This window comes from Agromyces sp. NPDC058110 (assembly GCF_042884735.1).
In the GTDB taxonomy this organism is placed as follows: domain Bacteria; phylum Actinomycetota; class Actinomycetes; order Actinomycetales; family Microbacteriaceae; genus Agromyces.
This window is the reverse complement of record NZ_JBHVTI010000004.1, coordinates 57,672-288,357: the sequence shown is the minus strand read 5'-3', so window position 1 is coordinate 288,357 and position 230,686 is coordinate 57,672. Positions and strand designations below refer to the sequence as shown.

The 230,686-nt window shown below is 72.0% G+C and carries 194 protein-coding genes, 2 tRNA genes, 1 other RNA gene and 4 pseudogenes (2 of these 201 only partly in view); 125 read left to right on the top strand and 76 right to left on the bottom strand.

What is annotated here, in order from left to right:
* Positions 1–668, top strand: the 3' portion of a protein-coding gene (locus ACFVS8_RS11525) for an SDR family oxidoreductase (protein ID WP_387061884.1). It extends 100 nt beyond the left edge of the window; 668 of the gene's 768 nt are visible here — the last part of the coding sequence; its start codon lies beyond the left edge, outside the window; it ends in the stop codon at positions 666–668.
* On the opposite strand, the gene ACFVS8_RS11520 is transcribed toward ACFVS8_RS11525, so the two are convergent.
* From ACFVS8_RS11520 to ACFVS8_RS11510, 3 genes are all read right to left on the bottom strand, one after another.
* Entirely contained in the window at positions 658–978 is a 321-nt protein-coding gene (locus tag ACFVS8_RS11520) for a hypothetical protein (protein WP_387061881.1), read from the bottom strand. The genes ACFVS8_RS11525 and ACFVS8_RS11520 overlap by 11 nt on opposite strands.
* 9 nt (positions 979–987) lie before the next feature.
* Positions 988–1,530 (bottom strand): GNAT family N-acetyltransferase, encoded by a 543-nt coding sequence (locus ACFVS8_RS11515; protein WP_387061878.1) that lies wholly within the window; start codon positions 1,528–1,530, stop codon positions 988–990.
* 104 nt (positions 1,531–1,634) lie between these two features.
* Positions 1,635–2,240: a dihydrofolate reductase family protein gene (locus ACFVS8_RS11510; protein WP_387061875.1), complete on the bottom strand. Its 606-nt coding sequence runs from the start codon at positions 2,238–2,240 to the stop codon at positions 1,635–1,637.
* Positions 2,241–2,388: 148 nt separating this feature from the next.
* Here ACFVS8_RS11510 and ACFVS8_RS11505 point away from each other — a divergent pair, with 148 nt between their 5' ends.
* Positions 2,389–3,279 carry an intradiol ring-cleavage dioxygenase gene (locus tag ACFVS8_RS11505; protein WP_387061872.1) on the top strand — a complete coding sequence of 297 codons (891 nt, stop codon included), beginning with the start codon at positions 2,389–2,391 and terminating at the stop codon, positions 3,277–3,279.
* Positions 3,280–3,321: 42 nt separating this feature from the next.
* Here ACFVS8_RS11505 and ACFVS8_RS11500 read toward each other — a convergent pair whose 3' ends face one another.
* Positions 3,322–3,789, bottom strand: a complete 468-nt coding sequence (locus ACFVS8_RS11500) for a heme-degrading domain-containing protein (protein ID WP_387061869.1) — start codon at positions 3,787–3,789, stop codon at positions 3,322–3,324.
* A 113-nt stretch (positions 3,790–3,902) separates the two neighbouring features.
* Between ACFVS8_RS11500 and ACFVS8_RS11495 the strand changes: the two genes are divergently transcribed.
* From ACFVS8_RS11495 to ACFVS8_RS11480, 4 genes are all read left to right on the top strand, one after another.
* Positions 3,903–5,432, top strand: coding sequence for an ATP-dependent DNA ligase (locus tag ACFVS8_RS11495; protein WP_387061867.1), 1,530 nt, complete (start codon positions 3,903–3,905; stop codon positions 5,430–5,432).
* Between the two features lie 116 nt (positions 5,433–5,548).
* Positions 5,549–5,989, top strand: coding sequence for a VOC family protein (locus tag ACFVS8_RS11490; protein WP_387061865.1), 441 nt, complete (start codon positions 5,549–5,551; stop codon positions 5,987–5,989).
* 104 nt (positions 5,990–6,093) lie between these two features.
* Positions 6,094–6,705 carry a histidine phosphatase family protein gene (locus tag ACFVS8_RS11485; protein WP_387061863.1) on the top strand — a complete coding sequence of 204 codons (612 nt, stop codon included), beginning with the start codon at positions 6,094–6,096 and terminating at the stop codon, positions 6,703–6,705.
* Positions 6,706–6,826: 121 nt separating this feature from the next.
* A complete protein-coding gene (locus ACFVS8_RS11480) occupies positions 6,827–7,381 on the top strand; it encodes a hypothetical protein (RefSeq protein ID WP_387061860.1) in 555 nt (184 codons plus the stop codon).
* Positions 7,382–7,510: 129 nt separating this feature from the next.
* Here ACFVS8_RS11480 and ACFVS8_RS11475 read toward each other — a convergent pair whose 3' ends face one another.
* Positions 7,511–8,341: an alpha/beta hydrolase gene (locus ACFVS8_RS11475; RefSeq protein ID WP_387061858.1), complete on the bottom strand. Its 831-nt coding sequence runs from the start codon at positions 8,339–8,341 to the stop codon at positions 7,511–7,513.
* Positions 8,342–8,507: 166 nt separating this feature from the next.
* On the opposite strand from ACFVS8_RS11475, the gene ACFVS8_RS11470 reads away from it, so the two are divergent.
* The 3 genes from ACFVS8_RS11470 to ACFVS8_RS11460 all read left to right on the top strand — a co-directional run bounded on the left by ACFVS8_RS11470 (position 8,508) and on the right by ACFVS8_RS11460 (position 10,779).
* Positions 8,508–9,089, top strand: a complete 582-nt coding sequence (locus ACFVS8_RS11470; protein ID WP_387061856.1) for a TetR/AcrR family transcriptional regulator — start codon at positions 8,508–8,510, stop codon at positions 9,087–9,089.
* Between the two features lie 131 nt (positions 9,090–9,220).
* A complete protein-coding gene (locus tag ACFVS8_RS11465) occupies positions 9,221–10,165 on the top strand; it encodes a hypothetical protein (RefSeq protein ID WP_387061853.1) in 945 nt (314 codons plus the stop codon).
* Between the two features lie 32 nt (positions 10,166–10,197).
* Positions 10,198–10,779 carry a class I SAM-dependent methyltransferase gene (locus ACFVS8_RS11460; RefSeq protein ID WP_387061850.1) on the top strand — a complete coding sequence of 194 codons (582 nt, stop codon included), beginning with the start codon at positions 10,198–10,200 and terminating at the stop codon, positions 10,777–10,779.
* Here the strand turns inward: ACFVS8_RS11460 and ACFVS8_RS11455 are convergent.
* Positions 10,755–11,525, bottom strand: coding sequence for an EI24 domain-containing protein (locus ACFVS8_RS11455; protein ID WP_387061847.1), 771 nt, complete (start codon positions 11,523–11,525; stop codon positions 10,755–10,757). The two genes, ACFVS8_RS11460 and ACFVS8_RS11455, sit on opposite strands and share 25 nt — an antisense overlap.
* 24 nt (positions 11,526–11,549) lie before the next feature.
* On the opposite strand from ACFVS8_RS11455, the gene ACFVS8_RS11450 reads away from it, so the two are divergent.
* The 4 genes from ACFVS8_RS11450 (at position 11,550) to ACFVS8_RS11435 (ending at position 16,551) form a co-directional block, all read left to right on the top strand.
* Entirely contained in the window at positions 11,550–12,392 is an 843-nt protein-coding gene (locus ACFVS8_RS11450; RefSeq protein WP_387061844.1) for an alpha/beta fold hydrolase, read from the top strand.
* 88 nt (positions 12,393–12,480) lie between these two features.
* Positions 12,481–13,758 carry an MFS transporter gene (locus tag ACFVS8_RS11445; RefSeq protein WP_387061840.1) on the top strand — a complete coding sequence of 426 codons (1,278 nt, stop codon included), beginning with the start codon at positions 12,481–12,483 and terminating at the stop codon, positions 13,756–13,758.
* A 48-nt stretch (positions 13,759–13,806) separates the two neighbouring features.
* Positions 13,807–15,141, top strand: coding sequence for a guanine deaminase (gene guaD, locus ACFVS8_RS11440; RefSeq protein WP_387061837.1), 1,335 nt, complete (start codon positions 13,807–13,809; stop codon positions 15,139–15,141).
* A gap of 51 nt (positions 15,142–15,192) precedes the next feature.
* The gene (locus ACFVS8_RS11435; protein WP_387061834.1) at positions 15,193–16,551 is read left to right on the top strand and encodes an MFS transporter; all 1,359 of its coding nucleotides are present in this window, start codon (positions 15,193–15,195) and stop codon (positions 16,549–16,551) included.
* Positions 16,552–16,628: 77 nt separating this feature from the next.
* Here ACFVS8_RS11435 and ACFVS8_RS11430 read toward each other — a convergent pair whose 3' ends face one another.
* Positions 16,629–17,711, bottom strand: coding sequence for a trans-sulfuration enzyme family protein (locus ACFVS8_RS11430; RefSeq protein WP_387061830.1), 1,083 nt, complete (start codon positions 17,709–17,711; stop codon positions 16,629–16,631).
* 193 nt (positions 17,712–17,904) lie between these two features.
* Between ACFVS8_RS11430 and ACFVS8_RS11425 the strand changes: the two genes are divergently transcribed.
* Together ACFVS8_RS11425 and ACFVS8_RS11420 are read left to right on the top strand one after the other, a co-directional pair.
* Positions 17,905–18,312, top strand: coding sequence for a hypothetical protein (locus tag ACFVS8_RS11425; RefSeq protein ID WP_387061827.1), 408 nt, complete (start codon positions 17,905–17,907; stop codon positions 18,310–18,312).
* 379 nt (positions 18,313–18,691) lie between these two features.
* A complete protein-coding gene (locus tag ACFVS8_RS11420) occupies positions 18,692–18,997 on the top strand; it encodes a DUF1540 domain-containing protein (protein WP_387061824.1) in 306 nt (101 codons plus the stop codon).
* Positions 18,998–19,006: 9 nt separating this feature from the next.
* Here the strand turns inward: ACFVS8_RS11420 and ACFVS8_RS11415 are convergent, their stop codons facing one another.
* On the bottom strand, positions 19,007–19,840 hold the full coding sequence (locus ACFVS8_RS11415) for an MBL fold metallo-hydrolase (protein WP_387061822.1): 834 nt from the start codon (positions 19,838–19,840) through the stop codon (positions 19,007–19,009).
* Between the two features lie 110 nt (positions 19,841–19,950).
* Between ACFVS8_RS11415 and ACFVS8_RS11410 the strand changes: the two genes are divergently transcribed.
* From ACFVS8_RS11410 to ACFVS8_RS11400, 3 genes are all read left to right on the top strand, one after another.
* Positions 19,951–20,685 carry an NUDIX domain-containing protein gene (locus tag ACFVS8_RS11410; RefSeq protein WP_387061821.1) on the top strand — a complete coding sequence of 245 codons (735 nt, stop codon included), beginning with the start codon at positions 19,951–19,953 and terminating at the stop codon, positions 20,683–20,685.
* A 4-nt stretch (positions 20,686–20,689) separates the two neighbouring features.
* Positions 20,690–22,123 carry a phytoene desaturase family protein gene (locus ACFVS8_RS11405; RefSeq protein ID WP_387061819.1) on the top strand — a complete coding sequence of 478 codons (1,434 nt, stop codon included), beginning with the start codon at positions 20,690–20,692 and terminating at the stop codon, positions 22,121–22,123.
* 69 nt (positions 22,124–22,192) lie between these two features.
* Positions 22,193–23,677: a lipase maturation factor family protein gene (locus ACFVS8_RS11400; RefSeq protein ID WP_387061818.1), complete on the top strand. Its 1,485-nt coding sequence runs from the start codon at positions 22,193–22,195 to the stop codon at positions 23,675–23,677.
* A gap of 92 nt (positions 23,678–23,769) precedes the next feature.
* Here ACFVS8_RS11400 and ACFVS8_RS11395 read toward each other — a convergent pair whose 3' ends face one another.
* Positions 23,770–25,227 (bottom strand): MDR family MFS transporter, encoded by a 1,458-nt coding sequence (locus ACFVS8_RS11395; RefSeq protein WP_387061815.1) that lies wholly within the window; start codon positions 25,225–25,227, stop codon positions 23,770–23,772.
* A gap of 249 nt (positions 25,228–25,476) precedes the next feature.
* Between ACFVS8_RS11395 and ACFVS8_RS11390 the strand changes: the two genes are divergently transcribed.
* Positions 25,477–26,595 carry an AI-2E family transporter gene (locus ACFVS8_RS11390; protein ID WP_387061812.1) on the top strand — a complete coding sequence of 373 codons (1,119 nt, stop codon included), beginning with the start codon at positions 25,477–25,479 and terminating at the stop codon, positions 26,593–26,595.
* Between the two features lie 72 nt (positions 26,596–26,667).
* Here ACFVS8_RS11390 and ACFVS8_RS11385 read toward each other — a convergent pair whose 3' ends face one another.
* The 5 genes from ACFVS8_RS11385 to ACFVS8_RS11365 form a co-directional block, all read right to left on the bottom strand.
* On the bottom strand, positions 26,668–28,209 hold the full coding sequence (locus ACFVS8_RS11385; RefSeq protein WP_387061810.1) for a peroxidase family protein: 1,542 nt from the start codon (positions 28,207–28,209) through the stop codon (positions 26,668–26,670).
* Between the two features lie 214 nt (positions 28,210–28,423).
* Complete coding sequence (locus tag ACFVS8_RS11380) at positions 28,424–29,800, bottom strand: GNAT family N-acetyltransferase (RefSeq protein ID WP_387061807.1); 1,377 nt, start codon at positions 29,798–29,800, stop codon at positions 28,424–28,426.
* A 53-nt stretch (positions 29,801–29,853) separates the two neighbouring features.
* Complete coding sequence (locus ACFVS8_RS11375; RefSeq protein WP_387061804.1) at positions 29,854–30,732, bottom strand: sugar phosphate isomerase/epimerase family protein; 879 nt, start codon at positions 30,730–30,732, stop codon at positions 29,854–29,856.
* Positions 30,729–31,940, bottom strand: coding sequence for a DUF993 family protein (locus ACFVS8_RS11370; RefSeq protein WP_387061801.1), 1,212 nt, complete (start codon positions 31,938–31,940; stop codon positions 30,729–30,731). The genes ACFVS8_RS11375 and ACFVS8_RS11370 overlap by 4 nt, the downstream gene beginning before the upstream one ends.
* Positions 31,941–31,942: 2 nt before the next feature.
* Positions 31,943–33,184, bottom strand: coding sequence for a Gfo/Idh/MocA family protein (locus ACFVS8_RS11365; protein ID WP_387062607.1), 1,242 nt, complete (start codon positions 33,182–33,184; stop codon positions 31,943–31,945).
* Between the two features lie 426 nt (positions 33,185–33,610).
* On the opposite strand from ACFVS8_RS11365, the gene ACFVS8_RS11360 reads away from it, so the two are divergent.
* The 5 genes from ACFVS8_RS11360 (at position 33,611) to ACFVS8_RS11340 (ending at position 40,215) form a co-directional block, all read left to right on the top strand.
* A complete protein-coding gene (locus ACFVS8_RS11360; RefSeq protein ID WP_387061798.1) occupies positions 33,611–34,558 on the top strand; it encodes a carbohydrate ABC transporter permease in 948 nt (315 codons plus the stop codon).
* Entirely contained in the window at positions 34,551–35,474 is a 924-nt protein-coding gene (locus ACFVS8_RS11355; RefSeq protein ID WP_387061795.1) for a carbohydrate ABC transporter permease, read from the top strand. The genes ACFVS8_RS11360 and ACFVS8_RS11355 overlap by 8 nt, the downstream gene beginning before the upstream one ends.
* A gap of 171 nt (positions 35,475–35,645) precedes the next feature.
* The gene (locus ACFVS8_RS11350) at positions 35,646–36,968 is read left to right on the top strand and encodes an ABC transporter substrate-binding protein (RefSeq protein ID WP_387061793.1); all 1,323 of its coding nucleotides are present in this window, start codon (positions 35,646–35,648) and stop codon (positions 36,966–36,968) included.
* A 92-nt stretch (positions 36,969–37,060) separates the two neighbouring features.
* Positions 37,061–39,121 (top strand): DUF6807 family protein, encoded by a 2,061-nt coding sequence (locus ACFVS8_RS11345; RefSeq protein WP_387061790.1) that lies wholly within the window; start codon positions 37,061–37,063, stop codon positions 39,119–39,121.
* Positions 39,118–40,215 (top strand): M24 family metallopeptidase, encoded by a 1,098-nt coding sequence (locus tag ACFVS8_RS11340; RefSeq protein WP_387061787.1) that lies wholly within the window; start codon positions 39,118–39,120, stop codon positions 40,213–40,215. The genes ACFVS8_RS11345 and ACFVS8_RS11340 overlap by 4 nt, the downstream gene beginning before the upstream one ends.
* A 46-nt stretch (positions 40,216–40,261) precedes the next feature.
* Here the strand turns inward: ACFVS8_RS11340 and ACFVS8_RS11335 are convergent, their stop codons facing one another.
* Genes ACFVS8_RS11335 through ACFVS8_RS11315 form a run of 5 tightly spaced genes read right to left on the bottom strand, consistent with a single transcriptional unit; the run spans position 40,262 to position 46,234 of the window.
* On the bottom strand, positions 40,262–41,797 hold the full coding sequence (locus tag ACFVS8_RS11335; RefSeq protein ID WP_387061785.1) for an aldehyde dehydrogenase (NADP(+)): 1,536 nt from the start codon (positions 41,795–41,797) through the stop codon (positions 40,262–40,264).
* Positions 41,794–42,867, bottom strand: coding sequence for a mandelate racemase/muconate lactonizing enzyme family protein (locus tag ACFVS8_RS11330; protein WP_387061782.1), 1,074 nt, complete (start codon positions 42,865–42,867; stop codon positions 41,794–41,796). Before ACFVS8_RS11330 ends, ACFVS8_RS11335 begins: the two co-directional genes overlap by 4 nt.
* Complete coding sequence (locus ACFVS8_RS11325) at positions 42,864–43,763, bottom strand: 5-dehydro-4-deoxyglucarate dehydratase (protein WP_387061779.1); 900 nt, start codon at positions 43,761–43,763, stop codon at positions 42,864–42,866. Before ACFVS8_RS11325 ends, ACFVS8_RS11330 begins: the two co-directional genes overlap by 4 nt.
* Positions 43,764–43,772: 9 nt before the next feature.
* Positions 43,773–44,840 carry an NAD-dependent epimerase/dehydratase family protein gene (locus ACFVS8_RS11320; protein WP_387061776.1) on the bottom strand — a complete coding sequence of 356 codons (1,068 nt, stop codon included), beginning with the start codon at positions 44,838–44,840 and terminating at the stop codon, positions 43,773–43,775.
* On the bottom strand, positions 44,837–46,234 hold the full coding sequence (locus tag ACFVS8_RS11315) for a Gfo/Idh/MocA family protein (protein WP_387061773.1): 1,398 nt from the start codon (positions 46,232–46,234) through the stop codon (positions 44,837–44,839). Before ACFVS8_RS11315 ends, ACFVS8_RS11320 begins: the two co-directional genes overlap by 4 nt.
* A 147-nt stretch (positions 46,235–46,381) precedes the next feature.
* Between ACFVS8_RS11315 and ACFVS8_RS11310 the strand changes: the two genes are divergently transcribed.
* A complete protein-coding gene (locus ACFVS8_RS11310; protein ID WP_387061770.1) occupies positions 46,382–47,431 on the top strand; it encodes a LacI family DNA-binding transcriptional regulator in 1,050 nt (349 codons plus the stop codon).
* A 45-nt stretch (positions 47,432–47,476) separates the two neighbouring features.
* Here the strand turns inward: ACFVS8_RS11310 and ACFVS8_RS11305 are convergent, their stop codons facing one another.
* Positions 47,477–48,538 (bottom strand): LacI family DNA-binding transcriptional regulator, encoded by a 1,062-nt coding sequence (locus tag ACFVS8_RS11305; protein WP_387061767.1) that lies wholly within the window; start codon positions 48,536–48,538, stop codon positions 47,477–47,479.
* Between the two features lie 237 nt (positions 48,539–48,775).
* On the opposite strand from ACFVS8_RS11305, the gene ACFVS8_RS11300 reads away from it, so the two are divergent.
* The 5 genes from ACFVS8_RS11300 (at position 48,776) to ACFVS8_RS11280 (ending at position 55,161) form a co-directional block, all read left to right on the top strand.
* Positions 48,776–50,410, top strand: a complete 1,635-nt coding sequence (locus ACFVS8_RS11300) for an FAD-dependent oxidoreductase (RefSeq protein ID WP_387061764.1) — start codon at positions 48,776–48,778, stop codon at positions 50,408–50,410.
* A 54-nt stretch (positions 50,411–50,464) separates the two neighbouring features.
* On the top strand, positions 50,465–52,492 hold the full coding sequence (locus tag ACFVS8_RS11295; protein ID WP_387061762.1) for a beta-galactosidase: 2,028 nt from the start codon (positions 50,465–50,467) through the stop codon (positions 52,490–52,492).
* Entirely contained in the window at positions 52,489–53,646 is a 1,158-nt protein-coding gene (locus ACFVS8_RS11290) for a glycerate kinase (protein WP_387061759.1), read from the top strand. The genes ACFVS8_RS11295 and ACFVS8_RS11290 overlap by 4 nt, the downstream gene beginning before the upstream one ends.
* Before the next feature lie 133 nt (positions 53,647–53,779).
* A complete protein-coding gene (locus ACFVS8_RS11285) occupies positions 53,780–54,133 on the top strand; it encodes a GntR family transcriptional regulator (RefSeq protein ID WP_387061756.1) in 354 nt (117 codons plus the stop codon).
* A complete protein-coding gene (locus ACFVS8_RS11280) occupies positions 54,130–55,161 on the top strand; it encodes a DUF1648 domain-containing protein (protein ID WP_387061753.1) in 1,032 nt (343 codons plus the stop codon). The genes ACFVS8_RS11285 and ACFVS8_RS11280 overlap by 4 nt, the downstream gene beginning before the upstream one ends.
* Before the next feature lie 96 nt (positions 55,162–55,257).
* Here the strand turns inward: ACFVS8_RS11280 and ACFVS8_RS11275 are convergent, their stop codons facing one another.
* The 5 genes from ACFVS8_RS11275 to xylA all read right to left on the bottom strand — a co-directional run bounded on the left by ACFVS8_RS11275 (position 55,258) and on the right by xylA (position 61,576).
* Positions 55,258–56,568, bottom strand: coding sequence for a sugar ABC transporter permease (locus tag ACFVS8_RS11275; RefSeq protein WP_387061750.1), 1,311 nt, complete (start codon positions 56,566–56,568; stop codon positions 55,258–55,260).
* Positions 56,565–57,317, bottom strand: a complete 753-nt coding sequence (locus tag ACFVS8_RS11270; RefSeq protein ID WP_387061748.1) for an ATP-binding cassette domain-containing protein — start codon at positions 57,315–57,317, stop codon at positions 56,565–56,567. The genes ACFVS8_RS11275 and ACFVS8_RS11270 overlap by 4 nt, the downstream gene beginning before the upstream one ends.
* 217 nt (positions 57,318–57,534) lie before the next feature.
* Positions 57,535–58,593, bottom strand: a complete 1,059-nt coding sequence (locus ACFVS8_RS11265; RefSeq protein ID WP_387061745.1) for a sugar ABC transporter substrate-binding protein — start codon at positions 58,591–58,593, stop codon at positions 57,535–57,537.
* A gap of 294 nt (positions 58,594–58,887) precedes the next feature.
* Positions 58,888–60,282, bottom strand: a complete 1,395-nt coding sequence (locus tag ACFVS8_RS11260; protein ID WP_387061742.1) for a xylulokinase — start codon at positions 60,280–60,282, stop codon at positions 58,888–58,890.
* A gap of 100 nt (positions 60,283–60,382) precedes the next feature.
* Positions 60,383–61,576, bottom strand: a complete 1,194-nt coding sequence (gene xylA, locus ACFVS8_RS11255; protein ID WP_387061739.1) for a xylose isomerase — start codon at positions 61,574–61,576, stop codon at positions 60,383–60,385.
* A 116-nt stretch (positions 61,577–61,692) separates the two neighbouring features.
* On the opposite strand from xylA, the gene ACFVS8_RS11250 reads away from it, so the two are divergent.
* On the top strand, positions 61,693–62,775 hold the full coding sequence (locus ACFVS8_RS11250; protein ID WP_387061736.1) for a LacI family DNA-binding transcriptional regulator: 1,083 nt from the start codon (positions 61,693–61,695) through the stop codon (positions 62,773–62,775).
* A gap of 144 nt (positions 62,776–62,919) precedes the next feature.
* Here ACFVS8_RS11250 and ACFVS8_RS11245 read toward each other — a convergent pair whose 3' ends face one another.
* From ACFVS8_RS11245 to ACFVS8_RS11230, 4 genes are all read right to left on the bottom strand, one after another.
* The gene (locus ACFVS8_RS11245; protein WP_387061733.1) at positions 62,920–65,343 is read right to left on the bottom strand and encodes a glycoside hydrolase family 3 N-terminal domain-containing protein; all 2,424 of its coding nucleotides are present in this window, start codon (positions 65,341–65,343) and stop codon (positions 62,920–62,922) included.
* Complete coding sequence (locus ACFVS8_RS11240; RefSeq protein WP_387061731.1) at positions 65,340–66,239, bottom strand: carbohydrate ABC transporter permease; 900 nt, start codon at positions 66,237–66,239, stop codon at positions 65,340–65,342. The genes ACFVS8_RS11245 and ACFVS8_RS11240 overlap by 4 nt, the downstream gene beginning before the upstream one ends.
* Positions 66,240–66,241: 2 nt before the next feature.
* The gene (locus ACFVS8_RS11235) at positions 66,242–67,180 is read right to left on the bottom strand and encodes a carbohydrate ABC transporter permease (RefSeq protein WP_387061727.1); all 939 of its coding nucleotides are present in this window, start codon (positions 67,178–67,180) and stop codon (positions 66,242–66,244) included.
* A 74-nt stretch (positions 67,181–67,254) separates the two neighbouring features.
* On the bottom strand, positions 67,255–68,547 hold the full coding sequence (locus ACFVS8_RS11230; RefSeq protein WP_387061725.1) for an ABC transporter substrate-binding protein: 1,293 nt from the start codon (positions 68,545–68,547) through the stop codon (positions 67,255–67,257).
* Positions 68,548–68,669: 122 nt separating this feature from the next.
* Here ACFVS8_RS11230 and ACFVS8_RS11225 point away from each other — a divergent pair, with 122 nt between their 5' ends.
* A complete protein-coding gene (locus tag ACFVS8_RS11225) occupies positions 68,670–69,860 on the top strand; it encodes an ROK family protein (RefSeq protein WP_387061722.1) in 1,191 nt (396 codons plus the stop codon).
* Positions 69,861–69,921: 61 nt separating this feature from the next.
* Here ACFVS8_RS11225 and ACFVS8_RS11220 read toward each other — a convergent pair whose 3' ends face one another.
* A complete protein-coding gene (locus ACFVS8_RS11220; RefSeq protein WP_387061719.1) occupies positions 69,922–70,539 on the bottom strand; it encodes a TetR/AcrR family transcriptional regulator in 618 nt (205 codons plus the stop codon).
* A 56-nt stretch (positions 70,540–70,595) separates the two neighbouring features.
* Between ACFVS8_RS11220 and ACFVS8_RS11215 the strand changes: the two genes are divergently transcribed.
* The 10 genes from ACFVS8_RS11215 to ACFVS8_RS11170 all read left to right on the top strand — a co-directional run bounded on the left by ACFVS8_RS11215 (position 70,596) and on the right by ACFVS8_RS11170 (position 84,402).
* Positions 70,596–72,359: an FAD-dependent oxidoreductase gene (locus ACFVS8_RS11215; protein ID WP_387061716.1), complete on the top strand. Its 1,764-nt coding sequence runs from the start codon at positions 70,596–70,598 to the stop codon at positions 72,357–72,359.
* Positions 72,360–72,624: 265 nt separating this feature from the next.
* A complete protein-coding gene (locus ACFVS8_RS11210; protein WP_387061713.1) occupies positions 72,625–73,911 on the top strand; it encodes a multidrug effflux MFS transporter in 1,287 nt (428 codons plus the stop codon).
* Positions 73,912–74,182: 271 nt separating this feature from the next.
* Positions 74,183–74,935, top strand: a complete 753-nt coding sequence (locus ACFVS8_RS11205) for a phosphatase PAP2 family protein (RefSeq protein ID WP_387061710.1) — start codon at positions 74,183–74,185, stop codon at positions 74,933–74,935.
* 69 nt (positions 74,936–75,004) lie between these two features.
* Positions 75,005–76,027: a LacI family DNA-binding transcriptional regulator gene (locus tag ACFVS8_RS11200; RefSeq protein WP_387061708.1), complete on the top strand. Its 1,023-nt coding sequence runs from the start codon at positions 75,005–75,007 to the stop codon at positions 76,025–76,027.
* A gap of 1,093 nt (positions 76,028–77,120) precedes the next feature.
* The gene (locus ACFVS8_RS11195; RefSeq protein WP_387061705.1) at positions 77,121–78,455 is read left to right on the top strand and encodes an ABC transporter substrate-binding protein; all 1,335 of its coding nucleotides are present in this window, start codon (positions 77,121–77,123) and stop codon (positions 78,453–78,455) included.
* A 97-nt stretch (positions 78,456–78,552) separates the two neighbouring features.
* On the top strand, positions 78,553–79,506 hold the full coding sequence (locus tag ACFVS8_RS11190) for a carbohydrate ABC transporter permease (protein ID WP_387061702.1): 954 nt from the start codon (positions 78,553–78,555) through the stop codon (positions 79,504–79,506).
* Positions 79,506–80,471, top strand: coding sequence for a carbohydrate ABC transporter permease (locus tag ACFVS8_RS11185; RefSeq protein WP_387061700.1), 966 nt, complete (start codon positions 79,506–79,508; stop codon positions 80,469–80,471). Before ACFVS8_RS11190 ends, ACFVS8_RS11185 begins: the two co-directional genes overlap by 1 nt.
* 97 nt (positions 80,472–80,568) lie before the next feature.
* Positions 80,569–82,080 (top strand): alpha-N-arabinofuranosidase, encoded by a 1,512-nt coding sequence (locus ACFVS8_RS11180; protein ID WP_387061698.1) that lies wholly within the window; start codon positions 80,569–80,571, stop codon positions 82,078–82,080.
* Positions 82,056–83,087 (top strand): arabinan endo-1,5-alpha-L-arabinosidase, encoded by a 1,032-nt coding sequence (locus tag ACFVS8_RS11175; protein WP_387061695.1) that lies wholly within the window; start codon positions 82,056–82,058, stop codon positions 83,085–83,087. The genes ACFVS8_RS11180 and ACFVS8_RS11175 overlap by 25 nt, the downstream gene beginning before the upstream one ends.
* 52 nt (positions 83,088–83,139) lie before the next feature.
* Complete coding sequence (locus ACFVS8_RS11170; protein ID WP_387061693.1) at positions 83,140–84,402, top strand: D-arabinono-1,4-lactone oxidase; 1,263 nt, start codon at positions 83,140–83,142, stop codon at positions 84,400–84,402.
* Positions 84,403–84,501: 99 nt separating this feature from the next.
* Here ACFVS8_RS11170 and ACFVS8_RS11165 read toward each other — a convergent pair whose 3' ends face one another.
* On the bottom strand, positions 84,502–84,747 hold the full coding sequence (locus tag ACFVS8_RS11165; RefSeq protein ID WP_387062604.1) for a MoaD/ThiS family protein: 246 nt from the start codon (positions 84,745–84,747) through the stop codon (positions 84,502–84,504).
* A 43-nt stretch (positions 84,748–84,790) separates the two neighbouring features.
* Between ACFVS8_RS11165 and ACFVS8_RS11160 the strand changes: the two genes are divergently transcribed.
* Together ACFVS8_RS11160 and ACFVS8_RS11155 are read left to right on the top strand one after the other, a co-directional pair.
* Positions 84,791–85,972 carry a ThiF family adenylyltransferase gene (locus tag ACFVS8_RS11160; RefSeq protein ID WP_387061690.1) on the top strand — a complete coding sequence of 394 codons (1,182 nt, stop codon included), beginning with the start codon at positions 84,791–84,793 and terminating at the stop codon, positions 85,970–85,972.
* Between the two features lie 75 nt (positions 85,973–86,047).
* On the top strand, positions 86,048–86,662 hold the full coding sequence (locus ACFVS8_RS11155; RefSeq protein ID WP_387061687.1) for an FMN-binding negative transcriptional regulator: 615 nt from the start codon (positions 86,048–86,050) through the stop codon (positions 86,660–86,662).
* Positions 86,663–86,716: 54 nt separating this feature from the next.
* Here the strand turns inward: ACFVS8_RS11155 and moaA are convergent, their stop codons facing one another.
* A complete protein-coding gene (gene moaA / locus ACFVS8_RS11150; RefSeq protein ID WP_387061684.1) occupies positions 86,717–87,772 on the bottom strand; it encodes a GTP 3',8-cyclase MoaA in 1,056 nt (351 codons plus the stop codon).
* 267 nt (positions 87,773–88,039) lie between these two features.
* On the opposite strand from moaA, the gene ACFVS8_RS11145 reads away from it, so the two are divergent.
* Positions 88,040–88,591: a nucleoside deaminase gene (locus ACFVS8_RS11145; RefSeq protein ID WP_387061681.1), complete on the top strand. Its 552-nt coding sequence runs from the start codon at positions 88,040–88,042 to the stop codon at positions 88,589–88,591.
* Positions 88,592–88,606: 15 nt separating this feature from the next.
* Entirely contained in the window at positions 88,607–90,094 is a 1,488-nt protein-coding gene (locus ACFVS8_RS11140) for an NCS2 family permease (RefSeq protein WP_387061678.1), read from the top strand.
* 122 nt (positions 90,095–90,216) lie between these two features.
* On the opposite strand, the gene ACFVS8_RS11135 is transcribed toward ACFVS8_RS11140, so the two are convergent.
* The 6 genes from ACFVS8_RS11135 to ACFVS8_RS11110 all read right to left on the bottom strand — a co-directional run bounded on the left by ACFVS8_RS11135 (position 90,217) and on the right by ACFVS8_RS11110 (position 97,171).
* Positions 90,217–90,975, bottom strand: a complete 759-nt coding sequence (locus ACFVS8_RS11135) for an SDR family oxidoreductase (protein ID WP_387061675.1) — start codon at positions 90,973–90,975, stop codon at positions 90,217–90,219.
* On the bottom strand, positions 90,972–91,904 hold the full coding sequence (gene xdhC, locus ACFVS8_RS11130; RefSeq protein WP_387061673.1) for a xanthine dehydrogenase accessory protein XdhC: 933 nt from the start codon (positions 91,902–91,904) through the stop codon (positions 90,972–90,974). The genes ACFVS8_RS11135 and xdhC overlap by 4 nt, the downstream gene beginning before the upstream one ends.
* A complete protein-coding gene (xdhB, locus tag ACFVS8_RS11125; protein WP_387061670.1) occupies positions 91,904–94,321 on the bottom strand; it encodes a xanthine dehydrogenase molybdopterin binding subunit in 2,418 nt (805 codons plus the stop codon). Before xdhB ends, xdhC begins: the two co-directional genes overlap by 1 nt.
* A complete protein-coding gene (locus tag ACFVS8_RS11120) occupies positions 94,318–95,829 on the bottom strand; it encodes a xanthine dehydrogenase small subunit (protein ID WP_387061667.1) in 1,512 nt (503 codons plus the stop codon). The genes xdhB and ACFVS8_RS11120 overlap by 4 nt, the downstream gene beginning before the upstream one ends.
* A 135-nt stretch (positions 95,830–95,964) precedes the next feature.
* Positions 95,965–96,210 carry a hypothetical protein gene (locus ACFVS8_RS11115; RefSeq protein ID WP_387061664.1) on the bottom strand — a complete coding sequence of 82 codons (246 nt, stop codon included), beginning with the start codon at positions 96,208–96,210 and terminating at the stop codon, positions 95,965–95,967.
* A 208-nt stretch (positions 96,211–96,418) separates the two neighbouring features.
* A complete protein-coding gene (locus ACFVS8_RS11110) occupies positions 96,419–97,171 on the bottom strand; it encodes an IclR family transcriptional regulator (RefSeq protein ID WP_387061660.1) in 753 nt (250 codons plus the stop codon).
* Between the two features lie 223 nt (positions 97,172–97,394).
* Here ACFVS8_RS11110 and ACFVS8_RS11105 point away from each other — a divergent pair, with 223 nt between their 5' ends.
* The 13 genes and pseudogenes from ACFVS8_RS11105 (at position 97,395) to pucL (ending at position 111,409) form a co-directional block, all read left to right on the top strand.
* The gene (locus tag ACFVS8_RS11105) at positions 97,395–98,822 is read left to right on the top strand and encodes an NAD-dependent malic enzyme (RefSeq protein ID WP_387061657.1); all 1,428 of its coding nucleotides are present in this window, start codon (positions 97,395–97,397) and stop codon (positions 98,820–98,822) included.
* The gene (gene aceB / locus ACFVS8_RS11100; RefSeq protein ID WP_387061654.1) at positions 98,819–100,453 is read left to right on the top strand and encodes a malate synthase A; all 1,635 of its coding nucleotides are present in this window, start codon (positions 98,819–98,821) and stop codon (positions 100,451–100,453) included. The genes ACFVS8_RS11105 and aceB overlap by 4 nt, the downstream gene beginning before the upstream one ends.
* Before the next feature lie 2 nt (positions 100,454–100,455).
* Positions 100,456–101,727, top strand: a complete 1,272-nt coding sequence (locus tag ACFVS8_RS11095) for a DUF6986 family protein (protein WP_387061651.1) — start codon at positions 100,456–100,458, stop codon at positions 101,725–101,727.
* 58 nt (positions 101,728–101,785) lie between these two features.
* Positions 101,786–102,598, top strand: a complete 813-nt coding sequence (locus ACFVS8_RS11090) for a bifunctional allantoicase/(S)-ureidoglycine aminohydrolase (RefSeq protein ID WP_387061649.1) — start codon at positions 101,786–101,788, stop codon at positions 102,596–102,598.
* A gap of 249 nt (positions 102,599–102,847) precedes the next feature.
* The gene (locus tag ACFVS8_RS11085) at positions 102,848–103,654 is read left to right on the top strand and encodes a TIM barrel protein (RefSeq protein WP_387061646.1); all 807 of its coding nucleotides are present in this window, start codon (positions 102,848–102,850) and stop codon (positions 103,652–103,654) included.
* 43 nt (positions 103,655–103,697) lie between these two features.
* A pseudogene (locus ACFVS8_RS11080) lies at positions 103,698–104,591 on the top strand (2-hydroxy-3-oxopropionate reductase); the annotation flags it as partial.
* A gap of 19 nt (positions 104,592–104,610) precedes the next feature.
* Positions 104,611–106,407 carry a glyoxylate carboligase gene (gene gcl, locus ACFVS8_RS11075; RefSeq protein ID WP_387061644.1) on the top strand — a complete coding sequence of 599 codons (1,797 nt, stop codon included), beginning with the start codon at positions 104,611–104,613 and terminating at the stop codon, positions 106,405–106,407.
* Positions 106,408–106,409: 2 nt separating this feature from the next.
* A pseudogene (locus tag ACFVS8_RS11070) lies at positions 106,410–107,537 on the top strand (glycerate kinase); the annotation flags it as partial.
* A gap of 201 nt (positions 107,538–107,738) precedes the next feature.
* Positions 107,739–109,046, top strand: a pseudogene (allB, locus tag ACFVS8_RS11065) (allantoinase AllB); the annotation flags it as partial.
* A gap of 51 nt (positions 109,047–109,097) precedes the next feature.
* The gene (locus ACFVS8_RS11060) at positions 109,098–109,595 is read left to right on the top strand and encodes a peroxiredoxin (protein WP_387062600.1); all 498 of its coding nucleotides are present in this window, start codon (positions 109,098–109,100) and stop codon (positions 109,593–109,595) included.
* Positions 109,592–110,107: a 2-oxo-4-hydroxy-4-carboxy-5-ureidoimidazoline decarboxylase gene (gene uraD, locus ACFVS8_RS11055; RefSeq protein ID WP_387061641.1), complete on the top strand. Its 516-nt coding sequence runs from the start codon at positions 109,592–109,594 to the stop codon at positions 110,105–110,107. The genes ACFVS8_RS11060 and uraD overlap by 4 nt, the downstream gene beginning before the upstream one ends.
* Positions 110,104–110,445, top strand: coding sequence for a hydroxyisourate hydrolase (gene uraH / locus ACFVS8_RS11050; protein ID WP_387061638.1), 342 nt, complete (start codon positions 110,104–110,106; stop codon positions 110,443–110,445). The genes uraD and uraH overlap by 4 nt, the downstream gene beginning before the upstream one ends.
* A gap of 10 nt (positions 110,446–110,455) precedes the next feature.
* The gene (gene pucL, locus ACFVS8_RS11045; protein WP_387061635.1) at positions 110,456–111,409 is read left to right on the top strand and encodes a factor-independent urate hydroxylase; all 954 of its coding nucleotides are present in this window, start codon (positions 110,456–110,458) and stop codon (positions 111,407–111,409) included.
* Between the two features lie 160 nt (positions 111,410–111,569).
* Here the strand turns inward: pucL and ACFVS8_RS11040 are convergent, their stop codons facing one another.
* From ACFVS8_RS11040 to ACFVS8_RS11030, 3 genes and pseudogenes are all read right to left on the bottom strand, one after another.
* On the bottom strand, positions 111,570–112,826 hold the full coding sequence (locus ACFVS8_RS11040; protein WP_387061633.1) for a DNA polymerase domain-containing protein: 1,257 nt from the start codon (positions 112,824–112,826) through the stop codon (positions 111,570–111,572).
* A 59-nt stretch (positions 112,827–112,885) separates the two neighbouring features.
* Positions 112,886–113,053 carry a helix-turn-helix domain-containing protein gene (locus ACFVS8_RS11035; protein ID WP_387062598.1) on the bottom strand — a complete coding sequence of 56 codons (168 nt, stop codon included), beginning with the start codon at positions 113,051–113,053 and terminating at the stop codon, positions 112,886–112,888.
* Between the two features lie 365 nt (positions 113,054–113,418).
* A pseudogene (locus ACFVS8_RS11030) lies at positions 113,419–113,640 on the bottom strand (DUF6597 domain-containing transcriptional factor); the annotation flags it as partial.
* A gap of 272 nt (positions 113,641–113,912) precedes the next feature.
* On the opposite strand from ACFVS8_RS11030, the gene ACFVS8_RS11025 reads away from it, so the two are divergent.
* From ACFVS8_RS11025 to ACFVS8_RS11010, 4 genes are all read left to right on the top strand, one after another.
* Entirely contained in the window at positions 113,913–114,368 is a 456-nt protein-coding gene (locus tag ACFVS8_RS11025; RefSeq protein ID WP_387061630.1) for an SRPBCC domain-containing protein, read from the top strand.
* 107 nt (positions 114,369–114,475) lie between these two features.
* A complete protein-coding gene (locus ACFVS8_RS11020; RefSeq protein WP_387061628.1) occupies positions 114,476–114,967 on the top strand; it encodes a hypothetical protein in 492 nt (163 codons plus the stop codon).
* A gap of 80 nt (positions 114,968–115,047) precedes the next feature.
* Complete coding sequence (locus tag ACFVS8_RS11015; RefSeq protein WP_387061624.1) at positions 115,048–116,997, top strand: helicase HerA-like domain-containing protein; 1,950 nt, start codon at positions 115,048–115,050, stop codon at positions 116,995–116,997.
* A gap of 35 nt (positions 116,998–117,032) precedes the next feature.
* A complete protein-coding gene (locus ACFVS8_RS11010; protein ID WP_387061621.1) occupies positions 117,033–117,698 on the top strand; it encodes a GNAT family N-acetyltransferase in 666 nt (221 codons plus the stop codon).
* A 97-nt stretch (positions 117,699–117,795) separates the two neighbouring features.
* On the opposite strand, the gene ACFVS8_RS11005 is transcribed toward ACFVS8_RS11010, so the two are convergent.
* The 6 genes from ACFVS8_RS11005 to ACFVS8_RS10980 form a co-directional block, all read right to left on the bottom strand.
* On the bottom strand, positions 117,796–118,350 hold the full coding sequence (locus ACFVS8_RS11005) for a hypothetical protein (RefSeq protein WP_387061618.1): 555 nt from the start codon (positions 118,348–118,350) through the stop codon (positions 117,796–117,798).
* Positions 118,351–118,730: 380 nt separating this feature from the next.
* A tRNA-Ser gene (locus tag ACFVS8_RS11000) sits at positions 118,731–118,818 on the bottom strand.
* An RNA gene (gene ffs / locus ACFVS8_RS10995) (signal recognition particle sRNA small type) lies at positions 118,816–118,912 on the bottom strand. Before ffs ends, ACFVS8_RS11000 begins: the two co-directional genes overlap by 3 nt.
* A gap of 42 nt (positions 118,913–118,954) precedes the next feature.
* Positions 118,955–119,932, bottom strand: coding sequence for an SDR family oxidoreductase (locus ACFVS8_RS10990; protein ID WP_387061615.1), 978 nt, complete (start codon positions 119,930–119,932; stop codon positions 118,955–118,957).
* Positions 119,929–120,909: a bile acid:sodium symporter family protein gene (locus ACFVS8_RS10985; RefSeq protein ID WP_387061610.1), complete on the bottom strand. Its 981-nt coding sequence runs from the start codon at positions 120,907–120,909 to the stop codon at positions 119,929–119,931. The genes ACFVS8_RS10990 and ACFVS8_RS10985 overlap by 4 nt, the downstream gene beginning before the upstream one ends.
* Positions 120,906–122,285: a flavin-containing monooxygenase gene (locus ACFVS8_RS10980; protein WP_387061607.1), complete on the bottom strand. Its 1,380-nt coding sequence runs from the start codon at positions 122,283–122,285 to the stop codon at positions 120,906–120,908. Before ACFVS8_RS10980 ends, ACFVS8_RS10985 begins: the two co-directional genes overlap by 4 nt.
* A 180-nt stretch (positions 122,286–122,465) precedes the next feature.
* On the opposite strand from ACFVS8_RS10980, the gene pta reads away from it, so the two are divergent.
* The 4 genes from pta to ACFVS8_RS10960 all read left to right on the top strand — a co-directional run bounded on the left by pta (position 122,466) and on the right by ACFVS8_RS10960 (position 128,097).
* Entirely contained in the window at positions 122,466–124,631 is a 2,166-nt protein-coding gene (pta, locus tag ACFVS8_RS10975; RefSeq protein ID WP_387061604.1) for a phosphate acetyltransferase, read from the top strand.
* Entirely contained in the window at positions 124,628–125,839 is a 1,212-nt protein-coding gene (locus ACFVS8_RS10970) for an acetate/propionate family kinase (RefSeq protein ID WP_387061600.1), read from the top strand. Before pta ends, ACFVS8_RS10970 begins: the two co-directional genes overlap by 4 nt.
* A gap of 225 nt (positions 125,840–126,064) precedes the next feature.
* Positions 126,065–126,646 (top strand): ArsR/SmtB family transcription factor, encoded by a 582-nt coding sequence (locus ACFVS8_RS10965; protein ID WP_387061597.1) that lies wholly within the window; start codon positions 126,065–126,067, stop codon positions 126,644–126,646.
* A complete protein-coding gene (locus ACFVS8_RS10960; protein ID WP_387061594.1) occupies positions 126,643–128,097 on the top strand; it encodes an MFS transporter in 1,455 nt (484 codons plus the stop codon). The genes ACFVS8_RS10965 and ACFVS8_RS10960 overlap by 4 nt, the downstream gene beginning before the upstream one ends.
* A 148-nt stretch (positions 128,098–128,245) precedes the next feature.
* Here ACFVS8_RS10960 and ACFVS8_RS10955 read toward each other — a convergent pair whose 3' ends face one another.
* On the bottom strand, positions 128,246–128,620 hold the full coding sequence (locus ACFVS8_RS10955; RefSeq protein ID WP_387061591.1) for a TraR/DksA family transcriptional regulator: 375 nt from the start codon (positions 128,618–128,620) through the stop codon (positions 128,246–128,248).
* A gap of 81 nt (positions 128,621–128,701) precedes the next feature.
* Here ACFVS8_RS10955 and ACFVS8_RS10950 point away from each other — a divergent pair, with 81 nt between their 5' ends.
* The 3 genes from ACFVS8_RS10950 (at position 128,702) to ACFVS8_RS10940 (ending at position 132,835) form a co-directional block, all read left to right on the top strand.
* Positions 128,702–131,347: a DNA polymerase III subunit gamma and tau gene (locus ACFVS8_RS10950; protein ID WP_387061588.1), complete on the top strand. Its 2,646-nt coding sequence runs from the start codon at positions 128,702–128,704 to the stop codon at positions 131,345–131,347.
* Positions 131,348–131,350: 3 nt separating this feature from the next.
* On the top strand, positions 131,351–131,947 hold the full coding sequence (recR, locus tag ACFVS8_RS10945; RefSeq protein WP_387061585.1) for a recombination mediator RecR: 597 nt from the start codon (positions 131,351–131,353) through the stop codon (positions 131,945–131,947).
* Between the two features lie 522 nt (positions 131,948–132,469).
* Positions 132,470–132,835, top strand: a complete 366-nt coding sequence (locus tag ACFVS8_RS10940) for a nuclear transport factor 2 family protein (protein WP_387061582.1) — start codon at positions 132,470–132,472, stop codon at positions 132,833–132,835.
* Between the two features lie 151 nt (positions 132,836–132,986).
* Here ACFVS8_RS10940 and ACFVS8_RS10935 read toward each other — a convergent pair whose 3' ends face one another.
* Positions 132,987–133,490 carry a hypothetical protein gene (locus ACFVS8_RS10935; protein WP_387061579.1) on the bottom strand — a complete coding sequence of 168 codons (504 nt, stop codon included), beginning with the start codon at positions 133,488–133,490 and terminating at the stop codon, positions 132,987–132,989.
* 116 nt (positions 133,491–133,606) lie between these two features.
* Between ACFVS8_RS10935 and ACFVS8_RS10930 the strand changes: the two genes are divergently transcribed.
* From ACFVS8_RS10930 to ACFVS8_RS10910, 5 genes are all read left to right on the top strand, one after another.
* Positions 133,607–134,881, top strand: coding sequence for an aspartate kinase (locus tag ACFVS8_RS10930; protein WP_387061576.1), 1,275 nt, complete (start codon positions 133,607–133,609; stop codon positions 134,879–134,881).
* 168 nt (positions 134,882–135,049) lie between these two features.
* Complete coding sequence (locus ACFVS8_RS10925) at positions 135,050–136,105, top strand: aspartate-semialdehyde dehydrogenase (protein ID WP_387061573.1); 1,056 nt, start codon at positions 135,050–135,052, stop codon at positions 136,103–136,105.
* 55 nt (positions 136,106–136,160) lie between these two features.
* Positions 136,161–136,916: an SGNH/GDSL hydrolase family protein gene (locus ACFVS8_RS10920; protein ID WP_387061570.1), complete on the top strand. Its 756-nt coding sequence runs from the start codon at positions 136,161–136,163 to the stop codon at positions 136,914–136,916.
* A 117-nt stretch (positions 136,917–137,033) separates the two neighbouring features.
* The gene (locus tag ACFVS8_RS10915) at positions 137,034–138,674 is read left to right on the top strand and encodes a sensor histidine kinase (protein ID WP_387061566.1); all 1,641 of its coding nucleotides are present in this window, start codon (positions 137,034–137,036) and stop codon (positions 138,672–138,674) included.
* Complete coding sequence (locus ACFVS8_RS10910) at positions 138,671–139,828, top strand: GGDEF domain-containing protein (RefSeq protein WP_387061563.1); 1,158 nt, start codon at positions 138,671–138,673, stop codon at positions 139,826–139,828. Before ACFVS8_RS10915 ends, ACFVS8_RS10910 begins: the two co-directional genes overlap by 4 nt.
* Before the next feature lie 6 nt (positions 139,829–139,834).
* Here the strand turns inward: ACFVS8_RS10910 and ACFVS8_RS10905 are convergent, their stop codons facing one another.
* Positions 139,835–140,464 (bottom strand): hypothetical protein, encoded by a 630-nt coding sequence (locus ACFVS8_RS10905; protein WP_387061560.1) that lies wholly within the window; start codon positions 140,462–140,464, stop codon positions 139,835–139,837.
* Between the two features lie 161 nt (positions 140,465–140,625).
* Between ACFVS8_RS10905 and ACFVS8_RS10900 the strand changes: the two genes are divergently transcribed.
* A complete protein-coding gene (locus ACFVS8_RS10900) occupies positions 140,626–142,122 on the top strand; it encodes a glycosyltransferase family 2 protein (protein ID WP_387061557.1) in 1,497 nt (498 codons plus the stop codon).
* A gap of 84 nt (positions 142,123–142,206) precedes the next feature.
* Here ACFVS8_RS10900 and ACFVS8_RS10895 read toward each other — a convergent pair whose 3' ends face one another.
* From ACFVS8_RS10895 to ACFVS8_RS10870, 6 genes are all read right to left on the bottom strand, one after another.
* Positions 142,207–143,100 (bottom strand): response regulator, encoded by an 894-nt coding sequence (locus ACFVS8_RS10895; RefSeq protein ID WP_387061554.1) that lies wholly within the window; start codon positions 143,098–143,100, stop codon positions 142,207–142,209.
* A gap of 26 nt (positions 143,101–143,126) precedes the next feature.
* A complete protein-coding gene (locus ACFVS8_RS10890) occupies positions 143,127–144,344 on the bottom strand; it encodes a glycoside hydrolase family 6 protein (RefSeq protein WP_387061552.1) in 1,218 nt (405 codons plus the stop codon).
* A gap of 72 nt (positions 144,345–144,416) precedes the next feature.
* The gene (locus tag ACFVS8_RS10885; RefSeq protein WP_387061548.1) at positions 144,417–144,800 is read right to left on the bottom strand and encodes a RidA family protein; all 384 of its coding nucleotides are present in this window, start codon (positions 144,798–144,800) and stop codon (positions 144,417–144,419) included.
* A 99-nt stretch (positions 144,801–144,899) separates the two neighbouring features.
* Positions 144,900–145,631, bottom strand: a complete 732-nt coding sequence (locus ACFVS8_RS10880) for an IclR family transcriptional regulator (protein ID WP_387061545.1) — start codon at positions 145,629–145,631, stop codon at positions 144,900–144,902.
* Between the two features lies 1 nt (position 145,632).
* On the bottom strand, positions 145,633–147,357 hold the full coding sequence (locus ACFVS8_RS10875; protein ID WP_387061542.1) for an amidohydrolase family protein: 1,725 nt from the start codon (positions 147,355–147,357) through the stop codon (positions 145,633–145,635).
* Positions 147,357–148,721, bottom strand: coding sequence for a hypothetical protein (locus tag ACFVS8_RS10870; RefSeq protein WP_387061539.1), 1,365 nt, complete (start codon positions 148,719–148,721; stop codon positions 147,357–147,359). The genes ACFVS8_RS10875 and ACFVS8_RS10870 overlap by 1 nt, the downstream gene beginning before the upstream one ends.
* Positions 148,722–148,811: 90 nt before the next feature.
* Between ACFVS8_RS10870 and ACFVS8_RS10865 the strand changes: the two genes are divergently transcribed.
* The 9 genes from ACFVS8_RS10865 to ACFVS8_RS10825 all read left to right on the top strand — a co-directional run bounded on the left by ACFVS8_RS10865 (position 148,812) and on the right by ACFVS8_RS10825 (position 160,134).
* Complete coding sequence (locus ACFVS8_RS10865; protein WP_387061536.1) at positions 148,812–150,455, top strand: PfkB family carbohydrate kinase; 1,644 nt, start codon at positions 148,812–148,814, stop codon at positions 150,453–150,455.
* Positions 150,456–150,805: 350 nt separating this feature from the next.
* Complete coding sequence (locus tag ACFVS8_RS10860; protein ID WP_387061533.1) at positions 150,806–152,485, top strand: ABC transporter substrate-binding protein; 1,680 nt, start codon at positions 150,806–150,808, stop codon at positions 152,483–152,485.
* Positions 152,486–152,529: 44 nt separating this feature from the next.
* A complete protein-coding gene (locus ACFVS8_RS10855; protein WP_387061530.1) occupies positions 152,530–153,525 on the top strand; it encodes an ABC transporter permease in 996 nt (331 codons plus the stop codon).
* Positions 153,518–154,555 (top strand): ABC transporter permease, encoded by a 1,038-nt coding sequence (locus ACFVS8_RS10850; RefSeq protein ID WP_387061527.1) that lies wholly within the window; start codon positions 153,518–153,520, stop codon positions 154,553–154,555. The genes ACFVS8_RS10855 and ACFVS8_RS10850 overlap by 8 nt, the downstream gene beginning before the upstream one ends.
* Entirely contained in the window at positions 154,552–155,493 is a 942-nt protein-coding gene (locus ACFVS8_RS10845; RefSeq protein WP_387061524.1) for an ABC transporter ATP-binding protein, read from the top strand. Before ACFVS8_RS10850 ends, ACFVS8_RS10845 begins: the two co-directional genes overlap by 4 nt.
* 134 nt (positions 155,494–155,627) lie before the next feature.
* Positions 155,628–156,389, top strand: a complete 762-nt coding sequence (locus ACFVS8_RS10840) for an ABC transporter ATP-binding protein (RefSeq protein WP_387062595.1) — start codon at positions 155,628–155,630, stop codon at positions 156,387–156,389.
* Positions 156,390–156,450: 61 nt separating this feature from the next.
* Positions 156,451–157,608 (top strand): ROK family protein, encoded by a 1,158-nt coding sequence (locus ACFVS8_RS10835; protein ID WP_387061521.1) that lies wholly within the window; start codon positions 156,451–156,453, stop codon positions 157,606–157,608.
* A 217-nt stretch (positions 157,609–157,825) separates the two neighbouring features.
* Positions 157,826–159,082, top strand: coding sequence for a 6-phospho-beta-glucosidase (locus tag ACFVS8_RS10830; RefSeq protein ID WP_387061517.1), 1,257 nt, complete (start codon positions 157,826–157,828; stop codon positions 159,080–159,082).
* Positions 159,079–160,134, top strand: a complete 1,056-nt coding sequence (locus ACFVS8_RS10825; RefSeq protein WP_387061515.1) for an N-acetylglucosamine kinase — start codon at positions 159,079–159,081, stop codon at positions 160,132–160,134. The genes ACFVS8_RS10830 and ACFVS8_RS10825 overlap by 4 nt, the downstream gene beginning before the upstream one ends.
* Before the next feature lie 109 nt (positions 160,135–160,243).
* On the opposite strand, the gene ACFVS8_RS10820 is transcribed toward ACFVS8_RS10825, so the two are convergent.
* Complete coding sequence (locus tag ACFVS8_RS10820) at positions 160,244–160,864, bottom strand: MerR family transcriptional regulator (RefSeq protein ID WP_387061512.1); 621 nt, start codon at positions 160,862–160,864, stop codon at positions 160,244–160,246.
* Between the two features lie 120 nt (positions 160,865–160,984).
* Here ACFVS8_RS10820 and ACFVS8_RS10815 point away from each other — a divergent pair, with 120 nt between their 5' ends.
* The 7 genes from ACFVS8_RS10815 to ACFVS8_RS10785 all read left to right on the top strand — a co-directional run bounded on the left by ACFVS8_RS10815 (position 160,985) and on the right by ACFVS8_RS10785 (position 170,479).
* A complete protein-coding gene (locus tag ACFVS8_RS10815) occupies positions 160,985–161,404 on the top strand; it encodes a hypothetical protein (protein ID WP_387061510.1) in 420 nt (139 codons plus the stop codon).
* A 154-nt stretch (positions 161,405–161,558) separates the two neighbouring features.
* Entirely contained in the window at positions 161,559–163,037 is a 1,479-nt protein-coding gene (locus ACFVS8_RS10810; RefSeq protein WP_387061507.1) for a malate:quinone oxidoreductase, read from the top strand.
* A gap of 290 nt (positions 163,038–163,327) precedes the next feature.
* The gene (locus ACFVS8_RS10805) at positions 163,328–165,166 is read left to right on the top strand and encodes an ABC-F family ATP-binding cassette domain-containing protein (protein WP_387061504.1); all 1,839 of its coding nucleotides are present in this window, start codon (positions 163,328–163,330) and stop codon (positions 165,164–165,166) included.
* 101 nt (positions 165,167–165,267) lie between these two features.
* A complete protein-coding gene (locus ACFVS8_RS10800; protein WP_387061501.1) occupies positions 165,268–167,385 on the top strand; it encodes an intein-containing Rv2578c family radical SAM protein in 2,118 nt (705 codons plus the stop codon).
* Positions 167,386–167,489: 104 nt separating this feature from the next.
* Positions 167,490–168,677, top strand: coding sequence for a sensor histidine kinase (locus ACFVS8_RS10795; protein WP_387061498.1), 1,188 nt, complete (start codon positions 167,490–167,492; stop codon positions 168,675–168,677).
* The gene (locus tag ACFVS8_RS10790) at positions 168,674–169,834 is read left to right on the top strand and encodes a hypothetical protein (RefSeq protein ID WP_387061495.1); all 1,161 of its coding nucleotides are present in this window, start codon (positions 168,674–168,676) and stop codon (positions 169,832–169,834) included. Before ACFVS8_RS10795 ends, ACFVS8_RS10790 begins: the two co-directional genes overlap by 4 nt.
* A gap of 30 nt (positions 169,835–169,864) precedes the next feature.
* On the top strand, positions 169,865–170,479 hold the full coding sequence (locus ACFVS8_RS10785; RefSeq protein ID WP_387061492.1) for a thymidine kinase: 615 nt from the start codon (positions 169,865–169,867) through the stop codon (positions 170,477–170,479).
* A 53-nt stretch (positions 170,480–170,532) separates the two neighbouring features.
* Here ACFVS8_RS10785 and ACFVS8_RS10780 read toward each other — a convergent pair whose 3' ends face one another.
* Positions 170,533–171,267 (bottom strand): CPBP family intramembrane glutamic endopeptidase, encoded by a 735-nt coding sequence (locus ACFVS8_RS10780; protein ID WP_387061489.1) that lies wholly within the window; start codon positions 171,265–171,267, stop codon positions 170,533–170,535.
* Between the two features lie 93 nt (positions 171,268–171,360).
* Here ACFVS8_RS10780 and ACFVS8_RS10775 point away from each other — a divergent pair, with 93 nt between their 5' ends.
* The 10 genes from ACFVS8_RS10775 (at position 171,361) to ACFVS8_RS10730 (ending at position 182,629) form a co-directional block, all read left to right on the top strand.
* Positions 171,361–172,860, top strand: a complete 1,500-nt coding sequence (locus tag ACFVS8_RS10775) for a polysaccharide biosynthesis tyrosine autokinase (protein WP_387061486.1) — start codon at positions 171,361–171,363, stop codon at positions 172,858–172,860.
* Positions 172,857–173,537, top strand: a complete 681-nt coding sequence (locus ACFVS8_RS10770; RefSeq protein ID WP_387061483.1) for a low molecular weight phosphatase family protein — start codon at positions 172,857–172,859, stop codon at positions 173,535–173,537. The genes ACFVS8_RS10775 and ACFVS8_RS10770 overlap by 4 nt, the downstream gene beginning before the upstream one ends.
* Positions 173,527–174,480: a hypothetical protein gene (locus tag ACFVS8_RS10765; RefSeq protein ID WP_387061480.1), complete on the top strand. Its 954-nt coding sequence runs from the start codon at positions 173,527–173,529 to the stop codon at positions 174,478–174,480. Before ACFVS8_RS10770 ends, ACFVS8_RS10765 begins: the two co-directional genes overlap by 11 nt.
* Complete coding sequence (locus tag ACFVS8_RS10760; RefSeq protein ID WP_387061477.1) at positions 174,474–175,946, top strand: sugar transferase; 1,473 nt, start codon at positions 174,474–174,476, stop codon at positions 175,944–175,946. Before ACFVS8_RS10765 ends, ACFVS8_RS10760 begins: the two co-directional genes overlap by 7 nt.
* A complete protein-coding gene (locus ACFVS8_RS10755; protein ID WP_387061474.1) occupies positions 175,943–176,866 on the top strand; it encodes a glycosyltransferase family 2 protein in 924 nt (307 codons plus the stop codon). The genes ACFVS8_RS10760 and ACFVS8_RS10755 overlap by 4 nt, the downstream gene beginning before the upstream one ends.
* Positions 176,859–177,671 (top strand): glycosyltransferase family 2 protein, encoded by an 813-nt coding sequence (locus ACFVS8_RS10750; RefSeq protein WP_387061472.1) that lies wholly within the window; start codon positions 176,859–176,861, stop codon positions 177,669–177,671. Before ACFVS8_RS10755 ends, ACFVS8_RS10750 begins: the two co-directional genes overlap by 8 nt.
* Before the next feature lie 119 nt (positions 177,672–177,790).
* Positions 177,791–179,035 carry a hypothetical protein gene (locus ACFVS8_RS10745; RefSeq protein WP_387061469.1) on the top strand — a complete coding sequence of 415 codons (1,245 nt, stop codon included), beginning with the start codon at positions 177,791–177,793 and terminating at the stop codon, positions 179,033–179,035.
* A complete protein-coding gene (locus ACFVS8_RS10740) occupies positions 178,927–180,174 on the top strand; it encodes a polysaccharide pyruvyl transferase family protein (protein ID WP_387061466.1) in 1,248 nt (415 codons plus the stop codon). The genes ACFVS8_RS10745 and ACFVS8_RS10740 overlap by 109 nt, the downstream gene beginning before the upstream one ends.
* A 260-nt stretch (positions 180,175–180,434) precedes the next feature.
* Positions 180,435–181,157: a glycosyltransferase gene (locus ACFVS8_RS10735; protein ID WP_387061464.1), complete on the top strand. Its 723-nt coding sequence runs from the start codon at positions 180,435–180,437 to the stop codon at positions 181,155–181,157.
* A 2-nt stretch (positions 181,158–181,159) separates the two neighbouring features.
* Entirely contained in the window at positions 181,160–182,629 is a 1,470-nt protein-coding gene (locus ACFVS8_RS10730; RefSeq protein WP_387061461.1) for a lipopolysaccharide biosynthesis protein, read from the top strand.
* On the opposite strand, the gene ACFVS8_RS10725 is transcribed toward ACFVS8_RS10730, so the two are convergent.
* Positions 182,604–183,827 (bottom strand): polysaccharide pyruvyl transferase family protein, encoded by a 1,224-nt coding sequence (locus ACFVS8_RS10725; protein ID WP_387061458.1) that lies wholly within the window; start codon positions 183,825–183,827, stop codon positions 182,604–182,606. The genes ACFVS8_RS10730 and ACFVS8_RS10725 overlap by 26 nt on opposite strands.
* Before the next feature lie 417 nt (positions 183,828–184,244).
* Here ACFVS8_RS10725 and ACFVS8_RS10720 point away from each other — a divergent pair, with 417 nt between their 5' ends.
* The 3 genes from ACFVS8_RS10720 (at position 184,245) to ACFVS8_RS10710 (ending at position 187,808) form a co-directional block, all read left to right on the top strand.
* A complete protein-coding gene (locus tag ACFVS8_RS10720) occupies positions 184,245–185,996 on the top strand; it encodes a DUF4012 domain-containing protein (RefSeq protein WP_387061455.1) in 1,752 nt (583 codons plus the stop codon).
* Positions 185,997–186,088: 92 nt separating this feature from the next.
* Complete coding sequence (locus ACFVS8_RS10715) at positions 186,089–186,589, top strand: hypothetical protein (RefSeq protein WP_387061452.1); 501 nt, start codon at positions 186,089–186,091, stop codon at positions 186,587–186,589.
* A 121-nt stretch (positions 186,590–186,710) separates the two neighbouring features.
* Positions 186,711–187,808 (top strand): heparan-alpha-glucosaminide N-acetyltransferase domain-containing protein, encoded by a 1,098-nt coding sequence (locus ACFVS8_RS10710; protein ID WP_387061450.1) that lies wholly within the window; start codon positions 186,711–186,713, stop codon positions 187,806–187,808.
* On the opposite strand, the gene ACFVS8_RS10705 is transcribed toward ACFVS8_RS10710, so the two are convergent.
* Complete coding sequence (locus ACFVS8_RS10705) at positions 187,767–188,264, bottom strand: VanZ family protein (protein ID WP_387061447.1); 498 nt, start codon at positions 188,262–188,264, stop codon at positions 187,767–187,769. The genes ACFVS8_RS10710 and ACFVS8_RS10705 overlap by 42 nt on opposite strands.
* A gap of 69 nt (positions 188,265–188,333) precedes the next feature.
* Between ACFVS8_RS10705 and ACFVS8_RS10700 the strand changes: the two genes are divergently transcribed.
* On the top strand, positions 188,334–190,130 hold the full coding sequence (locus tag ACFVS8_RS10700; RefSeq protein WP_387061445.1) for a glycoside hydrolase family 15 protein: 1,797 nt from the start codon (positions 188,334–188,336) through the stop codon (positions 190,128–190,130).
* Here the strand turns inward: ACFVS8_RS10700 and ACFVS8_RS10695 are convergent.
* On the bottom strand, positions 190,070–190,546 hold the full coding sequence (locus ACFVS8_RS10695) for a VanZ family protein (RefSeq protein ID WP_387061442.1): 477 nt from the start codon (positions 190,544–190,546) through the stop codon (positions 190,070–190,072). The genes ACFVS8_RS10700 and ACFVS8_RS10695 overlap by 61 nt on opposite strands.
* A gap of 238 nt (positions 190,547–190,784) precedes the next feature.
* Between ACFVS8_RS10695 and ACFVS8_RS10690 the strand changes: the two genes are divergently transcribed.
* Positions 190,785–192,032 carry a hypothetical protein gene (locus ACFVS8_RS10690; RefSeq protein WP_387061439.1) on the top strand — a complete coding sequence of 416 codons (1,248 nt, stop codon included), beginning with the start codon at positions 190,785–190,787 and terminating at the stop codon, positions 192,030–192,032.
* Positions 192,033–192,121: 89 nt separating this feature from the next.
* Here the strand turns inward: ACFVS8_RS10690 and ACFVS8_RS10685 are convergent, their stop codons facing one another.
* The 7 genes from ACFVS8_RS10685 to ACFVS8_RS10655 all read right to left on the bottom strand — a co-directional run bounded on the left by ACFVS8_RS10685 (position 192,122) and on the right by ACFVS8_RS10655 (position 200,569).
* Positions 192,122–193,423: a UDP-glucose dehydrogenase family protein gene (locus ACFVS8_RS10685; RefSeq protein WP_387061436.1), complete on the bottom strand. Its 1,302-nt coding sequence runs from the start codon at positions 193,421–193,423 to the stop codon at positions 192,122–192,124.
* Positions 193,424–193,473: 50 nt separating this feature from the next.
* Positions 193,474–195,210: an Ig-like domain-containing protein gene (locus tag ACFVS8_RS10680; RefSeq protein ID WP_387061433.1), complete on the bottom strand. Its 1,737-nt coding sequence runs from the start codon at positions 195,208–195,210 to the stop codon at positions 193,474–193,476.
* 104 nt (positions 195,211–195,314) lie between these two features.
* Positions 195,315–196,502 (bottom strand): glycosyltransferase family 4 protein, encoded by a 1,188-nt coding sequence (locus ACFVS8_RS10675; protein ID WP_387061431.1) that lies wholly within the window; start codon positions 196,500–196,502, stop codon positions 195,315–195,317.
* On the bottom strand, positions 196,499–197,047 hold the full coding sequence (locus ACFVS8_RS10670; RefSeq protein WP_387061428.1) for an acyltransferase: 549 nt from the start codon (positions 197,045–197,047) through the stop codon (positions 196,499–196,501). The genes ACFVS8_RS10675 and ACFVS8_RS10670 overlap by 4 nt, the downstream gene beginning before the upstream one ends.
* Positions 197,048–197,050: 3 nt before the next feature.
* Positions 197,051–198,388 (bottom strand): wax ester/triacylglycerol synthase domain-containing protein, encoded by a 1,338-nt coding sequence (locus ACFVS8_RS10665; protein WP_387061425.1) that lies wholly within the window; start codon positions 198,386–198,388, stop codon positions 197,051–197,053.
* Positions 198,385–199,368: a glycosyltransferase family 2 protein gene (locus ACFVS8_RS10660; RefSeq protein WP_387061423.1), complete on the bottom strand. Its 984-nt coding sequence runs from the start codon at positions 199,366–199,368 to the stop codon at positions 198,385–198,387. Before ACFVS8_RS10660 ends, ACFVS8_RS10665 begins: the two co-directional genes overlap by 4 nt.
* Complete coding sequence (locus tag ACFVS8_RS10655) at positions 199,352–200,569, bottom strand: glycosyltransferase family 4 protein (protein ID WP_387061420.1); 1,218 nt, start codon at positions 200,567–200,569, stop codon at positions 199,352–199,354. Before ACFVS8_RS10655 ends, ACFVS8_RS10660 begins: the two co-directional genes overlap by 17 nt.
* A gap of 269 nt (positions 200,570–200,838) precedes the next feature.
* Here ACFVS8_RS10655 and ACFVS8_RS10650 point away from each other — a divergent pair, with 269 nt between their 5' ends.
* The 7 genes from ACFVS8_RS10650 (at position 200,839) to ACFVS8_RS10620 (ending at position 208,707) form a co-directional block, all read left to right on the top strand.
* Positions 200,839–201,690, top strand: a complete 852-nt coding sequence (locus ACFVS8_RS10650; RefSeq protein ID WP_387061417.1) for a hypothetical protein — start codon at positions 200,839–200,841, stop codon at positions 201,688–201,690.
* Positions 201,691–201,698: 8 nt separating this feature from the next.
* On the top strand, positions 201,699–203,417 hold the full coding sequence (locus ACFVS8_RS10645) for an O-antigen ligase family protein (protein WP_387061414.1): 1,719 nt from the start codon (positions 201,699–201,701) through the stop codon (positions 203,415–203,417).
* Positions 203,414–204,274, top strand: a complete 861-nt coding sequence (locus ACFVS8_RS10640; protein WP_387061411.1) for a glycosyltransferase — start codon at positions 203,414–203,416, stop codon at positions 204,272–204,274. Before ACFVS8_RS10645 ends, ACFVS8_RS10640 begins: the two co-directional genes overlap by 4 nt.
* Complete coding sequence (locus ACFVS8_RS10635) at positions 204,271–205,869, top strand: lipopolysaccharide biosynthesis protein (protein WP_387061408.1); 1,599 nt, start codon at positions 204,271–204,273, stop codon at positions 205,867–205,869. Before ACFVS8_RS10640 ends, ACFVS8_RS10635 begins: the two co-directional genes overlap by 4 nt.
* A complete protein-coding gene (locus tag ACFVS8_RS10630) occupies positions 205,866–206,738 on the top strand; it encodes an SGNH/GDSL hydrolase family protein (protein WP_387061405.1) in 873 nt (290 codons plus the stop codon). Before ACFVS8_RS10635 ends, ACFVS8_RS10630 begins: the two co-directional genes overlap by 4 nt.
* Positions 206,735–207,676 (top strand): glycosyltransferase, encoded by a 942-nt coding sequence (locus ACFVS8_RS10625; RefSeq protein ID WP_387061402.1) that lies wholly within the window; start codon positions 206,735–206,737, stop codon positions 207,674–207,676. The genes ACFVS8_RS10630 and ACFVS8_RS10625 overlap by 4 nt, the downstream gene beginning before the upstream one ends.
* A 71-nt stretch (positions 207,677–207,747) precedes the next feature.
* Positions 207,748–208,707 (top strand): glycosyltransferase family 2 protein, encoded by a 960-nt coding sequence (locus ACFVS8_RS10620; protein ID WP_387061399.1) that lies wholly within the window; start codon positions 207,748–207,750, stop codon positions 208,705–208,707.
* Here ACFVS8_RS10620 and ACFVS8_RS10615 read toward each other — a convergent pair.
* The 5 genes from ACFVS8_RS10615 to ACFVS8_RS10595 form a co-directional block, all read right to left on the bottom strand.
* Positions 208,656–209,813, bottom strand: coding sequence for a glycosyltransferase (locus tag ACFVS8_RS10615; protein WP_387061397.1), 1,158 nt, complete (start codon positions 209,811–209,813; stop codon positions 208,656–208,658). The genes ACFVS8_RS10620 and ACFVS8_RS10615 overlap by 52 nt on opposite strands.
* Before the next feature lie 46 nt (positions 209,814–209,859).
* Positions 209,860–211,380, bottom strand: coding sequence for a sugar transferase (locus ACFVS8_RS10610; RefSeq protein ID WP_387061394.1), 1,521 nt, complete (start codon positions 211,378–211,380; stop codon positions 209,860–209,862).
* Positions 211,381–211,851: 471 nt separating this feature from the next.
* On the bottom strand, positions 211,852–213,072 hold the full coding sequence (locus ACFVS8_RS10605; protein WP_387061391.1) for a glycosyltransferase: 1,221 nt from the start codon (positions 213,070–213,072) through the stop codon (positions 211,852–211,854).
* Positions 213,069–213,629 (bottom strand): acyltransferase, encoded by a 561-nt coding sequence (locus ACFVS8_RS10600; RefSeq protein WP_387061388.1) that lies wholly within the window; start codon positions 213,627–213,629, stop codon positions 213,069–213,071. The genes ACFVS8_RS10605 and ACFVS8_RS10600 overlap by 4 nt, the downstream gene beginning before the upstream one ends.
* A 140-nt stretch (positions 213,630–213,769) precedes the next feature.
* Positions 213,770–215,011 carry a polysaccharide pyruvyl transferase family protein gene (locus ACFVS8_RS10595; protein WP_387061385.1) on the bottom strand — a complete coding sequence of 414 codons (1,242 nt, stop codon included), beginning with the start codon at positions 215,009–215,011 and terminating at the stop codon, positions 213,770–213,772.
* Between the two features lie 342 nt (positions 215,012–215,353).
* Here ACFVS8_RS10595 and ACFVS8_RS10590 point away from each other — a divergent pair, with 342 nt between their 5' ends.
* Genes ACFVS8_RS10590 through ACFVS8_RS10570 form a run of 5 tightly spaced genes read left to right on the top strand, consistent with a single transcriptional unit; the run spans position 215,354 to position 221,517 of the window.
* The gene (locus tag ACFVS8_RS10590; protein WP_387061382.1) at positions 215,354–217,084 is read left to right on the top strand and encodes a fatty acyl-AMP ligase; all 1,731 of its coding nucleotides are present in this window, start codon (positions 215,354–215,356) and stop codon (positions 217,082–217,084) included.
* Positions 217,081–218,805, top strand: a complete 1,725-nt coding sequence (locus ACFVS8_RS10585; protein WP_387061379.1) for an acyl-CoA dehydrogenase family protein — start codon at positions 217,081–217,083, stop codon at positions 218,803–218,805. The genes ACFVS8_RS10590 and ACFVS8_RS10585 overlap by 4 nt, the downstream gene beginning before the upstream one ends.
* Positions 218,787–220,574 carry an acyl-CoA dehydrogenase gene (locus ACFVS8_RS10580; RefSeq protein WP_387061376.1) on the top strand — a complete coding sequence of 596 codons (1,788 nt, stop codon included), beginning with the start codon at positions 218,787–218,789 and terminating at the stop codon, positions 220,572–220,574. Before ACFVS8_RS10585 ends, ACFVS8_RS10580 begins: the two co-directional genes overlap by 19 nt.
* Positions 220,571–220,822: an acyl carrier protein gene (locus tag ACFVS8_RS10575; RefSeq protein WP_387061373.1), complete on the top strand. Its 252-nt coding sequence runs from the start codon at positions 220,571–220,573 to the stop codon at positions 220,820–220,822. Before ACFVS8_RS10580 ends, ACFVS8_RS10575 begins: the two co-directional genes overlap by 4 nt.
* On the top strand, positions 220,819–221,517 hold the full coding sequence (locus ACFVS8_RS10570) for a 4'-phosphopantetheinyl transferase family protein (protein WP_387061370.1): 699 nt from the start codon (positions 220,819–220,821) through the stop codon (positions 221,515–221,517). The genes ACFVS8_RS10575 and ACFVS8_RS10570 overlap by 4 nt, the downstream gene beginning before the upstream one ends.
* Positions 221,518–221,625: 108 nt before the next feature.
* Here the strand turns inward: ACFVS8_RS10570 and ACFVS8_RS10565 are convergent.
* From ACFVS8_RS10565 to ACFVS8_RS10555, 3 genes are all read right to left on the bottom strand, one after another.
* Positions 221,626–221,699 (bottom strand) — tRNA-Pro (locus tag ACFVS8_RS10565).
* 61 nt (positions 221,700–221,760) lie between these two features.
* Positions 221,761–222,738: a metallophosphoesterase gene (locus ACFVS8_RS10560; RefSeq protein ID WP_387061367.1), complete on the bottom strand. Its 978-nt coding sequence runs from the start codon at positions 222,736–222,738 to the stop codon at positions 221,761–221,763.
* Positions 222,735–225,371 carry a transglycosylase domain-containing protein gene (locus tag ACFVS8_RS10555; RefSeq protein ID WP_387061364.1) on the bottom strand — a complete coding sequence of 879 codons (2,637 nt, stop codon included), beginning with the start codon at positions 225,369–225,371 and terminating at the stop codon, positions 222,735–222,737. Before ACFVS8_RS10555 ends, ACFVS8_RS10560 begins: the two co-directional genes overlap by 4 nt.
* 166 nt (positions 225,372–225,537) lie before the next feature.
* On the opposite strand from ACFVS8_RS10555, the gene ACFVS8_RS10550 reads away from it, so the two are divergent.
* The 6 genes from ACFVS8_RS10550 to ACFVS8_RS10525 all read left to right on the top strand — a co-directional run.
* The gene (locus ACFVS8_RS10550) at positions 225,538–225,771 is read left to right on the top strand and encodes a hypothetical protein (protein WP_387061361.1); all 234 of its coding nucleotides are present in this window, start codon (positions 225,538–225,540) and stop codon (positions 225,769–225,771) included.
* Positions 225,771–226,241 (top strand): RidA family protein, encoded by a 471-nt coding sequence (locus ACFVS8_RS10545; RefSeq protein ID WP_387061358.1) that lies wholly within the window; start codon positions 225,771–225,773, stop codon positions 226,239–226,241. The genes ACFVS8_RS10550 and ACFVS8_RS10545 overlap by 1 nt, the downstream gene beginning before the upstream one ends.
* Before the next feature lie 76 nt (positions 226,242–226,317).
* Positions 226,318–228,801, top strand: a complete 2,484-nt coding sequence (locus tag ACFVS8_RS10540; RefSeq protein WP_387061355.1) for an ATP-dependent helicase — start codon at positions 226,318–226,320, stop codon at positions 228,799–228,801.
* 10 nt (positions 228,802–228,811) lie between these two features.
* Entirely contained in the window at positions 228,812–229,354 is a 543-nt protein-coding gene (locus ACFVS8_RS10535) for an NUDIX domain-containing protein (protein ID WP_387061353.1), read from the top strand.
* Positions 229,351–230,442, top strand: coding sequence for an FUSC family protein (locus ACFVS8_RS10530; RefSeq protein ID WP_387061351.1), 1,092 nt, complete (start codon positions 229,351–229,353; stop codon positions 230,440–230,442). Before ACFVS8_RS10535 ends, ACFVS8_RS10530 begins: the two co-directional genes overlap by 4 nt.
* A 105-nt stretch (positions 230,443–230,547) precedes the next feature.
* Positions 230,548–230,686, top strand: partial view of an ABC transporter ATP-binding protein gene (locus tag ACFVS8_RS10525; RefSeq protein ID WP_387061348.1) — the beginning only. It continues 770 nt past the right edge of the window; 139 of the gene's 909 nt are visible here — the first part of the coding sequence; it begins with the start codon at positions 230,548–230,550; its stop codon lies off the right edge, out of view.

The window sequence follows — 230,686 nt, the reverse complement described above, 5'->3', positions numbered from 1 at the left end:
ACGGGGTCGACCTCGTCGCGGGCACGGGCGTCGCAGCCGCGCTCGAGGGCGTCGACGCCGTGATCGACGCCGCGAACGCGAACGCGAGATCGGCCTCCGCGGCCGAGGAGTTCTTCACGACGACCACGCGCACGCTGCTCTCCGCCGAGCGCGCGGCCGGCGTCGGGCACCACGTCACGCTCTCGATCGTCGGCATCGACCGGGCGCCCTACGGCTACTACGCGGGCAAGGTCGCGCAGGAGCGCGCGGCCGAGCAGGGCGACGTGCCGTTCACCATCATGCGCGCGTCGCAGTTCCACGAGTTCGCGGCGCAGATGCTCGGCATGCTCTCGTTCGCGGGGCTGCATCTCGCGCCTCGCCTCGCCTCGCAGCCGGTCGCCGCCCGTGAGGTCGGGCAGCGACTGGTCGAGCTCGCCGAGCGGGGGCCGGCCGGGCGCAGCCCCGACTTCGCGGGACCCAGGCGCGAGGATGTCGCCGACATGGTGCGCCGCCTCGCGAAGGCCAGGGGCCTGCGCGGCCCGGTGCTCGCGGTCGCGCTGCCCGGCAAGCAGTTCTCGGCCATGCGCCGCGGCGACACGCTGCCCGGCCCCGACGCGGTGCTCGGCACGCAGACCTTCGACGCGTGGGTGGCCGAGCAGCGCCGGGCCCGCGGCGCCGCTACGGCGTGATCTCGTCGACGAACGCGAGCGCGTCGGCCGCGATCGCCGACCAGCGTTCGGCGCCGGCCTCGTAGGGCACGGCCGCCCACTCGCGCATCGGACGGCCGCGCATGACCATGTTGTCGAGCCCGAGCTCGTCGATGCGGGCCTCGGGGAGCTTCACCACGAGGCGGCCGTCGGTCGAGACGAACGCGAACAGCTTGCCGCGCACCGAGTAGCCCTCTGATCCGAACATGCGGCCGACCGCGACATCCGCCCGCTCCCTCGCGTCGCCGGTCACCGCCTGCAGGCGTTCGAGCCCTCGTTCGCGATCGTGCATGCGCCGAAGCTACGGCGTCGCGGCCGGGTCGGCAAGGGGCGGCTCGGGGTCGCCGGGGCCGGCGGCGGCGCCCGCCCCGGCGTCGCCCGTCGCGCCTGCGCCCGAACCCGCGCCGCCGACTCCGCGGTCGTTCGCGTCGTGCCAGCGCACCATCCACCGGTCGGGCTCGGCGAGCGGCTCGAACCCGAACCGCTCGTACAGGCCGTGCGCGTCGGCGGTGGCGAGCATCGAGCGGCGCAGGCCGAGCGGCTCGAGGTCGGCGATCACGCCCTCGATCAGCGCGACGCCGATGCCGAGTCCGCGCACCGACGGGTCGACGTACACGTCGCACAGCCACGCGAAGGTCGCAGCATCCGTCACGATGCGGGCGTAGGCGACCTGCGCGCCGGTCGTCGCGTCGTAGACACCGTAGTTGCGCGACCCCGCGATCGCGGCCTCCTGCTTCTCGCGCGTGCGGCCGAGCGCCCAGTAGGCGTCGGTCGACAGCCAGCGGTGTACGAGCGCGCGGTCGAGGTCGGCGGGGTCAGCGGAGAAGCGGTGTCCGGCGTGCATCCCACCATCTTCGGGCACGCGGCACGGCCCGAGGGAGGGATGGCGGGCTCATCGGCAGGTCGTGACCGGTGCTTGGCAGGAACCGCACCGATGCGCGTGCGGGCCTACTTCGACATGTCGAAGCCCGTGACCGCCTCGCCGTCGGGCTCGTAGACGAGCAGCATCGCCCCGCTCGGGAACACCCGGGGCGGCTGCGCGAGCGTGAACGCGCCGGGAACCCCGATGCCGTCGAAGAGACGCTTGCCGGCCCCGAGCGCGACGGGGTACAGGTACAGGTTGAGGCGATCGACGAGCCCCGCCGCGAGCAGCGAGCGGGCCAGATCGCCGCTGCCGATCACGTGGATGTCGTCGAACCGGTCCTTCAGCGGCCGCACCTGCTCGACGTCGGAGAGCGCCGTGGTGCCGGCCCACTCCGGGTCGGCGAGCGTGCGCGACACCACGAACTTCGGCAGCGCGTTGAACGTCACGGCGATCGGCTCGTCGCCCCGGTGCGGCCAGAAGCCGGCGAAGATGTCGTAGGTCTTGCGCCCCAGCAGCAGCGCGTCCATGCGCTCGATGCCCTCGCCGATCGCGGCGCCGTTCTCCTCGTCGAGATAGTGCCCCTGCCAGCCGCCGAGGTCGAACCCGCCCTCCTCGTCTTCGTCGGGGCCGCCGGGGCCCTGATAGACCCCGTCGAGCGTGATGAAGAGGTCGACCGAGACGATTCCCATGGTGTGCTCCCTCGCGTTCCGTGGCAGCCGAACGCCCGATCGGGGCCCGGCGCGACCATCATAGGAAGCCCATCGGAGATCCACAGGGGGTTGCGGGATGCCGCGGCCACACTGGTCGCACGCAGGCCACCGCCCGAAGGAGCAGGACATGACCAACGACCCCCGCTGGATCGACGCCGACGGCAACGAGATCGACGAGGACCACCGCGGGCTCGTCTACGACATCCGCACGCTCGTCGACCGCAGGCGCGCTCTCGGCATCTTCGGCGGCGTCGGGCTGACCGCGCTGCTCGCGGCCTGCGCGGCCGACGAGCCGAAGGCCACGGCCACCGCGTCGCCGAGCGGTACGGCGTCGGCAACGCCGACCCCCACGCCGACCCCCACTCCCTCGGCGACCGCCGCGGCATCCGGCCCGATCGACGAGGTGCCGGACGAGACCGGAGGCCCGTACCCCGCCGACGGCTCGAACGGCGTCAACGTGCTCGACGACTCGGGCATCGTGCGCAGCGACATCCGGTCGTCGTTCGGATCGTCGACCACGGTCGCCCAAGGCGTGCCGCTCACGATCGCGCTCACGGTGCGGGATGCCGCGACGGGAAGCGCGCTCGCCGGCGCCGGCGTCTACCTGTGGCACTGCGACCGCGACGGGGCGTACTCGCTCTACTCGAACGGGCTCGAGAACGAGAACTACCTGCGCGGCGTGCAGGAGACCGATGCGAACGGTACGGTGACCTTCACCTCGATCTACCCGGCCTGCTACAGCGGCCGCTGGCCGCACATCCACTTCGAGGTCTACTCCGACGTCGCGACGGCGGTCGCGAGCGGGCCCATCGTGAAGACCTCGCAGATCGCGCTGCCGGAGGAGACCAACGCGGTCGTGTACGCGACCCCCGGCTACGAACAGAGCGTGCGCAATGTCTCGCAGGTGAGCCTGTCGAGCGACAACGTGTTCAGCGACGACGGCGGCATCCACCAGATCGCGAACATGTCGGGTTCGGCGTCGGCCGGCTACACGGCGGCGCTCACGATCGGGGTCTGAACGCCGACGGCGAGCGGATGCCGGTGGCCGCCGCCCGTGCGCTCAGCGCGCGCGGAACCGACGCACGGCCTCGGTCGCGACCTCGTGGTCGATCACGTCGGGCTCGCCCGACACCGTGATGGTTCCCACGAGCTCGCCGTCGACCCGGATCGGCAGCGAACCGCCGTGCGCCCGGGAGATGTCGTGGTCGACGTCGTCGCGCTCGTCGAACGGGGTGCCGGCCTCCTCGTGGCGGCGCCGCACCAGCAGCGACGGCTCGCCGAACCGCTCGACGACGGCGGCCTTGCCCGCGAGCCACTCGTCGTTGCCGCGCCCCGTGTCGCGCAGCTTCGCCTGGAAGACGACGTCGCCGCGCAGCACGATGCGCACCGCGAGGTTGAGGCGCCTGGTGCGGATCACCTCGATGGCCGTGACCCCGAGATCGACCGCGTCGTCGTTCACGAACGACGGCAGGTCGAGCTGCGGCTGGGACTCGAGGTCGGCGACGGTGAAGACGGGAAGCTCGGACATGTCGACTCCTCACGAACGGTCCGCCCCAGAGTAGTGCGACCGGCGACGGCGGGCGAGTCCCGCGTCCGCGGGGCGTCATCGACGGTGTCGGAGGCCGATGCGAGACTGGTCGGGTGCTGCTCGCCGAGCTCGTCACCACCTCCACCGCCGTCGCCGCGACCCGCTCGCGCCTGGCGAAGATCGAGGCGCTCGCCGACCTGCTCGGGCGGCTCGCGCCCGATGAGATCGTGCCCGCCGTCGGGCTGCTCGTGGGCCGGCCCCGACAGGGTCGGCTCGGGGTCGGATGGCGGGGCGTGGCCTCGGCCACGGCGTCCGTCGAGCCCGCGGCCCTGGCGGGTCTGACCGTCGCCGACCTCGACCTGGCGTTCGAGCGGCTCGCCGCGGCATCCGGAACCGGGTCGAGCGCAGACCGAGCCCGCGAGCTGCTCGACCTGCTCTCGCGCGCGACCGCCGACGAGCAGGAGTTCATCGCGCGCGCCCTGCTCGGGGAGATGCGCACGGGCGCGCTCGAGGGCGTGCTGACCGACGCCGTCGCCGCAGCCGCCGACCGGCCGGCCGCGAGCGTGCGCCGGGCCGCGATGCTGCAGGGCGACCTCGGGGCCACGGCGCTGCTCGCGCTCACGGGCACGGCCGCCGAGCTCGACGACGTCGGGCTCGTGGTCGGGCGACCGGTGCAGCCCATGCTCGCGGCGACCGCACCGAGCGCGGCGGCGGCGATCGAGACCACCGGCGAGGCCTCGGTCGAGGTCAAGCTCGACGGCGCGCGCATCCAGGTGCACCGGGTCGGCGACGACGTACGCGTGTTCACCCGCAACCTCGCCGACATCACGCACCGGCTGCCCGAGGTCGTCGAGATCGTGCGAGCACTGCCCGTGCACGACGTGATCCTCGACGGCGAGACGCTCGCACTCGACGAAGACGGCGGGCCGCGCCCGTTCCAAGAGACGATGTCGCGCTTCGGCGCCGATGCCGAGCGGGCGACGCTGCTGCACCCGTGGTTCTTCGACGTGCTGCACGTCGACGGGCGCGACCTCATCGACGAGCCGTTGTCGACCCGCATCGCCGAGCTCGGTCGCATCGCCCCGGCGCACCGCATCCCCGGCGAGATCACGGCCGACCCCGAGGTCGCCGAGCGCGTCTCCCGCGAGGCGCTCGCCGCGGGCCACGAGGGCGTCGTGGTCAAGGCGGTCGACGCGCCCTACGCGGCCGGGCGACGCGGCGCGAGCTGGATCAAGGTCAAGCCCGTGCACACCTACGACCTCGTCGTGCTCGCGTGCGAGTGGGGGTCGGGGCGCCGCACCGGGCTGCTGTCGAACCTGCATCTCGGGGCGCTCGACGCGGCGGGCGAGTTCGGCGAGCCCGGGTCGTTCGTGATGGTCGGCAAGACGTTCAAGGGGCTCACCGACGAGCTGCTCCGCTGGCAGACCGAGCGGTTCCCCGAGATCGAGACGAGGCGCACGGCCAACACGGTGTTCGTCGAACCCGTGACGGTCGTCGAGATCGCGATCGACGGCGTGCAGCGCTCGAGCCGGTACCCCGGCGGCATCGCACTGCGCTTCGCGCGGGTCAAGCGCTACCGCGACGACAAGCCGGCCGCCGAGGCCGACACGATCCAGACCCTGCGCGGGCTCCTCCGAGGCTGACGCCCCCGGCATGGCGGATGCCGCGACGCGGGCGTAGCCTGTGCGCGAGCCGCGGCATCCGCTCGTCTCGTCGGTGCGATCGAGACCGGTGCCCCGAGCAGACACAGGGGGAGACCATGGCGAACCTCGTCGTGCACTTCGAGATCCACGCGTCGGAGCCGCAGCGGCTCATCGACTTCTACTCCGAGCTGCTGGGCTGGCGCTTCACGCAGTACGGCGACATCCCGTACTGGTCGATCGACACCGGCGAGGGCGCGATCGGCAACGTCGCGGGCCAGCCGGGGCACGGCATCAACGGCGGGCTCACGCAGCGCATGGGTCCGCAGCCGGCCGTCGGCGCGCCCGTCACCGGCGCGAACGTGGTCGTCGGCGTCGACGACATCGACGCGCTCTTCGCGAAGGGCCTCGAGCTCGGGGCGACTGAGGCGCTGCCGCTCGACGACATGCAGGGCATCGGGCGTGTCGGCTACCTGCTCGATCCCGACCACAACGTGTTCGGCATGATCTCGCGGATCCTCTCCGACGGCACCAACACGATGGATCAGGCCGCGGGCTGATCCCGCACGCCGGGCGAGTCCGGCAACGTCACGGTCCGGCAACGACCGGGCGGCACGCGCGCGTGCGCAGGGTCCGTTCAGCCGCACGCTCGTAGGCTGTTCCGGTGCTCGCCCTCATTCGCCACGGACAGACCGACTGGAACGCCGCCGGACGACTGCAGGGCCGAACCGACATCCCGCTCAACGACGTCGGCCGGGCGCAGGCCCGGGCCGCCGCCGCCGACTTCGCGGGCGGGTACTGGGAGGCCGTCGTGAGCTCCTCGCTCGGGCGGGCGCGCGAGACCGCCCAGATCCTCGCCGATGCGCTCGACCTGCCGTTCACCGGCGCCTACGACGAGCTCGTCGAGCAGGAGTACGGCGAGGCCGAGGGCATCACGTCGCGCGAGCTGGCGATCCGCTGGCCCGACCGGGTGATCCCCGGCAAGGAGGACGACCGCGACGTCGCCGAGCGCGGCGTGCGCGGGCTGCACCGCATCGCCGCCGACCACGACGGTCGGCCCGTGCTGGCCGTGGCCCACGGCGCGTTCATCCGGCAGACGCTCGCGGCCATCTCCGGGCACGACCCGCGCCACTACCCGCGGTTCGACAACCTGTCGTCGTCGGTCGTGCAGTACGCGAACGCCGCCTGGCACGTGCGCTCGATCGGCGACGTGCCCTACCTCGAGGCGGCCGTGGCCATCGAGCGCCGGGCGGCCGAGGCCGCGCCGGCCGCGTAGTCGACACGCGTCGGTCGGCGATCCTCGGCGACTCGCGCGCCCCGTGACGGCCGTGTTTCGGTTCGGAGACGGATCGCGCGCCGACGGCGACGGCGCCCCGGTGCCGACGTAGACTCCGAAAATGGAGGCTCCCGGCAGCACGACCCTGGTCGTGGTCGGCGACGAGGCGTCGCAGGCCATCCGCTCGCTCGAGCGCCTCGCGAACGTGCAGGCGGCGAGCCTCTCGGAGGCGAGCGACGACGAGGTGGCCCGCTGGCAGGCGTCGTCGTCGGCGCCGTACGTCGTGCACGACCACGATCCGCTCGGGCACGTCGCGGCCGCCTGGGTGGAGTTCTTCGACGACCAGTCCACGTTCGGCGTGCTGGAGCTCGAGATCGAACGGGCGATGGATGCCGCGGGCAGGCGTGCGATCAGCGTGCCCGACTACTACGTGGTGCTGCACCCCGAGGTGCTGCCCGTGACGTGGAAGCACTGGTGGCTCGGCGTGCTCGCGAGCGAGTCGCCGACGCGGGTCATCCCGTGGCCGTCGGCCGATGCGTCGCTCGCGTCGCTGCTGCGCCGCCTGCCGACGGGGCGGGCCTGGCCCGAGGTCGCGTCGTGGTTGCCCCGCGTGCCGATGTCGGTGCCCGACCGGGTCGGGCTGCACGTCGGCGACGAGCCCACCGGCGAGGCGTGAGCGCACGACGCACGACGCACGACGCACGACGCGCGGGCGCTCGGCCGTCCGGACGCGCCGATGCCCGCCCCGGCTCGGCCGGTGCGGGCATCATGCGGTTCGGAGCAGTGGTGCGGATGCGGCATCCGATCAGACGGTCGCGGCGTTGGTGTCGTGCGCCTCGGCCCAGGCGAGCGCGTCTTCGGCGACCTCTTCCCAGCCGTCCTGGCTGACGATGCGGTGCGTGCGGCCCGGGTACTCCTTGTAGTCGACGACCGAGGGGCTGCCCGAGTCGCGGTACTTCTTGAGGATCGCCTTGCCGATGGCCGGCGGCACGACGTGGTCGATCTCGCCGGTGATGATGAGCAGGGGAGCGCGGTCGGTCTTGCCGTACTCGACGTGCGACGCGCCGCCCTTCTCGTTGAACGCGGCCGCGACGCCCTCGAAGAACACCCGGTTGTACGAGTTCACCGCGTACTGCTCCCAGAGCTCGTCGGATGCCTCGCGGCTGAGGTCGTTGCCGAAGGTGAAGTGGAAGTGCGCCTTCGAGATGGGCTTGGCGCCGTTCTTGCCGAACGGGTTCGAGAGGATCGGGAACCCGGTGCGGAGGGTCGACGGCGGGAGGGTCGTGATGCCGGCCGTCTGGCCGGGGGTGACGGCGACGTAGGCCGAGCCGAGGTCGCGGTCGGCGAGCATCTGGATGAGCACGCCGCCGAAGGAGTGGCCCATGATGATGGGCTTCACGGGCAGTTCGCGGATGATGCGCTCGTAGTGGTCGGCGATCTGCTTCAGGCCGATGCCCTTGAGGGCTTCTGGGTTGGAGCGGATGTCGGCGACGTCGCGGTCGTCGATGCCGGGCCAGCCCGGGCGGATGACGCGGTGGCCGCGGGCTTCGAAGTACTCGGCCCAGGTGTCCCAGCTCTTGGGGGTCATCCAGAGGCCGTGGACGAGGACGATGGGGGTCTTGTCGGTGGTGGTCATGATTCCTGCTCCTTGTCGGTCCGGTCCGTTCGGTCCGGGATTCGTTCCTGTTCGGTGACCGTTCGGTAAGTAGAACGATCGGTCTGCTTTCTGGTATTCCCGAATGTAGACCCCTCCGCGAGGGAATGTCAAGAAAAAGTAGACAGAACGTTCTATAATTAACCTCATGGCAACACGAACCACCCCGGCGGGGGCCTCCCTGGCCCGCGAGAAACTGCTCCAGACGGCATCCGACCTCTTCTACCGGGAGGGCATCCACGCCGTCGGCGTCGACCGCATCATCGGCGAGGCGGGCGTCACGCGCGCCACGTTCTACCGGCACTTCCCGAGCAAGGAGGACCTCGTCGAGGCCTACCTCGGTGTGGAGGACGCGACCATCCGCGGCGCGTTCGAACGAGCCGGCGCCGAGACCGACGACCCCGAGCGGCTGCTCGAGCTCGTCATCGACGGGCTCGCCGACGACGTCGCGCGCCTGCACACACGCGGCTGCCCGTTCATCAACGCCGCCGCCGAGTACCCCGAGGCCGACAGCGGCGTGCGCGTCACGGTCGACGAGCACCGCACCTGGTTCCGCGAGACGCTCGAGGCGCTGCTCACCGGCGCAGGCGCGGCCGACCCCGCCGTCGCCGCCGGCCAGCTCGTGCTCCTCCGCGACGCGGCCATGGTCGGCGGGTACCTCGACGGCTGGGAGCGCGTGCGCCCCGCGTTCATCGGCGCCGCTCGGCGAGCGGCCGGCCTCGACGGCTGACGCCCGCCGCGGCATCCGATCGCCCGAGTCCCGCTCTGTGGCGACCTGTTGCAGCCGACTTCGCGACGCTCAGGTCGCGGCGCTATCGTCGTTGCAGCCACCCAACCGTTCCGGAAGGACCTCCCCGCGCGATGACCGAGACCGCCTCGAAGTCGTCCTCCCGTCTCGTCGAGTGGATGCGGCCGCGCCGTCGCCTGATCGGGTGGACGGCGCTTCTCTCGGTCGTCGCCGTGGTGCTCGTGGTCGTGCTCGCGCGCTGGCTGCGCGGCACCCCGGGCGGCGAGGCGTTCATCGCCGACTACCCGGGCATCGTGCCGCCGCCCGAGGGCACGCCCGTCGGCATCCCGGCCTGGCTCGGCTGGCAGCACTTCCTGAACTCGTTCTTCCTGCTGCTCATCGTGCGCACGGGCTTCCAGTTGCGGTCGAAGCAGCGCCCGCCCGGCTTCTTCACGCGCGACAACACCCGCTGGCCGCGCACGAAGCGCGCGCCGCGCCGCCTCGGCATCTTCCTCTGGTTCCACCTCTGGCTCGACGCGTTCTGGATCCTCAACGGCGCCGTCTACGTCGTGGTGCTCTTCGCGACCGGCCAGTGGTTGCGCATCGTGCCCACCGACTGGGCCGTCGTGCCGAACGCGCTCTCGGCCGCGCTGCAGTACGCGTCGCTCGACTGGCCGACCGAGAACTCGTGGGTCGTCTACAACTCGCTCCAGCAGCTCGCGTACTTCGCGATCGTGTTCATCGCCTCGCCGCTCGCGCTGCTCACCGGCCTCCGCCTCTCGTCGGTGTGGCCGCCCGAAGGCGCACTCGTGCGGGCGTTCCCCGAGAAGCTCGCCCGCGCCGTGCACTATCCGGTCATGCTGTTCTTCCTCGGCTTCGTGTTCGTGCACGTGGTGCTCGTGTTCACCACCGGCGCGCTCGTGAAGCTCAACCAGATGTACCTCGCGCGCGACGCCGACGACTGGCTCGGCTTCATCGTGTTCGCCCTCTCGGTCGTGGTCATGGCGGTCGCCTGGGTGCTGGCCAAGCCGCCGCTGCTGAAGCGCATCGCGGCCAAGGGCGGCACGGTCCGCGGCTGACGCGCCGTCGTGCCCGCGGTATCGTGCCGCAGGTGGAGCTGCTCTCGAACGACGACCTCGACGACCTCGAACGCGAGTTCATCGGTCGGCTGCGGGGGCGCGTGCTCGAGATCGGCGCGGGTGAGGGCGAGAACTTCGGCGCGCTGCATCCGGATGTCGTGTGGCGGGGCCTCGAGCCCGACGCCGGCCGTCGACGCGAACTGGCCACGCGGGCGCGCGAGTGGCGGCACGACCCGACGCCGCTCGACGCGACGGCCGAGCACATCCCGTTGCCCGATGCGTCGCTCGACGCGGTCGTCGGCACCTACGTGCTCTGCTCGGTGACAGATGTCGCGGCCGTGGCCGCCGAGGTGCGGCGCGTGCTCGTGCCCGGCGGGCGGGTCGTGTTCGTCGACCACGTCGCGGCTCCGCGCGGCACCGCGAAGCGAGTGGTGCAGAACCTGGCGACCCCGATCGCGACGTGGCTCGACCACGGCTGCCACTGGAACCGCGATCCCGAGCCGCTCCTGGAAGCGGCCGGCTTCACGGGCGTCGACGTGCGGCGCATGCGGGTGCGCTCGAGGCCCTTCGGCCCGGTGCCCGTGCTGCTCTACGAGGGCGTCGCGCCGGGCTGAGCGAGGTCTCGTGCCGCGTCGTCGTCGAGCACGGCCCGCGCGAGCATCGTCGCGCCCGCGACCGCGGCCGGCATCGTGAAGACCGCACCGAGCGGCACCATGAAGCAGAGCTGGGTGGCCACGCCGAAGCCCAGCAGCCGTGCCCGGTGAGCGCGCAGGAGCGCGCGGCGCGCGTCGGCCGGGATGCCGCGTGACTCGAACGCGCGCCCGGTGAGCTCCCACGCGAGCAGCCGGCCCGAGAGCACGACGCCGAGCACGGGTGCGAGCACCCCGCCGACGATCGGCACGAGCCCGCTGAGTCCGACGCCGATCGACACCAGCACGCCGAGGCCGATGAACGCGACCGCGTCGCGCGCCGACCGCCAGAACCCCAGGCCCTCGCCCGTGGGCTCGCCGCCGAGATCCTGCTCGACCGCGAACCAGATGCGCTCGTAGAAGGGGTCGCCGACGAGCAGCGCGAGCCCCGTGAACGTCACGGCGGCGAGCACGATCGCGCCGCCGAGCAGCAGTGCGCCGATCGCCGTGCGCGTGATCGTGGCCCACGGCTCGACCCAGCCCGCGGCGAACGGCGTCATCCAGACCGTGATCGACGGCAGGCTCACGCCGAGCGCCACCAGCGCGACGATGACCACGACCCAGACGATCGCGGCGGGCACGAGCCCGAGCAGCATCGCACCGGGCTGCCTGCGCCAGAACCCGAAGCCGCGCAGCAGCATGCGCGCACCCGAGAGGAACCGCTGGATCATCGGGGTTCAGCCTAGGCTGGCCGGGTGGCGAACTCCCTCGACGTGCGGCTCCCCGACGGCAGATCGCTGCGCGCGTACGACACCGGTGCACCCTCCGAGGCCGGCGCGTCGGATGCGGCGGGCGTGCTCATGTGGCACCACGGCTCGCCCCAGACGGGCGCGCCGCTCGACCCGGTCGTGGCCGCGGCGGCGGCGCGCGGCATCCGCGTCATCTCGTATGCGCGCCCGTCGTACGGCGGATCGTCGCCGCATCCGAGTCGCGACGTGGCGTCGGCGGGCGACGACGCCGTTGCGGTGGCCGATGCGCTCGGCGTCGACCGGTTCTTCGCGATGGGCGCGTCGGGCGGCGGGCCCCATGCGCTCGCGGGCGCGGCGCGGCATCCGGATCGCGTGATCGCCGTCGTCTCGCTCGCCGGACTGGCGCCGTTCACCGACCGGTTCGACTGGTTCGGCGGCATGCGGGCGCCCGGCGGGTTGCGATCCGCGCGCGAGGGCCGCGCCGCGCGGGCCCGGTTCGCCGAGACCGACGAGTTCGACCCCGAGCAGTTCCTGCCCGCCGACTTCGCCGCGCTCGATGCCGGCTGGGCCGACCTCGGGGCGGATGTCGCGCGGTCGGCCGAGTGGGGCGACGACGGGCTCATCGACGACGACGTGGCGTTCGCGTCACCGTGGGGGTTCGACCTCGCCGAGGTGACCGTGCCGGTGCTGGTCGTGCAGGGCGAGGGCGACCGCGTCGTGCCGCGCACGCACGCGTCGTGGCTCGTCGCGCACCTGCCCGATGCGACGGCCTGGTTCCGGCTCGACGACGGGCACGTCTCGGTGCTCGATGTCGTGCCCGACGCGATGGACTGGCTGCTCGCGCGCTGACCGCGGAGCCCGCTCGCCGAGGGCAGGCGGCTCGCCGCGTTCGCGGTGCCTCCCGCCGCTCGGGCAGTGGAGGGTGTTGGATACCTGCATGAGCGACCAGGGCACCCGAATCACGTCGAGCCGTCCGAGCCGCATCGGCGGGCCGGAGGCGTGGCTCGTCTGGGTGCTCGCGACGACGTTCGTCGTCTGGCTCTTCGCGATCCAGACCGGGTATGCGGTCGTCTCGCCCGAGATCCAGCAGGATGCGGGCCTCACGCTCGCCCAGGTCGGCCTCGCGGCCTCGATCTACACGTGGGTGTTCGCGCTCGTGCAGTTCTTCTCCGGGTCGCTGCTCGACCGCTTCGGCAGCCGCCCGCTGCTGGCGATCGCGGTCGCACTCGTCGCGGTCGGGGCGTTCCTCTACGCTGGCACCACGGACTTCGCGACGCTCGCCGCCGCGCAGGCGGTGCTCGCGGTCGGCGCCTCGTTCGGCTTCGTCGGCGCCGGGTACATCGGCGGCAAGTGGTTCGTCGCGGCGCGGTACGGGCTCATGTTCGGGCTGGTGCAGGCCGCGGCGAGCCTCGGCTCCGCGATCGGGCAGCCGGTCATCCTCCTGCTGCTCGGCGCGCTGAGCTGGCAGCAGCTGCTGCTCGCGTTCGGCGTGTTCGGCGTGCTGCTCGTGATCCTCTTCGTCGTGATCGTGCGCGATCCGGTCGTCGCCGATGCCGCGCCCTCGACTGCGCCCCGCGGCAACGTGATCGCCGTCATCCTGCGCGACCTCGGGCACTGCTTCGCGACCCGCGACGTCGTGCTCTCCGCCCTGTTCGGCGGCGCCGCATTCGGCACGATGCTCGCGGTCGGCACGCTGTGGGGCCCGCGCATCATGGAGGCCAGGGGCGCGCCGACCGACTTCGCCACCGTGCTCACGGCGCTCGCGTGGCTCGGGCTCGCCGTCGGTGCCCCGCTCGTCAACATCGTGTCCGATCGATGGCGCAGCCGGAAGGTGCCGGCCGTCGTGTGGCTGCTCCTCCAGGCCGCCGCCATCGCGCTGGTGATCTACCTGCCGACCGAGGGGCAGGGCGTCGCCGTCGTGCTCATGTTCGCGGTCGGCCTCTTCTCGGGCGTGCAGATGCTCGGCTTCACGGTCGCGGGCGAGTCGGTCGACGGAGCCTACATCGGCAGTGCCTCGGCGATCGTGAACGGCGTGTGCTTCCTCATCGGCGGCCTGCTCACCTCGATCCCGTCGTCGCTGATGCCGGCCGACCCCGCGCTCGCCGACTACCAGGCCGCGCTCTGGCTGATGCCGGCGGTGCTCGTCGTCGGCGCCGTCGCCGCCGCCCTGCTCCGGGATCGAGTCGGGGACCGGAGTGTCGTGGACCCGGCGTAGTCGACGCCGATAGGGTCGAGCCGAAGTCGGGATACATGAGGGGATGTCATGCCGTACTACCTACCGAGCTCCACGTCAGGTGACCACGCGATCCGCGGGCACGTCGTCACGGTGACGGGGGATCCGTTCCTCGAGTCCGATGTGCTGGTCGAGCACACCGACGGACTCATCATCGTCGAGGGCGGGGTGATCACGTCGGTGGGGCCGTACGACCAGACGAAGCACCTGCTCGCCGACGGCGCGCACGTCGACCACCACCCCGACGGCATCATCACCGCCGGGTTCATCGACACCCACATCCACTACGTGCAGACGGGGATCATCGCGGCCTTCGGGGCCCAGCTGATCGACTGGCTGAACACGTACACCTTCGTCGCGGAGCAGAAGTTCGTCGACCAGGCGTACGCCGATGCCGTGGCGAAGGTGTTCTTCGACCAGCTGCTCTCGAACGGCACGACGACCGCGCTGACGTTCGCGGCGGTCTACCCGCAGTCGGTCGACGCCTTCTTCGAGGAGGCGACGCGGCGCAACATGCGCATGGTCGGCGGCAAGGTCATGATGGACCGCAACGCCCCCGAGCACCTGCTCGACACCGCGCAGTCGAGTTACGACGACTCGAAGGCGCTGATCGAACGCTGGCACGGGAAGGGGCGCAACCACTACGCGGTCACGCCGCGGTTCGCGCCGACCTCGACGCCCGAGCAGCTCGCCGCGGCCGCCACGCTGCTCCGCGAGCACCCCACGACGCTGATGCACACGCACGTGAGCGAGAACCTCGGCGAGATCGCCTGGGTCAAGTCGCTGTTCCCCGAGGCGAACGGGTACCTCGACGTGTACGACCGGGCCGGGCTGCTGCGGCCGGGCGCGGTGCTCGCGCACGGCGTGCACCTGACGGCCCACGAGCGGCTGCGGGTGCACGAGACGGGGTCGGCGATCTCGCACTGCCCGACCTCGAACCTGTTCCTCGGCAGCGGCCTGTTCCACGTGCACCAGGCGAAGAACCACACGCACCCGGTGAAGGTCGGGCTCGGCACCGACATCGGCGCGGGCACGAGCTTCTCGCTGCTGGCGACGATGAACGAGGCGTACAAGGTCGCCCAGCTCACCCAGTACCCGCTCGACTCGATCAAGATGCTCTACCTCGCGACGCTCGGCAGCGCCGAGGCCCTCGGGCTCGACGACCGCATCGGCTCCATCGAGGTGGGCAAGGAGGCCGACCTCGTCGTGCTCGACACCAAGGCGACACCGCTGCTCGAGTTCCGCAGCGCCCAGGTCGAGAGCCTCGAGGAGCAGCTCTTCGTGCTCGCGACCATGGGCGACGACCGCGCGATCGCGACGACCTACATCGCCGGGGATGTCGCGTACTCGCGCGACGGCCACTAGGAACCACTGACCCGTACCGTCCGAGCTTCACCAAGGGGAACTGGAGCACCGATGTCAGACACCACCACCAGCGCCGACGGAACGCCGGGCGCCGCGACCGCCGTTCCGGCGCAGTCCGCCGGATCATCGACGGGCCACGCCGCGTACTACCACGGGTCGCACCAGTGGTTCCACGGCGACCATCGACGCATCGGCGGTCCGGAGGCCTGGCTCATCTGGGTGCTCGCGACCACCTTCGTCGTGTGGCTGTTCGCGATCCAGACCGGATACGCGGTCGTCTCTCCCGACATCCAGAACGACGCGAGCCTCACGATCGGGCAGATCGGCCTCGCGGCATCCATCTACACCTGGGTGTTCGCCCTCGTGCAGTTCTTCTCGGGTGCGCTGCTCGACCGGTTCGGCCCCCGACCGCTGATGGCGATCGCCGTCGCGTTCGTCACCGTCGGCGCGTTCCTCTACGCGGGCACCACGAACTTCGGTACGCTCGCCACCGCGCAGGCGGTGCTCGCGATCGGCTCGTCGTTCGGCTTCGTCGGCGCCGGATACCTCGGCGGCAACTGGTTCGGCGCCGCGAAGTACGGCCTCATGTTCGGCCTCGTGCAGACGTTCGCGAGCCTCGGCTCGGCCATCGGGCAGCCGCTCATCCTCGCCACGCTCGACAACCTCACCTGGCAGGAGCTGCTCGTCGCGTTCGGCGTGTTCGGCGTGATCCTCACGGTGCTGTTCTTCGCGTTCGTGCGCAACCCAGCACCGGCACCCGGCGTGGTCGTCGAGAAGCCGAAGGGCAACGTCTTCGCCAACATCCTGCGCGATCTCGGCAAGGCGTTCTCGAACGTGCGCGTCGTGCTCGCGTCGATCCTCGCGGGTGCGTCGTTCGGTGCGATGCTCGCCGTCGGCACGCTGTGGGGCCCGCGCATCATGGAGGCCCGCGGCGCCGAGACCGACTTCGCGACCGTGCTCACCGCGCTCGCCTGGCTCGGCCTCGCCGTCGGTGCCCCGCTGGCGAACATCGTGTCGAACCGCTGGGGCAGTCGCAAGTGGCCGGCCTTCTACGCGCTGGTGCTGCAGGCGCTCGCGATCGCCCTCGTGATCTACCTGCCCGAGGAGGGCAAGGGCGCGGCGCTCACGCTCATGTTCGCGATCGGCTTCTTCGCCGGCGGCCACATGCTCGGCTTCACGATCGCGGGCGAGGTCGTGCCCGGCCGACTCGTGGGCAGTGCGTCGGCCATCGTCAACGGCATCTGCTTCATCGTCGGCGGTCTGCTGCAGTCGATCCCGAGCCAGCTGCTGCCCGACGACGCCGACCTCGCCGACTTCCAGACGGCGCTGTGGCTGATCCCGGTGGTGGTCGTGATCGGTGCGATCGCGTCGCTGTTCATCTCCGAGAAGAAGCCGGCCACGGCAGCCTGAGCGCGACCGCCAGAGCTGCGGATCCCTGAGCACCGAACCCCCTGAGCCCCGATCGGGCTCAGGGGGTTCGTCGCGATTCAGCCGAGCGAGTCGAGGGCCTGCACGAGGTCGCGGTGCAGGTCGTCGACGTGCTCGAGGCCGACCGAGAGGCGCACGAGGCCGTCGGGGATGGTTGGCTGCTCGAGCTGCCAGCGGCGGCGGCGCTCGAAGGTCGACTCCACGCCGCCGAGGCTCGTCGCGTGCACCCAGAGCGCGGTGCGCTGCACGAGCGCGTCTGCGGGCTCCTTGCCCCCGCGCACGACGATGGAGATGATCGCCCCGAACCCCGGGTAGCGCACCTCGTCGAGGGCGGGGTGGCCGTGCAGGCGCGAGGCGAGCTCGGCCGCGGTCGCCTGCGCGCGTTCGAGCCGCACCGGCAGGGTGCGCAGGCCACGCAGCGCGAGGTAGGTCTCGAACGGTCCGGGGATCGCGCCGAACAGGGTGCGGTACGCGGTCACGCGCTCTGCGAGCTCGTCGGTCGCGGCGACGACCGCACCCATGAGCACGTCGCTGTGGCCCGAGATGTACTTGGTCGCCGAGTGCACGACGAGGTCGGCGCCCGATTCGAGCGGGCGCTGCAGCAGCGGCGTCGCGAACGTGTTGTCGACGGCCACGAGGGCGCCGTGCTCGTGCGCCGCGGTCACGATCGCCGGGATGTCGGCGAGCTCGAGCGCTGGGTTCGTGGGGGACTCGATCCACACGAGGTCGGCACCCGCGACGGCGGCCGCGACAGCGGCGGTGTCGCTGATGTCGACGTACGCGACGGCCAGTCGTCCCTGCGCCGCGAGCTGGTCGAGCTGGGCGACCGTGCCGGTGTACGAGTGCCGGGGCGCGACGACCCGCCCTCCGGTGGGCACCAGGTCGACGACCGCGGTGATCGCCGCCATGCCCGACGCGAACGCGACGGCCCGGCCCCCCTCGAGCCCGCCGAGCGCCTCCTCGAAGGCGGTCCACGACGGGTTGCCGTAGCGGGCGTACTCGAGGTCGCCGCCGGCGACGTAGGTCGAGGTGAGGTGCACCGGCACGTTCATCGGCGCATCGGGCGTGTGCGCGGGACGACCGGCGATGATGAGGCGCGTCTCGGGGTGGAGCGCGGGCGTCGCGGTCGTCGGTTCGTGCACGGGGGCCTCCGGAAGAGCATGGGGTGGGATGCCGCGGCTGGGACACGCGGCCTCCGTCAGCGTAACCCGGGTGCGACGCGCATCCCGAAGCGATGACGCGACGCGACGATGTGAGCGCGTGCGACGCGGCATCCGTTCCCGCGCGATGCGCAAGGGGGATGACAGCGGCCGCGCTCCCGCCTAGCGTCGGAACATGGGCTCAGACATCCGCACCTCCACGGTTCCCCGCAGCATCGCCAGATGGCTCCTCGCCCTCGGGCTCGTCTTCGCGGGGGTGAGCCACCTGACGTTCGCCCGCAAGGAGTTCCGCGCGCAGGTCCCGACGTGGGTGCCGATGGACGCCGACGGCGTCGTCGTGGCCTCGGGAGTGGTGGAGGTCGCGCTCGGCAAGGCGCTCGTCGTGCTGCCGAAGGAGCGCCGTCGCATCGGATGGATCGTGGCGGCGTTCTTCGTGGCCGTCTTCCCGGGCAACGTGGCGCAGTGGCGCGAGCGGCGCGACGCGTTCGGCCTCACGACGGATCGGTCACGGCTCGCGAGGCTGTTCTTCCAGCCGCTCCTCGTGGTGCTCGCGATCTGGTCGACGAGGCCGCCGAAGCACTGACGGATGCCGCGGCGGGCCGCTCGCGGCCGGCCGCGCGTACCGCCTACCGCGGTGCGCGGACGAGCGAGATGATCGCGGCGATCAGTCCGACGCCGCCGACGAGGGCGATGACCCCGAACACGGACCAGATCACGGATTCGATCGACATGGAGCTTCCCTTCGAGGTCGTGCCTTCCATTCTGGCGTGCGCGGCACCGCCGGTAAAGCCGGACGAGGCGAGGTCCGGGGTCGGAAAGCGTGGATAGGTGAGGCTCGCCTAAAAAGAAAATCGGCTGTGATCTGGGGTAAGTCGGCACGTTTGCATGGCGGTGGCGCGAGGGGCGGGCGTACCATCGCGGTACCCAGCGACCAGCGACCCAGCGACCATGCGGAGGCCACCATGAGCATGACCCTCGACGAACTGCCCGCCGTCTCCGAGTGTTCGGTCAGCGGCTGTTCCTACAACGACCACTCGCACTGCCACGCGGCGGCGGTCACGATCGGCGGTGCCGTCGGCGACGCCGAATGCGCCACGTTCATCCCGCTCGGCACACGAGGTGGACTCGACAAGGTCGTGACCCACGTCGGCGCCTGCCAGCGCGCCGAGTGCGTGCACAACAGCTCGCTCGAGTGCACAGCGGCCTCCGTGCGCATCGGCGCCGGCTCGTCCGACGACGCCGACTGCCTCACCTACGAGGTCGCCTGACCCGATTCGTCATCCGTGTGCGCGGAGGTACGCCAGCTGCGCGCGCACGGATGCCTCGGCCGCGGGCCTGACCGCGGCGGGAGTCTCGGCGTAGACGGTGTCGACGACCCGCGAGACGGTCGACGGATCAGCGGGGTCCGCCCCGAGCGAGGCGAGCACGGCTCGCACCTGGTCGAGGCGCTCGGCGCGGTGGGCGATGTACTCGTCGCAGATGTCGCCGAGGTCGCGCAGCACCGGTCCGTGGCCGGGCAGCACGGCGACGTGGCCGCCCGAGCCGCGGCCGACCGCGCGCAGGCGCTGCAGCGACTCGAGGTAGGGGCCGAGCGCGCCGTCGGGATCGGCGATGATCGTCGTGCCGCGGCCGAGGATGGTGTCGCCCGTGAGCATCGAGCCGTGCGGCGCGTCGCCCGCGAGCAGGAAGCACGCCGAGTCGGCGGTGTGGCCGGGCGTCGCCAGCACGTCGATCTCGAGCCCGGCGGCCGTGATGCGCTCGCCGTCGACGAGCGGCGCGGCGTCGATGCAGAACGCGGGGTCGATCGCGCGCACCGGAGCTCCGGTCAGCTGGGCGAACCGCACGAGTCCGTCGCGGTGGTCGCCGTGGTGGTGGGTGAGCAGCACGAGCTCGATCGGACCGAACGCGGCGAGCCGTTCGAGGTGCCCCTCGTCGAGCGGCCCCGGGTCGACGACCACGGCGCCCCGAGCGCCCGGTGCGCGCAGCACGTAGGAGTTCGTGCCGTCGAGCGTCATCGGGCCGGGATTCGGGGCGAGCAGGCTCGTGGCCAGTCGCGAGACGGACGACGGGCGGATGCTGCGGCGGGCGTGGTGGGGCAGCGGGTCGGCCATGCCCCGAAGTGTACGCGCGAGCGCACTCCGCCCGCCCGCCCGCGGTCGAGGCGGACGGTGCGGAGCGGCCGACGGTGCGGATTCCGGCGGACGGCCATAGGGTGGAGGGCATGTCCGGCGAGCTCGACGCACTGATGGACGACGGGGTCATGGGGTACGCGGCCACGGTCGTGCTGCTGCGCGACGGCGAGCGCGGCGTGGAGGTGCTGCTCGCCGAACGACCGCATCGGGGTAGGTTCCCCGGCGCGTGGGTGTTCCCGGGCGGCGCGGTCGAGCCAGAAGACGTCGGCGACGGCTCGCCCGACGACGAGGCCGCCGCCCGCAACGCGGCCGTGCGCGAGACGCACGAGGAGGTCGGGCTCGTGCTCCGACGGCACGACCTCGTGCCGTTCGCGCACTGGACGCCTCCGCCAGGTTCCCCGTCGCCGCGACGCACCTGGTTCTTCGCCGCGCGCGTGCCCGAGGGCGACCTCGTGCTCGCTCCCGACGAGGTCGTGCAGGCCGAGTGGCTGCGCCCGGTCGACGTGCTCGAACGGCATGCGCTCGGCGCAATGACCCTGTGGCCGCCGACCTGGGTGACCGTGCACGGGCTGACCGACGCGGCATCCGTCGACGAGGCGCTCGCCGAACTCGGGAGCGGTGAGATCACGCCGTACATCTCCCGGTACAGCGACGACCGCACGGCCGTGCTGTGGCAGGAGGACGAGGCGTTCGACACCGATGCCGAGCGCCCCGACGCGCACGCGGTGCCCGACGAGGGGCCCGACGCGCACGGCACCAGGCACCGCCTCATCATGGATCGCCTGCCGTGGATCTACACGAACACCCTCGGTGCCGGGTTCTGAGCGCGTGACCGACGTCACGGTCGTCGGCAGCGGACCGAACGGGCTCGTCGCCGCCGTCGTGATGGCACGCGCCGGGCTCTCGGTGCGCGTGCTCGAGGCGGCGTCGACCCTGGGCGGCGGCGTGCGCACGGCCGAGCTCACGCTGCCGGGGTTCCGGCACGACGTCGGGTCCGCAGTGCACCCGGCAGCCCTCGCGTCGCCCGTGTTCCGCCGGCTCGGGCTGCTCGACCGCGTCGACTGGATCGTGCCGGAGGCCTCGTACGCGCATCCCCTCGACGGCGGGCGCGCGGGCATCGCGTGGCGCGACCTCGAGCGCACGGTCGACGGCCTCGGCGCCGACGGCCAGGCGTGGCGGCGCCTCGTCGCACCCCTGCTCGTGCGAGAGCGCGGGGTCGTCGCGTTCACCGGATCGCAGCTGCTGCGGGTGCCGCGCGATCCGCTCGCGACGCTGCGCTTCGGGCTGCGCGCGCTCGAGCAGGGCGTGCCCGGGCTCTGGAACAATCGGTTCTCGGGCGAGACGGCCGAGGCGCTGTTCACGGGGGTCGTCGCGCACGCCGCCGGTCGCATGCCGTCGCTCGCCTCTGCGGGCGCCGGGCTGCTGCTCGCGATGCACGGCCACGGGGTCGGCTGGGGGTTCCCGCGCGGCGGTTCGCAGGCCATCGCCGATGCGCTCGTCGCCGAGCTGCGCGAGCGCGGTGCCGAGATCGTGACTGATGCCGCGGTCGAGCGCCTCGACGAGGTGCGCGATTCGCGCGCGGTGCTGCTCGACACGACTCCGGAGCTGCTGCTGCGCGAAGACCTGCCCGCTGGATACGCGCGGGCGCTGCGGCGGTACCGCTACGGCTCGGGCGTGGCCAAGGTGGACTTCGCGCTGTCGGGCCCGGTGCCGTGGGCGAACCCCGAGGTCGCGGCGAGCGCGACCGTGCACCTGGGCGGCTCGCGCGCCGAGATCGCGGCGGCCGAGAACGCCGTGCACCGCGGGCTGCAGCCCGGCGTCGATGGTGCGCCGCGGCATCCGTACGTGCTCGTGACGCAGCCGAGCCTGTTCGACCCGTCGCGGGCACCGGCCGGTCGGCACGTGCTGTGGGCGTACACGCACGTGCCCGCCGGGTCGACGTTCGACGCGACCGAGATCGTCACCGCCGAGATCGAGCGGTTCGCGCCGGGGTTCCGCGACCTCGTGCTCGCGTCGGCGACGAGCAGCGCCGCCGACATGGCCGGGCGCAACGCCAACCTCGTCGGCGGCGACATCTCTGCCGGGGCGCTCACGCTCGCGCAGCTCGTGAAGCGGCCCGTCATGTCGCCGACGCCCTGGCGCACGCCGATGCCGGGGGTCTACCTCTGCTCGGCCGCCACGCCGCCGGGGCCCGCAGTGCACGGCATGAACGGCTGGTGGGCGGCCAGGCTGGCGCTGCGCGATCGCTTCGGCGTGCGCTGACCGGCGTGCGCTGACCGGCGTGCGCCGACCCGCCGGTGCGGGAATCCGCCCGGGGCGTAGCGTGAGGGTGTGGAGCCGTTCGCCTGGTTCGACGCCCGCGACTACGAGGTCGCGCGCGAGGTGCTGCAGCGCGGGGTCGCCGTGCTCGCGCTCATCGCGTTCGTCTCGACGCTGAACCAGTTCCGGCCGCTGCTCGGCGAGCACGGCCTGCTGCCGGTGCCTCGCCTGCTCGCGGCCACGCAGGGACGCGGGCGCGGTCCGAGCGTGTTCCGCTGGGGCTACAGCGATCGGCGGCTCGTGGTCGTCGCGGTCGCGGGCGTGGTGCTCGCGGCATCCGTCGTCGTCGGCCTGCCGCAGCTCGGGCCGCCGTGGGTGCCGATGCTCGTGCTGCTCGCGACGTGGGCGCTGTACCTGTCGATCGTGAACGTGGGGCAGACGTTCTTCGGCTTCGGCTGGGAGATGCTGCTCTGCGAGGCGCTGTTCACCGTCGCGTTCCTCGGGTCGTCGCAGGTGCCGCCGCCGATCACGATCGTCGTCGCCGTGTGGTGGCTCGTGTTCCGGCTCGAGTTCGGGGCCGGCATGATCAAGATCCGCGGCGGTCGCGAGTGGCGCGACCTCACGGCGCTCATGTACCACCACGAGACGCAGCCGATGCCAGGGCCGCTCAGCCGGCAGGCGCACCTGCTGCCGGCATGGTTCCACCGCGGCGAGGTGCTGGGCAACCACGTCGCCCAGCTCGTCGTGCCGTTCCTGCTCTTCGTGCCGACGCTGCCGGTGCCGGCGCTCGGCCAGGTGCCGGTGGGTGCGATCGCCGCCGCGGTCGTGATCCTCACCCAGCTCTGGCTCATCGTGACGGGCAACTTCGCGTGGCTCAACTGGATCACCGTGGTGCTCGCGGCGTCGGCGATCCCGGATCGGGTGTGGCACGCCGTCGTGCCCGCGATCCCGCTCGACCTCGCCTCGGGGGCGACGGATGCCGCGGCGAGCCCCCTCTGGTGGATCGTCGTCGTGCTCGCGGCATCCGCCCTGCTGCTGGTGCTGAGCTGGTGGCCGCTGCGCAACCTCGTCTCGCGGCGGCAGCTCATGAACGCGAGCTTCAACCGGTGGATGCTGGTGAACGCCTACGGCGCGTTCGGCACGGTCACGAAGCGCCGCATCGAGTTCGTGGTCGAGGGCGCGGTCGACGGGTCCGACGGCGACGGAGCCGCTGTCGAGTGGCGCGAGTACGGCTTCAAGGGCAAGCCCGGCGACGTGCGGGCGATCCCGCGGCAGTGGGCGCCGTACCACCTGCGACTCGACTGGCTGATGTGGTTCCTGCCGCTCGGCCGCATGCACGAGCCGTGGTTCGCCGTCTTCCTGCTGCGCCTGCTCGAGGCGGATGCCGCGACCCTGCGCCTGCTCGCGCACGATCCGTTCGGCGGCCGCCCGCCCGCCCTGGTGCGCGTGCTGGCCTACCGCTACCGCTTCGCCACCCGGGCGGAGTTCCGCGAGCTGCGCGTGCGGTGGATCCGTACGCTCGAGGGCGAGGTCGTGCCGCCCACCGGCCTGCGTTGAGCCGGGTCGGCCGGGCGGGTTCTGCCGGGCGCAACTGTGCTTGGCTCTGCCGGGCGGCCCAGCGTGCCGGGCAGGACGCGCCGGGCCGGGCCTTACTGGGCCGGGCGCTCCTCGACCGCCGTCGCCTCGGCAGGGCGGTGCTCGATGTCGTCGACGTGCGCCCTGGGCATCGCGAGACCACCCGCGATCGTGGCGACCGCCGCGATCAGCACCGCGATGAAGACCGCGGTCGACGCGCCGTGGATCGCGACGGGGGAGTGCTCCCCGAGCCCGGATCGGGCGATGACGCCGTTGGCCACCGCGCCGAACACGGCGACGCCGACGGCGCTGCCCATCGAGCGGAGGAACATGTTGGCGCCGGTCACGACCCCGCGCTCGGTCCACGGCACCGACGACTGCGCGGCGATGAGGGTGGGCGAGGCGACGAGGCCCAGGCCGAGGCCGACGATGAAGCACGCGATCGCGGTGGTCCAGACGTTCGGGGTGAGCGAGGCCGCCACGAGCGCCGCGGAGCCGAGCACCGCGACCGCGAGCCCGATGAGGGCGGTGGCCCGGAATCCGATGCGCAGGAACAGGCGACCCGCGTTCGACGCCGCGATCGGCCAGCCGAGCGTGAGTGCCGCGACGGCGAGCCCCGACACGAGCGGCGATGCCCCGGCCGTGGACTCGAGGAAGGTCGGCACGTACGAGGTGAGCCCGATGAGCACGGCACCGACGCCGAGCGAGATGAGCGACGTGGTCACGATGAGCCGGCGCGAGAAGACCCAGAGCGGCAGCACCGGTTCGGCGGCCCGTCGCTCGATCAGCACGAACACGACGAGCAGCAGCGCGCCGGCGGCGAAGGCGCCGATCGACTGCCACGACAGCCACGCCCACGCCTGACCGCCCTCGAGCACCGCGAGGATGAGGAGAGTCGACGCCACGGTCAGCACGCTCGCGCCCGCGAAGTCGATGCGGTGCTTCTCGCGCCCGACCGACTCGTGGTACGAGCGGATCAGCATCCACCCGGCGAGCAGGCACAGAGGGATGTTGACGAAGAAGATCCAGCGCCACGACGCGAACTCGGCGAACAGGCCGCCGAGGGTGGGACCGACGACCGACGACGCTGCCCAGACGCTCGCGATGTAGCCCTGCACCTTCGCGCGCTCGCGGACGGTGTAGATGTCGCCCGTGATCGTGATCGACACCGGCAGCACGGCACCGGCGCCGAGCCCCTGCACCGCGCGGAAGACGATGAGCGAGGTCATGTCCCAGGCGAACCCGCAGAGGATCGAGCCGACGAGGAAGAGCCCGATGCCGACGAGCATGATCGGCTTGCGGCCGAGGGTGTCGGCGAGCTTCGAGTAGACGGGCACCGACACCGCCTGCGCGAGCAGGTAGATCGAGAACAGCCACGGGAACTGCGCGAATCCGCCGAGGTCGGCGACGATCGACGGCACCGCCGTCGCGAGGATCGTCGAGTCGATCGCGATGAGGCCGGTGGCCAGCATCACGGCGATGAGCACCGGGCCCCGCTCGGATCGGAATCCGACCGCACTCGTCTCGGCCATGCTCCTCCTCGCCGCGAGCGCACGGTGCCGCCCACTCCAATGACAATCGTCGTCGCGGGGGATTCATTCCCGAACCGGATGCCGCGGCCCGCACCGCGGCTCGCACCGCGGCTCGCACCGCGGGCCGGCCGCGCGTCGACCGCGATCAGGCGGCCGCATTCTACCAAGAACATCGCTAACCGGGTAAGCAAACCGGATTCCGGCGCGGCACCCTGTTCCGGGGGCCCGTCACCGCGTAGCGTCGCATCCATGTGGAGACGAGCACGGCCACGCCAGGCCCCGACAGCGGCGCAGATCACGACGGATGCCACGGCGAACGCGCCCGAGGTGAAGATCAGGTCGTTCCGCATCGGCTTCATCGGTGCGCTCGGCGTACTGCTCGCGCTCGTGCTCGGCGGCATCGTCGCCCAGCTCGGCACGGTCATCCTCTACGTCGCCCTCGCGCTGTTCCTCGCGCTCGGCCTCGACCCCGTGGTCAGCTGGCTCCAGCGCCGCATGCCGCGGTGGGCGGCCATCCTCATCGTGTTCGCCGTGGTCATCGGCATCTTCGTGGGCCTGATCGCCGCGATCGTGCCGATCGTGGTGTCGCAGACCAAGTTCATCGTCGAGAACTGGGACGACATCGTCCAGAACGTGCTGAATAGCGACTTCGTCGCCTGGCTCAACCAGCTCGGCGGGGGAGACCACGCGATCGACGACGCGATCGCGTCGGCAGGCGACTGGCTCGCCGACCCGGCGAACCTCGGCACGCTCGGCGGCGGGATCCTCGCGGTCGGCGCCGGCATCGCCGGCGGATTCACGGGCGCCACGATCGTGCTGATCCTGACGCTGTACTTCCTCGCCTCACTCGACTCGATGAAGCGGTACTCGGTCAAGTTCGTGCCCGCCAGTTCGCGCGGCAAGTACCGCGAGGTCACCGAGGAGATCACGGGATCGGTCGGCCGGTACGTGATCGGGCAGTTCTCGCTCGGCGCGGTCAACGGCGTGCTGAGCCTCATCTTCCTGACGATCATCGGGGCACCGGCGCCCATCCTGCTGGCGTTCATCGCGTTCCTGCTCTCGCTCGTGCCGCTCGTCGGAACGCTGACGGGGGCCGTGATCATCTCGCTCGTGTGCCTCGCGGCCTCTCCGCTCACGGCGCTCGTGGCCGCGATCTACTACCTGGTCTACATGCAGGTCGAGGCGTACGTGCTGAGCCCTCGCATCATGAACCGCGCGGTCGCGGTGCCCGGCGCACTCGTCGTCATCGCCGCCGTCGCGGGCGGCACCCTCGGCGGCGTGCTCGGCGCCCTCGTCGCGATCCCGGTCGCGGCCTCGCTCATCATCATCGTGGAGAAGGTGGTCTTCCCGAGGCAGGACACCCACTGACGGCGAGCGTCGTCGCACGCCGGATGCCGCGCCCTGCCGCATGCACGGCGGGACGCGGCATCCGCTCGCCGATCAGGCGAACAGGGTGTTGACGGCGCCGCCGTCGATGGGCAGACCGGAGGCCTTGATCAGGTCGGTGATCTCCCACTTGCCGTCGACGGTCGAGATCTTCTCGAAGAGCGGCGCACCGCCCACCGTCTCCTTCGCCGGGGTCCAGTGCGGGTCGCGGTTCAGGTACGAGAACGCGTCGCCCCGCAGGAGGCCGGAGAACACCGCCGCCACGATCGTCGAACCGACCGCGCCGAGGTGCTCGCCGTCGGCCTGCTCGGACGCCTCCTTGAGGATGTAGACCCAGAGCGACTCCTCCATCGGGTCGAGGCCCTCGATCGGGCGGATGTGCAGGGCGTGCGCGACCTCGGTGGCCGGGGGCAGCTCCATGCGCCAGCCGCGGCGGATGTTGAGCTCGGCGAGCGGGTTCGGGGTCGGTCCGCCGGGAATGGTGAACACCGACTTGCTGAGGTGGGTGTCGATCTTGTGCGCCATCTGCGGGAACGGGCCGCCCGACGACGGGAAGTCGAAGAACCAGTCCCACTGCAGCGAGTGCCGATCGGGCAGCGGCGACCCGCCGCGCAGGTCGGGCGGGCCGGGCACGGGCACGCTCGGTTGGGTCACGCCGGGCGTGGAGAAGATCGGCTTGCCGAACTGCGTGCCGACACCGCCCTGCAACGGGAAGTTGATCTGGTACTCGGCGCGGATCATCGAGTGGCCGAACCGGTACGCCGCCGTCGAGAACTCGACCGGCATGAACGGGTTCTCGCTCCAGTCGTAGACGTCCTTCAATCCGTAGGTCACCGTGTAGAACGGCCCGTCGCCGTCGCCCGCATCCTCGTCGAACGAGATCGCCTCGGCGAACACCGACGGCGCGACGATGCGGGACACGAAGTCGTTCCAGACGACGTACTGGTAGAACCACACCGTGATGCGCTGGGCCTCCACGAAGAGGTCGTGGCCCGACTGCACGGCGGGGTCCGCGGCATCCGCGAGCTTCTGCAACGTGCTGTTGTGGGCCAGCACGAACGCGAGCTGGAGCTGCGAGACGATGCGGTTCTCGTCGTTGCGCGGATCGCCGATGAGGGCGATGCCCTCGTCGTTGCGCTGCACGTCATGCTCCTTCGGGGACTCGCCCCGGCCGACCTTGAGGAAGCCCGCGTAGCCGTCGTGCAGCACGCGGGTGTGGTCGTACAGGTAGGGCTGGTCGTCGGGCCCGCGGCCGTAGAGGCTGTCGAGGTCGAACCGCGGCGACCGGAAGTTCTGCAGGCCGTCGGGGTCGTTGTGCTTCGTGAGGCTCGACTGCGGGTCGAACGTGATGTCGTGGTCGATGAACTGGCCGAGGTAGGTGTAGCCGACGGGAGTCAGGCTGTCGGCCGGCTCGTCGTCGGTGAACATCTCGTCGATCGCGAACGTGCGGATCGCCTGGGTCTTCTCGGCGTCGGTGGCGCCCGGCGGCGACCAGGTGGTGAACCCGCGACCGAACAGGCGGCCGAACCGGCCGTCATGACTGCGGGAATGCGGGACATTGAGCGGCACGATCGAGTGCGCGTTGGCGTGTTGCATGGCTCTCGCCCTCCAGAGTGGGCCCGCGCGCTGCGACGGCGCGCGTCGCCATCACGGCATCTACGGGGTGAACACGGCGAGCGTACGACTGAGGTGAGGAATGCTCATCAGTGCTCGCACTGACGATGGATGCCGCGGCGCGGCGGGGTCGGCCTGCGCGGGTTCGGAACACGACGGCTCGCGCCGCGGGGGCAGCCCGTGCGGGTTCGCCCGGTCAGAACCAGATGCTGAGGTGCGGCGTGCGGGGCGCCGCGAAGAGCCGGTCGGCCAGGGCGAGCGAGCCCGGCGAGAGCTCGCCGATGCGTCCGGCGCGGGCCAGCACCGAGGGCCGGACGCCGCCCAGGTACACCGAGCCGAGTTCGCGCACGTCGAGCCGCAGCCCGTGCGCGGCATGCGCGCGCGAACGGCGACCCGAACGCGAGGCGGTGCCCGCGGCATCCGGAACCTCGCCGGCGCCGCGCGCCTCGTCGACGCGCCGCACCTCGGCGCGCCCGTCGCCCGCGACGTCGAGCACGAAGGCGCCGGCCGCGTGCCCGAGCGCGTCGGTCACCTCGAGCGTCAGCGTGCCCGACGCGCCGTACTCGCGCGCCGACAGTGCGACGGCCGGGTCGAGCACCCGGAGCCAGAGGTGGTCGACGACGTCGTGCATCGAGGCCGCGCGCGGGTCTTCGAGCAGCCACGGCAGCGGCTCGTCGACGCTGCGCAGGCGCACCCGGACCTCGGTCACGAAGTCCTGCTCGACGAGGAACCGCCAGAGGGCGCGCTCGGCGTCATCGGATGCGGCGACGAGCAGGTCGCACTCGATGACGCCCGGCAGGTTGGGCTCGCGGGGGATCGAGTACGCCACGAACCCCTGCGGCTGCCCCGATGCGTCGTCGTAGCGTGCGACCCGGATCGCGCGCGACGAGGCGCTCGACGGATCGACGAGCCCGAGGTGCCGCTCGAGGAACCCGGGCCAGCGGTCGATCTCGCCCGGCGTGCGGGCGACCGCGCGTCGGGCGATCGCCGGCGCCTTCGCGATGAGGTCGGCCGGCTCGACGAACTGCACCCTCCCAGGCGAGTCGGGGCCGATCCACCGCGCGCGGCGGCGGTCGACGACCAGGGTGGCCGCCGACGTCGCGGGGCCGAACCCGTAGCGCCCGTAGATCGTGGCCTCGGTCAAGGTCAGCATCGCGAGGGCGGCGCCGGCCTCGCGGGCGTACCGCAGCTGCGCCTCGAGGAGCGCGCGGGCGATGCCCCGCCGCCGGTGCGTGGGGGAGACGGTGACGCCGCTCACGGCCCAGGCGTCGACGCTGCGGCCGCCCGGCACGCTGAGGCCGGACGGCCAGCCGTCGACCGTCGCGACGGGCACCGCCGCGTCGTGCGCGGTCGGGTCGTACACGCCGCGCACGTTGCGCTGCCTCGCCACCTGCAGCGACCGGCGGAGCTCGGCCTGCTCGGGGCGCCCGTGATGGAATCCGCGCGTCTCGGCCTGCACCCAGGCCTCCAGCGCAGCCTCGTCGCCGTGATCGACCGGACGGTACTCGAGCCCCTGGCCTCGCAGGGCGTCGATCGCGGACTGATCTGCCGGGAGGCTGCGGGGATCGAACACCGTCCCAGCGTACCCACCCTTCGGCGCCGGCGAGCCGCCCGGATCCGAACGCCTCAGGCGGCCGCGCGGACGCGCAGGTGCGGCGCGACCGAGGCCTCGAACGCCCGCGCCGTGCTTGCCACGACGTCGGGCCACGCGGCATCCCAGATCTCCGCGTTGAAGATCTCGACCTCGATGTCGCGGTCGTATCCAGTCGCCTCGACGGCGGCCGTGAGCGAGGCGAAGTCGATCACGCCGTCGCCCGGCTGGTGGCGAGAGAGCAGCACGTCGGCCGCGAGCGGCGTCGCCCAGTCGCATACCTGGTACGTCGCGATGCGCCCCGACGCGCCGGCGCGCGCGATCTGCGCGAACACGTCGGGATCCCACCAGACGTGGAAGGTGTCGATCGTGACGCCGACGACCGCAGGGTCGAACGGCTCCGCGAGGTCGAGCGCCTGCCCGAGCGTCGACACGACCGCGCGGTCCGACGCGTACATCGGGTGCAGCGGCTCGATCGCGAGCGTGACACCCGCGGATGCGGCGTGCGGGGCCAGCTCGGCGAGGGCCTCGGCGACCCGGGTGCGGGCGCCCGCGAGATCGCGCGACCCCTCGGGCAGGCCGCCGGCGACGAGCACGAACACGGGCGTCGACCCCGCCGCGCCGGCCGCGGCGAGCGCCGCCGTCTCGTCGATGCCGCGCCGGTTGTCGTCGAGGGAGGCCCGCCGCGCCGGCCCTTCGGGCATCGTGAAGAAGCCGCCGCGGCAGTACGTCGACAGGCGCAGCCCTGAGTCGGCGAAGCGGCGGGCCGCCTCGCCGAGCCCGACGGCCTGCACGGGCTCGCGCCAGAGCCCGATCGACTCGTAGCCGCCCTCCACCGTGACTCGCAGCGCCTCGTCGAGCGAGGCGTGCTTGATCGTCGCCTGGTTCATCGACAGGCGCGGGTTCGCGGTCATGCGAGCACCCCCTCGGCGAGACGCGCCGACGCGGCATCCGTCGCGCGTGCGGGTTCGACGCCGTTCAGCGTGAGCAGCGACTGCCAGCGGGCCGCCGCGAGTTCGGGCCGCTCGAGCGCGCCCGAGGCGTTGGCCAGCTCGACGATGCGCGAGAGGTGCGGCAGGCTGCGCGCCGCGTGCAGGCCGCCCACCATCTGGAAGGCGGACTGGTGGCCGTTCAGCCAGGAGAGGAACGCGACGCCCGTTTTGTAGTAGTAGGTCGGCGACGCGAACACCTGCTGCGACAGCGGCTCGGTAGGCGCGAGGATCGTGCGGTACGCGTCGACGTCGCCGCGATCGAGCGCCTGGATCGCGGCCGAGGCGTTCGGCGCGAGCGCGGCGAACGCGCCGAGGAGTGCGTCGGAGTGCCCGACCTCGTCGCCCTCGATGAGCCCCACGTAGTGGAAGTCGTCGCCCGTGAACATGCGTGCCGAACCCGGCAGGCGCCGGCGCACCGCGATCTCGGCGTCGGCGTCGAGCAGGCTCATCTTCACGCCCCGGATGCGGTCGGCGTGCTCGTCGATGATCGCGAGCAGCGTGTCGGACGCGGCATCCGTCTGCTCCGACCCGAAGTAGCCCGCGAGCGTCGGGTCGAACGCGGTGCCGAGCCAGTGCAGCACGACCGGCGTGCCCGCCGCCGACAGCACCTCCCGGTACACGCGACGGTAGTCGTCGGGGCCCTGCGCGACGCGCGCCAGATGACGGCTCGCCATGAGCACGACGCCCGCGCCCGCGTCTTCGGTGAAGTGCAGCTGCGCCTTGTACGCGTCGACGACCTCGTCGAGCGAGAGCTGCTCGGCCTCGACGTGGTCGGTGTTCACGCCGACGACCAGCCCGCCGCCGACCGAGGCCGCCTCGGCGGCACTGCGCGAGATCAGCTCGCGCGTCGCGGCGGCGTCGAGGCCCATGTTGCGCTGGGCGGTGTCCATGGCATCGGCGACGCCGAGGCCCCACGACCACACGTGATGGCGGAACGCGAGCGTCGCGTCCCAGTCGATCTCGGCGGGCTGCCCCGGGGTGTTGTCGGCGTGCGCCTTCGGCACGACGTGCGCGGCCGCGTACGCGACGCGTGCGGTGAGCGGATGCCTCGGCTTGGCGAATGCCGGAGCTTCGGCCAGCGCGGCGGTGCGGAGCCCGCCGTCGGCGTCGAGCAGGGTGAGTGCGGTCATGGTCAGCGCACGCCCGCGAACTCGGCGTCGACCGCCTCGGCGTCGAGCGGCTCCGCGTCATGGACTGCATCCGAAGCCGGCTCGGCCGCGACATCCGCCGCACTGCCGGTGCCGGACCCGATCGTGACGACCGGGAGCTCGACGCGGCGGCCCTCGCGGCTGGACCGCAGGCCAAGCTCGGCGAGCAGCACGCCGCGCGCACCGGCGAGGAAGTCGAACTCGTTGGGCGCGTCTTCGACCACGTGGCGGATGAACTCCTCCCACTGCGTCTTGAAGCCGTTCTCGAACTCGCGGTTGCCGGGGCTCTCGATCCAGTCGCCCGCGTAGTCGTGCGCGTCGGCCAGGTCGGGGTTCCAGACCGGCTTCGGGGTCGCATTGCGCGGCTGGATCTTGCAGCCGAAGAGGCCGACGACCGCCGAGCCGTGCGTGCCGTCGACCTGGAACTCGACGAGCTCGTCGCGGTTCACGCGCGTGGTCCAGCTGGAGTTGAGCTGGGCGACCACGCCGCCCTCGAGCTCGAAGATCGCGTACGCCGCGTCGTCGGCCGTGGCCGGGTAGCGCTCGCCGCGCTCGTCGACGCGCTCGGGGATCTCGGTGACGGCCTTCGCGTAGACGGACTCGACCCGGCCGAACAGGTTCTCGAGCACGTAGTTCCAGTGCGGGAACATGTCGACGATGATGCCGCCGCCGTCTTCGGAGCGGTAGTTCCAACTCGGGCGCTGGGCGGGCTGCCAGTCGCCCTCGAACACCCAATAGCCGAACTCGCCGTGCACGCTCAGGATGCGGCCGAAGAAGCCGGAGTCGATGAGGCGGCGCAGCTTCTGCAGGCCGGGGAGGTAGAGCTTGTCGTGCACAACGCCGTTCTTGATGCCGGCCTCGTCGGCGAGGCGGGCGAGCTCGAGCGCCTCGTCGAACGACTCCGCGGTGGGCTTCTCGGTGTAGATCGCCTTGCCGGCGGCGATGGCCTTCCTGATCGCGACGGCGCGGGCCTTGGTTACGAGGAAGTCGGCGTAGATCTGCCACCGGTCGTCGGCGAGCGCCTCGTCGAGGTTCGTCGTCCAGTGCTCGATGCCGTGCTTGGCCGCGAGGTCGGCGAGCTTCTTCTCGCTGCGGCCGACGAGGATCGGCTCGACCTGCACGCGGGTCTCGCCGTCGGCGAGGAGCACGCCGCCCTGCTCGCGGATCGCGAGGATCGAGCGCACGAGGTGCTGGCGGTAGCCCATGCGGCCAGAGACCCCGTTCATGATGATGCCGATGGTCTTGGTCTGGGCCTGGGCCTGGGCCTGGGTGGATGCGATGTCTGGCACTGGTGTGTCCTCTTCATGCCGGCGAGGCGTGCGTCGCCCGGCAGTGGTCGGCAAGCTCCGGAAAGCTTGGAAAGCGTTTACCCGGCAGTGAACCACACGAAGCGACGGCGCGCAAGGCCGACCGGGTGCATTCGGAGGAGGAAACGAGAAAACCCTTTCCCGAGGTTCTGAGAAAAGGTTTGCCTGCGTGCATCGGGCGTGCTAGAAAAGGAACCCAAGAGCCGGGGAAACGTTTTCTCGGCAGCGGCCACCTCGCCGCGCATCACCGGCGATGAACAGGAGCGTCAACGTGGACAGCACCAGGAAGCCCCGACACGGAGGAGCGTTCGCGCACCGCCGTCGCGGCGGCACGAGAGGCGTCCGATGAGCGCCCTCGGCGAGCTGCGGCAGATCGGGAAGACGCGCGGCGAGGCCGCATCGGCCGTCGAGAAGGCCGCGGCCCGCCGCGACAACAAGGCCGCCTACCTGTTCCTGGCCCCGTGGTTCGTCGGACTCTTCGTGGTCACGCTCGGACCCATGGCGATGTCGCTGTACCTCTCGTTCACGAAGTACAACCTCCTGCAGGCTCCGACGTTCACCGGCATCGAGAACTTCACGCGCATGTTCGAGGACGAGCGGCTGCACAACGCGCTCGGCGTCACCCTCGTCTACGTGCTCGTCTCGGTGCCGCTGCAGCTGGCGGCCGCGCTCGGGCTCGCGGTCCTGCTCGACCGGGGCCTGCGCGGCCTCTCGTTCTACCGCTCGATCTTCTACCTGCCGTCGCTGCTCGGCTCGAGCGTCGCGATCGCGGTGCTGTGGAAGCAGGTCTTCGGATCCGAGGGCCTCGTGAACGTCGTGCTCGGGTGGTTCGGCGTCGAAGGGCAGAGCTGGATCGCCAACCCCCAGACCTCGCTGTCGACGCTCATCACCCTGAACGTCTGGACCTTCGGCGCCCCGATGGTGATCTTCCTCGCGGGCCTGCGCCAGATCCCGACCATGTACTACGAGGCCGCCGAGGTCGACGGAGCCACCCGCTGGCAGCGGTTCAGCCGCATCACGCTGCCGCTGCTCACGCCGATCATCTTCTTCAACCTCGTGCTCCAGCTGATCCACGCCTTCCAGTCGTTCACGCAGGCGTTCATCATCTCGGGCGGCACAGGCGGTCCTGCCGACTCGACGCTGTTCTACACGCTCTACCTCTACAACCGCGGCTTCGCGAACTTCGACATGGGCTACGCCTCCGCACTCGCCTGGGTGCTGCTGCTCATCATCGGCGCGTTCACCGCGATCAACTTCTGGGCCTCGAAGTATTGGGTGTTCTACGATGACTGAAATCCTGACGACCGCCGTTCCAGCGGTGTCCGGCAAGGGCCGCACCGCAGACGAGATCGCGCAGCTCCGCAAGAGCCGGGCCGGCGGGCGCTCAGCGCTCCGCAGCGTGGTCAAGCACGCGCTCCTGATCATCACCGGCGCCATCATGCTCTACCCGGTGATCTGGCTCGTCGTCAGCTCGCTGCGGCCGAGCGACGAGATCTTCCGCAACCCCGGTCTCGTGCTCGACAGCCTCGAGACGTCGAACTACACGGTCGGGTGGAACACGCTCTCGGAGCCGTTCGGGGTGTTCCTGCTGAACTCGGCGCTCGTCGTGCTCGGCTGCATCGTCGGCAACCTCGTGTCGTGCTCGATGGCCGCCTACGCCTTCGCCAGGCTGCGGTTCAGCGGCAAGCGGTTCTGGTTCGTGGTCATGCTCACGACGATCATGCTGCCGATCCACGTGATCATCGTTCCTCAGTACATCCTGTTCAGCCAGCTCGGCTGGGTGAACACGTTCCTGCCGATCATCCTCCCGAAGGTGCTCGCCACCGACGCGTTCTTCATCTTCCTGATGGTGCAGTTCATCCGCGGCATCCCGACCGAGCTCGACGAGGCCGCCAGGCTCGACGGCTGCGGCCACCCCAGGATCTTCCTCCAGATCATCCTGCCGCTCATGGTGCCCGCGCTCGCGACCACCGCGATCTTCACCTTCATCTGGACGTGGAACGACTTCTTCAGCCAGCTGATCTACCTGACCAAGCCCGACATGTACACCGTCCCGCTCGCCCTGCGCGCCTTCATGGACGCGCAGTCGGCGACCTCGTGGGGACCGATGTTCGCCATGAGCGTCGTCTCCCTGCTGCCGATCTTCCTCGTCTTCCTCTTCGGCCAGCGATTCCTCATCAAGGGCATCGCGACCACCGGAGGGAAGTGAGCCGGGCCAGTCCCCGACCCGGCTCGCCGCGCACCGCCCCGACCGCACCATCCCTCTGCACGACCCTTTCGCACCATCCTCTGCGCGGCCACGGACGGCCACGCACGGCCCCGCGCGACCCCGGCGCGACCCGCACGACCCATCGCACCATCCATTCGAAAGGACACACCCATGAGAGGCCAGAAGCGCCTGCGCACCACGCTCGGCGTGATCGCAGCCGGCACCGTCGCCGCCTTCGTCTTCAGCGGCTGCGCGAGCGGCTCCACCGCCGACGGAGGGCCCGAGCTCTCCGACGAGCCCGTGACCCTGCGGTTCACCTGGTGGGGCAACGATGCCCGCACCGCCGCGACCGAGGAGCTCATCTCCGTCTTCGAGGACGAGCACCCCAACATCACCATCGAGCCCCAGTACACCGACTGGGCCGGCTACTGGGACAAGCTCGCCACCGAGACCGCAGCGAACGACACCCCCGACATCATCCAGATGGACGAGAAGTACATCGCCACGTACGGCGCGCGCGGAGCGCTGCTCGACCTCGGCGAGGTCGGCGACCAGATCGACACGGCCGACTTCCCCGAGGCAGCCCTCGCCACCGGAACGCTCGACGGCGCGATGTACGGCATCCCGGCAGGCCTGAACAGCTACGCCTTCATGGTGAACCCGACGCTGCTCGACGCGGCGGGCATCGAGGTGCCCGACGACGAGACCTGGACGTGGGACGACCTGGCCGAGCTCGGTGCAGAGGTCTCGGCGACCGGCGCCGGAGCCAGCTGGGGCGTCGCCCCCTGGGGCTTCGAGGACGGCGGCCTGAACAACTGGGCCCGCCAGCACGGCGACGCGCTCTACACCGAGGACGGCGACGTGGGCCTCGACCCCGACACGATGGCCGGATGGTACGAGCAACTGCTCGCCATGGTCGACTCGGGCACGACCCCGCCCGCCTCGAACATCATCGAGAAGCAGGCCGGCGGTCTGGCGGAGTCGTTCACCGCGACGAACACCGCCGGGTTCGGCCCGTGGTGGAGCAACCAGCTGACGGCGCTCACCGACGCGAGCGGGTCGCCGATGCAGGCGCTGCGCGTGCCGACCGTCGACGGCGAGGCCGACGGCTCCGCGTACTACAAGCCGTCGATGTTCTGGTCGGTCTCGGCCCGCACCGAGCACCCCGCCGAAGCGGCGCTCTTCCTCGACTTCCTCGCCAACAGCGAGGACGCCGCCGACATCCTGCTCACCGAGCGCGGCGTGCCGGCAAACGAGAAGATCCGCGCGTACATCGAGCCGAAGCTCTCCGAGACGGATGCCGCGGTCGTGGCCTACGTCGACGGGCTCGCCGATGTCGTCGGCGAGGCCCCGCGCATGACCCCGCCCGGCGGCGCAGCGGTCGAGGACCTGCTCAAGCAGTACACCGAGCAGGTGCTGTTCAAGCAGCTCACGCCCGAGCAGGCGGCGGAGGGCTTCATCTCCGACCTGCAGGCGGCCATCGACGCCGCGTGACCGGGCCGGGCGCCGTCCGCGCGCCCGACGGACGGGTCGGGGCGATGCCCCGGCCCGTCCGTTCCGACGTTCCAGACCCCAGGAGGACCAGCATGACCCGGAGCGCAGCAGAGGGCCGTGCGGCGACCCTGCTCGTCGGCACCCGAGGATTCGGGGCCGTGCACCTCGCCCGCCTCGCCGAGCGGACCGAGCAGGCCGAGCTCGTCGCCGTCGCGGACCCGGCCGGCGCCCCGGCCGAGGGGTTCGGCGCCGACGCCCCGGCCTTCGCCTCGCTCGACGAGGCGCTCGCCGCAGGCATCCGGCCCGAGGTCGTCATCGTCGCGACCCCCACCCCGACGCACGCTTCGCTCGCGATCCGGGCGCTCGAGATCGGCGCAGACGTCTACCTGGAGAAGCCGCCGGTGGCCTCGATGGCCGACTTCGACCGGCTGCTCGAGGCGGAGCGGCGCAGCGGCCGCTCGGTGCAGGTGGGGTTCCAGAGCCTCGGCTCGGCCGCGCTCGACGCGATCGCCGCCGAGGGCGACGTGCGCTCCGTCGCCGCGTACGGAACCTGGCTCCGCAGCCGCGGGTACTGGAACAGGTCGGCCTGGGCCGGTCGCCGCACGATCGACGGGCGCCCGGTGGTCGACGGCGTCGTCACGAACCCGCTCGCCCACGCCGTCGCGACGGCACTGCACATCGCGGGCGCCCGGAGCGCCGACGACGTCGCCGACGTGGAGCTCGAGCTCCACCGGGCCGCCGACATCGAGGCCGACGACACGAGCAGCGTGCGCGTGACGCTGGCCTCCGGCATCCGCATCGGCATCGCCCTCACGCTCTGCTCGCCCGAGCAGCGCCCGCCGATCGTGCAGGTGCGCACGACCGGGCGCGACCTCGACTTCTCGTACACGCTCGACGAGCTGCGCGAGTCCGGCGCGTCGCCCGACGGCGAGACCGACGACGTGCGACGGTTCGGCCGCACCGACCTGTTCGACGACCTGCTCGAGCACCGCCGCACCGGCGCACCGCTGCGCTCGCCGCTGGTGCAGGCGGGGGCGTTCATGCGCGTGCTCGAGGCCGTGCGGCTCGCGCCCGACCCCGCCCCGATCCCGGCTGTCGCGATCCAGTGGCGGGGCGAGGGCGACGAGGCCCACCCCGTCGTCGCCGACGTCGACCGGTGGGTGCGCCGAGCCGCCGAGCAGGCGGCCCTCTTCAGCGAACTGCACGTGCCGTGGGCGAAGCCCGCGGCCGAGACATCCGCCGTGCCGATCGGGGCGCCCGACGACCTCGACCGGACGCACGCCTTCGCGCTTCGCGACCCCGGCGTCAGCGTGGTCGCGACCTCGTCGCCGCGGCCGTTCCTGCACCCGATCCGCACGCCCGGGGGCGTCGTGGTGAGCGACGCCCACCCGATCGACCACGACTGGCACCTCGGGCTGTCGTTCACCGTGCAGCACGCAGCGGGCGTGAACTTCTGGGGCGGCCGCACGTGGGTGCGCGACCAGGGCTACCGCTGGCTCGCCGACCACGGCCGCATCGAGACCGTCGATCTCGTCGTGCGCCCTGATGGCTACGACGCGAGCAGCGCGTGGCTCGATCCCCACGGACGCGTCCTGCTCGAGCAGCGCACCGCCCTGCGGCTCGACAGCGCGGGCGAGGGAGGCGCGAACGAGGGAGGCGCGAACGAGGCCGGTTCGGGCGACGGCCGCGCGGGCGGCGTGCGCGCATTCGAGCTCGCCGTCGAGCTGCGCACGGCCGGGCCCGAGCCCATCACCCTCGGCAGCCCGGGCAGCGGCGGTCGGGCCGATGCCGGTTACGGCGGGCTCGCCTGGCGCCTGCCGTTCGGCGAAGACATCGACGTCAGGACTCCGGATGCCTCGGGCGAGGCCGACTGCCACGGTCGCCCGGCCCGGTGGCTGGCGTACACCGCGCGCTTCGACGGCGGTGTCGCGACCGTCGCGCTCGCGGGAGCGGACGCCGCGACCGCGGCGGACCCGTGGTTCGTGCGCGTCGAGTCGTATCCGGGCATCGGGTCGGCGATCGCCTGGGACCGCGAGACGATCGTCGGGCCCGAACCGCTCGTGCGACGCTGGCGCGGGCTGGTCGCCGACGGCGATCCGGGCGACGCCGTGATCGAGCGCCTGCTCGCGCCCGCCGTGCGGGGCGCCGCGTGAACGCCGCCGCGGAGTTCGAGGCCAAGCAGCAGCGGCTGCGCGAACTGCTCGACGTGCGGGGGGCGAGCGCCCTGGTGCTCGAGAGCCAGGCGTCGCTCGCCTGGCTGCTCGGCGGTGCGCGCGTGCACGTGTCGCTCGCGGCGCCGCCCATCGTGCACGCCGTCGTCGACCGCGACGGCGTCACCGTGCACACCACGGCCAACGAGCGCGACCGGCTCGCCGAGGAGGAGCTCCCCGAGGGGGTCGAGCTCGTCGCCTCGGCCTGGCACGCGGGGGCCGCACCGCGCTCGGGGCCCGACGTGCTCGCCGAGCGCACGGTCGACACCGAGCTCGCCGGGCTGCGCCGCAGGCTGCTGCCCGTCGAACGCGAACGCTACCGTGTGCTCTGCCGCGAGGCGGCCGTCGTCGTCGGCGGCGCGCTCCGCGGAGCCCGGCCCGACGATCGCGAGCGCTCGCTCGCGGCGCGCGTGGCGGCCGGCCTCGTCGAACTCGGCGCCGAGCCGCTCGTCGTGCTCGTGGCCGGCGCCGAACGCCTCGGCCACCGGCATCCGCTGCCCGGTGACGGGCCGCTGGGCAGGCGCGCGATGGTCGTCGTGTGCGCGAGGCGCCGGGGGCTCATCGCGAACCTCACCCGCTGGGTCAGGTTCGACCCGTCCGTCGGCACTGCCGGCTTCGGGCCCGCTCAGGAGACCGAGAACCTGCGACGCGAGCACGACGCCGAGCGGCGCATCCTCGAGGTCGAGGCCGCGGCGTTCGCAGCGCTCGAACCGGGCCGGCCGTTCACCGAGGTGTTCGACACGCTCGTGCGCGCCTACGGCGAGCACGGCTTCGACCGCGACGAGTGGCGCCGCCACCATCAGGGCGGCCCGGCCGGATACGCCGGGCGCGAGCCGCGCCTGGTTCCCGGCGTTCCCGGCATCGTCGAGGCCGGCCAGGCGTTCACGCTGAACCCGTCGGCGCCCGGCGTGAAGGTCGAGGACACCGTGTTCGTCACGGGCGACCGCGCGCGCCCGGTCGAGCCGATCTCGGTCGATCCCGACTGGCCGACGGTCGTCGTGTCGGGCGTCGCGCGCCCGCTCGTGCTCGAACGCTGACCGCCGCCGGTCCGACGCCGTCTCCGCCGACGCCGCGGCCGTGCGATCAGACCACCGCGACGCCGTCGACGCGACGGGGCACGCCCGCGAGCGCGGCGTCGCGCAGCACGGGCGGAAGGAGGCGTTCCGGCGCGTCCTGGTAGGCAACCGGTCGCAGGAACCTGCGGATCGCGGTCGCGCCGACCGAGGTGTGCGCCGAGGTCGACGCGGGCCACGGTCCGCCGTGGTGCTGCGACCAGGTCACCGCGACGCCGGTCGGCCAGCCGTCGAAGAGCACCCGTCCGGCGACCGAGGCGAGCACCGGCACGAGCGTCGAGACGTCGTCGTCGGGCTCGGCGTGCAGGGTCGCCGTGAGGCTGCCGCCGACGGCGCGGAGCGCGGCCAGGAGGTCGTCGTCGCCGCGGTACCGGGCGAGCAGGGTCATCGGCCCGAAGCACTCCTCGAGCAGTGCCGAGGGGCGCTTCGCGATCTCGCTCGCGTCGGTCGCCAGCACCACGGGCGTCGGCGCGCCGTCGGACGGACGGCCCGAGGCGACGACCTCGACGGCCGGATCATCGGCGAGGCGTGCCAGGCCGAGCGGGAAGGCGGCCTGGATGCGGTCGGTGAGCAGCGGGCCGGCCGAGGCGCCCGCGACGGACTCGGCGACGAGCGCCTCGAACCCTGCGCCGGCCGGGACGAACACGACGCCGGGCTTGGTGCAGAACTGCCCGGATCCGAGCGTGAACGACGCGGCGAGGCCCGCGGCGAGTCCCGCACCGCGCGCGGCGACCGCGGCGCGCGTGACCACGACCGGGTTCACGCTGCCGAGCTCGCCGTGGAACGGGATCGGGTCTGGCCGCCCCGACGCAAGGTCGAAGAGCGCGCGGCCGCCCGAGAGCGAGCCGGTGAACCCGGCCGCCCGGATCGCCGGATGCGCGACGAGGCGCTCGCCGGCCCCGCGGCCGTGCACGAGCGCGAACGTGCCGTCGGGGGCGCCCGCTGTCTTGAGTGCGGCGGAGACGACCGCGGCGGTCGCGTCGGACAGGAGCGGATGCCCCGAGTGCGCCTTGACCACGACGGGGCACCCGGCCGCGAGCGCCGAAGCGGTGTCGCCGCCGGCGACCGAGAACGCGAACGGGAAGTTCGACGCCGAGTAGACCGCGACTGGGCCGACCGCGACGAGCATGCGCCGCAGCTCGGGGCGCGGGGGAACGGCCGCAGGATCGGCGTGGTCGATCACGATCTCGCGCCAGCCGCCGTCGCGCACGACCTCCGCGAACAGCCGGAGCTGCCCGGTCGTGCGGGCGACCTCGCCGGTGAGTCGGGCCGTGCCGAGCCGGGTCTCCGCATCGGCGATCGGCACGAGGTCGTCGCGGGCGGCGTCGAGCGCGTCGGCCACGGCGTCGAGCCAGGCCGCGCGCTCGGCGTCGGGGCGAGCCGCGATCAACTCGGCCGCGGTCGCCGCGCGGCGCGCGACGGCGTCGAGGTGCTCCGGCGTCGTCGGTCGGGCGGCACCGGGCGTGACGGGGGCGTCGAGGGCGCCGCGGGCGCCGGGGTCGCCGGGCGCGTCGGGCGTGCGGGCAGGCGTCGTGAGTCCGGTCAACGTGGTCCTCCGCGGAATCGGAGCCCGAGTCCGACGTGGTCGGTCGAGCGCAGCGTGCCCCGGTCGATCTCGACCGGGGAGGGGTCTTCGAGCGCGCCGAGGGTGCCGAACGCGGCATCCTCGACGTCTTCGACCAGGTGGTCGCCGGGCAGCGCGAGGGCGACCTGCCCAGAGAGCTCCGGCAGCAGGTGGGGGTGCAGGGCGAGACCACGGTCGGCCGCATCGGCCGCGATGTCGAGCAGGGGGGTGATGCCGCCGACCCGCACGACGTTCGGCTGCACGACGCCCACCCCGGCGCGGGCGGCGTCGTCGAAGCGGAACCGGGTGTGCAGGTTCTCGCCGACGGCGATGGGGGTGCCGATGCGGCGGGCGAGCTCGGCGTGCGACGCGAGGTCGTCGGCGACGAGCGGCTCTTCGATCCACGCGGGGTCGAAGGCGTCGAGCGCCCGCATCGCCTCCACCGCCCGGTCGAGCGTCCACCGCTGGTTCGCGTCGATCATCAGTCGTCGGTCGTCGCCGAGCAGGCGCCGCACCTGGCGCACCCGTTCGACGTCGTCGGCGAGGCGGGGCCGCCCGACCTTGATCTTCACGGCGTCGAACCCCGCCGCGATCCACCGCTCGACCTGTGCGAGCAGCTCGTCGGTCGAGTAGTGCAGGTTCACGCCGCTGCCGTACGCGGCGAGGCGATCGTGGCGCCGACCGAGCAGGTCGGTGATCGAACGCTGCGAACGCCGGGCCGCGGCATCCCACAGGGCCAGGTCGAGACCGGCGAGGGCGATCGTGGTGAGCCCGCCGCCGCCCGCCTCGTGGAGGTGCCGCCAGAGCTGCGGCCAGAGCGCGGCGGGGTCGGCATCGCGCCCGATCGCCGCGTCGTGGATGTCGTACTGCAGGAGCGCGAGCACGGCCCGGCCGCCGATCGTCGGGGTCCAGGAGAAGCCGTGCCCGACCACGCCGTCGGACAGCTCGACCCGCGTCGCGACGACCGAGACCGAGGTGACGTCGACGCCCCATGGGCGGCTCAGCGGGATCGCGATCAGTCGGGCGTCGAACGAGCGGATCGTGGGGCTCACAGCAGCGCCCGGCCGGCCTCGAGGATGTCTGCGAGCCGTCGCTCCTGCTCGGGGGTCGGGTCGACGAGCGGAGCGCGCACGCTCCCGACCGGCACGCCGGCGAGGCGCAGGCCCGCCTTCACGAGCGACACCCCGAAGCCGGGCGTCTCGTCGCGCAGGGCGACGAGCGGGCGGTAGAACCCGTCGACCAGGTGCAGCCGGCGCTCCTCGTCGCCGTCGACGTAGGCACGGTAGTAGGCGTTCGCGACGTCGGGCGCCATGGCGAACGCGGCCGACGAGTAGAGCGGCACGCCGATGCCCCGGTAGGCGCCCTGGCTGAGCTCGGCGGTGAGCAGTCCGTTGAAGAACGCGAAGTCGCCGCGGCCGGTGGCGTGCACGGCCCGCACGATGTCCTGCGCGAGCCCGATGTCGCCGACGCCGTCCTTGAAGCCGACGACGCGCGGATCGGCGGCGAGCCTCGCGACGGTCGCGGGCGCGTACTGCGCGTTCGCCCGGTGGTAGAGCACGACCGGCAGCCCGGATGCCTCGCAGATCGCCTCGACGTAGGCGGCGAGCCCGGCCTGGGTGCCGCCGACGAGGTAGGGCGGCAGCACGAGCAGGCCGTCGGCCCCCGCGTCGCGCGCGGCGCGTGCCGTGCCGAGCGCGTGGCCCAACGGGCCGCCGGTGCCGGCGATCACGGGCACGCGCCCGCCGGTCGCCTCGACGGCGGTCGCGACGACACCTGCGGCCTCGTCGAGCGAGAGGGCGTGGTACTCGCCGGTGCCGCAGGCGGGGAACACGCCGCCCGCGCCGGCCTCGACGCCCGCGGCGACGTGCTCGGCGGCGAGGCCCGGGTCGACCGCGCCCGAGCGATCGAAGGGCGTGACGGGGAAGAACAGGATGCCGGTGAACTGCATGGTCTCGTCTCAGGTGGTGGCGGGAGCGGGGACGGGTGCTGAGGCGCCGGGGGCGGCGCGGCCCGGTGCGGAGCGGCCTGGTGCGGAAGGGCCGGCTGCGCCACGCGCCCCGGACGATTCCGGTGCGAGCGCGGTGCGCCACGAGTGCTCCGGGCGCCACCCGAGCAGCCGTGCGGCCTTGGCGTTCGAGAAGGCGGGGCGGGTGCCCGTGAGCTCGCGTGCGGCCGCGGCCGTGAGCGGCAGGTGCCGGGGCAGCAGTTCGCTGAGCGGCGCCGTCGCGAGTGCGTCGTCGGCGCCCACGAGGTAGGTCTCGCCGCTCGGCGTCTCGCCCGCGGCGTCGAGCGCGCGCACCGCGAACGCGCCCGCGTCGCGGGCGTCGACGTAGTTGAACAGGCTGGGCGCCGCGAGCGCGGGGTCGGCGAGGCGCTCTCGCACGGTGTGCCCCTGCTGCGTCGGGGCGCCGAGCCATTCCTCGGGCGCGATGACGTAGCAGGGGCGGAACGCGGAGGCGTGCACGTCGGGGGCGGCGAGCGCGAACATGCGCATGGTCGCCTCGGCCACGGCCTTCGAGAGGGCGTACGCGTTCCACGGCGCGACGGGGGAGTCCTCGTCGAGCGGGAGCCGCTCGGGGCGCCAGCCGCTCGGCAGGCCGTACCCGGCCACGGTGGGGCTCGACGCGACGAGCACGCGAGTCGCGCCTCCCGCGACGGCCGCGCCGATGACCGAGTGCGCGAGCGCGGTGTTGGTGGTGAGGATGGTGTGCTCCGGCGCGCTGAACGGCACGGCGATCGCCGCGAGGTGCACGACCTCGTCGGGGCGCACGAGCCCCACGATGCGCGCGGCCGCCGCGGGGTCGGAGAGATCGGCGACGAGGTGCTCCACGCCGTCGGGGCCGAGATCGGGACGGATGTCGGGACCGGTGCCGTGGCGGGCACCTGGCCCCGCGGTGACCGAGGGGTCTCCGGTCGCCGGCGGCATCCGATCGACCGAGACGACCCGGCGACCCGATGCCGCGAGGGCCGCGACCACGCTGCGCCCGAGGCGTCCGGCGCCGCCGGTCACGAGCACCGAGGTCATCGGATGCCGCCGAGCACGACGCCGAGCGCGAGGTCGGCGATGTCGACGGGCCGGCCGCTCTCGAGCGAGCGGTTCGTCGCGATGCCCACCGCGACGGCGCGCACGCCGTCGTGCCAGTCGGCCGGCCGACCCAGCGGGTCGTCGCCCGCCCCGCGGAACACGTCGGAGAGCAGCAGCGCATCGCCCCCGCCGTGCGCGCCGGCGCCGTGCGGGATCGGCACTTCGCGTGCGGTCTCCCAGTGCCGCTGCACCACGAGCCGTTCGCTGCGAGGCCGCACGTGGTCTCCGCCCGAGGCGTCGGCAACTGCGCTCGGATCGAGCACGATGCGGCCGTCGTCGCCGATGATCGCGGCGCCCCGCTCGACGACGTCGAGCTCGGCCCGGCCTTCGGTGCCGTTCACGGCGACCCGGTAGCCCTCCCACGGAGCGTGCGCGTTGAGGGCGTACGAGAGCGTCGCCCCACCCGAGTAGTCGGCGATGACGGCGAGGTTGTCCTCGATGGAGATGCCGGGGTCGAACACGTCGCGGTCGCGCAGGTAGCCGTCGTGCCGCTCGGCATCGAGGTAGAGCGCGCGCAGTCGGGGGTCGTCGCGGAGGTCGAGCGAGAAGGGGTCGCGCTCGCCGTCGTGGGTTCCGCGCTCCGGCCGCGGCCCGACGCCGCGGGCGCGGGCGTTCTCGTCGCCGTAGAAGCGGAGGCCGCCCGAGGCGAAGACGCGGCGCGGGGCGTCGTCGAGCCACCAGGAGACGAGGTCGAAGTGGTGGCTCGACTTGTGCACCGCGAGGCCGCCCGAGACGGACTTGTCGCGGTGCCAGCGCCGGAAGTAGTCGGCGCCGTGCACGGTGTCGAGCACCCACTCGAAGGCGATCGACGTGACCCGGCCGATCTCGCCGTCGGCGATGAGGCGCTTGAGCTCGCTGTTGCGGGGCGAGTAGCGGTAGTTGAACGTCACGATGACCCGTCGGCCGGTGCGCTCGACCGCCTCGGCGATGGCCTGCACGCCCTCGGCGTCGGTCGTGAGCGGCTTCTCGACGACGACGTCGGCTCCCGCCTCGAGCGCGCGCACGATCAGCGCGGCATGGGTGGCGTCGGGGCTGGTCACGATCACGCGGTCGATGCGGTGGTCGGCGATCACGCGTTCGAGCGCCTCGGGCGGTGCGGTCACGAGCGGTTCGGTGCGGTGCCCGGCCGCTTCGTCCCCGAGGTCGGCCGCTTCGGGGCCTGCGTCGTCGCGGGCGACCGCGTCGGCGCGGCTCGCGTGATGGGCGAGCCGCGCGGGGTTGGGGTCGAGCAGTGCCACGAGCTCGGCGACGTCGGCGTGGGGGCCGAGGATCGCGTCGAGGTACATCTCGACGCGGTGGCCCGTTCCGACCGCGGCGTAGCGGAGTTTCGTCATCGGAATCCTTCAGGTAGAGCTGGGAGAAATCGTTTTCCCGTCGGTGGCCCCCACTCTATGGGGAAACGTTTTCTCGCGCTAGGATGAATTCCGACGCCGGAGTCCGAGCCGACATCCGGGCGCACCGTGCGAACAGAGGAGGGGCCGGTGGGCGACGAGAACGCATCAGCGCGCGAGACGCGGGGAGACCGCCGCGGGGGCATCCTCGAGGTGGCGAAGCTCGCGGGGGTCTCGGCCTCGACGGTGTCGCGCGTGGTCAACGGGCGCACGAGCGTCGACCCCGCGCTCGCCGAGCGCGTGCGCGCCGCCGCCGCCGAACTCGGCTACCGTGCGAGCCCGGTCGCCCGCAGCCTCGTGCTCGGGCGCACGCAGACCGTCGCCGTGGTCGTGCCCGATCTCTCCAACCCGGCGTTCCAGGGCATGCTCCACGGCATCACGCGCGCCGCCGCCCGCGACGGCTACCGCGTGCTCGTCGCCGACAGCGCCGAAGACGTCGACGACGAGGCATCCATCGCCCGCGAGACCCGCATGCGCTGCGACGCCATCATCCTGTGCTCGCCGCGCACGCCGCTCGAGACGCTCGCCGAGCTCGCACCCACCCTCGAGCCCGTCGTGCTCGTCAACCGCCGCCTCCCCGGATCGGGCGTGCCGAGCGTCGCCGTCGACTACGCCGACGGCGTCGAGCGGCTCGCCGCACACCTGGCGGGGCTCGGGCACCGGCGCATCGCCTACCTCGCGGGCGTGCGCGCGAGTGCCTCCGATGCCGTGCGCCGCGAAGGACTCGCCCGGTTCGCCGCCGCGCACGCCGACGTCGAGATCATCACGATCGAGACCGGAGTGGGCCTCGCCGACGGCGGACGCGTCGCCGACGAGGTGCTCGACAGCGGCGTCACCGGTGTGCTCGCGTTCAACGACCTCGTCGCGGTCGGCCTCATGCGCTCGCTCGTCGAGCGTGGGGTGCCGGTGCCCGGCGAGGTGTCGATCACCGGGTTCGACGACATCCCGTTCGCCGCCTACACGACCCCGGCGCTCACCACCGCCGAGGTGCCCGTCGACGAGCTCGGCGACCTGGCGTGGCAGCGGCTGGCCGCCGTGCTCGGCGGCACGGCGCCCGACGCCGACGAGGTGCTGGCGCCCGAGCTGCGCCTGCGCGACAGCACCGGTCCGCGCCGCGCGGAGCCGCCGCGCGGCCGCTAGGGTCGCCGGGCCCGACGTCGGCCCGCGCCTCGGCGGCCGGGCCGCTCAGTCGGCGAGCCGCGGCGTGCTCTCGCGGATCACGACCTCGACCGCGGCATCCGCACCATAGGATGCGTCGGTCGACGCGTCGTCGCGGAGCGCGAGCCGCAGCGCCTCGGCACCGATGCGCTCGAGCGGCACCCGCACGCTGGTGAGCCGGGGGGTCACGTCGCGCACGGTCGGGATGTCGTCGAAGCCCGCGATCGCGAGGTCGCGACCGGGCTCGAGGCCGGCGTCGCGCATCGCCGACATGGCGCCCATGGCCATGACGTCGTTCTGCGCGAACACCAGCTGCACGTCGCCCGTTCCGCGCTCGAGCAGCTCGCGCATGCCCTCGTAGCCGCCGTCGCGCGTGAACGCGCAGCGCACCAGGTGCTCGTCGGCGATGCGGCACCCGGCGGCGGCGAGACCCTCGTCGATTCCCGCGAGCCGGTCGTGCACGGTGCGCAGGTCGGCCGGGCCCGCGAGGGCGGCGAACCAGCGATAGCCGAGCCCGTGCACCTCGGTCGCGAGGGCGCGGGCGCCAGTGCGGTTCGCGAGCGGCAGCGTGCGGAACGGCAGGTCGCTCGGGCTGATGAACACCACGCGGCCGCCGGTGCCCTCGTAGGCGCCGAGCTCCGCCTCGAGCGCGGCCGAGTTCGGGTCGTCGAGGGTGCGCGAGCCCGACAGGATGATGACGCGCGGACGCTGCCCGCGCATCGCGCGCACGAGCTCGAGCTCGCGGGCGGGGTCGCGGTCGGTCTCGGCCATCGTGACGATGAGCCGCTCGGCCGTGGCGACGCCGATCACGCCCGCGGCGATCGACGAGAAGTACGGGTCGGCGATGTCGGCCACCAGCAGCGCGACCGCGGTCGAGGTGCCCCGGGCGACCGCCTGCGCCGAGAGGTTGGGCGTGTAGCCGAGCTTCGCGGCCGCGGCGAGCACCCGCGCGCGGTACTCGTCGTTGACCGTGCGCGTGCTGCCGTTCAGCGAGCGCGACGCGGTGGCGAGCGAGACGCCGGCCTCGCGCGCGACGTCGTGCAGCGTCACGGGCGCGACGCGCCGCGACGTGGGCTCGGCGTCGGGCATGGATCCTCCTGGTCGCTCCTGGTCGCGGTCGGCCGGCACGGCGGGGCCGGGGTCGTCGGCGGCTCGGGCGCTCACTCTACCGCCCGGAGCCGCCCGGAGCCCGGAGGTCGTGCCCCGGGCGACGCCCGCGTTCTGGGGGTGCGCCGATCGATTGACGCCCGCGCGGCCGCGTCGATACGTTCGCTGGATGCGAGGATGTGGGCGGTCGACGACAGGGTGCGAGCCGGCGGTGCGAGCATGATCACGGTCGAGTCCCTGCGAGCCGTGCCGATCTTCGCGGCGCTGCCCGACGAGGCGCTCGACTACCTGGCCGGCGCGGTCGAGGACATCCAGCTCGTGCCGGGGGAGTACTTCGCCCACGAGGGCGACGAGCGCGCCCTGTTCGTCGTGATCGAGGGCGGCGCCGAGATCACGAAGGTCGTGAACGGCGACGAACGCGTCATCGGCACGCGCAAGCCGGGCCAGTTCTTCGGCGAGGTGCCCATGACGCTCAGCACGCCGTTCCCGGCGAGCGGGCGCGCGAGCGCGCCGTCGCGCATCGCCAGGGTCGACGTCACCGCGTTCTACACGCTCGCGGCGATGGCCCCGTCGGTGCCCGCGCGCGTGGCGGCGCTGGCGAGGCGCTACCTCGACTCGCTGCAGGTGATCGCCGCCGAGGTGCCCGAGACCGACATCCGCCTCCTCGGTCCGCGCAACGACGTGCGCACGCACCGCATCGAGCGCTTCCTCACGCGCAACCAGGTCGCGTTCGATCGCGTCGCGACCGAGGGCGAGCTCTCGCTCCCCGTGCTCGAGACCGCGGATGGTGCGCACCTGGTCGATCCCGACCTGCGCGACGTGGCGCTCGCCGCCGGCCTCGACGTCGAGCCGTCGCGGGTGTCGTACGACGTGGTGATCCTGGGCGCAGGCCCCGCCGGGCTCACGGCGGCGGTGAACGGTGCGGCAGAGGGACTGCGCACGGTGGTGATCGAGGCGCTCGCCCCCGGCGGCCAGGCCGGCACGTCGACGCGCATCGAGAACTACACCGGATTCCCGTACGGCATCTCGGGCGACGACCTCGCGAGCCGTGCGCTGAAGCAGGCGAAGCGCCTCGGCGCCGAGATCGTCGTGACGCGCACGGTCGAGGCGATCCACCCGTCCGACGAGGGCGGCCACCTGATCGTGCTCGACGGCGGCGACTCGCTGCGTGCCGAGGTCGTGATCGTCGCGACCGGCGTGGAGTGGCGGGTGCTGCCGGTGCCGGGCGTCGAGCGATACCTCGGCAACGGGGTCTACTACGGCGCCGCCCGCAGCGACGCGGCGGTCGCGAGGGGCGCCGACGTGTGCATCATCGGCGCGGGCAACTCGGCCGGTCAGGCGGCGCTCTTCTTCTCGCGCCATGCGCGTTCGGTGACGATGCTCGTGCGCGGCGCCTCGCTCGAGGCGAGCATGTCGCGCTACCTCATCGACCAGATCGAGTCGCACGACGGCATAGAGGTGCGCACGCGGAGCGAGGTCGTCGGGTTGCACGGCGCTGACGGGCTCGAGTCGATCGAGGTGCTCGATCGATCCGCCGGCGAGTCGGTCGAGCGCGACTGCTCGGTGGTCTTCGTCATGATCGGCGCCGATGCGGTGACGGCGTGGCTGCCGCCCGAGGTCGCCCGCGACGAGCGCGGGTTCCTGCTCACCGGGGCGGATGCCGAGGCATCCGGTGCCTGGCGCCCCGATCGTCGCCCGTTCGCCCTCGAGACGAGCGAGCCCGGTGTCTTCGCGGTGGGCGACGTGCGTTCGGGGTCGGTCAAGCGCGTGGCGGCCGGGGTGGGCGAGGGCGGCATGGCGGTCGCGTTCGTGCATCGGTACCTCGCGCTCGAGCGCGGGGGCGTGCGAGGCTGATCCGGTTCCCGGGTACGGTGGGAACACGCTTTCCCGCCATCGACGGAGGATCACGTGCACTACGGCGCCGACTACAACCCCGAGCAGTGGCCCGAAGAGGTCTGGCCCGACGACGTCGCGCGCATGCGCGAGGCGGGCGTCACGATGGTGAGCCTCGGCATCTTCTCGTGGGCGCGCATCCAGCCGCGCGAGGGCGAGTTCGACTTCGCGTGGCTCGACCGCGTGCTCGACCTGCTGCACGAGGGCGGCATCGCCGTCGACCTCGCCACGGCGACCGCCTCGCCGCCGCCGTGGGCGAGCGCCGCGTATCCCGAGCTCCTCCCGCGCGACGAGAACGGAGCCGTGTACTGGCCGGGCAGCCGGCAGCAGTTCGCCCCATCGTCGCCCGTGTACCGACGCCTCGCCGGCGAGCTCGTGAGCGCCGTCGCCGAACGGTACGCGCAGCATCCGGCCGTCGTCATGTGGCACGTCAACAACGAGTACGGCTGCCACGTGCACGCGGACTACTCGGATGCCGCACGCGACGCGTTCCGCCGGTGGCTCGCCGACCGCTACGGCGATGTCGACGCGCTCAACCGGGCGTGGGGCACCGACTTCTGGTCGCAGCGCTACGGCTCGTTCGACGAGGTGTTCCCGCCGCGCAAGGCGCCCTACAGTCGCAACCCCGGGCAGATGCTCGACTTCCGCCGGTTCACGAGCGACATGCTGCTCGAGTGCTACCTCATGGAGCGCGACCTCATCCGCGCGGCAGGGGCCGCCCAGCCCATCACCACGAACTTCATGGGCGCGTTCAAGCCCGCCGATTACGAGCGCTGGGCGCCCCACCTCGACGTGATCAGCGACGACTGCTACCCCGACCCGAACGACCCAGAGGCGTTCCGGGCGGCCGCGTTCCAGCGCGACCTCGTGCGGTCGTTCAAGCCCGAGACGCCGTGGCTGCTCATGGAGCAGGCGACGAACGCGCTCAACTGGCGCGCCTCGAACGCGCCGAAGGCCCCGGGGCAGATGGCCGCGCTGAGTGCTCAGGCGATCGGTCGCGGCGCCGACGGCATCCTGTTCTTCCAGTGGCGGCAGTCGCGCGCGGGCGCCGAGAAGTTCCACTCGGCGATGCTGCCGCACGCGGGCACCGACACGCGCACCTGGCGCGAGGTCACGGCGCTCGGCGCGTCGCTCGCCGCGCTCCCCGAGCTGCCCGCGCCCGCGCGCGGCGACGCACGGGTCGCGATCGTGTTCGACTGGGAGAACTGGTGGGCGGTCGAAGCGTCCGACCACCCGATGAACGGCATCGACTACGTCGCGGTCGTGCAGCGCTGGTATCGCGCGCTGCACCGCCGGCACGTGCAGGTCGACCTGGTGCCGGCCGCCAGGGTCGACGACCGCTACGACCTCGTGCTCGCACCGTTGCTCGGCCTCGTGCGCGAGGCGGATGCCGCGGCGCTGACCGCCTTCGTCGAGGGCGGCGGCCACCTGCTCGCCGGTCCGTACGTCGACGTGGTCGACGAGCACGACCGATTCCGCGACGGCGGGTTCCTGACGCAGCTCGGGGGCGTGTTCGGGGTGCGGCTGGAGGACTTCGGCGCGCTCGTCGCCCCCGACGCGCCCGACCACGCCCCCGGCGAGCGGTTCGCGCCGTTCGGCGGGCCGCTGGGCGGCGCCGGGTCGGGCGAGCCGTCGTCGGTCGCCGAGTCGACCGGCACGCTCCTCGCCGAGGAGATCCACGTGACGGATGCCGCGGTCGAGGCCTCGTTCGTCGGCGGTCGCCTCACCGGGCGGCCCGCCCTCACCCGGCGCGCGCACGGAGACGGCAGCGCCAGGTACCTCGCGACCGTGCCCGACGAGCGCGGAGCGCAGGCCGTCGTCGACCACCTGCTCTCGATCGCGGGCGTCGCGCCGGTCGTCGCCGACCTGCCCGAGCACGTCGAGGTCGCGCGGCGGGGCGAGGTCGTGACGGCGATCAACCACGGCGACGTCGCCGAGCGCGTGCCGCTCGCCGGGGTCGATCTCGTGAGCGGGGCGACGGTCGACGGCGTCGAGCTCGCGCCCCAGGAGCGGGCGATCGTGCGCGAGCGGGCCGCCTCGTGAGCGGCGACGGCACAGGCGTCGGCGGGGGCGGCGCGAGCGTCGGCCCGGGCGGCAGGCTCCGGGTCGTCTTCGCACCCGACTCGTTCAAGGGCACGGTCGCCGCCGCCGATGCGGCCGACGCGCTCGCCCGCGGGTGGCGCGCCGTGCGGCCGGGCGACGAGGTCGTGCTGCGGCCCATGGCCGACGGCGGCGAGGGCACGCTCGACGCGTTCGCCGCCGCGGTGGCCGGTGCGCGGCGCATGCCGGTCCAGGTGGCCGGCCCCGACTCACGCCCGGCGGCCTCGAGCTGGGTGCTCCTGCCAGACGGCACGGGCGTGGTCGAGCTGGCCGCGACCTCGGGCATCACGATGCTCGATCCGCTGCTGCCGCTCGACGCGCACACGGTCGGGTTCGGCCAGGCGATCGCAGCCGCGCTCGACCACGGCGTCGACCGCCTGCTGCTCGGGCTGGGCGGCAGCGCAACGAGCGACGGCGGAGGCGGTGCGCTCGAGGTGCTCGGCGCCCGGTTCGCGGATGCCGCCGGCGAGCCGATCCCGCGCGGCAACCGCGGGCTCGGGGTCGTCGCCTCGGCCGACCTGTCGGGGCTGCGCCCGCTGCCGAGGGGCGGCGCCGTCGTGCTCGGTGACGTCACGAACCCGCTGCTCGGGCCGTCGGGCGCCGCGGCCGTGTTCGGCCCGCAGAAGGGGGCGGATGCCGCGACGGTCGACGTGCTCGAAGCGAACCTCGCCCGGCTGGCCGGGCTGCTCCCGGCCGTCGACCCCGAGACGCCCGGCACGGGCGCCGCCGGCGGCACGGGCTTCGCGATGCTCGCCTGGGGCGCGGAGCTCGGCGGCGGCGCCGAGCTCATCGCGCGGATCGTCGGCCTGCCCGAAGCGGTGCGCGGCGCCTCGCTCGTGATCACAGGCGAGGGTCGCTACGACGGGCAGTCCGAGGCGGGCAAGGCGCCCACCGAAGTCGCCGGCATCGCCGAGCGCGCCGGGGTGCCGGTCGCGCTCGTCGCAGGGGCGATCACGGCCGACGCCACGCGGTTCGCGGCATCCGCGTCGCTCAGCGAGCTCGCGGGCGATGGTGCGGCGGCGATGGCCGACGGCCCGCGGTGGCTCGCGGAGGCGGGTGCGGTGCTCGCGCGCACGCTCGGCGCGACGCTCGGCTGACGCGGAAGCTGTGGGCGACACGCCGCCGAGGCCCGCGGAGACGCCGGCGAGTCGCCGCCGCAGTCCGGAGAACGGCCGCCCGCGGCATCCCATCAAATTGACTTGTTCTAGTTGAAACTAGAATAATGAATGGGTGATCATCCGCATCGATCCCGCTTCGAGCACGCCGCTGTTCGAGCAACTGGCTCGCGCCGTGCGCGGCGAGATCCTCGCCGGTCGCGTCGCCGCGGGCGAGCGCCTGCCCGCGGCACGCGACCTCGCCGACTCGCTCGACGTCAACGCGCACACGGTGCTGCACGCCTACCAGACGCTCCGCGACGAGGGGCTCATCGAGCTGCGCCGCGGGCGAGGCGCCGTCGTGCGCGACGCGGCGCCCGAGCTCGAGGCCACCAGACGCCTCGCCGCCGAACTCGTCACCGCCGCGCGCGAGCGCGGCATCGCCCCAGACGCCGTCCTGGCGCTCGTCCGAGAGGAACTCGCCCGATGAACGACCCCGTTGCCGCGACCTCCGTCGACGCCCGCGAGCGCGACCGGCACGACCGGCGCGTGCTCCTCGCCGTCGTCGTGTGGGTGCCGCTCGCGATCGTGCTCGTGTCGACGGTCATCCAACTGATCTGGATCCCGCGCATGCCCGACGAGGTCGCCGTGCACTGGAACGCGGCGGGCGAGCCCGACCGGTGGACCACGCCGGGTCGGGCGGTGCTCGCCTACGCCGTGATCTCGCTCTCGCTGATCCTCGCGCTCGCGATCGCGTCGTTCGCCGGTGCGCGCGCGCTGCGCCCCCACGCGGGCAGCCCGACCCGCCTGCTCAGCCGGGTGCGCCCGACGGCCTCGTTCGCGCCCGCGACGATCGTGATGGTCTCGCTCGTCATGGTCGGGCTCGGTGCGCTCCAGCTCGACGGCGCGCAGCCGCCGCAGTGGGCTGCTCCGGTCGTGATCGGGGTCGGCCTGCTGGTCGGCGCGCTCGTCTGGTGGATCACCTGGCGCGCGCTTCCCGCGCCCGATCGCACGGCCGCCGACACGCCGTCGGCCACCCCGGCGCTCGATCTCGCGCCCGGCGAACGCGCCGTGTGGACCGCGACCGCATCGGCGCCATGGCCCGTCATCGCGCTCATCGGCTTCGCGCTCGTCGCGGTCATCGTGCCGTTCGTGCTGTCGCCATCGTCGTGGTGGCTGTGGGCGCTCGTATTCGTGCTGGTGCTCGTGCTGGCGTCGACCGCGTGGATCCGCGTCACGGTCGACCGTCGCGGCCTCACCGTGCGCTCGCTCGTCGGCATCCGTCTCACGCGCGTGCCGCTCGAGGCCGTCGTCGCCGCCGCCGACGTCGAGGTGCTGCCCGCCGAGTTCGGCGGATGGGGCTTCCGGTTCGACGTGCACGGCCGGCGCGGCATCATCATCCGCTCGGGTCAGGGCATCGAGGTCGAGCGGGCGGATGCCCCGCCCCTCGTCGTGACAGTCGCCGACGCCCGCACGGGCGCCGCGCTGCTGAACGCGCTCGTGCAGGCCGGCCGCTGAGGCCCGGCGCACCGCGCGCCCGCCGAGCGCCGAGCGAGAGCGGGCCCGTGCGAAGAACGCACGGGCCCGCTCGGTTCGACCTGAAGAGGGGAGGCCTCAGGTCCGCAGGATCGATCCGCCCGCCCGCTTGCGGGAGATCGCGTCGACCGTGGCCGCGAGGATCAGCACGCCGCCGGTCACGGCGTAGTTGACGCCGGCCGGGAGGTTCAGCAGGCCCAGGCCGTTCGTGATCACGGCGATCACGAGCGCACCGATCGCCGCGTGGATCAGCCGGCCGCGGCCGCCGAACAGGCTGACGCCGCCGACGACGGCCGCCGCCACACCGCTCAGCACGATCTCACGGCCCGCCGCGGCATCCACCGACCCGACCTTGCTGATGCTGAACAGGCCCGCGACGACCGCGAGCGACGAGCACACGATGAACGCGCACCAGCGGATCATCGCGACCTTGACGCCCGAACGGCGAGCGGCCTCGGCGTTGCCGCCGACCGCGTAGATGTAGCGGCCGAACTTCGTGCGGTCGAGCACGAACGTGCCGAGCCAGAGGATCGCGAGCGTGATGGGGACGACGATCGGCACGCCCTCGATCGCCTTGAAGCCCGTGCCGCGGTTCTGGTTCAGGATCGCGACGACGATGCCGCCGAGCACGAGGATCGTGAGGAGCTTGGCCCAGACGAGCGCGATCGTGCGGTTCGGCACGCCGGCCCGCGTGCGGCGCGACCGGTCGAGGAACGACGTGCCGGCCGAGATCGCGAGCATCACGGCGAGCATCACCCAGCCGCCCCACGGCGGGAGCGTGCCGTTCTGGATCGCGAGGATCTCGGGCGTCTCGACGCGGTACAGGCCGCCCGCGCCGATGATGATGAGCTCGAGGCCCTGGAACCCGAGGAAGAGGCCCAACGTCACGACGAACGACGGGATGCCGACCTTCGCCACGAAGAAACCGATGAACGTGCCGATCGCGACACCCGTCAGGAAGGCGATCGCGAGCGCGAGCACCCAGTTGAGGTTCACGACCTGCACGAGCACCACGAAGATGACCATGGTGAGGCCCGCGGTGACGCCGGCCGACAGGTCGATCTCGCCGAGCAGCAGCACGAACACGAGCGCCATGCCGAGCATGACGAGCGTCGCGGCCTGCGTGAGCAGGTTGGCGAAGTTGCGCTCGGTGAAGAAGTACGGGCTCAGCACGGTGAACAGGATGCTGAGCACGACGAAGCCGCCGACCGCGGGCAGCGCGCCCATCTCGCCGCTGCGCACCCGCTGGAAGTAGGCGCGCACCTGGTCCATCAGGCCGCCCTCCTGCCCGCTGCCGATGAGCTGCTCGGTGCTGAGCGCCGAGAGGGCCGTGGTGGAGTCGGTGGGCGGCGTCGACGTCGGAGTCGTGGTGCCCTGCTCGCCGCTCATGCGCGCTCTCCTTCGTAGGTCTTGGCGCCGGTGATGTAGCCGATGACGTCTTCGTTCGTGGTCTCGGTCGTCTTGACCGAGGCGACCATCTGCCCGAGGTAGAGCACGCTGATGTAGTCGGCGACCTCGAAGACGTCGACGAGGTTGTGGCTGATGATGATCACCGAGACGCCCTGCTCGGCGAGGCGCTTCACGAGTGCGAGCACCTGGGCGGTCTGCGCGACGCCGAGGGCCGCGGTCGGTTCGTCGAGGATGACGACCTTGGCCTTCTTCAGCACGGAGCGCGCGATGGCGACGGTCTGGCGCTGGCCGCCCGAGAGCGACGAGACCTTCTGGCGCACCGACTTGACCGTGCGCACCGAGAGCTGGCGCAGGGTCTCGGCGGCCTCGCGTTCCATGATGCCCTCGTCGAACGTGCCCGCCGAGAGCTCCTCGCGGCCGAGGAACATGTTCTGCACGATGTCGAGGTTGTCGCAGAGCGCGAGGTCCTGGTAGACGACCTCGATGCCGAGGTGCGCGGCGTCGCGCGGCGTGTGCAGGTTCACGGGCTCGCCGTTGAAGAGCACCTCGCCGGCGTCGTAGGGCTGCACGCCGGCGAGTCCCTTGATGAGCGTCGACTTTCCGGCGCCGTTGTCGCCGACGAGGGCGGTGATCTTCCCGGGGTACGCCGTGAGGTTCACGCCCTTCAGCACATCGACTGGGCCGAAGCTCTTCACAACCCCCTTCAGTTCGATGATCGGCTGGTCCATGCCGGGTCCTTTCTGTGGGGAACTGCGCTGTTCCGCGGGGCGGTCCGTGAGGTGAGTGCTCGGTGCTCGACGCGCGCGTGCGCTGGCGGGTGTCGTGGTGCGGATGCCGCGGGGCGGCGTGGTGCGGATGCCGCGGGGCGGCGTCGTGCGGGAGCGGGAGGCCCCGGGGCGATGGTCGCCCCGGAGCCTCCCGTCTTCCGGTGTGGGATCGGTCGGACTAGCCCACGCCGTGCTCGGTGCAGGCGGCGGCCACGTCGGCCGTGCAGATCTCGGCGGCGTCGGCGTTGCCGTCGTCGACCACGGTCTGCACGTCGTCGGGTCCGACGAGGATCGGCGTGACGGCGATGTAGGGGGTGCCGTCGTCGAGCTTCTTGTCGACCGAGGGGGTCTCGCCGTTCAGGAGCTGGATGGCGAGCTCGGAGGCGGCGTCGGCCTCGAGTGCGAACGGCTTGTAGACCGTGGCGGTCTGCTTGCCGAGGAGCACGTTCTGGAGACCGGCGACCGAGGCGTCCTGACCCGAGACGGGAACGGTGAGGCCGTTCTTGTCGAGGATCGTGATGACGCCCGCGGCGTTCGTGTCGTTGGCGACCCAGACGGCGTCGACCTTGCCGCCGAGGGCGGTCAGGGCCTGCTCGAAGTTGGTCGCCGACTTGTCGCCGTCCCAGACCCCCGGGGGCTCCTGGGCGGGCTTGATGCCGGCGGGCTCCATGACGCTCACGGCGCCGTCGTGGAACATCTTGGCGTTGCCGTCGGCGGGGTCGCCGCCCATGTAGACCACGACCGCGGTCTTCGGGTCCTTGCCGGCCGCCTCGAGGCCGTCGAGGATCGACTGGCCCTCGAGCGCTCCGACCTGCTCGTTGTCGAACGAGACGTAGTAGTCGGCGCCCTCGATCGGGCGGTCGTAGGCGATGACGGGGATGCCCTGCTCCTTCGCCTTGGCTGCGACGGCGACTGCGGCGCCGTTGTAGTCGACGAGGAGCATCACGCCGCAGCCCTTGCTGAGCTGCTGGTCGGCGATGGTGGCGTACTTGCTGGTGTCGCCCTGGGCGTTCTGGATGTCGGCCTCGAATCCGGCGTCGGTGATCGCGGTCTCGAGCGCGGGGCGGTCGCCGTTCTCCCAACGGGGCGAGGATGCCGCATCGGGCAGGATGACGCAGGCGCGGGTCGCGGTCGCGTCGTCGCCCCCGCTGTCGCCGCCGCTGCTGGAACACCCTGCGAGCAACAGCATCGATGCTCCGGCGAGGGCTGTGATCGAGATCAATGAAGCCTTCTTCATCGTTCTCCCCTTCTGACTGGTGAGTGTGCAGGACAATCACTACCGCCGGGTCTGCACTGACCTCGGCAGAAGGAAACTTACGACCCTGTAAGCCGCGCCGAACCGCCTCGCTGATAACGATCGAGTAACGCGAATCGTCGATGTGACACGTCACATGAGCCCCGTGATTCCGGGGCTCGAACCGTCATCGGCGCAGACAGCGGCATGCGACTGTCACACGCCGCCGAAACACCTCGCCGCGGCCTCGAAACGGGGCCGCGGCGAGGCTCGGACGAACTTCGGACTCGAATCGATTCAGCGACCGGAGACGCGCGCGTACTGCTCCCGGATCTCGGATCGGTGGTCGACCGCGGGGCTCGCGACGACCGCGATCGCCCACTCCGGTCGGGCGCCCGTGAGCGCCCATGCGGCCTGTCGGGCGGCCCCGTCGGCGACGTACTCGCCCGGTGCGGGCACGACGACCGGTGCGTCGAAGACCTGCGAGGCGATCGCGCGCACCGCGGCGTTCTGGGCCGCGCCGCCGATGAGCAGCACCCGGTCGACGCTCACGCCGAGGCCCGAGACGGCGCGGAGCCCGTCGGCGAGCGCGCAGAGCATGCCCTCGATCGCGGCGCGCGCGAGGTTCGGCCGCGTCATGCTCGCGAGCGTCAGCCCGTCGAGGTGGGCGGTCGCGTTCGGCAGGTTCGGCGTGCGCTCGCCCTCGAAGTACGGCACGAGCACGGCGCCGGATGCCGCGGGCTCGGCCTCCAGCGCCAGGCGCCCGAGCCCGTCGTGGTCGACGTCGAGCACGCGCGCGAACGCGTCGAGCACGCGCGCGGCGTTCAGCGTGGCCACGAGCGGCAGGAAGCGGCCCGTCGCGTCGGCGAACCCGGCGACCGTGCCGGAGGGGTCGGCGACGGCGGCGTCGGTCACCGCGAACACCGTGCCGCTGGTGCCGATCGAGACGACCACGTCGCCGGATGCCGCGTCGAGCCCGAGTGCGGCGGCGGCGTTGTCGCCCGCCCCGGCGCCGACGAGGATGCCGTCGGGCGTGCGCCCCGCCGCCTCGGCCGGGCCGAGCACGCGCGGCAGGATCGCGTCGTGGCCGAGCGCCCGCACGAACAGGTCGCGGTCGTAGCCGTCGGCGCCCCAGTACGCCGTGCCGCTCGCGTCGGAGCGGTCGGTCGCGAGCTCGTCGAGCCGCGGGCCGAGCGGCGACTCGCCCACGGGGCCGTAGCCGCGCAGGCGCCACGTCAGCCAGTCGTGGGGGAGGGCGACCGCCGCGACGCGCGCCGCGGCATCCGGTTCGGCGTCGCGCAGCCAGCGGAGCTTCGTCGCGGTGAACGAGGCCACCGGCACGACGCCGGTGCGGCGCGCGTACTCGTCGGCGCCGACCTCGGCGATGAGGTCGAGTGCGGCCTGAGCCGAGCGCGTGTCGTTCCAGAGCAGCGCGGAGCGGATGACGCGTCCCTCGGCGTCGAGCACGACCATGCCGTGCTGCTGGCCGCCGATCGAGATCGCCTCGACGCCCTCGAGCCCGCCGGCGTCGCCGATGGCCGAGAGGAGCGCCCCCCACCACGCGGCGGGGTCGACCTCGGTGCCCTCGGGGTGCGGTGCGCGCCCGGAGCGCACGAGGGCGCCGGTCGCGGCATCCCGGATCACGATCTTGCATGACTGGGTCGAGGAGTCGACCCCTGCGACGAGCGGCAATGCCCGCCCCTTTCTCGGTGGTGTGACGGTGGGTGGAACCGGAGAACCCCTGCGCCGCGTCGTCGAACGCGGCGCAGGGGCGGTCTGCGGGGAGGTGCGCCTACCGCCTCGCGCCCAGCAGGTGCTCGGTGGCGAGCTGCTGCAGGCGCACGAAGCCGCCGCCCTTGCCGCCGAGGTAGGCGTCGGCGTCGAAGTCCTCGTAGGCCGAGCGGTCGGCGAGGAAGTCGTCGTAGGTCTCGCCCTCGTTCAGGGTCGGCGTCGCGAGCTCGTAAACCTTCGCAGCCTCGAGCGCCTCCTGCACCTCGGGGTCGGCGCGGAAGGCCGCGGCGCGCTCCTTGAGCAGCAGGTAGGTGCGCATGTTGGCCGCCGCCGACTCCCACACGCCCTTCTCGTCTTCGGTGCGGCTCGGCTTGTAGTCGAAGTGGCGCGGGCCCTCGTAGGCGGGAACGCCGCCGGGGCCGCCGTTCTCGAGCAGGTCGACGAGCGCGAAGGCGTTGTGCAGGTCGCCGTGGCCGAACACGAGGTCCTGGTCGTACTTGATGCCGCGCTGGCCGTTGAGGTCGATGTGGAAGAGCTTGCCGTGGTACAGCGCCTGCGCGATGCCGGCGGCGAAGTTCAGCCCGGCCATCTGCTCGTGGCCGACCTCGGGGTTGAGGCCGACGAGCTCGGGGCGCTCGAGCGAGTCGATGAACGCGATCGCGTGGCCGAGGGTCGGCAGCAGGATGTCGCCGCGCGGCTCGTTGGGCTTCGGCTCGATCGCGAAGCGGATGTCGTAGCCCTTGTCGGTCACGTAGTCGCCGAGGAGGTTCACAGCCTCGCGGTAGCGCTCGAGCGCCTGGCGGATGTCCTTGGCGGAGTCGTACTCGGCGCCCTCGCGGCCGCCCCACATGACGAAGGTCTTCGCGCCGAGCTCGGCGCCGAGGTCGAGCTGGCGGAACACCTTGCGCAGCGCGTAGCGGCGCACGTCGCGGTCGTTGGCCGTGAAGCCGCCGTCCTTGAAGACCGGCGCGCTGAACAGGTTGGTCGTGACCATCGGCACGATGAGGCCGGTGTCGGCGAGGGCGCCCTTGAGGCGGTCGATCTGGGTCTGACGCTCGGCGTCGGTCGAGCCGAAGGCGAACAGGTCGTCGTCGTGGAACGTCAGGCCGTACGCGCCGAGCTCGGCGAGCTTCTCGACCGCGTGCACCACGTCGAGGGGCTTGCGGGTGGGGCCGCCGAACGGGTCGGTGCCGTTGTAGCCGACGGTCCAGAGGCCGAAGGAGAACTTGTCGTCGCGGGTGGGCGCGCTGGCCATGTGGTGATCCGCCTTTCAGCGTCTTCGATGATTTGTTGGCACGTACAACATAAAACGCGATCCGGCTCGGACGCAAGTCTTTCGCGACCGCAAGTTTCGACCGTAGGATTCGAAACATGAAGCTGGATGCCGCCGCCGACGCCGCCGTCGACCGCCGCGTGACCCTCGCCGCGATCAGCGAAGACCTGGGTGTGAGCCTGTCGACGATCTCGAAGGTGCTGAACGGGCGGGCCGACGTGTCGGCCGCGACCAGGGAGCGCGTCGAGCACGAGCTGCAGGAACGCGGGTACGTGCGTCGCGGGGGCGGCCGCTCCGAGACCCGCGCCGACCTCCTGGAGCTCGTCTTCCACGAGCTCGACGAGATCTGGTCGATGGAGCTGATCGGCGGCGTCGAGCAGGTCGCCAAGGAGCAGGGGCTGAGCGTCGTGCTCACCGTCTCCGGCGACCGGCACGCGCCGGACCCCGACTGGGTCGAAGGCGTGATCCGTCGCCGACCGGTGGGCGTCGTGCTCGTGTTCAGCGAGCTCGCTCCCGAGCACCGCGAGCGGCTCCGCGCCCGGGCGATCCCGTTCGTCATCGTCGACCCCGCGGGCGATCCGACGCCCGAGGTGCCGAGCGTCGGGTCGGCGAACTGGTCGGGAGGTCTCGCCGCCACGCGCCATCTCATCGAGCTCGGGCATCGCCGCATCGCGACGATCACCGGGCCCGACGACATGATGTGCTCGCTCGCGCGCGTCGACGGGTACCGCTCGGCGATGAACTCGGCCGGCCTGCCGATCGACCCCGCCTGGATCCGGTTCGGCGACTTCCACGTCACCGGCGGGCGCAACCACGCGCGCGACCTGCTGGCCCTGCCGGCCGGTGAGCGGCCCACCGCGATCTTCGCGGGCAGCGACCTGCAGGCCCTCGGCGTCATGGACGCCGCGCGGGCCGCGGGGCTGGCGATCCCCGGCGACCTGTCGATCGTCGGCTACGACGACGTGCCGATCAGCCGCTGGGTGACCCCGCCGCTCACGACGGTGCACCAGCCGCTGCGTCGCATGGGCGAGGAGGCAGCGCGCCTCGCCATCCGCCTGGCCGCCGAGGCCGACGCCGACCCGACCGGCACCGCCGGATCGCCGACGGGCACCACCCCGCGCATGGACCTCGCGACGAGCCTCGTCGTGCGCGAGAGCACGGCGCCGCCGGACCCGGCCTGACGCCGAGCGCGGCCGCCGCAGCCCGCCCGGCACCGCCGAGCGGCGGCGCACGACGGGACCCGCCCGCCCCATGGGCGCGGACGGGTCCGGGTCGTGGCGGCGCAGGGTCGTGGCGGCCCGGCCGGGTCGGCCGCGCCCTGTCGGTCACGCGAGGGCGGATGCCTCCACCGCGACGCGGGTCACCGACACCTCCGGGTGGAGGCGCCGGGTGTGGTCGACCCGGCGCACGGCGCCGACCAGACGCACCGAGTGCGCGTGCGGCAGGTCGGCGCTCGAGGTCCCGAGGCCAAGCACGAGCTCGCCCGACTCGACGATGCGAACGCCGTCGCGACCGGGGAACGAGGCCAGGTCGGCGGCCACGGTGAAGCGCACGTCCGCCGCCTCGCCCGGCGCGAGGTCGATCCGGGCGTAGCCGATCAGCCGCTGCACGGGTCGCACGACGCTCGCGACCGGGTCGTGCAGGTACAGCTGCACGAGCTCGGTTCCGCCGCGCTCGCCGACGTTGCGCACGCGCACGCCGACCGACACCTCGCCGTCGGTCGCGATCTCGGATGCCTCGCCTGCGAACCGCGTCCACTCGAACCGCGTGTACGTGAGGCCGTGGCCGAACGGGTAGCGCGCGGTCGGGTCGATGCTCGAGACGCCGCCCTTCCGGGCGAGCGGAGCTGCCAGGTAGGTCGACGGATGCACGCCCGCGGATGCCGGCACCGAGACGGGCAGGCGCCCCGACGGCGACACCCGGCCGCTCAGCACGCCGGCGATCGCGCGCGTGCCCTCCTCGCCCGCGAAGAACGCCTCGACGATCCCGGCGGCGCGCTCCGGCGCGGTGCCGAGCGTGTACGGGCGCCCGGCGAGGAGCGCGACGATCGTCGGCGTGCCGCGGTCGAGCACGGCCTCGAGCAGGGAGGCTTGAGCGCCGGGGAGGGCGAGCGACTCGGCGTCGCAGCCCTCGCCGCTCGTGCCGCGACCGAAGAGCCCCGCGCGGTCGCCCAGGGCGAGCACGACCAGGTCGGCTGCGGACGCCGCCGCGGCGGCCGCCTCGAGTCCGGACGTCTCGCCGCCGTCGATCGACGTGCCCTCGACGACGGAGAGCTCCGCATCGGGGAACTCGGCGCGGAGCGACTCGACGAGGGTCGGCAGGGTGATGCCGTCGCCCGAGCCGGGATGGTGCACGCCGACATGCGTCGGGAACGCGTAGCAGCCGAGCACCGCGAACCGATCGTCGGCCGTCGGGCCGATGACCGCGATCCGCTCGGGTGCGGTGCGGCCGACGCCGGAGAGCGGCAGGGTGCCGTCGTTGTGCAGCAGCACGATCGCGCGCTCCGCGATCTCGGCCGCGAGCGCCCGGTTCTCGGGCGGATCGAGGTCGACGGTGCCGCGCACGGCGTCGAGGTCGTCGTCGAGGCCGCGGAGGGCCTCCGGCGCGGCATCCCAGTCGGCATCGAGGAGCCCGAGCTCGAGCTTCTGCCCGAGCACGCGCCGGAGCGCCCGGTCGAGCACGCCCTCGTCGAGGCGGCCGTCGGCGACCGCCTCGAGCAGCGGCGCGCCGAAGGCGTGCACGGTCGGCAGCTCGACGTCGATGCCCGCCCGGAGCGCCTCGGCCGCGGCATCGCCGAGCGAACCCGCGACCCCGTGCAGGGTCTGCAGGAACGCGACCGAGAAGTAGTCGGCGACGACGGTGCCCTCGAAACCCCAGACGCCCCGGAGCAGGTCGGTGAGGATGGTGGCGTCCGCCGCGGTGGGCATGCCGTCGAGGTCGGTGTACGCGTTCATGACGCTGCGGGGGCGACCCTCGCGGATCACCATCTCGAACGGCGGGAGCAGCACGTCGTCGAGCTCGCGGCGACCGACCGAGACGGGCGCGAGGTTGCGTCCGGCCTTCGAGGCCGAGTAGCCGACGAAGTGCTTGAGGGTCGCGACGACGCCGGCCGATTCGAGGCCGCGCACGTACGCCGCGCCGACGGTGCCGATGAGGTACGGGTCCTCGCCGATCGTCTCCTCGACCCGGCCCCAGCGCGCGTCGCGCACGACGTCGAGCACGGGTGCGAGCCCCTGGTGCACGCCGACCCTGCGCAGGTCGTCGCCGATCCGACGGCTCATGCGCTCGATCAGGTCGGGATCGAACGTCGCGCCCCACGAGAGCGGCACCGGGTAGGCGGTCGCGCCCCACGCCGCGAAGCCCGCGAGGCACTCCTCGTGCGCGAGCGCGGGGATGCCGAGGCGGCTCTCCGCGACGATGCGGCGCTGGGACCTCGCCAGCGAGAGTGCGCCGACGCCCGGGTCGACCGGCGCGGTGCCGAACGGGCGCGTGAGCTGCCCGAGTCCCTTGGGGAACAGCCCGGTGAGGTCGACGTCGCCGATCATCTCGTGCTGGTTCGGCGCGACATCCGTTCCGTCGGCCGAGGCGCCGACCCAGACGCCGTAGAGCTGGGCGACCTTCTCCTCGAGCGAGAGCTCGTCGATCAGCGCCTCGACGCGCTCGTCGGCCGGCCGGGAGACATCCCGCCAGGGGGCGTCGCGGTGCCGCGAGGCATCCGTCGTGTTCGGGGTCGTGGTCACGTGGGTCATCCCTTCACCGCTCCCTGCAGCCCGCCGACGATGCGCTTCTCCGCGGCGAGGAAGAACACGAGGGCGGGGATCATGGCGAGCGAGGTGTATGCGAGCACCGCACCGGTGTTCTGCGAGTACTGGGTCGAGAACTGGGTCACGCCGAGCGGCAGCGGCCAGAGGTCCTGCGGCAGCGTGCCGGTCGAGATCACGAGGAGCGGCAGCAGGTAGCCGTTCCAGCTGCCGACGAACGCGAGCACGCCGACGGTGACCAGGCCGGGCTTCGACAGCGGCAGCAGGATGCGCCAGAAGAAGCCGAGCCGGCTGGTGCCGTCGATCGAGGCCGCCTCCTCGAGCTCGTCGGGGATGGCCCGGAGGAACGGCACGAGGATGATGATCGTCGTCGGCAGCGCGAACGCGATCGACGGGATGATGACCCCGAGGTACGTGCCGTGGAGGCCGAGCGTGCGCAGCAGCAGGGTGAGCGGCAGCGCGGCCACCGTCAGCGGGAACATCAGCCCGGCCGTGAACAGCGTGTAGAGGCCCTGGCGGCCGCGGAAGTCGTACCTGGCGATGACGAACGCGGCCATGATGCCGAGGATCACGACGCCCGCGGTCGTCGCGAACGCGAGGATCATGCTCGCGAGCACGTTGCCCCAGAACCGGGTCGAGCCGAGCACGGTGAGGTAGTTCTCGAGCACCCACGGGTTCGGCATGCCCGCGGGGTTCGCGTTCAGGTCGCCCGTCGTGCGGAAGCCGCCGATGATGACGTACAGCACCGGGCCGATCGCGATCGCCGAGATGACGAGCGCGATCAGGTAGACGAACGGCTGGCCCCAGTCGATGCGCCGCCCGGCGGCACGCCGGCGGGGGAGCTTGTCGAGGTCGGGCACGACGAGGTCGGTCGTGGCGGTCATGTTCAGCGAACCCCCGTGGTGACGGCGCCGGAGAGGTCGCGGCGCAGGGCGAAGCGCTGGTACAGGAGCGCGACGACGAGCGAGATCAGGAAGAGGATGACGGCGATGGCGCTGCCGTACCCGGGCTGGCCGGCGAACTGGCCCTGCTGGACCATGTAGGTCGCCATGGTCTCGGTGGCCATCTGGCGCACGGTCGGCGCGACGGTGACCCACACCATGTCGAAGAGCTGGAGGGCGCCGATCATCGACAGGAACGCCCAGATGCGGATGGTCGGACCGAGCAGCGGGATCGTGATGTGGCGCTGGATCTGCCACCAGGTCGCGCCGTCGATGGACGCCGCCTCGGCGAGTTCCTCGGGCACGCCCTGCAGGCCCGCGAGCATCAGGATGATCGCGAAGCCGACGTACTTCCAGGTGAGGATCGCGAACAGGGTCCAGAGGGCGATGTTCGGGTCGGCGAGCCAGTTCTGCTGCCACGCCCCGAGGCCGACGGCCTCCAGGAGCGCGTTCACGCCGCCGTTGGGCTGGAGCAGGAGCTTCCAGCTGAGACCGGCGATGACCTCGGCGAGCACGTACGGCACGAAGATGAGGAGGCGGAACACGCCGCGCCCGCGCATGCGGCGGTTGAGCAGCAGCGCGATGCCGATGGCGATGGGGCCCTGGATGAGCAGCGACAGCGCGAGGATCGTGAAGTTGTTGCCGATCGCGCGCAGGAACTCGGGCGTGGTCAGTGCGCGGACGTAGTTGTCGAAGCCGACGAACCGCTCGGGGTCGGCGAGGTTCTCCCACTTGAAGGCGGCGGGCAGGTTGTAGAAGCTGTAGACCGCCGCGAGCACGACCGGGACGATGACGAATCCGACGAAGACGACGAGTGCGGGTCCGGCGAGGATCGCGATCTCGATGCGCTTGCGGGTCGCGCCCGTGCGGCGGCGGCGGGGCACGGTCGGTCCGGGCCGATCGGGGGCGGGGGCCGAGCCCGCGGAAACCGCGGGCCCGGCCGACGTGACTGCAGAGGTCACAGGGTGGCCGCCGCGTCCTGCATCTTCTTCACGATGTCCTCGGGGGTGCCGGAGCCCGCGAACAGGTTGACGATGCCCTCGTTCATGGCGTTGCCGACGGTCGTGCCGAAGGCGGTGTCGAACCAGAGCTGCACGAACGAGGCGCCCTGCAGGCCCTCGGCGACGAGCTTCAGGTTCGGGTCCTCGAGCGAGTCCATCGCGGCCGGGACGGTCGGGATGCCCGCGCCCGAGGCGGCGAACTTCTTCTGGACGTCGTCGCTCATGATGTACTCGAGCAGCTCGGCGCACTCCGGCGGGGCCTCCGCGGAGCAACCGAAGCCGTCGCCGCCGCCGAGGGCGGCGGTCGGGTCGCCTGCGGCGTCGGGGATGCCGGGGAACGGGAACCAGTTGAGGAACTCCGGCACCTGCGCGTCGGGCGTGAGGCCGCCGATCACGCCGGCGTCCCAGTGGCCCATGAGCTCCATCGCGGCCTGCCCGTTCGCGACGAGGCCGGCCGAGCTGCCCGCACCCTGCTGGGCTGGCGTGCCGAGGAAGCCCTCCTGGAACGGTTCGGTCTTGATGAACGCCTCGAGCTGCTCACCGGCTTCGACCCAGCAGTCGTCGCTGAAGTCGAACTCGGTCTCGGCGGTCTGGAGGGTCTCGGGGGAGCAGGTGTGCAGGGCGAACTGGTACCACCAGTGCGCCGCCGGCCACTTGTCGCCCGCGCCCACGGCGATCGGTGCGGCGCCGGTCGAGCGGAGCTTCTCGACCGCCGCGGTCAGGTCGTCGAGCGTGGCGGGCGCCTCGCCGATGCCGGCCTGCTCGAACAGGTCGCTGTTGTACCAGAAGCCCTCGATGCCGAAGGTGAACGGGATGCCGTAGGTCTCGCCGTCGACCTGCCACGGGTTGACGGTCGCGCCGACCGCCGTGATGGTGTCTCCGAGCACGTCGTCGAGCGGCATGAGGTAGCCGTTCTCGACCTGGTCGCGGAGTTCGCCGCCCGGCCAGACCTGGAACAGGTCGGGGGCGTCGCCCGATGCGAGCGCGTTCGGGATCAGCGTGCGCTGGAGCTCTTCGTTCTGGTAGCCGGTCTGCTCGACCTTGACGCCGGGGTGGGAGGCTTCGAAGTCCGCGGCGACCTCTTCCCAGACGGCGGGGAGCGGGCCGGAGGTGGCGTTGTGCCACCAGGTGAGGGTGACGTCGCCGCCTTCGTCGGAGCCGCCACCGGCGGCGCAACCGGTGAGGGAGGCGACCGCGATGCCGGTCGCCGCGGCGAGCGCGGCGAGGCGGCGGGTGCTGCGTCTGTTCATCATTGAACCTCTCGAAAGTTTCGACACTTTTGTCGAAAGTGATCTGGACGCCTCGAATATACGGGCACATCCATTTGCGGTCAAGCGCAACATATTCGGACGGCGCCCCTAGACTCGGTGTCGTGTCAGATCGTGCGGGAACGTTCGACGGCGTGCACCGCCGCAACCTCGCGAAGCTCCTCGGCCTCGTGCACCTCGAGGGGCCGATGTCGCGCGCCCGGCTCACGGCCGAGACCGGGCTCAACCGCTCGACCGTCGCCTCGCTCGCGACCGAGCTCGTCGATCTCGGGCTCGTCGAGGAGCGCGCGCCCGACCCGACCAATCGCGTCGGGCGGCCGTCGCCCGTCGTCGCCGTGCACCCCGACGTGCAGGTCGTCGCCGTCAACCCCGAGGTCGACGCCGTGACCGTCGCCGCCGTGAGCCTCGACGCCCGCATCGTGGTGCGCGAGCGCATCGACGTCGACCACCTCGTCAGCCCCGACGAGACCGCCGCGCTCGTGGCCGACGTGATCACCCGCTGGCGGAGCGACGAGCTGGCCAGGGCGAAGCTCGTCGGCGTGGGCCTCGCCGTCCCCGGCCAGGTGCGCCACACCGACGGCCTCGTGCGCTGGGCCCCGCACCTCGAATGGACGGATGCCCCGCTGCGCGCGCTCGTCGAGACCGCCACCGGTCTGCCGACCCAGGTCGCCAACGACGCGACCCTCGGCGCCAGGGCCGAGCACCTCTTCGGCGCCGGACGCGGCGTCGACGACCTCGTCTACGTCAACGGCGGCGCGAGCGGCATCGGCGGCGGCCTCGTCGTCGAGGGGCGGCTCGTCGGCGGGGCGCACGGCTACGCGGGCGAGTTCGGCCAGAACCGTCCGGGCATCGCGCGAGCCGACGACCGGCGCGCCCCCGACGGCGTGCTCGAAGACGAGGTCAGCCGCGCACGGCTGCTCGAGGCGGTCGGCCGTGCGAGCGCCGACGAGCCGACGCTCGCCGGCCTGCTCGCGGCATCCGACGACCCCGCGGTCGCCGCGGAGCTCGCGAGGCAGCAGCGCATCCTCGCGACGGCGCTCGCCAACGCCGTGAACGTGCTGAACCCGTCGCTCATCGTGCTCGGCGGGTTCCTCGCGACGCTCGCAGAGTGGGACCCGGAGGCCCTCGACGCGGCCGTCGCCGCGCACGCGCTGCCCGTGGCATCCGAGGGGCTCGACATCCGGGTCGCCGAGCTCGGCGAGAACCGACTGCTGATCGGCGCTGCCGAGCTCGCCTTCGCCGCACTGCTCGACGACCCGCTCGTCGGCGCGATCGGCAGCCCGATCGCTGGGTGACCTCGATCGCCGGGTGACCTCGATCGCCGGGTGACCCCGATCGCCGGCTGACTCGGCTCCGTCAGCCCCGCTGCGGGGCGAACGACCTGCGGAAGATCGCCCACGCGCGCTCGGCCATCGGCCGGCGGTCGCGGGTGTCGGCCCTCGCGAGCAGGTCGGTGAGCATCGTGATCGAGAGCAGCACGTCGTCGTCGGTCACGTGGTCGCCCAGGCGGCCGGCCGCGCGTTCCCTCGCCGTCACCGTGGCGACGACCGCGGCGAGGCGCGTGGTCAGGCGGGCCACGCGCTCCTCGTGCTGGTGCTGCCAGATGAGGTCGATGAGCGCGGTCGTGACGGCCGCGAGGTCGATGATGTCGTCGATGAGCGCGTCGAGCGTCGTGCCGGGGTCGGCGACGGATGCCTCGAGCACCTCGAAGTTCTCGTCGAACACCGCCAGCGCGAGCGCCGTCTTGTCGGGGAAGTGCCGGTAGAGGCTGCCCTGGCCGACCCCCGCCTTCTTGGCGATCGCGCTGAACGGCGTCTGCAGCCCCGACTCGGCGAAGATGCCGCGCGCGGCGGCGATGATCGCCCGCCGGTTCTCGGGGCCGGCGCCCGGGCCGCGGTTCGCCTTCGGCGCGGGGGTGTCGCCGCCGTCTTCGCCGTTCGCCGGCGGTGCTTCGCTCTTCCGGGATTCGGACACGGGTGTTAGCGTACAACCGACTACCGGACAAGGGTGTCCGGTTGAAGGAGGATGCAATGACCGGATCCTGGGACCGCGAGGTCGACGTGCTCGTCGCGGGCACCGGCGCCGCGGGCATGACCGCCGCGATCACCGCCGCCGACCGCGGCCGGTCGGTGCTCGTCGTCGAGAGCACCGACCGCTGGGGCGGCACGACCATGCGCAGCGGCGGCGGGCTGTGGATGCCGAACAACCCCGTCATGAAGCGACGGGGCATCGCCGACTCGCGCGAGGAGGCGCTGACCTACCTCGAGGCCGCGATCGGGCCGGTCGACTCGATCGGCCCGGCGAGCTCGCAGGCCAGGCGCGAGGCCTTCGTCGACACCATCCCCGAGCTCGTCAACCGGCTCGAGCAGCTCGGCGTGCGCTGGGCCGTCGCGAAGGACTACCCCGACTACTACCCCGACCGGCCGGGAGGCAAGATCGGCCGCGGCATCGAGTCCAAGCCGTTCGACGCGAAGAAGCTCGGCGACTGGCGCAAGACCTCGCGCACGGGCGACTCCATCCCGGCGCCGATGCAGACCGACGACGTCTGGCTGCTCATGCGCGCCTGGTCGTCGTGGTCGGGGTTCTTCCGGGGCGCCGGGTTCGTGTTCCGCACCCTCGGCGGTCTGGTCACGGGCAAGCACCTGTACGGCTTCGGCGGCGGCCTCATGCTGCAGCTGGGGTGCATCGCCAAGCAGCAGGGCACCGAGATCCTGCTGAACGCGCCGCTCACCGAACTCGTGAAGGACGAGTCCGGCCGGGTCGTCGGGGCCGTCGTCGCCGCACCGGGCGGTGCGCTGCGCATCCGTGCTCGGCGCGGCGTCATCCTCGGCGCAGGCGGGTTCGCGGCCAACACCGAGTGGCGGCAGCGATACCACGGCATCCCCGGGTACACCTCGGCCGCCGAGGGCGATCTCGGCACGGCGATCGAGGCCGGTGTCGAGGCGGGCGCCGACGTCGCCCTCCTGGACGACGCCTGGTGGGGCGCCTCGGTGCCGGTGCCGGGCAAGCAGGCCATGTTCGTGCTCAACGAGCGCTCCGACCCGTTCAGCCTCGTCGTCGACCAGTCGGGTGCCCGATACCTCAACGAGTCCGAGAGCTACATCGACTTCGGGCACCACCTGCTCGAGCGCAACGAGGTCTCGCCGGCGAACCCGTCATGGCTCGTCGTCGAGAAGCGGCATCGTCAGCGATACATGTTCGGCGCCCTGCTCGGCGACGGCAAGCTGCTGTTCCGCGAGGGGGTGGCGGTCAAGGCCGACACGCTCGAGGAGCTCGGCGAGAAGATGGGCGTCGACCGGGCCACGTTCGCCGCGACGATCGCGCGCTTCAACGGCCTGGCCCGCGGCGGGGTCGACCTCGACTTCGGGCGGGGCCGCACCGCGTACGACCGCTACTACAGCGACCCGCGCGTGAAGCCGAACCCGAACCTCGCTGCGCTCGAGAAGGGTCCGTTCACCGCCGTCCAGCTCGTGCCGGGCGACCTCGGAACGAAGGGCGGGCTGCTGACCGACGAGCACGCGCGGGTGCTCGATGCCTCGGGAGCGGTCATCGAGGGCCTCTACGCGGCCGGCAACACGACGGCCTCTGTGATGGGCCGCACGTACCCCGGACCCGGCTCGACGATCGGGCCCGCCGCGGTGTTCGGCTACCTGGCCGCGGTGCACGCGGCGACGGCGGCCGAGGCTCCGGTGTCCGAGGCTCCGGCGGCCGAGGGTCCGGCGTCCGAGGCCCCGGCGTCTGAGACGGCCACGGCGTCCGCTGAATCCGAGCCGGTCGAGGTGCCCGCGGTCTAGCCCGCACCAGCAGAGCGGATGCCGCGGCGGCGCGCCGCGGCATCCGCTCTCCCCATGCGCGCTCGCCGGCCGGACGATAAACCGAACGCGGCTCGCACTTGCGGAGGGGGAGGGGGCATCGGGTAAACTCGACTTTCAGTCGAATCGATTCGAGCCCATCGCGGGGCCGAGTCGCACCACGGCGGCGCTCCCATGGGGCGCCGTTTCCCGTCTCCCGGCGTCCGAGGGCGTGCGCCGCCGCACTCGAGCACGCCTGGACACCGCCATGTCATCAACCGCATCCATCCCCATCATCCGCCCCGACGACACCCGCTCCACCGCGGTGGTGCAGTCGCACCCGGGCGACCTCCTGAGCCGCCGCCAGCGGCTCGTCTACGTGCTCGTGCTCGGCGCGCTCACGGCGCTCGGCCCGTTCACCGTCGACCTCTACCTGCCCGCGTTCCCCGTGCTGCAGAACGAGCTCGGCGTCTCGGCCGCGGCCGTGCAGCTCACGCTCACGGGCACCATGATCGGCTTCGGCTTCGGGCAGCTCATCGTCGGCCCGTGGAGTGACAAGGTCGGTCGCCGCCTGCCGCTGATCCTCGCCACGATGCTGCACATCGCGGCATCCGTCGGCGCGGCCTTCGCGCCCGACATCGTGTGGATGAGCGTGTTCCGCCTGCTCCAGGGCTTCGGCGCGGCGGCCGGCGGCGTCGTCGCCATGGCCATGGTGCGCGACCTCTTCGGCGGCAAACCGCTCGTGCGCATGCTCTCGCGCCTCGCGCTCGTGAACGGCCTCGCGCCCGTGCTCGCCCCGGTCATCGGGTCGCAGCTGCTCGGCATCATGGACTGGCGCGGCATCTTCGTCGTGCTCGGCGTGTACGGCCTCGTGGTGGTGCTCGCCGTGGCGTTCCTCATCGTCGAGACCCTGCCCGAGTCGCGCCGGCATGTCGCGGGGCACTCGACGCTCGGCGACCGCTACAAGGCGCTGTTCCGCGACCGCGTCTACCTCGGCGCCGCGATCATCGGCGGCATGACCTTCACCGGGCTGTTCGGGTACCTCTCGACGTCGTCGTTCCTGTTCCAGGAGGTCTACGCGTTCACCGCGCAGCAGTACGGCATCCTGTTCGCCGTCAACTCGGTCGGCGTCATCATCGGCGTGCAGACGAGCTCGCGACTCATGCGCGGGCCGGTCGCCCCGCAGTGGATCCTCGCGATCACCACGATCGTGCACCTCGCCATGGCCGCCGCGATCATGGTGCTCGACTCGTCGGGCGCCGGGTTCTGGGGCACCGCGATCCCGCTCTGGATCTACATCCTCGCCTGCGGGTTCTCGTTCCCCGCCGTGCAGGTGCTCGCGCTCGCGCACCACGGCGCCGAGGCCGGCACCGCGGCGTCGCTGCTCGGCGCGCTGAACTTCGGCCTCGCCGGGCTCATCTCGCCGCTCATCGGCCTCATGGGCGTGGGCAGCGCCGTGCCGATGGCGATCGTGCAGATCGCCGCGGCCGTCGTGGCGATCGCCGCGCTCTGGCTGCTCGTGCGGCCGCGCACGGTGCCGCCGCTCAGCGACTGACGCGTCGCACCGCGGGGTCGCCGAGCGCTCGGCGCTGCCCACGGCGTCAGATCCGAGGTGCGCAACTCCGGATGTCGCGGGGTGGCCAGGCGTGTCACGATCGCCGTCGCGGCGTGTCCCGCGTCCGCTCCGGAGTTGCGCACGCGCGTCGTCGGCGGCTTCGCGGATCGAGGGCAGCGGATCGACGTCCGGCGACGGCGCGCCGCCTCTGCGGGTGACGGATGCCGCGTGCCGCACGCCGCGGCATCCGTCGCCTCGCTAGCGTGGGCACATGACCGACCGCGACCCCGTCGAGCAGCATGCCGCCCGAACGGTCCAGGTGCGCCGGGTGGGCCGGCGCGCACCGCTCATCGCAGGCATCTCGGCGGTCGTGATCGGCGCGCTGCTCGGCCTCGTGATCGCGGTGCGCGCGGGCGGACTGCCGCTCGGCGTCGACGAGGAGTGGTCGCTCGAGCTCGCCGAGGCGCACTCCGCGTGGGCCGACGCGTTCGCGCTCTTCATGAACATGCTGGGCGGCGGCATCGTGGGCGTCGTGGTCGTGCCCGTGGGTATCACGGTCGTGCTCCTCGTGCTGCGCCGGCCGTGGGCGGCGCTGTACTTCGCGCTCGCGAGTGCCGCGAGCGCGCTCGTCGTGCAGCTCCTGAAGACCCTCTACGGGCGGCCGCGCCCCGAAGACATGATGGTGGCGAGCGACTTCGGCTCATTCCCGTCGGGGCATGTGGCGAACGCGGCGACGATCGCGGTCGCGCTCGGGGTCATCGTGCCGCGGGTCTGGGTGTGGGTCGCCGGCACCGTCTACACGGTGCTCATGGCGATCAGCCGAACCTACCTGGGCGTGCACTGGCTGACCGACACGATCGGCGGCGCGCTCGTCGGCGCCGGGGTCGCGCTCGTGCTGTGGGCGGCGTTCGCGGTGCCGATGGAGCGCGAGCGACTCGCCCGCATCGCCCGGATCTCGGAGCGGAACGCCGCATTCGCGCAGGCGCATGTCACCCCGCCGAGCGGCGGCGGGAGCGCGCGCTGAGCACTCGTGATCTCCGCGGCGAACCGGACTACAACGTTGTAGAGTACGGGCAGGATCTCAGGAGGCGACATGGCGGTGACCTTGCACGACGTGGCTCGCGTGGCCGGCGTGTCGATCAAGACGGTGTCGAACGTGATCAACGCGTATCCGCACATCCGCCCCGCGACCAGGGAGCGCGTCGAGGCCGCGATCGCCGAACTCGGCTACGTACCGAACCTCACGGCCCGCAGCCTCAAGTCCGGCCGAACGGGTGCGATCGCCCTCGCCGTGCCCGAGCTGAGCCTCAGTTACTTCGCCGAGCTCGCGGCGGCCGTCATCGAGGCGGCCGAGGCCGCCGGGTTGGTGGTGCTCGTCGAGCAGACGGGCGGTGATCGCGATCGCGAGCTCGAGCTGCTGCGCAGCCCTCGGCTCAAGATGACCGACGGCCTCATCTTCAGCGCGCTCGGCATGAGCGAGGCGGATGTCTCGAGCCTCGACGTCGACTACCCGCTGGTGCTGCTCGGCGAGCGCATCTTCGGCGGCCCGACCGACCACGTGACGATGCGCAACGTCGAGGCGGCCCGCGCCGCGACGGAGTACCTCATCGCCTCCGGACGGCGCCGCATCGCGGTGGTCGGCGCGCACGAGGGCGAGATCGTCGGATCGGCCGCGCTCCGCATGCAGGGGCACCTCGAGGCGCTCGAGGCGCACGGCATCCCCTTCGACGACTCGCTCATCGGGTACACCACGCTCTGGCACCGCTCGAACGGCGCCAGGTCGATGACCGAACTGCTCGCCCGCGGCGCCGAGTTCGACGCCGTCTTCGGGTTGAACGACACTCTCGCGCTCGGCGCGATGCGCGTGCTGCAGGCCTCCGGTCGGCGTGTTCCCGAAGATGTCGCGGTCATGGGCTTCGACGACCTCGACGAGGCCGGGTACTCGATCCCGTCGCTCACGACCGTCGATCCGGGGCAGAAATGGATCGCGAAGACCGCCGTCGCGACCCTCGTCGAGCGCATCGCGTCGGGCGCCGAGGTCGGCCCTCCCCGTCTGCTGCTCGCCGACTTCCGCATCGCGGAGCGCGAGTCCGCGGTCGTGCGCGTTCCGGCCTGACTCCGCCGCGTCTTGGCCTGACGCCGCTGCATCGCGGTTCGACGGCGCCGTCCGGCAGCCTGACGGTCGTCGCCTCGCGCTGGGACGGCGTCGCCTCGGCGGTCGGATCGGGCGATCGAGCTGGCGTGCCTGCGTGACCAACCGTGCGCCGGGCGTGAGCGACTCAGCCTGATTCCCGGCATTCGCTCGCCACGCAGCCCCTACCGCTGTGTATGCAACTCAGGATCCTCGGGGAGCGGTTCGGCGTGTCGGGCGGTTCCGCTCGGCGTGTCGCGGTGATCGTCCTGAGTTGGGCGCGCAGGCGAACGCGAACGCGGGCGCGAACGCGAACGCGAACGCGGGCGCGAACGCGAAGGCGAACGCGAAGGCGAACGCGGACGGGGCCCGGGCGTGTGCACAACCCCGGATTCGTCGCGCGAGGTGCGGCGTGCCGGGCGGTTCCGCTCGGCGTGTCGCGGTGATCGTCCTGCGTTGGGCGCGAACGCGAACGCGGACGCGAATGCGGACGCGGACGGGGGCTGGCGTGTGCATAACTCCGGATTCGTCGGGCGTGTCGGGCGGTTCCGCGCGGAGTGTCGCCGCGCTCGTCCTGAGTTGCCCACGCGTTTGGGGCGATCGTGGCGCCGGTCGTCGCCAGCCGCCCGCACCGCGGCGGTGCCGCGCCCTCGCCCCCACCCGGCGCCGAGGCCTCGCCGCGACCCCTGCGCCGCGCCCGCCCGCCCGACGCCTGCCGGGCACCCGACACGCGGGCGCACCCACGTGAGTGGTCGCGATGTGCTGGAACCGGCATGTCGCATCCAGCAGAACGTGACCTGTCGGCGCACGTCCGCGGCCTGTCGGCCTACGTCGGCAGCTGTCGGCCCACGTCCGCGGCGTGTCGGCAGCTGGCGCCGCGCCCTCGCCCCGACCCTGCGCCCTCGCCTCGACCCAGCGCCGAGGCCACCGTCCCGAATGCACTTGACAGCGTGCGGCGGCTTGGGCATCATGTCTCTACAACGTTTACTTTACAACGTTGTACAACCGGGAAGAAGCACACCGAACCCCGGGCGCACCTGACAGAGTCGTCCACCGCACACAGAAAGAGCCCCGCACGATGAAGAGCAAGCTCCTCGCCCTCGGCGGCACGGTCGCCGTCGCGGCCGCAGCCCTCACCGGCTGCAGCGCAGGCGAAACCTCCACCGCAACCGAATGCACCAACAAGATCGTGAACGCCGACGCCACCCAGGTGAGCGTGTGGGCCTGGTACCCCGCGTTCGAAGACGTGGTCGACCTGTTCAACGAGAACCACGACGACGTCCAGATCTGCTGGACCAACGCCGGCCAGGGCAACGACGAGTACACCAAGTTCTCTACCGCCCTCGAGGCCGGCTCGGGCGCGCCCGACGTCATCATGCTCGAGTCCGAGGTGCTCTCGAGCTTCTCGATCCGCGACGGCCTCGTCGACCTCACCGAGTACGGCGCGAACGACGTCAAGGGCGACTACACCGAGGGCGCGTGGAAGGACGTGTCGAGCGGCGACGCCGTCTACGGCATCCCGGTCGACGGCGGCCCCATGGGCATGCTCTACCGCAAGGACATCCTCGACCAGTACGGCATCAAGGCCCCCACCACGTGGGACGAGTTCGCCGCCGCAGCGCAGACCCTGAAGGACGCCGGCGCCCCCGGCGTGCTCGCCGACTTCCCGACCAACGGCCGCGCCTACAACCAGGCGCTGTTCGCGCAGGCCGGTTCGGTGCCGTTCGACTACGACAACGCGAACCCGACCGAGATCGGCATCGACGTCAACGACGAGGGTTCCAAGAAGGTGCTCGCCTACTGGAACGACCTCGTGTCGAAGGGGCTCGTCGCCACCGACGACGCGTTCACGGCCGACTACAACACGAAGCTCGTCGACGGCAGCTACGCCATCTACGTCGCCGCGGCCTGGGGCCCCGGCTACCTGAGCGGCCTCTCGGATGCCGACAGCGACGCCGTGTGGCAGGCCGCACCGGTTCCCCAGTGGGACGCCGCGAACCCCGTGCAGATCAACTGGGGCGGCTCGACGTTCGCCGTGACGAGCCAGGCGAAGGACAAGGAGGCGGCCGCGGTCGTCGCCAAGGAGGTCTTCGGCACCGAGGAGGCGTGGAAGATCGGCATCGAGCAGGCCGCCCTGTTCCCGCTCTGGAAGCCCATCCTCGAGTCCGACTACTTCCGCGACCTCGAGTACCCGTTCTTCGGCGGCCAGCAGATCAACAAGGACGTCTTCCTCGACGCCGCGGCCGGCTACACCGGCTTCACGTTCAGCCCGTTCCAGAACTACGCGTACGACCAGCTCACCGAGCAGCTCTACGCGATGACCCAGGGCGAGAAGGACTCCGACGCCGCGCTCGACGACCTGCAGGCCTCGCTCGAGACCTACGCGGGCGAGCAGGGCTTCACGCTGAAGTAGCAGGCGGGCGGATGCCTCGTGGCCGGCCCCGAGGCATCCGCCCCCCATCTGCACCACCGAGCATCGACCACCGACCGCCTCGACGAGGAGAGCGAGCATGACCACCCAGACCACCGCCGCGCCGCCCGTGGCGACGCGCCGCAGTCGCGAGTCGCGGAAGCCCCGCGGATCACGCCTCGAGCAGCGCCGCCAACGCTGGGGCTGGCTCTTCGTCTCGCCCTTCCTCGCGGTGTTCGCACTGTTTCTCGTGTTCCCGCTGTTCTACGCGTTCGGCATGAGCCTGTTCACGTCGACGCTCGCGACAGGCACGAAGTTCACGGGCATCGGCAACTACGTCAAGGCGTTCACCGACCCGCTGTTCATGGAGGGCCTGCTGCGCGTCGCCGCGTTCGCGATCGTGATGATCCCGGCGCAGCTGCTCGTGGCCCTCGCCGCGGCCCTCGTGCTCGACTCGCTGACGTCGTGGCTCTCGAAGCTCTCGCGCCTGCTGATCTTCGTGCCGTACGCCATCCCGGTGGTCATCGGCGCGCTCATGTGGAGCTTCCTCTACAGCCCGAAGTTCGGGCCGAGCGCGACGATCTTCACCGCCATCGGGCTGCCGACGCCCGACTTCCTCGCGGCGGGCACGATCTTCGGCAGCCTCGTGAACATCGTCACCTGGCAGTGGTCGGGCTACTACATGGTCGTCATCTACGCGGCGCTGCGCTCGATCGACCCGTCGATCTACGAGGCGGCCCGCATCGACGGCGCCAACGGCTGGCAGACGGCGATGCGCATCAAGCTCCCGATGATCTCGTCGTCGATGGTCATGGTGATCACGTTCGCGCTGATCGGCACGCTGCAGTTCTTCACCGAGCCGGTGGTGCTGCGCAACATCGCGCAGGGCGCCATCGACGCGGCCTACACGCCGAACATGTACGCCTACTCGCTGGCGTTCTCGTACAGCCAGTTCAACTACGCCTCGGCGATCGCGTTCTCGCTCGGCGCGCTCGTGTTCGCCGGCTCCTACCTCTTCCTCTTCCTCACCCGCAAGCAGAGCGGACTCAAGTGATGGCCATCTTCACCACCGACTCGCCGCGCGGCGAAGGCAACGACGCCCTGACGACCGTCACCGGCGTTCCCGACCACGCGTACCACGGGCCTCGCGGGGCCCGCGGCGCCGACGGCCGCCGCAAGGGCGGGCGCCGCATCGGCTCGCACGTGTTCCTGATCATCCTCGCGATCTACTTCATCGTGCCGATCTGGTGGCTCTTCGTCGCCGCGACGAAGGACACGGCCGGCCTGTTCAGCAGCCCCGCGTTCTGGTTCGACGACACGTTCGCGCTCTTCTCGAACATCGGCGAGCTGTTCACCCACCAGGGCGGCATCTACTGGCGCTGGCTCGGCAACTCGTTCCTGTACGCGTTCGCGGGCGGCATCGGCGCCACGGTCCTCGCGATCCTCGCGGGCTACGGCTTCGCCAAGTACCGGTTCCGCGGGCGCAACGGCGTCTTCGGCGTCATCCTCGGCTCGGTCATGGTGCCGCTCACGGCCCTCGTCATCCCGACGTTCATGCTGCTCAGCCAGTACGGCATCATCAACACGCCGTGGGCCGTGATCCTGCCGAGCCTGCTCAGCCCGTTCGGCGTGTACCTCATGCGCATCTACACGCAGGACGCGGTGCCCGACGAGATGCTCGAGGCGGCCCGTATCGACGGCGCCGGCGAGATCCGCACGTTCTTCCAGGTGGCCCTCCCGCTGCTGAAGCCCGCGATCGTCACGGTGCTGCTGCTCTCGGTCGTCGGCACGTGGAACAACTTCTTCCTGCCGCTCGCGGTGCTCACCGACCCGCAGCTGCTGCCCGTCACCGTCGGCCTCAACCGCTGGACCGCGCTCTCGAACGCGGGCGCCGGCGGCGAGCAGGTCTGGAACCTCATCACCTCGGGCTCGTTCATCTCGGTGATCCCGCTGGTGCTGTCGTTCCTGTTCCTGCAGCGCTACTGGCAGGGCGGCCTCGCCATCGGCTCCATCAAGTGACGGATGCCGCGGCATCCGCTCGCCCTCAGCACCACCCGCAGACCGACCTGACCCTCGACCTCGACCGACCATCGACTTCGACCACGAAATGAGCACCATGACCACCGCACGCCTCACCGTCGACCCGCACTTCGCCGTGGGACGCATCGATCGCCGCGTCTTCGGCGGCTTCGTCGAGCACCTCGGCCGCCACGTCTACGACGGCATCTACGAGCCCGGCCACGAGCAGGCGGATGCCGAGGGCTTCCGTACCGACGTCATCGACCTCGTGAAGGAGCTCGGCGTCTCGACGATCCGCTACCCCGGCGGCAACTTCGTGTCGGGCTTCCGCTGGGAGGACTCGGTCGGCCCGCGCGAGGAGCGCCCGCGCCGTCTCGACCTCGCCTGGCACTCGACCGAGACGAACGAGGTCGGCCTGCACGAGTTCCAGGGCTGGCTCGACAAGGTCGGCAGCGACCTCATGCTCGCCGTCAACCTCGGCACGCGCGGCACGCTCGAGGCGCTCGACCTGCTCGAGTACACGAACATCGCCGGCGGAACCGCGCTCTCGCAGCGCCGCATCGAGAACGGCCGCACCGACGCGTTCGGCGTGAAGATGTGGTGCCTCGGCAACGAGATGGACGGCCCGTGGCAGCTCGGCCACCGCTCGGCCGACGACTACGGCAAGATCGCCTCGCAGACGGCCAAGGCGATGCGCCAGCTCGACCCGTCGGTCGAGCTCGTGGTCTGCGGCTCGTCGAGCGCGCACATGCCGACGTTCGGCGAGTGGGAGCGCGTCGTGCTCACGCACGCCTACGACGACGTCGACTACATCTCGTGCCACGCGTACTACGAGGAGCGCGACGGCGACCTCGACTCGTTCCTCGCGTCGGCGGTCGACATGGACCACTTCATCGAATCGGTCGTCGCGACGGCCGACCACGTGAAGGCCGTCAACGGCAGCTCCAAGACGATCGACATCTCGTTCGACGAGTGGAACGTCTGGTACATCGAGCGCTTCCACGGCGTCGACAAGATCGAGGGCATCGACAACTGGCCGGTCGCCCCGCGCCTGCTCGAGGACGTGTACTCGGTCGCCGACGCGGTCGTGTTCGGCAACCTCATGATCTCGTTGCTGAAGCACGCCGACCGCGTGACGAGCGCGTCGCTCGCGCAGCTCGTCAACGTGATCGCGCCGATCATGACCGAGCCCGGCGGCATCTCGTGGCGCCAGACCACGTTCTTCCCGTTCTCGATCACGTCGCGACTCGCGCAGGGCGAGGCCCTCGAGCTGAAGCTCGACGCGCCGACGTACGCGACCAAGGCCTACGGCGAGGTGCCGCTCGTCGACGCCGTCGCCACGCACGACGCCGAGACCGGCCGGTCGGCGGTGTTCCTCGTGAACCGCTCGCAGACCGAGGCGATCACCGTGACGATCGACGTCTCGGGCCTCGGCGAGGTCTCGGTGCTCGAGTCGCACACCCTCACCGACGACGACGTGTACGCGAAGAACACGCTCGAGCAGCCCGAGCGCGTCGCGCCGCGCGCGAACGAGTCGATCTCGATCGACGGCGGCGAGCTCACCGTCACGCTGCCGCCCGTGTCGTGGTCGGCCGTCGCGCTCGGCTGAGCGTTCGCGTCGCGGCGGCGCTCGCGGCGGTGGGCCTCCTCGGAACGCTCACCGCCTGCGGCGCCGGCGGCGGCGTGCGCGCGGCATCCGGTGACCTCTCGGCGCACGATCCCGCGCTCGCCCGCGACGACGCCGGCACCTGGTGGGTGTACTCGACCGGCAACGGCACGGTGGCCGACGGCAACGTGCAGATCCGGTCCTCCGTCGACGGCGAGCACTGGGTGTACGAGGGCGAGGTGTGGAGCGACAAGCCCGAGTGGCTGACCGAGGCCGTGAAGGGCGTCGACAACCTCTGGGCGCCCGAGCTCGTGCGGCACGACGGCACGTGGTACCTGTACTACTCGGCATCGAGGTTCGGCAAGAACAGCTCGGTCATCGCGCTCGCGACGAACTCGACGCTGGACCCCGACGATCCCGCGTTCGAGTGGGTCGATCAGGGCCCGGTGATCGCGTCGACCACGTCCGACGACTTCAACGCGATCGACCCGGGCGTGATCACGGACGACGACGGCACCCCGTGGATGGCGTTCGGCTCGTTCTGGAGCGGCATCCGCATGGTCGAGCTCGAGTGGCCGAGCGGGCTGCGCACGGGCGGCACGGCCGCCGACGACACCACGGGCGACGCCGAGCCGCTCCGGCTCGCCGACCGCGGCGCGCCTCCCAACGCGATCGAGGCGCCGTACCTCGTCGAGCACGACGGCGCGTACTTCCTCTTCGTCTCGCGCGACGCCTGCTGCCAGGGCGCGAAGAGCACCTACAACATGGCCGTCGGCCGGGCGGATGCCCCGACGGGACCGTTCGTCGATCGCGACGGAGTGCCGCTGCTCGACGGCGGCGGAACGCCCCTGCTCGCGACCGACGGCTCGCGGGTCGGGCCGGGCGGGCAGTCGGTGTGGGGCGACTCGATCGCCTTCCACTACTACGACGCCGACGCCGGGGGAGCGTTCCGCCTCGCGATCGCCGAGCTCGAGTGGGACGACGAGGGCTGGCCGGTCGTACGGTGGTGACGAGCCGCAGCGCCGAGCCGTGGCATCCGCGGACCAGGACGACAGGAGCACGATGACGGAACGCAACTGGGCCGGGAACCTCGAGTACGGGGCCGAGCACCTCGTGCACCCGACCTCGCACGACGAGCTGCGGCAGGCGCTCGCCGGTGACGGACCGCTGCGCGTGCTCGGCACCCGGCACACGTTCAACGACCTGGCCGACACGACCGGCACGCTCGTCGCGACCGACGCGCTGCCCGTCGACCTCGACACGTCGAGCGCTCCCGGCGCGGTGCGCATCGCCGGGGCACCGCGGTACGGCGACCTCGCGCCGGTGCTGCAGCGGAGCGGGCTCGCCCTCGCGAACCTCGCGTCGCTGCCGCACATCTCGGTGGCCGGGGCGATCGCGACCGGCACGCACGGGTCGGGCGACGCGATCGGCTCGCTCGCGAGCGCGGTGCGGGCGATCGGGTTCGTCACGCCGGCGGGCGAGCCCATCACGCTGCGACGCGGCGACGCGGACTTCTCGGGCGCCGTCGTGTCGCTCGGCTCGCTCGGCGTCGTGACCGCGGTCGAGCTCGACGTCGAGCCCGCCTACGACGTCGCCCAGCATGTGTTCGAGGGGCCGTCGTGGGACGCGATCCTCGACGACCTCGACGCCGTCACCTCGGTCGGCACGAGCGTCAGCGTGTTCACCAGGTGGCTCGATGCCGATCGGGCCGATCAGCTGTGGGTCAAGACCCGGCAGCCCGAGACGTCGGATGCCGCGGCCCGCCGCGATGCCGTCGTGGCGCGTCTCGGCGCGCGGGCCGCCACCGAGGCACGGCACCCGATCATCGGGCTCGCCGCCGACGCCTGCACGCCCCAGCTCGGCGTGCCCGGACCGTGGTTCGAGCGCCTGCCGCACTTCCGCCTGGAGTTCACGCCTTCGGCCGGCGCCGAGCTGCAGTCGGAGTACCTCGTGCCGCGCGCTGACGCGGTCACCGCGCTGGAGGCGGTCCGCAGGTTGGCGCCGCGCATCGCGCCGCTGCTCCAGGTCTGCGAGGTGCGCACCGTTCGCGCGGACGACCTCTGGCTGAGCCCGGCGTTCGAAGCCGACGTGGTCGGCATCCACTTCACGTGGAAGCTCGACGAGCCCGCGGTGACCGCGCTGCTGCCCGACATCGAGGCCGCACTGCCGGTGACGGCACGCCCGCACTGGGGCAAGCTGTTCACGCTCCCGGCGGCGGAGCTCCGCGCCAGGTACCCGAGGTTCGACGACTTCGCGGCGCTCAGGGCGCGGTACGACCCGGCGGGCCGGCTGCGCAACGCCTACCTGGAGCGCATCGGTCTCTAGCGCACCGGCCGCTAGCGCATCGGCCTCTCGGGCAATCGGGCTCTCGGCCGCTCGGCCGTTGGGCCTCTCGGTCTCTGCCGCAGGGACCTCGGTGCGCGCTCAGCCGCCGGCGAACGGCGGCAGGATGTCGACCTCGGCCGACAGCGGCGAGCCCGGGTCGCGCTCGACGCGCCCTCCGACGAGGAAGGAGCCGGACCTGAGCACGCGCTCCATGGGAGCGCCGTAGCGGTCGAGCAGCACCTCGCGCAGATCGCCGACGGTGGCCTGGTCGGCGAGCTCGAGCACCTCGGACTCGCGGCGCGCGGCATCGGCGGCGGCGGCGAAGTAGCGCACGGTCACGGGCATCACGCCCCCGATAGTACCCGGCGCGGCGTGCGAGGATGGCCTCATGCCCTCCCGTCCGGAGCCCATCGTCGAGCCGGGCCCGCCCCTGTCGGCCGAGCGCGTGTCGCGCTTCAGCCGTCAGCTCATGCTGCCCGGATTCGGCGAGCTCGCGCAGCGACGGCTCGCGGCGGCCCGAGTGCTCGTCGTCGGAGCCGGGGGCCTCGGCAGTGCGCTGGTGCCCTACCTCGCGGGCAGCGGCGTCGGCACGATCGGCCTCGCCGACTTCGACGAGGTCGAGCTCTCGAACCTGCACCGGCAGGTCGCGCACGGCGTGGCCGACGTCGGGCGGGCGAAGGTCGATTCGCTCGCCGAGACGGTCGCGGCGAGCGACCCCGAGATCCGCGTCGTGCGTCATCGCGAGCGGCTCACGTCGGCGAACGCGCTCGACGTGCTCGGCGGCTACGACCTCGTGGTCGACGGCAGCGACAACTTCCCGACCCGCTACCTCGTGAACGACGCCGCCCAGCTGGTCGGCATCCCGCTGGTGTGGGGGTCGATCCTGCGCTACCACGGGCAGGCGGGCGTCTCGTGGGGCGCGCACGGCCCGACCTACCGCGACCTGTTCCCGGTTCCGCCGTCGCCCGACGAGGTGCTCTCGTGCGCGCAGGGCGGCGTGCTGCCGAGCGTGTGCGCCTGGGTGGGGGCCCTCATGTCGACCGAGGTCGTGAAGCTCGTCACCGGCATCGGCGAGCCGCTGCTCGGTCGCGTCACGACCATCGACGCGCTCACCGGGCGCTCGCGCGAGCTCGCGTACCGGGCCGTCGCCGACGCCCCCGCGATCACCTCGCTCGTCGACTACGAGCTGTTCTGCGGGCTCGCACCCGAAGCCGGGTCGGATGCCGCATCCGCCGGCGGTGCGACGGCCCCCGCGCCGCGCGGGGTGACGGCCGCCGACGTGCTCGGCCTCGTGCGCGGCGGCGTCGCGGTGCGCCTGCTCGACGTGCGGGAGCCGGCCGAGGCGGAGCTCCGACGCATCCGGGGCAGCGAGCTCGTGCCCCTCGGCGACCTCGCCGGGGGAGCGGAGCCCGCGCCGGGCGAGGGCACGCTCGTCGTCTACTGCGAGCAGGACCTGCGCTCGCGACGCGCCGCCCGGCTGCTCGCCGAGCGCGGGCACGACGACGTCGTGTTCCTCGTGGGCGGCATCGACCGGTTCGCCGGCGTCGCCGCTGAGCTCATCGAACGCTGAAGGGCGGCGGCCACGCGGCCGACGTCGCGCAGCCCGCCCGAACCACCCGCTTCCGCCCGACGACCAGAGGACCTCATGCGACACACGCCCCGCTACCTCATGACCGATCCCGACGAGGTCAAGCGACTCATCCGCGCGAACGCCTGGGCGACCTTCGTCTCGCCCGCGACCACGGGCCTCGTGGCATCCCACTACCCGGCGATCCTCGACGAGGACGCCGAGGGCATCGTGATCGTGAGTCACTTCGGCCGGCCCGACGAGGTCGCCCACGAGCTCGGGCGGCATGAGATCCTCGTGATCGTGCAGGGGCCGCACGACTACGTCTCGCCGAGCTGGTACGCGCCGGGCGAGGTCATCCCCACCTGGAACCACGTCACGGCGCACCTGTACGGCACGCCCGAGTTCCTGAGCGACGACGAGAACTACGAGATGCTCGCGAAGCTCACCGACCACTTCGAGCGCCACCGCCCGGGCGGCCGCAGCCTCGCCGACGACGAGGCCGGCACCCGGCGGGTCGCGAAGGGCACGGTCGGGCTCCGCATACGGGTCGACCGCTTCGACGCGCGTGCGAAGCTCAGCCAGAACAAGGCGCCGGATGTCGCGGCGAACGTCATCGCGCACCTCGACGAACGCAATCCGGGCCTCGCCGACGAGATGCGGCGCGTGCACCCCGGCGGGCCGACCGCCTGACGCACCCGGAGCAGCGCCGGCTCAGCCGTCTGATGCGCCAGGAGCCGCACGGGCTCAGCCGCCGATGTAGCTCATCTCGATGCGCGGGCGTGCGGCGCGCAGCTCGGGCGTGAGCGTCGCGCGCACCTCGGAGTACCGATCGTCGCGCGCGCCCCAGATGGAGCCCATCGCGTCGGCGAGCCCGGCGTCGTCGATGCCGCCGCGGAGCAGCGCCCTGAGGTCGTGCCCCTCCGAGGCGAACAGGCAGGTGAACAGCTTGCCCTCGGTCGAGATGCGGGCGCGGTTGCAGCTGCCGCAGAACGCGTTGGTCACGCTCGAGATCACGCCGATCTCGCCGCCGCCGTCGACGTAGCGCCAGCGGGTCGCGGTCTCGCCCGGGGCGGTCGCCCCGACCGGTTCGAGCGGGGAGTCCGCGGAGATGCGCTCGACGATCTCGGACGAGGGGACGACCTCGCCGAGTTCCCACCCGTTCGACGTGCCGACATCCATGTACTCGATGAAGCGCAGCGTGAACGGGGTGTCGCGGAAGTGCCGTGCCATGGGCAGGATCTCGTGGTCGTTCAGGCCTCGCTTGACGACCATGTTCACCTTGACGGGGCCGAGTCCGGCCTCGTGCGCGGCCTGCATGCCGTCGAGCACGCGTGCGACGGGGAACCGTACGTCGTTCATGGCCTGGAACAGCCCGTCGTCGAGGGAGTCGAGCGACACGGTGACGCGGGTCAGGCCCGCGGCCTTCAGCGAGGCGGCCTTCATCGCGAGCGCGGAGCCGTTCGTCGTGAGGGCGATCTCGAGCGGACGCCCGTCGGGGGTGCGGAGTTCGGCGAGCTGCGCGACGAGGCCCTCGAGGCCGCGCCGCAGCAGCGGCTCGCCGCCCGTGAGCCGCAGCTTCTCGACGCCGTGGGCCGCGGCGACCCGTGCGATGCGGGTGATCTCCTCGAAGCTCAGCAGCTCGTCGCGGTCGAGGAAGGCGTAGTCGCGCCCGAACACTTCCTTCGGCATGCAGTAGACGCAGCGGAAGTTGCAGCGGTCGGTGACGGAGATGCGCAGGTCGCGCATGGGGCGTTCGAGGAGGTCGATCGCGCGACCGGTCGACGCGAGTCGTCGCACCATGTCCACCTCCCTCTCCGTGGCGTCAACGGTAACACCGGCGGCGTGGATCCCGATGCAGAAGTTTTCGCTGACCGGAAAGTCAATTCCAAAAAGATGTAGGAATCCGTCCCATTCGCTGTTATGGTCGAACGCGCAGCCCCAGCCGAGCCCCACGAAGGCCCGAATGCCGACACCCCACCCCTGACGAAGAACCCGCCGGATCGATGCGGATCCACCCGGTTTCCGGGCCCCATCCGATGGCGAGACAGCAAGGAAGCTCGACTCATCATGGACACGTTCGCCAGCACGGCACCCACGGCACTCCTCACCGACGCGACCTCCGCCGCGGCATCCGATCCGACGCAGGTCGCAGCGTCGTATCTCGCCCGCGCGGTCGACCTCGCGACGCGGAACGTCCGCAACCAGGGCGGCCCGTTCGGAGCCATCGTCGTCACCGCCGACGGCACCGTCTACGAGGGCGTCAACCGCGTGACGGCGAACCTCGACCCGACGGCGCACGCGGAGGTCTCGGCCATCCGCAACGCCTGCCAGGGCCAGAACACGTTCGACCTCACGGGCGCGACGCTCTACACGAGCTGCGAACCGTGCCCCATGTGCCTCGCCTCGGCCCTGTGGGCCCGCATCGGCCGCGTGTACTTCGCGGCCGACCGCGACGACGCGGCCGACGCGGGATTCGATGACGCCGTCTTCTACCGCTACTTCGAGGGAGGAAGTGAAGACACCGCGATCATGCCCGTCGCCAACATCGACCTCGGCGCAGACGATCGAGTGGCCCCCTTCACCGAGTGGAACAGCACCATCTCTCGTATCGACTACTGAGCAGGAGATCCACCCGTGTCACAGTCCACCACCGTCCGCAACGACGCGGACCGCACGCCCGAACCCGAGGCGCCATCCACGATCAAGGGCGGCATCGACCGCTTCTTCGAGATCACGGGGCGCGGCTCGACCTACGGGCGCGAGATCCGCGGCGGCATCGTCACCTTCGTGACGATGGCGTACATCGTCATCCTCAACCCGTTGATCATCGGCGGGATCAACGCCTCCGACGTCGAGGGCCACTTCCTCGACCCCGCGCAGGTCGGCGCGGCGACCGGCCTCACCGCCGGCGTCATGACGATCCTGTTCGGCGTCGTCGCCCGCCTGCCGTTCGCGATCGCCGCCGGCCTCGGCATCAACTCCTTCCTCGCCGTCTCGGTCGTCGGCAACGTGACCTGGCAGGAGGCGATGGGCCTCGTCGTCATCAACGGCATCATCATCGTCGTCCTCGGGGCCACCGGCGCCCGCACCGCGATCTTCCGTGCGGTGCCGAAGGCGCTGAAGGCCTCGATCACGGTCGGCATCGGCCTGTTCATCGCCTTCATCGGCTTCGTCGACAGCGGGTTCGTCACGCGCACGCCGGGCGGTCCGCCCGTGCAGCTCGGCGACGCCGGCTCCATCACCTCGATCCCGACGGCGATCTTCCTCCTCGGCGTCGTGCTCATCGGCATCCTCGTGGCGCGCAAGGTGCCGGGCGGCATCCTGATCGGCATCGTGGCGACGACGATCGTCGCGATCATCGCGCAGTCGCTGCTGAAGCTCGGCCCGAGCTTCGAAGACCCCAACGGATGGCACATGACCATCCCCGAACTGCCGAGCCAGATCTTCACGGTGCCCGACTTCGGTCTCGTCGGCCAGTTCGACCTGTTCGGCGCATTCGAGCGCATCGGCGTGCTGTCGGCGACGATGCTCGTGTTCACGCTCGTGTTCACGAACTTCTTCGACGCGATGGGCACCATGACGGGTCTCGCGAAGAACGTCGGCGTCGCGAAGAAGGACGGCACGTTCCCGCGCCTGCGCTCGGCGTTCATCGTCGAGGGCACCGGTGCCATCGTCGGCGGCATGACCTCGACCTCGTCGAACACGGTCTTCGTCGACAGCGCATCGGGCATCGGAGAGGGCGCCCGCACGGGCCTCGCGTCGGTCGTGACGGGCCTGCTGTTCCTGCTGTCGACCTTCCTGACGCCGCTGACCCTGGTCGTGCCGATCGAGGTGGGCTCCGCCGCCCTCGTCGTCGTCGGCGCGATGATGATGGCCCAGGTCGTCGAGATCGACTTCCGCAAGTTCTCGGTCGCGCTGCCCGCCTTCCTCACGATCGTCACCATGCCGCTGACGTACTCGATCGCGAACGGCATCGGGGTCGGCTTCATCTCGTGGGCGCTCATCAACGCCGCATCCGGCCGGGGGCGCAAGGTGCACTGGCTGCTGTGGCTGGTCGCCGCGGGCTTCGCGCTCTACTTCGTGCGCGGGCCGATCGAGGCGGTGATCGCCGCGGCCGGCTGAGGCCTCGGCTCCGAGACGTCGGAGCCGAACCGCGCGGTCCCGACGACGTGGCCGTGACGACGCCCCGCACCGCTCCCCGGAGCCGGTGCGGGGCGTCCGCATGCCCGCTCTTGCGCTCGCGATCAGCCGCGGCCGATGAACGGCATGCCCGCGGCCGTCACCGTGAGGTGCGGAACGCTCACCCCGAGCGGGAGGGCCGCGAGGTGCGCGACGAGATCGGCCAGCGGGCCGGCATCCATGGTCGGTTCGACGCGCACGCTGCCGTCGGCCTGCAGGGCCCCGGCGCCGTTCAGGCCGTCGAGCAGGCCCGTGCGCACGTTGCCGATGTCCAGCTGCGTGCAGGTGATCGCGTATGCGCGGCCGTCGAGCTCGATCGACCTCGACAGTCCGGTGATCGCGTGCTTCGTCGTCGTGTAGGCGACCGATCGCGGTCTGGGGGACTGCGCCGAGATCGAGGCGTTGTTGACGATGCGGCCGCCCTGGGGTCGCTGGTCGCGCATCTGCCGGAACGCGGCGCCCGCGCAGAGCACCGATCCGGTCACGTTCACCGCGAGCGTTTCCTGCCACTCGTCGGGCCCGAGTTCGCCGACATCCGCCGTCGGGCCGAACGTGCCGGCGTTGTTCACGAGCAGGTCGAGGCGACCGAACCTCGCCGCGTGCGCCGCGAACAGCTGCTCGACGCTCGACGGGTCGGTCACGTCGGCCTCGACGACGAGCGCGTTCGGGCGGATGCCGCGGGCCGCCGTCCCGGCCGCCGCGAGCAGCGTCTCCCGGTGCCGACTGGCGAGCGTCACGCCCCAGCCGTCGTCGAGCAGGCGGATCGCGACGGCGCGCCCGATGCCCGTGCCGGCCCCGGTGACGATGGCCGAACCGGGGGTCATCGGGCGGATTCGTGCGCGAGTACGGCGGCAGGCGCGGCGGCGGACTCATCGGCGGGATCGCCGGAATGCGCGTCGGCGGACTCGGCGGCGGACCCGGGCTCGGGCGCGCCCGCGCTCCGCGCCTCCTCGACGAGCTGCAGCAGCCGCGCCGCGACGCTCACGGCGATGACCGCAGGCGCCTTGCCCGCGACCTCGGGAATGCCGATGGGCGTGGTGACGCGCGCGAGCGCCGCGTCGTCGTGGCCGGCCTCGCCGAGCTTCTTGCGGAAGCGCGTCCACTTCGACGCCGACCCGATGAGCCCGATCGAGCCGAGCCCGTCGGTGCGGAGCGCCATGTCGACGATCGCGAGGTCCTCGACGTGGTCGTGCGTCATGACGAGCACGTGCGCCCCGGGCTCGAGCTGCGCGAGCGCGGCCTCGGGCACGGGCGCGTGGTGCACGTGCACGGTCGCGACGGCGTCGTCGAGCGGGGCGAGCCTGGCCGGGTCGAGCATCTCGGCGCGGGAGTCGACGAGGTGCAGGTCGAGCTCCTGGCGCGAGAGGATGCGGGCCAGTTCGAGTCCGACGTGCCCGATGCCGAACACCGCGACCGACGGCACGACCCCCACGGGTTCGAGCAGCATGGTGACCTCTCCTCCGCAGCACTGCACGCCGTACTCCGTGACGGCCTTGTCGCTCAGCGTCAGGGTGAGCAGCTGCGGTTCGCCGTCGCCGGCCGCGAGCATCTCCCTGGCCCGGCCGACGGCCGTCGCCTCGAGGTTGCCGCCTCCGACCGTGCCGAACAGCTCGGCCGGGGCGACCACTATCTTCGCGCCGCCGTTGCGGGGCGCGTGGCCGCGCACCATGGCCAGCGTGACGACCACGGCGGGCGTGCGCTCGTCGCGCAGGCGGCGCAGGGCGTCGAGCCAGTCCAAGGTGCGCGCCGCCATCAGGCGTCGACCGTCTCGCGGTCGTGCGACGCGTCGCCCGCGGCATCCGTCACCTCGGCCGGGGCCGGCACGGCGGAACCGTCGAGGTCGGATGCCGCGGCGCGCGCCGCCTCGATCGCCCAGAAGACCGCCTCGGGCGTGGCGGGCGAACCGAGCACGACGCCGTGCCCGGCGGGGCCGAACGCGCCGACCGCCTCGCGGATCGCCTCGCGCGCACTGAACGCGAGCATGAACGGCGGCTCGCCGACGGCCTTCGAGCCGTAGACCGCGCCCTCCTCGTGCGCGCGCTCGAACAGGCGCACGTGGAACTGCTCGGGCATCTCCGAGAAGCTCGGCAGCTTATAGGTGCTCGCCGACTGGGTCTGCAGCCTGCCGCGGTGCGGTCCGTCGCCCGTGTCCCAGCGCAGCTCCTCGAGGGTGAGCCAGCCCATGCCCTGCACGAACGCGCCCTCGATCTGGCCGATGTCGATCATGGGCGAGAGCGAGTCGCCGACGTCGTGCACGATGTCGACCCGCCGCACCCGGTAGGCGCCCGTGAACCCGTCGACCTCGACCTCGGTGGCGGCGCAGCCGTACGCGAAGTACTTGAACGGCGAGCCCTGCATGATCTCGGGGTTCCAGTGCAGGCCCTCGGTGCGGTAGTAGCCGGCGGCCCAGAGCTGCACGCGCTGGAGGTAGGCCGCGTTCACGACGTCGGCGAAGGCGAGGCTGCCCGGCTTGCCGAGTCCGGAGACCCGACCGCCCTCGAAGCGCACGTCGCGCTCGTCGACGTCGAGCAGGCGGCCGGCGACCTTGGCGATGCGCTCGCGGATCTGCTCGCACGCGTTCTTCACCGCGCCGCCGTTGAGGTCGGCGCCCGACGAGGCCGCGGTCGCGGAGGTGTTCGGCACCTTGTCGGTGCGCGTCGGCGCGAGGCGCACCTGGTGCAGCTCGAGCCCGAGCGCGGTCGCCGCGACCTGCAGCATCTTGGTGTGCAGGCCCTGCCCCATCTCGGTGCCGCCGTGGTTGATGAGCACCGACCCGTCCTTGTAGACGTGCACGAGGGCGCCGGCCTGGTTGAACGCGGCGAAGTTGAACGAGATGCCGAACTTCACCGGCGTGATCGCGAGCGCGCGCTTGACGTCGGGGCTCGTCGCGTTGAACGCCTCGATCTCGGCCGTGCGCTCGGCGAAGTCGCTGTCGGCGAGCAGCTCGCCCCAGATCGCCTCGATGCGCCCGGCGTCCTTCACGAGCTGGCCGTACGGGGTGGTCTGGCCCTGCCGGTAGAAGTTGCGGCGGCGCAGCTCCGCGGGCGCGATGCCGAGGGCGGGGGCCACGCGGCCGAGGATGTCCTCGATGAGGAACACGCCCTGCGGGCCTCCGAAGCCGCGGAACGCGGTCTGCGACGTCTTGTTGGTCTTCGCGATGCGGCCGTCGGCGTGCACGTTCGGGATCCAGTACGCGTTGTCGAGGTGGCAGAGCGCGCGGCCGAGCACGGGCTCCGACAGGTCGATGCTCCAGCCGCCGTCGGCGGTGAGCGTGGCCTCGAGGGCCTGCAGCATGCCGTCGGCGGTGAGGCCGACCTTCCACTCGATCAGGAACGGATGCCGCTTGCCGGTCATCGTGATGTCCTGCGTGCGGTTCAGGCGCAGCCGCACGGGCCGACCGGTGAGCTTCGCGCCGAGCGCGGCGATGGCCGCGAACCCGTGCGGCTGCATCTCCTTGCCGCCGAACGCGCCGCCCATGCGCAGCGACTGTACGGTGACCTCGTTGCTCGGGATGCCGAGCACGTGCGCGACGATCTCCTGCGTCTCCGACGGGTGCTGCGTCGAGCACTGCACGAAGTACTGGCCCTCGGAGTCGCGGATCGCGAACGACGCGTGCGTCTCGAGGTAGAAGTGCTCCTGTCCGCCGAACTCGGTGACGCCCTCGAAGACGCGGTCGGATGCCGCCATGGCCGACGCCGCGTCGCCGCGCACGACCGTGCGCGCGATGCCCTGGAACGACTCGGCCGCGATCGCGTCCTGCACGGTGATGCACGACGGCAGGGGCTCGTAGTCGACGCGCACGGCCTCGGCGCCGAGGCGTGCGGCCTCCTGCGTCTCGCCGAGCACCCAGACGAGCGCGTGGCCGTAGAACATGGCCTCGCTCGGGAAGAGCGGCTCGTCGTGCTTGATGCCGGCGTCGTTGATGCCGGGCACGTCGGCGGCGGTGAGCACGCGCACCACGCCGGGCACGTCGTAGGCCGGGGCGACGTCGACGGTGACCTTCGCGTGGGCGTTCGTGGACTGCACGGGCCACGCGGTCAGCGTGCCCACGGTCTGCGCGGCGAGGTCGTCGGTGTACATCGCGGCACCCGTGACGTGCAGCTTCGCGCTTTCATGCGCGGCGTTCAGTCCGACCACGGGGTTGGCCGGGCGTTCGGCGAGGGCGCTCATGCCGAGGCCTCCTTCGATTCGACGACGGTCGTGCTGTAGAGCTTCAGCAGCGAGGTGCCGAGCATCAGCGAGCGGTAGTCGGAGCTCGCGCGGTGGTCGGACATCGGGGTGCCCTCGGTGCGGAGCACGGCCGAGGCCGCGCGCACCGTGGCGACGTTCCACGGGCGGCCGATGAGGGCGTCCTCGGTCGCCCGGGCGCGCAGCGGCGTCGCGGCGACGCCGCCGAGGCCGATGCGGGCGGCGGTGACGATGCCGCCGTCGATGTCGAGCGCGAAGGCCACGGCCACGCTGGAGATGTCGTCGAACCGGCGCTTGGCGATCTTGTGGAACGCGGTCACCCGGCCGAGCGGCAACGGGATGCGGATGGTCTTGATGAGTTCGTTCGCGGCACGCACGGTCTGGCGGTAGCCGGTGAAGTACTCGGCGAGCTCGATCTCGCGCTCGCCGTCGACCGAGGCGAGCACGACGCGGGCGCCGAGCGCGAGCAGCGCGGGCGGGGTGTCGCCGATGGGGGAGCCGGTGCCGAGGTTTCCGCCGATGGTGCCCCGGTTGCGGATGAGCCGAGAGGCGAACTGGGGGAAGAGTTGCGCGAGCAGCGGCACGCGCCCGTCGAGACGGCGTTCGATCTCGGACAGCGGCAGTGCCGCGCCGATCTCGACGACGTCGTCGCCGACCGTGAGCGTGCGGAGCTCGTCGAGCTGCTCGATCGCGATGACGAGGGGGACGCGGCGGCCGCGGAGGTTCACCTCGACGCCGAAGTCCGTCGAGCCGGCCACGAGGACGGCCGTCGGGTCCTGGTCGAGCAGGCGGAGCGCCTCGTCGAGCGTCGACGGGCGCACGAAGCGCCGGCCGTCGACGACGACGTCGGTGGGGACGGGCTCGGGTGCGGGGCGCCGACGGCGGGCTGCGAGCTCGTCGCCCTCCTCGGGGAAGCCGAGCGTGTACGCGGCGTCGCGGATGGGGCGGTATCCGGTGCAGCGGCAGAGATTGCCGCTCAGGGCGTGCAGGTCGAACCCGTTGGGCCCGTGCTCGACATCGTGCTCGTCGCCATGGGCCCCGGCGTCGCCGGCCGGGCAATCGGCGTCATGGCCGGATGTCTCGGACGCGGCATCCGCGCCGGGGGCACGGTCCTCGCGGTAGTACTCGCCGGCCATGCTGCAGGCGAAGCCCGGCGTGCAGTAGCCGCACTGGGAGCCGCCGGCCTCGGCGAGCTTGGCCTGCACCGGGTGGAGCGAGTCGGGGGTGCCGAGTCCCTCGGCCGTGACGACCTCCTGCCCGTTCAGGGCGGCGACGGGCACGAGGCAGGCGTTGACCGGGGTCCACGTGGTGCCGCCATCGGCCGACGGCGTCGCGAGCAGCATCGCGCAGGCACCGCATTCGCCTTCGGCGCAGCCCTCCTTGCTGCCCGGAAGGCCGGTCTCGCGCAGCCAGTCGAGCGCGGTGGTGTGGGTGGGGATTCCGTTCAGTGACCGGGCGAGCCCGTTGACGGTGACGACGATGTCGTGCATCGGATCTCCTTGCATTCGGCGTCGACGTCGACGCCTGCGGCACCGGGGCCCCGATGGCCCCACCTCGCGCCGCGCCTGCCTCGGGCAGTCATCCCATGATACTGCGCCGGAGCAGGAAGTTCTTGTGCAACGGAATCAAGATTCCATCACGTGGATGTTTCGCTCCCGCGTCAGTCGTCCAGCGGGCTGCGACGTGCGGTGCAGCAGGCGCGCGAGCCACCCGGACGCGCGCTTCGTGCGCGGCGGTATGTGGATGTCGGGGTCGATCGACTGGAAGTCGGTCAGTGCCGCGGGCAACACTGCGCGCCCGGGTTCCGGCGAGTGGTGGGACATCGTGCGCTCCTCTGCATCAGCATTGATTCCGAAGTGCGAAATCTTCATTCCGAATTACGGAAAGAGTAAGCCGAGGCGTGGAGGAACGTCAAGGGTCTGTCGACGGATGCGGCGACGGCGCCACGAGGGTGCGAGCAATCGCCCGCCGGCGCGGTGCGACGGCGCGGTGCGTCGGTGCGGAGCGAAGCGTGATGATGCGGCCTGACGGCCGAGGACAGCCCGGGAGCGGCCGGGATCAGTTCGGGACCGACCGGGATCAGGCTGTGACGGCCGTCGCGATGTCGAGCACGGCCTCGCGCAGCACGGGGATCGCGCGCTCGGCGAACGCCTCGTCGACGCGGGAGACCGGGCCCGAGACCGACACGGCCGTCGGCACCGGCGTGCCGGGCACCGCCATCGCGTAGCAGCGCACGCCGATCTCCTGCTCGTTGTCGTCGATCGTGTAGCCGCGCTCGCGGCTGATGCGGAGTTCTTCGAGCAGGCGGTCGAGCGAGTCGATCGAGAACTCGGTGGACTTCGGCAGGCCGGTGCGGGCGATGATGTCGCGCACGGTCTCGTCGTCGAAGGTCGCGAGGATGGCCTTGCCGACGCTCGTCGAGTGCAGCGGCGACCTGCGGCCGACCTCGGTGAACATGCGCATGGCATGCGGAGATGGCGCCTGCGAGACGTAGATGACCTGGTCGCCGTCGATGGTCGCGAGGTTGGCCGTCTCGCCGAGGCGCTCGACGAGCGCCTTCAGCTGCGGCTTGGCGAGGTGCCCGAACTGCCGGTTGGCGACCTCTCCGAGCCGCACCAGCCGCGGGCCGAGCGCGTAGCGGCGGTTCGCGAGCTGGCGTGCGTAGCCGAGCGAGACCAGGGTGCGGAGCAGGCGGTGGATCGTCGGCAGCGGCAGGTCGGCCATGGTCGACAGTTCGCTGAGGGTGACGTCGCCGCCGGCGTCGGCGATGAGCTCGAGGAGGTCGAAGACTCGGGCGACGGACTTGACGCCATCGGTCGGGCTGTCCGCCATCCGGGCTGCTCCATTTCGATCGTGCAGTGATGGCAGGCGATATCCGCATCGCGGAAACCTGCCGGGGTTCAGCCAAGATATCGCACCGCGACGTGCCGCGCGGTGAACTTGTCGCCGAGGTCTTGCATTTCCGAATTGCAGATAATAATGTCCGTCATACGAAATTGTTTGCACGACGTGCGATCGACCGAGGGTGGTTCGGCCATCCGGAACAGGACTTTCGATGGCGAATCCGAGCCCCGGCTATTCCATCCAACTGCGGGTCGAGGCACCCGCGGGCGTGACCGCGACGAGCGAACTCGTGGTCGCGGTCGCCGACGCGGGAGCGGTCGTCACGGCCGTCGACGTGAGCGAGTCGACGGGCGACCGCGTGCTCGTCGATCTCACGTGCTACGCCGCGAGCGCCGACCACGCCACCCAGGTCGCCGACGCGCTCGCCGCCCGCGAGGGCGTCATCGTGCACGACGTCGCCGACCGCACCTTCCGGCTGCATGCCGGGGGCAAGCTCGAGATCGTGCCCAAGGCTCCGCTGCGCAACCGCGACGACCTCTCACGGGCGTACACCCCGGGCGTCGCCCGCGTGTGCCTCGCGATCGCCGACGAACCGGCCGACGCGCGGCGCCTGACGGTCAAGGGCAACACGATCGCCGTCGTGACCGACGGCTCCGCCGTGCTCGGACTCGGCAACATCGGCGCGCTCGCCTCGATCCCCGTCATGGAGGGCAAGGCCGCGCTGTTCAAGCAGTTCGCCGACGTCGACGCCTGGCCGGTCGTGCTCGACACGCAGGACACCGAGGAGATCATCTCCATCGTCAAGGCCCTCGCGCCCGTCTACGGCGGCATCAACCTCGAGGACATCGCCGCGCCGCGCTGCTTCGAGATCGAACGACGCCTTCGCGAGGAGCTCGACATCCCCGTGTTCCACGACGACCAGCACGGCACCGCGATCGTGACCCTCGCCGCGCTCGTCAACGCGCTGCGACTGGTCGGCAAGCGCCTCTCCGACGTGCGCATCGTGGTCTCCGGCGTCGGCGCGGCCGGCTCCGCCATCATCCAACTGCTCGTCGCCGAGGGCGCGCGCGACATCGTCGCGTGCAGCCGCACCGGTGCGATCCACCGGGGCGAGTCCTACGACGACCCCCACCGCACGTGGATCGCCGAGCACACCAACGCGCAGGGGGTACGGGGCACGCTCTCCGAGGTGCTCGTCGGCGCCGACGTCTTCATCGGCGTGAGCGCGCCGAACCTGCTCGTCGAGGCCGACATCGAGGCCATGGCCGACCGGGCGATCGTGTTCGCCATGGCCAACCCCGACCCCGAGGTCGACCCCGTCGTGGCCGCACGCCACGCCGCCGTCGTCGCGACCGGCCGCAGCGACTTCCCGAACCAGATCAACAACGTGCTCGCGTTCCCGGGCTTCTTCCGCGGGCTGCTCGATTCGGGCGCCGTCGACATCTCCTCCGAGATGCTCGTGGCCGCCGCGGAGGCCATCGCCTCCTGCGTGCGCGAGGATCAGCTCAACGCGAGCTACATCATCCCGAGCGTGTTCGACCCCGACGTCGCCCGCGTCGTCGCCGAATCGGTCGCCTCGGCCGCTGCGGCGGCGCAGCGCCCCGCCCTCGTCGCATCCCAGGAGGAATCCGCAGCATGACCACTCCCACCGCACCCACGGCCGCAGCGCCGGCAGCCGTCGAGATCACCCGGGCGACGGGCGTCGAGGGCGGCGACGAGATCCTCTCGCCCGAGGCGCTCGCCTTCGTCGGGGAGCTGCACCGGCGGTTCGCGGGCCGCCGCGACGAGCTCCTCGCCGCGCGTCGCACCGCACGCGATCGCATCGCGGCCGGCGGCACGCTCGACTTCCTCCCCGAGACGCGCGACGTGCGCGAGGGAGAGTGGCACGTGGCATCCGCGCCCGAGGCACTCCTCGACCGCCGCGTCGAGATCACCGGTCCGGCGGCACCGCCGAAGATGGCGATCAACGCGCTGAACTCGGGCGCACGGGTCTGGCTCGCCGACCTCGAGGACGCCACGAGCCCAACCTGGGACAACGTGGTCGGGGGCGTGAAGAACCTCCGCGACGCCGCGCTCGGCACGCTCGCCTACACCTCGCCCGCGGGCAAGCCGTACGCGCTCCGCACCGACCTGCGCCGCCCGACGGTCGTCACGCGTCCGCGCGGCTGGCACCTGCCGGAGCGCCATGTGCTCGTCGACGGCGAGCCGGCGGTCGGCGCGCTCGTCGACTTCGGCCTGCACTTCTTCCACACGGCCGAACTGCTGCTCGCGAACGGGCACGGTCCGTACTACTACCTGCCGAAGCTCGAGAGCCACCTCGAGGCGAGGCTCTGGAACGACGTGTTCGTCTTCGCGCAGGAGTACGTGGGCATCGAGCGCGGCACCATCCGGGCGACCGTGCTCATCGAGACCATCCCGGCCGCGTTCGAGATGGACGAGATCCTCTACGAACTGCGCGAGCACGCGTCGGGCCTGAACGCCGGGCGCTGGGACTACCTCTTCAGCCTCATCAAGGTGTTCCGCGACGCCGGGTCGGCGTTCGTGCTGCCCGATCGCGCCTCGGTTGCGATGACCGCGCCGTTCATGCGCGCCTACACCGAGCTGCTCGTGAAGACCTGCCACCGCCGCGGTGCGGTCGCGATGGGCGGCATGGCCGCGGTCGTGCCGAACCGCAACGACCTCGAGGTCACCGCCGCCGCGTTCGAGAAGGTGCGTGCGGACAAGACCCGCGAGGCGGGCGACGGGTTCGACGGGTCGTGGGTCGCCCACCCCGACCTCGTGCCCGTCTGCCGCGAGGTCTTCGACGCCGCGCTCGGCGACCGTCCGAACCAGCTCGAGCGCCAGCGGCCCGAGGTCGAGGTGTCGGCGGCGCAGCTGCTCGACGTCGCCTCGGCCGCCGGCGAGGTGACCGAGGGGGGCCTGCGCGACAACCTCTTCGTCGCCGTCGCGTACACGGCCGTCTGGCTGTCGGGCAACGGCGCGGTCGCGATCCGCAACCTGATGGAGGATGCCGCGACGGCCGAGATCTCCCGCTCGCAGGTGTGGCAGCAGCTCCGCAACGAGGTCGTGTTCGCCGACACGGGCCGGCAGATCACCCCCGAGCTCGTGCGCACGGTGCTGGCCGAGGAGGTCGAACACCTGCGCGGCGGGGTCGCGCCCGACGTGTTCGCCCGGTACTACGATCCGGCCGCGGCGCTCATCGCCGACATCTGCCTGTCGAGCGAGTACGTCGACTTCCTCACCCTGCCCGCCTACGGGCTCCTGGACTGACCATGGGCGCCGTACTCACCCCGGCCGATGTCGCGGCCGCCGACGCCAGGCTCGCCGAGACCGACGCGCTGCTCGAGCGCGCGTACCCCGGCGACGGCGGGTCGCGTCAGCCCGTGCACACCGTGTACGTGCCCGCCGACCGGTTCGAACCGGGGCTCGCGACGCAGTGGGGGCGTTCGGCGCTCGACGCGGTCGAGGCGGCCGGCGGACTCGACGCGCTGGCCGCGCGGGTCGGCATCGAGCGCGACGTCGCCGACGACGTCGTGCCGAAGGTCGCCGAGAAGCTCGAGCGCGAACCCATCGAGGACCTGCGCCTCGACTTCGAGGACGGCTACGGCGATCGTGGCGACGCGGCCGAGGACGCGGATGCGTCGGCCGCCGCGTCGCGGGTCGCCGAGGCCGTGCGCGACGGCGTCGCCCCGCCGTTCATCGGCATTCGCTTCAAGTGCTTCGAGGCGGCGACGCGCGCCCGCGCGATCCGCACCCTCGACCTGTTCGTCGGCGGCCTCGTCGACGCGGGCGGCCTCCCCGACGGCCTCGTGCTGACCCTGCCGAAGGTCTCGACGGCGGCGCAGGTCGAGGCGATGGCCGAGCTCGCCGAGAAGCTCGAGCGCGCGCACGGGCTCGCCGACGGTCGCCTCCGTTTCGAGGTGCAGGTCGAGACACCGCAGCTCGTGCTCGGCGCCGACGGCACCTCGCCGGTCGCGACGCTGCCGCTCGCGGCGCCGGGCCGCATCTCGGCGCTGCACTACGGCACCTACGACTACAGCGCCTCGCTCGGCATCGCCGCGGGCTACCAGTCGATGGAGCACCCGGCGGCCGACCTCGCGAAGGGCATCATGCAGCTCGCGGTCGCGGGCACCGGCATCCGCCTGTCCGACGGGTCGACGAACATCCTGCCGATCGGCGAGGGGGCGGATGCCGCGTGGGCGCTGCACGCGCGCCTCGTGCGCCGTTCGCTCGAGCGCGGGTTCTACCAAGGGTGGGACCTGCACCCGAACCAGTTGCCCACGCGGTACCTCGCGACGTTCGCGTTCTTCCGCGAGGCCTACCCGGCGGCATCCGTCAGGTTGCGCGCCTACCTCGACCGCACGCCGGGCGCCGTGCTCGACGAGCCGGCCACCGCACGCGCGCTCGCGGGCGTCGTGCTGCGGGGCGTCGAGTGCGGCGCGATCGGCCTCGACGAGGTCGCGACCGGCATCGGCATCGATCGCGGCGCGCTCGTCGGGCTGGCGCACCCCAGGACGGGCGTCGCGCACGCCCCGTCGAGCTGAACGACCCCGTCATCCGACCGGGGCGGTCCCGGCCGACCGGTCACGAACAGGAAGCACCATGAGCTATTACACCCCGAGGGGCGGACTCCCGCCCCAGACCGACCTGCTGACCGACCGCGCGGTCGTGAAGCAGGCGTACACCTTCATCCCGAAGGGCGTGCTGCGCGACATCGTCACGAGCAACCTCCCCGGGTTCGAGGGCACCCGCGCGTGGATCATCGCCCGCCCCGTCGCGGGCGGCGCCACGACCTTCTCGCAGCTCATCGTCGAGATCTCGCCGGGGGGCGGCGCCGCGAGGCCCGAGGTCGAGGCGGGCGTCGAGGGCGTCGTGTTCGTCACGACCGGGTCGCTCGTGCTGACGCTCGAGGGGGAGCGGCACGTGCTCGAGGCGGGCGGCTACGCGTTCCTCGCGCCGGGCGCCGAGTGGTCGCTCGCGAACGAGGGCGACGAGGTCACGGGCTTCCACTGGATCCGCAAGGCGTACGAGCCGGTCGACGGCATCGCGCCGCCTGCGTCGTTCGTCACGCGCGACCAGGACGTCGAGCCCGTGCCGATGCCCGACACCGACGGCGCATGGGCGACGACGCGGTTCACCGACTCGAGCGACCTCGCGCACGACATGCAGGTCAACATCGTCACGTTCCAGCCCGGCGGGTCGATCCCGTTCGCCGAGACGCACGTCATGGAGCACGGGCTGTTCGTGCTGCAGGGCAAGGCGGTCTACCGGCTGAACGACGACTGGGTCGAGTGCGAGGCGGGCGACTACATGCTGCTGCGAGCCTTCTGCCCGCAGGCCTGCTACGCGGGCGGCCCTGAGCCGTTCCGCTACCTGCTGTACAAGGACATGAACCGGCAGATCCGCCTGACGTAGGCCGAGGATGCCGCTCGCGGAGGCGCCCGGAACCCCTGTGGTTCCGGGCGCCTCCGGCGTTTCCGGATGTCGTGGGACGAATTGGCCGAGGTGGTTGACGCGTTCGGCATCATCGCCTACGCTTTCACACAGCGGTAGAGAATTTCCATATTGTGAAACTCAGGCGAATGCCTGAATCTCGCACCCACCGCATCGATCCACCAAGCACCGTCGCTCGGGCCACCGGGCGCAACCCCGAAAGGCCCCGAGATGACCTACACGGTGAACTGCTCGATCCTCCTCACCGAGCTCCCGCTGCTCGAGCGCCCCGCGGCCGCGGCCGCGGCGGGCTTCGGCGCCGTCGAGTTCTGGTGGCCCTTCGCCGAGGCCGTGCCCGCTGACCGCGACGTCGACGCGTTCATCGCCGCGATCCGCGACGCCGGCGTGCAGCTCACCGGACTCAACTTCTTCGCCGGGGACATGCCGGGCGGCGACCGCGGCCTCGTCTCCTGGCCCGCCCGCGCCGCCGAGTTCCGCGACAACATCGACGTCGTCGCCGGCATCGGCCGCGAGCTCGGCACGCGCGGCTTCAACGCCCTCTACGGCAACCGCGTCGACGACGCGACGCCCGAGGCGCAGGACGCACTGGCGATCGAGAACCTGGCTGCAGCAGCGGCGGGCGTCGCGGCCATCGGCGGCACGGTGCTCGTCGAGCCCGTGAGCGGCGCACCCCGCTACCCGCTGCTCACCGCCGCCGACGCGCTGCGCGTGATCGACGGCGTGCGCGCCGCGTCGGGCGCCGACAACGTCAAGCTCCTCGCCGACTTCTACCACCTGGCCGTGAACGGCGATGACGCCGCCGCCGTCATCGAGGCGCACGCCGCCTCGTTCGGGCACATCCAGATCGCCGACGACCCCGGCCGCGGCGCCCCGGGCACCGGCACCCTGCCCCTCACCGCCTGGATCGAGCGCAGCCGCGAACTCGGCTACGACGGGCCGATCGGCCTCGAGTACAAGGCCCCCCTCTACGACGCGTTCTCCTGGCTCGCCGACGCCGCAGCACCGGCCGCCCGCTGATCGAGCGCGACCTCCGCACGACCCACGACCCCCGCACCGCACCGCAAAGGACCTCGACATGACGAACATCGCAGTCATCGGACTCGGCATCATGGGCCTGCCCATGGCACTCAACCTCGTGAAGGCCGGGCACTCGGTCGCCGGCTACAACCGCTCGCCCGAGCGGGCCGAGCAGCTCGCCGCGGCGGGCGGGCGCGCGGCGACCAGCGTCGCCGACGCGCTGGCCGGGGCCGAGGTCGTCATCACCATGGTCCCCGACTCGCCCGACGTCGCGGCCCTCGCCGCGGGCGAGCACGGCATCATCGCGAACGCCGCCCCCGGCACGATCTGGATCGACGCGTCGTCGATCCGCCCCGACGTCGCCAAGCAGGTCGCCGACGACGCCCGCGCCGCGGGCCTGCGCCCCCTCGACGCCCCCGTCTCGGGCGGCGAGCAGGGTGCCGTCGACGGCGTGCTCTCGATCATGGTCGGCGGCGAGCAGGCCGACTTCGACGCGGCGCTGCCCGTGCTGCAGGGCGTCGGCAAGACCATCGTGCACGTCGGCCCCTCCGGCGCCGGCCAGACGGTGAAGGCCGCCAACCAGCTCATCGTGGCCGTGAACATCCAGGCCCTCGCCGAGGCCATCCTCTTCCTCGAGGCGTACGGCGTCGACACCGACGCGGCCCTGGCCGTGCTCGGCGGCGGCCTCGCCGGCTCGAAGGTGCTCGACCAGAAGGGGCGCAAGATGCTCGACCGCGACTTCGCGCCCGGATTCCGACTGGCCCTCCACAACAAGGACCTCGGCATCGTCACCGGAGCCGCCCGCGAGGCCGGCATCGTCGTCCCGCTCGGCGCGCACGTCGCCCAGCTCGTCGGCTCGACCGTCGCGAAGGGCGACGGCGGCCTCGACCACTCCGGACTCTTCAAGCTCACCCTCGCCGCCGCAGGCCGCGAGTAATCCCGTTAGGACCACTCCCATGACTCGTATGCGTACCGTCGACGCGGCCGTGCTGATCCTCGAGAAGGAGGGCGCCACCGAGGCGTTCGGCCTTCCCGGCGCCGCGATCAACCCCTTCTACTCCGCGATGCGCGCCCACGGCGGCATCCGGCACACCCTCGCCCGTCACGTCGAGGGCGCCTCGCACATGGCCGACGGCTACTCGCGGTCGGCCGACGGCAACATCGGCATCTGCATCGGCACGTCGGGCCCCGCGGGCACCGACATGATCACCGGGCTCTACGCGGCGATGGCCGACTCGATCCCGATCCTCTGCATCACCGGCCAGGCCCCCGTCGCGAAGCTCCACAAGGAGGACTTCCAGGCCGTCGACATCGAGTCGATCGCGAAGCCCCTCACGAAGATGGCGATGACCGTGCTCGAGCCCGCACAGGTTCCCGGCGCGTTCCAGCAGGCGTTCCAGCTCATGCGCTCCGGCCGCCCCGGCCCGGTGCTGCTCGACCTGCCGATCGACGTGCAGCTCGCCGAGATCGAGTTCGACATCGAGACCTACGAGCCGCTGCCCGTCGTGAAGCCCGCGGCGACCCGCGCGCAGGCCGCGAAGGCGCTCGACCTGCTCACCGCGTCGGAGCGCCCGCTCATCGTCGCGGGCGGCGGCGTCATCAACGCCGGCGCCTCCGACCTGCTGGTCGAACTCGCCGAACTGCTCGGCGTGCCCGTCGTGCCCACGCTCATGGGCTGGGGCGCGATCGCCGACGACCACCGCCTCTCGGCGGGCATGGTCGGCCTGCAGACCTCGCACCGCTACGGCAACGAGACGTTCCTGGCGTCGGACTTCGTGATCGGCATCGGCAACCGCTGGGCGAACCGCCACACCGGCGGACTCGACACCTACACGCGCGGTCGCACGTTCGTGCACATCGACATCGAGCCCACGCAGATCGGCCGCGTGTTCGCCCCCGACTACGGCATCGTCTCCGACGCCGGTTCGGCCCTGCACGCGCTCATCGCGGTCGCCCGCGAGCGCGCCACGGCCGGCCGCCTGCCCGACTACACGGCCTGGGCCGACGAGGTGCGGGAGCGCAAGGCGCGCCTGCAGCGCAAGACCCACTTCGACAACGTGCCGATCAAGCCGCAGCGCGTCTACGAGGAGATGAACCTCGCGTTCGGCGCCGACACGACGTACGTCACCACGATCGGGCTCTCGCAGATCGCGGGCGCGCAGATGCTGCACGTGTTCGGCCCCCGCAAGTGGATCAACGCGGGCCAGGCCGGCCCGCTCGGCTGGACCGGACCCGCGGCGCTCGGCGTCGTGCGCGGCAAGCCCGGCGAGAAGGTCGTCGCGCTCTCGGGAGACTACGACTTCCAGTTCATGATCGAGGAGCTCGCGGTCGGCGCGCAGTTCAACCTGCCGTACATCCACGTGGTCGTGAACAACAGCTACCTGGGCCTCATCCGCCAGTCGCAGCGCGGGTTCGAGATGGACTACCACGTGTCGCTCGCGTTCGACAACATCAATACGCCGGCCGACGAGCAGAGCGTCGCCCACGGCTACGGGGTCGACCACGTGAAGGTCGCCGAGGGGCTCGGCTGCAAGGCCGTGCGCGTCGAGCGGCCCGACGACCTCGCCGCGGCGTTCGCCGAGGCCGAGTCGCTGCTCGCCGAGCACCGCGTGCCCGTGGTGGTCGAGGTCATCCTCGAGCGCGTCACGAACATCTCGATGGGCGTCGAGATCGACGGCGTCAACGAGTTCGAGGAGCTCGCCGAGACGTCCGCCGACGCGCCGACCGCCATCCTCTCGCTGCAGCAGGCCTGACCGTGCGCATCGTCGTCTCATCCGACAAGTTCAAAGGGTCGCTGACCGCTCCCGAGGTGGCGCAGCGCGTGGCCTCGGGCCTGCGGGCGGTCGACCCCTCGGTCGAGGTGGTGTCGGTGCCCGTCGCCGACGGCGGCGAAGGCACGTTCGACGCGGCGATCGCGGCGGGCTTCGAGCCCCGCAGCGTCGTCGTGCTCGGTCCGACCGGAGCCGCCGTCGAGGCGGAGTTCGCCGTGCGCGGGCGCGTCGCGGTCATCGAGTCGGCGCGTGCGTCGGGGCTCGACCTGCTGCCGGGCGGCGTCCCCGACCCGCTCGGTGCCACGAGCCACGGCACCGGCGAGCTGGTGCGTGCGGCCCTCGACGCCGGATGCCGCGAGCTCGTGCTCGGCATCGGCGGCAGCGCCTCGACCGACGGCGGCTCGGGGCTGCTCGTCGCGCTCGGCGCGCGCCTGCTCGACGCCGCGGGTGCCCCGCTGGCGCTCGGCGGCGGAGCCCTGCGCGACCTCGCCTCGGTCGACCTGAGCGGACTCGACCCGCGCCTGGCCGAGACGCTCGTCGTGCTCGCGAGCGACGTCGACAACCCGTTGCTGGGGCCGAACGGCGCCGCCGCGGTCTTCGGCCCGCAGAAGGGCGCGACTCCGGCCGATGTCGCGACCCTCGACGCGGCGCTCGCGCACTTCGTTGAGGTGCTCCGGGCGACGGATGACGCGGCCGCACGCTCGGCCGGCGCGGTCGCCGCCCGTGAGGGCGCAGGCGCCGCGGGCGGTCTCGGCTTCGCGGCGATCGCGCTGCTCGGCGCGACCCGGCGCTCGGGCATCGACGTCGTGATCGAGCTCACCGGGCTCGTCGACGTGCTGCACGGAGCGGATGCCGTCATCACCGGCGAGGGAAGCCTCGACGAGCAGAGCCTCGGCGGCAAGACCCCGGTCGGCGTCGCGCGCGCCGCTGCGGCGGCCGGCGTGCCCGCCTACGCCGTGTGCGGGCGCACGACCCTCGACGCCGAGGCGCTGCGCGCCGCCGGCTTCGCCCGGGTGCGCGCGATCACCGAGTTCGAGCCCGACCTGGCGCGGGCGATCGAGCACGCGCCCGAACTGCTCGAACGGCTCGGCGCGGAGCTCGGCGCGCAGATCCTCGGCGACCTGGCGCCCTCCGGCCGCACCGATGCGGATGCCGGCCGCGAAGCGGACGCCGGCACCGAAGCGGACGCCGGCACCGACGCGGACGCCGGCCGCACGGACGCGGACGCCGGCCGCGACGCGGACGCCGGCACCGACACGGACGCCGGCAGCGACGCAGACGGCCGCCCCGCGGCATCCGCTCGGTTCGACCTCGTGCTGAGCGGCGAGCGCGTGCTCGTCGACGGCGCGTTCTCGGCGCTCGAGGTCGGCGTGCGCGACGGGCGCATCGCCCGCATCGCGCCGCTCGGCACGGGCCTCGACGGCGCGCGCACGGTCGAGATCGCGGCCGACGAGGTGCTCCTGCCCGGACTCGTCGACACGCACGTGCACGTCAACGAGCCCGGCCGCACCGAGTGGGAGGGGTTCGCGTCGGCGACCCGCGCCGCGGCGGCCGGCGGGGTCACGACCATCGTCGACATGCCGCTGAACAGCGTGCCGCCGACCGTCTCGCTCGAGGCGCTCGAGACGAAGCGGGCTGCGGCCGACGGCCGGGTCTTCGTCGACGTCGGCTTCTGGGGCGGCGTCGTGCCCGGCAACCTCGACGACCTCGAGCCGCTCGTCGAGGCGGGCGTCTTCGGGTTCAAGTGCTTCCTGCTGCACTCCGGCGTCGACGAGTTCCCCCCGGTGACCGCGCAGGAGATGGAGGCCGCGATGCGCGTCATCGCGCGCGGCGACTCCATGCTCATCGTGCACGCCGAGGATGCGCACGTCATCGACGAGGCGCCGCACCCGCACAGCGTCGAGTACGCGGACTTCCTCGCCTCTCGGCCCCGTGCCGCCGAGGATGCCGCGATCGCCGACGTCATCGCGTCGGCGACGGCCACCGGAGCCCGCGCCCACATCCTGCACCTCAGTTCGGCCGACTCGCTCGGCCGCATCGAGGCCGCGAAGCGGCAGGGCGTCGACCTCAGCGTCGAGACCTGCCCGCACTACCTCACCCTCTCCGCCGAGGAGATCCCCCGGGGCGCCACCGCGTTCAAGTGCTGCCCGCCGATCCGCGAGGCGGCGAACCGCGACGCGCTCTGGCAGGGGCTCGACTCCGGCGGCATCGACTTCGTCGTCACCGACCACTCGCCGGCGACACCCGAGCTGAAGTTGGCGGGCGACGGAGACTTCGTCGAAGCGTGGGGCGGCATCGCCTCCCTGCAGCTGGGGCTCCCGGTCGTGTGGACCGAGGCCCGTCGCCGCGGCATCCCGCTCGCCCGCGTGGTCGAGTGGATGTCCGCGGCGCCGGCGAAGCGCGTCGGCCTCGCGTCGAAGGGGCGCATCGCGGTGGGCGGCGACGCCGACTTCGCCGTGTTCGCCCCCGAGGCGCGGTTCACGGTCGACGCGACCGCGCTCGAGCACCGGCACCCCGTCACGCCCTACGACGGGCGGGAGCTCAGCGGCGTCGTCCGCGCCGCCTACCTCGCCGGTTCGCCGATCGACCGCGACGTCCCGCAGGGGCGCCTGCTCGCCAAGCCAGCACCCGACCCGGCTCCCGGCCGGATCCGAACCCACGAACGGAGCACCATGATCACCTCGTCCGACGAGCTCGAGGCCGGTCTTCCGGCCCCCGACTTCGCCATTCCCGATGCCACCGGCGCCGTGCGCACGCTCGCGGAGTTCCGCGGCGGCCCGGTGATCGTCTACTTCTACCCGGCGGCGTTCACCCCGGGCTGCACGACCGAGGCCTGCGACTTCCGCGACAACCTGGCCTCGCTCACCGCCGACGGCTACACGGTGATCGGCATCTCGCCGGATCCCGTCGAGCGGCTGGCCGAGTTCGCCGCGGCCGAGCAGCTCCCGTTCCCGCTGCTGTCCGACGTCGACGCCGCCGTGGCGCGGGCGTGGGGCGCCTGGGGGCAGAAGACGGTCGGCGACCGCACGTTCGACGGGCTGATCCGCTCGACGTTCGTGATCGACGCCGCCGGCGAGGTCGCCTGGCTCGAGTACGACGTGGCACCGACCGGCCACGTCGCATGGCTGCGCGAGACGCTCGCCGCGGCATCCGTCGAGGCGAGCGCGTGAGCACCGCCGTGGTCACCGGCGTCGACGCCTTCAACGCCCTCGAACGCGACGAGGCGATCGCACTGCTGCGCCCGTGCGTCGACATCGACCGGTGGTGCGAGGAGCTCGCCGACGCCCGTCCGTTCGCATCGGCCGAGCTGCTGCTGGCCGCCGCCGAGGTCGCGGCGGAGCCGTTCGGGGAGGCCGAGATCGCGCAGGCCCTCTCGCATCACCCGCGCATCGGCGACCGGGCGACCGGAGCCCACGCGGAGGCCCGCCTCTCGCGTGCCGAGCAGGCCGGCGTCGATCCGTCCGATGCGGCCGTGACCGCCGCGCTCCGGGCCGGGAACGTCGCTTACGAACAGCGGTTCGGGCGGGTCTTCCTCATCCGGGCGGCGGGGCGAAGCGCCGAGGAGATCCTCGCCGCGCTCGACGACCGCCTGGGCAACACCGACGAGCAGGAGATCGGGATCGTGGCCGACCAGCTGCGGCAGATCGCCCTGCTCCGACTGAAGGGGATCGTCGCACCATGAACGTCTCGCAGATCACCACGCACGTGCTCGACTCCACGGTCGGCAGGCCGGCCGCCGGGGTCGTCGTCGAACTCTCGGCACGAGACGGCGACGGCTGGCGGCTCGTTGGAACCGGCACCACCGACCTCGACGGCCGCGCGAAGCAGCTCGGCCCCGAGGAGGTGCCGGTGGGGGAGTACCGCCTGCGCTTCGACACCGGCTCGTGGTTCGCCGCGCGCGGCACCGAGACGTTCTACCCCGAGGTCCAGCTCGTCTTCCTCGTCGCCGAGGAGGGGCGGCACTACCACGTGCCGTTGCTGCTGAGCCCGTTCGCCTATTCAACCTACCGAGGAAGTTAGAGAGAGCCGCATGACCGACATCCTGACCAGGAGCGACGACACCGTGAACCTCGAGAATGTGACCGGCTCGGCCGGCATCGTGCTCGGCGCGAACCAGTACGGCAAGGCCGAGGTGCGCGTCGTGAAAGTGACCCGCGACACCGCGCGGCACGAGATCGAAGACCTCAACGTCACCTCGCAGCTGCGCGGCGACTTCGCCGGTGCGCACCTCGACGGCGACAACGCGCACGTCGTCGCGACCGACACGCAGAAGAACACCATCTTCGCCTTCGCCCGCGACGGGGTCGGCTCGCCCGAGCAGTTCCTGCTGCGGCTGGCCGACCACTTCACGGGCAGCTTCGAGTGGGTGACGGGCGGCCGCTGGCTCGCCGAGAGCTACGCCTGGGAGCGCATCGTCGCGCACGGCGAGGGCCACGACCACTCCTTCGTGCGCAAGGGCCAGGAGGTGCGCACGGCCGCCGTCGTCGCCGACGGCGACGAGCGTCACGTGTTCGCCGGCCTCAAGGACCTCACGGTGCTGAAGACCACGGGCTCGGGCTTCGAGGGGTACCCGCGCGACCGGTACACGACGCTTCCCGAGACGACCGATCGCATCCTCGCGACGAGCGTCTCGACGCGCTGGCGGTACGTGCCGGGCGTCGAGGTCGACTACAACGCGGTCTACGAGAGCGTGAAGGCGATCCTCCTCGAGGCGTTCACCGAGAACTACTCGGCGGCGCTGCAGACGACCCTGTTCGAGATGGGGCAGGCGGCGCTCGTCGCGCACCCCGAGCTCGCCGAGATCCGGTTCTCGATGCCGAACAAGCACCACTTCGTGGTCGACCTCGAGCCGTTCGGGCTCGACAACCCGAACGAGGTCTTCTACGCGTCCGACCGCTCGTACGGCCTCATCGAGGCCAGTGTCGAGCGCGAGGGCGTCGAGAGCCCGGCAGCAGTGTGGGCGAGCCTCGGCTCCTTCTGCTGACCCCGTAGACCGTCGTGGCGGCCGGCTCGGCTCGGGGCTGTGCGCCGGCCGCCACGACACCCCTTCGTCGAGGCATCCGTCCGGGAGTGGAAGACCGGGCGGCCTCGACGGACTCCGGATGCCGCGTGCCGGCGTCCGGGCGCGGCATCCGGCCCGCTCATCACGGTCGGCCCGACCACGTGCGCCCTTGCCACGGGTCGTAATCCGCCTCGAGCTCGCCCTGCTCGGGTCGTTCGCCCTCGGGCACGTGCTGCAGGTTCACGCGGATGCGGTACCAGAGCGAGCTCGACCCGCGCATGCCGTCGACGAGCACGTCGGCCGGGTGCAGCCGTTCGACGACCTCGGGGTGCTTCGCCTTCCATCGTTCGAGGGCGTCGAGCGCCTCGGGCTTCGTCTTCGTGCGCGCGACCTCGATGAGCGGCATCGACGAGGCGCGCCCGCCGGTGCCGCGGCTGCCGGCACCGTCGCTGCGCGGCGGCTTCTCCGCAGGCCCGAGCTCCTCGGCCAGTCGCAGCAGGCCGTCGAGGCTGCCGACGGCGCCCGGCTCGTCGATCCCGGATGCCGCGTCGCCGCGTTCCGCGTAGCGTTCGAGCACGGTCGGCACCGTGAACCGCTCGGGGTGCGAGCCGCGCACCTCCGCCCAGTCGAGCGGGGTCGACACTCGCGCGTCGGGCAGCGGACGCACCGAGTACGCTGACGCGACCGTGCGGTCCTTCGCGTTCTGGTTGAAGTCGACGAACACGCTCTCGCCGCGCTCCTCCTTCCACCAGCGCGCCGACGCCATGCCGGGCGCCCGGTTCTCGACCTCGCGCGCGAGCGTCTCGGCCGCGAGGCGCACCTCGCGGAAGTCCCAGCGCGGCTCGATGCGCACGTTGATGTGCAGTCCGCGCGATCCGGAGGTCTTGGGCCAGCCGACGAGCCCGTGGTCCTCGAGCACCTCGCGCGCGACGAACGCGACGTCGACGATCTGCGACCACTCGACGCCGGGCATCGGGTCGAGGTCGACGCGCAGCTCGTCGGGGTGGTCGAGGTCCTCGGCCCGCACGGGGTGCGGGTTGAGGTCGAGGCATCCGAGGTTCACGACCCAGGCGAGCGCGGCCGGATTGCGGATCACGGCCTGTTCGGCCGAGGTGCCGCGCGCGTAGTGCAGCGTCGCCGTGTCGACGAAGTCCGGGTGGTTCTCGGGCACGCGCTTCTGGAAGAACGCCTCCGCGCCGATGCCCTTCACGAACCGCTTCAGCACCATCGGGCGCCCGCCCGCGCCGCGGAGCGCGCCGTCGGAGACCGCGAGGTAGTAGCGCACGAGGTCGAGCTTGGTGATGCCCGGTTCGGGGAACACGACCTTGTCGGGGCTCGAGATGCGCACCTCGTGCCCGTCGACCTCGATGGTGGCGGCCTCGCCCTTCGAAGGACTCACGCCCTCAACACTATGGCGGCGCCCCCACGTGCGGAAGGGCACGCGCGAGGCCCTGGCGGTCAGCGGAGGGCGGATGCCGCGGCGCGGGCGTAGCGGCGAGGGGTCTCGCCGATGACCGCGCGGAACTCCCGCGAGAAGTGCGCCTGGTCGGCGAAGCCGAGTTCGGCCGCGAGCGCGGCGAGCGGGGGAGCGTCGGATGCGGCGAGCCGGTGCGCGGCCTCCTGCATGCGGTAGCGGCCGATGAGCCACTTGGGGGTGAGGCCGAGCGCTCGTGCACGAGGCGCTCGAGCGTGCGCAGGCCGAGCCCCGCGCTCGCCGCGAGCGCGTCGGCGCGCACGATCGAGCGGTCGTGCTCGGCGAGGTCGACGATGCGCTGCAGCAGCACGGCGTCGCCGTCGAGCTCGAGGCGCTGCGCCCGCAGCCAGCGCTCGAAGGCGGCGACGGCGCCGGCGTCGTCGCCGGCCGCCGCCGCAGCGCGCACCGGGCCGGCCAGTAGTGCGGCGTCGCGCACGCGCAGGTGCTCGACCGCGACCGACGCCCCGACCAGCGTGTGCATCGGCCGCGGCATGAGCAGGTGCGCGACCCCGGGTTGCAGGAGCGCCCCGACCGCCCAGCCGGTGCCGGTGAGCCGCTGCACGCCGCGCCCGCGCTCGGGGCCGAAGAGCGCGACGTCGTGCGGCTCGACCACCAGGTTCGCCGACGGGTACTCCAGCACGCCCTGCTCCACCACGGCGCCGGCGGGCAGGTGCCATCGAGGGATCCAGAAGTGGCGCACGATGCCGGCGAGGTCGGCCGATGCGGGCAGGCGGGCCATGCGGACCGGGGCCTCGGCCGCCTCGGCCTGCGCCGATGCGACGTCGGCCAGCGGCGCGATGCCCGGCTCGCCCTCGGCCACGGCGAGCACGCCCTTGACCGCGCCGCCCGCGCGCGTGCGCCAGTACTCGTCGCCGTTCGGCCGGCCTCGCTGCATGGCCCCAGTATGGCGACCACGACCGACGTCGCGTTTGTGCAAGACGCCCGCCCGCGGCATCCGTAGCTTGGCGGATGTCGCGACAGCCGTCGCGACGCGCCCAGAGGAGGAGCACCATGGCCGACTTCGACATGACCCTGTACATCGCGGCGGAGCCGCAGCGCGTGTGGGACGCGATCACCGGAGAGGAGGGGAGCCGCGCCGTCATGTGGGGTTCGGCGCTGCGCGGCGAGCTCGCGCCGGGCAGCCGGTACGAGTACGTCGGCCCCGGGCAGGACGGCGACGAGACCGTGCACGTCTACGGCGACGTGCTCGCGGCCGAACCCGGCGCGCTGCTGCAGCTCACCGAGCACCCCGGCCCGACGTACCGCGAGAACCACGCCGAGCTCACGAGCCGCATGACCTGGCGCCTCGAGTCCGCGGGTGACGACCTCACGAAGCTCACGTTCACCAACGACCAGTGGAGCGACGCGCACCCCGCCGAGGCCGAGACCGCTGAGACGTGGCCGCTCGTGCTCTCGAGCTTCAAGTCGTGGATCGAGACGGGGCGGGCCCTGCCGTTCCCGTCCTGACCGGTCGGCCCGGCGGCGCGGGTGGCTCCGCGGCGGGCGGCTCCCGGTGCAGTATGTTTTGGCCGACCGTCCGATCCAGCGACGGCCGAGCGAACACGGGGGCCACCATGCGGAGAATCCTCGACTTCCGGATCGTGCGTTGGGAGTTCAAGGTGCTCTACGTCGCGGTGGCGTGGATCGTCGGCTTCGTGATCGTCAGCGCGCTCGCCTCGATCGGAGTACCGATACCGGTCGTGACCCTCGTCAACGTGCTCACCTTCGCCCTGCCGTTCGCCCTCGCGGTGCGGATCTTCCGAGGGCAGGGCGAACCGGTCGAGCCGGCTCGAGCCTGGTGGCGCATAACGGCGTGGCCGACGCTGAGCCGGAGGCTCGGGGTGCTGTTCGTCGTCGTGGCCGCGTTCGGGGGGTTCAGCGTCGCCGTCGCGCTGTCGGGTACCGCGTTGCCGGGCCTCGGCCGTACGCCGGGAGTCGGACCGACGGTCGGCGGCACCGTCGAGTCCGCGCTGCTCGCATTGCTGTACCTGAACTCGGCCGTGCGCCTGAAGCGCGCCGGCATCACGAAGCCCGATCAGCTGCCGAAGTCCGTCCGGCTGAAGTAGCGCGGCGCGCGATCCTCGGCCTCCTGCGCGTCGCAGTCGCGGCCTGTCGCCCCGGCGAGGTGCGTGACTAGCATGGCCGCATGGGGGACGACGCGGTCGAGCAGGCACGACGGGCGGCAACCGAGGCTGCCGAGGCGGCGGCGGCGCTGCAGGCGCAGGCGCAGGCTGCGATCGCGAAGGCCGAGGAGGCCGCGGCGCTCGCGAAGGCGGCGGCCGAGGCGCAGCAGCAGGCGACGGATGCCGCGGCGAACGCCGAGGCCGACGCCGCGGCGCCGGCGCCGGTCGACGAGAACGGCGGGGCCGAGGCCCCCGCGCAGGACGCGCCCGCGGCCGATTCGCCCCCCGCGGCGGCGCCGACTGCATCCGCCGACGCGCCGCCCCCAGGCCCGCTCGACGCCGCCCAGGTCGACGCGATCCGCTCGGGCTACGAGTTCGAGGGCGCCGCACTCGAGATGGGCGCGCTCGTGAACGGCGAGCCCATGCCCGACGTGCAGGTGCGCATCCCGCTCGCGATGACGAACCGGCACGGGCTGGTCGCGGGCGCCACGGGCACGGGCAAGACGCGCACGCTCCAGGGCCTCGCCGAGCAGCTCGCCGCCAACGGCGTCGCGGTGTTCGCCGCCGACATCAAGGGCGACCTCTCGGGCATCGCCACGCCGGGCGAGGGCAACGAGAAGCTCCTGAAGCGCACGGCCGGCATCGGGCAGGCGTGGGAGGCGGCATCCTTCCCGGTGGAGTTCTTCTCGCTCGGCGGCATCGGCAAGGGCGTGCCGATCCGCGCGACCGTCGCGGGCTTCGGGCCGCTGCTGCTGAGCAAGGTGCTCGGACTCAACGACACGCAGGAGTCGAGCCTCGGCCTCGTGTTCCACTACGCCGAGAACCAGGGACTCGCCCTGCTCGACCTCGAGGACCTGCGCGCGGTGCTGCAGTACCTCACCAGCGACGAGGGCAAGGGCGAGCTCGACGGTCTCGGCGGGCTCTCGAAGGCGACCGTCGGCGTGATCCTGCGCGAGCTCGTCGCGTTCGCCGAGTCGGGCGCCGACGTGTTCTTCGGCGAGCCCGAGATCGACACCGCGGAGTTCCTGCGCGTGGCATCCGACGGGCGCGGCATCGTGAGCCTGCTCGAGGTGCCGGGCGTCGCCGACAAGCCGGCGCTCTACTCGACGTTCCTCATGTGGCTGCTCGCCGACCTCTTCAACGACCTGCCCGAGGTGGGCGACCTCGACAAGCCCAAGCTCGTGTTCTTCTTCGACGAGGCGCACCTGCTCTTCGCCGACGCCTCGAAGGACTTCCTGGCCCAGGTCGTGCAGACGGTGCGGCTCATCCGCTCGAAGGGCGTCGGCATCTTCTTCGTGACGCAGACCCCGAAGGACGTGCCCGCCGACGTGCTCGCCCAGCTCGGTTCGCGCGTGCAGCACCAGCTGCGGGCATTCACCCCCGACGACGCCAAGGCGCTGCGGGCGACCGTGTCCACGTACCCGAAGTCGGGCTACGCGCTCGAGGAGGTGCTCACGACACTCGGCACCGGCGAGGCGATCGTGACCGTCATGAACGAGAAGGGCGCACCGTCGCCCGTCGCGTGGACCCGCCTGCGCGCACCGCAGGCGCTCATGTCGCCGACGCCGGATGCCGCGATCGACACCGCCGTCGCGGCCTCGCCGCTGCAGGCGAAGTACGGCACGGCGGTCGACCGGGAGTCGGCGCACGAGATCCTCACCGCCAAGATGAACGCGGCGGCGGCCGCGGCGCAGGCTGCGGAGGACGCGGCGGCAAAGGCGAAGGCCGATGCCGAGCTGGCGAAGCAGCAGGCCGCCGTCGAGAAGCAGCGGGCGAAGGAGGAGAAGGCCGCGCAGGCCGAGTACGACCGCATGATGAAGCGAACGTCGGGTACCTCGCGCTCCACGTCGTCGCGCAGCACGAGCACGCGCAAGGACGCCTCGGTGCTCGAGCAGGTGCTCGGCTCCAAGGCCACGCGCGACGTGCTCACGAGCGTCGTGCAGGGCATCTTCGGCACGCGGCGCCGCCGATGAGTCCACGTCGGTCGGATGCCGTAGGCTCGCCGTTCGTGCACGAAGAAACACCAGCCGCATCCGGGGCCGCCGTGCCGCGGCATCCGTTCATCCGCTCCTACCGGCCGTCGGATCGCGACGACGTCGCACGCATCTGCACGCTCACGGCCGCGGGCGGCGGCGACGCGACCGGCGTCTACTCCGACGACATCCTCATGCCCGAGGTCTTCGCGCTTCCCTACGTGACGTACGAGCCCGACCTCGCGTTCGTCGTCGACGACGGCGAAGGGCGGGCCGTCGGGTACATCATCGGCGTCGCCGACACCGCGGCGTTCGTCGACTGGTGGAACCGCGAGTGGACGCCCGGCTTCGTCGAGCGCCACCCCGAGCCCGGTCCGCCCACCGGCCGCGACCCGAAGTTCACCGAGCAGCAACTGCTCGACGCCGGCCGCAAGCCCGAGCGCATGCTCATCGCCGGGCTCGACGCCTACCCCGCGCACCTGCACATCGACCTGCTGCCCGAGCTGCAGGGCCAGGGGTTCGGACGCCGGCTCATCGACACGCTGCGCGACGCGCTCGCCGAGCGGGGGGTCGCGGGCCTGCACCTCAGCATGGACCCCGGCAACGTCTCGGCTCGGGCGTTCTACGACCGGCTCGGCTTCGTCGAGCTGCCCGCGAGCACGCCGAACTCGCCGCTGCTCGGCATTTCGACCTCGCGCTGAACGCCGAGTCCGGGCGCAGGGCGGCTTCGGCGCGATCGAGGCCGAGCAACCGCGTCCGAGCGACTGAGGCCGAGCGTCCGCGATCGAGCGACCGCGATCAGCGGGTGAGCGAGCGCCGCTCGAACCAGTAGAGCAGGTTCGGGTCGGTCTCGCGCAGCTCGGCGAGCGTCACCGGCTCGCTCCGCACGACCTCGTCGACGTCGAGGATCTCGGCGACCCGGTCCATGGTCGAGGTGTTCCAGAAGCGCCCGCGCATGCGGAACACGCCGCGCCCGGCGCGGTTGACGACGAACAGTTCCTGCGTGGTGTCGAGGCTGCTGCCGCGGTAGAGCTGCACGCGCAGCACCGTCGCGATGTCGCTCGCCGGCACCGTGTAGGTGCCTCCGAAGAAGCCGCGTTCGACGATGCCGTAGCGGCTGACCGAGGCCTGCGTGCGCTGGTACGAGATCCAGCCGAGCACGAGCAGCGCCGCGAGCACGGCGCCGGCCCAGGCGACCACCGACCAGGCGCCGGTCGGATCGAGCACCCAGAGCTGCACCGCCAGGATGGGCAGCACGAGCGCCGCGATCGAGAAGCCGATGTTGCGGCCGAGGGTGCGACGCGGCCTCAGGGTGTGCACCCTGAGGCCGTCGCCCCTTACTGCCCCGGCCACGATGGAGGAGCCCCCTGCGTCCCCACTCCGTGTGTCCATCTTCGCCGCTGACATCTCTGAAATCATGCGGGAGCGCCCCCGCCCCGCGCTATTCCGCATTAATGAGGACACGGATGCCGCAGGCGACCGCCGTCGGCACCGGATCCGCGGAATTCCGGGCCTCACGGGCCGGAACACCCGATGTTCGGCCGGCTGGGAAACGCATGGGAATTCGACGGTGCCCAGGGATGACGAAAGCGCCCACCCTTCGGGCGAGCGCTTTCGTCATCTGCGGAGAATGGGGGACCCCGTCGTTCGGGCTCCGCCCTTCCTCCTCCTCGAATCACGGCATCCATGATGTGAAAGAGCGCCGCACCCTTCGGGCGCGGCGCTCTTTCACATGGCGGAGAATGGGGGATTCGAACCCCCGAGGGCTTTCACCCAACACGCTTTCCAAGCGTGCGCCATAGGCCACTAGGCGAATTCTCCAGTGACCCCTCACGCACCCGCCAGAGCCCGGTTACCCTTGCTGCGTTTCCGCCCTGGGGGAGTTGGCCTGGATGGCGCCACGTGAGGAGCCTCCGACAGTCTACCCGAGCCGCGCGCCCGAAATGCACACGGCCGGTCAGCGGGCCGCGCTCGACCGTGCGGCGAGCTCGGGATGCCGCACCGCGAGGTACGCGTCGAACGCCTCTCGGCTCGTCTTGCCCGGCGTGTAGCCGAGCACCGACTTGAGCCTCGCGTTGTCGAGCACCGGGCGGTGCTGCAGGAACCCCACGCGGTTCGCGTCGTGCACGGTCAGGCGCAGTGCGTGGCCGACGCGCAGGGCGCCGGCGAGCAGGCCGGGCGAGAGTTCGAGGGTGCGCGTGCCGAACGCTTCGGCGATCTCGGTCACGGTGACCCGGCCGTCGCCGGCCACGTTGAACGCGCCGGTCACCGAGCCGGTGGCGCCCTGCACGATGGCGCCCACCACGTCGTCGACCCAGATGAACACGAACGGGCTCTCGGAGCCGCGGATCTTGAGGATGCGCCGCCCCTCCCACAGTGCGGTGATCTGGTTCGACACCGTGGGTCCGAGGATCGTGCCGATGCGCAGCACGACCTGTCCGAGCTCGGGGTTCGACTCTCGGTACGACGCGAGCATCTCCTCGACGATGCGCTTGTGGCGCGAGTAGCTGAACTCCTCGTTGCCGCGGATCGGGTCGGACTCGGTCAGCCACTCGGGGCTGTCGGCGTGGTAGCCGTACGCGGCGCCCGACGACGACACGACGATGCGCGTCACGCCGTGGGCGACAGCCGCATCGAGCACGTTGCGCGTGCCGTCGACGTCGACGCGCCGCTCGACCTCCTCGCTCAGGCCGCCGGGGTTCACGATCGCGGCCAGGTGCACGATCGTGTCGATGCCGTGGCGGGCGACGACGGCCGACACCGTGGCAGCGTCCGTCACGTCGCACGTCTCGACGACGACGCCTTCGGGGGCGGATGCCGCGGGCGGCCGCACGTCGCCCGAGACGACCAGTTCGACGTCGGGGTGCGCGGCGAGCGCGCGCACGGCGTTGGAGCCGAGGAACCCGCTGCCCCCGGTCACGAGCACGCGGCTCATGCCGAGGCCGCCGGGCCGGGGTTCGACACGGTCGCCGCACCGGACGCCGAGTCGGCGCGCGACGCCGCGAACGCGGCATCCGCCCGCTTGGTGACCTTCGCCCAGACCGTCGCGAGCGCGAGGCCCGCGATGATGTCCCAGATGCCCCACCAGCCGGCGACGATCGCCATGCCGCCGATGCCCCCGAAGAACGTGAAGACGAGGCCGAGCCCGAGGCCGGCGTTGCGGATGCCGACCTCGAACGTGATGGCCTTGCGCTCACGGCTGGGCAGGCCGCCGATGCGCGCGCTCGCGTAGCCGAGGCCGAGCGCGATCGCGTCGTGCAGGAACACGGCGACGAGCACCACGCCGATGTAGGCCATGAAGATCGCCCAGTTGCCGATGAGCGCGATCGCGATGAAGCCGACGAGCGCGGCGAGGCTGATCCACCGGGCGTAGGGCTGCACGCGCTTCGCGAACGTCGGCCACTTGGCCCGGATCGCGAGGCCTGCGAAGAACGGCACGCCGATGATGAGGAAGATCTCGAGCAGCATCTGCCAGCCGTTCAGGCTCACGGTGCGCACGAGCTCGGAGGCCGTCGGGTGCAGGCTGCCCCAGAACACGACGCTGATCGGCAGGATGAAGATATAGAGCACGTTCGCGACGGCCGTCATCGACACCGAGAGCGCGACGTTGCCGCGTGAGCGGTACGTGAGCACCTGCGAGATGTTGCCGGGCGGGCAGCACGCCACGAGGATCATGCCGAGCGCGATCGACGCCTGCACGTTCAGCAGCAGCGTGAGCCCGAACGTGACGGCCGGCAGCAGCACGATCTGCGCGATCATCGCGATGATCATGGCCTTCGGCGCCTTGAGCACGGCCTTGAAGTCGGACGGCGCCGTGTCGAGCGCGATGCCGAACATGATGAAGCCGAGCACGATGTTCAGGGCGATCATCGAGCCGGGCGTGAAGTTCAGGACGACGTCGTCGATGTTCATGCGCGGGCCTCCTGGGCTGCGGGCCGGCCGGTCGCCAACGAGGGGGCGGATGCCGCGGGCAGCGTGCCGAGCAGCTTCTTCACGGTGCCGCGGTAGGCGTCCTTGTTGACGTAGTACGACATGCGCTCGAGCCCGAGGTACCGGTAGCCGCCGCTCAGGTCGGGCCACGCGGCATCCGCCCTCGCTCGGAACCCGGCGGCGGTGTCGGGGGCGTTGCGCTCGGCCGCGAGATAGGCGGCCACGAGGTCGGCCTGCTCGGCGCGGCCCTGCCATCCGATGCCCGAGGCCTCGATCATGCCGAGCACGAACAGCCCGTTGAACGACGGCGGGAAGATGTTGAGGAAGAGCTTCGGCGAGGCCTGCGTCCAGTTCAGGTGCGTGCGGTCGACGAACGGGTAGTCGAGGTGGTAGCCCGTGGCGAGCATGATGAGGTCGTACTCGGCCGACGCGGTCGTCGCTCCCGCTCGGGCGACGAAGTGTACGGCGTCGCCGTCGAACCGGTCGATGTCGCCGACGACGCGGAGGTCGCCCTGGCCGAGGTGGTTCAGGATCAGCGTGTTCACGATGGGGTGCGACTCGTAGATCTTGTAGTCGGGCTCGGGGAAGCCGAATCGCACGGGGTCGCCGGTGAACGCCTTGAGCACGCGCGTATCGACGAACTGCTTGATCGGGGCCGGCAGCGGCTTGCCCTGGTTCAGGGTGTCCGACGGCTTGCCGAAGAGGTACCGCGGCACGAAGTAGTACCCGCGCCTGACCGACAGGTCGACGGATGCCGCGTGGTGCACGGCGTCGACGGCGATGTCGCATCCGGAGTTGCCCGCGCCGATGATGAGCACGCGCTTGCCGTCGAACACCTTGGGCGACTTGTAGGCGCTCGTGTGCACGATCTCGCCCGAGAACTCGCCGCGGAAGGCCGGAACGTTCGGCTCGGCCAGCGTGCCGTTCGCGAGCACGACCGAGGAGTACTCGCCCGTGGTCTCGCCGTCGGGGCCGGTCGCGGTGACGCGCCAGCCGGTCGCGCCCGGCGTCTGGCCGTCGGCGACCGGGAGCGGCTCGACCGAGGTGACGCGCGTCTCGAAGCGGAAGTGCCGGCGCAGGTCGAAGGCGTCGGCGTAGGCGCGGAAGTACTCGAGCAGTTCGCGGTGGCTCGGGTAGTCGGCCGCCGAGGCCATCGGGAACTCGGCGAACTCGGTCGTCGTGCGACTCGAGATGAGGTGCGCCGACTCGTACATGGTCGAGCGCGGGTTGTCGATGTTCCAGAGGCCGCCGACGTCGGCGCCGGCCTCGAATCCGTCGAAGGGGATGCCGGCGCGGCTGAGCGCGCGGGCGCCGGCGAGGCCGGAGGGGCCCGCTCCGATGAGGGCGATGGGGTTCACTGGTGGTCCTGTGCTGGGTTCGGGCCGCTGGGGAGACGGCCCGGCTGATGGGCCGACCCAGCATAAGCGAAGACCGCTCGGTTCTCTGCACGCGCTCTCACGCCCGTGCATCGCTCGTTCGCGGCCGGCTCGCGGGAGACTCCCAGACCGTGCCCGGATGCCGCCCAATAGGCTTGGAGGGTGGCGCACGGGATCTACATCTGCTCGGCCGAAGGCAACACCGGCAAGTCGACGGTCGCACTCGGGGTGCTCGACACCCTGACCAGGCGCGCGACGCGGGTCGGGGTGTTCCGGCCCATCGCGCGGTCGACCGACGAGCGCGACTACGTGCTCGACCTGCTGCTCGCGCACGACGCGGTCGTGCCCCTCGCGTACGACGAGGCGATCGGCGTCGACTACGATGCCGTGCACGCCGACCCCGAGGGCGCGCTCGCCGAGATCGTGCGCCGCTACAAGGCCATCGAGCACCGCTGCGACGCGGTCGTGATCCTCGGCTCCGATTTCACGGATGTCGGCAGCCCCACCGAGCTGGCCTACAACGCGCGCATCGCGGCGAACCTCGCGGCCCCCGTGCTGCTGGTGCTCGGCGGGCGCGTGGGCGGCGGGCGGGAACGCTCCGAACACCTCGGCCAGGCCGACGCCCGCACCCCCGACGACCTCGCCCAGCTCGCCGACATCGCGCTCGAGGAGCTCGCGCGCGAGCACTCCACGCTCCTCGGCGTGGTGGTCAACCGCGCCGACGCCGGGCGGCTCGACGACATCGTCGCCGCGCTGCGACCGGTCGTCGGCCGGGTGCCGGCAACCGAGGCGGCCGGGCACGACGCCCGCGGCGAGGCATCCGTCGCCGTGTGGGCCATTCCCGAAGACCAGGTGCTCGTGGCGCCGTCGATGCGATCGATCCTGGCCGCCGTCGAGGGCGAGCTCGCGACCGGCGACCCCGACCTGCTCGACCGCGAGGCGCTCGGCGTCGTGATCGCCGCGATGTCCATGGAGAACGTGCTGACGCGGCTCATCGAGGGCTCGGTCGTCATCATCCCGGCCGACCGCAGCGAGGTGCTCCTCGGCGTGCTCACGGCGCACGCGTCGGCGAACTTCCCGTCGATCTCGGGCATCGTGCTCGTCGGCGGGTTCCCGCTCTCGGAGCAGGTCGAGCGGCTCGTCGAGGGCCTGCGGGCCGGGCTGCCGATCATCCGCACTGCGCTCGGCAGCTACGACACCGCCGTCGCGATCACGCAGACCCGCGGGCGGCTCGCGGCCGAGTCGCAGCGCAAGCGCGACACGGCGCTCTCGCTCTTCGAGAAGCACGTCGACGGCCAGGCGCTGCTCGACCTGCTCGACGTCGCCGCCCCCGAGGTCGTGACGCCCCTCATGTTCGAGTACGGCCTGCTCGAGCGGGCCCGCAGCGCCCGCAAGCACATCGTGCTGCCCGAGGGCTACGACGACCGCGTGCTGCGCGCCGCGGCGACGCTGCTCACCCGCGACGTCGCCGACCTCACCATCCTCGGCGAGGAGATCGAGATCCGCTCGCGCGCGATCGGCCTCGGCCTCGACATCTCGAAGGCGCAGGTGCTCTCGAACCACGACTTCGTGCACGTCGCGCGCTTCGCCGAGGAGTACCGGCGCCGTCGCGCCCACAAGGGCGTCACGCTCGAGCAGGCCCGCGACACCGTGCAGGACGTCTCGTACTTCGGCACCATGATGGTCGAGCTCGGGCTCGCCGACGGCATGGTCTCGGGCGCGGTGCACACGACCGCGCACACGATCCGCCCGGCGTTCGAGATCGTGAAGACGAAGCCGGGCGTCGAGGTCGTCTCGAGCGTGTTCCTCATGGCGCTCGCCGACCGCGTGCTCGTCTACGGCGACTGCGCCGTGGTGCCCGACCCGACGGCCGAGCAGCTGGCCGACATCGCCATCTCGTCGGCGCTCACGGCCGCGCAGTTCGGCATCGAGCCCCGCGTGGCGATGCTCTCGTACTCGACCGGCGAGTCAGGCTCGGGCGCCGACGTCGACAAGGTGCGTCGGGCGACGGAGATCGTGCGCGAGCGCGCCCCCGAACTCGCGGTCGAGGGGCCGATCCAGTACGACGCGGCGGCCGACGCCGCGGTCGCGCGCACCAAGCTCCCCGAGTCGGATGTCGCCGGTCGGGCGACCGTGTTCATCTTCCCCGACCTCAACACCGGCAACAACACGTACAAGGCCGTGCAGCGGTCGGCCGGGGCCGTGGCCATCGGGCCGGTGCTGCAGGGCCTCAACAAACCCGTGAACGATCTCTCGAGGGGGGCGCTCGTGCAGGACATCGTGAACACCGTGGCGATCACGGCGATCCAGGCGGCCGACGCGTCATGAGCATCGTCCTCGTCGTCAACTCGGGCTCGTCTTCGCTGAAGTACCAACTGCTCGACGTCGAGGCGGGGCATCCACTCGCGAGCGGCCTCATCGAGCGCATCGGCACCGCCGACGGGCACGTCAAGCACACGGCCACCGCCGCAGGCGGAGCCGGCGATCCCACCGTGTGGGACGCCGCGGTCGACGCGCCCGACCACGACGCCGCCTTCGCCGTCATGCTCGAGGCGTTCGCCTCGTACGGTCCGTCGCTCGACGAGCACGCGCCGGTCGCGGTCGGCCATCGCGTCGTGCAGGGCGGGGCGAGGTTCTTCGAGCCGACCGTGATCACCGAGCTCGTGAAGATCAACATCGACGAGCTCTCGGTGCTCGCGCCGCTGCACAACCCGGCCAACCTCGCGGGCATCCGCGCCGCGCAGAAGGCGTTCCCCGACGTCTCGCACGTGGCCGTGTTCGACACCGCGTTCCACCAGACCATGCCGCCCGCGGCCTACACGTACGCCATCGACCGCGCGCTCGCTGAGAAGCACCGCGTGCGCCGGTACGGGTTCCACGGCACGTCGCACCGGTTCGTGTCGCGCGCGGCGGCCGCGTACCTGGGCCGGCCGGTCGAAGATCTCAAGCTCATCGTGCTGCACCTCGGCAACGGGGCCTCGGCCTGCGCGGTCGACGGCGGCCGCTCGGTCGACACGAGCATGGGCATGACGCCGCTCGAGGGCCTCGTCATGGGCACGCGCTCGGGCGACATCGACCCCGCCGTCATCCTGCACCTGCAACGGAGGGGCTCGCTCGACGCCGATGCGACCGACCGGCTGCTCAACTCGCGGAGCGGCATCCTGGGCCTGAGCGGGCACGCCGACATGCGCGACCTCGAGGCGGCCAGGGCGGCGGGCGACGAGGCATCCGTCATCGCATTCGACGTGTACGCCCACCGCCTGCGGTCGTACATCGGCGCGTACGCCGCGCAGCTCGGGCGGGTCGACGCGATCGTCTTCACGGCCGGCGTCGGCGAGAACTCGGCGACGGTGCGCGCGGCGGCGCTCGAGGGGCTCGACTGGTTCGGCGTCGAGATCGACGAGGACCGCAACACCTCGGCCGAGCGCGGCGCGCGGCGCATCTCGACCGACGCCTCGCGCACGGCGGTGCTCGTCGTGCCGACGAATGAAGAGCTCGAGATCGCGCGCCAGACCCTCGAGGTCGTGCAGGGCTAGCGCGCGCTCGCTGTTCTCCGCGGGCTGCGGATGCGGGGACTCATATGTCGTGCCGGTCGCGCGCGGATGCGGGCACCGGAGTCGCTCTGCCCGGGTCCCGGTGTCGCGCCCGAATCCCGTTCGCTCGGGATTCGCGCGCGGTACCGGGATTCCGGCGGGAATCTTTGCACGAACCCTTTTGCAAGAACCCTTGTGCAAGAAGTCTTGCAGAGTTAGCATCGGGGAATGGACACGAACGAACCGGGCAGCATCGGCCTGCGCGACGCCGGCTCGATGCGAGCGCTCGCCCACCCGCTGCGTCTGCGCATCCTGGGCATCCTGCGCATGGAGGGGCCGCATTCGGTCGGCATGCTCGTCGACGCGACGGGCGCGGCATCCGGATCGATCAGCTACCACCTCGGCACGCTCGCCAAGCACGGGTTCGTCGTGCCCGCACCCGAACGCGAACGCGACGGACGCGAGCGCTGGTGGAAGTCGGCGCACGACATGACCACGCTGCGCGCCGAGGACTACCTCGGCGACCCAGAACGGCGGGAGGCCGCCGAGGCGATGCGGCGCACCGTGCTCGAGTCGTACCACCGCGAGCTGCTCGACGCGCTCGACGCCGAGCTCTCGCTCGAGCCCGAATGGGTCGCGGCCTCCGACTCGAGCGACGGCGGCGCACAGCTCACGCTCGACGAGATGCGCGAGCTCGCGGCCGAACTCGAGGCCGTGCGCGACAAGTGGTGGGCGCTCGGCCGCGAGCCTCGCGACGGCGCGCGCCCGGTGCGGTGGATCACGCACGTCTTCCCGCGGAGCGAGTCGTGACCCCCGAATTCGACGCCGGCGGCGACGGCGCGGCGTCCGCGTCGGTCGCCGGCACCATGGCCGGCGGGCTCGAGTCCGGCGCATCCGAGGCACGTGCGCCCGCTGCCGGGGAGCCCGACAGCGGGGCACCCGACACCGGATCATCGGATGCCGCACGCCGCCGCCTGCCGATCGTCGCGTTGTTCGGCGCGCAGTTCTTCTCGCTGACCGGCAACGCCATCGCGCTCATCGCGATCCCGATCATCGCGCTGCAGCAGACCGGGTCCGCGCTCGCCGCCGGCGTCGCGGGCGTCTTCGCGACCGTTCCGCTCGTGATCGGCGGCGCCCTCGGCGGCGTGCTCGTCGACCGGTTCGGGTACCGCATCTCGAGCATCGTCGCCGACGTCGCGAGCGGCGTCACGGTCGTCGCCATCCCGGTGCTCGCGGCGACCACGGGGCTGCACTTCGGCGTGCTGCTCGCGCTCGTGTTCCTCGGGGGCCTGCTCGATCCGCCGGGCGACACCGCGAAGACCGTGCTCGTGCCCGACCTCGCGGCGCTCGCGCGGATGCCGCTGACGCGGGCGGCGGGGGTGCAGTCGACCGTGCAGCGCACCGCGACCATGATCGGCGCGGGCATCGCCGGAGCAGCCGTGGCCCTCGTCGGGCCCATGCCGGCGCTCGTGTTCGATGCCGCCGGGTTCCTGGTCTCGGCCGTGCTCGTGCTCGCCTTCGTGCCGAGGGCCGCTGCCACGTCGGCCGACGCGCTCGCCGAGAACGAGCACGCCAAGGGCGGCTTCGCGGCCGGCATCCGGTTCATGGCGGGCTCTCCGCTGCTGCTCGCCGTCGTGCTGCTCGTGACGCTGACCAACGCGATCGACGCCGCGGGCATGACCGTGCTGAAGCCGGTCTACGCGACCGAGGTGCTGGGCGAGCCCGCACTGCTCGGGGCGATGATCGCGTGCTTCGCGACGGGTGCGCTCACCGGATCGGCCGTCTTCGGCTGGATCGGCCACCGAGTCTCGGGACGCGTCGTGTTCGCGGTCTGCTTCCTGCTGGCGGGGCCTCCGCCGTACTTCGCGATGGCGGCCGGGGTGCCGCTGCCCGTGCTGCTCTGCGTGCTCCTCGGCTCCGGCCTCGCCGCGGGCATGCTGAACCCGATGATCGCGACTGCGATGTACGGCGAGGTGCCCGACGGCATGCGCGCCCGTGTCTTCGGCGCGATGACCGCGGGGGTGGCCGCGTCGATGCCGCTCGGGGCGCTCCTCGGCGGCCTCTCGGTCGAGCACGCCGGACTCGTGCCGACCCTCGTCGGCGCGGGCTGCATCTACCTCGTGCTGGCGGCGAGTCCGCTGTTCGTGCGGGCGTTCGGCGGCCTGTCCGTGCGCGCGACGCGCGCGCCCGACGACGCCGAAGGGTCACGATCGGCGGCTTCAGCTGCTCCCGAAGCCGCAGATCCCGACCGGTCGGCGTGACTCTGCGGCGCGGCGCCGTGGGGGCCGTGCGCGTGCCTTGCGGGCGGGCAGGGCGGTGCGCACGGCGGGCCGCGGCGGATCAGCAGGGCGGATGCCGCGGCATCCGTTCCGTCGTCGTCGCGGGTGGCGCTGGGCCGGGCGTACGCGATCAGCGCACGTGGCGGGCGCAGTCGATGCAGAGCTCGGCCGTGGGGCGCGCGTCGAGCCGGGCGACCGTGATGCGCTTGCCGCAGTTCGTGCAGAACCCGTAGCCGCCGTCGGCGATGCGGCCGAGCGCGCGGTCGATGTCGGCGATCTCGGCGCGCACGTCGGCGAGCACCGCGGTGCGCTGCGACCACTCCTGCGTCATCGTCGGCCCCTCGGGGTCGTGCTCGTCGTCGGCGGTGGCGTCGGAACGCGCGATGCGCACCGCCGTCATCGCGTCGTCGAACTCCGCCAGGCGCTCCTCGGCGTCTGCGCGTTCGGCCCGCAGGCGCGCCTCGAACCTCGTGAGCTGCGCCGGTGTCATCGTCGTCGCCGTCATCGCGCCCCCTTCCGGTGGTCACCGCATGTTACGCCTGCAACGTCCGGAACGCGTGTCGGACGCGGCAACTACGATTGAGCCGTGGTCACCGCCCTGTATCGCCGCTACCGGCCTGAGACGTTCGCCGAGATGATCGGACAGTCGCAGGTGACCGATCCGCTCATGACGGCGCTCCGCACCGATCGCGTCAACCACGCGTACCTCTTCAGCGGCCCGCGCGGCTGCGGCAAGACCACGTCGGCGCGCATCCTCGCCCGCTGCCTGAACTGCGCCGAGGGCCCCACCGACGTGCCCTGCGGCACGTGCCCGAGCTGCGTCGAGCTCGCGCGCGGCGGCGGCGGCTCGCTCGACGTCGTCGAGATCGACGCCGCGAGCCACAACGGCGTCGACGACGCGCGCGACCTGCGCGAGCGCGCGGTCTTCGCGCCGGCCCGCGACCGCTACAAGATCTTCATCCTCGACGAGGCGCACATGGTCACCCCGCAGGGGTTCAACGCGCTGCTCAAGCTCGTCGAAGAACCGCCCGAGCACGTGAAGTTCATCTTCGCGACGACCGAACCCGACAAGGTGCTCGGCACCATCCGCTCGCGGACGCACCACTACCCCTTCCGGCTCGTGCCGCCGGGGCCGATGCTCGAGTACGTGCAGCAGCTCTGCACCGAAGAGGGCGTCGAGGTGGCGCCCGGCGTGCTGCCGCTGGTCGTCCGCGCCGGCGGAGGGTCGCCGCGAGACACGCTGTCGTTGCTCGACCAGCTCATCGCGGGGTCCGAGGGCACGAGCATCGACTACGAGCGGGCCGTCGCGCTCCTCGGCTACACCCACGGCGCCCTGCTCGACGAGGTCGTCGACGCCATCGGCCAGGGCGACGCCGCCGGTGCCTTCGCGGCCGCCGACCGGGTCGTGCAGACCGGTCAAGACCCGCGTCGATTCGTCGAAGACCTGCTCGAGCGCCTCCGCGACCTGATCGTCGTCGCAGCCTCGACGCCCGAGGCCGCAGCCGCCGTGCTGCGCGGGGTCCCGGCCGACGAGCTCGCCCGCATGAGCACGCAGGCCTCGGCGTTCGGCGCGGCCGAGCTGTCCCGGGTGGCCGACCTCGTCAACCAGACCCTCACCGAGATGAGCGGGGCGACCTCGCCGCGCCTGCACCTCGAGCTCATGCTCGCGCGCGTGCTCGTGCCCGCCATCGACGACAGCCAGCGCGGGGCGATCGCGCGCGTCGAGCGGCTCGAGCGTCGCGTGGGCGTGTCCGATGCCTCGGCCGGGTCGTCGCCCGGCGGAGCCCCCGCGGCTCCCGCTCCCGGCCGGACGCCCGTCGCCGCGGCTGCCGCAGCGTCGCCCGGTACCGCCGACCCCGATCCTGCCGCGGCCTCCGCGCGAGCGAAGGCTGCTCCGGCGTCGCCGCCGATCGCAGCGTCGTCAGCGCCCGCCGAACCTTCTAGCGGCGCCGCGTCGACCGGTGCCGCGTCGCCCGGTGCCGCGTCGCCCGCTCCCGAGCCGGTGCGGCCCGCGGCTGCTGCCGCCGAAGCCGGCGGCGAGCCGGCCCCGAAGGCGAAGCCCGTCGGGCCGGTCACGCTGCAGCAGATGCGCGACGCCTGGCCCGAGGTGCTCGCCGCGCTCCAGCGCGTCAAGCGCACCGCGTGGATGGCGGCCCTGACGGCCCAGGTCATCGACTACCGCTCCGACGACGACGTGCTCGTGCTCGGGTTCCCGAGTCAGAACGACGTGAATGACCTGAAGGGGTCGGCCGGCGCGCAGAGCCCCGCCGAACTGCTGCGGGCGGCGATCACCGAGGTGCTCGGCATCCAGGTCAAGTTCATTCCGCGGGTCATCGGCGCGCAGGGCGCGGGCTCTGCAGGTGCCGCGCCGCAGGGCGGCGGTGCGCCGGGTCCGGCGTCGCCGCCGTCGCCCGAGAGCGGGGCTCCCGCAGGCGCTCCGACCGGACCGTCTTCGGCAGCCGGCGCTCCCGCCGCCGGATCCTCGGCCCAAGCACCCGGTGCGAAGGCGGAGGCGCGCGGCGGGGCGGCGAGCGCGAACGGTGGCCGTTCGGGGTCGAGCACGCCGTCAGGCCCGGGCACGCCGTCCGGCCCGAACGCGGCGTCGGGCACGCGTGCGGCCTCAGGCGCGGGTGCCTCCTCGAGTTCGACCGGGTCGCTCGGCTGGGCGACCGTCGCGATCCCGCGCGACGATCCGGCAGAGGCCGATGCGTCGACGGCGGGCACGTCGACGGCGACCGCCGTGCTCGCCGATCCGCGGCCCGCCGAGCCGATCGCCGACTCGGCACCCGCGGCGGCGTCAGTCTCGGCGCAGCCCGACGCTCCGGTGCGCGGCGGTGCCGACCAGGAGCCGCGTGCAGGCGGCGCGTCGACCGTTCCCGACGATGCCGATGCCCCGCCGCTCGACGAGGAGCCGCCGTTCGATCCCGACTTCGATCGCGGCGCACCGGCCGACGACGGCGGCTCGGGGCGGTCCCCGGGCGCACGATCCCAGCGCGCCGCAGCGGCGGCACCGTCGGCTTCGACTGCAGCGCCGTCGGGAGCGCCGTCGGCCTCGGCTACCCCGCCCGCAGCCGGCGCGCCGGAGCGTCGGAGCCCGAACGCCGGCCGCGGTCCGGCGAACGGCGGCGGCATCCAGCGCTACGGCGAGGCCGTCGTGCGCGAGGTGCTCGGCGCCACGTTCCTCGAGGAGGTCGAGGCGCCCGCGCGCCCCGGCTTCGGAGAGCGGGGGTAGCGCGTGTACGAGGGCATCGTCCAAGAACTCATCGACGAACTCGGTCGCCTGCCGGGCATCGGGCCGAAGTCGGCGCAGCGCATCGCGTTCCACATCGTGCAGACCGAGCAGTTCGACGTGAGCCGGCTCGCCGAGATCCTCACCGAGGTGCGCACCAAGGTGCGTTTCTGCGAGATCTGCGGCAACGTCTCCGAGCAGCAGACCTGTGCGATCTGCCGCGACCCGCGCCGTGATCCGACGCTCATCTGCGTCGTCGAAGAGGCCAAGGACGTCGTCGCGATCGAGCGCACGCGTGAGTTCCGCGGCCTGTACCACGTGCTGGGCGGCGCGATCAGCCCGATCGACGGCATCGGCCCCGACGAGCTGCGCATCCGCCAGCTCATGCAGCGCCTTGCCGACGGCACGGTCGTCGAGGTCATCATCGCGACCGATCCCAACCTCGAGGGCGAGGCGACGGCGACCTACCTCAGCCGCCTGCTCACCACGCTCGGCATCAAGATCACGCGGCTGGCCTCGGGCCTCCCCGTCGGCGGCGACCTCGAGTACGCCGACGAGGTCACCCTCGGGCGTGCGTTCGAGGGGCGGCGCGTCGTCGGCTGACCTCGACACCCGTCGGCGGTCTCGAGTACGCCGACGAGGTCACCTCGGCGGGCGTTCGAGGGGCGGGCGGCGCGTCGTGGGCCGACCTCGCCAACCCCGCCACCCGTCCGCCCGCCCGGCCCTACCCGGCTCGGCCTCGGCCGCTCGGTCATTCGGTGAATCCGGCCGCGTGGCGCGCCCGACGTCGTCCCCGGGGGCGATGTCGCGCGAACGGTCGTCATGCGCCCCGGGTGAGCGCGATTCGCGCGACATCACGGTTCCGGGGCGGCGCCGGGTCGATCCGGCGCCCCGACAGCCGGGCAGCTCGCCGCCGCGCTCGGGGACTCGCGATGTCGCGCGAACGGTCGTCATGCGCCTCGGGTGAGCGCGATTCGCGCGACATGACGGTGGAGGAGCCGAGCGGCCGACCTGCAGGGCGCCGGCCCGCAGAGCGGGTGGCCGATCGCGCGAACGTGCGTGCCGAGGCATCCGTTCGTTCCGCCGAGTCTTGACGCGCGGCCCGCCGCAGACTGGACTGGAGGCATGGCGGCGAGTCGAGGTGCCGAGTGGGTCGCGAGCTACGTCGCGGCCTGGGAGTCGAACGACCCCGCGGCGATCGGCGCGCTCTTCACCGACGACGCCGTCTACCTCACGAGCCCCGACTCCAAGCCGCGCGTCGGGCGCGACGAGATCGTCGCCGGCTGGCTCGAGGACTTCGACGAACCCGGCACGTGGGCCTTCGACTGGAAGGTGCTGCACGAGCACGACGGGTTCGTGGTCGTGCAGGGGCGCACGGTGTACCCGGCCCGGAAGAACGACTACCTGAACCTCTGGATCATCCGGCTCGCCCCCGACGGACGAGCGAGCGAGTACACCGAGTGGTACATGGCCAGGGGGCACCGCGACTGAGCCGCGGACGACGGCCGCACCCCGCCGAGGCGCGACCAACCTGCGACCGAGCAACCTGCGACCGAGGCCCGACCGAGCCGCGACCGAGCAACCTGCGACCGAGGCCCGACCGAGGCGCGACCGAGCTCCGAGCGGCCGCCCGCGGCATCCGTCAGCGCAGCACCTCGATGAGCACGATCCACGAGTAGAGGATCGCCGCGGCGATCGCGAGGATCGTCGCGACCGCGAACAGCCAGAGGCCCGTCGCGGCGGCGCCGAGCACGAGCGCGACGGCGCCGACGGCGTACGCCAAGAGCGGGACGACGCCCACGATCGACTTCGCGACCTGCTGGGTCGCCGTGCCGTGGTGCTCGCTCGAGTCGTGGCGGATCGCCCGGATCGAGTGCACCTGGAAGCCGCCGACGAGCAGCGTGAGCACGAGCACGATCACCCCGTAGGCAACGGGAGTCAGGCCGGGGGCGAGCGCGAACCCGGTGACCGCGATCGCGAGCACGAGCGTCGCGATCGCGACGGCCGCACGCGCGGGGAGGGTGGCCGACTGGAGGATCGTGCCGATGTTCACCGACATCGCGACGATGAGCAGGCCGGCCAGCGCGGCGGTCGCTCCGACCATCGCGACGTTGAACTCCGACCACTGGTCGAGCGCCTCGCCCATGCCCGAACGCTAGCACCGTCACATTGCCGGAGGGGCATGCGCCCCGCACGTATGATGGGGATTCCGGCGCCCCGCGGTGCACAACCCGGCGCTCTCCCAACCCCCTTGGAGTCCACGTGAGCTTGATCGTGCAGAAGTTCGGCGGGTCCTCCGTCGCCGACGCGGAGAGCATCAAGCGGGTCGCCAAGCGCATCGTCGAGACCCGCAAGGCGGGCAACGACGTCGTCGTCGCGGTCTCCGCGATGGGCGACACGACCGACGAACTCATGGACCTCGCGAACGAGGTCACGCCGATCCAGGCCCCGCGCGAGCTCGACATGCTGCTCTCGGCAGGCGAGCGCATCTCCATGGCACTGCTCGCCATGGCCATCAAGAGCATGGGGCACGACGCACGCAGCTTCACCGGCAGCCAGGCCGGCATGATCACCGACGCCACGCACGGCGCAGCCCGAATCGTCGACGTCACGCCCGTGCGCCTGCGCGAAGCGCTCGACGAGGGCTCGATCGTCATCGTCGCCGGCTTCCAGGGGTTCAGCCGCGAGTCGCGCGACATCACCACGCTCGGCCGCGGCGGCAGCGACACGACCGCGGTCGCGCTCGCGGCGGCGCTCGACGCCGACGTCTGCGAGATCTACACCGACGTCGACGGCGTGTTCACCTCCGACCCCCGCATGGTCAAGAAGGCGCACAAGCTCGACCGGATCACGAGCGAGGAGATGCTCGAGCTCGCATCATCCGGCGCCAAGGTCCTGCACATCCGTGCCGTGGAGTACGCGCGCCGTCACGGCGTCACGCTGCACGTGCGTTCGTCGTTCAACAACAACGAGGGGACCATCGTCTACGACCCCTCGCGTCTTCCCGAAGGAGCTGCTGTGGAAGAGTCCGTCATCGCCGGAGTCGCGGTCGACCTGTCCGACGCCAAGATCACGGTCGTCGGCGTGCCCGACAAGCCGGGCGTCGCCGCCAAGATCTTCAAGATCGTCGCGAACACCAATGCGAACGTCGACGTCATCGTGCAGAACGTGTCTGCGGCCACCACCGGCCGCACCGACATCTCGTTCACGCTGCCCAAGACCGACGGCGAGAAGGCGCTCACCGCGCTCGCCGCCGCGAAGGACTCGATCGGCTTCGAGTCGCTGCAGTACGACGACCAGATCGGCAAGCTCTCGCTCGTGGGCAACGCCATGCGCAACGCGTCGGGCGTCTCGGCGAAGCTCTTCGAGGCGCTGTTCGAGGCCGGCATCAACATCGAGATGATCTCGACGAGCGAGATCCGCATCACGGTCGTCACGCGCGCCGACAGCGTCGCCGACGCGGCACGCGCGGTGCACACGGCCTTCGACCTCGACTCCGACGTCGACGCCGTGGTGCACGGCGGCACCGGCCGCTGAATCGCCCGCCCGCGGCATCCGTCGACTGCCGCATTTCGGGGCGAAGCTGCCAGAACGGGACGAATGCCCGCATTCGGAACTGAACCGGTCGCGGAGTCCTGCACACTGGAATGACGATCGTCCGGGTCGCGGTGATGCCGCGCACCCGCAGAGATAGGGAAATCACGCATGGCACAGGGAGTGAACATCGGCGTCGTCGGCGCCACCGGTCAGGTCGGCGCGGTCGTGCGCCGGCTGCTCGAGGAGCGCGACTTCCCGGTCGCCTCGATCCGCTACTTCGCCTCGGCGCGGTCGGCCGGCTCGACGCTGCCGTGGAAGGGCGAGGAGATCGTCATCGAAGACGCCTCGACGGCAGACCCGACGGGCCTCGACATCGCGATCTTCTCCGCCGGGGCCACGCTCTCGAAGGCGCAGGCTCCCCGCTTCGCCGCGGCCGGCGTCACGGTGGTCGACAACTCGAGCGGTTGGCGCATGGACCCCGAGGTGCCGCTGGTCGTGAGCGAGGTCAACCCGCACGCGATCGACGAGGCGGTCAAGGGCATCATCGCGAATCCGAACTGCACCACCATGGCGGCCATGCCCGTGCTCAAGGTGCTGCACGACGAGGCCGGCCTCGAGCGTCTCATGGTGTCGACGTACCAGGCCGTGTCGGGCGCGGGGCTCGCCGGCGGCGAGGAACTGCTCGCCCAGGCGAAGGCCGCGGTCGCGCAGGACGCGATCGACCTCGTGCACGACGGCCGTGCCGTCGAGTTCCCCGAGGCCGAGAAGTTCCCGCGCACGATCGCGTTCGACGTGATCCCGCTCGCGGGCTCGATCGTCGACGACGGCGATCTCGAGACCGACGAGGAGAAGAAGCTCCGCAACGAGAGCCGCAAGATCCTCGAGCTGCCGGGCCTGCGCGTCGCCGGCACCTGCGTGCGCGTGCCGGTGTTCACGGGCCACTCGCTCTCGATCCACGCGGAGTTCGCCAACCCCATCACGCCCGACCGCGCCACCGAGCTGCTCTCGGCCGCGCCCGGCGTCGCACTCAGCGACGTTCCCACCCCGCTGCAGGCCGCGGGAACCGACCCCAGCTACGTCGGCCGCATCCGCCAGGACCAGTCGGCCGACGACGGCAAGGGCCTCGTGCTCTTCATCTCGAACGACAACCTGCGCAAGGGCGCCGCGCTGAACGCCGTGCAGATCGCGGAGCTCGTCGCGGCGAAGCTGCCCGCGCGGGTCTGACCCAGGCGGCGCGACGCACGTCCATCCGAACGCCCGTCGGTTCCGAAGCACTCGCATGAGCGGGCTTCGGGGCAGGCGGGCGTTCGGCGTCGCGCGGCGCTTCGCCCGGGCGTGGGCGTGGGCGTGGGCGTGGGCGCGGGCAGTCGCGGCCGTCGTCGGCGCCGTCGGGCTCGGCGTGCTGCTCACGGCATGCGTCGGCGCACCGGCATCCGAAGCCCCGGATGCCTCGCTGCCGGCCGATGCCCCGGTCGTCGCGTTCTACGGCGACTCGTACACGCGCGGCACCGGGGCGAGCTCGCCCGAGCGGCGGTGGTCGAGCATCATCGCCGCCGATCGGGGTTGGCGGGAGTTCAACCCGTCGGTCGACGGCCTCGGCTTCGTCAACAACCGCGGGCTCGGAGCCGCGCCCTCCGACCTCGTCGAGGCGATCGTCGCGCACGACCCGGCGCCCGACCTCGTGATCGTGACCATGGGCCTGAACGACAACTTCTCGATGCCCGACCGGGCGGCCGACATCCGCGCGGCCATCGACGCGGATCTCTCGAGGCTCGCCGCAGAGCTGCCCGATGCCCGCCTGATCGTGGTCGAGCCGTTCTGGTACACCGATGAGCGTCCGGAGTCGGTCGAGCAGATCATCGGCTGGGTGCACGAGGGCGCCGACCGCGTCGGGGCGGACTGGATCGCGGGCGCCTCGCGCTGGATCGAGGGGCACCCCGAGTGGATGGCGGGCGACGGCCTGCACCCGAACGACGAGGGGTACGCCGAGATGGCCCGGCGCATGGACGCGGAGTTGCGCGACCTCGGCCTCTGAGGCCCGGTGCTGATCGGGTGTGGAGCGGCGATGGCCGCTCGCGCAGTCTCGACGACCGGGTGCGGACCGGCCGGACGCCATCCGCGGACGTTCCGATCCCGCGAGTAGGCTCGCTGCATGCGGGCATCGGGGGAGCCTCAGCGGGGGAGCGCCACCCTCGACCGTTCCGTGATCCTCTCGCAACTGCTGTTCGGTGCGGCGTTGGTCGTGGTGGTCTTCACCCTCCAGGCGTTCGCGCCGGGTTCCATCGCGCAGCCCCTCGTGCTGGCGGGCATCGTCCTGGCGTTCGTGGTCACCGGGGTCACCGTCGTCACGCCCTGGCATCGGCTTCCGCGCGAGTTCGTGATGATCGTGCCGATCCTCGACATCCTCGCGATCGGCTTCATGCGCATCGGCGACCCTGCTGCGGGCGTCGGCCTGCTCTGGATCTTCCCGACCATCTGGCTCTCCAGCTACTTCGGGGTCCGCGGGGCGATCATCGCGGTCGGATCGGCCTCAGCGCTCGTGTGGACGTCGGAGCTCCTCGCGGGGCGGCCGCTCGCGATCGCCGGCGTGCCGAGCATCGTGCTGCTGCCGATCGCGCTCCTCTTCGTCGCGACGAGCGCGGTGCTGTCGAACCGCCGTACCGCGGCGCAGCGCGTGCTGCTGCGTTCGCAGGCGACCCAGCTCGAGCGGGCGCTCAGGCGAGCGAGCCGGCAGGAGGCCCTCCTGGCCGAGGTGCTGAACGCCGTCGACTTCGGCGTCGTGCGCCTCGACCGCGATGGACGAGGCGCGATCATGAACGCGTCCTACGCGAGGCTCTACGGGGTGGAGATCGGCCGCCCCGACGACGCGCGTCACGGCACGGCGTTCGCAGAAGACCGTTCGACCGCGCTCGAGGAACGCGAACTCCCGTTCAACCGCGCGGCGGCAGGTGAGGAGTTCGACGACGTCATCACGTGGATCCCCACGGAACGGCACGAGCTGGCGGCCGTGGCCGCGACGGCACGCCGCCTGTTCGACGTCGACAACGAGCCCGACGGCAGCGTGCTCGTCGTGCGCGACGTGACGGCCGAACTCCGTGCCATCCGCGCGCGGGACGATCTCGTCGCCTCGGTCTCGCACGAGCTGCGCACTCCGATGACCTCGGTGCTCGGCTACATCGAGCTGTCGCTCGACGACCCCGGACTGCCCGCCTCGGTGCGCCGCAACCTCGACATCATGGAGCGCAACGGCGAGCGGATGCTCGAGCTCATCGCGAGCATCCTCCAGAGCGCCCGACAGGCCGATGCGCCCCCGCTCCTGCAATTCGAGGACGCCGATCTCGGGGCGATCGTGCGCGACTCGGTCGAGTCGCTCCGCCCTCGATCGGACGAGCGGAGCATCACCGTCGCCATCACCACCGCCGACCGCGTCATCACGCGCGCCGACCCGTTCCGCATCCGGCAGGTCGTCGACAACCTGCTCTCGAACGCCATCAAGTACAACGACGAGGGCGGCGAGGTGTCGATCGGCGTCACCGCAGACGAGGGCACCGCCTGGATCGTCGTGCGGGACTCGGGCATCGGCATCGCGGAAGCGGAGTTGCCGAAGATCTTCGATCGGTTCTTCCGTTCCGAGTCCGTGCGCAAGGGCAGCGTGCACGGCAGCGGCCTCGGCCTCGGCATCGCACGGGACTTCGTCGAGCGGCACGGCGGCCGGCTGACCATCGAGAGCGAGATCGGCGTCGGCACGACCGTCATCGTCACGTTGCCCGTCTCGAGTCAGGGGGATCCGTGATCATCGATCCGTACACCATGCAGCTCGCGGTCTTCACCGTCACCATCGTGGCCGGCGTGATGTTCATCCTCGACACGGTGCTTCGCCGGTCGGATGCCGCAGGGCGGCTGTGGGCCGTCGTGTTCATGTCTGGCATCCTCGCGTCGTTCGCGTACGCGATCTGGTTCGTGAATCCCGAGGCGTGGTGGGCCGTCGCGGTCGGCAACGCCGCAGTCGTGCTGAGTCCGGCCCTGCTGTGGTGCGGTGCGCGGGCGTACAACGGGCGACCGACGCTCGCATGGGTCGCGCTCGTCGCGGGAACCGCGGCCGCCGTCGCGGTGCTCGCCGAGGGCCCCGACGGAGGCGATTGGGCCGGAGCGCTCACGATGTTCGTGCTCATCGCGGTCTTCGCCGGGCTCGGCACGTGGGAGACGCTGCGCGCCCCGATGCGGGCGCATTGGTCGGCTCGCGGGCTGACCGTGATCTTCGTGATCGTCACGGTGTTCTACGCCACGAGGGCGGTGATCTTCACGATGTTCGGTGCCGACGACCCGTGGTTCCGCAGTGCGTTCGGCACGCAGGCCGCAGGATTCGTGCTCATCTCGCTCGTCATCGTCGCCGCCGTGAGCCTGGTCGTGCTGCAGGGCGAACGCGGCTCGCCCGCCTCCGGGCGAGCCGGAGGCCACGCGCCGGCGTACGGGATCGATTCGGTGCTGAACGGCGACTCGTTCCGCGAGATCGTCGGCGACTGGTTGGAGCGCGCGAACTACCACGACGAGCAGCTCGTGTTCATGCGGATCGAGGTCGACGAACTGGACGCGCTGAACACGGCGTTCGGTCGGTCGGTCGGCAACCAACTGCTGGCGGAGTTCGCCGAGGTGGTTCGGCGCCATGGCTCGCCGCACTCCGACATCGGGCACGACGGGCCGGGAACGCTCGTGCTGGTGGCGCCGTACGCCCGCATCGGCCTGGCCGCCGACGACGCCGAGGCCGTGCAGGACGGTCTTCGGGACCATCGCATCGAGGCTGCCCAGGGGTTGCGGCTGTCGGCGAGCATCGGCATCGCGGGCACCGATCGCTTCGGCTACGACTTCGAACGACTGATGGCGGCTGCGCGGGATGCCGCGCACTCCGCTCGGGCGAAGGGCGGCGGCGAGGTCGTGGTCGCGGACTGATCCGCGTCAGCCGGGCGGCGCGATCGCGATCGACAGCGTGTCGACGGCGGTCTGCTTCGCGTAGTCGGTCGAGGTGGGCGTGGACTGCAGCAGGAGCTCGAACTTCATCGTCAGTTCGAGACTCGTGGCCGCACCGTCGACGGGCGGAACGATGAACGTCTGGCTGTAGCTGTAGGGGTCGAGCACGAGATAGCCGGGTGCGACGCTCGCCTGGTCGACGATGGGGTCGGGCGCGGGCAGGGCTTCGCCGTCGCCACCGCCGACGACCGGCGTGGCCGTGACCTTCGCGAGGTAGATCTTCTGACCGTCGGCCGGCGTGACGGTTCCGTGCACCGAGAAGCTCAACGGCTTGTTGGCTGCGGCCGTCCACAGGTCCATGGAGAGCGTCGACCAGTAGTCGATCGTCAGGGTGATCGCGCCGACCTCGATGGTGCGGGTCAGGGCGCCCGCTGCGAGGTCGTTCTGCACGGGAGCGGCAGTGCTCGTCGCCGACGGCGTCGGCGACGGCGACGGCGACGCGGTCCCGCCCGTCAGCCACGGCGGTGCCGAGCAGCCGGCGAGCCCGAACGCCGCCGCTGCGATCACGCCGACCGCCGCGAGGCGGGTGACGGACTGGTGAATGGGATGCTCGCGCACGCGATGCCTTCCGGTCCGGCGACGTCTGGCCCCCCAAACGCCGGAATCTTGAGCAGATCTTGAGCCGACGCTATCGCATCCCAGCGCGGAACCCGAGGTCGCCCCGCCAGACTCGGAACGAGGTGCGGGGACGCTGCACCAGATCGAGAAGGAGTTCCATGATGACCGGTGTCGTCGCCAGCCCCACCACCCCCGGGGCCGTCCAGCGAGACGGCTCGGGCATCGCGGAGTCGTACGTCCGGCCGCTTCCCGCTCCCGAACTCGAAGCGTACGTCGACGACTTCGCCGCGCTGGTGGACACGCTCCCGTCCGCGCGATCGACGATCGGCTGCATCGTCCCCGCCTACAACGAGGAGGCGTCGATCGGCGCCGTCCTCGAGTCGCTCCTCGCCCAGACGCGACTGCCCGACGTGGTGCACGTCGTCGTGAACAACACGACCGACCGAACCGTCGAGGTCGCGGCCGCCTACGCCGGGGCGCACACGCGCGTCGACGAGGACGGCGTCGAGCAGCTCACCGAGATCTTCGTGCACGACATCGGCAAGAACCCCGACAAGAAGGTCGGCGCCCTGAACTACGGCTACACCCTCGTCGAGGGCCTCGACTTCCTGCTCGGCGTCGACGGCGACACGGTGGCCGACGACCGCGCCGTCGAGTTCCTCGAGGCCGAGATCGCCTCCGACAGCCGCATCGGCGGCATCTCGGCGATCTACTCGATCGACGACCGCGAGATGACGGGCGTCGTCGCGCCGTTCCTCATCGCCGGCCAGCGCGCGCAGTTCGCCGCGTTCAACATGCAGAACATGCTGCGGGGCCGCAACATGGCGGTGCTCGGCGGCCAGTACTCGATCTTCGCCACGCACGCGCTGCGCGACGCCATGAAGGCGAACCACCAGACCACCCCGTGGGTCAAGGACAGCGAGGTCGAGGACTCGCTCCTCTCGCTCCAGATCAAGAGCGCCGGGTACCTCACCAAGATCAGCGCCCGCGCTCGCGCCGACGTCGGCGGCATGACGACGCTCCGGGCGCTCGACGCCCAGCAGGTGAAATGGAACTACGGCGCCATCGAGCTCATGTGGCCCGGTCAGCGCGGCGACACGAAGGGTCAGCCGTTCCACCCGAACCTGCGCCTGCGCTGGTGGGAGAACGCGTCGATGGCGATCAACGCGCTGAGCCGCATCCTCTTCCTCGTGCTGCTCGCGGGGTCGCTCTCGATCGGCGCGTTCGTGTTCAGCCCCGTGTGGCTGATCCCGCCCGTCGTCGCGATCCTGCTGAACCTCCGCATCGCGCTGTCGATGGAGAACCGTTCGGTGCGCGACATCCTGTTCGCCGCCCTGCTGGTGCCGGCCGAGGTCTACATGTGGGTGCGCATCGGGCACTTCGCCCGTGCCTGGACGAAGTTCGCCAGCAAGAAGCAGGTCGACAACTGGGCCGCCCAGGCCAAGGCCGAGCGCGGCTCGGGGCACGCGTACCTCGCACCGCTGCTCATCGCGCTCGCCGCGGTGATCGCCATGGTCGCGATCTGGACCCAGCTCAGCCCCGTCGTGCAGTCGTCGATCCTCTGGGTCGGCTGGCCGGTGCTCGGCATCATCACGGTGCTGCAGACGCTCAGCATGTTCGGCAAGCTGGTGCGCCGCCACCACGGCTACAAGGTCTGATGACGGATGCCGCGGGCGTGACGCGCGCGGCGGAACGACGGATGCCCCGCCTCGGACGCCGAGGCGGGGCATCCGTCGTCGCGTTCAGGCGCCGTCGTCGGCGGTGAGCCGGTATCCCACTCCGCGGACCGTCTCGATCCAGCGCGGCTGGCTCGCGTTCTCGCCGAGCTTGCGCCGCAGGTTGGCGAGGTGCACCTCGACCGCACGCTTGTCGGCGTCGCTCACGTAGTACGACGTGACGTAGCTCTCGCCGCGGAGCGCGAGGGCCAGGTCGGCCTTGCTGCGCACCCGGCGACGCGACGAGATGATGAGGCTGAGCAGGTCGAACTCGCTGCGAGTGAGGTCGACCTCCTCGCCGTCGACCACGACCAGGCGCATGTCGGGCTCGAGCCGCAGGCCCCGGTGCTCGATCCACCCCTCGTCGCCCGCGGCGGTCGCCGGCACGACGATCGGGCTGACGGGCGGCGACGGGTCGGGGGTCGCCGTCGGCGCGACCGACTCGGCCGGCGGCGAGCTCGCGGTCGCGGCGGTCTGTCCGTCCGGTGGTGCGGCTCCATCCGGGGCCGTCGCGGGTCGCTCGCCGTCGTCGCCCCCCGAGGTCGCGAGTCGTGGACGGCGCAGCATGGCATCGACGCGTGCGCGGAGCTCGCGCGGACGGAACGGCTTCGCGATGTAGTCGTCGGCCCCGGACTCCAGGCCCATGAGGGTGTCGATCTCGTCGGTGCGGGCCGTGAGCATGATCAGGTAGGTGTCGCTGAACGCCCGGATGCGCTTGGCCGCCTCGAAGCCGTCGATGCCGGGCATGCTGACGTCGAGGGTCGTGAGCGTGGGCCGGTACCGGCGCACCTTCTCGACCCCCTCGAGTCCGTTTCCGGCGCTGTGCGTCTCGAACCCGCCCTGCTCGAGCACCTCCTCGAGGAGGCGCCGGATGTCCGCATCATCCTCGATGATCACCGCGACGCGGTCATGTGCCGTCATGTGTTCCCCCCGGTTCCTCGTGATCCTCAGCGCCCATCGGCGTTCGCCACCAGCTCGACCGCCTGTTCCGGCCACCAGGTGCCCGCGGTCGGCCCGCCGTTGCAGGTCCCGTCGCTCTCGCCCGGCGGCTTCACCCAGAGCACCGCGTCGACGACCTGGTCGTCGAGTGCGTGCGGCCCCTCGCCGAGCGCGAGACCCGGCGCGTTGCACCACTCGCCGTCCGGCGGCGGCCCCGCGCCGTTCCGCGAGGTGTCGATGATCGCGTGCGCGCCGCCCCCGAGCGCATCGGAGATCCGTGCGGCGTACGCGGCCTCGTCGTCGGTCGCCTGCGCGTTGGACACGTTGGTGGCGAAGCCGCGAGCCCCGTCGACCCCTGCGGCCGTGAGCAGTTCGGCCATGCGCTCGTCGGGCAGCCAGGCGGAATGGCCTCCGTCGAGGTAGACCTCGGCCCCAGTGTCGGAGAAGCGCGCCAGGGCGGTGCGCACGAGCGCGGTGCGCGCCTCGGGGTCGGGGCACTCGTCGGCGAGCGCGAGGGAGTCGGGCTCGAGCACGACGATGCTCGTGCGATCGCCCAGCCCAGCCGCGATCTCGTCGACCCAGTCGAGGTACGCCGCGCGCGGCAGCCCGCCCGACGAGAACCCGCCGCAGTCGCGGTCGGTGATGCCGTAGACGACGAGGACGGGGAGAGCGTCCGCCCCCTGCGCCCGGGCCATGAGGTCGGCGACCGCAGCGGTCGCGGTTCCGGGCAGGACCTGCTCGGGTGTCAACCAGATCGCCGCGGGGGACTGCGCGATCAGCGCGGCCGCTTCGCGCTCCTCGTCGGTGCCGGATGTCGCGGCCGCACGGGCGGCGCTCGAATCGGGGTCGACGAAGAGGGTGCGATCCCGGAAGGGATTGCCCGCTGGCTGCTGCGACACGATGACGAGGGTCGTCGCGAAGGCGGCGACGCCGAGCAGCAGCACTGCCGCGGCAGCGATGAGGGCGATGGGCAGCGCTCGGCCCGATCGACGCGGTGCCTGCGGCCCGGCGGCCCACGCGACGGCGGCACCGGGAGCGCCTCCGTTGACGGGAGGCGGGCCGGTCTGGTCGGCCGAGGCCGCCTCGAGCGACGCCGTCCCGGTCGGTTCCGCCTCGGCGGGTTCAGTCTCGGCGGGCGACACGTCGGGGCCGCGGAGCACGTAGCGTGCGTCGTCGCGGTCGTGGCGCATGGCGGACTCGTCGCCGCGCGCGGCTTCGTTCGGCACGTCGCCCCCTCCCCAGCGGCCGGTGTCGGGCCAGTCTACGAGGGAAGGGGCGGCGTGCGCCCGAACGCGGGGTCAGTCCTGCGGGATCGCCGCGACGACGTCGATCTCGACGAGGATGTTCGCGAGGCGCGAGCCGACCGTGGTGCGCACCGGGTAGGGCTCGGTGAAGAACTCGGCGTAGGCGACGTTGTACTCGGCGAAGTCGGCGAGGTCCTCGAGGTGGGCGGTGACCTTCACGACGTCGTCGAACGTGAGGCCGTACTCGGCGAGCACGGCGCCGATGTTGCGCAGCACCTGACGGGTCTGCTCGGCGGCGCCGCCCTCGACGACGAGGCCGGTGGCCGGGTCCTGCGGGCCGAAGCCCGCGGTGTACAAGAACCCGTTCGCAACCACGCCGTGGCTGTAGGGGCCGGCCGGCTTGGGGGCGTTCGAGAGAGTGACGGCGGTCTTGGGCATTGGGTCCTCCAGGGTGTTCCAGTTTCGGTGAGGTGGTCGGTGGATGGTGTTGGTGGATGGTGGGCGGGTGCCGCGGCGCGCCCGGGGGCATCCGCGGTGTCAGGCGATCTCGGCCGCGATGGCGTCAGCCGCCTCGCGCAGGGCGGGCAGGTGGCGCTTCAGCTGGTCGAGGTCGGCGACCATGCGCACGGCGGTCACCGAGATGGCGCCGACGACGCCGAGGGGGCTCTCGATGGGCACCGCGAGGCAGTTCACGTAGGGTTCGAATTCGCGGTCGTCGGTGGCCCAACCGCGGGCGCGCACGCGCACGAGCTCGTCGTCGAGGCGCTCGCGCGTCGTGATGGTGAGGTCGGTGTAGCGCTCCCAGGTGACGCCGTCGAGCACGGCGTCGCGGCGGGGCACGTCGAGGTTCGCGAGGATCGCCTTGCCGACGGCCGAGCAGTACGGGATCACGGCCTTGCCGATGCGCGAGTACATGCGCACGCCCGACTCGTCCTCGGCCTTGTCGACGTAGACGATCGACCGCTCCATGAGCGCCGCGAGGTGCACGGTGTTGCCGGTGCGGCGCTGCAGCCTGCGCACGTGCTCGGCGCCGACGTCGCGCAGGTCGAGCGACTCGAGCGCCTCCCGCGAGAGGGCGGCGAGGCGCGTGCCGAGCGTGTAGCGGCCGTTGCCGCGTCGACGCACCCAGCCGACCTCCTCGAGCGCCTGCAGCTCGCGGAACATGGTCGAACGGTGCAGGCCGAACGCCTCGGCGAGCTCGACGACCGTGCGCGGGTCGGCCGCGATCGCGTCGATGATGCGCGCGGCGCGCGTGACGGACTGGGACATGTCAGCCCTCGCTCTCTGCTGCGGCGCTCCGGTGCGCACGGCCGCTCCGGTGCGCAGGGCCGCTCCGGTGCGCAGAGCCGCTCCGGTGTGCGGGGCCGCTCCGGATGCGGCCCTCGTCGGACCGACGGATGCCGCGGCCCGGCGTCGCCCCGGTGAGTCGCCCGCCGGCGAGCACGGGAACGCCGGCGACGAACACGTCGTCGATGCCCTCGGCCAGGGCGAGCGGCTCGTCGTAGGTGGCCCGGTCGGCGACCCGGTCGGGATCCACGAGCACCAGGTCGGCCATGGCCCCCGGGCGCACGCGGCCGCGGTCGCCGAGCCCGAAGCGGTCGACCGCCCGCGTCGAGACGAGCGCCGCGGCATCCGACCATCCGATCGCCCGCTGCGCGACGACGAGCGAGCGCAGGTACCTCGCGAACGAGCCGCGCGCCCTGGGGTGCGGGTGCGCCCCGACGAAGATGCCGTCGGAGCCTCCCATGGCGCGCGGGTGCCCGAGGATCGACGCGAGGTCGGCGTCGGTGCGTGCGTAGCGCACGGCCATGACCACGTTGACCTCGAGCCGCGAGGCCGCGAGCACGTCGAGCGTGAACTCGGCCGGGGTCGTGCCCGCCCGAGCGGCCGCCGCGCCGATCGTCAGGCCGTGCGCCCACGCGAACGCGGGCGCAGCGACGTGCGCGAGCGTGAGCTGCTCGGGCCAGTCGGGGCCGAGGCTCGGGTAGTCGACGATCGTCGGGAACCAGTCGTCGAGCAGGCGCGCCCGCTCGACCGGGTCGGCGATGGCGGCGACGACCTCGGCGGTCGGCCGCACCGTGAGCGAAGCCGGGAGCACGGGCATCGCGAGGATCGAGCAGCCGCGCGTGTACGGGTACGCGTCGAACGTGGCGTCGACGCCGGATGCCGCGAGTTCCGCCATGAGCCCGTGCACGAGGTGCGGCTCGGCGTGGAAGTGCGACACGTGCGCGGCGACACCGGAGTGCCTGGCGATCGCCCGGATCTCGTCGATGCCCGCCTGCGAGCCGGACTCGTAGCCCCCGCGCATGTGCGACACGTAGACGGCGCCCGCCGCTGCGACGGGTACGGCGAGGCGAGCAAGTTCGTCGGTCGTGGCGAATGCGCCCGGCACGTAGTCGAGCCCGGTCGACAGTCCCACGGCGCCGTCGGCGAGACCTGCCGAGACCAGGGAGAGCATCTCGTCGAGCTCGGCGGGGGTCGCGGCGTCGGTGGACCGGCCGCACACCTCGCGGCGCACGGTGCCGGCCGGCACGAGCAGGGCCTGGTTCAGGGCCGTCGCACCGTCGTACGAGGCGAGGAGCGATCCGATGCCGCCGCCGTCGAACCCCGGATGCCGACCGTTGACGGCCGCGAAGTACTCGCTCGCGTATGCGCCGTCGCCCGGTGCGTACGAGACGCCGTCCTGGCCGCCGATGACGGTCGTGACGCCCTGACGCAGGAGCGCGAGCTGCACGTCGGGGTCGAAGAGCAGGCCGTCGGCGTGGGCGTGGGCGTCGACGAAACCGGGCAGCAGCAGGCGCCCGCGGCCGTCGACGACGTGGTCGGACGGCGCGGCGGTCGCGCTGCCTGCGGCCGCGACGCGCGCGATGCGCCCGTGCTCGACGACGATGTCGACCGGCGCGGCGAGCTCGGCTCCGGGCCCGGCATCGCCGTCGACGGCGACGACGTCGCGCACGATGAGCACCGTCGCGGGTTCCCGCTCGGGGGCGGGCATCAGAAGAACGTCCGCACGAGGTCGACGACCACGTCGCTGCCCGCGCGCTCGACGACGGGCAGCCAGCGCCGCTTGTCGAACGCGGTGCACGGGTGCGAGAGCCCGAGCGCGACGACGTCGCCGATCGCGACGGGAAGGTGCGCGCCCTCGTCGTCGGCGCGCAGGTACGCGTGCTGGTCGTTGAGGGCGGTGACGGATGCCGCGGGCAGCGCGCGTGCGCCGTCGCCGCCGGACTCCGCACCATCCGACAGGTGCGCGGCGCCCAGCGCCGCGGCCCGGAGGGTCGGCGCGACGCCGAGCGGCACGGGCAGGCCCTCGTCGTACGGGAGGTCGCGCTTGCCGCCGTCGAGCAGCGCGAGGCCGGGCTCGGGGTGCGAGACGACGCGGGCGTAGCCGCGCATGGCCGGCTCGAGCAGGTCGTCGAGCGGCGAGATGCCGCGGTAGAACCCGTGGTCGTGCAGCAGGGAGGCGCCCGACCGCAGGATCCACCTGGTGCGACGGCCCGCCGCGGCATCCGCCTCGATCGCGGGGGCGAAGGCCTCGGCGACGAGGTCGAGGTAGGCGCTGCCGCCCGCGCTCACGATGACGTCGGAGGCGCTCGCGTCGAGCGTCAGGAGGCCCTGGTCGACCAGCACGTCGCGGAGTGCGACGAGGTCGGCGAGGTAGCCGCGCACGGCCGCCAGCGCGGCGGGCGAACGGTCGTGCCCGAGGCTGCCCTCGTAGCCGGTGACGCCCGCGAGGCGCAGCACGGGGGAGTCGGCGACGCGGCGCGCGAGCCCGACGGCCGCGTCGATCGAGCGGGCGCCCGTGCGGCCGCCGGGCGCGCCGAGCTCGACGAGCACGTCGATGCGGCGGGGGAGCGCGGCATCCGTGCCTTCGAATGCCTCGGCGAGGCCGCGCTCCATGGCCTCGACCGTGTCGACCGAGTCGACCCAGCAGCGGAACGAGAAGTCGGGGTCGGCCAGCTCGCCGGCGATGAACGCGAGCGCGGGCGGGGCGACGAGGGCGTTGGCGAGCATGATGCTCGACACGTCGAAGGCCCGGGCGGTGCGCACCTGCCCGGGGGTCGCGAGCGTGAGCCCCGTCGCGCCCCGATCGAGCTGCAGGTGCCAGAGCGCGGGCGACATCGTGGTCTTGCCGTGCGGCATGAGCTCCATGCCGTGCGACTCGGCCCACGTCTGGATCGTCGCGGCGTTGGCCCGCATGGCCTCGGCGTCGAGCACCGTGAGCGGGGTCCAGAACTCGCCGAGCCGCGGTCGGGTCGCGAGGAACTCGCGCACCGTCAGGCCCGCGGCCCGAGCGGGCAGGCCCGTGTCGGCCGGGCCGAGCACCTCGTCGCCGAGATCGTCGATCCGTCGTGGCATCCGCTGCTCCTCATCGTCGGTGGATTCGGCGGCTGTTGCATATGCTGCAACCGGCTTGCACCGAATCTGCACACCAGTCAGCATAAGGGCATGAGCCCGAGCCCCGAAGTCCTGACCGTCGGCGAGACGATGGTGCTCGTCACGCCCTCGATCGCCGAGCCCCTCGAATCGGCACGGGGCTTCCACCTCGACCCGGGCGGCGCCGAGTCGAACGTCGCGGCCCACCTCGCCGCGCTCGGCACGCCGGTCGCCTGGGCGAGCGCCGTCGGCGACGATGCGCTCGGCCGCCGACTGGTCGGCCAGATCGCCGCACTCGGCGTCGACACGACGCTCGTCGAGCGCGACGGCACGGCGCAGACGGGCCTCTACGTCAAGGACCCCGGCAACGGCGTGCGCTACTACCGGGCGGGGTCGGCGGCGTCGCGACTCGGACCGGCCTTCGCCGACCGGCTGCCGATCGCCGACGCGCGCCTCGTGCACGTCTCCGGCATCACGCCGGCCCTCTCGCGCGACTGCGATGCCCTCATCGATGCGATCTTCGACGTTGCCGCCGCGGCAGGGGTTCCGGTGAGCTTCGACGTGAACCACCGGCCGTCGCTCTGGTCGTCGACGGATGCCGCGGCGCGCCGCCTGCTCGCGCTCGCCGCCCGCGCCGACATCGTGTTCGTGGGGCTCGACGAGGCGCAGACGCTCTGGGGCACGGCCACGCCCGAGGCCGTCCGCGCGCTGTTGCCCGCGGTCCGGGAGCTCGTCGTGAAGGACGGCGCGGTCGGAGCGACCTCGTTCGAGCGTGCGGCGGGCGAGGGCGGAGCGGGCCCTTCCGACGCGGTCGTGCACGTGCCGGCCCTCGTCGTCGACGCCGTCGAACTCGTGGGGGCGGGCGACGCATTCGCCGCCGGACACCTGCACGCGATGCTCGCCGGTCGACCCGCGGCCGAACGCCTCCGCGCCGGGCACGAGCGCGCCGTGCTGACCATCGCCGACACCGCCGACTTCCCGAGGACCGACATGACCCGGATTCCCGCCACGCCCGCATCCGTCGCCGAGGCCGTGTTCGTCGCCGAGGCCGCACCCGGCCCGGGCGCCGCTCCCGCGGGTGCCGGCCGCGCGGACGCCGCCGTCGTCGACGGCCTCGTCTCGAACGCCGTCTTCGACGAGATCTTCGCCGGCCGACCGCTCATGGCGCTGTTCCGCGGCTTGGGGGTCGATCGCAGCCTCGAGCTCGCGCGCACGGCGTGGGACCTCGGCATCGACCTGGTCGAGCTCCCGATCCAGTCGGAGGCGGATGTCGCGGCGCTCGGCGCGGTGGCCGAGGCCGGACGTGCCGAGGGGCGCCTCGTCGGCGCGGGCACCGTGCTGACGACGCGACACGTGGAGCTCGCCGCGGCGGCCGGCGCCGCGTTCACCGTGAGCCCCGGATTCGACGCCGACGTCGTGCGAGCCTCGACCGCCGCGGGGCTCCCGTCACTGCCGGGCGTCGCGACGGCGACCGAGGTGCAGGCCGCGCTCGCGCTCGGGCTCACCTGGATGAAGGCGTTCCCGGCGTCACTGCTCGGAGTGCCGTGGTTCCGGGCGATGGCGGGCCCCTTCCCGCAGGCGCGATTCGTCGGCACCGGAGGCATCGACGCGTCGAACGCCCGTGCCTTCCTCGATGCGGGCGTGCGGACCGTCGCGGTCGGCTCGGCGCTCGAGGACCCGGCGCAGTTGCCGGCGCTCGCCGCGCTGGTCGACTGAGCCGCGTTCGGCGGGCCGTGGGCCCGCTGAGCCGCGCTGCCGCGCCGCCGCCGCCGATCGCCGATCCGCCAGCCCCGGAATTCCCCGCTGAAGGGGAGTTCCGGGGCTCCTTCGCGTCTGCCGGGCGGTGCCGACGAGGCGGCTCGAACGGTGCCTGCGCTGGTCTCGAACGGGTCGTGCGAATGCCGACCCCGCGGCATCCGATCTAAAACTACAAAGAGTCTTTCCAGTTAAGTTCTTTTCTGTTAGGTTTCCTTCCAGTCACGCCGAACGGTTCCTGCAACACAGCGGCGTCACGCATCACCCCTGCACCTTCACCGCAACGAAGCACCGAAAGGAACGACGCACCGATGATTCGAACCAAGCGCTCCGCAGCCCTCGCCCTGGCGGCCGGCGCGGCAGCCGTCGCACTCGCCCTCACGGGGTGCGCCCCGTCGTCCGACGACGGAGGCTCCTCCGACACCCAGGCCGCCCTGCGCGTCTGGGCCGGCAGCCAGACGCCCATCACGGCGAACTTCAACCCGTTCGCGCCGACCGTGCTGCACGCGGCGCTCGGGCCCGTCTACGAGACGCTCTTCTTCTACAACAAGACCGCCGACGAAGCCCCCACCCCGCTCATCGGCGACTCGTTCGAGTTCAACGAAGACGGCACCGTGCTCACCGTCAAGCTGAAGGACGGCGTGAAGTGGAGCGACGGCGAGCCGTTCACCGCCGACGACGTCGTCTTCACCTTCGACTACGAGGCCAACGGCTACGCCGACAAGGGCCTCGTCAGTGCCGAGGCCACCGACGACACCACCGTCGTGCTCACCTTCGACAGCCCCCAGTTCACGCGCGAGTTCGCGATCCTCGGCTCGACCTGGATCCTGCCCGAGCACATCTGGAGCGAGGTCGACGACTTCGCCACGTTCACCGACGAGAACCCCGTGGGCACCGGCCCGTACGTCGTCGACTCGGTCACCGAGGCGTCGTACACGATCGTCGCGAACGAGAACTACCGCGAAGAGGGCAAGCCCGCCGTCAAGAAGGTGCAGTACATCGGCCTCGATGCGAACCAGTCCGCCCAAGACCTGCTGAGCGCCGGCGAGCTCGACTGGACCGGCATGTTCATCCCGAACCCCGACGACGTGACCTCGAACGGCATCATCTCGACGATCAACACGCCGCAGGACCCGACCGTCCTCTACACCTGCGCGAACGCCGACCTCGGCTGCGTCGGCGAGCAGACGGATGTCGCGGTGCGCCAGGCGCTGAACGTCGCGATCGACCGCTCCACGATCAAGGAGAAGGCGTTCGTCGGCCTCACGGGCGACATCTCGCCGACCTTCGCACTGCTCCCTCGTGACGAGAAGTGGCTCGCCGACCCGGCGAACGCGGTCAGCCCGCAGTCGCCCGACGTCGCCGAGGCAGGCAAGATCCTCGAGGCCGCCGGCTACACCAAGGGCGCCGACGGGTTCTACGGCAAGGGCGGCACGCCCATCGAGCTCGACCTCATCTCGGTCGACGGCTGGACCGACTACAACGACGCCGCGAAGCTCATCGCCGAAGAGGCGGCCGAGGCCGGCATCAAGGTCAACGCCTCGACCGTGCAGTGGCAGGAGTTCTCCGACGCCCGCCAGACCGGCCAGTTCGAGCTGATCATGGGCGGCGTCGTCGGCACCTCCGTCGCCGACCCGTACCAGATCTACAACGACTGGTTCTCGGGCGCCTCGACGGTCAAGGTCGGCGAGCAGCTCGCACCGGGCACGTGGAACTTCAGCCGATACTCCAACCCGGTCGTCGACCAGGCCGTCGCCGCGGCTGCGGCCACGAACGACGAGGCCGCGAAGAAGGACGCGTACGCCACGATCCAGACCGAGATCGTGCGTGACCTGCCCTACATCCCGCTCGTCATCAACGCCACGCAGACCTTCACCAACTCGAAGGACTACACCGGCTGGCCGACCGAGGACGACCTGTACGCCTTCCCGCCCGCCTGGGGCGCTTCGGCTGCCGGCGTCATCCTCGCGAACCTGACGCCCGCGAAGTAACCCGAGTCGGAACCCAGGATCGAGTTCGAAGCAGAGCACACCAGATGAAGTTCTACGCACGACGGATCACGATCTACCTCGTGACCCTGTGGGCGACGATCTCGCTCAACTTCCTCCTGCCGCGGCTGATGCCCGGCGACCCCGCCGAGATCCTCATCGCGAAGATGCAGCGTGCCGGCGAGGTCTCCGAGACCACCATCCGCAACATCAGGCTCATCCTGGGTTCCGGCGACGACGTTCCCCTCTGGGAGCAGTACCTCGGCTACTGGGGTCGGTTGCTTCAGGGAGATCTCGGCATCTCCGTCACGAAGTACCCGACCCCGGTCACCGAGCTCATCGCCAACGCGCTGCCGTGGACGCTCGTGCTCGTCGGCCTCTCGACGATCATCGCGTTCGTGCTCGGCATCGGCGTCGGCGCGTGGGTCGGCTGGCGTCGTGGCACGTGGGTCGACCACCTCGTGCCGGGCACGACGGTGCTGCAGTCCATCCCGTACTTCTGGCTGGCGCTCATCCTCGTGGCGGTGTTCGCCGTCAACCTGCGCTGGTTCCCGATCTTCGGCGGCTACGACGTGTTCGCCTTCCCCGAGGGCCCCGAACCGACCTGGGCGTTCCTCAGCGACGCGATCTACCACGGCATCCTGCCCGCGATCACGATCGTGCTGAGCTCGGTCGGCGGATGGCTCTTCGGCATGCGCAACATGATGGTCGCGACCCTCAGCGAGGACTACATCGTCACCGCAGAGGCGAAGGGGCTCCGCCCCCGGCGCATCCTCCAGGCGTACGCCTCGCGCAACGCCGCGATCCCCTCGATCGCGGGCTTCTCGATCACGCTCGGATTCGTGGTCGCCGGCTCCATCGTCATGGAGCAGGTGTTCACCTACCCGGGCGTCGGCAAGCTCATGTTCCAGGCCGTGCAGAACAACGACTACGCGCTCATGCAGGGCGTGTTCCTCGTGATCACCATCACGGTGCTGGCCGCCAACTTCCTCATGGACCTCGTCTACGGATTCATCGACCCGAGAGCGCGTCACAATGTCTGAACCACGCACGGTGGTCGACGAGGCACTCGTCGACCGGACCCCCGACGACCAGGTCGTCGCCCCCATCGGCATCATCAGCTCGGTTCCCGACACCGGGCGTGCCGAGGCCGAAGCCCGCAAGCGCGGCATCAGCAGTCGGATGCCGAAGCTCACCCTCAAGCTCGCCGCGGGCCTCGTGCTCGTGCTCGGCATCGTCGCGTTCGCGATCATCGCGCCGTTCTTCACGCAGAGCCCCACCTACAGCGGCAACCCGTCGCTCGAGCCCCCGAGCTCCGAGCACTGGCTCGGCACCACGAAGCTCGGATACGACGTGTTCGCCCAGCTCGCGGCGGGCGCCCGCGGGTCGCTCCTCATCGGCATCGTCGCCGGCACGATCGCGCTGGTGCTCTCGGTGCTGTTCGGCGTGCTGGCCGGCTACCTCGGCAACTGGTCCGACGAGATCCTCTCGCTCGTCACGAACATCATGCTCGTGATTCCGGGCCTGCCGCTCGTCATGGTCATCGCGACCTACGTGCCCGGGCGCAGCTGGCTGCTGGTCGCGTTCGTGCTCGGCATCACGGCGTGGGCCGGGCCCGCGGTCGTGCTGCGTGCGCAGTCGCGGTCGCTGCGAGCGCGCGAGTACGTCGCCGCCGCCCGGGTGGCCGGCGAGCGCACGCACCGCGTGATCCTCGTCGAGATCCTGCCGAACCTGCTGCCGCTGCTCACCGCGCAGTTCCTGTTCGCGATCATCTTCGCCATCCTCGGCGAGGCGGGCCTGTCGTACCTCGGCCTCGGCCCGACGGGGTCGATCACCTGGGGCACCATGCTGAACGACGCGCAGACCGGGCAGGCGATCGGCATGGGCGCGTGGTGGTGGTTCGTGCCGCCGGGCCTGCTGATCGCGCTGCTCGGCGCCGGGCTCTCGCTCATCAACTTCAGCATCGACGAGGTCATCAACCCCAAGCTCCGCATCGCACCGGAGTACTCCCGCCGCGTCCGCAAGGCCGCGCGCGAAGGCCGCGGCGTCGCCGCAGAGGGGAGCGTCGCATGAGCGCCGCCGATTCCGTCGCCTCGGGTGCCGCGATCGTCAGTCGGGTCGCCGACGATCCGGTACACGCCGATGCCGTGCTCACCGCGACGAACGTGTCGATCGAGTACCTCGTCGACCCGCCCGTCGAAGCCGTGAAGCACGTGTCGCTCACGCTGCACCGCGGCGAGATCCTCGGGCTCGCGGGGGAGTCGGGCTGCGGCAAGTCCACGCTCGCCTACGGCCTGAACCGGCTGCTGAAGCCGCCGGCCATGATGAGCAGCGGCGAGGTCGTCTTCCACGACCGCGACGGCCGCGACATCGACGTCGTGAGCCTGAACGGCGAGCAGCTGCGCGCGTTCCGCTGGGACAAGGTGTCGATGGTGTTCCAGGGCGCGATGAACTCGCTGAACCCCGTGCTCAGCATCAAGGCGCAGCTCGACGACGTGTTCCGCACGCATCGCCCGAAGATGCGCAAGGCCGAGCGCCTCGAGCGCAGCCGGGAGCTGCTCGAGCTCGTGGGCGTCGATCCCGACCGGCTCACGAGCTTCCCGCACGAGCTGTCGGGCGGCATGCGCCAGCGCATGATGATCGCGATGGCGCTCGCCCTCGACCCCCAGGTCATGATCATGGACGAGCCCACGACGGCGCTCGACGTCGTGGTGCAGCGCGGAATCATCCGCGAGATCATGCGCCTGCGCGAGCGCCTCGGGTTCGCGGTGATCTTCATCACGCACGACCTGCCGCTGCTCATCGAGATCAGCGACCGCATCGCGGTCATGCTGCGCGGCGAGATCGTCGAGCTCGGCACCGCCGACGAGATCTATCGCGACGCGCAGCACGAGTACACGCAGCGACTGCTCGAGAGCTTCCCGAGCCTGCGCGGCGACCGCGGCGACTTCATCCGCACCGGTGCGATGCCCGTCGCGTCGGCCCTCACGACGAGCACGGAGGCACTGTGAACGAGCCGAACGCGCAGCACGAGCCGAACGCGCAGCACGCACCGGACGCGTCGGCGCTCGGGGCCACGACGCCCGTCGCGAGCCTCGAGGCGCGCAACCTCGTCAAGGACTTCCGCCTCCGCAGCGGGCTCAAGGTGTCGACCCTGCACGCCGTGAAGGACGTGTCGTTCACGCTCGAGGCGGGCAAGACGATCGCCCTCGTCGGCGAGAGCGGCAGCGGCAAGTCGACGATCGCCCGCATGATCGCGAAGCTCGAGTCGCCGACCGGCGGTCAGGTCCTGCTCGACGGCGCGCCGAGCGGAACGCACGGGCGGGCGCTCGCCGCCTACCGGGGCGACGTGCAGATGGTCTTCCAGGACCCGTTCGCCTCGCTCAACCCGTTCCACTCGATCGAGCACCACCTCGAGCGCCCGATCCGCATCCACCACCCCGAGCTCGACCGGGCCGAAGTGCGCGACCGCGTGCTCGCGCTCCTCGAGCGCGTGCGGCTCACGCCCGCGACGCAGTTCGCCGAGCGTCGCCCGCACGAACTCTCGGGCGGCCAGCGGCAGCGCGTCGCGATCGCCAGGGCGCTCGCACCCGGCGCGCGGTTCATCGTCGCCGACGAGCCCGTCTCGATGCTCGACGTGTCGATCCGCCTCGGCGTGCTGAACCTGCTCGCCGCGCTCCAGCGCGAGGAGCGCCTCGGCGTGCTGTACATCACGCACGACCTCGCCACCGCGAGGCATTTCTCCGACGAGATCCTCGTGATGTACCGTGGCGAGATCGTCGAGCGGGGGTCGGCCGACGCCGTGATCCTCGATCCCCAGCACGACTACACGAAGCGGCTGCTCGAGGCCGCGGCCGATCCCGAGCGGCTCGGAGCGCTCCGCGACGAGGTGCGGAGCGGCGGCTGACATGCTGCATCCGACCGAAGACATCGAGCGGGCGACGAGTGCGTCGCAGAGAGGGGGGAACGTGAGCGGCATCGACCCGGGCACGCCGACGTGGCTGCGCACGCACAACGACCGCACCGCGTTCCGCCTGCTGCTCGAGCACGGTCCGCTCACGCGGGCCCAGCTCGGCACGCTCTCGGGCATGTCGAAGCCCACGGCCGCGCAGATGCTCGCGCGGCTCGAGCGCGTCGACCTGATCCAGCCGGTGGGCGAGGTCTCCGCCGGTCGCGGCCCGAACGCGATCAGCTACGGCGTGCGGCGCGATCGCATCACGGGCGTCGCGGTGAGCATGCTCGCCGACGGCATCCACGCGGTCGTGGTCGACGCGACCGACGACGAGCATCCCATCGCCGAGCTCACCCTCGCCGATGGCGGGCGCACGCCCGAGGACGACGTGCGCCGAGCGATCGACGCGGCCTGCGCGGCCGCCTCGGTCGATCCGGGCACCGTGAGCATCGTCGCCGTCGGCGTGCAGGCGGCGGTCGACGTCGTCGGCGACACGCTCTCGCTCACCGACACCCTGCCGGGCTGGCCCGAGACGGGCGCTCGGGCGCGCATCGAGCGGGCCCTCGGCCTCACCGTCGTGCTCGAGAACGACGTCAACCTCGCCGCGATGGCCGAGCGTGCGGTCGGCGCCGCGATCGACGCCCAGACCGTCGTGCACTTCTGGATCGGCCAGGGCCTCGGCGTCGCGCTCGACTTCGGCGGCGTGGTGCACCGCGGCGCGTCGGGCGGCGCGGGCGAGATCGGCTACCTCGAGGCGCCCCGCAGCGCGAACGACCTCGAACCGGGGGTCGACGACCTGACCGGGCTCGTCGGTGGACGCCCGGTCGCACGGCTGCTCGGCGCCGCGCCCGGCCAGCGCTTCGTCGACGTGCTGCCCCGCCTGGCGGCAGACGGGGCGGCGCTCGAAGCCGTCGCCGACCGGGTCGTCATCGCGGTCGCGCCGATGCTCGCGATCGTGGATCCCGACCTGCTGGTTCTCGGCGGGCCGACCGGTGCGGCCGGCGGCGACGCGCTCGCCGCGCGGGTGACCGCGCGACTCGACCGCACCACCCATCCGCGCCTCTCGGTGCGGCCCAGCACCACGGGCGACCAGCCCGTGCTGCTCGGCGCGCGACGACTGCTCGTCGAGCGCATCCGCGACCTGCTCGAGGCGGACATCACCCCGGCGACCTGACCCGCTGCCACGCCACGGCGGGCGGATGCGGCATCCGGTCGCCCCTCGCTCCGTCGGAGCGCCATGCGTCGACCCCGGATGCCACCGCCCACCCGGCCGCCGCTCCGCCGACCCCTCCGGCGCCCACCGGCGCTCGGCCGCAGACCACCCAACGCAGACCACCCAACGCAGACCACCCACCATCCACCGCAGACCACTCGATCCCCGAGGAGGGACCATGAAGCTCACGATCGTCGGGGGCGGCTCGACCTACACCCCCGAGCTCATCGACGGCTTCGCGCGCCTGCGCGACGTGCTGCCGATCGACGAGGTCGTGCTCGTCGATCCCGACGAGCACCGCCTGGCGCTCGTCGCGGGCATGTCGCGGCGGATGCTCGCGCATGCGGGGCACCCCGGCCGGGTCGTCGGCACGACCGACCTCGTCGCCGGCGTGGCCGACGCCGACGCCGTGCTGGTGCAGCTGCGCGTCGGCGGGCAGCACGCGCGGCACGCCGACGAGACCTGGCCGCACGAGGTCGCCTGCATCGGGCAGGAGACGACCGGGCCCGGCGGGCTCGCGAAGGCGCTGCGCACCGTGCCCGTGGTGCTGCGCATCGCCGACGTGGTGCTCGAGCACGCGAAGCCCGACGCGTGGATCGTCGATTTCACCAACCCCGTCGGCATCGTCACGCGAGCCCTGCTCGAGGCCGGGCACCGCGCCGTCGGGCTGTGCAACGTCGCGATCGGCTTCCAGCGGCGCTTCGCCGGGCTGTTCGGCGTCGAGCACGACCGGGTGAGCCTCGGGCACGTGGGCCTCAACCACCTCACCTGGGAGCGCAGCGTGCTGGTCGACGGGCGCGACGAGCTGCCAGGGCTGCTGCGCGACCGCCTCGGCGAGCTCGCGGGCGACGTGCACCTGGCTCCCGAGCTCATCGCGGGGCTCGGCGTGCTGCCCTCGTACTACCTGCGCTACTTCTACGCGCACGACGAGGTGCTGCGCGAGCAGCGCGAGTCGCCGACGCGGGCGGCCGCGGTGCAGGAGATCGAGCGCGAGCTGCTCGAGCTGTACGCCGACGAGGCGCAGCGCGAGAAGCCCGCCGCCCTCGAGGGTCGCGGTGGCGCGTTCTACTCGGAGTCCGCGATCGAGCTGCTGGCGGCCATGCGCGACGGCGCCTCGCGGGCACGCGTCGTCAACCTGCGGAACGACGGCGTGCTCCCCTTCCTTCCCGACGACCACGTGATCGAGGTGCCGGCGGTGTATCGCGACGGTCGGTTCCGCGCCGAGCCGGTCGCGCCGCTGCCCGACGACCTCCGCGGCCTGATCGCCGCCGTCGCGGGGTACGAGCGGCTCGCGCTCGACGCCGCGCTGCACGGCGGCCGCGACCGGGTGCTGCGGGCCATGCGCGCGCATCCGCTCGTGCTGCAGCACGATCGCGCTGAGCGGCTGACCGACCTGCTGCTCGCCGAGAACGCACGATTCCTGGAGTGGGCATGAGCGCCGGCATCAGGGCGACGGATGCCGCGGGCGGGCGCCGATCCGCCGCGGGCGCCGAGCCGGTCGTCGTGGGGGTCGACGGCGGCGGGTCGAAGACCGACGCCGTCGCCCTGACGCTCGACGGCCGCGTCGTCGCGCATCGCCGAGGCCCGGGATCGAGCCCGCAGCTCGAGGGGCTCGCGGCATCCGTCGCCGTGGTCGACGAGCTGGTGAACGCGGTCTCCGCCGGACGGCCCGTGGTGCAGGTCGACCTGTACCTGTCGGGCCTCGACCTGCCGGTGGAGATCGCGCGATATCGCGAGGCGATCGACTGGCTGCCATGGGCCTCGCCGTCGACCGTGATCGACAACGACCTGTTCGCGCTGCTCCGCGCCGGCACCGACGCGCCCGACGCGCTCGCCGTGGTGTGCGGCACGGGCGTGAACGCGATCGGGGTGCGCGCCGACGGCGCCTCGGCCAGGTTCCCGTCGCTCGGGGCGATCTCGGGCGACTGGGGCGGCGGGTACGGGCTGGGGGAGCAGGCGCTCTGGTTCGCGGCGCGCGCTGCCGACGGTCGCGGCGAGCCGACGACGCTGTCCGACGGCATCGTCGAGTGCTTCGGAGCGGGGTCGCTGGCCGACCTGATCGAGGACCTGCACTTCGGTCGGCGCGCGCCGGCGGAGCTGTCGCAGCTGGCGCCGGTGGTGTTCGAGGCGGCCCGCCGCGGCGATGCGGTGGCGGGCGCGCTCGTCGACCGTCAGGCCGACGAGATCCTCGCGTTCGTGCGGGCCTGCCTCACCAGACTCGACCTGCTCGATCGCACGGTGCCCGTCGTCCTCGGGGGCGGCGTCGTGCGTTCGGGCGATCCCCGGCTGCTCGGGCGCATCGCGGCGGGGCTTGCCGCGATGGCGCCCGGTGCGGTGCTCGAGTTCTTCGCGAGCGCGCCGATCGTGGGGGCGGCGCTGCTCGCGCTCGAGTCCGGAGGTGCGGGTGCCGTCGCACTCGCCCGCGCGCGCGGCGAGGTCGCCGCCGCCGTGGGCGAGTCGGCGGTGCCGGCGGCGACGGGCGGGTGAGCCGGTCGAACGGTCGCAGATGGTCGTCACGACGCGTTCGGAACGACCATTCGCGACCGTTCGGTGGCGCCGGGTCCTGCGGGTCGCGCGGGGCGCTGGCCGGCGCGGTTCAGTCCGCCTGCGGCAGGCGGCGCACCGCGGCGTCCTGGTGCGCGAGGCGTCGCAGGGCCAGCAGCACGGGTTCGTACAGCGCGGTGCCGAGCACGGTGTACTCGACCGCGGCGTGCGGCTCGGTCGGCAGCCGCGAGAGGTCGAACGCGGCGATGTCGGTCGCCGCCCGACCGTAGGCCACGAGTCGTTCGCCGTCGATCGCGAGCCCGGCGTCTTCCGCCGCGGCGAGCGCGCCCTCGAGTTGGGCGACCGCGGCGAACGCGGGGTCGTAGACCTGCCCGAGCGCCTCGAGGGCCGCGCGGGCGCGTGGGTACGGGTCCGCTGCCTCGACGGGGTTCGCGCCGGCCGGGGGCAGGGTACCGACCGCCCGGCCCAGGGTCGAGTAGAGGTCGCCTCCCGGTTCGTCGACGAGCTCGAGCACGGTGCGCGCCTGCTGCACGCTCAGGCCGACGGGGCCCGTGAGGGCGCGCACGAGCCGGAGTCGGCGCACGTGCCCCTCGTCGTAGACGGCCTGCGTCGCACCGGTCGCGGTGCCGGCGTGCAGCAGCCCCTCGCGGAGGTAGTACTTGACGGTCGCCACGGGGAGGCCTGCCTCGGCGGCGAGGGCGGACATGCGCATCGGGGCTCCTTGCTCGTGCCTGCTCGAGGATCGCATCGGACGACCCCTTGCATTGGATAGTACCGCTCTCTAATATTGGAGAGTACAACTATCCAATCATGGAATCCGAAGGACTCCCGCATGGACCACGCGATCGACCTCATCCTCATCGGCACCCTGCTGCTCGCACTCGTCACGGTCGAGAGCGGCGGCTACTTCCTCACCCGCGTCGTGCGCGGGCTCGCGCCTGCCAATCGCCTGCAGCAGAGCTTCTACCGCGCCGGGCACGCGCACGCGGCCGTGCTGCTCGTGCTCTCGGTCGCCGTGCTCGGCGTGCTCGAGTCCGCAGCCCTCGACGGCGCGTGGATGTGGGTCGCGAGGCTCGGTGCGCCCATCGCCGCGATCCTCATGCCCGCCGGCTTCTTCCTCTCGGTGCTCGGCGCCGACCCGCAGAAGCCGGGCCGTGCGATCTCCCTGCTCTGGATCGGCGCGCTCTCGCTCACGATCGGCCTCGTCACGGCGGGCGTCGGGCTCATCGGCGGCGGCATCGCAGCACTCTGAACGACGGATGCCGCGGGCGGCCCGCCGAACGCACCGCGCCCGCCCGCGGCATCCGCTCGCTCCGATCTCGCCCGATCAGCGGCCGAATCGGCACTGTCTCGACGTCGAAGGGACGTGGTCGGAGGGGTGCTCGGCGGCGCCTACACTGGAATCCGTGAATTCAGCGGAATCCGTCGACGTCGTCCTGATCGGCGGGGGCATCATGAGCGCGACGCTCGGCTCCCTCATCTCCCGGCTTCAGCCCGACTGGTCGATCCGCGTCTACGAGCGCCTCGGCGAGGTGGCCCAGGAGTCCTCGAACGCGTGGAACAACGCGGGCACCGGCCACGCCGCGCTCTGCGAGCTGAACTACATGCCCGAGAACGCCGACGGCACCGTGAGCGCCGCCAAGGCCATCTCGATCAACGAGCAGTTCCAGATCAGCCGCCAGTACTGGGCGCACCTCGTGTCGATCGGCGCGCTGCCCGAGCCGCACAACTTCATCAACACCGCCCCGCACATGACGTTCGTCCGCGGCGCGGCCAACATCGAGTACCTGAAGAAGCGCGTCGCCGCCCTCAAGGACCAGCCGCTCTTCCCCGACATGGAGTACACCGAGGACCTCGAGCGCATCGCCGAGTGGACCCCGCTCCTCGCCAAGAAGCGCAACCCCAAGCAGAAGGTCGCCGCGACCCGCATCGTCTCCGGCACCGACGTCGACTTCGGCGCGCTCACCAAGTACCTCCTCACCGACATCGCCGACCGCGGTGCCGAGATCCACACGAACCACCAGGTCACGCGCCTGAAGCGCCAGAACGACGGAACCTGGCGCCTCCGCGTCAAGCACCTCGTCGGCGGCACGCCCAAGACCGTGAACGCGAAGTTCGTGTTCGTCGGTGCGGGCGGCGGCGCGCTCGCGCTGCTCCAGCACTCGGGCATCCCCGAGATCAAGGGCTTCGGCGGGTTCCCGATCTCGGGCCAGTTCCTGCGCACCACGAACCCCAAGCTGGTCGCCCAGCACCAGGCGAAGGTCTACGGCAAGGCCGCCGTCGGCGCACCGCCCATGTCGGTGCCGCACCTCGACACGCGCGTCGTCGACGGCGAGACCGCGCTGCTCTTCGGGCCGTACGCGGGCTTCACGCCGAAGTTCCTCAAGACGAGCACCTGGTTCGACCTGCCGTTCTCGATCCGACTGCACAACCTCGGGCCGATGATCCAGGTCGGCCTGAAGAACTTCGACCTCGTGAAGTACCTCGTCGGCGAGCTCATGGCGAACCGCGAGAAGAAGATGCAGGCGCTGCGCGAGTTCATGCCCACGGCGAAGACCGACGACTGGGAGCTCATCACGGCCGGCCAGCGCGTGCAGGTCATGAAGAAGGACCCGAAGCAGGGCGGCATCCTGCAGTTCGGCACCGAGGTCATCACCGGCGCCGACGGCACGATCGCGGGCCTGCTGGGCGCCTCGCCCGGCGCGTCGACGGCCGCACCGATCATGCTCGACGTGATCGCGCGCTGCTTCCCCGACCGCATGGCCGAGTGGGAGCCGAAGCTCCGCGAGATGATCCCGAGCTACGGCACCGAGCTGTCGGCCGACACCGCCGAGGCCGAGGCCTCCCTCGCCGAGACCGCGAAGACGCTGCAGCTCAGCGCCTGAACGGACGCGTGCATTCGGGGTCGACGTCTGCTATCGTCGACCCCGCTATGAAGTGAGTACTCCCACCGTCCCGCGCCTGAGGCGCCGTAGACACCGGGTGTACCCATTCCACCGTTCGCGACGGTGACGGCTGCTCCCATCTCGGCAATGCCCGGCGGGAACCTTCTTCCGCTCCCGGGTCGCCGGCGCTACCACGCGCACGCGACGGGCCCGCGCGGTGCACCGTTCGACCGACCGCAGGCACGCGGCATCCGTCGACGGCTCGGGAGCACTCGTGAAAGGGCGTCCGCATGCCGGTACGCATCATCGAATCCTTCTACCTGCGCGCCGACGGCCTGTCGGCGCAGTACCCCGATCGCCGTGTGTTCAGCGATCTCGAATTCTCCGTCTCGCCCGGCGAACGGCTCGGCCTCATCGGCGAGAACGGTGCGGGCAAGTCCACACTGCTGCGACTGCTCGCCTCCGATCAGGCGACGGATGCCGCGGGCGGGCGCCGGGCGTCGGCCGCCGGCCCTGCGCCGGTCACCGCCGACGGGGTCGTCACCCGGCCGCGGCGCACGGGCCTGCTGCTGCAGGAACCGGCGTTCGAGTCGGGCGACCTCGTGGGCGACCTGCTGGAGCGCGCGCTCGTCGAGGTGCGCGCGGTGGAGCGCGAGCTCGACCTGGCCGCCGAGGCGATGGCCGAGGCGACCCGCACCGACGACGAGGTGCTCGCCGCGGCATCCGCCGATCGGTACGCGGCCGCGCTGGACGCGGCCGAGCAGGCCGACGTCTGGGGTGCCACGGCCCGCCGCGACGAGCTGCTCGACGGTCTCGGCGTCGCCGGCATCGGGCTCGAACGACGCCTCGACGAGGTGTCGGGCGGGCAGCGGAGCCGGTTCGCGCTCGCCGCGCTGCTGCTCGGCGGGCCCGACGCGCTGCTGCTCGACGAGCCGACCAACCACCTCGACGACACTGCGGCGGACTTCCTCGAGGCGAAGCTGCGCGCCTGGCGGGGGCCCGTGCTGTTCGCGAGCCACGATCGGGAGTTCCTCGATCGCGTCGCGACGGGTCTCGTCGACCTCGACCCCGGTCGGCGCGGCGCGCTCGCGGCCGTCGACCAGGAGCCGACCGCCCAGCGCTCCGGCGCTCCGGTCTACGCGACCTCGGAGCGCGCGAGCCAGGACGACCTGCTCGCGGCATCCGGCGGCACCGTCTTCGGCGGTGGGTTCACCGAGTACCTCGCGGTGAAGGCCGACGAACGACGCCGGTGGGAGCGCCAGCACGACTCGGAGCAGCACGAGCTCGAGGCGCTCACCGCGATGCTCGCGGGCGACGGCGGTGCCCGTCGGGTCGCGCACGGGCGTGCGCCGACCGACAACGACAAGTTCCTCAAGCACTTCAAGCGCGAGAGCGTCGAGACCGCGGTGGCGCGTCGCGTGCGCAATGCCGAGGTGCGCCTCGAGGAGCTCGAGCGCGACCAGGTGCCGAAGCCGCCTGCACCGCTCGCGTTCGCCGGCATCCCGCAGGGCTCGCACGCGCTCGACGACGAGGACGGCCCGCTCGTCGCGGTGTCGGACGCCGTCGTCGGCGACCGGCTCGCCGTGTCGTCGTTGCGCGTGCGATCGGATGCGCGTCTGCTCGTGACCGGCGCGAACGGCGCGGGCAAGTCGACGCTCCTGCACGTGCTCGCGGGAACCCTGCGGGTCGACGGCGGCGCCGTGCGCCGGCGTCGAGGGCTCCGCGTGCAGGTGCTCGAGCAGGACGTGCGGTTCGCGGAGCCCGCGGCCCCCGCACGTGAGGTCTACGAACGGGTGCTCGGCGAGCGGCGCGCCGAGCAGGTGCCGCTCTCGAGCCTCGGCCTGGTCGCCGCGCGCGACGAGTCGAGGCCAGTGGGTGCGCTCTCGGTCGGACAGCAGCGCAGGCTGGCGCTCGCGCTCGTGTTCGCGCGGCCGCCGCACCTGTTCCTGCTCGACGAGCCGACCAACCACCTCTCGCTGGCACTCGCGACCGACCTCGAGGAGGCGCTCGGCACCTATCCGGGCGGGGTCGTCGTGGCCAGCCACGATCGGTGGCTCCGACGCCGGTGGTCGGGGGAGCGGCTCGAGCTGACGGGCGGGCGGGTGGCCCGCACGGCGGTTCCGGCCTGAGCGGCGGTTCCGATCCGAACAGCGGCGCGCTGCGGCATCCGACCCCTGGATGTCACAGCGCGCCGCTTGCAACTCATTCGAACATGTGTTCGAATGTCTGGGTGAGATGGAGTGGCCAGGAGCTGGGCGTCGACCAGGCGGGAACGCTGCCGGGCCTCGCACGGCTGAACAACCTGGTCCGCGCGGTGCAGACGCCCGACTTCGCGGGCATGACCTTCCACGAGGTGCTCGCGAAGTCTGCGCTGAACCATGTGCCCGGCCCGTCGTCGATGCCCTTCAGCTGGACCGTGAACCCCTACCGGGGCTGCAGCCATGCCTGTGTGTACTGCCTAGACCCGCAGACGGTGATCACGATGAGCGACGGCCGCGAGAAGAAACTCGCGCAGCTCCAAGTCGGCGATGAGGTGCTCGGCACCCGCACCGAGGGGCGGTACCGCCGATACACCCCCGCGAAGGTGCTCGCGAAGTGGTCGACGCGCAAGCCGGCGTACCGTATCACCCTTGCCGACGGCACCTCGATCATCGCGAGCGGTGACCACCGCTTCCTGACCGACCGCGGATGGAAGCACGTCACCGGGTCCATGAGCGGGCCCGGTCAGCGGCCCTACCTGACGACCGCGAACTCCCTCATGGGGTTCGGGAGGTCGGGCCGCCGCCCCGACATCTCCACGTCGTCCGATCGGTATGCCATGGGATACCTCACGGGCATGATCCGCGGCGACGGGCTGCTGTTCGCGCGCACTTACCGGAGACCGAGCGGCACGCCGAACAACGTCCACCAGTTTCGCCTCGCCCTCGCCGACGTCGAGGGCCTCGAACGTTCGCGCGCCTTTCTCGAACGCTTCGGCGTGAAGACGAAGCCGTTCGAGTTCGCGCCCGCGACGGAGAGACGTCGGGCGATGTCGGCGATCCGTACCGCGCGTCGCGCCGATCACGAAACGATCTCGCGCCTGATCGAGTGGCCATCGGACCCGTGCGACGAGTGGGCTGCAGGGTTCCTCGGCGGCATCTTCGACGCTGAGGGGTCGTGCAGTCGTGGCGTTCTGAGGATCTCCAACAAGGACGAGAGCATCCTGGGTGAGATCGAGCAATCGATGGCGCGGTTCGGGCTCCCGTTCGTCCGCGAGAAGGCGAATGCAATCGGTGTTGCGAACATCCGCCTCAGGGGCGGCTTGCCGGCCCGAAACGCGTTCTTCGCCATCTCGCAGCCGGCCATCACGCGAAGGCTCGCGCTGGTCGGCACTGCGATCAAGAGCAGCGCCGACCTGCGGGTCGTGAGAGTCGAGGCGCTCGGCGAAGAGCGCGACCTGCTCGACATCACGACGTCGACGGGGGACTTCATCGCGAACGGCGTGGTGAGCCACAATTGCTTCGCCCGCCCCACGCACACCTACCTCGACCTCGATGCCGGCGACGACTTCGACCGGCAGATCATCGTGAAGGTGAACGTGGCCGAGGTGCTCGCGGGCGAGCTCGCGAAGCGGTCGTGGCGGCACGAGCCGGTCGCGCTCGGCACGAACACCGACCCGTACCAGCGTGCCGAGGGTCGATACCGGCTCATGCCCGGCATCATCGACGCGCTCGCCTCGAGCGGCACGCCGTTCAGCATCCTCACGAAGGGGTCGTTGCTGCGTCGCGACCTGCCGCTGATCGTCGACGCCGCCGGGCAGGTGCCGGTCGACCTCGCCATGTCGATCGCGGTCTACGACGACGAGCTGCAGCAGTCGATCGAGCCGGGCACTCCGAGCACCAAGGCCCGGCTCGCGACCGTGACGGCCGTGCGCGAGGCCGGCCTCGACTGCACGGTGTTCCTGATGCCGATCCTGCCGTACCTCACCGACACCCGGGCCCACCTCGACGAGGCGCTGCGCCAGGTGAAGGCGGCCGGCGCCACGAGCGTCGTGTACTCGGCGCTGCACCTGCGCGGGGGGGTCAAGCCGTGGTTCATGCAGTGGCTCGAGCGCGAGCATCCGGAGCTCGTGCCGAAGTACCGGTCGATGTACTACGGCCAGAACGCGTACGCGCCGAAGGAGTACCGCAAGTGGCTGGCCGCCCGCGTCGCCCCGTTGCTGCGCGCCCACGGACTCGCGCGCGGGCAGGAGGACCCGGCGACCGGCGGGGTGCGCTCGGCTGCGACCGCGCAGACGACCGCCCGATTCGCCGCCCGCCGAGCGGCCGAGCGCACCGAGTTCGCGGCGGCGCCCGACGTGCTGTTCTGAATTCGCGCCCGCCCGCGAATTGCACGATCTCGGGCCGATGCTGGGATAATCCGGAGAGTCCAGTGTGAACACCCGATGCACTCGGCACGAGCACGGAGGTCCGCATGACGCTTGGGCTGCCAGGCGACGTCTCGCGTGATTCCGTCGGTCGGGCGATCGTGCACGCGGGTCATGTGGCCGCCTGGGTGTACCTGGGCGTGGGAGCCCTCGTCGCGCTCACCCTGGCATTCGGCGGCCAGGCCAGCGGGTGGATCGCGGCTGGGCTGAGCCTCGTCATGATCGGGCTGCTGTCGATCGTCGCCCTGCACCGCACGCTCGCGTCGACCCTCGTCTACCTCGTCGTCGGAGGTGCGGCGACTGCGTGGATGACCGCGATCGCCATGCGCTCGGGCTACGACCTCGGCACCACCGACAACGCGGTCGTCGCGATCCCCTGCATCGCGCTGGTGCTGGTCGGCGGCTCGGGCTCGGGGTCGGTCATGGCGTGCACCTGGGTCGCCGTCGCGTACGCAGTGGGCCAGTCCGCCGCATTCGTCGGTGCGTCGGCCAGCGGCTCGACCTTCCACATCAGCGTCGCCGCGACCGCGGTCGCCGTGTTCGTGATGCTCGTGCGCACGGTCGACGGGCTGACCCGGCGGTCGGGCCTGCGTCGCCAGGCGGCCCTCGTGCGCGCGAATGCGGCCGTGCGCGAGGCGACCGTGCGGCGCGACCACGAGCTCGAGGCCATCACGCGCCTGCACGACACCGCGATGGGACACCTGCTCGCCGTCGCCTCGAGCGGCTCGGGTCCGGTCGACGAACGGCTGCGCGCCGAGATCCGCAGCGACCTCACGCTGCTCGTCGGCAGGGACTGGGTCGCGCAGCACGGCGAGGAGCAGCGCACCGACGACCCCATCGCGGCCGACGGCATGGCCGTGCTCGACCAGGCGTTCACGATGGCGGCCGACGACGGCCTCGACGTGCAGATGTCGGGCGATCTCGCGGTGCTCGCCATGCTGGGCCCGCAGCGTGCGGCCGAGCTCGACGGGGCCGTCGCCGAGTGCCTGCACAACGTCGCGCGCCACGCCGGGGTCGACGAGGTCGAGATCGTGCTCGGCTCGGGCGGCGGCGAGGTGACCGTCGCGGTCATGGACGTCGGGGCGGGGTTCGACGCCGAACGCGTGCCGGCCGGGCGCCGCGGTCTCCGCGAGGTCGTCGCCCGGCTCGAGCGCGAGGGCGGCTCGGCTCGGGTCTGGTCGGCGATCGGGCTCGGCACAACCGTCGTGCTCGCGATGCCGACGGGGGGCGCATGAGCACCGCGCGCCTCGCTCCGAAGGACATCGACCCGATCGTCGGCCTGACGAGTTCGTCGATCCTGCAGCACTTCGCCGGCGCCGTCGCCACGCTGATCGCGATCATCATGACGATCGTGCACTGGGAGGAGGTGGTCTCGCCGTTCGCGGCGATCCTGGCGGTGCTGCTCGTGAACGTGGCGGCCGTCGCCGCGACCGTCGCAGCCCGGCCGTCGAGGGCTCCCTTCACGCCGGAGCGGCTCTGGGTCGTCGTCGTCGTCGCGCTGGGCGCCGCCGTCGCCGAGTACCTCAGCACCGTCGGCAACGACCGCTACGTCTACGACGACTTCGGGCCGCTCGTGGTCGGCGTGCTCATGATCTCGCTCGCCCCGTACTGCAGTTGGATCACCCTGCTGACCGCCGGAGCCCTCTCGACCGCGGTGCTCGCGGTGCTCGTGGGCGGAGCGGGCGGGCCAGACTGGCACGGGTTGCCCGTCATGGTGATGGTGCTGTTCTACGTGGCGCCGACGGCGGTGGCCAGTGCCGCGGCCGCGGGGTACTCGTGGGCGATCGTGCAGATCACGCTCGCGTGGCAGCGTAAGGCCAATCAGGTGCTGCTGCAGCGCGACGCCGAACTGCGCGCGGGTCTCGCCAGGTCCGACGAGCACGGGCGGGTCGCGGTGCTCCGTCGCGAGGTGCTGCCGTTCCTCGCCACCATCCTCGTGACCGAGCGCATCTCGGTGGCGGATGCCGCGAGGGCCCGCCAACTCGCAGAGGCGCTCCGCTCGACGCTCCGCGACGAGGAGACGTCGACCTGGCTCGCCGACGTCGCCGCGGATCTCGAGCGCAGGCGCGGAATCCCGGTCGAGGTCGTCGAGAACGACACCGCCGTCGCGGCACTGCGCGACGACCAGCGGGCCGCGCTCACGGCACTGATGTCGTGGCTGGCGAGCGAGCACCGTGCGGCGTCGATCCGAGTGCGGGTGCATCGCGAGCAGGCCGACCTCACGCAGGAGCGCACGCTGCTCATCTCGCTCGAGGCCCCGTTCGGCGCCGAGCCGCCGAATCGTCGTGCGATCGAACGCCTCGCGTCGGTCGCCCGTGCTGTCGGGTTGTCGGCGGTCGTCGCCGTCGCAGGGGAGAATGTCACGGTGGAGATTCGTCATGTCAACGGTTGAGATCGGGCGCACGAGAGGCGGCGAGCGCTGATGGCGAAGCTGTACTTCCGCTACGGGGCGATGAACTCGGGCAAGTCGACCGCGCTGCTGCAGGCGGCGTTCAACTACGAGGAGCGCGGGCACACCGTGCTGCTCGCGAAGCCGTCGATCGACACCAAGGGCGACCGCGACATCGTGTCGAGGCTCGGGGTCGTGCGCGAAGTCGACTTCGTCATCGAGCCGACCGCCGCGGTGGGCGCGCTCTTCGAGCAGCGGCGAGCGGTCTCGGCCGCCGAGACCGGCCGCGACGTGAGCTGCCTGCTCGTCGACGAGGCCCAGTTCCTCACGTCGGAGCAGGTCGACGACCTGCTCCGCATCGCGCTCATCGAGGGCATCCCGGTGCTGGCGTACGGCATCCGCACCGACTTCCAGACCGTCGCGTTCCCCGGCAGCCGGCGTCTGCTCGAGGTCGCGCACAGCCTCGAGGAGCTGAAGACGATCTGCCGGTGCGGGCGCAAGGCCATCTTCAACGGCCGCACGATCGACGGCCGGTTCGTGTTCGACGGCGATCAGGTCGCGATCGACGGCGAGACCGTGACCTACGAGTCGCTCTGCGGCGTCTGCTACCTCGAGGAGTCGGGCGGCGTGCTCAACGGCCGCCACTGACGGCGCCCGCCGCCCGAATCGGCGGCTCGCGGCATCCGTCGCCCCTCGAGCAGCTAGGTGAGGATCGCGACCACGAGCATGCCGTTGAACACCATGTGCGCGATGATCGGGCCCGCGAGTCGGCGGGTCGAGGCCGCGAGCGCACCGGCCGCGAGCCCGAACACGAACGCGCCGGCGAAGGTCACCGCGGCGGCGGTCGGCGACAGCGCCGCGCCCTGGGCGAGGTGCGCGAGGCCGAACACGAGCGCGCTCACGACGACGGCGACGGATGCCGCGACGACCGCCCGACCGCCGGTGCGCCGTTCGACGGCTCGCAGCACGAGCCCGCGGTAGAAGGTCTCCTCGATGATGGGGCCGATCAGCACCGGGGCCAGCACGATGCCGAACCAGAACGCGAAGCCGGTCGGCAGCGCGAGCACCCCGCCGTCGAGCGAGGTGCGTCCGGTCCAGCCGAGCTCGAGCACGGTCACGAGCCCGCGCGCGACGAGCCCGAGGCCGATGCCCCAGAGCAGGTCGATCGGGCGGAACCGCAGGCCGAAGTCGGCCGCGAACGAGCGACGGCCGCGCGCGACATCCGCGATGCAGAGCACGATGACGAGCGGCACCCAGACGGCGAGGTAGGCGCCCAGCACCTGCAGCCACTCGTCGAGCACGACGGTGCGGGTGACCCACGCCCAGCCGAGCGAGCAGGCCGCCGCGAGCAGGATTCCGACCGCGGCATCCGTCACTCCCCAGCGCACGGAGGCGCCCCCGCCGCCGCCGGACGTCGGTGTGTCGGTTGTTGACACGCCCCCACTCCGCGGGGCATGTTGAGAGGGTGCCACGGGGCCAAGCGTAACCGTGTCGCGTTTCAGCACGCTGTGGGGACGGGGACTGAACACGTGGAATTGCGCGACTACATCCGCATCTTGCGGCAGAGCTGGGTGCTGATCGCGTTGCTCACGCTCCTCGGCGTCGCCGCCGGCGCCGTCTTCTCGATCGTGCAGACGCCCCTGTACAGCTCGTCGGCGAAGGTGTTCGTGTCGACCTCGAACGGCGGCACGATCGGCGAGCTGACCCAGGGCAACACGTTCACCCAGCAGCGCGTGAAGACGTACGCCGACCTCACCACGACGCCGATCGTGCTGCTGCCGGCGATCGCCTCGCTGCAGCTCGACATGACGAGCGAGGAGCTGGCGCGCGAGGTGACGGCGGTCACCCTGCCCGACACGACCCTCATCGAGATCACGGTCACCGACGTCGACCCCGCGCTCGCCGCCGAGGTGGCGACCGCCGTATCCGAGAGCCTGACGAACGTCGTCGAGGCGATCGAGACGACGGGCGGTTCGGGCGATCCAGCCGGTGCGGAGACCGACGGCTCGACGGAGGAGGGCGCCGAGGCCGCGACGGGCTCGCCCGTTCGGCTGACGCTCGTGCAGCACGCGTCGGTTCCGCAGAAGCCGGTGAGTCCGAACGTGCTGCTGAACATCGTGCTCGGCGGTCTCATCGGCCTGGCGCTCGGCGTCGGCGCGGCCGTGCTGCGCGAGACGCTCGACACCCGCATCCGCAACGAGCGCGACCTCGAGCAGGTCACTGACACCCCCGTGATCGGCGGCATCGTCTTCGACCCGAAGGCCAAGGACCGCCCGCTCATCGTGCACGCCGATCCGCACTCGCCGCGCGCCGAGTCGTTCCGCGCGCTGCGCACGAACCTGCAGTTCCTCGACGCCGGTCGCCCCGAGCGCTCGTTCGTCGTGACGAGCTCGATCGAGTCGGAGGGCAAGTCGACGACGGCCGCCAACCTCGCCATCGCCCTCGCTGACGCCGGTGCCAGGGTGCTGCTCGTCGACGCGGACCTGCGACGCCCGAAGGTCGCGTCGTACCTCGGCATCGAGGGCGCGGTCGGTCTCACCGACCTGCTCATCGGGCGCGCCGAGCTGCAGGACGTGATCCAGCCGTGGGGCCGGAGCCAGCTGTACGTGCTCCCGGCCGGGCGCGTGCCCCCGAACCCGAGCGAGCTGCTCGGGTCGATGGCCATGGTCGACATCATCTCCGAGCTCAACCGCGCGTTCGACGTCGTGCTCTTCGACGCCCCGCCGCTGCTTCCGGTGACGGATGCCGCGGTGCTGACGCGCGCCGCCGGGGGCGCGATCCTCGTGGTCGCCGTGGGCCGTGCGCACAAGGGCCAGGTCAGGGGCGCCTTCGCGGTGCTCGACAACGTCGACGCGAACGTGTCGGGCATCGTGCTGACCATGCTGCCGACCAAGGGACCCGACGCGTACGGGTACGGCCGCTACGGGTACGGCTACGGGTACGGCTACGGATACGGGTACGCCCCGGCCGAGGAGCCGAGGCGTGAGCCGAAGCAGGAGCCGAAGCAGCAGCCGGTGGCGGGCGCGTGAACGTGCTCGTCGTGTGCACCGGCAACATCTGCAGGTCGCCCGTGGCCGAGCAGGTGCTGACCGCGCGATTGCACGCCGTCGGCCTCGACGGCGTGCAGGTGTCGAGTGCCGGGACGGGGGCGCTCGTCGGCTCCCCGATGACGCCCGAAGCGGCCGCGCTCTCGGTGCGGTACGGCGCCGACCCGTCGGGACACCTCGCCCGTCAGCTGACGGCGTCGCTCGTGCAGGACGCGGATCTCGTGCTCACGGCCACCAGGCAGCACCGCGCGCGGGTCGCCGAGCTCGTGCCGCGCGCCGCTCGCCGCGCGTTCACGTTGCGGGAGTTCTCGAGGGTGCTCGCGCACCTTGCGGAGGAGGGCGAGCTCGACGCCGTGCTCGACCCCGACACGCTCGACCCCGGCGCGCGCGAACCCGCCCGGCTCGATCCCGCCCGGCTCGATCCCGACATGCTGCACGCGGCCGTCGACGAGCGCCTGCGCCGGGTGACCGAAGCCGCCGCACGATCCCGTGGCATCGCACCGCCGCCGCCAGACCCGAACGACGACGACATCCTCGACCCGTACCGCGCGCCCCAGGCGGCCTACGACGAGGCCGGACACGTGATCGACGACGCCGTCGACGCCATCGTGTCCGCGCTCGCCCCGACATCGGTTCCCGGCGGTCGCGGTGGCCCGTAACGCATCTCGGCTCGGCCATCGCGTCTCCGCCCCGTGGGCGGTGGCGGCGATCGTGGTGTTCGTGGTCGTCGACGCGGTGCTCGTGTGGTGGGCGATCGCGTCGATCCGCCCCGAGAGCGCGACGCCGCAGGGCGAGGTGATGCCGACGATCCCGCCGCCCCCGACGACGACCGCAGCGCCGGATGCCGCGACCGCGCCGTCATCGCAGGCTCCGACAGAACAGCCCACGCCGGCTGCCGTGCGACCGGCCGTGCTGATCTCCGCGCTCGACTCGACGACGGCCTACCGAGGCACGACGGGCACCTGCCCTGGCGGGGCGGCCACCATCGAGGTGACCGTCGACGGCGGGGCGACCTGGAGCGCCGGCTTCACCGAGGGGCTGACCGACCTGCAGTCCGTCGAGGCGGTCGACGCCGATCTCGTCACCATGGTGGCGCGCGACCCGGCCTGCGCGATCGGGCGGTACCACAGCTACGTGCAGGGCATCGACTGGGAGGCGACCGGCGAGCTCGAGCCGACCTGGTACCTCGACGGCGACCAGGCCGTCGCCCCGAGCGGGCCGTCGACGGCCTGCGGCGGGCCGGTCGCCGGGCTCGCGGCCTCGTCGGCGGAGTCGGCCGCCGTGCTCTGCGATTCCGGGGCGGTGCTCGTCACGTCGGATTCCGGTGCTACGTGGGGCGAGGCGGCCACGGCGCCCGGCGCGGTCGCGCTCGCCGCAGGGCCGGCCGGATACCTCGTGGCGGTCACGGGCGACGGATGCCGCGGCATCCGCATCGCCGTGATCGACACGGTCGCAGGCGGCTCGCCGTCGACGCCCGGTGCCTGCCTCGACACAGACGCCCGGCCGGGCGACATCGCGATCGACGCCGCCCCCGACGGCACCGTCTGGGCGTGGGCCGGGGGAGTGCTGGCGCGATCGGCCGACGGGGGTGCGACATGGTGATGCGCCGGTTCTACGCCGCGGCCACGATGACCACCTCCGCCTGGTCGTCGCAGCTCGCGCGTCGTGTGCGCATCACCGACCTGCTCGTGCTGCTGTGGGTCGTGTTCGGCACGCAGATCGCGTGGGTCGGGCTCGACTACACGACACCGGGGTTCAGCGGTTCGCGCAGCGACGTCAGCGTCAGCTACACCGTGGTCTCGCTCGTGATCGTCGCCGCGTGGATGATCGCGCTCGAGCTCTACGACACGCGCTCGCCGAGGGTGCTGGGCGTCGGTTCGCAGGAGTACCGCGCCGTCGCGGACTCGGCCCTGCGACTCTTCGGGCTCGTGGCGATCTTCGCGTTCCTCCTGAAGATCGACATCGGTCGCGGGTACGTGCTCATCTCGTTCCCGCTGGGCGTGGTCGTGCTCATCTTCTCGCGGTGGATGTGGCGGCAATGGCTCGGAGTGCAACGTCGCAGCGGGGAGTACTCCTCGCGGGTGCTGCTCGTCGGCTCGATGGACTCCGTCATGGTGATCGCGCGCGAGCTCGAGCGCATGCCGGAGGCCGGCTACCGCATCGCCGGCGCATGCGTTCCGGGCCGGGGCGACGATCACCTGGCCGGCACCGGGATCCCGGTGGAGTACGGAGTCGACCACGCGCTCGCCGTCATGCGGGACTTCGGCGCCGACACCGTCGTGATCACCAGCGCCGACGAGCTCGGCCCGGATCGCGTTCGCGAACTGAGCTGGGGGCTCATCCCGGGGGCCGAGCATCTCGTCGTCGCGCCGAGCCTCATCGACATCGGCGGCCCGAGGATCCGCACCCGCCCGGTCGCCGGCCTGCCGCTCATGCACGTGGAGACGCCGAAGTTCGAAGGCCGCAAGCTCGTCGCCAAGCGCGTGTTCGACCTCGTGGTGGCGTTCGCGCTCGTCGCCGTGCTGTCGCCCCTGCTGGTCGTGCTCGCGATCTGCGTGAAGGCGACCTCTCCCGGGCCGGTGTTCTACCGGCAGGAGCGGGTCGGGCTGAAGGGAACGCCGTTCACCATGCTGAAGTTCCGGTCGATGAGCGACGGTGCCGATGCGCAGCTCGCCGGCCTGCTCGCCCAGCACGGCACCGACACGCAGCCGCTCTTCAAAGTGCGAGACGACCCGCGGGTCACGCGCATCGGGCGGGTGCTTCGCAAGTACTCGCTCGACGAACTGCCGCAGCTGTTCAACGTGCTGCACGGCACGATGAGCCTCGTCGGACCGAGGCCGCAGCGGCGTGCCGAGGTCGAGCTCTACGACCGCACGGCAGGCCGGCGACTGTTCGTGCAACCCGGGATGACCGGGCTCTGGCAGGTGAGCGGCCGCTCGACCCTCTCATGGGAGGAGAGCGTGCGACTCGACCTGTACTACGTCGAGAACTGGTCGATCACCGGAGACCTCGCCATCCTGCTCCGCACGTTCAGGGCGGTCGTCGCACCGGGGCGGGGCGCGCTGTGACCGCGGCGCGGGGGGAGCCCGTGCGTCCGGCGACCGACCTCGACATCGTCATCGTCACCTACGGGCGCAGCGACCTCGTTCGGGCCTGCCTCGACTCGTTCGAAGCCGCCCGACCGTCGGTCGCCACCCGTGTGCACGTCGTCGACAACGACTCGCCCGACGACACGCCCGATATGGTCGAGCGCGAGTATCCCGACGTGCTCCTGACCCGGCGAGCGGGCAACGACGGATTCGCCGTGGCGAACAACGCGGTGCTCCGCACCTCCGAGGCCGCGTACGTGCTGTTGCTGAACCCCGACACGAGGCTCGAGCCCGGCACCGTCGACCACCTCCTCGAGGTGCTCGAACGGGAGCCAGACATCGGCATGATCGGATGCCGCCTCCTCACCGCCGATGGGTCGCTCGACCATGCCGCGAAGCGAAGCATCCCCTCGGTCGCGACCGCCGCCAAGTACTTCGTGCTGAGGGCCGTCGGACGTACAGGATCCGACTACGTCCGGCCCGATGTGCGAGACGACGGGGTGGCCGATGTCGATGCGGTCAACGGCGCATTCATGCTCGTGCGCGGCACGGCGCTCGCCGAGGTCGGCCTGCTCGACGAGCGGTACTGGATGTACGCCGAGGACCTCGACTGGTGCGTGCGGTTCCGCAAGGCCGGGTGGCGGGTCGTCTACGACGGACGGGTCGTCGCCCACCACCTCAAGGGCGGCAGCTCCGACGGCCCGAGGCGCACCGCACTGAACTACCAGTTCCACCGGAGCATGGCGCTCTTCTACCTGCGGCACCTCCGTTCGAACACGACGGTCCTGGACGTGCTCGTGGTGGCCGCGATCTGGGCCAGGTTCGGGGTCTCGACGGTGCTGAACGGCGTGAACCGCGGCGTGCGGGGCCTTCTGAGAGCCGGGGATGCGCATGGCTGATGCCGTCAGCGTCATCATCCCGACGTACAACCGCAGGCACGTCGTCGGGCGGGCCATCGAGAGCGTGCTGGCGCAGACGGTACCCGTGGGCGAGGTGATCGTCGTCGACGACGGCTCGACGGACGGCACCGCGGCGTACCTCGAGTCCCTCGCTGCAGCGGACTCCCGTATCCGGCTCGCTGCCGCGGGGCACGGTGGGGCGGCCGCTGCGCGCAACCTCGGCATCGGCCTCGCCACCGGCGGGCTCATCGCCTTCCAGGACAGCGACGACGAGTGGGAGCCCGACTTCCTCGAACGCCTGCTCCCGCACGTCGCCGGCCGTACCGATGTCGTCGCGTTCGTCTCGCACCGGGTGTTCTTCCGCGACGGATCGAGCGAGGTCGTGCCGGCCGCTCGTATCGAACGACCCGAGCGGGAACTCCTCCTCCGGAGCATCGCGTCGACGCAGACGATGCTGCTGCCCGCCCAGCTCGCCCGCGACAGCGGATTCGACATCGGGCTGCGGCGGTTCCAGGACTGGGACCTCTGCCTGACGCTGCTCGAGCGTGGGGTCACGTTCGTGCACGAGCCATCCGTCTCGGCGAAGCTGTACCGTCTCGACGACAGCATCTCGGAGGGGAGCACGTCGATCCGGTCGGCCAGCCTGCGACGCATCCTCCATCGGCACCGGTCGCTGTTCCTCCGTCACCCCGCGGCACTCGGCCGCCTCATCGCACGCGCCTACCTCCGACCCGGCGTGGGGTCGAAGGGCGCGGTCGGGACCGATCCGACGGGCTCCCGGGTCGAGCGGGGAGCGACCACGTGAGCACCGCGCAGGCGAGAAGCGTCCACACCTCGGGCGGGGGCCGGACATCCGGCGGCGCTCGGATGCCGGTGAGCGAGGCTGCGCCGGAGACCGCACTCTCGCGACGGGCAGCGGCCGGCGTGACGGTCTCCGTGGCGATCGCCGTCATCGGCGCTCTGCTGAGCTACAAGATCGACGGCAGGTTCGCACTCTCGAACGTCGCGCAGATCGGCGCCCTCGTCGTGCTGCTGGCCTCTGTACCTCGGCTCCTGCGCGGACGGGACATCCTCTTCGTGCTGCTGGGCCTCGCGGGGGTCCTCCTCGCCGCCATCCTGGTCTCGAACGTCTACACCTACCGGATCGCCCCCGAGTTCACGGCCTACTACCTGCTCGTCGTCGTCTGGCTGATCGGCATCTACCGCACCAGCCGTGCGGCCGGCGGCACTGAGGCGGTCGCACGCGGGTTCCGCTGGGCGATCCCGATCGTGCTCGCATACCTGATGGTGCAGCTCGCCGTCGACCTGTCGGGCGGCACGGACCGTCGACGGCTCGGTTTCGACGACAAGTCGCATGCGTCGGTCTACGCGTGCTTCCTCGCATTCGCCTCGCTCCGCTTCCTCCGCGGACGTTCACGACTGCTGATCTCGCTCGCCTTCTTCGTGGTGGCGTTCCTGACCATCTCGCGCCTGCCCTTCGTGTTCGCGCCGGTCTACCTGATCGCCTTCGTCGTCGAGTACCGCAAGGTCAGGGCGGAAGCGAAGACCCCGCTCGAGGTGTATTTCGCGCACCTCACGCTCGCGGGCACCATCCTGACGCCGCTGATCCTCGCTGCGCAGGCCGCTGGATTCTTCCGTTCGTTCGACCGGGTGTTCGGCTCCGGCGACTTCACGAACGCCTCGACGACCGCGCATCTCCTGCTGCTGAAGTACGCCGCGGAGCTCAAGATCGAGAATCTCGGCAACTTCTTCTTCGGCGTCACTCCCGGCGGGTTCGCCGGCGTGCTGTATCGGAGCCGGATCGACGTCAGCCAGTTCGCGAGCATCGATCCGCCGGGCTACGAGAAGCTGATGGAAGGCACGGCCCCGATGCATTCGAGCCTCGGATCCATCCTGCTCGAATTCCCGATCTGGGTGTCGCTCTCGTACCTGGCCATGGTCGTGTGGGCGGTCATCCGGCTCCGCCGGAATCGCGAGTGGGTCATGCTGTCCTTCCTGGTCGGGTTCTTCGCCGCGACGCTGTTCTACAGCAGCCAGACCGAGCTGTACTTCTGCGTCGCGTGGACGGCCGTCATCGCGCTGGCCGCAAGCCCTCGCCCTCCCGATCCGGTCGACGCTCCGAACATTCGGATGGCCGGAGCGGGTTCGAGCAAGGGTGCGCGCCGGTGAGCGCGAACGCCGTCGCGGAGACAACCGGGCATGTCGCCGAGACTCCGACGACCGCTGTCCATGTGTGGCTGAGCGGTCAGGCCGACAACGTCGGGGACTCCGTGCTCCGTCGCGTCTACGCGAACGAGCTCCGTTCAGCCGGGCGACTCGTCGTCTGGGCCGGCGATCCGCGTTCGGGGTATGCGGCCGGCCTCCGCCTCCACCCCGACGAGGCGTCTCCCGGATTCCTCTCCTGGTGGCTGAGCGTTGCTCGAGCGGCAGTCGGGCGCGGTGGGATCTTCGCCTTCAACGCGGGCGAGTTCGTGCCCACCCGGCGCTACTTCGCCGGTGTCGTGTCATTGCTCCCGCTGCTCGCCGTGCATCGGATGCGCGGCGGGCGGATCGTGTGGGTCGGCGCGGGGGTCCGACGGACCCTGCCGGGGTTCACGTGGCCGTTCGCCCTGCTTGCGCAGTGGAGCGACCTCCTGCTCTGGCGGGACGCCAGATCGGTCGAATTGATGGGTCGAGGCGGGACGATGCCCGACTGGGCGTTCGGATCCGGGCAACCGGCGGTCGTGCAGGCCGATGATGGAGCTCGATCTCTCCCCGGCACTACTGGAGCACCTGGCCGGGATCTTCTCGCCGTCTCCCTCCGCGGGGATCGGCCCGCCCCGAGCGAGCGATGGGTCGAGGCCGTGCGCGGCCTCGCACACCGCCTCGGGCTGACACCGATCGTCGTGGTGCAGGTGAAGCGGGACGCCACGGCAGCGCACGACCTCGCCGGGCGGCTCGACGCCGAGGCCGCCGAATGGGCGACCGACGACCATTGGGCCCAGGAACTGCGCGTTCGAGACGTGTACCGGCGTTCGCGCGTCGTGCTGTCCGACCGCCTCCACGCGCTCGTCATGGGTGCGACCGAGGGAGCCGTGCCGCTCGGATGGTGCGAGTCGAGCAACGAGAAGATCGCGCGTCACTTCGACCAGATCGGCGCGTCATGGGTCGGGGCCGACGCGCGCGACCCGACGGAACGGCTGGGCGAGCTCGACCGCGATCGACTCGACGACCTCGGCGTGGCCACCGTCGCGATCGTCGACGATGCGCGCGGTCAGTTGGCCGACGTCGGCCGTCGGCTCGCCGAGATCGGGGCGGTTCGTCGATGATCCGAGTCCTCCACAGTCTGGCCGCACCCGATGGCACGACCCGATACGTCGACCACATGATCGGGAGTGCGACGACGGACGTCGAAGTCCTGACGTTCTCGTGGCGGCGGGCACTGCTCGGCCGATACGACGTCCTCCACGTCCATTGGCCCGAATACCTGGTGCGGCATCGCACGCGGGCGGGGTCCGCTGGCAAGGCGATGGCGCTCCGGCTCCTGCTGGCACGGTTGCGGATCACGCGGACTCCGATCGTGCGAACCGTGCACAACGTGGCACCGCACGAGTCGGGCGCCGCCGGCGAGGAGCGACTGCTCGAGAAGCTCGATGACCGAACGACCGTGTGGATCCGGCTGAACGAGACCACGGACGTCCCGGAGGGGAAGGAGTGGGTCGACATCCCGCACGGCCACTACCGGTCGGTGTTCGGCGCAACCGACCGGGCTCCGGTCCCCGGACGGATGCTCCAGTTCGGTCTCCTGCGCCCGTACAAGGGCGTCGAGGCGCTCATCGCCGCCTTCTGTCGAACCGACGACGCGGCAGCCAGCCTGCGGATCGTCGGGAAGCCGTACTCGGCGGAGTACGGCGAGCACATCGTGTCGCTGTGCGCGAACGATCCGCGCATCACCACCGAGCTCGACTTCGTGCCGGATTCCGCGCTGGCAGATGAGGTCCGCGATGCCGAACTGGTCGTGCTGCCGTACACCGAGATGCACAACTCGGGCGTGATCCTCGTGTCCCTGTCCCTCGACAGACCGGTGCTCGCCCCGCGGACGCGTGTCAACGAGGCGCTCGCCGCCGAGGTCGGCCCGGGGTGGATCCACTTCTTCGACGACGCGCTCGGCCCCGAAGTGCTCGTTGAGACGCTGCACGCGGTCCGCACAGGATCCGGGGCCCCGGTGCCCGATCTGTCGGCTCGTGACTGGGAGGTCGTGGGACTCCGACATCGTGACGCCTATCGGCGGGCGCTCCAGAGGGCGAGGTGACGGTGGCCCAACCGCTTGCCTCGATGGCGGCCCGCGGGGCCGTCGTCACGCTGACCGGCCAGATCATCCGCATGGTCGTGCAGTTGCTCGGCATCGCCGTACTGGCGCGCCTGCTCGTCCCAGCGGATTTCGGCGTCGTCGTCATGGTCGCAGCCGTGATCGGCATCGGTGAACTGGTGCGCGACTTCGGGTTGTCGAACGCCGCGATCCAGACCCCGCACCTGACCCGGAGACAGCGCGACGCGCTGTTCTGGATCAACTCGGGCATCGGAGTGCTCCTGGCGCTCGTCGTCGTGATCGGTGCTCCGCTGATCGCGGCCCTCTACGACGATGACCGGCTGACGTCGGTGACGCGGATGCTCGCCCTCGTCTTCGTCTTGAACGGGGTGGCGACCCAGCATCGCGCCGGTCTTGCTCGCGCCATGAGGTTCAGAGCCCTGGCGGTGGTCGATGCGGTCACGCCCGTGCTCGGACTCTGCGTCGCCGTCATCACGGCCTCCCTGGGTTGGGCCTACTGGGCACTGGTGGCGCAGCAGATCACGATCGCGGCGGCGGGTGCCGTCGCCGTGATCGTCATCGGGAGGTGGCTCCCGGGCCTGCCTCGGCGTACGAGCGGCCTGGCGCCCCTGCTCGGCTACGGCCTGAATCTGCTGGGGGCGCAGGTGATCTCGTACGTGGGTCGGAACGCGGACTCCGTGGTGATCGGCATCCGATTCGGGGCCGGCCCGCTCGGCCTCTACGACCGTGCGTTCCAACTGGTGATGGCACCGCTCAACCAGATCCAGGCCCCTGCCTCGAAAGTGGCGGTGCCGGTGCTGTCGCGACTGCAGGGCGACCCGGAGAGGTTCCGGGCGTTCCTGCTGCTCGGCCAGTCGATCATGGTGCACACCCTCATGCCGCTGTTCTTCCTCGCCGCTGCCGTGGCTGCCCCGTTGGTGCCCATCGTGCTCGGGAACGGGTGGTCGGGCAGCATTCCGGTCGTGCAGGTGCTCGCCGTCGCGGCGATCGCCCGCATCGCCGGCTATGCGACCTTCTGGGTCGGGCTGTCGAGGGGGTACACGCGCGTTTCGCTCTACGTCGCGCTCATCACGACGCCGCTCCTGATCGTCGCGGTCCTGGTCGGGTCGGCCGGCGGTATCGTCGGCGTCGCGATCGGGTTCGCAGCGGTGAACCTCGTCATGTGGCCGGTCGGCATCCTCCTCTACAGCCGGCTCGCGGAGGCACCGGGCGCCGCCCTGTTCGTGAACGGCATCGTCCCGTTCCTCGGGTACGGACTCCCGGCTGTGGTCGCCTACGTGATCACCGGGATGGTCGCGCCACCGCTCGGCGACTGGGGGACGCTGGGTGTGGGTGTTGCCGCCTACCTCGCGGGGGTCGCCATCGTCCTGGCGTGCTGGCCTCGGTTGCGGCGCGAGGCGGTCGCCGTCCTGCGGAGCAGGCGACACCTCAAGCGGTACGTCGAGCGTCCGTGAGCGGCAGGTTCAGCTCGGCGAGGGCGATCGCCTCGGGGACCCGCACCTCCAGGACGGCCCGTGCCGCACCGTCGGACAGCAGATCGTCGAGTCCTGCTCGCAGGCGCGGCGCGAGTTCGGCGCCGGGGCCGAGCCAGCTGTCGAGGCCGAGCAGCGCGTAGAGCCCGGCGACCTTGCCCTGGTACGAGAGGGCGAGCACCGGCGTATGGGCGACCGCGCAGAGGATCGCGAAGTGCATCCGACCGGTCACTCCGGCGTCGGCCAGGGCCGCGATGCGGACGATGTCCGCGGGCGCGAGCAGTGCGGTCTGACGGAACAGGTGCGGGGAGGCGTCCAGGTGCTCGAGGATCCGCGTCTCGTAGGTCAGGTCGTTCGACGCCCCGGACGTGTCGTGCGGGATGAGGGCGAACGACACGCCGGCGCCGAGTCCGTCGGCGAGCACGCTCGCGTACGCCGAGAGCTGGTCGGGGTACCACCGCTCGAGGAACGGATTCGCGTTCACCAGGACGATCGGGCGGCCCAGCCGACGCTGGTCGGCGATCCACTCCTCGAGCGATGAGCCGCCCTCGCGCGGGGTCGTGAGGAACGCGAGGTCGGCGACGTCGGTGACCTGCAGTGCGCCGTCCGCGCGGATCCGCTCGCCCGAGGAGCGGTCGCGCATCAGGAACTCGACGTGCGGGGCCGTGCGGCGCATCTCGCGCAGAGCCTGCGGGGTCGGATGGTCGTTCCAGCTGAACCCGAGGACCCGTGTCGGGGCTCCGACCGCGGCAGCCTGGCGGGCGGTCCGGAACCGGCGGACGGATGACGGGTTGTTGTAGACCCCGTCCATGGTGTCGGCCCCGATGAATGAGACACCCGACGCCGATCGAGCGAGGCGCAGGAACGCGAGCAACTGCGGCACACGCTGGAACACCGTCCCGTACAGGAGGTTCGGGAGGAACACGTATTCGACGTCGCCGTCGACCAGTTGCAGCAGGTCGGATCTCCGCCTCCCGACGACCGTCACCGGAACACCTGCCTGCGCCACGAAGGCGAGATACATCGCCTCGTCGCCGACGCTGCCGCCGCCCGGCCCGGTCACGAGGACATGTCGCGGACGCTGCCCTCGTGCTCCGGGCCTCGCCCGAACGAAGAGGAGCACCAACCATTCGATGACGCCCTCGACCGGCAGCATCGCGTTCCGCACCCAGTTCCGCACGGTGCCACGCTACGGGGTGCGGTCGACGGTGCCCAGCATCGCCCTGCGACCAGCGCGTCTTCGGGCGTGGATTCGCCGCCCGATCTGCTCGATCGCGTTACGCTCGTGATCGTGACGCCGTCTTCGGGGGGTTCGGAGTCGTCGAGTCGTGACCACGAGGGTGGGGCATCCGACCGACGCCATGAGTCGAGCCGATCGGGCGGGTCGGGCTCCGCCGACGGTCACCATCGTTCGCACGGCTCCGGCTCAGGGGCGGGGCGATCCCACGGCTCCGGCTCGGGCAGCTCCGGCCGTTCGCACACCTCCGGCTCCAATCGGTCGGGCAGCTCGAGCACGCGCTCCGGATCGAGCTCCGGCCGATCCCACCACCACAGCTCCAGCAAGCGGAGAAAGCAACAGCGGCGCAAGCGCATCATCGTGTGGTCGATCGTGGGTGTCGGCGCGCTGCTGCTGTTCGCCGTCGCCTGGATCGGCATCCGCGGGCTCCTCGCGGTCGGCGAGCTGCAGGCGGCGGTGCCGCTGGCGAAGACGGCGCAGACGCAGTTCGTCGCGGGTGACGCCGAGGCGGCGCAGCGGTCTGCCGACGAACTCGCCGGGCACGCGGCATCCGCTGCGTCGCTGACTGGCGACCCGATCTGGCGTGGCGCCGAGGTGCTGCCGGGCATCGGGCCGAACCTCGAGGTGATGCGGGTGCTCGCGGCATCCGCCGACCGCATCGCGAGCGACGCGGTGGTGCCGCTCGCGACGACGGCGGGCTCGCTCGGCGTCGGCACGTTCGCGCCGGTCGGCGGCGCGATCGACCTGCAGCCGGTGATCGACCTGCAGCAGCCCGTGCACGCCGCCCGGATCGCCTTCGACAGCTCGGCTGCCGCGCTGGCCGCGCCGGGCGTCGCGCAGGCCGCGGTGATCGGGCCGCTGGCCGATGCACGCGACGAGCTGACCGCGTTGGTCGACGAGGCCGGCGGCACGGTCGTCGGCTTCGACAACGCGGTGCAGCTGCTGCCGGCGATGCTCGGCGCCGACGGCCCGCGCGACACGCTGCTGCTCTTCCAGAACAACGCCGAGCTGCGCTCGTTGGGCGGCACGCCCGGCGCGCTCGCGATCGTGCACGCCGACGGCGGGGCCGTCTCGATGACGCAGCAGGCTGCGGCCCTCGACTTCGCGAAGTTCCCCGATCCGGTGGTCGAGCTGCCGATCGAGACGCGGGCGCTCTGGGGCCCGAACACGGCGAGCTACATGCAGGACGTCACCTTCACCCCGCAGTTCCCGCTCGCCGCGACGATCGCGCGCGAGATGTGGCGGCAGAAGTTCGGCACCGAGGTGCAGTCGGTGGTCGCCGTCGACCCGGTGGCACTGGGCTACCTGCTGCGCGCCACCGGGCCGATCACGATCAGCACCGGCGACCAGCTCACGAGCGAGAACGCCGTGCAGTTCCTCTTGACCGACGTCTACGCGCGATACCCGGTGTCGCAGCAGGACGGGATCTTCGCCGAGGTCGCGGCGGGCGTCTTCTCGGCGCTCACGTCGGGCAAGGTCGACGCCCAGCAGCTCGTCGAGGCCCTCGCGCAGGCGGGCTCGGAACGCCGCATCCTGGTCTGGAACGCGGATGTCGACGAGCAGGCCGTGCTCGCCGGCACGACGATCGCGGGCGGCCTGCCCGAGAGCACGGCGACCGAGCAGGCGTTCGGGGTGTACCTGAACGACATGACGGGCTCGAAGATGGACACCCATCTCGACGTGCAGGTCGGCGCGGGCGTCATCACGTGTCGCAACGACGGCCTGCCGAACTACGACATCGTCGTGAAGCTCACGAACACGGCACCGGCGGATGCCGCGACGAGCCTTCCGTCGTACGTCACCGGCGGCGGCTCGTTCGGCACGCCGCCCGGCTCGATCACGACCTCGGTGCACGTCTACAGTGCGCATGGCACGTACAACCTCGGCGTGCTGCTGAACGACGAGCCGGTCGGGTACCACCCGACCTCCGATACCGGCTACACGCTCAGCAAAGTCGTCTCGCAGCTCGCGCCCGGCGAGAGTGCCGAATATCGCTTCGGATTCCTCGGCGGAACGGCGGGGGAGAAGGTTACTCGCATCGAATCGACGCCACTCGTTTACGCGCCGGAAACATTAGGGGTCGCGCTCTCCTGTGAATCTCCCCTAAGGTGAGCAGGTGTCGTCTTTCGGAAGGGCGGCACCTCTGGGGGGTTCCGAAATCGGGGTTCTCCGGTGCTGATGAAGCATACGGGGGTAGCGCAATCATGTTCCGAAAGATCCTTGCAGGCGTCGCCGTGCTGGCGGCCGCACTCATCGCGGCACCCGCGGCGGCACAAGCAGCCGAGGGTGCCGGCTACACCGGCCAGGGCACGAACGTGACCCTGACGGTCGGTGAGGTCGGCACGATGACCTTCAGCGGACTGCCGCCGAACACGCCGTCGACGGCGACCGCTCCAGATGCGGTCACCTTGGCCGTGCTGAAGGCGGCGACCGCATCGAGGGCGACGGATGCCTCGGGCACGGTGTCGTTCCAGGTCTCGGCCAACGCACCGGGCACCTACACGATCACCGACACCGCCGGGGAATGGGTCGCCACGGGCACCCTGACCGTCGTCCCGGCGGACTCCGCGAGCACGGGCGGCATCGCCACCACGGGGTACGACACCCCGGTGCTCTGGATCTGGATCGCCGGTGGAGCCCTGCTGCTCGGTGCCGCACTCGTCGTCGTCATGACGACGGTCCGTCGAGCACGGCAACAGGACTGACGCCTTCACGACCCAGCGCGACCACTCGGAAGGCGCTTGCGCCACGGGAGCCCGGATCGATGATCCGGGCTTCCGTCGTGTCCTCTCGCAGACCTGGGTCGGATGACCCCAACATGGGCACATGAGCAGGGCGGACGTCGCGGCGGCGCGGGTGGTCGGGGTCGACGCGGCCAGGGGCTTCGCGCTCATCGGCATGTTCGTCGCGCACGTGGCGCCCGCGGTCGACGACGCGTCGGTCATGGCCCTCATCGGCATCGCCGACGAACGCCCGCGGCTGCTGTTCGCCCTGACCGCGGGCATCGGGCTCGGCTTCATCTCCGGAGGCGTCCGGCCCGTCGCAGCCCCGGAGGAGCGCGGCATCCTGCGTCGCCAGATCGCGATCCGCGCGGTCATCCTCATCGCGATGGGCCTGCTCATCGCCGCGACGCTGCGCCCCCTCGTCTTCATCATCCTCGACGTGTACGGCGTGGCGTTCCTGCTCATGCTGCCGCTGCTCTTCCTGCCGCCGCGCGCCGCGCTCGCGACCGGCATCGGCCTGCTCGCCCTCGCACCGGCGCTGGCCGAGATCGCGGCGCGCTCGCCGGCCGTGGTCGGTGCGCGCGAGGGCGTGTTCCGCATCCCGGTGGACTGGGCGGTGAGCGGCGCCTACCCGGTGATCGTCTGGGTGCCGGTCATGCTGATCGGGCTCGCGCTCGCCCGCCTCGACCTCGGCTCGCGCACCACGGTGTTCCTCACCGGACTGATCGGCGCCGCCGTCGGGTGCGTGCTGCTGCCCGTCTCGACGCTGCTGCCCTCGCCGTTCATCGTGGCGGATGCCGCGTGGTCGGTGCCGATGCGGGCCTCGCTCGAGACCTTGGCGAACACCGGCATCGCGGCCGCCGTGGTCTCGCTGCTGCTCGTGCTCACCGGATTCGCCTCGGCGGGAGTGCGCCGCGTCGCGGTCGCCGCGACCTCGCCGATCGCGGCGATGGGCTCGATGCCGCTCACGGTGTACACGTTGCACCTCGTCGTGATCGCGCTGGCCATCCGCACCGACCCCGCATCGGGCGCGGTCACCGATGACTCGTGGCCGCTGCTCGTCGGGCTCGTCGTCGGCTCGATGGCCTTCGCCTGGCTCTGGCGCCGCTTCGTCGGGCGCGGGCCGTTCGAGATGCTGCTGCGGTGGGCGAGCGGCCGCTCACGCCGGGTCGCGACGGCCGACCCGGCGACCGGCGGCTGACCTCACGGCCGCCGCGAGCACGACGCCGAGCACGGCGCCCAGCGTGTTGGCGATCACGTCTGCGACGGTCGCGACCCGCGACGGGATCGCGAGCTGCACGAGTTCGATCGCGGTGCTCGTGAGGCACCCGGCCACGACGACCGTCCACGCCGGAATGCGCGGCATCGCGAACCGCGCCAGGAGCCCGAACGGCACGAACAGGGCGATGTTCGCCACGAACTCGAGCACGACGGCGGTCTCGTGCAGCGGCAGACCCCACCCGGCGAACACGTGCGCCGCCCACTGCACGATGCCGGTCACGCGTGCGGCGTCGTCGGCGGGCAGGAACACCACGAGCGCCACGAACACCAGGTACGGCACGAACGCGATGCGGGCCGCCGTCGGCATCAGCGGGCGTCGCACGCTCGGAGCGACGGATGCCGCGGCATCCGTCGTGCTCGTCGCGTTCTCGTCCACCCCGCCATGCTATGCGCGGAGCCGCAGCCGCATGGGGACAGAATGGGGGCACCGACCGACGGAGGCCACATGCCCGCGCCCATCGAGGACTACGCGATCATCGGCGACTGCCGCACGACCGCCATGCTCGATTCCGGCGGATCGATGGACTGGTACTGCCCGCCCCGGTTCGACGCGGCATCCGTCTTCGGCGCCCTGCTCGGCGGCCCCGAGCAGGGGCGATGGCTGCTGCGGCCCGACGATGCCGAGGCGCTCGGCACCCGTCGCTACGACGGCGACACCTTCACGCTGGTGAGCCGGTGGGCGTGCGCCGACGGCGAGGTCGAGGTGACCGAGCTCATGCCGACCGGTTCGGGACGGCACGACGCCCGCAGCGACGTGATCCGCAGGGTGCGCGGCCTCAGCGGAACGGTGACCATGCGGCAGGAGCTGCGAGTGCGATTCGACTACGCCGCGACCCTGCCGTGGATGCGCCAGCTCGGAACCCCCGATGCGCCCGCGTTGGTCGCCGTCGCCGGCCCCGACGCGCTCGTGCTGCGCGGTCCGCGCCTCACCGCGCGCGGGCGCGCCCACCACGGGTCGTTCGCGGTCGCCGCCGGCGAGACCGTCGACCTGCGCCTCACGTGGTTCCCGTCGCACCTCGACGTGCCCGAGCCGCTCGACGTCGACGGCGCGATCGAGACCACGCGCGCCTGGTGGACCGACTGGATCGACGGTGCGACCTGGCACGGCGCCTACGACGACGCCGTGCGACGGTCGCTGCTCGTGCTGCGGCTGCTCACGCACGAAGACACCGGCGGGGTGGTCGCCGCGGCGACCACGAGCCTGCCGGAGGAGTTCGGCGGGTCGCGCAACTGGGACTACCGCTACGTCTGGCTGCGCGACGCGTCGCTCACCCTGCAGGCGCTCCTGCGGCACGGGCTCGTGGCCGAGGCGGAGCACTGGCGCAGCTGGCTCGTGCGCGCCGTCGCGGGCGACCCGGCAGACGTGCAGATCATGTACGGCGTCGCAGGCGAACGCCGCCTGCCCGAGTGGCAGGTCGGAGACCTGCCCGGGTACGGCGGCGCGTCACCCGTGCGGGTCGGCAACGCCGCCGCCGAGCAGTTCCAGTCCGACGTGTTCGGCGAGGTGCTGACGGCGCTCGACGCCGTGCGCCACGACGGGTCCGACGACGATCGGTTCGCGTGGCCGCTGCAGCGCGCGCTGCTGGGCGAGGCCGAACGCCGGCTCGACCGCGCCGACTCGGGCATCTGGGAGATCCGCGGCGCCGAACGGCACTTCACGCACTCCCGGGTGATGCTCTGGGCCGCGTTCGATCGAGCCGTCTGCGCGGTCGAGCAGGACGGCCGGGACGGGCCGGTGGAGCTCTGGCGCGACATCCGCAGCACGCTTGCCGAGCGCATCGAGCGCACCGGCTTCGACCCCGGGCTCGGCAGCTACGTGCAATCGGAGGGCTCCGGCGAGGCGGATGCCGCGCTGCTGCAGCTGCCGCAGGTCGGCTACGTCGCCGCCGACGACCCGCGCATGCTCGGCACCGTCGCGCACCTCGAACGCACGCTCATGCGCGGCGGTCTGCTGCGCCGCTACCGCACCGAGGCCGAGATCGACGGCGTCGAGGGCGATGAGAACGCCTTCGTCGCATGCTCGTTCTGGCTCGTGGAGCAGTACGCCCGCAGCGGCCGGCTCGCCGACGCCGAGCAGCTCATGGAACGCCTGCTCGCCTTCGCGAACGACCTCGGACTGCTCTCCGAGCAGGTCGACCCGGCCACCGGGCGACAGGCCGGCAACACGCCGCAGGCACTGTCTCACCTCGCGCTCGTGCGGGCGGCCGACGCGATCGGCGATGCACGACGGCGCACCGCGTAGTCGATCGCGACGACCACGGCCGCCCCGAGCCCCGCGCCGAGCGCGTTCGCCACCACGTCGCGCACGTCCGTCGTGCGGTCGGGCAGGAACAGGTGCTGCACCAGCTCGGCGAGCCCGCTCAGCACCAGGCCCGCTGCGGTCGCGGTCGCGATGCGCCGTGCACCCGGATGCCGGGAGCCGACGGCCACCAGCAGCCCGAGCGGGGCGAACAGGGCCATGTTGAAGGCGAACTCGACGAACGGATAGCTCGCCCAGGCCGGGATGCCGAGCAGTGCGATGGCGTCGAGCAGCGGGCCGAACTGCACGAACCCGCCGACGCCGTCGATGTGGACCGGCCAGAACAGCACGAAGGCGAGGGCGGCCGCGTACGCGAGGGCGAGCCCGACGCGCAGCCGACGGAGTGCCTGCCCGGTCATCCGCCAAGACTAGTGCGAGCGCGTGTCGCCGAGGTTTCCCGCCCGCGACCGCCGAATGTCCGCGTGTCAACCCCGCCGGCTCGCGTCGCGGGGACGTCGCGTGATCGTAATGATGGGTTAATGCACTCGGACTAGCGTCGAAGTGTCGCACCAGGGGGCTCGCGCGACAACGCTCGGTGATCGGCGCAGGACGTCGGCACGAAATGCCGTGGGTCCATCCGATGATCGGAGCAAGCGCATGACGAATCCCATCTCACGACGAACCCTGCTCGCCGGCGCCGCACTGCTCGCGCCCTCCGCACTGGCTGCCGGTGCGTACGTCGATCCGCTCCGGCCGGTCTTCTGGCGCCCGAGCACGGTGCAGCCGGCAGCGGCGGAGGGCGCGGTGTCGGCCTCCACCGTGCGCTCGTACGGGCCGAACGGAACCCACTGGCCGACCCATACGCCGAAGTTCGGCGCCAAGTTCCAGACCGTGATCGACGTCGCCTGCGACTGGACGGCGATCGGCCGAGCCATCGCGTCGGTCACCGATGCCCAGATCCAGTCGGGCGTGCACATCCGCGTCGCCGCCGGCACGCTGCCGGGCTACGGCGCCTCCTCCGGGTCGGCGGCCGCGCTCAAGGGCGTCGGGCGCGGCACCGCGGCCAAGAACATCCTCGTCTCGCCGAAGGGTGCATGGGGCTCGGTGAAGGTCGCCGATTCGGCCAGGCTCGTCGGCGTCAAGGGCGTCACGTTCGCCCGCATCAACGGCAGGTTCATGCTGCTCACCGACTGCAGCCGCACGGCCTGGGCGCAGTCGAAGGTCTCGCACGGGTTCCGCATGACCTCCTCGAGCGGCGTGCTCGAAGGATGCTCGGCGCACGAGGTCGTGATGGCCGACGCCAAGGTCGACATCAACGATCCGTTCGGTTACGCCGCCGGCTCGAACTCGATCATCAAGGACTCGCTGTGGGAGGGGTGCTACTGCGCGCCCGTGTTCCGACCGAGCGGGGCGAAGGACCACATCGACTCGCTGCAGATGTACGGCAACGGCGGCTACCGCGGGCTCACGATCCGGGACTCCACGCTGTTCGGTGCGCTCAACAGCGCCCTGCAGGTCGGCGGGTCGAAGCCGCAGGATCCGAACCTCGGAACGCCGTTCCTGACGCTCGACCACACCATCCTCACGGCCCAGATCTTCGCGATCCGGGCCAGGTACCCGCTGCCGGCGAACGCGCAGGCGCCGACCATCGGCCAGGCCATCAACGGTAGCGGCGAGCCGAACCAGCTCTACGCCAACGACTCCTACGTCTTCGGTTCGATGTACGACACCCAGTGGGCCTCGGTCACGAACAGCTTCACCTCGTACGACAAGGCCGCGTCGAAGAACGTGGCGGGCGAGGGCGGCTGGCAGGTCGACCGCGGCATGAGCTCCTACGGCGCGTCGTGGTTCGACGCGCAGACGCCGACGCCCACCGACGCGTACCTCGCGCGCATCTGGGCGTAGGCCGCCCGACGCAGTCGGGGCGCCGCTCGTCGAGCGGCGCCCCGATGCGCGTCTGCGTGGGACGGCGCCGTGAGGGCCGGTCCACGCGGTCAGCGACGGCCCATGCCCACGTACTGCCAGCCGGCGGCCTTCCAGGCGTCGGCGTCGAGGGCGTTGCGCCCGTCGATGAGGGTCGTCGCCCGTGAGATCGACTTGACGTGCTCGGGGTCGAGCGCCACGTACTCGGGCCATTCAGTGACGAGCACCACGAGGTCGGCATGGCGCAGCGCCTCGTCGGTGACCGACGTGTACAGGAGCTGCGGATGCCGCAGGCGGGCGTTGTCGGTGCCCTCGGGGTCGGCGACGACGACCTCCGCGCCGAGGCCCTTGAGCTGCACGGCCACGTCGAGGGCGGGGGAGTCCCTGACGTCGTCGGAGTGCGGCTTGAACGTCACGCCGAGCACGGCGACCTTCTTGCCGAAGGGCGCGCCGCCCAGCGCGTCGACGGCGAGGTCGACGACCCGCGTGCGCCGCCGGAGGTTGATCGCGTCGACCTCCTTGAGGAAGGCCACGGAGTCGCCGCGGCCGAGCTCCTCCGCCCGGGCGGTGAACGCGCGGATGTCCTTCGGCAGGCAGCCGCCGCCGAACCCGACCCCGGCGTTGAGGAACCGGCGGCCGATGCGCGCGTCGTGGCCGATGGCATCCGCGAGCTTCGTGATGTCGGCACCGGTGACCTCGGCGATCTCGGCCATCGCGTTGATGAACGAGATCTTCGTCGCGAGGAACGCGTTCGCCGAGACCTTCACGAGCTCGGCCGTGGCGTAGTCGGTCACGATGCGCGGGGTGCCCGCGCCGAGGGCCGTGGCGTAGACCTGGTCGAGCACGTCGACCGCTCGCTCGTCGTCGACGCCGTACACGAGCCGGTCGGGTTCGATCGTGTCCTTCACCGCGTAGCCCTCGCGCAGGAACTCCGGGTTCCAGGCGAGCGCGGCACCCGTGCCGGACTCCGCGATGCGATCGGCGAGCCTGCGGGCGGTGCCCACGGGCACCGTCGACTTGCCGACCACGAGGTCGCCCTCCTTCAGGTGGGGGATGAGCGCCTCGATCGCGGCATCGACGTACTTGAGGTCGGCCGCATAGCCGTCGGCCGACTGCGGCGTTCCGACCGCGATGAAGTGCACGGTCGCGTCGCCGGCCTCGGCGATGTCGGTCGAGAACCTCAGCCGGCCCGTCGCGCCCGCTGAGGTGAGCACCTCGGGCAGCCCGGGCTCGAAGAACGGCGGGTGGCCGGCCTGCAACGCGCTGACCTTGGCCGGATCCACGTCGATGCCGATCACCTCGTGGCCGAGCTCCGCCATGGCGGAGGCGTGCACCGCTCCGAGATAGCCGCATCCGATGACGGACAACTTCATGCGTGGTTCCTCTCTTCGTGAGCGAGCCGGTCGGCGCGCTGCGGCCGGGTTCAGTTTCGCACCGCGATCGTGACCGGCGCGCTGGTTCCGACGTTCCCCGCGGCATCCGTCGCCTTCGCGGTCACACCATATGCACCGTTGGGGTACTTCCGCGAGTCGAACACGGCGCGCCACGTGCCGTCGGCCTGCTTGGCCGCGTTGCCGAGCTTCGTGGTGCCCGCGTACAGCGCAACGCCCGTCACGGCGACGTTGTCGCTCGCCGCGACCACGACCGTCACGGATGCACCCGACACCGTGCTCCCAGAGGCCGGTGCGGTGATGGCCGCGACCGGCGCGGTGCGGTCGGGCGTCGGGGTCGGCGTGGGCGTGGGCGTCGGCGTGGGCGTGGGCGTGGGCGTCGGGGTAGGGGTAGGCGTCGGCGTCGGCGTCGGCGTCGGCGTGGGGGTCGGGGTCGGGGTCGGGGTCGGCGTGGGCGTCGACCCGCCCGGCACCGCCGAGATCAGGTAGCCGAAGTACTTGCCCGCCACCGGCTTCGTCGGGTCGCCCGAGAACACGTGCCCGCGGGCGGCCGCGGAGGCCGCCTGGCCGCGGATGATGCCGATGACCTCGTCGGTCGATCGCCCGTCGCACGGCCCGTAGGCGTAGCACGCGGCGACGACGCCGCTCGCGGCACCCGTGGCCATGCTCGTGCCGGTCGCGACGTACCCGTACCGGTTGCCCTTCTTCGTCGTGTAGGGGCAGACGCCCGGCGCGGCGATCGTGTGGGCCTGGTCGGCCGCGCTCACCGCGTAGTTGGTCGACACGGCGTACGCGTCGTCCTTCGTCGTCACGCTGCACGGCGCCGTGCCGAGTCCGCCCGGCTTGCCGTCGAAGTCGGCCATGTTCGTCACGGCGAGCACTTCGTCGAAGTTGCCGGGCGAGTAGAGGGCGAGGTCCCGGCCCGAGTTGCCGGCGCCCGCGACGATCGAGACGCCGGCGTCGGTGAGGGCGCAGACGGCCTGGTGCACGGCGTCGCCGTTCGTGCGACCGCAGTCGCCGTCGTCGGCGCCGGTGTAGGCGATGCTCATGTTGACCACGGCGATGTCCTTCGCCGCGGCGTTGTCGGCCACCCACTCGAGGCCGCAGAGCAGCGACTGCACCGTGCCGAGGAGGTCGTCGCCGAGCACGCGCACCGAGTGGATCGGCACGCCGGGGGCGGTGCCCACGATGCCCGTCGAGTTGTCGATCGCGCCGAGCACGCCCGACACGCCCGTGCCGTGCCCGTCGCCGTCGGCCGCGGTGCCCGTCGGCATGCAGTTCACGGCGGTCGCGAGGTTGAGGTCGGTGTGCGTGCTGACGCCCGAGTCGATGACGGCGACCCCTGGACCGGTCCAGGTGCCGACGCCGTCGCCGGCCCGCACCGGCGGCTCGTCCGCCTCGACGGCCCCGACCGCGGGCGGCACCGTCTGCGCGAGCGCGGTGACCGGCTCGTCGGCCATGAGCCCGAGCACGGAGGCATCCGAGGAGAGCGCGGCGGCCTGCTCGGCCGAGAGCGTGTCGGAGAACCCGGCGAAGATCGCGTCGTACAGGCGCGTCGGGGTCGCTCCCGTCGCAGCGATCGCCGCATCGCGAGCCGCGACATCCGTGAACGTCACCGTGTAGGAGCCGGCGGGCAGCGGCTCGGCGGCAGAGGCGGGGGCGACGAACGACGCCGTCGCAGCGATCACGGCGGCCGCGAGCGCCGCCGGCGCGATGAGGCGGCGCGCGACCCGCCTCGCGGGGCGCGGCTGGGATTCGAGAGCTGACATCGGACTCCTCGGTTCTGTCGTGTGCTGCTGGCGGGTACGGGTGGATGGTGTCGGTGTCGGCCGGGCCGCGCGCGGCCGGTGAGCGAAAGCTCGGGCCCTCGGCCTCAGTGCTCGACGGGCACGGATGTCGCGGGCATCGATGTCTCGGGCACGGATGTCGCGGGCATCGATGTCTCGGACACGGATGTCTCGGGCACCGGCCGGGGCTCGGCCCCGGGATCTCGCACCCACCGGTAGGCCTCGACGGTCCGCTGTGCGATCGGGCCCCAGTCGAGCCGGTCGAGCGGCGCCCGGTCGGCGCGCGGTCGAGCGGCCCACTCGAGCGTGCGCGCGAGCTCGTCGGCGTCGAACTCGCCCTCGTAGCAGCGAACCCAGTCGGCGCCGACCTGCTCCTGCAGTTCGCGCATCGCGCCGAGGGCGGGCACGACGACCGGACGGTCGGCCGAGAGGGCGAGGATCGCGGATCCGGAGTTCTGGATCGCGCGGTACGGCAGCACGACGACGTCGGCAGCCCGGATCCACGCCATGATCGCGGCATCCGACTGGAAGGCGAGGTCGAGGCGCACCCGCGGATCGTCGGCCGCCGCCGTGCGGATCTCGTCGGCGAGCTCGGCGCCGGCCGGCTTGCCCGCGATCACGAGCTCGACGTCGGCGTCGCCCGCGACCACAGTGCGCACGAGCTCGGGGATGTTCTTGTATCGGCGGATCATGCCGACCGAGGCGACGACGGGCGCGCCCGACCCGACGCCGCGCTCGGCACGGGCCTGCTCGCGCGGCAGCGTCACGTCGTAGTCGAGGCGGTAGTGCCCGTGCGGCGTCACGGTGCCGGGGCGGTCGGCCAACTCGGGGTACGCGTCGCGGGCGGCCTCGAGCCCGCCGGCGCTCAGCGAGAGCAGCCCGTCGACCTCCTGCGTCAGGAGCCTGCGGTGCATCGCCCGCAGCCGCGGGGTCGAGCGCCGCTCGTGCGACGCCACGTTGTGCACCGTCCAGACGACCTTCGTGCCGTTCCTCAGGCGTGCGACGCGCATGCCGGCGCGGAACAGCGCCATGCGCGCGACCGCCCGCCACGGCCGACCCGTCAGGAACGTCAGCTCGGGCCAGTGCAGGTGCACGATGTCGATCGGCCGCGTGAACAGGCGCACGTACGACAGGTCGCGCACGGTGTGCCCGTCGGCCGCGATGGTCGTGGCCAGGCGGGCGTTGTACGGATTCGCGTGCGCCGTGCGGAACGCCGGTTCCGCCTCGATCACGAGCGGGCGCCGCGGGGCCCGTGCGTCGTCGACGCCCGTCATGCCGTGATCACCTTCAGCTCGGCCCGCGGGCGCTCGCCGATGACCTTCGCGGGCACGCCGCCGGCGATCGCGAGCGGCGGCACGTCGCGGGTCACGACGGCGCCTGCCGCGATGACCGCGCCCGCCCCGACGGTGACGCCCGCGAGCACGACCACGTTGGCACCCAGCCACGCCCCGTCGCCGATCACGATGTCCTGCTCGATCTTGGGCTGGTCCATGATCGCGACCTCGCCCTGCTCGATGCCGTAGTTCGACGCGGTCAGCGTGACGTTCGGCGCGAACAGGCACTTCTCGCCGATGTCGATGCGGCCGGTGCTGTTGCCGGCCCAGATCACCGAATGCTCGCCGATGTGGCTGCCGGCGCCGATGCTGATCCGCTCGGCGTTGCGGAACGACACGTTCGGCGCCATCGAGACGCCCGTGCCGAGCTGCAGACGGCGCACCTGGCGCACGTGCGAGTAGCTCGAGAAGTGCGCGAGGCGGAGCGCGTGCGCGTACGTGCGCAGGTCGAGCAGGGACTGGGCGACCCCCGAGAGCTTCGGCATCGGTCAGCTCCCCACGGTCGCGGTCGCGGGCACGGGCACGGGCAGGGGCACGGGCACTGCCGCGAAGCACTCGGAGATCACGGCCATCACCGCGTCGACGTCGGTCGTGGCCCGTGCGGTGACCGAGATCGAGAGCGTCTTGCCGTACGAGCACGAGAGGCAGGCCAGGTCGTCGCGAGGGTCGCCGGCCGGCCAGCCGGTGACCGAGCGGATGGGGGCCTCCCCGAAGAAGCGCTGCCTCGGGCCCCAGGTGATGGAGGTCGCGTACCCGCGCCAGTCGGGGGTTCCGAGGCCGCGGTTCGAGCGGTCGTCGACCGCGGCCTGCACCTGCGCCCGCACCGCGGGAACCACGAGCTCGAGCGGGTCGGCGGTGGGCACGGTCACCTTGACGATGCTGATGTGGTTGCGTGCCGCGTCATCCGTGCGCGACCGGCGTGAGATCGGCACGAGCAGCGACATTGTCTCCGAGTCGGGTTCGAGCATCGCCACGGCGCGCAGCGTCGCCGCGACGGTGAGGTCGTGCACGGTGCCGCCCAGACGGTACGCCAGCTTGGTCGCCGGAGCGAGGTCGACCTCGACGTATCGGGAATGACGAGGCACGAGCAGGCGCTCGGCCTCGCCCGACGCGATGATCGCCCGGTTCTTCAGCGGTCGGATGACGCGTCCGCCCCACCTGCGGAGGCGGCGCACGAAGGGCTTGCGCCAGTACTCGTGCCAGGCATCGGCCCGACCCGACCGCGCGGCGAACCAGGAACGGCCGGCGATGGCGAGGATCCCGACGCCGGTGCGCGGCGGCACGCCGACCGCGTCGCGCTCGTCGTCGGAGATCTCGGGCAGGGAGGTCGAGGGCGCGGTGCCGGCCACGACGTCGCCGATCTTGAGCCCGAAGAGCGCGTCGCCGATGACGTGGTGGTACCTGGCGACGATCGCGACCCGCCCGCTGTCGAGCTCGACGACGAGGAAGTCCCAGAGCGGGCGGGAGAGGTCCATTGGGCCGTTCAGCCGCCCGGTGAGGATCTCGACGTGGTTCGGGTCGTCGGGCTCGATGTCGGGGTGCAGTTTCACGTGCTCGGCGATGTCGAGGTGGTCGACCGGCACCCATGCGGGCGTCGTCAGGCGCAGCGGCGTCGGCACGAGCCGCTGGCGCATGGCCGGCACCTGCCAGGTGAGCGCCGCGATTCTGGCGCGCACGGCGACGAGGTCGATGGAGCCGTCGGTGCCGCGCAGGTGCTCGCCGTCGAGCACGAGCGCCGCGGCGGCGATCATGGACTCGAATGCGACGACGTTGGCGACGTACTTCTCGTCGAGCGTGCCGATCAGCTCGGCCTTCGTCACGGTCATCGCGCCCTCCCGGGGTCTCGGTCGATCGGGGCGTCGAGCGTCGACTCGAGCGGCGAGCCGGTCCTCGTGTCGAGCTCGCTCCCGAGCGGCGTGACCGCCGGAGGGTGCTCGTCGACGAAGGTCGAGCCGTCGAGGCGCATGCCCGCGCCGATGAAGAACCCCTGGCGGATGCCGCGCAGCATCGCGCGGTCTGCCGTGCCGCGGCGGGGGTCGCGCAGGTGCCGCGCCGCCCGCCCGAGCGTGCGCTTGAGCAGCACGGCGAGCATCACCGCGCCGACCGGGAACCGCAGCCGGATCATCTTGTTCGACAGCGCGCCGAGCCCGAGGCCGTAGCCGTGGTGGAGCTCGGTGTAGTCGTCGCCCTGGCGCGTGTTCATGTGGTGGATCACGCACGCCGGGTCGTGCACGATGGCGTGCCCGGCGTCGAGGATGCGGCAGAACATGTCGAGGTCCTCGGCGCCGGCGAGGGTGCGTCCGGCGCCGAGCACCGGGTCGAACCCGCCGAGCTCCAGCACGAGTTCGCGCCGGAAGGCCATGACGGCGCCGTGCCCCGCATCGAGGCCGTGAACGGGACGGGTGAAGCGCTTCGGCGGCGAGCCCGACTCGGTGCCGACGAGCGTGTGGTCGAGCATGCGCCCCGTCACGGCGCCGACCCCGGAATCGGCGAAGTGCTCCAGCACGGGGTCGATCCACCCGGCGACGGCGACGCAGTCGTCGTCGGTGAAGAGCACGAGCGGACGCGTGCTGGTGCGCAGGCCGAGGTCGCGGGCGATCGAGAGGCCCTTGACGTCGCTGCGCACGTACGATGCGCCCGAGGACATCGCCGTGTCGCGGGTCGCGGCGTCGTCGGAGGCCGAGTCGACGACGAGCACCTCGACGTCGCGCGGCACGGAGGCGAGGATCGACTCGAGTGCGGCTCCGAGCATCGTGGCACGGTTGCGCGTGCAGACGATCACGGCGAGGTCACGCGGCGTCGGCACGCACGCTCCCGTCGGTGAGTGCGGCCGACTGCGACCGGTACGCGGCCACGAGGCTGCGGGCCGCTGCGGCCCAGGTGAGCTCGGGAGCATGCTCGAGGGCGCCGCGCCGCAGGCGTGCGAGCGTCGCGGGGTCGCCGTCGAGCAGGTCGAGGTGCGCCGTGAGCGTCTCGACGTCTCCGGTCTCGTGCACGAGGCCGTGCACGTCGTGCTCGAGCAGGGCGCCCGCGGCGGTCGAGACGAGCGGCACGCATCCGGCGGCCTGCGCCTCGTAGGTCACGAGGGCGCTGCCCTCCTCGACGCTCGGCAGCAGGAGCACGTCTGCGCGGGCGAGTTCGTCGACGGGCGAGGCGGTGACGCCGCGCAGGTGCACGCTCGGGTGCGCGATGCGATCGGCGAGCACGGCTCGGTACTCTTCGTCGACCAGGCCGAACACGAGCAGCCTGCCGCTCTCGCTCGCGGTCGAGGCGAGCCAGGCGTCGAGGGCGTGGTGCAGGCCCTTCCGCGGTTCGACCCGCCCGAGGAACACCGCCGTGAGCGGTGCGCCCTCGACGTCGTCGCGCTCGATCCCGCCCTGCGGCGTGCAGCCGTACCGGTGCCGCTGCAGGCGAGACGGGTCGAACCCTCGATCGAGGAAGGTGGTCGCGACGGCGTCCGACGGCACGAGCAGTGCGGTCGCGGTCGCCCACTCGCGTTCCTCGGTGGCCAGCCTCACCGGGTCGGCCGCGTGCGAGGAGCCCGTGCGCGGCTGGAGCCCGAGCCGAGCCGACTCGGCGGCGACGACCTCGTACGCGTGGGCGGTGTGCGTGTTCGGCACCTCGCGATACGAGCGGATGCCGCGGGCGTGCGCCGCCTCGATGGTGCGCGTCGCGGCGAGCGGCCACACGTGCACGACCTCGTGCGGGCGCTGCGCGACGACGCGGGCGGCGACCCGGTCGTGCCACGCGAGCGCGCGATCACGGCCGAGCACGCGATGCGGGATGCGCCGGCCGGCGACCTCGAGGGAGGTGGTCACCGAGGTGAGCCCGTCGACCGGCCTGGCGATGCTCGCGGCGACGAGGTGCACGTCGTGCCCGGCGCGCACCAGCTCGTTCACCTGGTTCCACGCCGTCCAGCCGATCCCGGGCGCGCCGAAGGCGTGCGGGAAGCTGTAGAGGATCGAGATGCGCTCGCCGCCTCTCGCCGCCGTACCCGTCGAGCCCATAGAGCACCCCCGTGACGCAGACTGTGTCCTTCCAACCATCGATGGACTGCGCGGGGGGCACAACGGAATGCGCCGCTTTGACTCGCAGAGTTAACAGGCGCGCAACAGAAAACGGGGGCGCCGTTAACACCCCGGCCGCACCATGAGCATGACGAAGTGTTCCTCGAAATGCTCTTCTGCGATGGCGCGCCGGGTTCCGAGAAATCGGCATGGGGGGCACCCGCAGAATCGTGGACCTGACCGGTCGCGAGCACGAGGGAGACGCACACATGGAGACTCCGAAGTACCTGCAGACGCTGTGGAGCTACAAATGGCTGCTCGCGTTCGGCCTGGTCGTCGCCGCGGTCGCCGCATTCTTCGCGGGCTTCAGCGTGACGAGCGACGGGGTGCAGTCGCGCGCGGTGCAGTCGTACACGGCGAGCACCACGGTGCTCGTCACGAGCCCGACCGACACGCTCTTCCAGTCGCAGGTCCCCGGCCAGACGATCGAGGAGGGCGTGACGGCGGCCGAGCCGCTCGACCTGGCCGCGGCGACGCAGATCTACGCGTACCTCGTGTCGGGCGCCGAGGTGCGGTCCGAGGTCGAGGCGGCCACCGGGCCCCTCGACGAGGACACCGAGTCGATCACCGCGATCCGGCGCACGACCCAGCCGGCCGGCGACGAGCGCTTCCCCGGCTCGCTGAAGCTGCCGGTGCTGCAGATCGTCGGCACGGCGTCGACCCCGGAGCGCGCCGAGGAGCTCAGCGCGACCGCGACCGACGTCTTCCTCGACTACGTGGCGTCCGAGCAGACGGCCAAGCAGATCGCCCCCGAGAACCGGGTCGAGCTCGAGGTGCTGAACTCGGGTGCGGCCGTGGCGGGCGAGACGAGCAACCCGGCCATCCCGATCGTCGTGACCGGCTTCGCGGTGTTCCTGGGCTTCGTCGCCCTGGCCTTCGTGCTCGCCGGGATCCGCTCGAACCGCGGCAAGCGCAACCGGCCCCGCCGTCGCTCGCGCGTCGCGCCGCCCGCGGGTGACGGCACGACGCCCCAGGCCGACACCTCGAGCGTCGAGGTGATCGAGCCCACCGCGGACGAAGACGACCAGGTCCTGGTCGGCGCCGGCACCCGAGCGGACTGAGCGCGGCCATGAGCGTCGCTCACGGCGTCCCGCACGGGGACGGCGCGCAGGTCGTGGCGCGCGACCACGTGTCGCGCCGCGGCGCCGACGGAGGCCGGTCGCCCCGCGGCGGCAGCATCGCGGGCGCCGGCGGGCGACCGGGCCGCGGCCGGGTGATCGCCGCGGCGGTCGTGCTCGCGGTCGTCGCGCTCGCCGCGGTGCTGCTGCTGCCGCCGCTCATCGCCGCTGCGGCCATCGCGTCCGTCGCCGTGATCGTGCTGCTGCGGCGGTTCATCTTCACCTGGACGGCCATGATCATCAGCCTCGCGGCGGTCATCATGCTGGTGCCGGCGCGCCGGTACGCGATCCCCATCCCGCTGCCGTTCCAGCTCGAGCCGTACCGGCTCGTGCTCGGCATCGTGATCATCGCGCTCGTGGTCTCGCTGATCCTGAAACCCGAGGTGCGGTGGCGGCCGGTCGCCTTCGGCTGGCCCATCGGCATCTTCCTCGCGACCATCGCCGTGTCGTTCGTCGTGAACGTGACCGACCTCGCGAACGAGGCGCTCATCGGCACGGCCGTCGGCGGCATGGTGCAGATGGGGTTCATGCTCGCCGTCTTCTTCGCCTTCCGCCTGCTGCTGCGCAGCGAGCGCGACGCGATGCTGCTCATCACGTTCATCACGTGGGCGGGCGTGGTCGTCGCGTTCTTCGCCGTCGTCGAGCGGATGTCGCGCTTCAACGTGTTCCTCGTGCTCGGCAACTTCCTGCCGCTGACGCTGCTCCGCGAGGGCGGCGACGTCAGCCGGGCCGGCGTCGCGCGGGCGTTCGGCTCGGCGCAGCATCCGATCGCCCTGGCCGTCGCCCTCTGCATCCTGATCCCGCTGGCCGTGTACCTCGCGAAGTACGCGGCCTGGCCGCACAACGAGATCAACCGCCGGATCGTCTACGGCGCGGCGACCGTCCTGCTCTTCGGCGGCATCATGGCCGCGATCTCGCGCACCGCGGTGGTCGTGCTCGCGGTGATGTTCCTCGTGACGCTCATCCTCCATCCGAAGGTCGCCGGCGTGCTGTTCGCCCTCGCGCTGCCCGTGATGCTGCTCGCGGCCGCGGTGGTGCCGAAGGTGTTCGAGTCGATGGTGCTCTCGTTCCTCGACGTCGACTCGCTGGTCGCCTCGCAGTACACCTCGGCGGGCATGGGCGGTGCGGGGCGCCTCGCCGACCTCGAGCCGGCCATGGCGGAGGTGGAGCAGCGGCCCTTCTTCGGCAGCGGGTTCGGCAGCCGCATCGTGATCGGCGACGACGCGAACGCGTTCATCCTCGACAACCAGTTCCTCGGCACGCTCATGGAGACCGGCGCGCTCGGCGTGCTCGGGCTCGCGGTGCTCCTGCTGGTGCCGCCGATCATGCTCCTGCGCTTCGCGTTCACCCAGGCTGCCGAGCGCCGTCACGCGCTGCTCGCGTTCGCGATCGCCGTCGCGATCTCGGGCTACATCGCCGCGATCTTCTTCTACGACGCCTTCGGCTTCTTCCAGACCTTCTTCATCCTCTGCATGCTGCTCGCGGTCGGCGCGTGGCTGCTCACCGAGGCGCCTCGGCGTGCGGTCGAGGCGACCGGGTCGAGGGCGGATGCCGCGGCATCCGTCGAGGCCACCGACGCCGATGCGGCGCTCGCCCGCCCGTCGACCGGCGGCCCGTCGGAGCACTCCTCCTCGGCCTCCGGCGCCCTCGCCGAGGCGGCCGCGCGATGACGGCGAGGATGTCGGTGGTCATCCCCGCGCACGACGAGGCGGCCGTGATCAGTCGCCTGCTCGAGGCGCTCGTCGCCGACCCGCGCGCGGCCGAGTGCGAGATCGTCGTCGTCGCGAACGGATGCACCGACGCGACCGTGCGGGTCGCCCGCACCTTCGCGCCCGTCGTGCGCGTCGTCGAGATCGAGGCCGCCTCCAAGATCGCGGCGCTCGAGGCGGGGGATGCGGCGGCCACCGCCTTCCCGCGCGCCTACGTGGATGCCGACGTGCTCGTCGACCTCCCGGCGCTCCTCGCCCTCGCCGACCTGCTCGACGAAGCCGACGGGCCGCTCATCGCGTCGCCGCGGTTCGAGGTCGACACCGCGGCCTCGTCGTGGGGCGTGCAGGCGCACTACCGGATCTGGGACCTGACCGACTACCGCACGCGCGGCCACATCGGGTCGGGCATCTACGCGCTCTCCCGAGCAGGCCGCGAGCGCTTCGACTCGTGGCCCGACGTGATCGCCGACGACCGGTTCGTGCAGCAGCTGTTCGCGCACGAGGAACGCGGCACGCTCGACGGGCACGTCTTCACGGTGCGCGGGGCCCGCACGCTCGGCGCGCACCTGCGACGGTCGACGCGCATCGCGCGGGGCAACCTCGAGCTCCCCGACGACCGGGGCCTGCACGCCGACGAACCGATCGGAGACCGGATGGCGAACCTGATCGGGCGCGTCGCGCGCCGCCCGTCGTTGTGGCCGGCCTTCGCCGTGTACTGCGTCACCTCGACGATCCCGCGGATGCGCGCGCACCGGGCGATCGCGGGCGAGGCCGCACGCGACTGGGCCCGCGACGACTCCAGCCGGGTGAGCGCATGAGCGGGCAGGGCGGCGACCGCCTCGCGCACACGTCGTCGCGCGGCGTGTTCGTGACCATGGGCGGGTTCGGCGGCAAGACGCTCATCCAGGTCGCGTCGACCGTGGTGCTCGCGCGCATGCTGACCCCGGCCGACTTCGGCCTCGTCGCCATGATCACGGCCATCGTCGGGGTCGCCGACCTCGTGCGCGACTTCGGCCTGACCGGCGCGATCATCCAGGCGAAGCAGCTCAGCGAGCGCATGTGGATGAGCGTCATGTGGCTCTCGGTGGCCCTCGGCATCGGCTTGACGGCGATCATCGCCGTCAGCGCTCCGCTCATCGCGATGCTCTACGGCGAGGAACGGCTGATCCCGCTCACTCTCGCCATCGCGCCGATCCTGCTCATCAACGGACTCTCGATGCCCATGCAGGCGCGCGTGCAGCGCGACCTCAAGTTCGGCACCCTCGCGAACATCGACGTCGTGTCGATGCTCTGCGGCGTGGTGCTCGGCATCGGCGCGGCCGCGATGGGGTGGGGCGTCTGGTCGCTCGTCGTCATGTCGGGCGCCGGCCAGCTCTACCGGCTCATCGCGCTGTGGGTCGCGTCGCGACCGAGGTTCGGGCGCCCGTACATCTCCCGCGAGGTGGTGCCGCTCGTCTCGACCGGCGGCAGCATCTTCGGCGTGCAGCTGCTGAACTACGCGGCCAAGAACGCCGACAACGTCATCATCGGCCAGCAGATGGGCCCGGCCGCGCTCGGCCAGTACTCGCGCGCGTACGCGCTCTACCTGTTGCCGATGCAGCAGCTGAACGGCACGCTCGGCCGGGTCGCGCTGCCCGTGCTCAGCAAGCTGCAGGACGACGGCGACCGGTACCGCCGCTACATCCGCGGCGCGCTCATGATCATCGGCTACCTGACGATCCCCGTGTACGCGGTCGCGGCGGCGGTGTCGTCGCCCCTCATCGCGATCCTGCTCGGGCCCGGGTGGGAGCAGGCGGCGACGCTGTTCAGCCTGCTCGCGATCGCGGGCATCGCGCAGTCGATCGGCAGCGTGCTCGGGTGGCTCTACATCACCCTCGGGCGCGCGCACCGGCAGCTCGTCTACTACCTCGTGACCCGCCCGATGGTGATCGGCGGCTACTTCCTCGGCATCTGGTGGGCGGGCGTCGAAGGGCTCGCGCTCGTCTACGGCCTGCTCACCCTCGTGCTGCTCGTGCCCGGGTTCTACTACGCCACCGTCGGCACGTTCGTGCGCGTCGGCGACATCATCCGCCCGATCGTGCGCCCGGTGATCCTCGCGCCACTGTGCTTCGGCGCCGCGTTCGGGGTCGAACGGCTGACCGACGGACTGCCGACGATCGTGCAGCTCCTGCTCGGCGCGGCCGCCGGCGTCGTGCCCCTGTTCGTGTGCCTCGCGATCCCCGCCTACCGCCGCGACCTCGCCGCGATCGTCGGCTTCGTCAAGCAGGTGCGCAAGCCCGCTGCCGCCAAGGCGTCGAACGACCCGAAGGCCGAGACGAAGGCCGAGACCGAGTTCGAGGCAGCCGTCGACACCTCGGTCGAGACGGTGGGCGAGACGACCGGCATCACCGACTCCCGGAAGGCTGACTCGTGACCCGAACGACCAAGGCCATGGCCGCCGCGACCGCCGTGCTCGCGGCGCTCGCCCTCGCCGCCTGCGCGCCGAGCGCCGCGGCGCCGCCCGACCTCACCGAGCTCGAACAGCCCGAGACCGCGCCGACCGTGACGACGCTCGGAATCCTCGGCGACTCCGTCTCGCTCGGCGTGAACGCGTGCGCCGAGCCCGGACAGTGCGCGGCGGCCTCGTGGTCGGGCGGCAGCGACCCCGCGGTCGGGTCGGTGGCCGCACGGCTCGCCGCGGCATCCGGAACCGAACCCGACGTCGTGAACGCGGCCAAGGACGGCGGCGACGTCGAAGACGCGCTCCGCCTGGCCGACGAGGTCGTGGCCGCCCAGCCCGAACTCGTGACCGTTCTGCTCGGCGGCAACGACGCGTGCGCGCCGACCCTCGACGAGATGACCTCCGCCGCCGACTACGAGTCGCGCCTCGGCGAGCTGCTCACGAGGCTGAACGCCGACGTGCCCGGCGCGACGATCCTCGTGCTGTCGGTGCCCGACCTGCACCACCTGTGGGAGATCGGCCGCAGCGACGCCGGCGCCGTGCAGGCGTGGAACTCGAGCCCGTCGTGCAAGAACCTGCTCGGGTCGGCCGACGACGACTCGGCCGCGGCGACCGAACGGCGCGATGCCGTCGCGGCGCGCGTCGACGAGTACAACGAGGCGATCGATCGGGTGTGCGCGGCCGCAGAACGCTGCCTCGACGACGACGGGGCGGTCTTCGCGTACCCGTTCACGGTCGGCGAGATCTCCGCGATCGACCACTTCCACCCATCGATCGCGGGTCAGCGGGTGATCGCCGAGATCGCCTGGCAGGCCCTCGAGAAGGGAGCAGCAGAGGGATGACGACCATGCTCGTGGCCATCTCGGGCGGCCACCTCGCCCAGCTCCACCTGCTCGCCCCGCGCATCGCGGCCGGCGAGGACGTCGTCTGGATGACCGACGACACCGCGCAGAGCCGCTCGCTGCTCGAGGGCGAGCGCGTCGTGCACGTGCCGACCAGGCCGCCGCGCGACGCGATCGGCGTGCTGCGCGACACGCGCATCGCGAGGCGCGCGATCGCCGAGCACGGCGTCGACCGCGTCGTGAGCTCGGGCGCGCAGATCGCGCTCTCGGCACTGCTCCCGGCCCTCGCGCGCCGGGTGCCGTTCAGCTACGTCGAGTCCGCGACGCGCGTCACGGGCCTCTCGACCACGGGTCGGCTCATCGACCGCATCCCGTCGGTGCGCCGCTATGTGCAGTACCCGAACCGCACCTCCGACCGGTGGGGCTACGCGCTCTCGGTGTTCGACGGGTACCGCGTCGAGACGGTCGAGCCGGCAGCGACGGAGACCGTCCGCCGCGCGGTCGTGACGGTGGGCGGCAACGGGGAGTACGGCTTCCGGCGCCTTATCGAGTCCGCCGCCCGTGCGCTGCCCGACGACGCCGAGGTGCTCTGGCAGACCGGGTCGACGGATGTCTCGGGCCTGGCCATCGACGCGAGGCCCGCGGTGCCGTCGGCCGAGCTCTCGGCCGAACTCGAGCGCGCCGATGTGGTCATCGGGCACGCCGGCACCGGCACGGCGCTCGCCGCGCTCGCCGCGGGCAAGGTGCCCGTGCTCGCCGCCCGATCGGTCGGCCACGGCGAGCACGTCGACGGCCACCAGGACGACCTCGCCGCGTTCCTCGCCGAGCGAGGACTCGCGATTGTGCGCCCCGCAGACGCCATCACGGCCGACGACCTGCTCGAGGCGTCGCGTCGGCGGGTGATCAGGCGCGACGACCTCGCGCCCGTCACCCTCTGAGCCGAGCGAACGCCGTCGCGGGACGGCGACCCATGCCAGCCGAAACCCCGACGGACCGGATCGGAGACGACGTGCCAGAACTCAGCATCGTGGTCGTGAACTACAACACCCGCGAGGCGACCAGCGCCTGCCTGCGATCGGTCATCGACGCCTCGCCGGGCGTCGACCTCGAACTCGTCGTCGTCGACAACGGCTCGACCGACGGCAGCGTCGAGGCGTTCCGCGAGCGCTTCGCGGCCGACCCGGTCGCGGTCGTCGAGGCCGGCGAGAACCTGGGTTTCGCGCGCGGGGTCAACCTGGGCGCGCGCTCGGCCGCCGGTTCGTGGGTGCTGCTGCTGAACCCCGACACGATCACGCTGCCCGGCTCGCTCGCGGCACTGCTCGGGTTCGCGCACGCGCACCCCGAGTACGGCGTCTACGGCGGGCGCACGCTGCGCCCCGACGGCACGGTCGACCCGAGCTCGTGCTGGGGCGCACCGACCCTCTGGTCGCTCGCCATGTTCGCGACCTTGGCCTCGACCGCGTTCAAGCGCTCTGCCGTCTTCGATCCCGAGTCGCTCGGACCATGGCAGCGCGACACCGTGCGCGAGGTACCGATCATCACCGGATGCCTGTTGCTGATGCGCCGCGACGACTGGGACCGCCTCGGCGGCATGGACGAGGAGTACTTCCTCTACGGCGAGGACGCCGAGTTCAGCCTGCGCGCCGGCCGCGAGGGCCTGCGCCGGGTCATCGTGCCGGCGGCGGAGATCGTGCACGAGGTCGGCGGCTCGAGCGACGCCGGCGGCGCGAAGGGATGCATGGTCATGGCGGGCAAGGTCACGCTGCTGCGCAAGACGTGGTCGCCCGCGCGCGCCGCGATCGGCGTGCGCCTGCTCGTCGCAGGGGTCGGCGTGCGAGCCGGGCTCGAGAAGCTCACCCGACGCAGCCGTGCGCCGTGGCGCACGGTCTGGTCCCGCCGGGCCGACTGGGTCGACGGCTACCCGCGGGCGGAGACCACGCTGTTCGGCAGGTCGCTCGCGCCGGCCTGATCGCCGAGCACCCACTCGCGCACCTCGGAGACGAAGCGCGACGTGTCGAACTCGAGCGCCCGCGCCCGCGCGGCATCCGGCGAGATGGCCCGCACGGCGTCGACGGCCGCGGCGAACCCGCTCGGGTCGTCGGGGTCGTAGTGCACTCCGGTCACGCCGTCGATCACCGACTCGGCGGCGCCGCCCGTGCGATTGACGATCACGGGGCACCCGGCGGCCATCGCCTCGACGGGGATGATGCCGAAGTCCTCGACCGGCGGGAACACGAAGGCGAGCGCGCGCTGGAAGAGGGCGCGCATGAGCTCGTCCGAGACGCGGCCGAGCACGTGCACGGGAACCGGGGATTCGTCGGCCAGGGCCTCGAGTCGTTCGCGCTCTGGGCCCGACCCGGCGACGACCACGGGGATCCCGAGTCTCGCCCCCATGCCGATGACGGCGTCGTGGCGCTTGTACGGCACCAGCCGCGACGCCGCCATCAGGAATCCGCGATCCGGCAGCGCCGCGAGCAGGTCGCGCTCGGCCTGCGTGAGGTGGTCGGACCACCGCGGCACCGCCGCGATGGCGGCGGCGTCGACGGGAGGATGGATGACGCGCGCATCGCGATCCCACGCGCGGCCGATGCGCTCGCGCACGAACGCGCTGTTCGCCGCGAGCGAGCCCGATGCCGCGGCCGCGCGCCGATCGACGCCGCGGAGGTACGCCCGGGCGAGGCCGGCCATCGGGACGACCGTGCGGCTGTCGAGCTCCGGCTCCCACAGGTACCTCGCCGGGGTGTGCACGTACGAGAACTTCGGCACCCCGCGTGCCGTGCCGAACCCTGCGTGGTGCGCGAAGACGTAACTGCTCGTCACGACCCACTCGGGCTCGAGCGAGCCCCATCCGCGACGCCACGTGCCCGACATGAGCGGCAGCGAGAGCGCCTTGCGCCCGCGGAGCGGGGTCCGCGCCAGCCACGACTCGTCGACGGCGTGCGGCGGGAACCGCGTCGGGTCGTCGTTCCAGAGGCACGCGACCCTCGTATCCGGGAGCGCCGATCGCAACCCGTCGAGCACCTGCTCGGCGCCTCCCGACTCCTCGATCCATTCCTGAACGATCAATCCGGTCATGCGCACGTCCGATCCGAGTCAGCGGTTGGTCGGGTTTCCCCGGGGGTCAGTAGGCGCCGTGACTGCCGACGACCGCCCTCGCGGTCTTCAGCAGGATCACGATGTCGCCCGTGAGCGACCAGTTCTCGACGTAGTAGAGGTCGATCTTCACGCTCTCGTCCCACGTGAGGTTCGATCGGCCGCTGACCTGCCAGAGCCCCGTGATGCCGGGCTTGGTGAGCAGGCGCCGGTTGACGTCCTCCTCGTAGCGGTCGACCTCTGCGGGCAGCGGCGGCCTGGGGCCGACGAGGCTCATGTCGCCGATCAGCACGTTCCAGAGCTGCGGCAGCTCGTCGAGCGAGTACCGGCGGAGGGTGCGCCCGATGGGCGTGATGCGCGGATCGTCCTTCACCTTGAAGAGCACCCCGCCGTCGGCCTCGTTCTGCGACTGCAGGTCGGCGAGGCGGGCTTCGGCGTCGATCACCATCGAGCGGAACTTGAGCATCGTGAAGCGCGACCCGCCGACGCCGACTCGCTCCTGCCGGAAGAGCACCGGCCCGACGCTCGTCAGCCGCACGGTCATCGCGATGAGCGCGATCACGGGCAGCAGCACGAGCAGGATCGCCCCGGCCACGACGACGTCGAAGATGCGCTTGACCGCGTGCGCGAATCCCGAGTACTGCGGCAGGTCGACGTGCACCATCGGCAGGCCGTTGATGGGGCGCAGATGGATGCGTGGGCCCGCGACATCCGTCAGCCTCGACACGAGGATGAGCTCGGTGTTCGAGTTCTCGAGGTCCCAGCCCAGCCGGCGGATCGTGGCGTTGCCGCCAGGCAGGTCGCCGGCGATGATGACGGCGCGGGTCCTCGTGCGCTTCGACGTCGCGGCGAGGTCCTTGAACTCCACGGTCGGGAGGTCGATCGACGCGCGCTTGGCCGATCTCGCAGGCCCGGCGTAGGCGGCGCCGATCGCGCGGTATCCCACCCGGTACTGGCGTCGCAGCTCCGCCGCCACGCGCATCACGTCGTCGGGGCGGCCCACGATGATCGCGCCCGTCGTGCATCGGCCGACCCGCCGCATCCGGTGCAGCCCGCCGCGCCAGGCGATGCGGCCGAGGAGCAGCAGCACGAGCCCCAGTGGGAACGCCACCGCGAGGTAGCCGCGGGCGATGTCGATCTGGAAGAGGAACGCGACGGCCGCGAGCGTGCCGAAGGTGAGGAACGTCGCGTTCACCACCCGCTGGTACTCGACCATGCCGGTGCCGATGTTCCGCAGCATGCGCGACCTCGTGGCCGAGAGCGCGACCAGCCAGCCGACGGCGATCGCGGCGGTCAGCGTCAGGTACGCGAGGTCGGACTGCGGGGTCGAGGCCTTCAGCCCGGTCGTCTGGAAGCGCAGCAGCTGCGCCACCAGGAGCGCGGCGAGCACGACCGCGGCATCCGTGACCGTGAGCGCGAACACCAGGCGGTGCCGCCAGCCGAGCCGCCTCGGCTGGGCCGCGACGCGGTGCCCGACGGCCGACGCCCGCTCGAGCAGGCGCTCGCCCGGCATGCCGAGCCGGGTGATGGATTCGGCCTCACTGGACATCGGACGACCCCCTCGGACGTCGGGCGACTCCCATGCGGAACCCGGCGTCGGGACGACCGCCGAGGCCCGCATGCGGAACGGGTGCTTGGTGGGCGGACGCTGCCCTGTCGAGACGGAGTGCGAGTCCATGGACTTCGGCCCCCAGCCGAGTCCGGCCGGAAAGCCGACGACTTCGAAACGCGCTCTGCGGCGATCAAAGCATCAGGACCGGAGCGCCGGTAGGCCTGCGCGAGGCTGTTCACAGGCTCTTCAGGAGGGGGTTACACCCCCGACACAAAGCGGCCGATCAGCGGCCGATCCTGCCCTCCGAACGGGGGGTGGCGGAGGGCGCGCGGGGGAGTCCGGCAGGCGCGTATGGGGTCACGCGGACGACCTCGGCTGAGCTCAGTGGGGCCGGTAGGGGCGCGCGGCGCGGAGGTGCGGAACGCGCTCCGCATCGAGGTGCGGCACGCACCGTCGTGCGGCCCGGCGTCAGGACCGGGCGAGATCGAGCATCAGCTCGTGCCTGGCCGACCACGAGTTGGCCTCGATGAACTCGAGCCGGAGTTCCTCGGGGGCGCGGCCGAGCCCGAGCGCGACGTCGACCGCATCGGCGAAGTCCGCGACGCGGTCGACCAGCAGCACGCGGTCGTCGATGTCGCGCACCGGCGGCAGGTCGATCGAGACGACCGGCACCCCCGCGGCGAGGTACTCGTACACCTTGAGCGGGCTCATGGCCTCGGTCAGGGGCGTGCGACGGTGCGCGAGCAGGCAGACCTCCGCATTGCGGAGGGTCGCGACGAGCTCGGCGCGCGCGACGCTCGCGTGCACGTGCACGTTCGGGAATCGCCGCAGGTCGGCGACGTACGCAGGATCGGGGCACGGCCCGAGCAGCACCACCTGGAGCTCCGGCCGTCGAGTCGCGAGGTCGGCGATGCCCGGCACGTCGAGCCGCGAATCGAGCGTGCCGACGTAGACCGCGCGCGGGCCCGGGATCTCGGCGAACCAGGCGGGAGCAGCCGGAAGCAAACCGAGCCACTCGTCGGGCTCCACGCCGTTCGGCACGACCATCGCCGGACCCGTCGGCGCGATGCGGTCGATGATCTCGGCGGACACGGCCGCCACCGACCGCCCGGTCGCGGAGATCCGGCGATAGGCCTCGCGATACGCGGGCCAGTACGCCTGCCTCGCCGGCGAGCTCAGCCAGTCGTCGCGGGCGAAGAACGTGACGCCCGACGCCCACTCGAACGGCGCGAACCCGGCCACGAGGGGGTTGGTCGTCAGCACGTGCGGTGCGACGAGGCCCAGGCGGTCGGCGGCGCGCTCGAGCGAACGGTCGTACCGCGAGTACTCGGCCTCGACGCCGGAGACGGCGACCGGGTCTTCGCGCCGCAGCCTGGCCGGGCGGTGGTAGGCCACACGCTCGTCGGCCGGGAACCGCACGTCCCGATCGAGCACGGGCGAGGCCGCCACGCGCGGCAGCCAGCGGAACGGGTCGGCGACCAGCAGCCGCCGCACCTCCGGGCTGCGCATGAGGCTCGACAGGATCCGGTCGGGCGGGCGCATCATGCCGCGGCGCACGGCATCCGAGTAGGTCTCGTAGCTGAAGGTGAAGACGAAGTCCGTCGGCTCGGGTCGACGACGCCGGCCCGCGGCATCCGTTCCGGGGTCGTCCTCGGAGAGGGCGAACGAGGCGTCGGCGTGGTCGGTCATGCCGTGAGCTCCCGGATGAGGCGGGCGGGCGCGCCGGCCACCACGCACCTGGCCGGCACGTCGTCGCGGACCACGGAGTTCGCGCCGACGACCGCGCCCGGGCCGATCGTGACCCCCGGCATGATCACCGCGTTCTGGCCGATCCACGCCCCGCGGCAGATGCGCACCGGGGCGACCCGGTCGAGCGGTTGGTCGCGGATGAAGACGTCGGGCTGGTCGAAGCCGTGCGTGTGGTCGGAGATGTACACGCCCCTGGCGATGGCCACCCCGTCTTCGAGCACCACGCTCTGCACCGCCGAGATCGAGGTCTGGTTCATGCGCACGCGGTCGCCGATGACGATCGTGGGCGTCGGCCCGTCGAGGCGGGGGACGATCAGCCAGGAGCCGGGGCCGATGAGCACATCCGAGCCGACGGCGATGCGGTGGGCGTTGCCGACCCGGAACGGCAGCAGGATGCGCGTGCGCGCCCCGAACCGCGCGAAGCCGGTCGAGGCGATCTTCGAGAAGAGCGCATCCCGGGCCCGCTGCATGAACAGCACCACGTTCAGAATGTCCACGTCAGCCTCTCCGTCCGGCGGAGACCCGACATCACGCCCGAATCCGGAACACGTCCTTCGAGGGTCCGTCATCGGCCGAGTCGCCAGCCCGCCCAGCGTAACCTCCGCGCGGGACGGCACGATGGCCCGACGCCGAATGTTTACCCGGAGGTAACAGTACGAACGGGGCGGGGCATGCGCTCGAGGTTGCGGCCCGCGAGCCCGCGCACCTCGTCGAGGCGCGCGGCGATGGCGCGCGACAGGTCGTCGGCGGCGTCGGCGGTGTCGGCGGCGACGCGCGCGAGGTCGGCGGAGAGCCGGTCGGTCGGCACGCAGAGCTGCGGCGCCCCGACGAGGTCCATGAGGCCCTCGACCTTGCCCTGCGTCGCGACGGTCACGGCGGGCACGGCGTGCATGAGGCTCATGACGGCGAGGTGCATGCGGCCGGTGACCGTGATCCGCGCCCGCGACGCGAGTCCGCGGATCGCCGACGGCGAGAGCAGGCGGTCCACGAGCACGACGTCGGGGTCGTCGGCGAAGCGGTCGGCCACCGCGACGCAGATCGGCAGGTCGTCGGCTCCGGGCCGGGAGACGTGCGGCACGAGGAGCACGCCGTGCCCGCGTTCGCGGAGCGCGCGCACGACGTCGACGTAGGGGTCGAGGCCGCCGTCGGCGGGCACGAGTCCCGAGAAGTTCACGAGGGCGAGCGGGCCGGCGACCCGGTCGGCCCAGGTCGCGGCGGTGTCGGCGTCGGTGCTCCGGGCCAGGAAGACGATGTCGGCGCCGTCGATCACGGGCGCGATGCCGTCGGTGCGTGCGCGGGCCGCCGACCTCGGGTCGCGGACGATCGTGTCGACCCCTGTGGCGGCGGCGGCGCGCACGGCCCGGAGCGCGACGGGGTGGGGCGAGGCGTTCCAGCTGAACCCGAGGACCCGCGAGTCGATGCCGATCTCGGCGACGCGCCGCGCGAGGTTCGCGCGGTTCGCCGACGCCCGGTACCCGTAGCCGCCGTCCATGACGTCGGCGCCGACGACCGAGAACGTGGTCGCCGTGCGGAGCAGCTCGCGGAATGCGCGCAGATCGCGCACGTGCCCGACGAGGTCGCCGTACACGAGCGAGAGCAGTGGCACGACCCGCACGCGCTCGTCGTCGATCGAGTAGTCGGCCGGGCGCCGGCAGATGACGCTCACCCGCCCGTCGACGTTCTCGATGAAGGCCTCGACGAGGGCCTGATCGCCGATGTTGCCGCCGCCGGCGGGCGCGAGCAGCACGTGGTGCGGCTCGTCGCGCGGGCCCGCGATGCTCCGGCTCGAGAGCAGCAGGCGGTCGGCGGCGGCGAGCAGCCATGGGGCGCGGAGCGGCTGCGAGAGTCGCTGCCGCAGTGCGCCGAGTCCGTTGGCCATCGAGGCTCCTTCCGGTGGGTCGCGGGGTGGGTCGCGGATGGGCGTGGGTGGGTCGCGGGCTGGACCGCGGGTGGCCGGCGTGCGGCCGGCGGTGCAGATCGCGCGGGCGGCACGCGGCGCGGCCCCCCGACAGGCGCACAGCATATCCGCCCGCGCTCCGCGTGCACGAGGCGCCCCCCGAGCTGGGGGTGCTCTCCGGCGAAGCCGTAACATGCGCGCAACATCGTGTGCGCGTGGTGTTCAAGAAGCCTCCATATGCTCGCCCTCACACCCGGTGCCATCTCCGGACGACGACGTTCATCACAGCTCAGCCGGGCGGTCGACAGGGAGGGAGCCGACGCGATGACGAGCACCACATTCGTCGACGTCATGATGCGCACGGCGTCGACGGCGGGGGAGGACCGCGGGATCCGGTTCTACTCGAGCCCAACCGACTCCGAGTTCCGGTCGTACGCCGCGTTCGATCGCCAGGCGAGGGCGGATGCCGCGACGCTGACCGCCCGCGGGTACGCGGCCGGCGAGGTCGTCATCCTCGCGTTCGATCCCGGTCTCGCCTTCATCCGCGCGCTCTACGCCGTGTTCTACGCCGGACTCGTGGCCTCGCCCGTGCCCGTGTCGGCCATGCGCCAGCCCGGGGCCGCCCTCGGCCGCATGGAGGCGATCATCGCCGACTCGGGCAGCAGGCTCGTGCTCACCGACGGCACGGCGCTCGCCGCGATCGGCCTCGGGCCGGGCGACGCCCCGGCGGGCGCGCAGGTCGCGCAGGTGACGACGCTCGCCGGCGAAGCGGATCCCGCGTCGTGGGCGCCGCCGCCCATCGGCGCGGACGCGCTCGCCCTGCTGCAGTACACGTCGGGCTCGACCGGAACCCCGAAGGGGGTCATGGTGAGCCACGGCAACCTCGTGGCGAACGAGTCCGCGATCACGGCGGCCGTCGGCATCACGTCGGCCTCGCGCACGATGGGCTGGTTGCCGCACTACCACGACATGGGTCTGGTCGGTCAGCTCCTGCAGCCGATCTCGGTCGGCGCCGACAGCGTGCTGACCTCGCCGAGCCAGTTCCTGCGCCGCCCGCTGCTCTGGCTGAGGCTCATCACCGAGTACCGCTCGACCCACACGGTCGGGCCCGACTTCGCGTACGGGCTGTGCACTCGGCTCGTGACCGACGAGCAGCTCGCCACGCTCGACCTCTCGTCGCTCGAGGGTGTGATCACTGGGGCGGAACCGGTGCGCAGCTCGACGCTCGCCGCGTTCGCCGAGCGGTTCGCCGCAGCCGGGTTCGACGGTCGCGCGTTCATCCCGGCGTACGGCATGGCCGAGACGACGCTGCTCGTGACGGCGAGCGTGCGTGACGAAGCGGTGGATCCGATCCGAGTCGACGCCGACGGCGTCGAGGCCGGTGAGCTGCGCGACCCGGTCGGCGACGGGCGCGCGGTCGAGCTCGTCTCGTGCGGGCCGCCCGCCGGGGGGCACGAGATCGCCATCATGGACACCGCCTCCGGCCTGCGCGCCGGCGAGGGATCGATCGGCGAGATCCTCGTGCGCGGGCCGAGCGTCGCGCAGGGCTACTGGCGGCGGCCCGACGAGTCCGCGCAGGTCTTCGACGCCGCGCTCGTCGGCGAGCCCGACGCGCGACGCTACCTGCGCACGGGCGATCTCGGCGCGCTCGTCGACGGCGAGCTCGTCATCACGGGCCGCATCAAGGACCTGATCATCATCCGCGGGCGCAACCTGTACCCGCAGGACCTCGAGACCACGGCAGAGGGCTTCCTGCCCTCCGGATGCCTCAGCGCGGCGTTCGAGGGTCTCGGAACCCAGCCGGCGGTCGGCCTCGTCGCCGAGGTCGATGCCGCCAGGGTCTCGGCCGACGAGCTCGAGCGACTGGCCGAGGAGGTGCGCCGGCGCGTGGTCGACGAGTACACCCTGCCCGAGCTGGGCATCGCCTTCATCCGCAAGGGCACCCTGCCGCGCACCACGAGCGGCAAGGTGCAGCGGGCGCTGACCAGGTCGCTGCTCGCCGACGAGCGACTCGCGACCGTGCTCAGGCTCGGCTTCGATCGGACCCCCGCATGAGCGCGCAGGCGCCGGCGCCCGACGTCGGCACGGCCGACGTCGTCGCACCGCTCGGCCGCGCCTCCGTCGCGGCGTTCGACGGGTTCCTCGGGCGGCCCGACGAGTCGGGCTCGGTGATCACCGAGGAACGATCGGTGCAGCTCGACGAGGCGTCGGCGTTCCCCGTGGAGGCGGTCGCGGCCGTCGACGGGTGGGGGCTCCAGCGCGCGTACGTGCCCGAGGTGCACGGCGGAGGCCTGGGCGACGTGTTCGTGCCGATGATGATGATCCGCCGCCTCGCGAGCCGCGACCTCACGGTCGCCGTGGCGCACGGCAAGACCTTCCTCGGCGCCGTCGGCGCCTGGATCGCCGGCGGACCGATCGCGGCCGACATGGCCGACATCGTGCTGGCCGGGGATCCCGTGTCCTGGGGGCTCACCGAGCAGGGGCGCGGGTCCGACCTGTCGAGCACGGCGACCACGGCCGCCGTCGGCGACAGCATCCGGGTCACCGGCACGAAGTGGCCGATCAACAACGCCACGCGCGGCCGGGCGATGACCGTGCTGGCCCGCACCGGCGACGCCGGACCCCGTGCGCTCTCGCTCGTGCTCGTCGACAAGCATCGCGTCGACGCGGGCACGCTGGCCGCCCGCCCGAAGGTCGCCACGCACGGCATCCGCGGCGCCGACATCAGCGGGCTGGAGCTGCGCGGCACACGCGTCGAGCGCGATCGCCTCGTGGGCGCGCCGGGTCACGGCCTCGAGATCGTGCTGAAGAGCCTCCAGCTCACCCGGCCGTTGACGACGGCGCTCTCGCTGGGCGCGGCCGACCACGCGATCGCGGTCGCCACCGCGTTCGCGTCCGGCCGCAGTCTCTTCGGGCGCTCGCTCGGAGAGCTCCCGACCGCCAGGGCGACGCTCGGCACCGCGATCGCCGACGCGCTGCTGGCGGAGGCGGTGATGTACGCCGGGGCGCGCGGCGCGCATCGTGCACCCGAGGAGATGTCGCTCGTGAGCGCGCTCGTGAAGTTCCTCGTGCCCGACACGGTCGACCTCATGTTCCGCGACCTGACCCCGTTCGTCGGGGCGCGGTCGCAGCTCATCGGCATCGCGGGCGCCGGCGGGTTCCAGAAGGCGGCGCGCGACAACCGCGTCGTCGGCATCTTCGACGGCAACTCGGTCGTGAACCTCAACATGATCGTCAACGAGTTCCCGTCGATCGCCCGCGAGGGCGAGCAGGTCGATGTGGGCCGCGTGGTGGCCGACTTCGCATTCGACGGGCCGGCCGACGCCTGGGTCGACACCGCCAGTCTCCGGCTCGTGACGAAGCGGGGCACCCGCATGCTGCGCGCCCTGCCAGGCCTCGTCGACCTGCTCGGCTCGCGTCCCGCTGCGTCGCCCGCCCGGCGCATCGCAGCGGAAGCCGACCGGCTCGTGCGCGCGGCGGGCGCCGCGCCGCGCGAGTCCGCGCCGTCCGCGGCATCCTTCGACCTCGCCGAGCGGATTTCGCTCTGCTTCGGCGCCGCCTGCGCCGTCGCCACCGAGCTCGCCTCGCCCGAACGCGGTAGCGCGCCCTCCGAGGTGCGGCTCACGGCCGTGCTCGACCGCATCGCCGTGCGGCTCGGCCTGCACCCGTCGACCGCGGCGAGCGGGAGTGCGGCCGCGCTCGCCGACCTCGCGTTCGAGGAGGCCGGGCGGGCGCGGTCGGTCTCGATGCTCGACGGATGGGCGGACGCCGCATGACCCTGCTCGACGGACGCCGGCCGACCGGCACCGACCGGAACGCTGCTCGACGACCGGCGGCCGCCCCGGTCGAGGAGCTCGACGAGCTCTTCGGCGACCCGCGGCATCCCGGACCATTCGACTACGCCTCGATCGTCGCCGACGACGACGCCAGGCGGCTGAGCACGACGGCCGAAGCCCTGCTCGACGAGTGGGGCGCCGCGGCGGAGTTCGTGCCGGCCTCGCTTGGCGGCCGATGGGTCTCGACCGAGGACCTCGTGCGCCGCTGGCGCCCCATCTTCCGCCGCGACCCCGCGCTCGGACTGGGGTACGGCCTCACCACGCTCATGGCGGCCCTGAACGTCTGGGTCGCCGGCGATGCGGCGCAGCGGCGCGAGATCGCCGGCCGGCTGCTGCGCGGCGAGCGCATCGCCGTCGGCTTCCACGAGCTCGACCACGGCAACGACCTGCTCGCCAACGAGTGCGCGGCGCGCCGCGACGCCGACGGCGGCTGGGTGGTCACGGGCACCAAGCAGGTCATCAACAACATCGATCGAGCCGAGTCGGTGCTGGTCATGGCCCGCACCTCGCCGGAGCCGGGGGCGCGCAGCCACTCGCTCCTGCTCTGGCACAAGGATGCCGCCACGCGCCCGCTCGTCGACACGGGCCGTCGCGTGCTCACGGCGGGCATGCGCGGCTGCCGCATCGGCGTCGCCGAGTTCGACGGGCTGCCCCTGCCGGAGTCGGCCGTGGTCGGCGCGGCAGGCACGGCGGCGCAGACGGCGCTCACGGCGTTCCAGGTGAGCCGCGCGGTGATCCCGTCGCTCGCGGTCGCGACCGTCGATGCGACGCTCGACCTCGCCGTGCGCTACGGCGGCGAACGCACCCTCTACGGCGGCGCGGTGCTCGACCTGCCGCACGCGAGGGCGCTGCTCGCCGGGGCGATGGCCGATCTCTGGCTCGCCGACGCGCTGAGCGCGGTCGTCGTGCGGGCCCTGCACCTCGCGCCTGAAGAGTGCCTCGTGCTGTCGGCGGTCTCGAAGTACCTCGTGCCGATGCTCCTGCAGTCCGCGATGCAGGACCTTTCGGTGCTCTTCGGCTCGACGTTCTACGCCCGGGTGGCGCCGTACGACGTCGTCGAGAAGTTCGTGCGCGACCTCGCGGTCGTGCCGATCGGGCATGCGGGATCGACCGCGTGCCTGCTCACGATCCTGCCCAACCTGCCGGCGTGGGTGCGTCGTTCCCGACGGACGACCGCGACCGATCCCGCGCTGTTCCGGCTGGGGGAGCCGCTCGAGGAGCTCGATCTCTCCCGACTCTCGCTCGGGGCCGGATCGAGCGACCCGCTCGGCGCGGCGCTGACCGATCCGGCGGTGCTGGGCGCGCTCGACGAGCGGTCGGCCGCGTCGGTCGGCCGGCTCGCCGCCGGACTCGACCGGTTGCGGGCCGAGATCGCCGACGTCGAGCCCGCGATGCTCGGCGCCGATGCGCCGCCGGGGGCCTTCGCGCTCGCGCACCGCCTCGCCCTGCTGCTGGCCGGCGGCGCGTGGGCCGGAGTGAGCGCGGCCGCGAGCCCGGGCAGCCTGCCGCACGACCCGATCGTGCGTGCGGCCGTGCTCGACCGGCTCGAGTCGAGGCTCGCCGGGCGGATCGCGCCGTCGGCACCCGGGACCGTCGACCACCTCGTCGACGTCGCGGGCGGGATCCTCGATCGAGGCGGCCGGTTCGCCGTCTCGGAGCACGCGTCGGAGCCGCCCGCGGCCCCGCAAGAAGAAGGAGACACCAGATGACCACGGATGCCCCGACCATCGAGTCCTGGCTCATGGGACGCGTCGTCGCGTACGGCAAGGTCGACGCCGGCACGTTCGACGCGACCACGCCGCTCGCGGACCTCGGACTCGACTCGGTCTACGCGCTCACGCTCTGCGGCGACATCGAGGACGAGTTCGACCTCGACGTCGATCCGACGATCGTCTGGGACTACCCGACGATCGGCGAGCTCGCCGGCGGCATCTCCGAACGGCTCGCCGAGGCGTGACCGCCGGCGCGTCGGGCATGCTCGCCCCGTCGGGTCGGCGGGGTGCAGCGCACGGCGCGGCCGACGGGCTGTGGTGGCGCGTCGGCGAATGGATGCCGCGGGCGGCCGGTCCGGGTGAGCCCGCCTCTCCGCGGGCCGACCTCGACGGCGGGCGGGCCCGACACCTGCGCGAACGCCACGAGGCGGGGCGCGACTGGGCCGAGGCGCTCGTGCGCGAGCGGCTCGACGGCCGCTGGCCCGGATTCCGTGCCGATCACCCCGGTCGCAAGCCGCGGCTGCTCGGCGACCACGGCCTCGACGTGAGCATCTCCCACAGCGGCACGACCATGCTCGTCGCGGTCTCGCGCGGGGCTCCCGTGGGAGTCGACATCGAGGTCGCGCCCTTCGAGGCGTTCGCCCGTCCGCAGCTCGTGCGCCGGATGTGCTCGGCGGCCGAGCTCGAGGTCTTCGCCTCCGTGCCCGACGGCCCGATCCGCCGACGGGCCCTCGCCCGCGCGTGGACCGTGAAGGAGGCGACGCTGAAGGCGAGCGGCATCGGACTCGCCCAGGACCCGAGACGCGTCGAGGTCGACGCTCGGGCGATCCTCTCCGACCCCGAGCACGGATCGCGCGAGGGCGCACTCGACACGGCACCGGAGTGGTCGATCGTGCGCCTGCTCGCGTCGGGCGCCGAGCTGCGGCATCCGAACCGCTGATCTCCGGCCGGTCGCGAGCATGCGAGCCCCGGGAACGCGAGCCGCGGGAACGAAGAAGGCCCCCGCTCTCGCGGAGGCCTTCTTCTGCGTGTCTCAACCGACACAGTGTCGGGGTGACAGGATTTGAACCTGCGACCTCGTCGTCCCGAACGACGCGCGCTACCAAGCTGCGCCACACCCCGGTGCCCTTGCGGGCCTCAACAAGGATAGCCGATAAACGGAGCCCCGCTGACCACTCGCGCGTCAGGCCGCGGCGACGAGTGTGACGAGCGTCGCCTCGGGCGGGCAGGCGAACCGAACCGGCGCGTAGATCGAGGTGCCGAGCCCCGCCGAGACGTTGAGGAACGCCGATCGCAGGCCGTGACGCCAGACGCTCAGGCCCTTGACCTGATCGCGCGGGATGTCGCAGTTCGTGACGAGCGCCCCGAAGCCGGGTACGCACACCTGGCCGCCGTGCGTGTGCCCGGCGAGGATCAGCTGGGCGCCGTGGTTCACGAACGAGTTGAGCACGCGCTGGTAGGGAGCGTGGGCGACTCCGACGGTCACCGTGGGGCGCGATGCGGCCGCCGACGCCGAGTCGGGCCACATCTCGTCGCCCAGCGGGTCTTCGGCGCGCAGCTCGTCGATCGCGCTCGTGATGAGGTCGAGCCGGTCGTAGCCCTTGTGCGGGTCGTCGACGCCGAAGAACTCGAAGTGCGTGCCGCGCAGGTCGAAGCCGATCGCCGTGTTGTCGAGGTCCTGCCAGCCGAGCTCGTCGAAGTACGAGTGCAGTGCGGCGATGTCGAGGCGCGCGCTGCGGCGCACGTGGCCCGACGGGCCCGAGAAGTACAGGAACGGGTTCTTGGCCACGGGCCCGAAGTAGTCGTTCGACCCGTTGACGAACACCCCCGGAATGCCCCGGAACGGTTCGAAGGCCGCGCGGATGCCCTCGAGGCCTCGCTCGTGGCCGAGGTTGTCACCCGTGTCGACCACGAGGTCGGGTTCGAGCTCGGCGAGCGAACGCACCCAGGCCTGCTTCTCGCGCTGCCATGGGGCCATGTGCAGGTCGGAGAGGTGCAGGACCTTGATCGGCTCGGAGCCGGCGGGCAGCACGGGCACCTCGACGCGACGGAGGGTCCAGCGCTTGCGCTCGACGAACACGCCCCACGCGAGCGTCGCAGCGCCGGCCGCGCCGATCGCGAGTGCGATCGACGCGGCCGGCGACGACTTGGCTGGGCTCAACCGCCGCCGCCCGGGAGTGTGGGCGTGCCGCCGTCGTCGGTGCCGTCGCTGTCGCCTCCGCCGCCCGACGACTTCTTGCCGACGGTGATGGTGATGGTGGCACCGGCCTTGGCCGAACCGTCGCCCGCGGGATCCTGCGAGAGCACGATGCCGACCTTGCTGTCGTCGTTCGTGTCTTCAGTGGCGCGGCGCACCTTGTAGCCCGCCTGCTTCAGCGATGCCTCGGCGGCGTCGGCCTGCTGGCCCACGACGTTCGGCACTGCGGCGAGGTTGCCCTTGCTGACCTTGAGCATGATCTGCGAGCCGCGCGCCGCGGTTCCGGTCGCGCTCTGCTGGCCGATCGTGCCCTTCGGCTGCGCCGAGTCGATCTCGCCGTCGAGCGCGACGCCGAAGCCTGCCGCCTCGAGCGCCTTCTGGGCGGCATCGGGAGCGAGGCCGAGCACGTCGGGCACGTTCGCCTGCGGGGCGTTCAGGAACTCGCCCTTCGGCTCCGGGAAGGCGTCGCCGCCGTACTTCGAGTTCGCGAAGTCCATGACCCTGGGCCAGATGTTGTGACGCAGCACCGCGGCCTGCTCGCCGTTGATGTACGTCTGACGCAGGTTCACGTGGCCGGTCGCGTTGTACACGCCGACGACCGTCGCGACCTTCGAGGACGAGCCCGACATCCAGGTCGCCTCGTTGTTGTCGGTCGTACCGGTCTTGCCGATCATCGGGGTGCCCGAGGTGTCCATCTTGTAGAGCGAGGAGGAGCCGGTGCCCTCGGTCATGACCTTGTTCAGCGCGTAGTCCATGCCGGCCGCGACATCGGACGTGATCGCCTGGGTGCAGGTCGACTTCGGCGCGGGCACGTCGTTGCCCTCGGCGTCTTCGATGCGGTCGATCGCGATCGGCGTGCAGGAGACGCCGCCGCCGGCGAACGCGGCGAACGCCGTGGCCATCGAGACGGGCGCGACCTCTTCGGTGCCGAGCACCGCGGAGGGCTGGAAGGTCCAGTCCGTGCCGGCCGGGGTGCCGAGCTCGCCGCCGTCGGCGCGACCCGCGCTCATGAGCGCCGTCGCGGTCTTCTTGATGCCGCAGAGGTCGAGCTGCTTCGCCATGGCGACGAAGCCCGTGTTCTCGGAGTTGATGGTGTTGAACAGCGCGGTCCAGTACCCGCCGTTGCCGCCCTCGTCGTTGCCGGGATCCCAGCCGTCGACGTTCACGGGGCCGTTGCAGCTGTCCTGGAACGTGCCCCAGTTGTTGCGCTTCGTGGCGTTCATGCTCTCGTTCAGCGAGTGGCCCTCGTTGAGCCATTCGGCGAGCGTGAAGGTCTTGAACGTCGAGCCCGGCTGGAAGCCGCTCGATCCGCCGTAGTCGATGCCGGCGTTGTAGTTGACCGCCGAGTAGTTGTCTCCGGTCACGTCGGGGTCGACGTTGTAGTCGGTGTTCTGCACCATCGCGAGGATGCGGCCCGTGCCGACCTCGACCGAGACCACGGAGCCGCCGAGGTCCATCTCGGGGATCGTCGAGGGCACGTTCTCCTTCAGCGCCTGCGTCGCGACATCCTGCATCTGCATGTCGATCGTGGTGTAGATGTTCAGGCCGCCCGTCGAGAGCATCTCGGCGCCCTCGTTGACATCAGGCGTGTCCTTGTTGTCCATCTTGTCCTTGATCTCCCACGTCACGTAGTCGCAGAAGTAGGCGTAGTAGGGCGAGGCCTGGCAGCCGGTGGTCGGCTCGTGGATGTCGGGCTGCACCGGAGTCGCGACGGCGGCGTCGTAGTCCTCCTTGGTGATCTTCTTCTCGTCGAACATCTCCTTGAGGATGTAGTCGCGACGGGACTTGTTGTCGGCGTACGGCACCTTCTCGCCGTCGACCACCGTCTCGGCGCCGTTCGTCTCGCTGTCGGGGTAGTCGAGGCGGAACTTCTCGGGCCAGTTGACGATCGCGATGAGGCTCGCGGCCTGCGGCAGCGTGAGGTCCTTCGCGTTGGTGTTGAAGTAGTACTGCGCGGCGGACTGCACGCCGTAGACCTGCCCGCCGAACGCGGCGATGTTCAGGTAGCCCGCGAGGATGGTGTCCTTGGGGTACTTCTTGTCGATCGAGATGGCGTACTTCATCTCTTTGAGCTTGCGCTCGGGAGTGGTCGCCGTGGCGTCGTCGTACGCCTGCTGCTTCTCCTCTTCGGTGGTCGCAGCCTTCATGTTGTTGTTGATGAGCACGTTCTTGACGTACTGCTGCGTGATCGACGAACCGCCTCGGGTCGAGCCGCCGGGGACGAACTCGTTGACGACCGCGGCCAGGGTGCCCTTGATGTCGATGCCGCCGTGGTCGTAGAACCGGGGGTCCTCACCGGCGACCGCGGCGTCCTTCAGGTACTGGGAGATGTAGTCGAACGACACCTCTTCGCGGTTGTCGTCGTAGAAGGACGTGATCGCCGCGGGCGAGCCGTCGGGCTGGATCGCGTAGATGGTCGACTTCTGCGAGAGATCTCCGATGTCGAGGTACCCGGGCAGGTTCTCGAACATCGTGATGCTGTTGTTGGCGGCCATACCGGTGACCGCGAGGGCAGGGGTCACTGCAGCGGTCACGAGCACGCCGGCGAGTGCGCTCATGCCGACGAACGCGAGGATCCCTGATCCGACGTCGCTCATCGGGCGATTTTTGGCAGACATATAGTGGAGCGTAACGGAGAAGACTGGCAATCAACGGCACGGAAGCTGGGCGAACGCCCGCGCCGTCGATGGGCGGCGCGCACGCGGCCCGGTCGCCGGCCGGATCCGATCCTGAAGCCGCCCGCCACGAAGAGACGAGGGTCCCATGGTCACCTGGGAGTACATCACCACCCCGCTGCTGATCCACAACACCGCCGCGATCCTCAACAACTGGGGTTCCGAGGGCTGGGAGCTCGTGCAGATCGTGCAGGGGCCCGAGGGCGGCATCGTCGCGTACCTGAAGCGTCCGGTCGGCGGCACCGAGTCGGTCGCCGCGTCGGCCGGGGCCGCAGCTGCGGCGCAGGCGGCGAAGGCCTTCGAGGGCGAGGGCCGGGCCTGATGGCCGGCTTCGAGGCGCGCCTCGCCGAGCTCGGCATCGTGCTTCCGGATGTCGCGCCGCCCGTCGCGGTGTACATCCCCGCCGTGGCCACGGGCTCGTACGTGTACACGTCGGGCCAGCTGCCCTTCACCGCGGGCGCGCTGCCCGCCACGGGCAAGGTGGGCGACGGCCACGGCCTCGTGCCCGCCGACGACGCCAAGGCCTACGCGCGCACCTGCATCCTGAACGCCCTCGCGGCGGTCCGGGCCGAGATCGGCTCGCTCGACCGCATCACGCGCATCGTCAAGGTCGTGGGGTTCGTGGCCTCCGACCCCGCCTTCACCGGCCAGCCGGGCGTCGTCAACGGGGCCTCCGAGCTGCTCGGCGAGGTGTTCGGCGAGACCGGCCGCCACGCCCGCTCGGCCGTCGGCGTCGCGGTGCTGCCGCTCGACTCGCCCGTCGAGGTCGAGCTCGTCGTCGAGTTCGCCTGACCGCGCCGGCAGCGCTCCCTCGTCGCGTCGACGTCGGGGGAGCGGTGTCGGATGCCGCGCCTAGACTTGTCGGGACATGACGCTGATCCTCGACCCCGACGACCCGGCCGGCTGGCGCGAGGCGCCCGCCGCATCCGGCGCACCCATCGCAACGGGCGAGCCCGCGGCATCCGGCAACCGCTTCACCGACGGCCTGAACCCGCAGCAGCGCGAGGCGGTCGAGTACCGCGGCCAGGCCCTGCTCATCGTGGCGGGCGCCGGCTCTGGCAAGACCCGGGTGCTGACCCACCGCATCGCGGGGCTCATCGACAGCCGTGAGGCGTGGCCGAGCCAGATCCTCGCGATCACCTTCACGAACAAGGCCGCCGCCGAGATGCGCGAGCGCGTCGAGGCGCTGCTCGGCGAGGGCGCTTCGGGCATGTGGATCTCGACGTTTCACTCCGCGTGCGTGCGCATCCTGCGTCGCGAGGCCGAGGCGATCGGCCTGTCGTCGACGTTCACGATCTACGACTCCGCCGACACGCGCACCGTGCTGAAGCGCATCATCAAGGAGCTCGACGCCGACACCATGGGGTTCACCCCCGCCGGCGCGCAGGCGAAGATCTCGAAGCTCAAGAACGAGCTCTCCGACGTCGAGTCGTTCGCCCGCAACGCGAACATGAACGACCCCCAAGAGGTCATGTTCCTCGAGATCTTCCGGCAGTACACGCGTCGCCTCCGCGCCGCGAGCGCACTCGACTTCGACGACCTCATCGCCGAGACGGTCTACCTGTTCCGCGCCTTCCCGAACGTCGCGTCGCTCTACCAGCGGCGCTTCCGGCACATCCTGGTCGACGAGTATCAGGACACCAACCACGCGCAGTATTCGCTGATCCGCGAGTTCACGCAGCCGATCCCGGCCGAGCGCGTCGCCGAGATGTCCGAGCACGGCTTCAACGTGCGCGGGCTGGCCGACGCCACCGGCGGCATCCCCGGCGCGAGCCTCACGGTCGTCGGCGACTCCGACCAGTCGATCTACGCGTTCCGCGGCGCCGACATCCGCAACATCTCCGAGTTCGAGCGCGACTTCCCGGGGGCGAAGGTCGTGCTGCTCGAGCAGAACTACCGCTCGACGCAGAACATCCTCTCCGCGGCCAACGCGGTGATCTCGAACAACTTCGACCGGAAAGACAAGAAGCTCTGGACCGCGGTCGGCGACGGCGAGAAGATCACGGGCTACACCGGGTACACCGCGCACGACGAGGCGCAGTTCGTGGCCGACGAGATCGAGGCGCTGCACCGGTCGGGCATCGCCTACCGCGACATCGCCGTGTTCTACCGCACCAACGCGCAGACCCGTGCGCTCGAGGAGATCTTCGTGCGGTCGGCGCTGCCGTACCGGGTGGTCGGCGGCACGAAGTTCTACGAGCGCGCCGAGATCAAGGACGCGATGGCCTACCTCGTGTCGGTGGCCAACCCGCTCGACGAGCTCGCGCTGCGCCGCATCCTGAACACGCCGAAGCGCGGCATCGGGCCGGCGACCGAGACGGCGCTCTCGAGCTTCGCCGAGGCGAACCAGGTCACGTTCCGCGAGGCGATGCGCTCGGCCGACGCCCTCGGTCTCGGGCCGAAGGTCACGGGCGCCATCACGACGCTCGCGAACGTGCTCGACGAGGCGGCCGCGATGCTCGCGCCGTCGGCGGCGGGCATCGCCGCCGGCACCAACGAGGGCGCCTCCAAGGTGTCCGACGTGCTCGTGTTCCTGCTCGAGCGCTCCGGCCTCATCGAGGCGCTGCGGCGCAGCCGCGACCCCCAAGACGAGACCCGAGCCGAGAACGTCGACGAGCTCGTCGCCCAGACCCGCGACTTCGACCGCGACAACCCGCTCGCCACGGTCGTCGACTTCCTGACCCAGGTGTCGCTCGTGGCCGCGGCCGACGAGCTCGACGACGCCTCCGGCACCGTGTCGCTCATGACGCTGCACACGGCCAAGGGCCTCGAGTACCACGCGGTGTTCCTCACCGGCCTCGAAGAGGGGCTGCTGCCGCACCAGATGTCGGCTTCCGAACCGGGCGGCCCGGCCGAGGAGCGACGCCTGTTCTACGTCGGCATCACGCGCGCCCGACAGCGCCTCTACATCTCGCTCGCGATGAGCCGGGCCCAGTTCGGCGAGGTCGCGGTCGCGATGCCGTCGCGCTACCTGCAGGAGATCCCCGAGGGCCTCGTCGACTGGAAGCAGTCGCCGGGCATGGCCACCTCGCGGGGCGGCACGCAACCGCGAGCCCTCAACGCCCGCCGCCCGGGCGGCGCGTGGGGCACCCGCGACCGCGACCTCGAGAAGTTCAGCGTCACGGCGTCGGCGAAGCCCAAGGCCGAATGGGCCAACCGCGTCACCGGCACCGTGCGCGACAACGGCGACCTGACGCTCGAGCCCGGCGACCGCATCCGTCACGTCGACTTCGGCGAGGGGCGCGTCAACCAGGTCACGGGCGAGGGCACGAAGCGCATCGCGCACGTCGCCTTCGATTCGGCCGGGCCGAAGAAGCTCCTCATCAAGATCGCCCCGATCGAGAAGCTCTGAGGCGCACGGCATGACCTGGCCCACGCGCGCGAGCCGGACCGTCTACGAGAACCGGTGGATCCGGGTCGTCGAAGACGAGGTCGAACGCCCCGACGGAGAGGCCGGCATCTACGGCGTCGTCGAGATGCGGCATCCGGCCGTGTTCGTCGTGGCGGTCACCGACGCCGACGAGGTGCTGCTCGTGACCGTCGACCGGCACACGGTCGGGGCCTCGATCGAGGTGCCCGCCGGCGGAACCGACGGCGAAGACGCGCTCGACGCGGCACGGCGCGAACTGCTCGAGGAGACCGGCTACGCGGCATCCGAGTGGCGCGAGATCGGATTCATGACCGCGCTGAACGGCATCGCCCGCGCGCCCGAGACGGTCTTCCTCGCGACCGGGCTCGAGCTCGCCGACTCCGCGGCGCACCACCAGCACGAAGAGGGCATCAGCCAGGTGCGCGCCGTGCCGTGGGCCGAGGTGTGGTCGATGGTGCGCGGCGGCGGCATCACCGACGGCGAGACCGTCGCGGCGCTGGCCTACGCGGCCGTGCACCTGGGCCGGATGTCGTGAGCCCCGAGCGCTCGCTCGGCGCCGGGCTGCGGCGGCTCCGCACGCTCGACGTCGAGGTCGCCCTCCGCGCCGCAGTCGCCGCCGCGGTGCCGCTCGGGCTGCTCGTTGCCCTCGGCCTGACCGAGTACGCGGCATACGCCGCGTTCGGTGCCATGACCGCGATCTTCGGCCGCAGCGAGCCCTACCGCACCCGCCTGCGCACGGTCACGACGGCCGCGGCCGTGCAGCTGGCCGCCACCGGGCTCGGCATCCTGCTGGCTGCGATGCACGCGCCGGTCGCCGTCGTCGCGCTCGCGCTCGCCGTGCTCGTCACGGCCGTCATCGTGGCCTTCAACGTGTTCGGCGTCACGCCGTCGGGCCCGCTCTTCGCGGTGTTCGGCCTGCTCGTGTGCGCGGCCCAGCCCGTCGACGACGGCACCGCGTGGTTGCGATGGGGCGTCGCATGGGCCGCTGCCGCGTTCGCGTGGCTGCTCGCGATGTCGGGCTGGCTGCTGCGTCGCGCCGCACCGGGCCGAACCGCGGCCGTCTTCCGAGACCTGCCGCGGCGCACCTCGATGCGCGCCGAGGCGATGCGCGATGCGCGCCTCTGGGTGAACGTCGCGCAGAACGTCGTCGCCGCGCTCGTCGCCGGCGCGCTCGCGCTCGTCGTCGGGCTCGGGCACCCCTACTGGGCCGTGGTGAGCGCGGTCGCGGTGATCCCGCCCGCCCGGGCCGCGCACACCGCGCAGCGCGCCGTGCACCGCGTCGTCGGAACGCTCGTCGGCGTGCTCGTCACGGCCGTGCTGCTCTGGCCCGATCCGCCGGTCTGGGTGCTCGTGGTCATCATCGCCGTGTGCCAGTTCGGCGCCGAACTGCTCGTCGGCCGCCACTACGGCGCCGCACTCGTCTTCGTGACCCCGCTCGCGCTGACCGTCGCCCACCTCGCCTCGCCTGCGCCGCTCGTGGGCCTGCTCGCCGACCGGGTGCTCGAGACGGTCCTCGGTGCCGCAGTCGGGCTGCTCGCCGTGCTCGCGGCGAAGCGGCTCGCGGAGGCCGATCGGCTGCCGCCGCCGAGCGGCGTGATGCCGAGCGTGCCGCCGCGAGCCTGACGGCGAACGGCTGATGCCGGGCGACCGGTCACAGGCTCTGGCGGTTCCGAGATGTAGTAGGTATGCTACATCTCGTAGTCTTCCGATGATGGAATCGAGGCGCTGATGTTCCGAGAACCGGTCATCGATGTGCGCGGACTCCGCATGGCCTACGGCGGTCGTGTCGTGCTCGACGGCATCGACCTGAGTGTCGATCGCGGAGAGGTCGTCGCGCTTCTCGGCCCGAACGGCGCGGGCAAGACCA

Bases quoted from the DNA above. Each gene is read 5' to 3' on its own strand.
- ACFVS8_RS11230 (WP_387061725.1), bottom strand. From the start codon at position 68,547: ATGAACAGACGCAGCACCCGCCGCCTCGCCGCGCTCGCCGCGGCGACC.
- ACFVS8_RS10615 (WP_387061397.1), bottom strand. From the start codon at position 209,813: ATGACCGGATTGATCGTTCAGGAATGGATCGAGGAGTCGGGAGGCGCC.
- ACFVS8_RS10865 (WP_387061536.1), top strand. From the start codon at position 148,812: ATGAGCCCGAGCCCCGAAGTCCTGACCGTCGGCGAGACGATGGTGCTC.
- ACFVS8_RS10550 (WP_387061361.1), top strand. From the start codon at position 225,538: ATGGTCACCTGGGAGTACATCACCACCCCGCTGCTGATCCACAACACC.
- ACFVS8_RS10610 (WP_387061394.1), bottom strand. From the start codon at position 211,380: ATGTCCAGTGAGGCCGAATCCATCACCCGGCTCGGCATGCCGGGCGAG.
- ACFVS8_RS11205 (WP_387061710.1), top strand. From the start codon at position 74,183: ATGACCGACCGCGACCCCGTCGAGCAGCATGCCGCCCGAACGGTCCAG.
- ACFVS8_RS11415 (WP_387061822.1), bottom strand. From the start codon at position 19,840: ATGGCCGACCCGCTGCCCCACCACGCCCGCCGCAGCATCCGCCCGTCG.
- ACFVS8_RS10850 (WP_387061527.1), top strand. From the start codon at position 153,518: ATGTCTGAACCACGCACGGTGGTCGACGAGGCACTCGTCGACCGGACC.
- ACFVS8_RS11325 (WP_387061779.1), bottom strand. From the start codon at position 43,763: ATGCAGTTCACCGGCATCCTGTTCTTCCCCGTCACGCCCTTCGATCGC.
- ACFVS8_RS10925 (WP_387061573.1), top strand. From the start codon at position 135,050: ATGGCACAGGGAGTGAACATCGGCGTCGTCGGCGCCACCGGTCAGGTC.
- ACFVS8_RS11365 (WP_387062607.1), bottom strand. From the start codon at position 33,184: ATGAACGGGGTCTCTGGCCGCATGGGCTACCGCCAGCACCTCGTGCGC.
- ACFVS8_RS10645 (WP_387061414.1), top strand. From the start codon at position 201,699: ATGAGCGTCGCTCACGGCGTCCCGCACGGGGACGGCGCGCAGGTCGTG.
- ACFVS8_RS10845 (WP_387061524.1), top strand. From the start codon at position 154,552: ATGAGCGCCGCCGATTCCGTCGCCTCGGGTGCCGCGATCGTCAGTCGG.
- ACFVS8_RS10965 (WP_387061597.1), top strand. From the start codon at position 126,065: ATGGACACGAACGAACCGGGCAGCATCGGCCTGCGCGACGCCGGCTCG.
- ACFVS8_RS10790 (WP_387061495.1), top strand. From the start codon at position 168,674: ATGAGCACCGCGCGCCTCGCTCCGAAGGACATCGACCCGATCGTCGGC.
- ACFVS8_RS10940 (WP_387061582.1), top strand. From the start codon at position 132,470: ATGGCGGCGAGTCGAGGTGCCGAGTGGGTCGCGAGCTACGTCGCGGCC.
- ACFVS8_RS10750 (WP_387061472.1), top strand. From the start codon at position 176,859: ATGGCTGATGCCGTCAGCGTCATCATCCCGACGTACAACCGCAGGCAC.
- ACFVS8_RS10825 (WP_387061515.1), top strand. From the start codon at position 159,079: ATGAGCGCCGGCATCAGGGCGACGGATGCCGCGGGCGGGCGCCGATCC.
- ACFVS8_RS11160 (WP_387061690.1), top strand. From the start codon at position 84,791: ATGCCCTCCCGTCCGGAGCCCATCGTCGAGCCGGGCCCGCCCCTGTCG.
- ACFVS8_RS11180 (WP_387061698.1), top strand. From the start codon at position 80,569: ATGACCACCGCACGCCTCACCGTCGACCCGCACTTCGCCGTGGGACGC.
- ACFVS8_RS10595 (WP_387061385.1), bottom strand. From the start codon at position 215,011: ATGGCCAACGGACTCGGCGCACTGCGGCAGCGACTCTCGCAGCCGCTC.
- ACFVS8_RS10675 (WP_387061431.1), bottom strand. From the start codon at position 196,502: ATGACGGGCGTCGACGACGCACGGGCCCCGCGGCGCCCGCTCGTGATC.
- ACFVS8_RS11240 (WP_387061731.1), bottom strand. From the start codon at position 66,239: ATGACCGCCACGACCGACCTCGTCGTGCCCGACCTCGACAAGCTCCCC.
- ACFVS8_RS10545 (WP_387061358.1), top strand. From the start codon at position 225,771: ATGGCCGGCTTCGAGGCGCGCCTCGCCGAGCTCGGCATCGTGCTTCCG.
- ACFVS8_RS11345 (WP_387061790.1), top strand. From the start codon at position 37,061: ATGACCCGGAGCGCAGCAGAGGGCCGTGCGGCGACCCTGCTCGTCGGC.
- guaD (WP_387061837.1), top strand. From the start codon at position 13,807: ATGCCGTACTACCTACCGAGCTCCACGTCAGGTGACCACGCGATCCGC.
- ACFVS8_RS10590 (WP_387061382.1), top strand. From the start codon at position 215,354: ATGACGAGCACCACATTCGTCGACGTCATGATGCGCACGGCGTCGACG.
- ACFVS8_RS11510 (WP_387061875.1), bottom strand. From the start codon at position 2,240: ATGGGAATCGTCTCGGTCGACCTCTTCATCACGCTCGACGGGGTCTAT.
- ACFVS8_RS10760 (WP_387061477.1), top strand. From the start codon at position 174,474: ATGGTGATGCGCCGGTTCTACGCCGCGGCCACGATGACCACCTCCGCC.
- ACFVS8_RS11155 (WP_387061687.1), top strand. From the start codon at position 86,048: ATGCGACACACGCCCCGCTACCTCATGACCGATCCCGACGAGGTCAAG.
- ACFVS8_RS11505 (WP_387061872.1), top strand. From the start codon at position 2,389: ATGACCAACGACCCCCGCTGGATCGACGCCGACGGCAACGAGATCGAC.
- ACFVS8_RS11060 (WP_387062600.1), top strand. From the start codon at position 109,098: ATGATCACCTCGTCCGACGAGCTCGAGGCCGGTCTTCCGGCCCCCGAC.
- gcl (WP_387061644.1), top strand. From the start codon at position 104,611: ATGACTCGTATGCGTACCGTCGACGCGGCCGTGCTGATCCTCGAGAAG.
- ACFVS8_RS10680 (WP_387061433.1), bottom strand. From the start codon at position 195,210: ATGTCAGCTCTCGAATCCCAGCCGCGCCCCGCGAGGCGGGTCGCGCGC.
- aceB (WP_387061654.1), top strand. From the start codon at position 98,819: ATGACCACTCCCACCGCACCCACGGCCGCAGCGCCGGCAGCCGTCGAG.
- ACFVS8_RS11025 (WP_387061630.1), top strand. From the start codon at position 113,913: ATGGCCGACTTCGACATGACCCTGTACATCGCGGCGGAGCCGCAGCGC.
- ACFVS8_RS10795 (WP_387061498.1), top strand. From the start codon at position 167,490: ATGACGCTTGGGCTGCCAGGCGACGTCTCGCGTGATTCCGTCGGTCGG.
- ACFVS8_RS11135 (WP_387061675.1), bottom strand. From the start codon at position 90,975: ATGACCCCCGGTTCGGCCATCGTCACCGGGGCCGGCACGGGCATCGGG.
- ACFVS8_RS10635 (WP_387061408.1), top strand. From the start codon at position 204,271: ATGAGCGGGCAGGGCGGCGACCGCCTCGCGCACACGTCGTCGCGCGGC.
- ACFVS8_RS11020 (WP_387061628.1), top strand. From the start codon at position 114,476: ATGCGGAGAATCCTCGACTTCCGGATCGTGCGTTGGGAGTTCAAGGTG.
- ACFVS8_RS11270 (WP_387061748.1), bottom strand. From the start codon at position 57,317: ATGGACCAGCCGATCATCGAACTGAAGGGGGTTGTGAAGAGCTTCGGC.
- ACFVS8_RS10535 (WP_387061353.1), top strand. From the start codon at position 228,812: ATGACCTGGCCCACGCGCGCGAGCCGGACCGTCTACGAGAACCGGTGG.
- ACFVS8_RS10585 (WP_387061379.1), top strand. From the start codon at position 217,081: ATGAGCGCGCAGGCGCCGGCGCCCGACGTCGGCACGGCCGACGTCGTC.
- ACFVS8_RS11015 (WP_387061624.1), top strand. From the start codon at position 115,048: ATGGGGGACGACGCGGTCGAGCAGGCACGACGGGCGGCAACCGAGGCT.
- ACFVS8_RS10870 (WP_387061539.1), bottom strand. From the start codon at position 148,721: ATGCCACGACGGATCGACGATCTCGGCGACGAGGTGCTCGGCCCGGCC.
- ACFVS8_RS11470 (WP_387061856.1), top strand. From the start codon at position 8,508: ATGGCAACACGAACCACCCCGGCGGGGGCCTCCCTGGCCCGCGAGAAA.
- ACFVS8_RS11350 (WP_387061793.1), top strand. From the start codon at position 35,646: ATGAGAGGCCAGAAGCGCCTGCGCACCACGCTCGGCGTGATCGCAGCC.
- ACFVS8_RS10715 (WP_387061452.1), top strand. From the start codon at position 186,089: ATGTTCCGAAAGATCCTTGCAGGCGTCGCCGTGCTGGCGGCCGCACTC.
- ACFVS8_RS11085 (WP_387061646.1), top strand. From the start codon at position 102,848: ATGACCTACACGGTGAACTGCTCGATCCTCCTCACCGAGCTCCCGCTG.
- xylA (WP_387061739.1), bottom strand. From the start codon at position 61,576: ATGGCCAGCGCGCCCACCCGCGACGACAAGTTCTCCTTCGGCCTCTGG.
- ACFVS8_RS10670 (WP_387061428.1), bottom strand. From the start codon at position 197,047: ATGCCGAAGCTCTCGGGGGTCGCCCAGTCCCTGCTCGACCTGCGCACG.
- ACFVS8_RS11435 (WP_387061834.1), top strand. From the start codon at position 15,193: ATGTCAGACACCACCACCAGCGCCGACGGAACGCCGGGCGCCGCGACC.
- ACFVS8_RS10690 (WP_387061439.1), top strand. From the start codon at position 190,785: ATGACGAATCCCATCTCACGACGAACCCTGCTCGCCGGCGCCGCACTG.
- ACFVS8_RS11370 (WP_387061801.1), bottom strand. From the start codon at position 31,940: ATGACCGCACTCACCCTGCTCGACGCCGACGGCGGGCTCCGCACCGCC.
- ACFVS8_RS11425 (WP_387061827.1), top strand. From the start codon at position 17,905: ATGGGCTCAGACATCCGCACCTCCACGGTTCCCCGCAGCATCGCCAGA.
- ACFVS8_RS10885 (WP_387061548.1), bottom strand. From the start codon at position 144,800: ATGCCCAAGACCGCCGTCACTCTCTCGAACGCCCCCAAGCCGGCCGGC.
- ACFVS8_RS11385 (WP_387061810.1), bottom strand. From the start codon at position 28,209: ATGCAACACGCCAACGCGCACTCGATCGTGCCGCTCAATGTCCCGCAT.
- ACFVS8_RS11390 (WP_387061812.1), top strand. From the start codon at position 25,477: ATGTGGAGACGAGCACGGCCACGCCAGGCCCCGACAGCGGCGCAGATC.
- ACFVS8_RS10920 (WP_387061570.1), top strand. From the start codon at position 136,161: ATGAGCGGGCTTCGGGGCAGGCGGGCGTTCGGCGTCGCGCGGCGCTTC.
- ACFVS8_RS10900 (WP_387061557.1), top strand. From the start codon at position 140,626: ATGACCGGTGTCGTCGCCAGCCCCACCACCCCCGGGGCCGTCCAGCGA.
- ACFVS8_RS11200 (WP_387061708.1), top strand. From the start codon at position 75,005: ATGGCGGTGACCTTGCACGACGTGGCTCGCGTGGCCGGCGTGTCGATC.
- ACFVS8_RS10700 (WP_387061445.1), top strand. From the start codon at position 188,334: ATGCCCGCGCCCATCGAGGACTACGCGATCATCGGCGACTGCCGCACG.
- ACFVS8_RS11375 (WP_387061804.1), bottom strand. From the start codon at position 30,732: ATGACCGCGAACCCGCGCCTGTCGATGAACCAGGCGACGATCAAGCAC.
- ACFVS8_RS10785 (WP_387061492.1), top strand. From the start codon at position 169,865: ATGGCGAAGCTGTACTTCCGCTACGGGGCGATGAACTCGGGCAAGTCG.
- ACFVS8_RS11315 (WP_387061773.1), bottom strand. From the start codon at position 46,234: ATGACGAAACTCCGCTACGCCGCGGTCGGAACGGGCCACCGCGTCGAG.
- ACFVS8_RS11035 (WP_387062598.1), bottom strand. From the start codon at position 113,053: ATGCAGGAGGCCGCGCACCGGCTCGCCGCATCCGACGCTCCCCCGCTC.
- ACFVS8_RS11500 (WP_387061869.1), bottom strand. From the start codon at position 3,789: ATGTCCGAGCTTCCCGTCTTCACCGTCGCCGACCTCGAGTCCCAGCCG.
- ACFVS8_RS11420 (WP_387061824.1), top strand. From the start codon at position 18,692: ATGAGCATGACCCTCGACGAACTGCCCGCCGTCTCCGAGTGTTCGGTC.
- ACFVS8_RS11215 (WP_387061716.1), top strand. From the start codon at position 70,596: ATGACCGGATCCTGGGACCGCGAGGTCGACGTGCTCGTCGCGGGCACC.
- ACFVS8_RS11455 (WP_387061847.1), bottom strand. From the start codon at position 11,525: ATGATCCAGCGGTTCCTCTCGGGTGCGCGCATGCTGCTGCGCGGCTTC.
- ACFVS8_RS10555 (WP_387061364.1), bottom strand. From the start codon at position 225,371: ATGAGCGACGTCGGATCAGGGATCCTCGCGTTCGTCGGCATGAGCGCA.
- ACFVS8_RS11245 (WP_387061733.1), bottom strand. From the start codon at position 65,343: ATGACCCACGTGACCACGACCCCGAACACGACGGATGCCTCGCGGCAC.
- ACFVS8_RS11490 (WP_387061865.1), top strand. From the start codon at position 5,549: ATGGCGAACCTCGTCGTGCACTTCGAGATCCACGCGTCGGAGCCGCAG.
- ACFVS8_RS11445 (WP_387061840.1), top strand. From the start codon at position 12,481: ATGAGCGACCAGGGCACCCGAATCACGTCGAGCCGTCCGAGCCGCATC.
- ACFVS8_RS11520 (WP_387061881.1), bottom strand. From the start codon at position 978: ATGCACGATCGCGAACGAGGGCTCGAACGCCTGCAGGCGGTGACCGGC.
- ACFVS8_RS10915 (WP_387061566.1), top strand. From the start codon at position 137,034: ATGCGGGCATCGGGGGAGCCTCAGCGGGGGAGCGCCACCCTCGACCGT.
- ACFVS8_RS10855 (WP_387061530.1), top strand. From the start codon at position 152,530: ATGAAGTTCTACGCACGACGGATCACGATCTACCTCGTGACCCTGTGG.
- ACFVS8_RS10605 (WP_387061391.1), bottom strand. From the start codon at position 213,072: ATGACCGACCACGCCGACGCCTCGTTCGCCCTCTCCGAGGACGACCCC.
- pucL (WP_387061635.1), top strand. From the start codon at position 110,456: ATGACCGACATCCTGACCAGGAGCGACGACACCGTGAACCTCGAGAAT.
- ACFVS8_RS11360 (WP_387061798.1), top strand. From the start codon at position 33,611: ATGAGCGCCCTCGGCGAGCTGCGGCAGATCGGGAAGACGCGCGGCGAG.
- ACFVS8_RS10895 (WP_387061554.1), bottom strand. From the start codon at position 143,100: ATGACGGCACATGACCGCGTCGCGGTGATCATCGAGGATGATGCGGAC.
- ACFVS8_RS11280 (WP_387061753.1), top strand. From the start codon at position 54,130: ATGAACGACCCCGTTGCCGCGACCTCCGTCGACGCCCGCGAGCGCGAC.
- ACFVS8_RS11105 (WP_387061657.1), top strand. From the start codon at position 97,395: ATGGCGAATCCGAGCCCCGGCTATTCCATCCAACTGCGGGTCGAGGCA.
- uraH (WP_387061638.1), top strand. From the start codon at position 110,104: ATGAACGTCTCGCAGATCACCACGCACGTGCTCGACTCCACGGTCGGC.
- ACFVS8_RS10990 (WP_387061615.1), bottom strand. From the start codon at position 119,932: ATGAGCCGCGTGCTCGTGACCGGGGGCAGCGGGTTCCTCGGCTCCAAC.
- ACFVS8_RS11095 (WP_387061651.1), top strand. From the start codon at position 100,456: ATGGGCGCCGTACTCACCCCGGCCGATGTCGCGGCCGCCGACGCCAGG.
- ACFVS8_RS10805 (WP_387061504.1), top strand. From the start codon at position 163,328: ATGCCGGTACGCATCATCGAATCCTTCTACCTGCGCGCCGACGGCCTG.
- moaA (WP_387061684.1), bottom strand. From the start codon at position 87,772: ATGGTGCGACGACTCGCGTCGACCGGTCGCGCGATCGACCTCCTCGAA.
- ACFVS8_RS10830 (WP_387061517.1), top strand. From the start codon at position 157,826: ATGAAGCTCACGATCGTCGGGGGCGGCTCGACCTACACCCCCGAGCTC.
- ACFVS8_RS11165 (WP_387062604.1), bottom strand. From the start codon at position 84,747: ATGCCCGTGACCGTGCGCTACTTCGCCGCCGCCGCCGATGCCGCGCGC.
- ACFVS8_RS11210 (WP_387061713.1), top strand. From the start codon at position 72,625: ATGTCATCAACCGCATCCATCCCCATCATCCGCCCCGACGACACCCGC.
- ACFVS8_RS11120 (WP_387061667.1), bottom strand. From the start codon at position 95,829: ATGCACGACATCGTCGTCACCGTCAACGGGCTCGCCCGGTCACTGAAC.
- ACFVS8_RS10665 (WP_387061425.1), bottom strand. From the start codon at position 198,388: ATGACCGTGACGAAGGCCGAGCTGATCGGCACGCTCGACGAGAAGTAC.
- ACFVS8_RS10875 (WP_387061542.1), bottom strand. From the start codon at position 147,357: ATGCCCGCCCCCGAGCGGGAACCCGCGACGGTGCTCATCGTGCGCGAC.
- ACFVS8_RS11275 (WP_387061750.1), bottom strand. From the start codon at position 56,568: ATGAGCGGCGAGCAGGGCACCACGACTCCGACGTCGACGCCGCCCACC.
- ACFVS8_RS10985 (WP_387061610.1), bottom strand. From the start codon at position 120,909: ATGAACATCGACGACGTCGTCCTGAACTTCACGCCCGGCTCGATGATC.
- ACFVS8_RS10820 (WP_387061512.1), bottom strand. From the start codon at position 160,864: ATGCGCATGTCCGCCCTCGCCGCCGAGGCAGGCCTCCCCGTGGCGACC.
- ACFVS8_RS11170 (WP_387061693.1), top strand. From the start codon at position 83,140: ATGACGGAACGCAACTGGGCCGGGAACCTCGAGTACGGGGCCGAGCAC.
- ACFVS8_RS11395 (WP_387061815.1), bottom strand. From the start codon at position 25,227: ATGGCCGAGACGAGTGCGGTCGGATTCCGATCCGAGCGGGGCCCGGTG.
- ACFVS8_RS10710 (WP_387061450.1), top strand. From the start codon at position 186,711: ATGAGCAGGGCGGACGTCGCGGCGGCGCGGGTGGTCGGGGTCGACGCG.
- ACFVS8_RS11190 (WP_387061702.1), top strand. From the start codon at position 78,553: ATGACCACCCAGACCACCGCCGCGCCGCCCGTGGCGACGCGCCGCAGT.
- ACFVS8_RS10815 (WP_387061510.1), top strand. From the start codon at position 160,985: ATGGACCACGCGATCGACCTCATCCTCATCGGCACCCTGCTGCTCGCA.
- ACFVS8_RS11305 (WP_387061767.1), bottom strand. From the start codon at position 48,538: ATGCCCGACGCCGAGCCCACGTCGCGGCGCGTCGCGCCCGTGACGCTG.
- ACFVS8_RS10685 (WP_387061436.1), bottom strand. From the start codon at position 193,423: ATGAAGTTGTCCGTCATCGGATGCGGCTATCTCGGAGCGGTGCACGCC.
- ACFVS8_RS11115 (WP_387061664.1), bottom strand. From the start codon at position 96,210: ATGAAGATTTCGCACTTCGGAATCAATGCTGATGCAGAGGAGCGCACG.
- ACFVS8_RS10625 (WP_387061402.1), top strand. From the start codon at position 206,735: ATGACGACCATGCTCGTGGCCATCTCGGGCGGCCACCTCGCCCAGCTC.
- ACFVS8_RS10640 (WP_387061411.1), top strand. From the start codon at position 203,414: ATGACGGCGAGGATGTCGGTGGTCATCCCCGCGCACGACGAGGCGGCC.
- ACFVS8_RS11250 (WP_387061736.1), top strand. From the start codon at position 61,693: ATGAAGCTGGATGCCGCCGCCGACGCCGCCGTCGACCGCCGCGTGACC.
- ACFVS8_RS11475 (WP_387061858.1), bottom strand. From the start codon at position 8,341: ATGACCACCACCGACAAGACCCCCATCGTCCTCGTCCACGGCCTCTGG.
- ACFVS8_RS11320 (WP_387061776.1), bottom strand. From the start codon at position 44,840: ATGACCTCGGTGCTCGTGACCGGCGGCGCCGGACGCCTCGGGCGCAGC.
- ACFVS8_RS10880 (WP_387061545.1), bottom strand. From the start codon at position 145,631: ATGTCCCAGTCCGTCACGCGCGCCGCGCGCATCATCGACGCGATCGCG.
- xdhC (WP_387061673.1), bottom strand. From the start codon at position 91,904: ATGGCGGCGCGCACCTTGGACTGGCTCGACGCCCTGCGCCGCCTGCGC.
- ACFVS8_RS11515 (WP_387061878.1), bottom strand. From the start codon at position 1,530: ATGCACGCCGGACACCGCTTCTCCGCTGACCCCGCCGACCTCGACCGC.
- ACFVS8_RS10935 (WP_387061579.1), bottom strand. From the start codon at position 133,490: ATGGGCGAGGCGCTCGACCAGTGGTCGGAGTTCAACGTCGCGATGGTC.
- ACFVS8_RS10575 (WP_387061373.1), top strand. From the start codon at position 220,571: ATGACCACGGATGCCCCGACCATCGAGTCCTGGCTCATGGGACGCGTC.
- ACFVS8_RS11110 (WP_387061660.1), bottom strand. From the start codon at position 97,171: ATGGCGGACAGCCCGACCGATGGCGTCAAGTCCGTCGCCCGAGTCTTC.
- ACFVS8_RS11465 (WP_387061853.1), top strand. From the start codon at position 9,221: ATGACCGAGACCGCCTCGAAGTCGTCCTCCCGTCTCGTCGAGTGGATG.
- ACFVS8_RS10970 (WP_387061600.1), top strand. From the start codon at position 124,628: ATGAGCATCGTCCTCGTCGTCAACTCGGGCTCGTCTTCGCTGAAGTAC.
- xdhB (WP_387061670.1), bottom strand. From the start codon at position 94,321: ATGAGCGCCCTCGCCGAACGCCCGGCCAACCCCGTGGTCGGACTGAAC.
- ACFVS8_RS11480 (WP_387061860.1), top strand. From the start codon at position 6,827: ATGGAGGCTCCCGGCAGCACGACCCTGGTCGTGGTCGGCGACGAGGCG.
- ACFVS8_RS10650 (WP_387061417.1), top strand. From the start codon at position 200,839: ATGGAGACTCCGAAGTACCTGCAGACGCTGTGGAGCTACAAATGGCTG.
- ACFVS8_RS11265 (WP_387061745.1), bottom strand. From the start codon at position 58,593: ATGAAGAAGGCTTCATTGATCTCGATCACAGCCCTCGCCGGAGCATCG.
- ACFVS8_RS10580 (WP_387061376.1), top strand. From the start codon at position 218,787: ATGGGCGGACGCCGCATGACCCTGCTCGACGGACGCCGGCCGACCGGC.
- ACFVS8_RS10860 (WP_387061533.1), top strand. From the start codon at position 150,806: ATGATTCGAACCAAGCGCTCCGCAGCCCTCGCCCTGGCGGCCGGCGCG.
- ACFVS8_RS10540 (WP_387061355.1), top strand. From the start codon at position 226,318: ATGACGCTGATCCTCGACCCCGACGACCCGGCCGGCTGGCGCGAGGCG.
- ACFVS8_RS11185 (WP_387061700.1), top strand. From the start codon at position 79,506: ATGGCCATCTTCACCACCGACTCGCCGCGCGGCGAAGGCAACGACGCC.
- ACFVS8_RS11195 (WP_387061705.1), top strand. From the start codon at position 77,121: ATGAAGAGCAAGCTCCTCGCCCTCGGCGGCACGGTCGCCGTCGCGGCC.
- ACFVS8_RS10695 (WP_387061442.1), bottom strand. From the start codon at position 190,546: ATGACCGGGCAGGCACTCCGTCGGCTGCGCGTCGGGCTCGCCCTCGCG.
- ACFVS8_RS11300 (WP_387061764.1), top strand. From the start codon at position 48,776: ATGATCACGGTCGAGTCCCTGCGAGCCGTGCCGATCTTCGCGGCGCTG.
- ACFVS8_RS11410 (WP_387061821.1), top strand. From the start codon at position 19,951: ATGTCCGGCGAGCTCGACGCACTGATGGACGACGGGGTCATGGGGTAC.
- ACFVS8_RS11090 (WP_387061649.1), top strand. From the start codon at position 101,786: ATGAGCTATTACACCCCGAGGGGCGGACTCCCGCCCCAGACCGACCTG.
- ACFVS8_RS10955 (WP_387061591.1), bottom strand. From the start codon at position 128,620: ATGACGGCGACGACGATGACACCGGCGCAGCTCACGAGGTTCGAGGCG.
- ACFVS8_RS11355 (WP_387061795.1), top strand. From the start codon at position 34,551: ATGACTGAAATCCTGACGACCGCCGTTCCAGCGGTGTCCGGCAAGGGC.
- ACFVS8_RS10655 (WP_387061420.1), bottom strand. From the start codon at position 200,569: ATGGGCTCGACGGGTACGGCGGCGAGAGGCGGCGAGCGCATCTCGATC.
- ACFVS8_RS11145 (WP_387061681.1), top strand. From the start codon at position 88,040: ATGGACACGTTCGCCAGCACGGCACCCACGGCACTCCTCACCGACGCG.